Source organism: Bacteroidota bacterium (assembly GCA_016713925.1).
Classification (GTDB): domain Bacteria; phylum Bacteroidota; class Bacteroidia; order AKYH767-A; family OLB10; genus JAJTFW01.
The window spans coordinates 749,728-980,413 of record JADJOH010000002.1 but is presented as its reverse complement, the minus strand read 5'-3'; the positions used below and the strand labels follow the sequence as shown (position 1 = coordinate 980,413).

Here is a 230,686-nt window from a genome sequence, read left to right as displayed (position 1 = left end):
TAAACCTTTATTTTTCTATGAATTCAATGTATTTTATTGTTCTTTGTTTTTCCGTATTGGGAAAAAGAACTAATTTCAAACTTTAAATAAATCATAAAAAAATTATGAAAAAAAATCTATGCTATCTTATGTTGTTGGTATGCCTGGGCTTCGTCTCCTGTACAAAACAGGATGAACCGGCGAATGATCAGGAAGGGCCTGTGCTGAAAGTGAAGCCGAATCCAACTGCCGTACCTTCGGGTTCAGCTTATGATAAGGCAAAACTGGATCAGATGGTTATCTCTACGCTGGAAGGAAGGAATGATTTTCAATGGGAAATGGTCGATTTAAAAACACTCTGGAGTGCACTTCATTATGGGGATCAAAGCCTCGCCATCGGTTATAAGCCGGCTTCAGAAGGGGATATCAGTGGTAAAATTCATACGGTGAATGTGAAGAGCGGAGCCTATAAACAAGTACACGATGCGCTGATTGAACTGATACTTTCTGAATTAAATGCCGGTCGTACTACTAAAGTGACGCTGGCGGATATTCTTGTAGAAGATGATCCTGTTTTACCAATTCTGACGATTAAGCTTACGAATAAGGAAGTGCTTACGAAATTGTATAATTTAGAGAATGTGCGTTACCTGGAGCCGCTGGATTATTGGCCAAATGATCCGAACCGTTCTTCTTCCGGCTGCAGTGCCAGTACCGAAGCACTCAACACCGCCGACTGGACCACGATCACTCCCGGAGCATTGGTGCCATGGAATTTCAATAACCAGAATATTCCAAATGCCTGGAATATCAGCGAAGGTCAGGGTATAACCATTGGCGTTATTGATGCCGGTTTAAGTTCTTCTCAAACATTGTTGAATGCTCAGTTTAACAACGGAGCTTCTAATGTGGGTAGAACAGTGAGTACAGATTATACACTGGGAACATCTGCCTTCAACTCTTGCACGCATGGAACAAGTATGAGTGGTCAGGCTGTTGGTCCCCGGAATAATCAGAATGCAACAACAGGGGTAGCCTATAAGAGTAATTTGCATTTTATTCGTGCTGCGAATGATGTCGTTTTGGATGCTTCTTCTGAAAAAACAGCTACCAAGAACGCCTTTATCAGAATGGGTAACAGAACAGATGTACGTATCATTAGTCTGAGTATGGGTTCACCGTTTGGTAGTGGAGTTTTGAAGGACGGAGTAGACTATGCTTATGGTTTAGGTAAAACAATTTTTGCAGCTGCCGGAACTTCATTTAGCTGGACCAGCTGGTTTGGGGTGATCTATCCTGCTGCGTATAGTTCTTGCATTGCTGTTACCGGGGTTAAAGAAAACGGTGGCCGTTGTGCTTCCTGCCATGACTGTAGCAAGGTGTTATATACGATCACCATGGAACGAAGTGCAAATAGTAATCGCAACTCGCTTTCCCTTCCCGCAAGTGGCGCAACTCCAACATATGTTGGTGGAAGCTCATGCGCAACAGCTACTGCCGCGGGTATCGCTTCATTAGCATTAAGTGCCAAGCCAGCTATGACACGTGCTCAACTAATGACATGCCTTACCAATACGGCACAATTCTATCCCACGAAGAACAGTACGAAAGGGTATGGGAACCTGAATGCAGCAGCAGCAGTGAATTATGCAATTGCCAATTATTGATAACGAAGAGTAGAAATAGAAAGCCTGTTATTCGCATATGAAAATGCGGGTAACAGGCTTTCTGTTTCGGGTAAGATGGAAGAGTTTTTAACGCACTACTTTTTTAAACAAAGCCTCATATTCTCCTGCAACCTTCTTCCAGTTGTATTGTTGCTGAATTTTTTCACGTTGAACAGCTCCAAAGAGTTTTCTCTTTTCCTCAAGCTTTGGAATGTCAGCTAAGAGTGCTGCAATGTCCTCCGGCGTCTTATAATACCAGGCATGCTCTCCAAGTACATTATGACTGAATAAATTATCATGAGAGAAAATATAGGATCCTGATGCCATTGCTTCGAGAAGTGAAGGATTGGTACCTCCTACAGAATGTCCGTGAAAATAGTAGCGCCCAAACCACCTAATGTTATTGAGATGCGGCAGGTTGTAAATACCCCCCATGAAACGAATGTTCTTATACGCTTTGTATTTATTCTTTAAGTATTGACCATAGGCCGTATGGTGTTTCCCTATCACCAAAAACGGAGTTCCGGCTCCGGATAATACAATCCCGTCCAGCGTGATTTCAATATTATTTTCCTTTTCAAGTCGGGCTACCAATAAATCATAGTTGCCTTTTTCCAGACCATATTCTTTTAAAATATGCTCTTCCGGCTGATCAAATACATCTGCTCCATAAGGGATGAAAGTAGAATCTTTATTATACTCTTTCAATAAGTAGTTCTTTATTTCGATGTTATCACTTACCAGATGATCACTGTATTTTGCTCCCAAAGACTCAAACCATTTGGCCAGCTTTTTTACTACTGCATTCCATTTATCACGCTTCCATTCCAAACCATCCATGTTGGTCACAAGGATGCTTTTTCGCTTGTGAAGCACCGGGAAAAAAAAGGAAGCCGTGGTATAGCCCAACACGAGAAGAATATCACACTTTTCTTTTAAGGCATGTTGCATACATAAATAATCGTATATAAAATTAGCCGGAGTTCCTATTGTTTTTTCCGGATTCCATTTGGTAACAATACGTACACCATGAAAATTATCTTGTTTGTATTCGTGGTAGTGGGGGTTGTATACTGTAACTTCATGTCCGGATTTCACCAATAATACGGCTAGGTTTTCGGCACATTGCTCATATCCACCATAATTATTAGGAATACCTCTTGATCCTGTAATTGCAATTCGCATAATTATTCAGTCTGTTTTTATTTTTTAGATCAGGAGCGAAATGCATCCCAGCCCTGCGCTTTCAGTTCATGCACATTTTGTTGCTTGTCAATAAATCGATAGCCAAATGAAGCATCTGTCATATGTCCGATGATACTGATCTCAGCACGATCCTTTATCTTTTCAAATTCACTGAGCGGCAAAGTAAAAAGCAGTTCATAATCCTCTCCACCATTTAAAGCGGCAACTGTGGGATCAAGCCCTAATTCTATGCCCAACTCACGGGTCAGATGATCGATCGGTAATTTCTCTTCGTAAATCTGACACCCTGTGTTCGAGCCTTTACATAAATGCATTAAGTCAGAGGCGAGGCCATCCGAAATATCAATCATCGCCGTCGGCTTCACATACCAGGTCTTGAATCGTTGGATAATATCAAGTCGGGCTTCCGGTTTCAACTGTCTTTCTAATGGATAATCGAAGCCTTGTAAGTCGGGTTGAACAGATGGATTTTCCAGAAATATTTTTTTCTCGCGGTTGAGGAGCTGCAGTCCCATATAGGCCGCCCCTATATCACCCGTCACACAAATAAGGTCATTTACAGCAGACTGATCTCTATACACCAAATCCTCTTCCATGGCATGCCCAATAGCAGTAATGCTGATCGCCAAACCTCCGGGCGTTGAACAGGTATCGCCTCCAACAAGGTCAACTCCATAGCGCTCACAAGCCAGATTGATTCCTTCCATCAATTCTTCAACGGCCTCCAGTGAGAATCTGTTGGACATGGCCAGGCCACATACAATTTGCTTGGGCAGGGCATTCATGGCGCAAATGTCACTGATGTTGACCACTACAGCTTTGTATCCCAGATGTTTTAGTGGAGTAAAAGAAAGGTCAAAGTGCACCCCTTCAATCAACATATCAGTGGTGACCACCGTTCTGCCCGGACCGTTATCGATCACAGCAGCATCATCACCAATTCCTTTTAAAGATCCCGGTTGAGTCAGTTTCACACTTTGTTTTATATGATGTATGAGGCCAAATTCGCCTAAACTGCTCAATTCCGTTCTGTTTTGCTTATTCTCAAACATGGCGTCAAAGATACTCGGATACAGTTTATGACTGACTTCTGCATGGGGATTATCGCTTCCCTTCAACAAGATTTAGTGAATGTGGAAAAATCTTCCTCCTGCGAATTAATATTTACATAACAATTCCTTTACATTCGCAGTCTTAACCCATCGCTATGTCTTCATTCGGCTTCTTAAAGTATTTCGTACCCCAGGATCGTAAATTCTTTCCGTTGTTTGATAAGGCTGTAACCAACCTGCATGAGGGCGGAAAAGCTGTTTATCAACTTGTTACTTGCGAAGTGGAGGAGCGCCCAAGATGGTTCAGGAAGATTGAACAGCTGGAGCATGCCGGTGATGAGATCACTCATGAAATATTCCTGGAACTCGGAAAAAATTTCATCACCCCATTCGACCGGGAAGACATTCATCGTTTAGTGACTTCTTTTGATGATGTCATTGACTATATCCATGGCACCTCGAAAAGGATCGAATTGTATAAAATTCAGCATTTCGATAAGGATCTGATAAAACTTTGTGAACTGATTCAACTCAGCACTCAGGAGTTACGGTCGGCCGTTTTGGAATTAAAAAACATGCGAAAAATGCGTGATATCACGGCATCATTGGTTCGTATTAATAGTATAGAGAATCATGCCGATGATATTTTTGATCATGCAATGGCCGATCTTTTTGCCAATGAGAAAGATGCTGTAAAAATTATCATGTACAAGGAAATTATGCATGGATTGGAAACGGCAACCGATAAATGCGAGGATGCTGCCAATGTTATTGAATCGATCATCATTAAGATGGCATAATCCTGTACTATGTCAGACTTACTCCTTCTCGTTATTGTCCTTGCGCTGATTTTTGATTTTATTAATGGATTTCATGATGCAGCGAATTCTATTGCAACTGTCGTATCTACGCAGGTGCTGAGTCCACTCTCCGCTGTTGTTTGGGCCGCCATGTTTAACTTCATTGCCTACTGGATTTTTGAGTTGAAGGTAGCAGACACAGTAGCTAAAACGGTACGACCCGAGAACATTACACTGACCGTGGTGATGGCCGGAATTCTCGCCGCTATTGTTTGGAATCTGCTGACCTGGTGGTGGGGAATTCCTCCAGTTCCTCACATACCCTGATTGGTGGTTTTGCAGGAGCAGGTGTAGCTCATGCCGGTGGTTTTGATGCGATTCAGTTTGATAAGGTGATGCCCACAGTGTATTTTATTGTACTGGCACCCGTCCTTGGGATGCTTATGTCATATTTCATCTCTGTCATTACTTTACACATCTGTAAAAGAGCGAATCCTTCTAAAGTGGATCGGATTTTCCGACGCTTACAATTGGTTTCTTCTGCTGCGTATTCGCTTGGACATGGAGGTAATGATGCTCAAAAAGTGATGGGGATTATTGCCGCGGCAATGCTTAGTCAGGGTATTATCGGAGATATGAAGGAACTTCCGGCATGGGTTCCACTGGCTTGTTATGTTTCCATAGCACTGGGAACAATGATAGGTGGTTGGAAAATTGTTAAAACCATGGGGCAGAAGGTGACAAAACTGACTCCCTTTGAAGGCTTCAGCGCCGAAACAGCAGGTGCACTCACGCTTTTTGCTACACAGCATTTTAAAATACCGGTGAGTACTACTCATACCATCACAGGTTCTATCGTTGGCGTTGGATTGACAAAACGGATATCTGCAGTGCGATGGGGTGTCACCTTGCAACTCATCTGGGCATGGGTACTAACGATACCCGTATCCGCAGCTCTTGCAGGATTTTTTCTGTATATTTTGGAAGCCGTTTTATAAGAGTTTACCTCCTGTTAGTTTAAATAACTTTATTGGTTTGTTGTGACAGGTCGTTTAAAAAACGGCATCAAACGCAAACTTCCTTTTTATTATTGTGGGGAAGTAAACAGGAATAGAATTTCATCCTTTTATCACAATAAGTACCGATGGTTTGGTGTTTTCCGCTTAAACCTGCCAAATGAACTTATCCAACACTTCCCCATTCGCACATGCTGTTCTGGTAATTGTATTCGGTCATTTTGCATTGCAATCCTTTGGACAAAGTTTTACTTTACACCCGGACTCTCTAAAAAGGACCATACGCATTTCTTATCCTTTAGCCGGCGTTAAACCGGATTCGTTGGAGAGAGACGAAATACGTAAAATGAATAATGAATTATTCAGTGCTCTACACATTGATTTAATTTCATTAAATGGGGAGCATTTATCTGCGAGAGAAGCAACCTGTTTGACAGAGCGGATGAAGGAGGTAGAAGGCATTTTGCTGGAGGAAGGTGTTCCGAAAAAGAGGATCAGCAGGAAATGGATCAATTCTCCTCAGGAACGACAATTGTTGAAGTTGACCTCATCCTCACTGTTGATCCAATATGAACTTCCACCCGATTATTTTACGTTAAATTACCGGAGAAGAAATGTGAATCCTCTTTGTTTGAAGGATACAATTATCCAATCGGCCAACGGCATCCTGCTGAAGTATGACTTGTGTACTTATCTTGCCAAAAAAAATTTGCCGGTTGTCCATGTATTTGATCTCAGTTCATCAACAAATGACACCAATGAACCGAATTTACTGATGGAAAATCGCAAAGGTTATAGGTTGGTAACTCTCTTTGAATACCGGAATAACAATGAGGAGTTGTTGCCTGATAAAATTTTGATTCCGTTAACTGCAAATGAAAAAAATGCAACTTTTCTCATGGAATATTTCAATGATTCCCTTCGGATGTGGTTACAAATAAAGTCCGATGTCAGCCGATTTATTAAGGTGAATGGGAAAGAATATTATCCGGTTTCTTTGCAGCACGACGGATTTTTCAGGTTGTCGGCTCTTTCTCCTTCTCAAATGCATTTGCTCTATGTGAGCGCACCTCCGCAACTTTCATTTTATAGGGCGGTGCTGGTCATGGGCGTATATCAAAGTTGGCCGGCAGAAATCATCAACGGAGGTACCGCTGCACTCTTCATTTTACCGGTAGAATATACCGGACTCCATGGACAATTTAGCATGCTCACTTTAGAGAAACAAATTCGTTATGCTACTGAAGCGCCAATCGGGCAGCAGTTGGGAAAACGCTATCGGATTCCGGAGTCTATGCAAGGAAATGTAATGGTAGATGGCCGGAATTATAAAATACCTGAATATGGATTCCGGCTCAATGATGATTTTGATGCTGTGAAGTCAGTAGCCATTGATCATATAAAATAATACGGCATGAAAAAAAGGATCGTATTGCTCATCACGGGAATCTTGTATTTGAATTTCCTTTCCGCGCAGTTGCCGGAAGACGATATCGCTGACATCAGACAGTTGAAGGTGGAGGATTTAACTTCGGCTTACCCTACCGTTACAAAGGAGGGGAAAGTACTCTGCGCATTGTCGGTAAGCGAGGTGAAGGTGCATTCGAAACGTTGTCTTCCGGTACCCGTGAAGATGTATTTCCATGCTTCATCTGATAAACTCTTTAAAAATATCGGTTGGTACAAATGGAACCCGGCGGATAAATACTGGCAACTGTTGGACAAGCCAAAATATGTGAAAGCGAATACCACTACAGAAGGTCAGTATGTAGAAGAAGTTTCCTGTCCGGGTGTGTATGGTTTCTTTGTAAAACCTGTGTCCCGGCCTAAAGGAGTATTCGTGCGTGTCCCGTTTAATTGCAAGATTCAATCTGTACGGATTGTCCAGAATTTTCCTTCGGCTATCGTATATCACTGGAAAGCGAAAAGTAAAGTTCGCAAAGTCAGACTTCCAATAGGCGACTTGCGTTTTGATGGAGAGATAAGTATGCAAGTGGTAGATCAGAATGGGAAGGAATTGACCCTTGAGCCGGTTCTCCTCGGGAAATTCCTTGATTTTTCGAAGCCACTTGATAAGGGGGATTACCGGAAGATGGTGGTCCGCAGTAAGGATATGATTGTGAAGACAGAAACAGGTTCACTATAAAAATCATTGCAACATGAAAACACTTCTTGCAGGGCTGATGCTGGTATGCATCTCAACTGCCACTGATGCACGGACACTCACCTTTGGAGAAGCCGTTCTTAATCATCTGATAGAATTTCAGGTGAAGGCCGAAACGAATAACGACAGGCGAATGCAAATGACGATGAATAATATCAGTAACGACGATCTTGAAGTAGAAATAGAAACCGGACGTGTTTTCTATGCTTCCGAAGAAGGATATCAGCCCTTTGTGATTACGAGAACGGCGGTCATTGCACTGGAAAAAGGAAGCAGGAAAATTACCTGGCACCATGCCCGCTGTGGCAATAGTGGGGCGAAAGCTCCCTCCGGGAAAGTGAGTTTTACCCGTTCCGCTATGGGACCAAAAGATATGGTGATAACGTTGAACAAAATGAACGGTATGCAGATTGTTTCAAGCTGCTTGTATCAAGCCGTAGTTTGGCATTATACCAACAATCATAGCATGAGTGATATCACGGCTTCTGATGTGAGTGAACCTGTACTTCTTGCGCTTACTTCGGATATATGTAACCGTGAGCATAAATCTCCATCCTGGTATTCTAAAGAATATGCCCCGCCGGTTAGTGGTAACGACCTTGAATTTTCCGGTGTTGCCAGTCGTATCAGCGCTAAACTAAATCTTTTGCTGCCTCGTGAAAGTGATTTGGAAGTGCAGTTGCGTGCAGAAAACGGAAAGGTAATTCGTATCGTAAAAGTATGTCTGCATCAACCACCCGGAACGCTGGTGCTCCCCATTGATCTTAATGTGCACGGCATGACCAATGGGAAGTACAGTATTTGCGTCGTTAATCAGGATAAGCGATTGGTTTTGGAACGCGAATTTTATATTTAATAAATAACTTTTTTAAAGTTTAAGGTATACCATGAAGCATATCGCTTTTCGCGATTCTGCTTCATGGTCCGCCTTCAAAGTTTTCACTCGCCCCCCCGGCCGCCCGGTGCCGTGGGAGGTCGTCCCGCCCCCCCCCTCCCTTGGGGTTTGGTGGGGGGGGGGGGTCAAGTTTTAAGTTTCAAGGTTTAAGTAAAAGTTTGTCCTTGCCTGAAATAGGTTGCTTAAACAGTAGCCACAGCCTGGTGTCATGCTTATTGCAACGCGAATTCCACTTTCCAAAGCTCCGTAGGAGCGACATTATTCTACAAAAGCGAATTCCATTTTCCAAAGCTCCGTAGGAGCGACATTATTATAGCATCGTAGATGCGAAATATGGGTAGCTCCGTAGGAGCGATATTATTATGGCAACAGCGTGGCGACAGGCTTATTCGCATCGAGGATTATTATTATCCAAGGCTTCACAGGCAAAGAGAATCAGTGTGGTTCGATAAAATATTGTCTTGTTGTACTAGCTTCAGTTATGCAAAAACATGATCGGTTCTATTTTAATCGATCATACACGACAGATTATATTTATACCTGGTGTTCCTCGGTTCAACCCCTTCAGGGTTGGAGGGTGGGATGGTGTCGCTAACCCCGGATTGCATCCGGAGTTAGCGATGTTGAACCCCTTCAGGGTTCCGGAGAAAGAACCTACGGATGAATAATCACTTCCCCCATTGATCAAGTCAGATTCATTGCATCTAACAAGAAGTGAGTTTGATGAGACATTCCCCCAATCTCGTCACTTGACGAGAGTTCCTCCCAGCGATCTCGTCAGATTCAAATGTTCGCAGACAAGATGAGTAATAACGAGAGAGCGTTCCCCCAATCTCGTCAGTTGACAAGAGTTCCCCCAAGCGGAGCGTTCCTCTTGGCGAAGCGATCCTCCCCTCCCCCGAAGGAAGCGATCCTCCCCACATTTGCTTAAAGCATTGTAATACAGTACCATACAAAATATATTTTTCCGGCTGCGCTTCAAACTTTTCTTCCTTAGAATTGTTCTAAATAAGCGATTTCACCGTACCTTTGCACCAGAAAATAAAGCCATGATTACAGTCACAGAAAAAGCAAGAGATAAAGCGATAGAGTTGATCAAATCGGAAAACCATCCCGAAGATGCCTTTATCCGTGTCGGGGTAGAAGGTGGAGGATGTTCCGGATTGAGTTATAGCCTCACTTTCGATCATACCCTTACACCTGACGATAAGGTGTTTGAAGATAAGGGAATCAAAATAGTATGCAATAAAAAAAGTTTCCTCTACCTCGTAGGGACGCAGCTTGATTTCAGCGATGGCCTCAACGGAAAAGGATTTCAGTTTAATAATCCCAATGCCAGTCGTACCTGCGGCTGTGGCGAGTCCTTCGCCGTCTGATTTGCGTTAACCCAATCGATTCGTGTTCCCACTAATGAAACATTATGTCTGAAGACTTAAAAATACTAGACGAAGTTACCAACTCTGATTATAAATGGGGTTTCGTCAGCAATATCGAAAGCGATAACGCACCGAAAGGGCTCAATGAGGATATCGTGCGTTTTATCTCTCTGAAAAAAAGCGAGCCGGAATGGTTGCTGCAATGGAGGTTGAAAGCCTTTCGTCATTGGCTGACCATGACAGAACCGAAGTGGCCCAACGTTTCCTACCCTGAAATTGATTTTCAGGATATCATTTATTATTCTGCGCCGAAGAAGAAACCTACGCTGAATAGTCTCGATGAACTGGACCCGGAGATCAAAGCCACATTTGATAAACTCGGAATTTCACTGATCGAACAACAACGCTTGGCAGGTGTGGCTGTAGATGCTGTCATAGATAGTGTTTCTGTAAAAACTACCTTTCGTGAAACACTGGCGGAACTGGGAATTATATTTTGTTCCTTTAGTGAAGCCGTGCATGATCATCCTGAATTGATTAAAAAATATTTAGGCTCTGTGGTTCCGTATACTGATAATTTTTACGCGGCACTCAACAGTGCGGTGTTCAGTGATGGTTCGTTTTGCTATATCCCGAAAGGTGTTCGCTGCCCTATGGAGTTGAGTACGTATTTCCGCATCAACAGCGCCGGTACCGGTCAGTTTGAACGCACTTTGATTGTTGCGGAAGAGGGTGCGCAGGTGAGTTATCTCGAAGGTTGCACAGCGCCGATGCGCGATGAAAATCAATTGCACGCAGCGGTGGTTGAGATCGTCTCACATACAGATGCCAATGTGAAATACAGTACCGTGCAGAACTGGTACCCTGGTGATAAAAATGGGAAAGGCGGTATTTATAATTTTGTTACGAAGCGCGGTATTTGTCTCGGTGATCGTGCCAAGATTTCATGGACACAAGTAGAGACCGGTTCCGCGATTACCTGGAAGTATCCGAGTGTGATTCTGAAGGGAGATTATTCTATCGGTGAATTTTATTCTGTCGCTGTGACGAATAATATGCAGCAGGCCGATACCGGTACAAAGATGATTCATCTCGGAAAAAATACGCGCAGTGTGATTGTTTCAAAAGGAATTTCCTGTGGTCGTAGTCAGAATTCTTACCGTGGTCTTGTGAAGATTGGTAAGAATGCTTCCTATGCACGTAACTTCTCCCAATGTGATTCCTTGCTGATCGGTGATAAATGTGGTGCACATACGTTCCCTTATCTCGAAGTAGCCAATAAAACAGCGAAGGTGGAGCATGAAGCCACAACGAGTAAGGTCGGTGAAGATCAAATCTTCTATTGCAATCAGCGCGGTATCTCTACCGAAGATGCAGTGAACCTGATTGTCAACGGCTATTGTAAAGAAGTATTCAATCAACTGCCGATGGAGTTCGCTGTTGAAGCGCAAAAATTGCTGAGCATCTCTCTCGAAGGTTCTGTTGGTTAAAAATAAAAAGATGACTGTTGTATACACTGCAGTTGTCATTGAAAAATAAAATGATTTATCTATAGTATTCAATAATTATGTTATCAATAAAAAATTTACAGGCGGCCGTAGAGGGTAAGCAAATCCTCAATGGCCTTAATTTCGAAGTGAAGCCGGGCGAAGTGCATGCGATCATGGGGCCGAACGGTTCCGGTAAAAGTACGCTTGCTTCGGTACTGGCCGGCCGTGAGGAGTATGAAGTGTCCGGTGGTTCCGTTTCGTTCCTGGGTACTGATCTTTTGGAGATGTCTCCTGAAGACCGTGCGCGTGCAGGTTTGTTTCTTGCCTTTCAGTATCCGGTGGAAATACCGGGGGTGAGTAATGCGAATTTTCTGAAGACTGCCGTTAACGAAATCCGCAAAGCACGTGGAGAAGAAATCCTCGATTCGAAAGCATTTCTCAAGCTGATGAATGAGAAGATGAAGTTGGTGGAGATGGATAAAGCCATGACCCAACGTTCGGTGAATGAAGGATTCAGTGGCGGTGAGAAAAAGCGTAACGAGATTTTTCAAATGGCGATGCTTGAACCTAAGCTTTCCATCCTCGATGAAACAGATTCCGGTCTCGATATCGATGCCTTGCGAATTGTTTCGAACGGTGTGAATGCCCTGCGCAGTCCTGATCGTTCATTTATTGTGATCACTCATTATCAGCGTCTGTTGGATTATATCGTTCCTGATTTCGTGCATGTCCTTTACAAAGGGCGCATCGTAAAATCCGGAACCAAGGATCTCGCGCTGGAACTGGAGGAAAAGGGATACGATTGGATCAAAGAAGAAATTGCAGTTGGAGCCTGATAACCTATGACGACGATAACTACATCTGCCCCTTCTCCTTCCGCATTCTTGCAGGAAGCAGAGATGTTCGCGGAATTATATGGAAAACAACAACCGGCTTTTTTAAACCTGCGCCGCGAGGCTATTGCTGCTTTCTCAAAGTTGGGAATTCCTACCGGAAAGCATGAGGAATGGAAGTACCTGAACCTATCAGGGATCACAACTGCGGGCTATCGTACCGTTAGTCCGACAGATACACAAACGTTTACCGCTAAAGAAGCAGAGCAATACCGGTTGCCCGGAAAGAAGAGTGTGCTGGTTGTTGTGGAGAATGGACGAATAAATTCCGCCGCTTCTTCCATGAACGATTTGCCCTCCGGGATTAAAATAGGATCGCTCTCTGATTTTTTAGGACAGGACTCCGTACAATCTCACCTGTTTCAGCATGCTGATTTTGTGAACGAAGCATTGGTAGCAATGAATACCATGCTTTGTTACGAACCGGTTGTGATTCTTGTAGAGAAGAACGCAAAGATTGAACTTCCTGTGCAGCTTGCATTTGTTGCAGTTGCGGGCGCAGAGCCCTTGTCCATTCCGGCGCGAGTACTGGTGGTGATGGGCGATCAGTCGGAATGTACGGTCATTGAGAGTTACCATACTCACGGTGATGGAGCCCCGACATTTACCAATGCAGTTAGCGAAGTGGTGGTAGGAAAAGGAGCACGGTACTTTGGTACTAAGGTCCAGGCGGAGGCAGATACTTCAAAAAATATAAGTTACCATAAAGTGAATATGGCGCGCGATAGTTACCAGCACCTGACCACAGTCACTTTAGGCGGACTCCTGGTACGTAATAATCTCCATATTCGTCTCGATGATGTAAATATTAATTCCTATCTGAATGGGCTCTATGTTTTAAATGGAGATCAGGTGGTGGATAACCATACGCTGGTTGATCATGCGATGCCGAATTGTTACAGCAATGAATTGTATAAGGGTATAATTGATGGTCATGCCACGGGAGTGTTTAATGGAAAGATTTGGGTACGACAAGATGCGCAGAAAACGAATGCGTATCAGTCCAATAAAAATCTCCTGCTCAGCAATGAGGCTTCCATGAATACGAAGCCGCAGCTTGAAATTTATGCGGATGATGTGAAATGCAGTCATGGCGCGACTACCGGACAACTCGACGATGAAGCACTCTTCTACCTCCGTGCCCGCGGTATCGGTGAAGAAACGGCCCGTGCATTGCTCAACCATGCATTTGCAGCAGATGTCATTGAACAAGTAGAGAATGAAGAACTGCGCGCAAGTCTATTGCAGTTGCTGGAAAAAAAACTAAAATAACAGGTAAAAGGAAGCAATCCGCGCAAATTAAATTTTCCGCGTCATCCGCGTTCCTGATAATTATAATTGTAGAAAAAAATGGCCACTTTTAATGTTAACGATATCCGCAACGACTTCCCGATTCTTTCGGAGAAAGCGTATGGAAAGCCATTGGTGTATTTCGACAACGCTGCTACTTCTCAGAAACCTCAGGTAGTGATTGATGCATTGGTGAATTATTACTCACATAGCAATGCAAATATTCACCGTGGTGTCCATTTTTTATCTCAAAGAGCCTCTGAAGCTTTTGATAATGTCAGGGAGAAAGTAAGAGCATTTATTAACGCATCATCAGAGAAGGAAATCATTTTTGTTAAGGGCACCACAGAGGCCATCAACCTGGTGGCTGCTACTTATGGAAGAAAGAATATTGGGAAGGGAGATGAAATTCTTATCTCTGCCATGGAGCATCATAGCAATATTGTTCCCTGGCAACTATTGTGTGAGGAGAAAGGAGCTGTGTTGAAAGTGATTCCGATGAATGATAAAGGGGAACTCGTTCTTGATAAACTGAATACCTTGCTTTCAGACAGAACAAAACTCGTTTCGCTGGTGCATGTATCTAATTCACTCGGAACCATTAATCCGGTGAAGGAAATCATAGCACAAGCGCACAAGAAAGGAATACCTGTTCTTATTGATGGAGCACAAAGTACCGCTCATGCACCTATTGATGTTCAGGATCTCGATGCCGACTTCTTTGCATTCAGCGGACATAAAATTTTGGGTCCTACCGGTGTTGGATGCCTGTATGGTAAATTGCAGTTGCTGGAGGAGATGCCACCGTATCAGGGTGGAGGAGAGATGATTTCTTCCGTGACTTTTGAGAAGACGACTTACAATGAAGTGCCCTATAAGTTTGAAGCCGGAACGCCGAATATCGCGGATGTGATTGCGCTCGGGACAGCAATTGATTACTGGAACAATCTTGATCGATTGGGAGCAGCAGCATGGGAAGAAGAGTTGCTCGAATATGCTACTTCAAAAATTTCGGCTATACCTGGTGTTAGAATCATTGGAACCGCGGAGAAAAAGGCGGGCGTCTTGTCTTTTGTTATCGAAGGAGTAAATGCCATGGATGCCGGAATGTATCTGGATACAAAGGGTGTTGCTGTGCGTACAGGGCAGCATTGCACAGAGCCCGTCATGTTGCGGTTTGGAGTTCCGGGAACCATCCGTGCCTCCTTTATGTTCTATAATACGATGGAAGAAATTGATAGTCTGGTGGAGAATTTAGGTAAAGCGATTCAATTATTACAACCACAAACGGCATTATGAGTACGATGCAGGAAATAGAAGATGAAATCGTGGAGGACTTTAACCTCTTTGATGGCTGGGAAGAAAAATATCAGTACATCATTGAGCTCGGTCAAAAACTCCCTGCGTTGGAGGAACAGTATAAAAGTGACGAATATAAAATTAAGGGGTGTCAGAGTTCGGTCTGGCTGCATGGTGAAGAACGGGAAGGTAAATTATTTTTTGAGGCGGATAGTGATTCTACCTTCGTGAAAGGAGAAATTGCATTGTTGATCAATGTTCTTTCAGGTCAACCTGCTGAAGAAATACTTAATGCTAAACTGGAATTTATTGATAAAATCGGATTGCGTCAACATATTGCCGTTACCAGAGCGAATGGACTCTCCTCCATGATCAAACAAATGAAAACTTATGCCTTCGCTGCTTCAAACCATTCAAAACAAATTTAAGGCGAATCCGGATCAGGAAACCACCATGTCAGCAACTGAAAACATACCTGAAGTAAAGCCCTTACGCGAACGTGTCATCGATATGATCAAAACCTGTTACGATCCGGAAATTCCGGTGGACATCTGGGAATTAGGTCTTATTTATGAAATCAATATCAATGAAGGGAATGATGTGCATATCAAAATGACATTGACTTCTCCCGCTTGTCCGGTTGCGGAAACATTGCCCCCCGATGTAGAACAGAAAATAAGAGATATTCCGGATGTGAATTCCGCAAAGGTTGAAATTACATTTGACCCGCCCTGGGAGAAGGAGATGATGAGTGAGGAGGCGAGATTGGAACTCGGTATGTGGTGAAAAGGGGTTACGAAATACGAAAGCTCACGAAAATACGAAATACGAAAGGGCGAAACCTGCCTGCCGGCAGGCAGGTACGAAAGGATACGAAAGTTTTTAAGCTGCCGAAATCAAATCAGTGCAAATCCTAAAAAATCAGCGTCACTTGTCTCGGGACGAAGTAACGAGATCAGCGTTCCCTAAAAATTTTTAAGGTATTGAGAAGTAGTATATGTGTCAAAGATGGTGGAAGATTATTGGTAATGATGATTGATGAATTATTAAAATAGAATGTCGGAAATAGTAAATAGAGTTGCGCAGAGTGGTATTGTGACCATTGATCTTGAGGAGTTATTTCCGGCGGGGGAGAGGGTGCTTTTTGATATCAGTACGCAGTTGGTGGAGGGATTGCTGTTGCGGGAAAAGGATTTCAGGGATTTTATTGCGAACCATGCCTGGAAGGAGTATTCCGGTAAACATGTCGCATTGTTTTGTTCAACGGATGCCATTGTGCCGCGCTGGGCCTGGATGTTATTGTCGTCTGCTTTACAGCCATTTGCTGCTACAGTTGTTGTCGGTAATGCGGAAACGTTAGAAACAGAATTGTTCCGGCGCATGATGGATCAGTTAAATCCGGAGGACTACCGTGATCAGCGCGTAGTGATAAAAGGATGCAGCCATCGTCCGGTTCCCTTGCAGGCTTACGTTGCGCTAACAGCAAAATTGCAACCTGTGGTGAAAAGTATTTTGTATGGTGAACCTTGTAGTACGGTACCGGTGTATAAGAGGGCAAAGTCCTGATATTCCGTGTACTTTTTGTCAGAGGGAAAAAATGTATCTTCGTACTCTAAATTACCTGCTTATGTACCGGTTATGTCTTCTGCTTATCTTGATTCTTCCCTTGCAATCCTTTTCTCAGCGATTGCCCGAAAAGGATCCAAAGAATGAAAAAGTCTTTATCAGCGTTGAAAAAATGCCGGAGTTTCCCGGAGGGAAGGATGCCATGAATGACTTTATCGTGAAAGAGTTGAACTATCCTGTAGGAGCCAAGGAAAGTGGTATTGAAGGTAAGGTATATCTGGCATTTATAGTCAATGCAAAGGGAAAAGTTGGTGAGGTGGAAGTCCTGCGTGGTGTGCACCCTGAACTGGATAAGGAGGCGATACGTATTGTGAAAGCTATGCCCGACTGGATGCCCGGGAGCCAGGACGATGTTCCCGTGGATGTGCGTTTGACGCTTCCGTTTTATTTTAAGTTAAACTAAACGGATGTCTTTAAACCTGGATCAAATCAAACAGCCTATCCGCAAGGAGATGGAGGAGTTTGAATTGAAGTTCAGAAAGGCGATGCAGAGCCATGTACCGCTGCTCGATCGTATCATGCACTATATTGTGAAGCGGAAGGGAAAGCAAATGCGTCCGATGTTTGTTTTTCTGGCTGCAGGATCATCCGGAGGAATCACGGAAAGTACCTATCGTGCCGCTTCCCTGATTGAACTTTTGCATACCGCCACCCTCGTACACGATGATGTAGTGGATGACAGTAATTTACGCAGAGGCTTTTTTTCGATCAATGCCCTCTGGAAAAATAAAATTGCAGTGCTGGTGGGCGATTATCTTCTATCGCGGGGATTACTGCTTGCAGTGGATCATGAAGAATTCGAACTGCTGAAAATAGTTTCAACCGCCGTGCGTAAAATGAGCGAAGGGGAATTGCTGCAGATAGAAAAAGCGCGTAAGCTCGATATCACGGAAGAGGTCTATTATGAAATTATCACCGCTAAAACCGCTTCCTTGATTGCCTCTTGTTGTGCTACCGGAGCTTCGTCTACAGGTGCAACTGCAGAGCAAGTGAAACGTTTTCATGATTTTGGTCAAGCTGTAGGCATCGCCTTTCAAATCAAAGACGATTTATTCGATTATGAGCAAGCCGAACAAACCGGAAAACCCAGAGGGATCGATATCAAGGAGCATAAGATGACCTTGCCGCTGATCTATACCTTGAATCAATCGGGTTCTTCAGATAAAAGATTTATCATCAATACCGTGAAAAGCTATAGCGATGATAAGAAACGGGTAGAGCAGGTGATTAAAATGGTGATGGAGGCGGGTGGCTTAGTCTACGCCAGAGATAAAATGCAGCACTTTCAAAATCAGGCTTTTAGTTTTATCGAAGATTTGCCGGCATCAGCGTATAAAACTTCTCTTATTCAACTAGTGCGCTTTACCACTGAGAGGAATCATTAATCGCGGTTTTATGCGTTGGTTTTTATCCGGTATCGTATCTTTACTTTCTGATGATAAATAATTCTACCAAGGAGTTAATTCTTGAAACAGCCCGGATTGAAGAGGTGGTGGGTGACTTTGTAGCCTTGAAGAAGCGGGGTGCCAATCTTTTAGGTCTTTGTCCTTTTCACAATGAACGTACTCCTTCTTTCACGGTATCTCCTGCTAAAGGATTTTTTAAATGCTTCGGATGCGGAAAGGCAGGTGATTCGCTTACGTTTATCATGGAGCACGAACACCAGACTTTTCCGGAGGCTTTACGTTATCTGGCAAAGAAGTACAATATCACTATTGAGGAGGAAGCGCCCACACCCGAATATCTGGAGCAGCAATCGCATCGCGAGAATTTATTTACGGTGATTGCTTTTGCGCAGCAGTTTTATCAGGATTACTTATGGAATGCAGAAGAAGGTAAAGCGATTGGACTTTCTTATTTTCATGAAAGAGGTTTTACGGATGATATCATTCGCCGGTTCAATCTGGGATTTTCTCCGGATAAATGGGATGGCCTTACTGCAGCAGCTATTCAGGAAGGATATAAAGTGGAGTTTCTGGAGAAAACCGGTCTTACGATTCTGAATGAAAATAAGCAATACGATCGTTTCAGAGGACGCGTGATGTTTCCGATTCATAATCTCACGGGACGTGTCATTGCTTTTGGTGCGCGTATTTTAAAGACAGATCCAAAGAGTCCGAAGTATCTCAATTCTCCGGAGACAGAAATCTATTTTAAGAGCAAGAATCTCTATGGCATCTCGCAGGCGCGAAAGGCTATAGTAGCTCACGATGGTTGCTATTTGGTAGAGGGATATACGGATGTTATTTCCATGCATCAGGCCGGCATTGAAAATGTGGTGGCCTCCAGCGGAACAGCACTAACGGTTGAGCAGATACGCTTGATTGGTCGCTACACCAGAAATGTCACTGTGCTCTATGATGGTGATCCGGCCGGAATAAAAGCATCGCTACGCGGTATTGATCTGATCCTCGAAGAAGGTATGAATGTGCGGGTCGTCCTGTTTCCGGATGGGGAAGATCCGGACTCCTACTCATCAAAAGTTTCAACGGAAGAATTGAAAGTGTTCTTAAAGGAGCAGGCGGTCGATTTTATCACCTTTAAAACAAAATTATTGCTTGCTGATTCAGCCGGAGATCCGATTAAAAAGGCCGCCTTGATTCGTGATATCGTTGATACCATCGCGAAAATACCCGATGCGATTACACGTGCTGCTTATCTGAAGCATACTTCGGTGTTGATGGAGATGGGAGAATCGATTTTATTGAATGAACTGAATAAGATCCTTCGCAAACAAGTGCGTAAAGCAGGGGAGGAGTCTTTCCAACAGGAGGGATCAGGTCCAGCTCAACCTGTACCACAGGATCCATTAACAGCAGCGCTTGCAGACGCTCAGGAGGAAGTTTCGGATGAGTTCGATACGTTTACGCAGGAGGAAGAGATTATCCGGATTATGTTGCTCTATGCCGATCATAATTTCACCATCCCATTTGGAGCGGATCAAACACCTACCCGCGTGAAAGATTTTATCATTTCTCATCTTCGTGATGATGGTATTCATTTTTCGAATGAAGTCTATGCCGGAATTCTTGCGGAGTTCTCTGTACAGTTGGATGAGGGTTTACCCTATAATGAACAGGATTTTTTACAACAGCTAACACCTGAAATTAAAAATACAGCTATCAGTCTGATGACTCCACCCTATGAATTGGCAAAATGGAGTGAACATCATATTGAAGTCCGACGGGAGGCAGATCAATTGCATAAGACCGTGATTGATCCGGTCATGTACATTAAAAAGAAGCAATTGACTAAAATCAGAGAGGAGCTTCGCGCAGAGCTAAAGGCCCGTGAAATGGCGCAAATATCAATTGATGATATCATGCTAGAGATAAAAAAAGTAGAAGAACTGCAGGTGTTTTTAAATAGTTTTACCAATACCGTAATTCAGAAATAAGTTTAAAGAAACCTTATCCCGAAGACAGTATTTTGTTTAACACCTTTCTGACTTCTGCACTGGGAAATTCTAAACTAAACTCCGAAGAGTTCTTTGACAATCTTCAGAGTGAGTTTTTTTGCAGAAGACAGGAAAAGAATTAACGTAAGCACGGAGATAGATATTTCTTCCAAATAGCCCTGTAGGGGCGGCATCTCTGTAACCGAGAAACTCCCCTATCCTTTCAACCGCCGGCATCCGACCGTAGGTCGGATGCCGGCATAGGTGGGAGAAGATGATTTCCTTATTTACAGAGATGCCGCCCCTACAGGGCTCGGACATCTAAGAACTCAGGCTGTCTCAGTTATGTCTTATTTCAGTAGGACAACCTAAGGCGCCCGTTAATTTGCAGCATCAGGCTACATTGCTACTACTTGTAAAATGGACGTTTTTTTTCTGCGGAAGTCAGGAAGTGTTTTTAAATAGTTTTATCACTACCCTAATTTAGAAATTACTTGTCCCAGAGAAAGTATTTTGATTTATAGCTTGTTAAAAAGGATGGCGCAGAAAATGTAGTTTAACTTATTGCTTCAGAAATTTCCTCGTTATACTATTCCCATCTTCATAAATGAATCTGACATGATAAAGGCCGGTACTCAGCGCATGAATATCAATTTGGTTAGACGTTCCACTTTCTGAAAGTAAAAGACGCCCGCTCAGATCTGTGATTTCACAACTAACAGTTGGGAATGGACTGTTGTAAAAAAGTACATCACTGGCCGGATTAGGATAGACGCTAACGTTAGTGAAAGTACCTGTACTGGAAATACCGGTGAGTAGCGAAGGGTCAAGAATAAACAATCCGCCGGTTTGCGTTCCGATCCATACTTTACCGCTATCGTCAATGTTTACGCATTGAATTACGACATCCGTTAAAGGGGAGTTGGCAGTGTCGTATACAATAAAGTTACTGCCGTTTTTGTACAGGAGCCCTTTGTCAGCAGTGCCAATCCAGGGTTGGTCTATATCGTCAAGTTTCAAGCAGGTGAGACTTATCCACATACATGGAAGCTATATTACTGGAATTCATAATACTGTTGAACTGATCGTAAATGGTAAACGTAACCAGTGAATCTATTCTCACTAATCCTCCGGTGGTACCTGCCCAAATAACATTGTTGGTGTCGATGGCCAGACTTCTGATAAAGTCATCCGGTAGAGGAGAATTAAAGGTGTTGATGTTCGTCCAGACGGTATCATTAAAGGAACAAAGTCCATTGGTAAATGTCCCGATCCATTTCACACCAAACTTATCTATGGCCATACTACGGATGCTATTACTGGCTAATCCGGAATTTGACGTGTTATAGTTGGTCCACTGTCCGTTTACCAGCTTTGCCAGACCGAAGTCCGTCCCAATCCAAACGGTGCTATCATTTTCGTAAGTAATGCATCGTATCGAATTATCAGGTAGTGAGGAATTAATAGTGTTGTATTCTGTCCATGCTATAGATTGCCCTTGGGAAGGATTGGCTAATGAAGTCAGAATAATACAGCAGAGCAATAATTGTATAAACGCGTTTTTCATGGATTCAGATTCTTTACAAAAGTACAAAGCCGTTCCTTATAAAAAGAACGGCTTTGATTGAGTTTTATCAGTTTCTATTATTCAACAACCAGGCGCTGAGCAAAGGACTTACCATCCTGAAGAATACTTACTATGTAAACGCCGGAGTTCAGTTTGCGAACATCAACCATATAGTTGTTAATTCCATTAGATGGATGAATGGATTGAGTATACACCTCCTGACCAAGTACATTTGTAACTCTTAATGTAGAGGGCTGATCGGAATTGCTGTTAAACTGAACTTCAACATAAGTGGTGGCCGGATTTGGTAATAAAGATAAACCGGTTAACGCTGAAGTAGTGAAGTCAGATACCTTGATGCAGCTGTTTAATACGATACTCTTCGTTCTATTTGAAGAGGTAGAGCAAGCATTTGAGGCTTTCACTTTTATCTTACTGCTTACAGCATTCATAGCATAATTCACGCTGGCATTCAGTGTTCCTTGTCCTGCAGCGATGGTTGCATTGGTTGGAGCTGTCCAGGTATAAGAAGTAGCGCCATACACTGATGCAGCAGTATAATTTACTCCTTGTTGACCCTGACATACGCTGGCAGGTCCTGTGATAGAAGCAGGAATTGCCGGTGCAGCTTTAACACTCTTCACACGCGCTGTACTTGTACCGCATGCATTTTGGGCATTTACAGAAACATTGCCATTTGTAAATCCTGCTCCAAATTGTACTTGAATGTTATTAGTACCTTGTCCATTCAGGATGGTTGCACCCGATGGAACACTCCAGTTATAAGTCATTCCAACTACAGGCATAACACTATACGTTTGTTGTGAATTACACAAGCCCGTAGTTTGTCCTGATATTACACTTGTTGTTGCAGGAATATTTAATGAAAGCGATTTAACACGTGACAAGCTATTGCCACAACCATTTACAGCCTGAACACTCAATGTTCCACCGGCATAACCGGCATTAAACTGCAAACTGATTGCATGTGTACCCTGTCCGCTAAGTAAGGTAGTACCTGCAGGATTTGTCCATAAGTAAGAATTAGAGTTGGCTACGGTAGCAATACTGTAATTTACAACATCTCCGGCACAAGCTTTTCCGGTACCGGAAACAGAACCCGGTCTAACGGGTGCACTACTGTTTGCAGTTACAGCTACACATCTCGGTGCACTGCTGCCACAAGTATTATTTGAAATTACACATAGATCACCTGAAGAGGCACCGGTAGCATTCACAGTAACATTACTTGTACCTTGTCCGCTAAGACTCATTCCGGCAGGTACTGACCATGTATAGGAGGTTGCATTTCCAATTGGATTGATAGCAAAAGATGCTGACATGGGTAAACAATGATTGGCGGCACCTACAATGGATGTTGGTGCAATAGGAAGGTCAATGACAGTTACTGTTACGGTTGCGGAAGCAGAACAACCATTGTTGTCGGTTCCTATAACCGTGTATGTTCTGTCCACAGAAGGAGAAGCATTCACAGTGGAACCGGTAGTTTGATCCAATCCGGAAGAAGGACTCCAGTTATATGATGATGCGCCTGATGCAGTCAATGCCGTTGATTGTCCTGCACAGATACTGATGTTCGCACTTGCAGTAACCACAGGTAATGCATTCACAGACACAGTAACTGTTGATGAATTGGAACAACCATTGTCAGAACCCGTCACAGTATAAATGGTCGTTTGACCGGGAGAAGCTACAACACTGTTTCCTGAAGTTGTATTTAATCCTGTAGCAGGACTCCAGCTTAGATTGGGAGCTCCTGAGGCCTGTAGCGTAACTGATCCACCTGCACATATACTTGTACTTGCAGAGGCATTGATCACAGGCAATGGATTTACAACCACTGTTACATACGCCGTGTCGGTACAACCACTGGTAGTTCCAACAACAGTGTAGGTAGTAGTTTGTGATGGAGATGCAATAACCGCATTTCCGGTTGTTCCATTCAGACCGGAAGCAGGACTCCAGACATAAGTATCTGCCCCGCTCACTGAAAGATTTGCAGATTGTCCTGCGCAGATAGGTGCAGGTGTATTTGCAGTAACATTAATTCCATTCCCTACAACAACACTCACGGTCTGAGTTCCTTGACAACCGGTTCCGCTTTCAGTAGCAGTAACCGTATAAGTAGTATTTTGAGTAGGATTAACTGTAGGATTTTGATTAGTGGAGGTAAATCCTGCAGGTAATGAAGTCCAGTTATAGCTGAGTGTTGTAGGAACAACATCGTTTAATTTCAAAGTCCAGTAATTCAGCGTTCCTATATCTGTACCGGCCAAATCCATTATTTTGAGTGTCCAGGTACCGTTTGAATTTCCCGTTAATGATGTAAATGGACCATCGGGTCTGTAACTTCCGCCGAAAGGAGCGGAACCTTGAGATATTGAAAGTGCGGCACTACCTATAAAGATGGTGTTAGTAAAATTATTACCACTACCACCTCTGCGGTTACTTAAGTTAATCGCATTTCCGGAAGGAGCAATTAACTGGATTTGAAGATCACCATCATAAGTATGAGTAATGTCAAGTTGTACTGAAACAACTGTATTGGAATTGATAGTAACAGGATCAATATTATTAACGGTAATGAAACTTGAAATACCGGTTGCATTGTTATCAGGAATATTGTAAATAGTATTATTCGTATAGGTCACTACCTGATTGGATGTACCACCTCCGGTAGCTGATGCTCCTAGTTGAACATTTTCACCTGCACAAATATTAGCAGGAGTAGCAGTAGCCGTAACAGGAATCTGAGAAACAGTTACGGTTGTTGGTGTAGAAGTCGATACGCAAGATGTTCCGGTATTCACAGTAACACTATAATTTCCGGCTTGATTCACGGTGATAGATTGTGTAGTTGCACCATTCAACCATAAATAATTCGTTGCAGAACTTGCAGTGAGTGATACACTTCCGCCCTGACAGAAAGTGGTAGAACCGCTGGCTGTAACTACAGGTAAAGTACCACCTTGCTGTGTTAACGTCACTTGCACTGCGAGTACGTTATTTGTTTCATCACTTTCTAAAAAGTAGTTGTATGGATCTAACTGAATGACCATCCAGTAAGTTCCGTTACAAAGTCCGGGAGGAAGATTGATCCACATACCATCCAATGACTGGTAATAAATATCAGTGTATCCGGATGAAATTCCCTGAACAACACTAGAGCAACCGTAGTTACCTCCGCCTAATCCAAAATTAGGGAAGTTACCGTTTAGCATGGTATTGTTTGCACTGTCAACACAATGTCCATTGTAATAAGAACATGTTCCATAATCCATTAAACAAAAGGCAAGTTTTGAACCTGTACCTACTACAGGCCAGTTTAACGGATTTGGATCCGAAGTTGCAGTACGTAAAGTGTAAATACCCCAATCATCAACGTGCATATGTCCGTGTGATGGGTGATAAGTCATACTTCCTGCAAAACGGTCGATGTATGACATGGCATTACCATTTTTTTGATACACGCGTTGGTTCAATATCTGACGCAATGGCTGTCCGTTCGGACAAGTAAAGTTGCTGGGAACATTGTAAAATGTATCGGTACCACAAATAGCTGTAGGAGTAGTACGCACTTCCAGGGGACCAAACCCAATGTTAGGAGTAGAAACAGAAACACGTAAACGTCCGTCATTACCACTACAAGGAGGATTACAGGTTTGTGGATATTCTAAATATCCACTGGATCCATTCACCAGTAGTGGCGGACGTGCTACTTTAATATCCGGAAGCAGTTGACAATTTGTTGTACCGTCCTTACATACACAAGACGTCGCGTTGGTAGTAGTACATTGTGAATAACTGAAGAAGGGTGACAGTAGTAATGCAACCCAAAGTAGTAATTGTTTTTTCATGTGTGTATTATGGAGTATTTGTTTATTTCTTAAGAAGCAAGATGGGTATACAATCGATGGTAATCATTGGGAAAGGCAATAATTTCATTCTTTAGCTTTTTTTTTCCCGGATTTTACAAATATCGGGAGGAAGTAAGTAGTATTTTTGAGTTAATGGGCAAACGGCGAAAACTTAAGGGTAAATAACCCTCTTTTGTTTGTTAAGTTTTTTACCCTTTAAAGCATTTCAACTAAGCACCATTAGTAAAATGAGTGAATCCTACTCACTTAATTAATTAAATAATTGAAATACAGTACTTTAACTAATGTAATAGTCGGTCTAAAGTTCGATTGAACTCCTTCTTGTATTTCAACCAGAACTCGCCAGTAGCTGGGCCTGAAAACCCACTGGAAACTTTAACAACAGTCCCTTTTCGGTCTATAAAAAGAGTAGTAGGATAGGAGAAAAAGTTTGAAATGGCAGGAATTATTTTTTGTACTTCATCTTTTTGAGCAACACCGGCGATCAATACAGGATAAGATAAATTCAGACGTTTTTTAACTTTTCGGACATTGTTGGCAGCAATGCTGAATTCAGCAGTTCTTTCAAAGGACAGACCGATTACTTCAAGTCCTTCTTCCCCTCTATCCCTGTAAACACTATCCAAAAAAACAGATTCATCCATACAATTCGGACACCATGTGCCCATAATTTGTACAATGATAACACGATTACGATAGTTGCTCTGATCTAATGAAACAAGCTGGCTATCCGGATCCGGTAAATTGAAATTTATTTTACCTGTAGCCTGAGTAATGCTTGAAGGATCCCTCAGACGAACACTATCGTTAATGCATGCACGAAAAGGGGCTTTGTGATGATTTCCGGAATAGAACATTCCTTCCATTTTTCCATCTTTGATCTTAGCAAGATATAACCAGGCATGTGATCCATCGAAAACACTAAGCTTTAACGAATCTCCGTCTTTTATCCCATCTAAAAAACGATGATCTCCGGATTCAGTGAGGAAAGTGCCGGTAACAATTCCCTCCTTTTCCTCGAAGACTCCAATCGCGAGAGAAGAGTCCCCAGAATTTACATTGAACCAGGTTTCCCAACGGCCTGTTAACCTCTGTTCATCACTTTTTGTTTGCTGGGGTAAAAAACGATAGGACAGATTTTTTTGCGCAGTGAAAGGAATAACAGCAGGTACTTTTCTTCCTTTGTTTATCCATACGCCATGCATCGTTTCCCGACCTGCTTTTAAACGAAACTCTGAATCGTAAAGAGGCAATCGGATAAAAATGGAATCACCCGCTAAAGTAATTTCGTCACACACAATTCGTTCTTCAGCATTTTTAATGATCATGACAGGGTGTCCGTCGTGTTGAGCAAATTCAAACTGAAAAGGCAGGTTTGCATCAGGTAATTGCAGGATGCCCAGCCATATTCCAAGAAAGAAAGTGAATGACATGGTTTGTTTTTATAGAGGTTTAGAAGAGTACTTTTTCTCTTCGAATATAGCGGAAATCGTATAGATGGCGGGTGCAGACAATGTCATTTTTTGTTCACTATGGATGGTAAAGCCTTCTGCACTTTGAAATGTTAATTGCTGATTGAGGCAAAACCAGGCATTGGATTTTTCAAACAAAATAAAAATGGTGTTTACCTTATCTTTTAAATACGTAACACGCAGAAGTTTTACCGGAGCTTTTTTGTTGTTAGTGGTATAACTGATGACCATTTCTGAATCAATTAGAGTGGTGTCGCATTGGTAAGAATTCTTCCACGCCGGCCGGTCAATGGCGGATTCAAAAAATGGTTTTAATTCATTTTCCCAATCAGGAGTATAAACGGATCGGGTTTCTGTTTTATTTTTTGTTGAATCGTTTTAACTAAAATAGCTTCCTTCTCTTTCAATGTTGCGATCTCCTTATTCAAGAAAGTACTGATCGAAAAATAATTTATTTCCGGTTGTTTTTTGACTTCAGTACATCCGGTGATCAGAAGCACAAAGGAACAGAGTATCAAATTTCTCATAAAGTAGCACCCATACTCCGGGCTTTTTCAAAGTAAATTTTGGCATTAACCGTATCTCCTAAATTTTGCAATGTAACTCCCAGATTAATCACGGCTTTTACATTTCCGGGATCGGATTGAATGGCTCTTTCAAAATAACTCACAGCGCTATCCGGCCTTTGTAACATGATATAACAATTTCCACTGTTGTTTAAGGCATCGGTATAATTGCTTTTTATAGAGAGGGCTTTGGCATAATCTTTCAATGCTTCCCTGTAATTTCCTGCTTTAGCATACGTGTTACCGCGGTTATAGTATGCTTTGTCAAAGTCATTTTTAAGTGCAATGGATTTGTTTAATGCATCAATGGAAGCCTGTAGACTTCCTCCTTCACTCAGGTATAAACCATAGTTATTCCATGCATCTGAATTTTGCGGATCAAGTTTTACAGCGGCTTCCAGATCAGCAATAGCTTTGTCGTATTGCTTGTTCAAACCATAGGCAATTCCTGAACTGGTAAAATGATTTGCACCGTTGAATGCTTTATATGATCGTGCCTGCTCAAAAGCTAATACGGCATTTTTCGCATCCCCCAGTTCTTTGTATGCGATGCCCAGATGATACCAGGCATCGTTGTAATTTGGTAATATAGAAACGCCTTTTCGTAATTCAACGATAGCCCGTTCGAGATAATTTTTTCGGGTGGCTGACCCTTCCGGCTCCTCCAGGGCTTTTTCCACGAGTAAAGTGCTGCCCAGTGCGTAACGAATACGCGCACTTTCCGGTGATGATTTAACATCTTTCTGCAATAAGGTAAGGTTATCTTTCCAGTCGTTACTGCGAACAATAGTTCTTCCTCCAAAAATAATGAGAACAAGTATGCCGGGAATGAATAATTTGTTATTTCGTATATGCGAAACCGTTATAGGGCCTTCAAATGTTTTGTTTCCTATCAGCCACTTATTGGCAAAATAACCGGCCAGCAAACATAATCCCAGGGAAGGCGTGTAAATGAACCTTTCCGCCATAGTGGCTTCAATGAGGAAAAAGATATTTGAAACCAATAAAATAGTTCCGAGGAAGAAGAGAATGGCGAAGGAGATCATGCTTCGCCTGGGAAGATTTTTAAGAGCATAGATCAATCCAAAGACAATGATTCCGAAGGCCAGAAAGGCGAGGGGATGCGCAAAACTGACAGGGGGTATTGTATTGTAAGAGTAATCAAAAACCAATGTTGCCGGAAGGATGAACAACCCAAAATATCTGCCCATAATATAGAAGGCACCCGCCATTTGTGAAAGTTTATCTTTTGCACCAATTAACGAATTGTTGATGAGCATGAGATCATATCCTCCGCCAATCTCCCCTAAAACAGAAATCCGAACCAAAAAGTAAAGGCCAATCACTCCAATAAATACGGAAGAAAGTGTAATTGTCCTTTTAAAATCCACTTTCGTGAAACACCAAATAGCCAACGGAAATACACCCGCCCATGCCACAGAATTTTCTTTGGACAATAATGCCAGGAAAAAGGCAAGACATGAAAGTAAAATATATTTAAGTTTATTAGTATCTACATAACGAATGAGTCCTGAAAGAGCACCAATGCCAAAAAGGAAACTCAATAATTCATCTCTGCTTTTTATATTCGCCACCACTTCAGTATGCACCGGATGGAATACCCAGAGTAGGGTGATGAAGATGGGTATAAGAGGATGCATCTTTTGTAATAAACGCCTTAAAACGGAAAGTAAGATTACAGCACTCAGCGCATAGATCAGTATATTGATCAAATGTCCAAGAAAAGGTTGTTTGGGTGCAATGCCCCATTCTATTGCAAACATGGCTACAGAGATGGGCCGGTATAACCCTTCCTTCCTGTCCCAGAAACCGGCACGGTAGGAAGTGGTGAAAATCTCCTTTAATCCGCCAAAACCTTTAACCGTGAACTTATTATTTTCAATTACGGTCGAGTCATCCACGGTGTATTCATGGCCAAGGGTATTGGCATACAATAGAAAAGTGATGAAAGCAATGATGAAATAAATGCCTTTAAAGTTTATTTGCTTTCCGGTGGCTGATGTGTTTGCCGGCTTTACAATAGGACCAAGAGTGGAGGTTTTCTTTTTCTGCACCCTTCAAAGATATTATTTAGAAAGGAGATGCTTGCTTTAGAAGTGTTGCAATAAGCATTACTATAATTCATCATTATTTTCAAAGCTTAAAAATAGAGGTCGGAAGTGGTGTTTTTTAAGGGATTTCTAGTGAAAACCGGCAAATGGATTTATAATTGATTGAAAAACAATACTATGGAATAATTATAATTTTTATCATTACCCATAAAATTTGGTTTGTGTTGAATAAAAGGTATATTTGTCGCATAGAAAAGACCCATAATATGAAAAAAATTGCACTCCCAGTTTTAGTATGTTGCGCATTGGCATTGACTTCTTGCCAGCAGCGTCTATTAGACTTTACCGTAATCAGTTCTAAAAATGTGACTATGCGTCTCCCAAATGAGGCAAAAGGTCCACGTACTGAAGGTAAAGAAGTTAAAATGTGTACTGCTCCACAATTAAAAGCAGCAGTTGATAAAGCTATCGAGAAGGCTGGTCCAGGTTACGATGCACTTATTGACGGTGTTGTTTATTCAAGATATGAAGTTTTCCGTCAAGGTTGGGTAGTACAAGGTACTCCTATCAAAACTTCCAAATTGAAAGCTAGCGAATAATATTCCGGCAGATATTCAAAATGAAAGGGATCCCATCGGATCCCTTTCATTTTTTTTGACACCTGGCAGAGGTGAAAATTCTGCCTTACTCTTAAACTATATTTTAATTTTCTTGCGTACTCTTCAATATGAAGAAAAGAAATTTTTTAAAGTTCAATTATTCCTTTTGCGCAACCACTGAAAGTTATGCCGGAATCACTTTGGTATTTCCAGCTTCTTTTACCGTTGCGATCCACAATAATTTCTCCTCTGATGGATCGTACTTTATTGGCTAACCCTTTATCCCATTTTACCAGAATCGGAATATGTAATTCCACAGCTATATCATCTCTGAATACTTCACCGTAAAATATATCGGTAGTAGAATTGTCAGAACGTCCGGTGCAGCGTTCAAGAATTTTTGCGCCGGCATTTTGAGCAACAGCTTCGATATAGGCTTCAGTGGCTTTATCATTCACATCAAAGGTTCCTTTGAAAATTGGAGGAAGATCGCCGCCATTACCCGAGGAATTGGCCTGTCCTTGTTCAGTGGCAGCAGGAGCAGTATTAAAGGACTCCTCCGATCCATTTGCATACTTTATTTTAGAAATGGTATTTAAAGGAACAGTATAAGTCGGACCTTCCTGATTGTCAAATTTCTTATACTTTACAGCGTCAGGACTTAATTCAAGAATCTTGGTTTGAACAGTTCTGCCGTCGGTCAAGGTAATGACATCCTGAGCATAAGTAGCTGAAGTTAACAGCATTAAGGCTAAAGCAATTGTTTTTTTCATATTTTTAATGATAGGGATTACAAATTTACTATTTCCTTTGATCAATTAAGTTTAATGTCCCGCAATATCGATATTCCAGATTAAGATTGAATGATCAGCCAGGGCCGCGGCAATGGTTTTCCCGTCAGGTGAGTAAGCAAGATTTAAGATGGCACTTCCTTTCTCCCGGATCATCCTGAAATCCTTTTCATCGTTGAGATTCCATAAAATGATACTTCCATCTACCGACCCGGATACCGCGGAGGAATTGTACGGTGATAAAGTCATATAGGAAATACCATCTTTATGTCCGTTGAAGGTGGCAATCAGCTTGCCCGTGTTAAAATCCCATTTTCTTAATGTTTTATCAAAACTACCGGTAATAAGATATTTCATATCACTGCTTAGTCGGATAGCATATACCCAATCGTCATGTCCGGCAAAAGTTCGGGTGATATTTCCTGTGTTTACATCCCAGACTTTACAAACATTATCGTGATTGCAGGAGAGAAGGAATTTCCCATCCGGTGAGAAGAAGGCTTCATCGGTCCATATACTTTCTGAGAGCTGGATTGATTTTTTCAAATCAGGATAGTTCCAAATGGTAAGCGCATCTTCCTTCCAACTGGAGGTAACGATCAACTTATCATCCGGAGAAAAATTTGCAGATTTCACAAAACTCGCATGCGCATTTTTCTTTTTGGAAATTAATTTACAAGTAGCAAAATCATAGATGTATAGTTTCTCCAGGGTACCTACGGCAAACTGATCGCCTTTGTGACTGAAAGAAATGGCAGTTATCGGATCATCCCCACTTCAATTTCTTTGATGAGTTTATAATTTTCCGATACATTCCAAAGTTTTATGATTCCATCTTTACTCCCGCTTAACAAGGTTTTGCCGTCATTAGAGAATTTGCAAATGTTAACACCTTCTTTATGACCTAATAAAATCAGCGTGGGTTCTGTATTGCCTTTCGATTGATAGCTCAGGAGGAATAAAAAGAAAATAATAATTTTTGTTTTCATGGTTTTATTGTTTCTGTTGCAAGAGCTGAAGACTTACACGACTTAGTTCTGTTCGCACTTGATGATTGTACTCAGTTTTCTTTTTATGATTTTTCACAGGCACCAGCCAACTGGATTGATTGGCACCACCGAAATAAAAGTAAAGGAAGATATATACTCCCGCTGTAGCTGCGGTAATATAGGTGGTGTTAAATATATTCCATCCCACCCATGCACCGCTGCCTGAAACGAGCAGGAGGCTTACAAAACCCTTGCCGAAATTCCCATTGTATGCTTGCCCTAAACCGGGGAAGAGGAGTGAGAGTGTTTTCGCCTTTTTTATACTTCTGAGTTTAGGAATGTTTTCTTTGTCATAAACCATATTGACCTGTTCTGTCAATTCAGTTTTTAATGCAGCGTCTGTTCGCGGATTGCTTTGAATGAAATTGGTAAGAAACAATTTCGCCTCCATCCATTTTCCGGATTCGCCCAATGCCATTGCATAGAGCAGCGCTCCGGTAACTTCTGTTTCCTCCTCTACTTCCTGCAAATTGAATAAGGGCAGGATGCTCTTTTCTGCCAGTTCGAATTTATCGGACATATAGTAGCCAAGTGCTTTTTGAAAATAAATCCGGCTTTTCAAAGAATCACTCCCCGAAAAACCATCGAGTCGGGAAAGCAAGACCGGCACTTCGGCATGTTTACCGGTAGCTTTGAGACAGTCCGTTTTTTTTAAAAGGCATTCTGCCATCAACGCGGGGTTTCCGGGTTGCTGATAGAGGATGTATTCACATTCCAGCGAAGCGTCCTCATATTGATGCAGGGCCATCAGACTATCCACTTTGGAGAAGTCTGCAGACTGAGCATTAACGAAAGAGGTTGTCGACAGGAATGCGAAGACCAACAACAATATTGTGATGGATCTCGTCAATTTTTTCTTGGTATACAATATTTGCACTTAATGTACTTCCCCATATATTTCCCACATAAAAGAGAGCGAATAGACTTCCAAAGATATACAACTGCGGATTGTTAAATCCGTTTACTCTGTAGTTTTCAATGGTAATCGCTGCAAGCGGAACTGTTTTTAGAAATGCAGCCAGTCCTTGACCGGGTTTTCCCGTATACACTTTTCCCAACCCGGGAATCACCGCCGATAATGCTCCTGCCAGAAAGGCTGATTTCTTTTTAGTGGTTTGTAGAAGTACGTTGTATTGCTTGTAGTATTCAAACTCAGCCTGCAGCAAGGAGTCCTGTGGATGATAAACCGCTTGTATAGAATCGAAAGAAGAATGATCATGAAGAAGGAGATAGGTGCCGGATAATTCAAAATGTTTTAAATCGGTAAAAAAATTATTGTCATCGTAAAGTACTTCTTCAAGTTTCTTTCTCGCTGCTTTAAAATTTTTATTCTCTGCTTCGAGCAATGCAGAAGTATAAGCAGAAGGATAATAGAATACAGAATTATCACTTACTTTATCATAGTAACCGATTGCTTTCAACGGTTTTTTAAATTTATTAAAAGCCCCTGCACAAATAAAGCTGATGGTATCCCTGAAATCTTGTGAATAGTTTAAAGAATCCCGGAACAACCTGGCACTAAAATATTCTACATCATCCAATTGTTTTTGCTCGGTGAGATAAAGTAAAAAGTCAATTTCTTTCCGCAGACCAATAGAATCTTGTTGTGCCTGCGCGCTTGATAAACCACCCAACAAAAGCAGGAGGATAAAAAAATATTTTATCATCAATGTTTATGTTTATTGCAATAGTAGGCAGGCGTGTCGATCAGCATACCCTCCTTACTGATGCGCAAGGGGTGGAGATCTTTCGCCGCTAGTTTGGTGCAACGGGTGAGGCGATCAGCGCTGAGGGAAAGCCCTTTTATTAATCCGTACTGTAAAATAGATTGCTTACTGAAATTGGAACAACTGATTTCATAGGGACAATCCGCAGAAATTTGCGATGATATCACGGATTGATATAAAAATAATAATCCACCGAAAGTCAGATTCACCGGATTGTATTGTATCCATTTTTTCTTACCTACCAATAAGAAGGAAGGCTTCTTTTTACCGGGTAAGGATTAGAAGGAATATGACTGCTGAGCAATTGAAAGTCCGGGGAGATTGGCGATGCAGATACATTACGCTCTTGCGAAACTTTCGTTTTATTTTCTGATAAAAGCGTATCTCCTCCTGTCTCCGGTAGCGGGCCGAAGGAGAGCATAGAAAAGAAGAGGATCGTTGAAATCATGAAGTAAACTATCACATTTTTCGCTCACAAAAGTAAGAATTATCGAGGCGAAAGAAATGATATTTACAATATAAATTTTAGAATTGGGATCACGGATAAAAACAGATTTTGCTGATTTACACGGATATAATCTGCGTAAATCAGCAAAATCAGCGTTATCCGTGATCCTTATTTAAAGTAGTATAGAACTAAAATTTATTTACATAAAAAAAGCCCATGCTCAATGCACAGGCTCTTTCAAAAGTTATCTTATATTTTAATGAGCGCAACCGCCGTGTTCTCCTTTGCAGTCTTTTCCGGCTTCTTTACAGGCCGTCATACAAGCGTCATCGCAACCCTTGCTGCAATCATGTTGTGCAGAAGCTTTATGCATCGGGCAAGGTTTTCCATTACCACATTCGATGCCTTTCTCCTTGCACATCTTCATACATTCTTCTCCACATCCGGCACCGTTCATCATCATCTTACAGGAAGAAGCTTTGATGTGACACTTACCATTCTCCATCTTCACGCAATCGCTGCTATCACACTTTCCTGCAGCCATCCATTCTGCACACATAGCGGAGTCGATGATACAATTGCCTTCTGCATCCATCTCACAACCCATACCACTCATCTCTGATTGACATTCCATTTTCGCTTTACCTCCACAGCAATCATCGCCTGCAGCACCCGCTCCATGACCATCATTCAAAGCAATGAGTGGAGCAATGGTTAGTCCCACCAATGAGGTGAGTTTAATAAGAATATTCATAGAAGGACCGGAAGTATCTTTAAACGGATCGCCGACAGTATCTCCAACAACAGCCGCTTTGTGTGGCTCAGATTTGTTATAGTACATCTGGCCATCAATCTCCACGCCTTTTTCAAATGATTTTTTTGCATTGTCCCAGGCTCCTCCGGCATTGTTCTGGAAGATTGCCCATAATACTCCACTTACAGTAACTCCGGCCATATAGGCACCCAATGCTTCAGGGCCCATCACAATTCCGATGATGATTGGCGAAACGATGGTAATTACACCGGGCAACATCATTTCACGAAGAGCGGCTTTTGTAGAAATTTCAACACAACGACCGTATTCAGGCTTACCTGTTCCTTCCATAATACCCGGAATCTCTCTGAACTGGCGACGTACTTCGTTCACCATATCCATGGCAGCTTTACCTACTGAATTCATCGCAAGGGCGGAGAATACTACAGGCACCATTCCTCCAATGAAGAGTGCAGCAAGGACTTTTGCATCAAAAATATTGATACCGTTGATGCCGGTAAAGGTCACGTAAGCTGCGAAGAGTGCAAGTGCCGTTAAAGCGGCAGAAGCAATGGCAAATCCTTTTCCGATAGCCGCCGTGGTGTTTCCTACTGAATCAAGAATATCTGTTTTCTCACGTACATCAGCAGGTAATTCACTCATCTCAGCAATACCCCCTGCGTTATCTGCAATAGGTCCGAAAGCGTCGATCGCCAATTGCATAGCCGTGGTCGCCATCATCGCGGATGCAGCAATACCTACCCCATAAAATCCGGCAAGTGAATAAGCTCCCCAAATGGCTCCGGCGAATAGAATAACAGGCATAGCAGTAGATAACATTCCGGTACCCAGTCCGGCGATGATATTGGTAGCAGCTCCTGTTCCTGATTTTTGTACAATATCTCTGACCGGTTTTTTATCAAGTCCGGTGTAATACTCCGTAATATAAGAAATAGCGGCTCCCACAAACATTCCAATCACAACCGCCCAGAAAACATTCATGGAACTGGTATAAAGTTCATTGAAATTACCATCGTTAAAAGCTCTCATAGTCATCTGTGCAGGAAGCATCAGATCAATCAGGAAGTATGAAGCAGCCAATGCAATGAGGATAGAGACCCAGTTACCACGGTTTAACGCGGACTGAACAGTGTCTGTATTTGCGAGTGCTCCTTCTTTAATAGATACCAGCCATGAACCAACGATAGAAGCGATGATACCTACACCGGCAATACTCAAGGGAAGCAAAATAGGACCAATACCACCGAAGGCATCCTGAATACCGCCCATATCACGGATCACATAATTTCCAAGTACCATAGAGGCTAAAACAGTAGCTACATAGGATCCAAAAAGATCAGCTCCCATCCCGGCTACATCACCTACATTGTCTCCAACGTTATCTGCTATAGTGGCAGGATTTCGTGGATCATCTTCAGGAATTCCTGCTTCCACTTTTCCTACTAAATCAGCGCCTACATCAGCCGCTTTGGTATAAATACCACCTCCTACACGGGCAAAAAGTGCAATCGATTCAGCACCCAATGAGAATCCCGCCAAAACTTCCAGCACCTGTGTCATCTGTTCATTCCCTGTCATTACTCCACCCATGAAAAACTGGTAGAAACAGATAAAGAGAAGACTCAATCCCAGCACAGCCATACCGGCTACCCCAAGACCCATTACCAATCCGCCGGTGAAGGATACATTTAATGCTTTTGCCAGGGAAGTACGTGCAGCCTGAGTGGTTCGAACGTTGGCTTTTGTAGCAATGCGCATCCCGCTGTATCCGGCCACTGCACTGAATATACAGCCAATAATGAAAGCGACAACGATCAGAATATGAGAACTTTCAACCATCTGGCTGAGAATTCCCAATCCGATGCTGGCGAGTACCATATAAATGGCCAGAATTTTATATTCTGATTTCAGGAAGGACATTGCGCCTTCAGCAATTGCGGATGAGATTTCCTCCATTTTGGAGTCACCTGCATCTTGTTTCTTTACCCAGCTGGCTTTCACGAACATGTAAATAAGTCCAATGATTCCAAGTACCGGTACGATATATACGAAATTTTCCATAGTCACTATTTAAGGGGTGCGAAGGTAGGTCTTTTAAAGAAAGCAGGCAAATCTTTTGTAAATAATTAATTATTAGTATGTTATATATTTATTAAATTCAAATAGACTGGAATTCTTTGTCGGGTTGAAGGGAAGCGTCTGCTCTTTACCAATTGATAACGAATTATTTTTCTTTCTCAGGGGCTTTGATACGTGGAATTTCAAAGAGTGTTTTGCGAGTAATAGCTTTTTATATAGAAGTGAAGGAGAAATTGGGCATTTATTGATTGTAGCCCTGTAGGGGCGGCATCTCTGTAAAGGAAATCATCTTCTCCCACCTATGCCGGCAGCTGACCGTAGGTCGGCTGCCGGCGATGAAAGGAAAGGGGAGTTTGTCGGTTAAAGAGATACCGCCCCTACAGGGCTTATACTGAAGAAATATCCATCTCTGTTCTGACATTATCTCTTTTTCTGTCTTCTGCAAAAAAAACTATTCTGAAGATAGTCAAAGAACTCTTCGGATTTTAATTTAAGGTGTCACAGTGCGGAAGTCAGGATGAGAGGGTTAGAATTTTTTAGGAAGGGTCTGTTAAAAATCACCCTCAACGGTTTTTGTCATCTATGATCAAATCCATATCTTTGATGAGATGCGGAAAATAGTTTTCTTGCTTTTAATATTGCTCTCCGGCTTGGTGACTTATCACGAAGCAAAGGGAGCTACCCGCATTTATATTCCTGTGCAATTTGTGGTAGTCAATGGAGATTTTTCTGAATCCATGATTTATTTACGCAGAGAAGGAGAGACTGTCGCCTCTTTTCGCGGACAAAAAAATCTCCGCTTGCGATTGGATTTTAATACCGAGTATACCATTGATTTTACAAAACCGGGTTATATCACCAAAACCATTCGTGTTAACACTAAGGTGGAAGAAGACAGAAAGAAGTATGGTTTTGATCCCTATAAAATTGGTGTGAGATTGTTCAAACAATATGAGGGTGTCAACACGGTGATCTATAATCAACCGGTGGCGTCTATCCGCTATTTGGCAGAGATGGATGATTTTGGATATGACACGGATTACACCAAATCAATTTTATCAGCATTAAGCAGGACGGAAGAAATACTGGAGAAAAGGGCGAAGGACGAAATTGAAGAGATGGAGGCGAGGGCAGCGAGAGATAAAGCGGACATGAAGGCTAAAAAGGCCATTGCTGCAACTCCAATAAAAAATCCGGAGAAGAATCAGGTAGAGGAAGAAGTAATAGAATCGAAAGCGATTGAAAAATCTAATGATACATTGCAGGAGCCGAAGCAGGATCTGGCATCTCCCGGTCAGGCCGGTGATGATAGAGCGGTGATCAAACCATTTCCGGTCGCCAAAGGGGAAGAGCCTTTAGGTGGATTTGATAAAGCGGGTGCGGAAGAAATGCCGGCAACGGGTGGAGGTGATGATGGAAAAGACGTGCAGCAGATTCATTTGACAGAGACCATCGGAACAGAAAAATCTCCTGAACAAATAGCACCGGAGATAGAATCCGGCAGGGAAATCCAAAAGATCATTGAGCCCAACAGGACGATCACCGTTTTTCGAATAAAGAACGGAACTCATATAGAAGAGTTCAGAAATGTGAATTACAATTGGGGTGGCATGTTTTATTTTATGAATGATGCAACTCCTATTTCCGAACACCTCTTTCACTATATGACGCAAAAACCGGTCTCACGGTAAAATGACTTTGCCCTTTCCTTTCTTAAATTTCCTAACGGTATAAGATATAAAAGGTGCGATGATCAATGAGGGCATGAGCCAGGTAATGAATGCCGGACTTATGTTTACATTTTGTACCAAAAATGCAGTTATCGTGGCAATGTATCCCCCCATCATTCCGATGATATGTTTTATCAGCCAGTGATTTTTCTCTTTTGGTGGAACAGTGAACCTTTTATAATCTCCTATGACGCCTGAAGTAAGTACTCCACCAAATGCTAAAGGTACTAATCCGAAAGTGTTGCCCTTTGCAAGAATCAACCAGCTTCCCATGAACAACAAACCTGCTCCGGCTAAAACGGAAAAGGCGAGTATAATCCAATCAAAGGTGGCCGCTTTTTGTCCCTTGTGCAGCATTTTCAGCGATAAGGCTCTGTATCCCGTTAGGACCAAATAACAACTAAAGATGCCTACCATAAACAGGAACCAGTTTTCCCGTAAGACAGAGAGTACGATCGACGTCACGAAGATGACCAGCATCGACCAGAAATATATTTTCCCGCTTTGGCGGTGAAGGCGTCCGCCATCCTGATTGAGCATGGCTACAGGTCCCGAGAGTAATGCCAGACTGCCGGCGATGATGTGCATCCAGCGCAAAGAATCAATAATAATTGTTTCCATGATTATTTTTATTTGCTGCAAATGAACAATGAATTTGATTTGACGTCAACTCCAAAGGGATGATTGCACAGCTTTTGGGAGGATGAGTTGAATTTGGGATGAAAAGCAAGGTGAAAATCAATGTAGGGATGAATGGTAAGCTAAAAAAACAGGGATTTCCTACGATAAATTATTACATCGAAAGTCGCGTACTTATTTCTTCATTTAAATTTCTGGAGACCGGAACGATGGTGTCGGTCCCGTTCAATACCAAACGGTAACCTTGTGAATTTCCGGTGACGGATACCACACGGTCAAGATTGACGATCCATGCCCGGTGACACCGGTAAAATGCAGTATAGGTGCGCAGATCATTTTTCGTGTTTCTCAGGGTTCCTCTCAGCAGCTTTTTCTGTTCAATACCATTTTGCAAATAATGTACTTCGATATAGTTATCCGCTGAAGTAATAAATAATAAATCCCGTGCAGGTATTTTTAATTCTTCTTTTTGATTGTCAGACCTAAGGGTGATGATGGCGCCCGGATCCGAATCCAGTCGCTTCTTAAAATTCATATGGTCAGAAATATTTTCTGCTTCTTTCAGATTACGACGGGTGAGTACCAATTGCATGATCATTACGTTGATGATTACCGGCAGAACGGCGACCATTAACGTGTACAATTGAAAGTACAAGAGATAACGCAGGTTGAAGAAATCATTAAAAATGACCATGGAATAAAGCGCATTGCCAAGGCCGATGGTGAAAATGATCCAGAGCAGAAAGCTGATCTCCCGTCCTATTGTCCATTTACTTTCATTGAAAAATTTTGGCAAAAGTGTAGTGACCCAGAACGTGTTGATCAATACCATGATCAAAGTAACTGCTCCATATCCCAATGTTAATTTTAATGCGACGATGTTATCGAAGCGGTGCAATTGGAAAGGACGAAAGGCAAACAGGAAAACGAAAACAAAGAATCCTGTAAATAAGGCGGCCCTGATTTTTCCTGAGGGACTATCACTAAGGGGATAAGGTTTCGATAGTAAGGATAAAATCATCGTATATCCATTAGCGTTATAAGGAAGGCTTATTGCAGATATTTTTGCTGAAAAAATTCCGTGTAAGCTTTCATGTCTTTCGTACGTGTTAGTTCAGAAAGATTTGTTTGGGAAATGATGAAGTACTGCACCAATTGCGGATCAAATTGATCGAGTAAATTCTGCTCTGAAATGATCGTCTGATAATACGTCATGGCATCGTCTTTTGATTCAAACGACATCACCGCGATGTACTGCAGATTAAGATCAATGTTTCCGTTATTCACAGTGAGTTGCTGATCAGTAAAATCAATATTATTGAATGCATTGATTTTCGCGATGAGTTCTGCAGGAGCTAACGCGTTTTTTGGGAAGATGATTACAAAAAACTGCATGCTGTTGGCATCGAAGAGGTACTTGGCAGACTTCGCAAATGGATCCGTCAGATTATTGGTATCCACCGGAATGGTGTCAATGGCTGTAGCTTTTACATTGTTGCCTTTAATGAAGTCAAGAATTTCCTTGGCTTTCATACTCACGGAATCTTTTGGAAAACTCCGGATGACATCTTCCAACTCAAATTGAAAATCATTGATAGATCTGGTCTTCCCGACAGCCATCGCTTTTAAGAAGGCGAATTTGGGAGATAGCTTATTGTTAGCCGGGAAGGACTGATCCGCATAGGCTTTACGCTCGATGACCTGATCATATTGTCTGTTTAAATAGGCACGGTAGGTGTTTTCATAAAACACTTCCAGTACTTCTGATTTTCTTTTCATCTCCCGGAAGAAATCCGGATTTTGAATAAGCCGTGCATAGTCCGATTCCGGTGCGTTGGTAAGAATATAGTTCTTATAAAAATCCGCTTTCTCTGTATTCCCAAGTAATGTATGTGTACGGTATAGATTATAATAAGCCGGGAGTTTATATTTATTATCAGGGAATCTCTTGTCGAGCGTTTCAAAACTATTGATGCTTTCGTTGAGATTATTCAATTGTTCTTTATAGATAACTCCGCAATTGTAATAAGCTTCTGTTATTTTTTTGTTGGATTCAGCAATTTGTTCCGGAGAACTTGGAATTTGTGCGAGATAGGCTTCCTTCCTTGCTTTTGAATCCAATTTGGCAATGGAGTCATTCAGACTTTGCTGGTTGAATGCAGAACTGTCAACAGTAGTGGTATCTGTTACATCTCCCCAATTGTCATCTCTTTTTCACTGCGCCTCCAGTTGTCTTCCTGCTTTCGACTGCCCCATCTTTTTACAAATTCACTGTATCCAAAACTGATTGCCGACTGATTGTAAAAATACCATGCACCTTGTGCCGCTGTTGCCGGTGCATTGAGGGCACGGGGTTGACTCTTCAGATCTTTTTCTTCCTTTATTTCCAATTCTTCGAGCCGCTGTTGATCTTCCTGTTCTTTCTTCACGCGTTCCTTCTCTGCATCTTCAGCTTCTACCAAACTGCCAATCATCGCTTCGCGCTCCGACGGAGACATCGCCATCAATCGTTGTAAGCTATCTTCCTTCATGATGACCTTCAGATTACTCACCAGTCGCTCTAAACTATTGCGCTTAGCTTGTATATCGAAGTAATCCGGATGATCATTGGTAAGATTGGTCAGGCAACTATCATAATAAGCAGCAGCAGGTAAATACTCGGGGCGCTTGAGGTAAATATTCCCAAGCTCTAAGTAACTCAACGCTTTTTGTGTGGTATTCGAAGTAGAGGCCCTGAGCGATTGATTGAGTAAATCAACAGCAAGGGGTTCATTCTTTTCCTGAGAAGCAACACCGGCGAGCGCATAATAAAGCTGATCTCTGTATTCCTTGTTTTTCTCGTCCTTCAACATTTTCTGCAATTCCCTTTTTACGATGGACGCATTGCCACTACCGGTATCGTAACAACGTGCTCTGTTGATTCTGGCATTAAACGCCATTTCATAGGGAGGATTCAGCTTGAGCACTTTTTCATAGGATGCAAAGGCTTTGTTCAAGGAATCAGAACGCTGGTACAATTGTCCGAGGATGAAATAATAACGCGAACGATCATCTTTCTTCTTGCTCGTGGAGGCGGCCATTTGCAAGGCATCCATGGCGCGGGGAATATCATTACGGATGAGATGGTATTGTGCCAATACGGCATTGTAAAATCCTTTTAACTTAACGGGAAATTTTTTATCGGCTTTGAGGAAGTCAAGAAGATATTCTGCATCCGTTGTTTTCCCCAACTCAAGATAGGACCGTGTCAGCCAGAGCAAGGCTTCCGGGCGTATTTCATCATCCTTATATTCCGAACTGATGTATTGAAAAGTCTCAATGGAAGACCAGAAATCATGTTTATAAAACTGACTCTGCCCCACCACCATATAGCACTCCGGAATCCAGGGGTTGCGCTCTGCAAGTTTTCGATCCTTCTTCCCTTTTACGATCATCGAGTGACGGGTGATCGCAATAGAAACTTTTTTTATCGCCTCATCAAAATCAGGAAAGACGGCCTTCGCCTTGTTCAGATCAGCAATCTTGAAGATAGAGAGTACCCGATCGTATTTATCTTCATGTGCATCTGCAAGTGTAGCCGCACCTTGTTTCATGCGCTCACGACCATTAAAATAAAAATTATAATGGGTGGTAGTACCGTGATAGGTGCGACTTACTATATTATTTTTTCGCACGCTGCATGACCAAAAAATGATCGCGGTAAGTACAAACAACAGACTAAATCGAAGTTTATTCACAGATGGATAGCGTCGGGATATTCAGTATTAACTGAAAATTTCAGGTTTTAGTATAGACAGGCAAATATAGGAAATGACCGTATGCAGAGCTGATTTTCTGCGTGTTTTCATTCTCCTGTGGGTAGCTCATCACCTGTTTTTAACCACCAAACCCTATGGCAGGTTACAGGGAGCAGCTCAAACTTGTAAGTTTTACGATATTTGCCGGTATGTCGAGTCCGAAAGCGAGAAGGAGAAAGATTGTCAGGAATTTACAGAACAAGTTCAGGCTGGTGGTCATGAACGACCAAACGCTGGAAGAAAAGTTCTCTATTCGCTTGACACCCATGAACATTATCGTGTTCGGCGGGACCTTTGCCCTGAGTTTGATTACCCTGACTTTGTACCTGATTGCATTTACGCCCTTGCGGGAATATATCCCCGGCTATACAGATGTTACCATTCGAAGGAACCTCGTCGCGGTTGCTTTGAAGACGGATTCCGTTGAAAATCAGCTTAATGCTCAGGAGGCATATTTGGCAAACCTGCTGAATGTGTTGAATGATAAGGTGGATACCACTCAGCCGGTAAAGAATTTTTCGGAATCTGCCCTGAATGATACCTTACGAAAACTGGATAAATCTGAGGAGGATTCCCTGATGCGCCTCCAAATGGAAGGAGCCGATCGTTTCGAACTCAATGAATCGAATGAGAGATCCTTTTCTACCGGAATTGGAAGTATTGCATTTTTTACACCGCTCAAAGGAAGTATCACCACTAAATTTAATCCGGTACAAAAGCATTTTGGCATCGACATCGTTGCCGGACCCAATGAAGTAATAAAATCAAGTCTCGATGGCACAGTAGTCATATCGAGCTTCACCTCTGAAACCGGTTATGTCATAGGTGTGCAGCATACGAATAATATTTTCACGCTCTATAAACATAATTCCGCCCTGCTGAAATCTGTTGGTGATTATGTGAAGGCAGGAGAAGTCATCGCCATCATTGGAAATACGGGAGAGTTCAGTACCGGTCCTCATTTACATTTTGAACTCTGGTACAATGGCAGTCCTGTGAATCCACTGGAGTATATTAGTTTTTAAATTGTGAATTTCATTGTTGATGAACAATAAAGTACCTTATATTTCTTTATGGTACTTAGCCCTTACTTTTGCACTGTGAATCGCCCGAAGAAAATTCTGCTTATCGTTTTAGCATCCATTGCAGGGTTTTTATTGCTGATTTCTGTTCTTGCCTGGCTGCTCGGTCCGAAAATGAAGGAGCTTGCCGTAAAGCAAATCAATAACTACCTGACTGTCCCCGTAAGTGTAAAGACCATCGACTTCTCACTGCTCCGGAAATTCCCCTATGCTACGGTTGATTTATCAGACGTGAGCACTAAAGGTTCGAAAATCACCGGGTATGCGGATCCGCTATTGGAAGCAAAGCACATTTACTTTCAGTTCAGCTGGTTTGATGTGTTCAAGGAGAATATCCGGTTGAAGCGTATCAGTATTGAAGAAGCGGTTTGTGTATTGATCGTGGATAAAAATGGTAAAAACAATTACAGCATCTTCAAAGAACAGAAAGGCGATAATCGCGCATTCAACCTCGAACTGGAGGAAATTGTATTGAAAAATACAAGCATTCGTTACCTGAATCAACCCGGAGCTAAAGATTACTCCTTCCGGGCGGAGGACATGAATTTGAAAGGATTATTCAGCAATGACAATTACACGCTTTCCGGCGAAGGTGCATTGTTCGTAGAACGTTTTTTGCTGGATGAGGTCAATTACATCAACAATAAGCTCACCACATTGAAAGTGCTGGTGGAGGTAAATGCCGCTTCCGGAATGTATACGATTCGTGAAAGTTCCATTCGTGTAGCCGCACTGGATCTCGGTGTTGATGGATTTATTAGAGATGATAAAGAAGGAGCCACACTCGATCTTAAAGTTAAAAGTAAGGATGCCGGTTTAGAGGAATTGTTGTCCCTCATTCCGGGAGTTTATACGGAGAAACTGAAGAACTATGATTACGAGGGCAAGGTGAATTTCGACCTTCATATTTCAGGAGAGACAGGCGGAAGAAATAAAGCATTGATCGTGGCTGCATTCAGTACCAATCAGGCATCACTATCTCCTGTGGGAACATCCTACACTTTGAAAAATATTCGCTTCAAGGGAAGTTATACCAACCGCATTTCCAAAGGTCGACCGGTAGAACGATTGTCATTAAATAATCTGGATGCGGTGCTGGAGGGTCAACCCTTAAGTCTTTCTTTTTTACTGGAAGATTTTTCCAATCCCTATATGAATCTCATTGCAAAAAGTAAGGTCAACCTCGAAGTATTGAGTCGCTTTTATATGCCGGATACCCTGGCTTCCATGAGTGGCGAGCTGATGGTGAATGCGAAAGTGAAGGGCCGCACGAAGGATTCAGGGAGCTGGATTTCTGAAGGAACTATTCAAGCTACTAATGTGAGCTTTAAACTGAAGCAACGGGAAATTCTTTTCACGGATTTCAACGGCGGGTTGGTGTTACAAGGCAACCGATTACAGCTGACCAACCTCACGGGAAAGGCGGCCGGCAGTGATTTAAAACTCAACGGGTACTTTGATAACGTATATGCCTTCCTGTTATCCTCCGGAGAAATGCTGAGAGGCGAGGCGACGCTGCTTTCAAATAATCTTGACCTCAATGAATTGCTGGAGGACAAGAAGCAACTTGCTGCGGAAGACACCTCCTATCGTCTTGATTTCAGTGACCGCATCAGCGTCAATCTGGGAGTGAGTGTAGGCGTGCTGAGCTTCCGGAAGTTCCAGGCCTGGCAGTTGAAAGGAAGAATTGATATCCGGAATAAAATTCTTTCTACCGATGATCTTTCTTTTAAAGCATTTGAGGGTCATTTGAAATTAAAAGGACGCATAGATGCATCACGGCATGACAGTATATTAATCGCCTGCGACGCGGATGTAAAGAAATTAGATGCCACTGAACTCTTTACCCAGTTGGGAAATTTCGGACAAGAGGTGATAAGGGATGTGAATGTAAAAGGAAAGATCTCTGCCACCGTTCAGTTTGCATCCATCTGGAGCAAGGACCTGCATTGCAATCTCAATAAAATTTACGCAAAAAGTAAATTGGTCATCGAAAAAGGGGAGTTGATCAATTTTCGGCCGATGTTGCTCTTATCAAAATACCTGAAGAGCGCCGACCTGAAGCAAATAAAATTTGAAACTTTGGAGAATCAAATTGAGATCAGCAACAAAACCATTTTTATTCCCTCTATGGAAATCAAGTCTAGCGTGATGGATCTGACCGCCTCCGGAACATATTCTTTCGATAATAATGTTGATTATAAACTCCAGCTCTATCTCTCCCAGCTCTTCGGAAAAAAGGTAAGGAACAATACCACGGAATTTGGAACCATTGAAGACGACGGATTGGGCCGCATGCGCATCTTCCTGACCATGAAGGGGCCGCTGGCCAATCCAACGATTGTGTATGACCGCAAGGGCATTGAGCAGAAAGTTACCCAGGACATCAAACAAGAAAAGCAGGATTTGAAGAAGATCCTCAATAAGGAGTTTGGATGGTTTAAGAAAGATACCGCCATCGTAAAGAAGCCTGACAACCAGCATAAAAAGCAGGATGAACTGGAATTAGAGTTGGAAACCGAGTGAAGAAGCCCTTAAAACAGCTAATTTTGCCTAACAAATTTTATAAGTGAACATATACACCCGTAAACAACGTTGGAAGTTTGTCCTCTTGATGATCGCCCTGCTCATTGGCATTGGGTCGTTGTTTTATACCAACCAACTGGTGAAAAAGCTTTCCGTTGAAGAGAAAAAGAAGGTGGAGCTCTGGGCAGAGGCTACTCGCCAAATCTCCGATATCAATGCCGAACCCGGCGACATTAGTTTTGCCTTATCGGTATTGACCGACAATAATACTGTTCCGGTGATTTTAACAGATGAGAAGAGACAGGTCATCTCCACCAGAAATCTCGATTCACTGAAATTGGATGACAAAGGCTATGTGGCTACGGAGCTGTTGGAGATGATCGAACAACATGAGCCCATTGAAATTTCCTTCGCTGCGGATCAGAAAAACTATATTTTTATAAAGACTCCTACCTGCTCACACAATTGCGGTATTATCCTTATTTCCAGTTGGCCGTCATCGCTTTGTTTCTGGCGGTATCCTATATTGCCTTTTCGAGTTCGAGAAAAGCAGAGCAAAATCAGGTATGGGTAGGGATGGCGAAAGAAACGGCACATCAGTTGGGTACCCCGCTCTCCTCCTTAATGGCCTGGCTGGAATACCTGAAGTCGAAACCACAACCCGAAGAACATCTTCCTGAAATTGAGAAAGATATTGTCCGACTCAACACCATCACTGAACGATTCTCAAAGATAGGTTCCGCACCGGCATTGAAGAAGGAGAACATGACGCTGGTGATGCAGAATGCCATCGACTATATCCGTTCCCGTGCTTCATCACGCGTGAATTTTAAACTGGAAAATGGGCAGGCCTATGATGTGGAAGCCCCGATGAATGTCCCGCTCTTTGAATGGGTGCTCGAGAATTTATTTAAGAATGCGATCGATGCCATGAGTGGAGAAGGCAGTATAACGGTGCGCATTACCGATCAAAATCAATTCGTGTATCTGGATATTTCTGATACGGGTAAAGGAATTGCCAAATCGAAATATAAAACTGTTTTTAAACCCGGCTATACGAGCAAAAGCCGTGGATGGGGTCTTGGTTTGTCCTTATCAAAAAGGATTGTAGAGGAGTACCATGGCGGACAAATTTTTGTGAAAAGTTCAGAGCTGAATAAAGGCACTACTTTTCGGATCGTGCTTAATAAATCGTGAGTTTTGCTACCGGCTGCCAGCTGCCAGCTTCCGGCTACCGGCTACAAGCTTTGGGGCTAAATAGTGATTATTATGATTTATTATGATAAACCCTTGCGTTCCCCGCGCACGCGGCTTCCAGCTGCCTGCCTGTCGGCAGCTACTGGTCGCTGAGGCTAATTTCCATCTTCATAAATATTCTCAAATTTTTCTACGCCTTTAGTAAATAATTGGGCGGTCTTTGATTTGATTCTTTCCAACCACCCAACTTCCTATTATCCATGTCCCAGCTACTTTAGGAGAATATGGGTTTGTTGGGGCTTAAGTTACTTTATTTTGATTTATTATGATACTACTTTCTTTCTCGCGGGTTGGCTTTTCCACTCCATATGCAAGGTAGAGTTGCACCTTTTGCGCCGCCACCAACAGATAGGGTTTTCAATCCCCCCATTCCGTATTTAAATGAGTTACCTGCTTTTTAAAGTTTTTCCGAAATTTTACTTATAAAAAATTCTTTTGCCTTTGGTTGATGACTCGGTTGTTGGTTGAAATGTTGCTCAAATTCAATTATAATAACTGGTGCTTTGGGGACAGCGCAGGGATCAATTTTACACCACCAATGAGCTTTTTTAAATCCGGTTCTTCATTTTTGCGAGCGGGATGTTCCTCAATTAGTGACAGTTGGTAATTTAATATTTTTTGGCGCATCCGGAAATACTACCAATTCTCATATGGTTTAAAGAATGAAACCTTGTTCAACCAATCACAATAAATTATTCAATGGTGATACATTAGTAGGCCGTGAACTGGTATCATGATATGATCATTCTGCCTCAAATCGGTTACTGATAGCTACATTCTATGTAACCCTTATGGCGGGGTAGTAGTCCCGGATACTTGTTATTCTACTGTGTAGCCCTTTTGCCCTGTCTTCTAGACCTTTAGCTCCAAGGCGGCTTGGTCAGGTTGCTCATAAGGAATTTCAGATTGAAAATCATCCTGTACAGGGTATGCTGGCTGCTGTCAGGCATGGAATGGACGTTGCTTGGTTGGTAACACGCCGGTGGACATCTCCTCATATATTCCAAATTATTAGTTTTGGGGATATAAACTGGATTCATCCAGGAATAATACCCTGAGCAGTTCAGTATATAGGAGCATCGCATTTTGATGCGGCCGGTGATATGAGTTTTAATACCAACGGAGATAAGTTAGTTCTAAGTGGCTGGGGAAGTTATTTAGGAATATTCAATTTTAACAGATGTCTTGGAACTCTTTCAAGTCAAATGCTTGTTGAACCTCATGCTCCACCAGGGGGTCCATTTAAATATTATCATGGAGAGATTGTCCCGGTTGTAAATCGACTATATGCAATATCTAACCAACAACAATATAATATTTGGAGCAAACTCTACCAATTTGATCTAACTGCAGCGAATATACCCGCATCCCGGGTTTTAGTAGATTCTCTACCATTGATGCAGGTCCCGCCGGTATGGAATTAGCACCTGATGGTAAAATTTATATCAGTTCCGCTTATATTGGCTTAGGTAGCGGATGGCCCTATCCACCCTGATTCTTTATTCCACTACCATCAACACCCATCTCAGCGTCATTAATTATCCTGACTCTTTAGGGTCTGCTTGCGATTTTCAGCCATATAGTTTTTACCTGGGTGGGGCAAGGACTTATTACGGTTTGCCTAATAACCCCGATTACGAGCTCGGCGCATGGGTGGGTTCCCCTTGTGATACGCTGAGTGTTGGGTTGGATGAAAATGTACCGGAGCAGGAGGTGTTTTTTCAGGCATGGTTCAACAGCGAGTCGAATATGATTCACGTCAACGCCTCCAAACTCAAAGGAAGAACAGGGAGTTTAAGGTTGTTTGATATGGAAGGGAGGCTGGTGTACGAGAAGAAAATTGAGGTGATAAGTGGAGGGTATGTGACGGGAGAGATACCGATGAATGCGGTGGCGAAGGGGGGTTATCTTGTCAATTTAATTACTGATGTAGAAAGTGTTTCGTCTAAGTTATTCAAATTTTAGGTGAGTAAAGATTTTAAGTGCCAATAGTATTTTTTGCTGCTTGCTTCTCGCTTCTGGCTGCTTGCTTTTTACTGCGCCTCTTAAAAACTCTGCGGCTCAGCGACCTCTGCGTGAAACCAATGATGTTGCTTTTTATTTGAAAATATTTATATTACCGAAAATATTAATTGATTTTAGATGAATGAAGATTTTCGTCCTCGAAGGAATTTTCCTTTTTAACCACTAAGGCACTAAGAGCACGTAGAATCACGGAGGATTTTTATTAAAGTACTAACTCTATATTCTGTCAAGATAAGCATAAAGCCTATATCCTACCCATCCTTCTTCAAGATCTTTGAGGAAGAAAGTTTACCGGGAACCGGAAAGATTTAGTTTCTTTTTCCCGTACTTTGCAGCGTCATGGCCGGAATTTATTTGCATATCCCTTTTTGTAAGCAGGCCTGTCATTATTGTGATTTTCATTTTACGACCTCGCAAAGGGGAAGAGAGGATATGTTTACGACGATGGTGGAGGAAGTAAGGATGCGGGCTGCGGAATTATCAGAGGAGGATGTGGGTACCATTTACTTTGGTGGTGGAACACCTTCTCTACTTAGCTATGAGGAGCTGATGTCTTTTTTTGATGTGATTTATAACTTATATAAAGTGAATCCTTCTGCTGAAGTTACCATTGAAGCGAATCCTGATGATCTTACACCGGCATTTCTAAAGCAGTTGAAACAAACACCTGTGAACAGGTTGAGTATCGGAATTCAGTCTTTTCGCGATGAGGATTTGCAACGTATGAACAGGGCGCATGATGCCGGTATGGCGTTGCGATGTGTGCCCGATGCAGCCGATGCCGGATTTGACAATATCAGTATAGATTTAATTTTTGGCTTACCGTATCTGGAGATGGAACATTGGCAGGAGAATGTGAATACCGCGCTTTCCCTTCCCATAACTCATCTCTCCTGTTATGGATTAACCATTGAAGCGAAAACGGCGCTCGCATGGCAAATTACACAGGGAAAAGTTCCGGCTCCGGATGATGATAAGGCAGCCGCTCAATACGAGTGGCTGTTGAAGGAAGCGGAAGAGAAAGGATTTCCCTGGTATGAAATATCTAATTTAAGCAAATCCGGCTTTGAGTCGAAGCATAATACATCGTATTGGAAGGGACTTCCCTATCTCGGGATTGGTCCATCAGCGCATTCCTACGATGGGAAACAACGCAGCTGGAATGTAAGCAGTAACGCACTTTATGTGAAGGAAATGAAGGAAGGGAAGAGAGCTTCAGAAGCGGAGGTGTTGAGTTATACGGTGAAGTTCCATGAATTGATTTTGACTTCTCTACGGATGCGGGAAGGGCTAACGTTAGCGGAGGTACGCAAACAGTATGGGAATGCCATTGCCGGTCAATTGATAGAAGGCGCCGGTAAATTTGTGGACAAAGGCTGGATTGCCCCCATCGACAAACATATTCGTTTGACCGGGAGCGGACTCCTGTTTGCAGATAAAATTACATCGGAATTATTTATAATTTAGCAAGTCATGATTGTACAATTGAATTACAAGGGCACCGACTATACTGCCGACTTAACTAAGGGACTGGATATTTCAATTCCCTTTGAAGCGGGAGAAGGTCATGTCCTCGCCTGGTACCTGGGTCCGATGAAAATAGAACCGGTACGAATGGGAGATTGGGTAGGTGAAGTGAAAAGCGGTGCTGCCGTGAATTTCAAAAATATCATGTTCAATCCGCATGCACACGGTACACATACCGAATCTCCCGGACATATTTCCCCCGAATTAATATCCATCAATAAAGAACTCAACGAATATTTCTGCTTTGCTCATCTGATCAGTATCACTCCTGAAACAGTGGATGGTGATCAGCTCATCACATTAAAGTCATTGCAGTCGGGGTTAAAGGAACTTTCCGATGCCATTGTCATCAGAACATTGCCCAATCTCCCCGGAAAATTATCCACCAATTATTCCAATACCAATCCACCTTACCTTGAAGCAGCTGCGGCTACCTGGTTGCGTGAAAACGGTGTGCGGCATTTGCTCATTGATCTTCCATCTGTCGATAAAGAAGAAGACGGAGGATTGTTATTGGCGCACCATGCTTTCTGGAACTATCCCGATCAACCCCGATTAAATGCCACCATTTCAGAGTTCATCTTTGTTCCGGATACCATACCCGATGGATTCTATTTCATGAATCTGCAGGTAGCGCCCTTCGAAAATGATGCTGCTCCTTCGCGTCCGTTGCTCTTTGAATTAAAAATGGTTTAAAACCGGAATAAATGGATCATCCTTTAAAATCGAGCGGGCCCACCTTGGCGAGAGCTTCGGTCCTTTGGGACGTACTTTACCCCTAAGAGCAGGTATAAAGCAAATTAGAATGAATAATACAACATTCAGAGCAGTAAAGATTACAAACTTAAACGCTGCGTTTAAATAGAAAATTTATAAAGCAGAACGGATTATTTTTCCTATTCATTTTTACCCCGATAAATGTATGAAGATGTCCGGTTTGGTCAAGGCGGCTTAAAAAGAAGAAATAGTTTAATTTCGTGCACCATCTGTTAGGCAACCTTCTCACTGCTTACAGAATGATGGTATCAATTCACTACTTTATCCCATTAACTGATCAATAATTTTAAGAATGAAATACAAAATATTTAGTGCAATGAACTGGAAACATCTTGCCACCTGTTTCTTCATAGTTCTTTTTTTACCGGTGTTGGTTTCCTGTAATGATGACAGCAAGGAAGTCATTGTCACAAAGGAAATAGGACCCGGAAGTGATGAAAAGCCGGATAAACAGTTAAAGATTGTGGATGATTTCTATACCGCCATTACCGACCGTGATTCGGCAGGGTTGATTCAATTGATGGCACCCAACGCACGCATGTATGGCACAGATCCTTCTGAAGACTGGAACCTGGATGAGATAAAGAAATACATCGGTGAAAAATCACGCGATACCACAGCGAAAGCTGTTTTTACGGTCAAAAAGCGTGAGGTCAGAATTTTGAATGAGGTGATGTATGTAGTGGATGTGGTAGATGTTTCGACCATTGGTGTTCCCTTTCGTATAGTGACGATCACGGAAACGAAGGAAGGAAAGAGCCATATACAATTGGCAGAGTTTTCAGCACTTGTCTGGAATGAGGATATGAAATCGTTGGAAGCGATGTTTAAATTGCGAAAAAAATAGGAGGTAGATTTTCCGTTTGCTTTCAGCGGATAGTAGAGACGGTCGTTTGCATGAAGAATGGTGGAGCCGGTTTCCATCCTGCAGTTCCGGCTGAAAACGAACAGATCATTTACCAAGGTGTAAAAAGGAATATCCTGAGGGAAGAGGAGGGAGGGAAAACCAGTCTAAGGTCCTCTCCCGTATTATTAAAAATATTAATAAACATAGTGAACAGATAGCTGTTATCCTAAAAAGATTATATGAAGAAGATCTATCATCTCGCCACCTGTAGTACGAACCAGCGGATTCTTAAAGAAATTAAACCGGGGAAGACGGTGGTGCTTCAGGACATAAAGACGGAACCCATCACAGCGGCTCAATTGGACGAAATGAAGAAGCTGGCGGGCACCTACCTTGCGCTATTCAGCAAAGTGGCGCTGAAATACAGGAAAATGGGACTTCATGAGATGCAACTAACGGAGAAGGATTACCGTAAGTTAATACTGGACGAGTACACCTTTCTTAAACGGCCGGTCATTATTGTTGACGATCAGATCTTTGTCGGAAATAGCAAGAAAGTAGTGGAGGAAGCCCGCAAAGCCATTAAATGAACAAGAAAGTAACTGCACACCTTTCTGTATTGTTCGCCAATATCATTTACGGGGCGAATTACTCTATTGCCAAAGAAGTCATGCCATCGCTGATTAAGCCATTTGGTTTTATCGTGATTCGTGTATGTACGGCTGCGATTTTGTTTCTGCTTACTTATTTGCTTTTATTCAGAGAGAAAATTGAAAGACGCGATTGGCCCCGACTCTTTGCCTGCGCCGTTTTTGGTGTAGCGGTAAATCAGTTGTTGTTCTTTAAGGGATTGTCACTTACCAGTCCCATCAACTCCGGACTCATGATGGTGACAAATCCCATATTTGTTCTGGTGCTTTCCTTTATCCTGCTGAGTGAGCCCATCACCACACGACGGGTGATAGGTATTGCCTGCGGGATCAGCGGCGCTTCTTTGTTGATTATTTTCGGCGGTCATATTACATCAGGCGTGAGCAATCCGCTGGGTGATTTATATATTCTTATCAACTCCTTGTCCTATGCACTTTTTCTGGTGATTGTATTGCCCTTGATGAAGAAGTATCATCCCGTTACCATCATGCAAGCGGTGTTTCTTATGGGATCAGTCATGGTGCTGCCATTTGGCTGGGGGGAATTCACCGAAATACAATGGCATACTTTTCAAACCGGTGACTGGATGGCTACAGTGTTCGTAGTGGTTGGAACTACTTTCTTAGCATATCTGTTTAATACACTCGCCTTGCGGGAACTCAGTGCGGGAGTAGTGAGTGTCTATATTTATTTGCAACCCTTGCTTGCTGCAGGATTTGCTATACTGTTGGGGAAGGATCAGCCCAATGTTCTACATCTGATCGCAGCAGCACTTATCTTTTCCGGTGTTTGGCTGACGACAAAAAGCGCAAGGGTGAAAGCAAGTCAATAGAAATCTGCTAAGGTATTGCAGTTCCAGGGGCTGAGTCTACTGTTTTCACGATTGGAGGGAATGCATTACTTTTGCTCCTTAAAATTTCACAATGGTACGATCAATGACCGGCTACGGTAATGTGAAGGGGATGATTGGCGGGCAGAACGTCACGGTAGAAATCCGCTCTCTCAACAGCAAATTTTTGGAGTTAAATATGCGCATGCCTCTTCAATTCCGGGATAAAGAATTAGAGCTACGTGCTGAGCTGAGTAAACAACTGGAGCGGGGAAAGGCGGATTTAAACATTTCCTTTGACAATAACGATCTGGCGAAAAGGAGTTCGGTGAACAAGGAAATTTTCAATGCCTATTTTGAAGAGTTATCTGCATTGGGGAAGGAATATCATTTGAGTGATGTCAATCTTTTTGATTTGATCCTGCGCATGCCCGCCGTGATGAATACGGAACGTTCAGAGGTCGATGAGACACAATGGAAGGATCTTAAAGCGCTCCTTTCGCAGGCCATTGAACGTTTCAATGGTTTTCGTGACAATGAAGGAGTAGCTTTGAGTCAGGACATTACCGCACGAGTGCATACCATACTGAACAGCATTCCGCGCCTCGAAGCTTTTGAGCAGGTCAGAGTAGATAACATCCGTGCTCGTCTGGATAAGGCCATTAGCGAAATGCGTGATCAGGCCAATATTGATCGTAACCGCTTCGAGCAGGAGTTGATTTTTTATATTGAAAAGTTGGATATTTCAGAGGAGAAAGTTCGGTTGAAGAGTCATTGCGATTATTTTGTGCAGACACTGGACGGGCCGGAAGCCAACGGAAAAAAACTTGGTTTCATCACACAGGAGATTGGACGTGAAATTAATACCATCGGTGCGAAGGCTAATGATGCGGCTATGCAGCGGATTGTAGTGGAGATGAAGGATGAATTGGAGAAATTAAAAGAACAATTGGCCAACGTGTTGTGAAAATTAATCCCTCTTTCAGACATAAACTGGTGCTCTTCTGCGGACCCAGCGGGAGTGGAAAAACTACGATCGTTCACCACCTCATGTCGGTGTTTCCACAAATGCGGTTTAGTATTTCTGCAACTACACGGGAACAGCGGATGAACGAAGTGGATGGAAGGGACTATCATTTTCTAACCCCTGAAACATTTAAAGAAAAGTTGAAGAACGATGAGTTTCTGGAGTGGGAGGAAGTGTATGAAGACCGATTCTATGGAACGTTGAAATCTGAGGTAGAACGGATTCTTCAAGATGGAAATATTGCTTTGTTTGATGTAGATGTAGAAGGAGGCTTGCAGATCAGAAAGTATTTCGGACGACAGTTGCTTGATGTGTTTGTTATGCCCCCATCGATAGACGAATTGCACAAGCGCCTGGTAGGTCGTGCTACCGAATCAGAAGAGTCTTTGTTCAAGCGATTAAGTAAAGCGGAGAAGGAAATGAAATACGCTTATCACTTTAATAATGTCATTGTGAATACCGTGCTGGAAGATGCGAAACGGGAAGCGGAATTAATGGTACGACATTTTCTCGAAGACGAAGTTCCCGATCCCTCTGAGGAATTGTAAGAATAAATCACAACAAGTAATAATTTATCTTTTAACTTTAGTACTTATTAATGAAAATCGGTCTCTTCTTTGGATCTTTTAATCCTGTTCATAACGGACATCTCGTTATTGCAGGATATATGGCGGAGTATAGCGATCTCAACCAAATCTGGATGATCGTTTCTCCTCACAATCCGTTGAAACCAATCGGTACTTTACTTCAGGATTATCATCGCTATCATCTGGTAGAACTGGGAATTGGATCCTACAAAAAACTCAAGGCTTCAAAAATCGAATTTGAATTACCGAAGCCCTCCTATACTGTAATTACGTTAGCTTATTTACAGGAAAAGTATCCTAAAAATCAATTTTCATTAATCATGGGAGCGGATAACCTGGAGAATTTTCACAAGTGGAAGGATTATCAGATGATTCTGGAAAATCATGATATATACGTATATCCACGACCGTTACATGATGGGGGAGAGTTAAAAAATCACCCCCGCGTAAAATGGATCGATGCACCGGTTATGGAAATTTCTTCCAGTTTTATCCGAAAGGCGATCAAGGAAGGAAAAGATGTCCGCTTTATGATGCCGGAAAGTGTATCGGATTATATTGATGAGATGAATTTTTACAGGAAGTAGGTTCCCGGATATTGAAAGGTAGATGTAGCTGCGTTTCATGATATGCCGATGTAGCTGCGTTTCATGAAACGCAGCTACATCGGCATGTAACCATTCCCACCGGTAAACAATACGTGAACTATTTTAAATTAAATCTGTAAACCAGACCTACTGTGCCATCCACTCCATTGAGATTCAGTTTGGCATCAAAACTATCGAGGTCAATTTCATTTCCATTCTGCTCAAACTTTTTTAATTTCAATGCATGGGAGTCGAATCCAAGGTTAAAATTAAGACCAAAGTCGCCAATTATATAAATCAGCACACCGGTATTAAATCTGATGCCGACACCGGAATAGGTCCATTCTTCTTTTACAGAGGAGAAGGGCTGATTCGTCTCCTCTAATTTGAGGTTAGCAAAATTAATACCCCCTCCGAAATACCAACGGAAATCCTCTTCGTTTTTTAGATTGTATTCGGCACCCAATCCTACTACAACATAACCGTTACTTTTTCCATCGGCACTATCCGGGTCATAGAGGTAAGAACCCACTTTCAAATCAAGTCCCATATTGAAGCGACGGGTAATTTCATAGCGGAAATCTACCGGCAAATAGAGGGTAACGGCACCACCTGTTTCCTCAATTTTATTATTATCTGGCCCATATTCTGATTTGGTACCATAAAGTCCAAATCCTACACCTGCCCGTACTTGCAATTCTTTGGACCGTTGTGCCTGAGCCGATTGAAAAGTGATGGTGATGAGTAAAACAAGGATAAATTGTTTCATAATGGGGTGGAATGATGTTGGTTCAGTCAAAAGTAATTCATTTTGATGCATTGGCAAATGATTAAAATTAGAAAATACCTCGTATTTTTGCTGATATAAAGCATAAAAAAATGAAATTCGGTGTAGTAATCTTTCCCGGCTCCAATTGTGACAGAGACCTTCTTCACGTGATCAGAAATGTTATGAAAAAGGAGGCCGTGGAGCTATGGCACAAGGATCATAACCTTCAAGGTTGTGATTTTATTTTATTGCCGGGAGGATTTTCATATGGAGATTATCTCCGATCGGGAGCAATCGCCCGTTTTTCCCCTATCATGCAGGAAGTAATTGAATTTGCAGATAAGGGCGGATTTGTATTCGGTATTTGCAATGGATTTCAAATTTTGACAGAATCGCATCTGCTGCCCGGAGCATTACTCAGCAACGATAACCATCAGTTCATTTGTAAAAATGTAAACTTGCGCTGCGAAACGGATGAATCTATTATATCTTCCAAGTTCACCATTGGAAAAACCATCCGGATTCCAATAGCTCATGGAGAAGGCCGTTTTTACTGTGATGATGCTACCCTTGAACAAATCAACAAAAACAATCAGGTTATTTTTCGCTATTGCGATGAGCAGGGCAATATCAGCAAATCAAGCAATCCAAACGGAGCACTAGAAAACATTGCCGGCATCTGCAACAAGGGCCGTAATGTTTACGGTATGATGCCGCATCCGGAACGTGCCAGTGATCCTTTGCTGGGAAATACGGATGGAAGAATGATTTTTGATTCTATTATGAATACCGTTTTGGCATAAAGCAATATTTCAGCTTCCGGCCACCGGCTTCCAGCTACCGGCTTTGGGCTATCTGCTTAGGACTTCCGGCTACCGGCGGTGATCTTCGTGCTACAAAATAACGGGAAGCTTAGTAGGAAGGGATGCCATTATACCTCTAACTTAGTTTCTTATTCTGACCAATCCTTCTCCTGCTGATAATGAAATCGTCGTGACTATCGGTAAGGAGCTCTCGAAAATTTGTCATCTGAAATAAAAATCGTTAAAGAAAAAAACAGCTCATAGCCGGTAGCCGGTAGCCGGTAGCCGGCATCCGGTAGACCCTAGAATACCTGAGAAGCCACGCGTTTGCAGGTATCGGAATTTCCCATGGTATAAAAGTGAATGCAGGGCACACCGGCAGCTTTCAGTTCTTTACACTGTTGAATGGTCCACTCGATTCCGGCTTCTTTCACCATAGCGTTTGTAGTGGCTGCTTCGACGGCATCTTCCAGATCATCCGGAATATCGATATGAAAAATACTTGGTAGAACCGTCAGTTGTTTTTTTGTAGTGAGCACTTTAATTCCGGGAATAATGGGAATATTGATACCCATTTCCCGACAGGTATCGACAAACTCAAAGTACTTGCTATTGTTAAAAAACATCTGTGTAACGATATATTCAGCTCCTGCGTCCACTTTCGCTTTCAGGTATTTCAGATCGGTACGCATATTCGGAGCTTCGAAATGCTTCTCCGGATAACCGGCAACACCGATACAAAATTTAGTAGGGGCTACACCCTGAAGTTCATCTTCAAGATAATGCCCTTTATTCATTCGAACTACTTGTTCAAGCAGATCGATAGCATACGCATTGCCATTGGGTTCCGGAACGAAGGTCCCTTCTGTTTTTATAGAGTCACCTCTGAGCACAAGCACATTGTCGATACCGAGAAAAGACAAATCGATGAGTGCATTTTCAGTTTCATCCTTTGAAAAGCCTCCACAAATGATATGTGGAACAGCATCAATTCCGTATTTATTCATGATGGCGGCACAAATACCTACTGTACCGGGCCGCTTGCGAACAGATTTTTTTTCCAGATAGCCGTCTGGACGCTTCTTATAAACGTATTCTTCCCGATGATAGGTGACATCAATAAAGCTGGGATTGAACTCGAGTAAGGGATCGATAGCTTCATAGATTTCAGTCATACTTCGACCCTTTAAGGGAGGAAGTATTTCGATAGAAAAAAGTGTTTTACCTTTTGCATCGCGAAGGTGTTCGGTAACTTTCATATGGATAGTATCATTCTATTGACCTTTTAAACAGTAAAAAGGGGTAAATGTTCCGATTATACTTTGCAAAAGTGCATAAGATCATCATACAAAGATAAAATAGATATGATTTTTTGAAAACAACATAGGTGAACATTAGCCAACTCTTAGCGACAGCACCCTAATGATTTGGGCTACTTTAATAAAAAAACCCGCCTGAAATTCAGACGGGTTTTAAAACTGGTTTTTATTTGGTTATCGGTTAATTGTCACCGTTCCGGCTTTAGGTTCAGTAGTACCATCTCCTAAGTCAACGATGTAGAAATATACACCATCAGGAAGGTCTTTACCATCAAATTTCTTGGTAGTGTTATTGTATCCACTGGTACTAAACACTTCCTTACCCCAACGATTGAAGATTTGAACCGTGTTATTCGGATATTGTTCGATGTTCTCCAATTCAAAGAATTCATTGGTGTTGTCTCCATTAGGAGTGAAGATATTTGGAATAGTAACTTCACAAGCAACAGGTTCTGACTGAGCACCAATCTTACATAATCCGCTGCCGATAGCACGAACTAAGAAGTTAGGGATATTTGTGTTCACACCATGGGATTCAGGTCCGGTTGGAACATTAGCTACAATCCAGGTTGCACCACCATCTTCACTGACTTCGTAACTGGCTGCACTACCAACGGCAGCCCAAACATAAACGAACTTGAAAGGACCGGTACCGGGATTACAAGCTACAATTGGAGCAACAGGATAAGTAAATACATTTACAACAGCTGTGTCAGTAGAAGAACAATTATTTACGGTTACAGTTACCACATAATTTCCGGCCACATTTGTATTGATTGTTTGACTGTTGCCACCGTTTGACCAAAGATAAGTTCCGCCGGCTACACCTGCATCCAGGGTAGCTTGTTGATCTGTACAGATATCCTGATCCACTACTGCAAGTACAGGAGGGTCGATACGGTTGATGATCACATCAAAGTTTCCAATACATAGCGCATTTCCGTTATCAACAGAAACCGAGTAAGTATAACTACCTGCGGGTTGAGAAGCAGGAGTGTAAGTTTGAGAAGTAGCACCCGGAATAATAACTCCATTATTATACCATTGGTAAGTTGCTCCGGGATTACCGGCATCCAGCGTAGGCATTGGATCATAGGAACATAAAGTGGGGTCATTACCAAGATTGTCAAGAGCGGCAGGAATGATCGTAATAGCAACTGTATCAGATCCTGAACATCCGGCACCACTGTTAACCACTACATAATAAGAGCCCGCTGCTGTTGGAGTATAGGTTTGGGCAGTAGCACCTGTAATAGCACCAGCCTGGTCATACCATTGATAAGTAAGATTGGCGAGTTGGCAGTCAAGTGTAGGTATTGGATCAAAGCTGCAAATAGTAGAATCAGCTCCAAGATTTACAGGAATAACATTATCCAGATAAAGAATTGCCAGTGTATCGGCATTCGTCAGGAAGCGACCACAATTATTTGCGAGGGTATTTCCGTCAGATCCGTTTGTGTTGGTAATTACAAGATAGAAAGGACCGGTTGCACTAGTTGTAGTTCCCATTTCAACGAGAAGCTGATTTGTCTTTAAGCCACCGGGAGTACAATAGCCATACGCATTGGCAATAGGGTAATTGGTTCCGGCACCATCTACGAGTTGAATATCTGTTCCGTCAAGAGCCACCGAGAAGCAATAGATACTGTCAGAGAGCGTAACCGTAAAGTCATTGAAAACACAACTGATAGAATCAGTAACGGGAGTCCAAATACTGTTATCCGTAACAAGAATTCTCACGGTATCCTGAAACTCAGGAATCTCGGAACCACATTCTGATAAGAGGGTATTACCATCAAAACCACGTTTGATCCAAATGAAAGTTTCACCGGCACTCAATGGATTCAGGAAGGTAACAAGAAGTGAATCGGTTTCACCATTAGAACAATTGATAGGCTGCACAGCAACAGCGGGATTTGGAATACCAAATGGACCGATGATACGAAAATCAGTAGGTACAGCTGATGCGCATTGGAATGTGGTATCAAAAGGAATAATTACCTGATAATCGTTACAGCTGGCAATTATCTGACCACCACCGGCAGTAAGAACGCTGTTAACAAAAGAAGGGAAAATCTGGTTACACTGTGCAAGAATATTGATTTGAATATCACGTTTCACCTGACCGATGAGAACGCCATTTCGGTATTCACGTACCAGTACACGAATTACGGCCACCTGTTGTAAAGCAGGGATAAAATTAACTACACCGGTTGCAGGATCTATAGTAATTGGAATAGATGAAGCAAGAGGATTGGTTGGTGAATAAGGAGCAATATAGGTATTTGGAAAAGGATTGTTAGGACATCCAAAACCACCATCTTCAGCAGTTACCAGAGAGAATACCAATGAATCACCATCGATATCAGAGGCACCCTGATCATAGAAGAACTGGTTGCCCACACAGAAACGGGTATAAGCAAGATTCAGGAATGAAGGGGATGAATTCGTTGGGGCAATAATATTATCCAGCGTGCAACTGATATACATCCCATTTGGTTGTAGGGTAGTGATTGCTCCGTTACGGCAGCAATCAGCCCAGGAAAATGTCCAGTCTGGTGCCTGACCCGGTAATAATATGATTGTTTCGTATACATATTCTTCAATATCACCTACACCGCCCGGACAGGTAGGAGCAGTGGTTACACAAGCTGTGTTAGGCACAGGAGTTGAGGATACGTTAGGTGCGATTACTGATCCGTTTTGACCAGTAGATAAAGAAGAGTAACAGATAGTTACCTGGGTAGGAGCACTAATTCCTACGCAGTCACGGTAAAACTTTAGTCGAACCAGGTATTCATTAGGGTTCCCTGTCCATTCATAAGTGATATCCACGCCTGCCATATGGGAGGCTTTTGCATGATCAGGTGCAAATAAAATGGCGAAGAAGGCCATTGCAAACAGGGTAAACAGTTTTTTCATAACCGTGTTATTTTTAAGAATTTGTTTTATGTTGTTCATCGGAATAGGTGTATAGTTCCTTTTTGTTTGTACGAGCCACCTCCGTCCGGGGTAGCAAATATATCATATAAATATGTACCTGCCTCTGCATTTTGTCCTTCAGGAGTCTTGCCGTCCCAAGCTATCGAACGACCTTTACCGCTGAACATCAATTTACCGGTACGATTAAATATTCTGATTTCAATAGAAATGTCTTCTATGTCATTGATTTTGAACTCATCATTAATACCATCTTCATTCGGACTAAAAGCGGAAGGAATCTGACCAATCACATGAATTTTTTGTTCAAGGATCACCCCATTAATCAAACAATTGATGATATATGTCCCGGGCTCGGTATAAATATGATTAGCACTGGATGTTTTAAGAGGGGTACTTCCATCCCCGAAGTCATAGGTAGCAGTAATTCCGTCCTGGTTGGTTAACGCCGTAACTTTTAAGGGGGCAAAACCACCCTTACTTGACACTAAGAGTACCGGTTTAGTCACAAGTCCTGCCTCATTATCCCCTGAAGGAGTAACAGCAGTACTATTTGTAGGAATCGACGTTTTTGTTGAGTTTCCGGACTGAACAACCTCCTTTTGGGAAGAGGGGGAACCAATAACAGGTGTTGGTTCCCCTTTATCCTCAATTAAATCTCCGGTCGACGCGGTTTCAGGGAGATTTTCAGATTTATTTTTATTCGATTCTTGAGTTGGATTTGGTCCGATCATGGGCTCTTCCGCTTCTTTATCAGCTTCTGATTTCTGACCGGTAACCGGAATGGTACTTTCTAAAGCCTCCCCTTCGTCATTCGAAGGAATATTAATAGTAGATGACTCTGTTTCATTTGCATTTTCAACTATAGGTAAATGAGCCCCGTCATTTTTATCTGTCAGATAAATTATGCTTAAAACCGTAATGGCTGAAGCTGCTAAAATTGCAGCTATGCCTTTGATACCCAACTTAGCGATAATACTTTTACCGGCAGAAGAAGCACCGGGATGAACCTGTGGGGTAGAGGGAAGCTGCTGGCTGATATTTTGCCAGAGCTTCGGATCCACTTCAGGTTCGAAGTGTTCGAAGGTATTTTTAAACTGCTCTTCGAAGCGACTCATTTTATTTGGTAGTATAACTGTTTTCTTTGTTTAACTCTTGTACTAACATCATCAGCTGATTTCGGGCTCTTGAATATTGGGATTTACTGGTTCCTTCACTGATTCCCAACAACACTCCAATTTCTTTATGCGAATATCCCTCTATGGCGTGGAGGTTGAAGACGGTTTTGTAGCCAACAGGCAATTTTTGTAATTCCGCCATCAATTCACCGGCTCCTATCTCATGACCTATTACCGGCTCACTTCCTGCTTCAACAACATCTTCTAAATCAGTCCAATGCATTTTTTGTTGGCGCAGATAATCTAATGCCGTATTCACCATCACTCTTCTTATCCATCCCTCCAGTGAACCTTCCGCTTTGTAAGAACTAATTTTTTGAAAGACCTTTATAAATCCCTCTTGTAACAGATCCTCCGCTTCTTCCCTTTGCTTGGTGTAGCGTAAACAAACACCAAACATTTTCCTCGCAAACTTATCGTAGAGCAACCGCTGAGCGGAAGCATCTTCGCGAAGTAAGGCTTCAAGTATTTGCTCATCGGTCATTTCTAAAGGACGCTGTACTACCATAGATGCAATTTACGAGTTTGGAGTTGCATGGAAGGTTGCCTATTCCTTCAATTAGTTAATAATCAATCTCAAAAGTTGAAACTCTGGTGACTCTGTGTAGGTTCAGTTATCGTTGTCAAGAATAGAAGACATTGAGCAAAGTTCGATTTTTATTCTTCATATTCAGATTTTTGGACCAAAGATGGCCGCATCCTTATAAAGGAAATTTCTGCAAATTGATTTTTTCTTTGTTGTGTGGCCAGTTTTGTTCTCTATAAGACACTTCATTAAAAGTCGATGTTTTTTATCTCGAAGAAGTTATTTTTTCCATCTTCATTGAGTGGGAAAATGTTTTCTAGCCTCACTTCATAACCCCAAGGCTTCGATGGAATGAACCGCACTATCTGAATTTGAGTACCGGGTCCTGATAACTTTTCTGGCGTATGCTGGAACAGAAGCATGGAGGCACTCAAAAATGATCGAAATGGCAAGCTTCTGTTTCGTACCTTCGCTCACCTATGGAGCACCTTCGGAATTTCTGCATCATTGCGCATATTGATCATGGAAAGTCTACCTTGGCCGACCGGCTTTTGGAGTATACTAATACCGTGTCTAAGAGAGACTTACAAGCTCAGGTGTTGGACAATATGGATCTGGAGCGCGAGCGCGGCATTACGATAAAGAGCCACGCCATTCAAATGGATTATACGTTGGATGGGAAGCAATATTCACTGAATTTGATTGATACTCCCGGACACGTGGATTTTAGCTACGAAGTATCTCGCTCGATCGCGGCCTGTGAAGGCGCTCTTTTAATTGTGGATGCTGCTCAGGGCATTCAGGCACAGACCATCTCTAATTTGTATTTGGCCTTAGGCAATAATTTAACCATTATCCCGATTTTGAATAAAATTGATCTGCCTAGTGCGGAACCTGAATTGGTGAAGGATCAAATTGTTGATCTGCTAAGATGTGATCGGGATGAGATTTTATCGGCTTCCGGGAAAACAGGCTTGGGTGTGTTGGAAATCCTGGAAGCAATTGTGAAGCGTATTCCTCCGCCATCGGGCGATCCAACGGCACCATTGAAAGCACTTATTTTTGATTCTGTTTTTAATTCATTCCGGGGAATCATTGCTTATTATAAAGTAATGGACGGAGAAATCAGAACCGGAGATCACGTGAAATTCGTTTCAACAGATTCTGCATATCATGCGGATGAAATCGGAATTCTTAGATTAGAAAAATCTCCACGGGACGTGGTGAAAACCGGCGATGTGGGTTATATCATTTCCGGAATTAAGAACGCGAAGGAAGTGAAGGTAGGAGATACGATTACGCATATTGCCCGACCCACAATCACCGCTGTTGAGGGATTTGAAGATGTGAAGCCGATGGTATTCGCTGGAATATATCCGGTAGATACAGATGAATACGAAGAGCTCCGTGCATCTTTGGAAAAGTTACAGCTTAACGATGCATCTCTCACCTTCGAGCCGGAATCTTCAGCAGCACTAGGCTTCGGTTTCCGTTGCGGATTCCTGGGAATGTTACACATGGAAATCATTCAGGAACGCCTGGAAAGAGAATTTGATATGACGGTAATCACTACCGTTCCCAACGTATCTTATTTTGCCTATCTGTTAAACGGCACACAGTTCATTGTAAATAATCCAAGTGATTTTCCTGACCCGAGTAGGCTCGATAGAATCGAAGAACCCTATATAAAAGCCACTATTATAACTAAGTCGGATTTTGTAGGTCCGGTGATGGGCTTGTGTATAGGAAAAAGAGGAGAAATTGTAAATCAAAGTTACCTGACCACCGATCGAGTAGAATTGATTTTTAATATGCCATTAGCAGAAATAGTATTTGACTTTTATGATAAGCTGAAATCGATTTCTAAAGGGTATGCTTCTTTCGACTATCATCAAATCGGATACAGAACAAGTGATCTTGTTCGACTGGATATTCGATTAAATGGCGAGCCGGTAGATGCCTTGTCTGCATTGATTCATAGAGATCATGCTTTTACATTTGGAAAGAAAATTTGTGAAAAGCTGAAGGAGTTAATTACACGCCAGCAATTCGAGATTGTTATTCAGGCAGCGATCGGAGCAAAAATTATTGCCCGCGAAACCGTGAAAGCTTTGCGGAAAGATGTGACGGCAAAATGCTACGGAGGAGATATTTCCCGGAAGCGTAAATTGTTGGAAAAACAGAAAGAAGGTAAAAAGCGGATGCGGCAGGTAGGCTCTGTTGAAATTCCTCAGCAGGCATTTTTAGCTGTTTTGAAACTCGATTAAATTCTCTTTTAAGGTAAGGGGTTTGAAGCTCGGTTAAAGTATCTTCCTGAAAAAATTGGATATATTGTAAGGTTTTCTCGGTCCGCGAGGTGTTAGATCTCGCGGGTGTTAGATCTCGCGGGTGTTAGACCTCGCGGGTGTTAGACCTCGCGGGTGCATATTAAGGCATTGTTTGTCAGGCAATTATTTTATAAACAACGACTTTTTCTTCATCTTGGCCATTTTTTCTCTCCATTTATCAAATCAATGACCGAAAATAAAAGCTTCCAATTCTGGAAATTATCTGATCTGTAATAAGTATTTTCCCGGTATTATTTTTAACCTCGGAGCTCTTCAATATCTTCCATCTCCTATTATATCTTCATAAAATGAACCTCTTACCATAGAATGAAATTCTTAAAATATCCAAGTGAATTATCAAATTGATAACTAAAAATCATTTTTTTACGACAAGGGTCCTGAACTTTTTTTCGGCTATTTCTAATTCAATAATTATTACTCCGGATGAATAAACGCCAAGATTTACCGGAAGTTTTCCATCTTCAATACCTGCTTCTCTCGCCTCTATTAGTTGTCCCAGGGTGTTTTGAATTCTGATGATGGCTTTTCCTGAATAAGAATAAGGAAGTAAAATCCAGGTCTCATCAATTGCAGGATTCGGATAGGCTTTAACGTTAGTGATAGAAATCGTCTGATCTAAACCACTGAGAGAGCAGTTGCCGGGTAAGTTTATGTCCAACCAATTGGATCTTCCCGTGATCCAGTCTTTGAGTTCTTGCTTGACACCGGTATAGTCAGGTGGAACAGGACTGGGGTTGGGCCAGACATATACACCCAATATGGGCCACATCGTGAAATTCCTGATTTGACTTTCGTCCAGGACTTGTCCAACACTATCAATCCATGCATGAAGCACCGGAGTAGAAAGTAAACTGTCTCTTAAATTTTCCCACCTGCATCGAAGCGCATTCACAAAAAACGGGTCCTGCATCATGCGGTTATACCAAAAGGGTTTCTGTTCCCCTGCACCGGGATCGTTGATTTGATAAACATAACCGGAAGGTACATCACCTCCATAGTAGTCGGCATTCCCCCATGCAATATCATAATCCCAAACCGGACCCATCCTTAATAATCCTCCGTCACTGTCTTTTGCTTTATGAAAAAATGTGCTGATCCGGTAGCCGTCTACATTTTTCGAGAGCTCTGTTAGAATAAAGAAATCTATCCAGGATTGAAGATCCGTGTAGCGCCGGTATCCTGTTAGTGGATGAGTAAAGTTAAGCCCTTGTAATGCGAACTCGAAACTGTCGCAGTACTGTTCGATATATTGACTCTGGACAGGTAGTATTTCGTTAACATCAGGATATTCAAATTGAATAAGTGGAATGGGCCCGCCACTCACCGGCGGAAAATTGGAATTCCAGCCCCCGCCGGCCCCTCCCGTCGTCTTATCTACTTTTAGTAAATATCCTCCGGTCAGATCATCTCCACTCGTATCAGCAGGCGTCATCTTAGCAATATCAACACGACCCGGATCACGTTTAATTTTTTCTGTGAAAACATAAATGCCCTGATATTGCCCGTTTAAAATTAACTCGCAATATTGGGTTCTTGTAGCATAATGTCCCATCCTCCGTGATAAATCATAGGTCATCACATTGCGCATAAATGTCTTGTCGGTATAGTTAGCACCGAGTATCCAATCACTCTCTGATGGCATTCCAAAAAAGGAAGTGTCAATTTCGTTTCCGGCACTGTCAAGCGTCTCGAAACCAAAAGATTTTTTGGGAAACATTTGTGAACTCGATCCCCTGATTTCTATGCCAATATGGCCATTATAAACATTCGGCGTATCGGACACATAATTGCGTATACCCATACCGTTATCGATAATTTGCATTTGGACTGTTACCTTCGGATCATCCGGAATCACTTGGCCTAGCGTATTGATTTTAACAATGGGAAGATTCGAGGATTGTAATACAAGACCCTTTGGCGGATTGTTTCCAAAGGTGATTGTCCAGTTGAGCAGTATTCCGGCATCTGCAAAGGGATAAGTATCTTCAATTAGTAATTGCCATACGGCATTCGGATTTTGTCCGTTATTCACATTGTAAATTGGACTTTCCGGTCTGTATTCTCCGCTATATGGGGCAGCTCCGCTGGTAATAATAACAGGCACGGTATCAATGAAACAGGTGTTCCAATAATTGTCTCCATTGCCTCCGTTTCCGCTGGTTAGCTCAATATACGTGCTGTCGGGTGCAACCAGCCATATAGAAAGGTCTGAAACATAGGGATGTACAATGTTTAAACAGACACTTATCACGCCGAAGGTAGAATCAATGGAGGTAGGTAATACGTTTACTGAAACAGGAAATCGTATACTGTTCCCGTCATCCGGAATGTTTCCTCCTGCACCACTAAAGGATTGCCCGTTGGTTCTTGTGAAAAGAAAGAGAATGAAAATAGTAAATATTGTTTTTTTCATAAGTGGAGACTAAAATTACGAAAAACAATAGTATGCATGTAGAAACGTCGGATTTTTTTATTACCCCTAATAGTTGTTATTTAAAATAAAGGTCAGGATCAGATAACGGCTATGACTTTCAGTTCCTTTATTTTCATAGATGATTTTGTAATTGAAACAATGTTTAATGTTTACGGTAGTTGTTGAAGAGGCTTTACTTATTGTCATGGGTGAATGAGATGTTTTTTCAAGTAAAGGTGTTGTGCCCATCTAGTCTAAGTGCAGTATATTCCTGAAGTTTTATAACTTTTATATTTTTTGAACTCGTTATCTCTATTGAATTGCTCTAAGGATTGGCGTCGGGAGATATTTTTTAAAAAATTTGAGGCAGTTATCAGGTGTTTTAATACTTTTATGTTTTAATTCCATCATATGAAAACAATCGCATCTCTTCTATTCTTTTTGTTTTTTTCATTGAAACTCACCGCGCAGCAGGAGCCCTTGCTGATTTCAGGTCCGATGCTTGGTTTCAGTGAACACAGGTCGGTGTTGGTTTGGTTCGAAGTAGGTCAAAACGTAAAGACCGCGGTATTGCGTTATTGGGAGAAGAACGATGTTGACTTTTTTTATGAGATGGACTATAAAGGAAATCTTGGTAATCCGTACAACCCGATTCACTTCGAATTGGTAAAACTGAAACTAAACACGACCTATTTGTACGAGTTGGTGTTGAATGGGAAAGTAATGCCAACAGTAAAGCAGCATAGTTTTACAACGAAGCCGCACCAGGCGAATCCGGAAGCCGAACCTCTGAATTTTTCCTTTTTGGCAGGCTCTTGTACCTATTTAAACGATCCGGTGCTGGACGTAGCCGGTACCCCTTATGGTCAGGATCCCTATATTTTCCGAACTATGGCCAGCATGCAAACCGATTTTATGCTTTGGCTGGGAGATAATTTATATTTACGGCCCTCGGATTATGGCTCTTCTGCGGGTATCCAGTACCGTTATTCTCTCCAGCGAAAAGCCCCCGAACTTTCAGAACTTTTCGCCTCTCGACCTAATTATGCAATCTGGGATGATCATGATTTTGGTCCCGACAACTCGGACCGCTCTTTTGAACTGAAAAAATCTTCGCAGGATATCTTTCGTGCTTATTGGGGAAATAAAACCTATGGATCAGAATATGATCATGGTATTTATAGCTCTTTTTCATGGAGTGACTGCGACTTTTTCCTGATGGATGATCGCTCTAACCGTGCACCTAATGCCATGATTGACTCAGTAGCAGGGAAACCGAATTGTGAGAAGTCTTTTTTTGGCGAAATTCAATTGTCATGGCTAAAGGATAAATTGCTGAATTCATCCGCTACTTTTAAGTTTGTTGCCGTGGGGAATCAGGTGTTGAATCCTGTTGCCGAAAAGGAACATTTAAGAGATTACCCCTGCGAGTTTTATGACCTGATGGCATTTATCTTATCTTATAAAATTAATGGTGTCGTCTTCCTGAGCGGCGACCGTCATTTCTCCGAAGTAATTGCCTGGCAACCGAAAGGAGGGTATAAAATGTATGATTTTACCTGCTCCCCACTCACCTCCAGGTCGCATCCCGTTGGTACAAAGGAATTGAAGAATCCCTATAGAGTTCCCGAAACACTGGTCTCTACGAATAATTTCTGTCGTTTTGATGTTACAGGGCCAAGGAATGATCGTTCCCTGAAAATGGTTTCGATAGATAAAAGTGGAGTCGTGGTCTCAAGTTTTATGTTGTCCGCCAAAGATTTGCAAATGCCGAAGTGATCTTTTAACCCGATGAACATTTCCCGTAATTGAAGAGTTTTTAATAGCTGTATCGAATTTAATTTTGAATTCGCTTTTCTGCTGTTTCTTGTTTATTTTTGAGTCCTCACCCCTCTCAATTATGTCAAAAAAATCCATTGCAGGACTTCTGCTACTATGTTTAATCTCATTTCATTCATTGATGGCGCAACCCCTTAAGTATCCTCTTACACAAAAAGGAACCGATCAGGATAATTACCACGGTACAACCGTAAAGGATCCGTTCCGCTGGCTGGAAGTGGATACAGCTGAAAATGTAAAGCAATGGGTCGAAAGTCAGAATAAGGTGACTTTTGATTATCTCTCTAAAATACCTTACCGGGAGAATTTTAAAAATCGTCTCTCTGAAATCATGAACTATGAACGGTATTCAGCTCCCAGTCGCGCCGGAGAGTTTTATTTTTTTAGTAAAAATGATGGTTTGCAAAATCAATCCGTTATCTACTATCAAAAAGGTCTTAATGGAACTCCAATGGTTTTCCTGGATCCGAATACATTGACAAAAGATGGCACCGCAGCAGTAAGTATGCTGGGTTTTTCGAAGGATAAAAAGTATGTCGCTTATGCCATTAATCAAAGCGGCTCTGATTGGCAAACCATTAAGGTTAAACAGGTAGATGGCGCGAAGGATATGTCGGATGAATTGAATTGGGTGAAATTCAGTGGAGCTGCCTGGTATAAGGATGGATTTTATTATTCACGCTATCCCAACCCTGAAAAAGGTACTGAGCTGAGCGGGAAGAATGAATATCATCAGGTATGGTATCATAAACTGGGCACTTCTCAGGACACGGATAAATTGATTTATGAAGATAAGTCAAATGCACTTCGGTATTATGGTGCTCAGGTGTCGGAAGATGAGAAGTATCTTTTTGTCTATGTGTCTATGGGTACCTATGGAACTGAAATCATGTATAAAGATTTATCTAAGCCCGATAGTAAGCTGGCAACATTGTTTAAAGGCTTCAACTATGAATACGGTGTCATAGATAATGTCGGCAGCAAGATTTTTGTAAGTACGAACCACGGTGCTGCGAATAATCATGTGGTCGCTTTGGACTTGAACACATTTGATCCCGCCGGTGATTATACAAAGTCATGGAAGGTGCTTGTCCCTGAGACAAAATCATTGCTCGATAATGTTTCCTCTGCAGGTGGAAAACTGTTTCTGAATTACCTGCAGGATGTTTCTTCGCATGTGTATGTGTATTCTTACGAGGGTGTGAGAGAGAATGAAATTCAGTTGCCCTCCATCGGAACGGCAGGTGGTTTTGGCGGAAACCTTGATGATAAGGAAGTGTTTTTTACATTTACTTCTTTTACCTATCCTCCTACGATTTATCGTTATGTGATCGCCGAGAGAAAAGTATCGGAGTTCAGGGCTTCATCAGTAAAGTATAACCCTGCCGACTATACAACAGAACAGGTTTTTTATTCAAGTAAGGATGGTACGAAAGTGCCGATGTTTATTGTGCATAAGAAAGGACTTAAGAAAGATGGAAAGAATCCAACATTGCTTTATGGCTACGGTGGTTTTAATGTCAATCTGACTCCCGGTTTTAGCGCCGCGCGTCTGGCGATGCTGGAGCAAGGGGCCATTTTTGTGATGGCGAATATTCGTGGAGGTGGTGAATATGGGGATGCATGGCATAAAGCAGGTATGTTGTTGAAGAAACAATCGGTGTTTGATGATTTCATTGCTGCTGCTGAGTATCTCATTAAGGAAAATTATACATCTCCCGCATACCTTGCTGTCCAAGGTGGATCCAATGGCGGATTATTGGTAGGAGCTGTAGTGAATCAGCGTCCGGAATTATTTAAGGTGGCTTTCCCTGCAGTAGGTGTGATGGATATGCTGCGTTTCCATAAGTTTACTGTTGGCTGGGGATGGGTGGTGGAGTATGGATCCAGTGATAGCATTCAGGATTTTAGAAATCTCCTGAACTATTCTCCTTTGCATAATATCCGACCTGCTAATTATCCAGCAGTGATGGTCACAACTGCTGATCATGATGATCGAGTAGTTCCTGCTCATTCGTTTAAATATATCGCCGCCTTGCAGGAAAATCAGAAAGGTTCAAATCCTGTCCTCATTCGCATCGATGTAAAGGCCGGACATGGCGCCGGTAAACCGCTCAGCAAGACCATCGAAGAAATTGCGGATACATATTCGTTTATGTTCTATAATATGGGCGTCACACCCAAGTGGTAAAAAGTTTTAGTATAAAAATCCGCGTTTATCCATTCCAACTGTTTTACCTGTCTCGGGACGAAGTAACGAGATCAGCGTTCTTAATAAAGTGTTATGTTAGAAAAATTAAGTATCCTTCTCCTCGGTTCCGGTGGTCGTGAACATGCCTTCGCCCGTAGCCTGGCTATGAGCCCTCGATGCAGCCAACTCTTCATTGCCCCGGGTAATGCAGGAACCGCGCAGCACGGGACTAACGTTGATGTATCACCGAATGATTTTCCCGCGTTGAAAATTTTTGTTCTGGAAAATGAAATCGATATGGTGGTGGTTGGCCCGGAAGATCCGCTGGTGAATGGTGTGGTGGATTTTTTTGCGGAGGATCCTCAACTGATGCATATCCCCGTCATTGGTCCTTCTAAAGCCGGTGCTCAACTGGAAGGAAGCAAGGACTTTTCAAAAGCGTTCATGAAACGTCATCACATTCCAACTGCAGGCTATGATACGTTTACTTTTTCTAAACTGGAAGAAGGATATAAATTTCTCGGGACATTAACTGCACCTTATGTGCTGAAAGCCGATGGACTTGCTGCCGGTAAAGGTGTTTTAATTCTGGATAATTTAGAAGAGGCGAAGCAGGAGTTGAAGGCCATGTTGGGCGACAGTAAATTCGGGAAAGCAGGCGAGAAGGTGGTGATAGAAGAATTTCTGTCCGGCATTGAAGTTTCAGTTTTTGTTTTGACGGATGGTGTGAATTATAAAATTCTTCCGGAAGCAAAGGATTATAAACGCATCGGTGATGGTGACAAAGGTCTGAATACCGGTGGCATGGGCGCTGTGAGTCCTGTGCCCTTTGCAGATGATACTTTCATGCGTAAAGTGGAGGAGAGAATAGTGAAACCAACCATCAACGGATTAGCTGCAGAGAAAATAAATTACATCGGATTTATATTTATTGGATTGATGAATGTCTCCGGTGAACCATTGGTCATCGAATACAATTGTCGTATGGGTGATCCGGAAACGGAAGCAGTATTGCCGCGTATTCAGACAGATTTCGTCGATCTGATGGAAGCAGTTGCACAGCAAAAATTAAATGAAGTACAACTCAAAATTGATCCTCGTATAGCCGCCACCGTTGTCATGGTATCCGGTGGTTATCCGGGAAATTATGATAAAGGTTTTTCCATCACTAACCTGGATAAAGTTGGAGATACACTGGTGTTCCACGCAGGGACAGCACAGCAAGGAAAGAATGTTATAACTAATGGCGGACGTGTATTGGCACTGACCTCTCTCGCCGAAACTCTCGAGGCTGCCCTGGAAAAATCCTACGCCGCTGCAAAAACCATTAATTTCGATTATGCCTATTACCGTAAAGATATCGGACAGGATTTGATATTGCAAAAAAAGTAATCTCATCGTATACCCGCTGCGCCCATTGCGTAATCGTTGCGCCCGTTGCGGTTAAATGAAAGTGTTATGTTACTAAAAACCCGTGCTGTTGTCCTAGATATCACTCCTTATGCCGAGGCGAGTATCATCGTCAAAGCATATACGGAGTCACATGGACTGCAAAGTTTTCTTGTCAATGGCGTCAGGAAACAAAAGGCACGCTATGCGAATAATCTTTTTCAACCCCTCACCATAATTGAGGTGGTGGCTTATTTCAAGAAGCAAGGCGGACTACATCGGGTGTCAGAGGTTTCCGCATCTCCGCCCTTGGTACATATTCCTTATGATACGGTAAAAACTACTGTCGCACTTTTTCTTGCTGAAATCCTCTACAGGAGCATAAAGGAAGAAGAACCAAATTCAGGCTTATTCGGCTTTGTAGATCATGCGGTGCAGATACTGGACTTGCATCCGGAAACGACCACCTGTTTCCACCTCGTTTTTTGTCTGCAGTTAAGCCGCTACCTGGGCTTCTATCCCGGAGGACATTATTCCAGCCAAAGCCAGTATTTTGATCTGAAGGAAGGTGTCTTCAGAGAAAGTCGTCCGATGCATCCTTATTTTATCGAACACAGCCTCACAAAACTCTTCCACGAATTACTCTCGCTTTCGTTGGAAGAGATGCATGACATTAAAATGAATGGTGCCGAACGAAAGCAATTGCTGCAGGCTATCATCACCTATTTCGAGTTGCACCATACCCAGGGATTCAGTATCCGCTCCTATGAAGTACTGGCGGAGTTGATGGGGTAAATATATTACTAAATACTAATGTAAAACGAAAATACGAAATACTAGTATTAAAATTATGTAATTAGGGGGTGGGTTATGCGTCTGTGAGGTGTAAAAGAGAATAATTAAAAATGGATAGTTCAATTCAGAGCGTTATTTTATTTTTAACAATGCTTGCCATCTACACCTTGTGACTTCGGGGGAGTATTTTTTTGTGAAAAAGTTTGTTTAAATTCGTAAAAATTTCAGAGTATGAAGAAAGCTGTTAAAGTGAAACCACTCAATTTTTCTACCTCATGGAGTTACGCCCCGGCGCCGGAAGGTACTGAACATATCCAACTGAAAGATCGCTATGAGTTGTTCATCAATGGAAAGTTTGTTGCTCCTGCCGGTGGAAAATATTTCGATACCATCAATCCTTCAACAGAGAAGAAAATAGCGTCTGTCGCTGAAGCAGGTGCGACTGATGTCGACAAAGCCGTGAAAGCTGCCCGACAAGCCTATGATAAGACATGGTCGAAGATGCCGGCGGCGGAGCGTGGAAAATACCTCTACCGCATTGCCCGCATCCTGCAGGAGAAAGCACGAGAATTAGCCGTGATTGAAAGTATGGATGGCGGTAAACCTATTCGTGAAAGCCGTGATATCGATGTCCCTCTCGCCGCTGCCCACTTTTTCTATTATGCCGGTTGGGCCGATAAGCTCGACTATGCCTTCCCCGGAAAACGTTCACAGCCGCTGGGGGTCGCCGGTCAAATCATCCCCTGGAATTTCCCGTTATTAATGGCCGCCTGGAAGATTGCTCCCGCGCTGGCCTGTGGAAATACGGTTGTGCTGAAGCCCGCCGAGACCACGCCGCTCACTGCTCTTAAGCTCGCGGAGATATTACAGGAAGCGGATTTGCCTCCGGGAGTGGTGAATATCATCACAGGTGCAGGTGCTACCGGTTCCGCGTTGGTGAATCATCCCGGAATCGATAAGGTGGCTTTTACCGGTTCTACCGATGTAGGAAAGTTGATTCAGAAAGCACTCGCGGGCACAGATAAGAAATATACACTCGAACTCGGTGGAAAAGCAGCCAATATTATTTTTGAAGATGCAGCCATCGATCAGGCCGTGGAGGGAATCATAAACGGAATCTTTTTCAATCAGGGGCATGTCTGTTGTGCGGGTTCAAGATTATTTGTGCAGGAAGGGGTGGCGAAGGAAGTGATTCGTAAACTGAAAGATCGTATATCCACACTGATAGTGGGTGATCCGCTGGATAAAAATACCGATGTGGGTGCGATTAATTCAAAAGCGCAATTGTCAAAAATAAAGTCACTGGTGAATGCAGGAATTAAAGAAGGCGGCGAATGCTGGCAGCCGGAGTGCAGTGTGCCATCGAAAGGATATTGGTTCCGTCCCACTTTGTTTACCAATGTGGCGCAGTCCAGTAAAATTGTACAGGAAGAAATCTTCGGACCGGTGCTGGCCATACAAACCTTCCGTACGCTCGAAGAAGTAGTGGAGAAAGCGAACAATACTCCTTACGGGCTTAGCGGTGGCGTCTGGACAGATAAAGGCGCGAAAATATTTAATGTAACCGGAAAAATTAAGGCCGGGGTACTTTGGGCCAATACCTACAATAAATTTGATCCTACCAGTCCCTTCGGAGGATACAAGGAAAGTGGAATGGGCAGGGAAGGAGGTCTTCACGGATTGATGCCTTACGTTAAACTCTCCTGATATTTTCTAAAACCAGAAAACATGGCAACGAAAACAATTCTTAAAGTAAAGAATATTAAAGTAAACGTCTCCTCTAACGGTCATGAAGTACCGACAAGCAGATTGGATGTCCGTAAAACATATAAACTCTACATTGACGGTAAATTTCCACGCACGGAATCGGGACGCGTATATGCCCTGAAAGATGCTTCCGGAAAATTGATCGCCAATGTTTGTCGTGGTTCTCGAAAGGATTTGCGTGATAGCATTGTCTCGAATAGAAAAGCGCAGGAAGGCTGGGCGAAGAAATCGGCCTACAACAAAGCGCAGATCCTCTATCGTATCGCCGAAACACTCGAAGGTCGCAGGGGGCAGTTCATCGACACCCTGGTTCAACAGGGAGATTCTTCCATCAATGCGAAGAAAGAAGTGGACGCGGCCATTGATTTACTCGTTTACTATGCAGGATGGAGTGATAAGTATATCCAGGTTTTCAGTTCGGTGAATCCGGTAGAGAGTTCGCATTTTAATTTCTCCTATCATGAGCCGATGGGAGTGGTGAGTGTTGTAGCTCCTCTGCAGCAGGGATTGATGGGCATGGTGAGTTTGTTAGCACCGATGATCATTGGTGGGAATGTATGTGCCCTTCTGGCTTCCGAGAAGTACCCGCTTACCGCTGTTGATTTTGGAGAAGTGCTGAATGCTTCCGATGTGCCGGGCGGTGTAGTAAACATTCTGACAGGTTACAGGAAAGAATTTCTCAGTCATGCCTCCTCTCACATGGACATTAACGCCATCCTCTTTGCTGACCTCGATACGGAACAGAAAAAACTCGTGCAAATCAACGCGGCCTTAAATGTAAAACGTGTCCTCGATTTCTCAAAAGAAGATCTTCAATCTCCTTATCGTATCCTGGCAGCACAAGAAACTAAAACGACCTGGCATCCTATAGGTTCTTGAAATGAACGAATGGTCAATTGGAAACTGCAGATTACGTACACAGAAATCATCCATCAATTCCTGAAGTGTTCCTGTTGAGAAAAATTTTTCTGTTTTTAACGCAGCGGTTAGCAGCGTCCAGCAACGATCGCGGCGAATTATCATAACCAATCATAATAATCATGATAATCTGCGGCCCATAAAAGTATTATGGATTAATATTCATAAATTCGAAGGAAGTCTTTCGTGGGTAGAAAATTCTATTCACCGCAAGGAACGCTAGGTCGCGAAGCCTCGCGAGCGCGGGGATCGCAAGGTGCAGATCAATACCTTCAGAAAAATTCGCTCTTTCAAAATTAAACCTTTAAAACATTCATCATCCCGAGGCTTCGGGACAACAACTCATCAATTCATCAATTCAAAAATTGTTTTGGTAAAGGAAAATTTTAGTACGCCCGTTCATTCAACCCGGAGACATAATTTATAAACGCCCTGCATGAAACGCGGTTGCCGCCGGGTGTAGGGTAGTCGCCGCTGAAGTACCAGTCGCCGGTATGGTTCGGACAAGCGGTGTGAAGGTCGCTGATCTTTTGGAAAATAACCGTTACTTCTGCTTTACAATCAGGGGGGAGTAACCAGCTTCGCCACTCTTGCTGATATTTCTTCGTCGGTAAAAGGTTCAAAATTTTCTTCACCACATTCTGCGCCGCCAGTCCTTTTTCAATTCTTCCTTACACTCTTCAAAAACCTGGTCGATGAGGTGTTCCATATTACGCTCTTCCAGCAGACTGATCGCCGCTCTGAAAGCAATAAGATCACCCACTTTGGCCATATCAATACCATAACAATCGGGATAACGGATCTGGGGTGCCGAAGATACGATGACAATCTTTTTCGGATTCAAACGATCGAGCATGCGAATGATGCTGTTTCGCAAAGTCGTTCCGCGCACTATGGAATCATCTATAACTACAAGATTATCGACTCCCGGTTCCACAGTTCCATAGGTGATATCATAAATATGGGCAACCATATCACTGCGGTCGGTGTCGTTGGTGATGAACGTACGCAGTTTGGCATCCTTAATGGCAATCTTCTCAGCACGTGTGCGAATGGCGAGTATATCTGAAAGTTTAGACTCCTCAATAGTATTACCCATTGCAAGGATCTTCTGCTTCTTCACATCGCTCAGGTAATCATCCATACCTTTGATCAGTCCGAAGAAAGCGACTTCAGCAGTGTTGGGAATGTAAGAGAAGACGGTATGTCGAAGGTCTTTATCAACTGCATCGAGTATAGCAGGACATAAAAGTCTTCCGAGTTGTTGTCGTTCACGATAGATGTCTCTGTCGCTACCTCGTGAAAAATAAATACGTTCAAAGGAACAGGATTTACGCTCGAGAGGTTCTTTCACTAACTCCTCGCTGATTTTTCCGTTTTTCTTGATGATGAGTGCATGACCCGGTTTCACTTCCCGAATGGCTTCGAAAGGAACATTGAACGCGGTTTGTATCTGTGGTCGCTCGGATGTTACCACTACCACTTCATCATCGGCATAATACCAGGCCGGACGTATTCCCGACGGATCGCGCAATACAAATGCATCACCATGTCCGATCAAACCGGCCATCACATAACCACCGTCCCAATACTTGGATGAACGGCGAAGGATATTGGCTACATCGAGCTTTTCAGCAATGATAGGACTAATTTCCTTTTTCGTATAGCCCTCTTGTTTATACTGATAGTAAAGCAAATCATTCTCTTCATCCAACCAGTGACCGATGTTTTCCATAACGGTAACCGTATCCGCTTTTTCACGGGGATGTTGTCCGATATCCACCAGATTCGTAAATAACTCTTCTACATTGGTCAGATTGAAATTTCCCGCGACCACCAGATTTCGGGTCATCCAGTTGTTCTGTCGCAAAAAGGGATGACAACTTTCGAAATTATTTCCACCGAAAGTGCCGTAGCGAAGATGGCCAAGTAAAAGCTCGCCCATGAATTCCGCATTTTTCTTCAACCAGGGAATATCCTGCAGTTTTTCCGGATTTTGTTTTTGAATTTCACGGAAAGGGCCATTGATCACACTGAAAATATCAGCAATGGCATTTTTTTCAACGGAACGGTAACGGCTGATGTACTTTTCACCGGGAGAGACATCCAGTTTTATACAGGCCACACCGGCCCCATCTTGTCCGCGGTTATGCTGCTTTTCCATCAAAAGTGACAGCTTATTCACCCCATAGAGGGCTGTGCCGTACTTTTCCAGGTAATATTCAAGGGGTTTTAATAACCGAACCAGGGCAATCCCGCATTCGTGATAAAGAGCGTCGCTCATTTTTCTCTTCTAAGATGCAAAATTAGGGAAAGGAATGCGATTCTGCTAATTTTTTTCGAATCGAATGATTTCCGGGTTGAGTGGAAAGCTGATTATTCCCGGTGCTTCGAAGCCTTGGCGATGGATTGATTATGATTTCTGAATGAAAGTGACTTTTGTCGCATAAGTGGATATCATATATTTTTAAATTTGCCATAAATCACGAAAATGATAAAATATTGGATTATTGCAGGACTTGTTTTACTGCTGGCAGGTACTTCCGGCTGTTCCACAGAGCCCAACCTCGATACCGTCCCGGAAATTAAGTTCAGTGCAGAGGTGCAGGGTATTTTATCGGCACATTGTAATTTTGAAGGTTGTCATGGCGGAAGTGGTGGCGGTGAAGCCGGTTCACTCGTCACTTATGCCGATGTAATGGGATACATTAAAGCCGGAAATGCTCATGGAAGTAAACTATATCAAACTATAACTAAGCGCGGATTTGTGGAACGCATGCCGCCCAGCGGGTATTCGGATGTAAGTGCCGAAAATGTGAAGCTGATTTACTGGTGGATTGAGCAGGGCGCAAAAAATAACTAAGAGCAGACACAATATATGAAAATTAACCCTTTATTTGGCTGGCTGATCCTGCTAACAGGACTTTCTGCTTTTAGTTCCTGCTATTATGATAGTATGGAAGAGCTTGATCCGAGTTTCGGACTCGTGGGCAATTGTGATACTTCGGGTATTATCTCTTTCAATCAAAAAGTGCAGCCCATTCTTACCACTTTTTGCGGAACTACAGGTGGAGCCGCTTCCGGTTGTCATGGTACAACATCTACAAGTAATATTCCACTGGTAACGCATACAGATGTTTCGGCCTCTGCTTCCGATAATTTGATGGATGCTATTCGTCATGAGAACGGCGCCTCTCCCATGCCGGAAGGTGGCGGGAAACTTGACAATTGCCGCATTGCTACTATTCAAAAATGGATCGACGAAGGAAAACTTAATAACTAACGTTTATGAATTACCTAAAGTACACCCTTACCCTTTTATTGAGTAGTTATATTGTTGCTGTAAATGCTCAGGATGATTTTTCAAAGTTGATGGAAGATTCAGCTTCGTCAGGTAAAAATTATACGTTGGCGACATTTAAGACGACAAGAGTTATCAATTTTCATACAGTCGAAACCGTCGGTGAACGCACCCTCGACTTTCGTATCTCGCATCGCTTTGGTGAAGTCAATGGTGGAGTGGATAATTTCTGGGGGATAGATGGTGGTGCCAGTATTCGTCTAGGTTTGGAGTATAGTTATGACGGAAGATTGATGGCTGGCTTTGGCAGAATCAGCTATCAGAAAATGCTGGATGGTTTTCTGAAATATAAACTATTGAGACAAACTGTGGAAAGAGGAATGCCCGTCACAGCCACATTATTTGCTTCCATGTATTGTACCACAGGTAAGGATCCGCTGAAGCAACTCACAGGATTTGACAGATATGAAAACTTCTATAGCCGCCTCTCTTATAATTATCAGTTGATCGTTGGTCGTAAATTTAACCAGAATTTTTCTGCACAAATTGCACCCTGGTTTGTACACTATAACCAGGTAGATGGTATTCTGGATGGGAATGATATCTACGGAGTTTCCGCCGCACTTCGCTATAAATTTACGAAGAGAATGGCATTAACTGCAGAGTATGCGTATCGTATCAACGACTATACCAATAAAGATTATTACGATAGCTTCGGTGTGGGTTTCGAAATTGAAACCGGAGGACACGTTTTTCAAATGCATGTGACTAATTCCTTCGGCCTTGCAGAAAATCAGTTCCTGCCCTATACCAATACGAAATGGGGCGATGGTGGTATTCGCATTGGATTTAATATCTCGAGAGTGTTTACGCTTTAAATAAGGTCATTTTAAATGAAATCGAACTTTTTATCCTGAACGCTGATTTTACGGATTTGACAGATTTACGCGGATTGGAAGTATTATTCGAAACCTTTTTTCTCGAGGCTGAGCCATTCCAATGCTGAACCGCTAAGCAGGCGTTCTTTGGTAGCATCATCGTAGGGCATGGATGCAATTAATTTTCCCGGTTCGAGTTCTCCGAGAGGAAATGGATAGTCCGTTCCCAATGCGAGTTGTGTTGGTCCCATTAGTTTCATCAGGAAATCAAGCATCATAGGATCATGTACAAGTGTGTCCAGATAAAATTTATCGAGGTAATTTCTTGGGTTAACTTTATTATCCACCGCAACCAAATCGGGACGAACGTTGAAACCATGTTCTATACGTCCGATTGAGGAAGGAAAAGCTCCGCCGCCATGTGCAAAGGCAACTTTAAGCCGTGGCAATCGCTCGAAGATACCTCCAAAGATCATCGAACAAATCGCGAGTGATGTCTCTGCCGGCATTCCTACCAGCCAGGGGAGCCAGTACTTGGGCATCTTCTCCTTTGCCATCATATCCCAGGGGTGAACAAAGATGGAAGCTCCGAGGGCTTGTGCGGCTTCAAAAACAGGAAACAGCTCCGGTGCATCCAGATTCCAGTCGTTGACATGAGAACCGATCTGTACGCCGCGCAATCCGATTTGCATACAGCGCTCCAGCTCCTTGATGGCCAGTTCCGGTGATTGCAATGGAATAGTGCCGAGACCAATAAATCTTTTCGGATAGGCATGAACGATAGTGGCGATATGGTCGTTTAAAAACCTACTGACCTCAAGTGCGTCCTGAGGTTTTGCCCAATAGCTGAACATCACCGGAATGGTGCTCAACACCTGCACGTCGATCCGGTGATGGTCACACTCCTTCATCCGCGTCTCCGCCGACCAGCAATTGTCTTGTATCTCCCGGAAGAAGCGGTCATCAATCATCATCTTCGCGCAACAGGGCTTGTGATGATCCAACGAAATAAAACCGCCGTAACCAAACTTCTCCTTAAACTTCGGTAAATGCTCCGGAATAATATGTGTATGAATATCTATTTTTAACATAAAGATTTATATAGGAACGCGGATTACACAGATTTTTAGGATTTTCTCGGATTTCCGGCATCCATATTTTTGTATACTTTATAAAAGCAATTATACTCTTTCTGTCAGTTTTTCATACGGTAATTCTATCCGCGCAAATCATATAAATCCGTTTTATCTGCGTTCAGAATTCTGCGGCACGCAAAGATGGATTTGAAGGATAATTTATACGTCAGTTAAACGAATACAATTGCTTAGATATCGAATTTGATGCCTTGCGCGAGAGGAAGATCTTTAGAGTAATTGATGGTATTTGTCTGACGACGCATATATATCTTCCACGCATCACTACCGGATTCACGACCACCACCGGTGTCTTTCTCGCCACCAAATGCGCCACCAATCTCAGCACCCGAAGTTCCGATATTAACATTTGCGATACCACAATCAGAACCTTCATGTGATAAAAATGCTTCCGCTTCCATCATATCACGTGTGAAAATAGAGGAGGAGAGCCCTTGCGGCACATCGTTTTGCTGTGCAATAGCATCTTCCATCGTGGCATATTTCATGAGATAAAGAATCGGTGCAAAGGTCTCTTCCTGTACGATATGATAGCTATTCTTAGCTTCAATAATGCAGGGTGTAACAAAGTTGCCGCTTTCGTATCCTTCTCCGCTCAGGACTTCCCCGCCGTATAGTACTTTTCCTCCTTCGCTGCGGGCAGCTTCAATAGCTTTGGTAAAATCCGTTACTGCCCCATTATCGATGAGCGGACCAACCAATGTTTTGCTATCTAACGGGTGGCCTATACGAATATGTTCATAAGCCGCTTTAAGTTTTTGTGTGAACTGATCGTAGATGCTTTCGTGAATGATCAATCGACGTGTGCTGGTACAACGCTGCCCTGCGGTACCTACGGCTCCGAAAACGACAGCGCGCAATGCAATATCCAGATCAGCTTTTTCACTGATGATGATGGCATTGTTACCACCCAATTCGAGCAGAGACCTGCCGAGACGTTCTCCAACAATTTTTCCGGCACGGCGCCCTACACGGGTAGAACCGGTCACTGAAATTAAAGGAACGCGTTTGTCGGCAAGGAAATTATCACCTACATGTTTCGAAGAAGCGATAACAAGATTTAACACGCCTTCGGGAACATTATTTGCAGCAAGTACCTTTTGAATAATTTTATGTGTAGCTACAGCACAAAGCGGAACTTTGCTGGAAGGTTTCCATACCACAACATCGCCACACACCATGGCTAGCATTGCATTCCAGCTCCAGACAGCTACAGGAAAATTGAATGCCGAAATTACACCCACCACACCCAGCGGATGATATTGTTCGTACATGCGGTGCCGTGAGCGCTCACTGTGCATAGTTAAACCGTAAAGCTGTCGTGATAAACCCACAGCAAAGTCGCAGATGTCAATCATCTCCTGCACTTCTCCCAGACCTTCCTGATAAATCTTCCCCATCTCCAGCGAAACCAATCGCCCAAGAGGTTCCTTGTATTCACGCAAGGCATCTCCCATCTGACGAACAATCTCTCCGCGTTTCGGGGCAGGGATCATGCGCCAAACATTAAAGCCGTTTGTGCCGTTTCAATTATTCGCTCGTAATCATCGGCTGTGGCCTGTTGAACGGATGCAATTAATTGCCCGTCGGCAGGAGAAAAGGAGTCCAAAACATCTCCCTTGGTTTTCATCCAGTGTGTACCGGTTGATGCACCGGGGTTCAGGGTGTCGATTCCTAATGCTTTCAGCATTTCGCTGATCTGATAATCGGTGGTAGCTATTGTTTCGTTTTTCATGTATTTGCTCAAATGGAGGGTGCAAAGTTAAGAAGAAATGCGGGTGTTTTACAGAAGAACTTCAACACGAGAAGAAATAATTAAAGTACAGATATGCAATAGATTGAATTCTATTTGATTTGGAGTACTTCCAGATGGAGTGAAGCGATAGTTCGTAACCGTTTCCCCGGTTATTATTTTAAATGGTTTTGTAACGATTTTACATTTCGGCTCAGCCGGCGAAATTCCTCTTTTAAAAATATTTTAGTTCTAATTTGGTTTTTTTAATTTTTGTACATACCTTAAAGTGATTTTTAATAACTGAAATTATGAAAGGAGCAAGAAAAGAGGTTCTGGGAATTATTTTACAGTTGGTATTGGCAGATGTTTCCAAGGCGCAGTTAAGCTCATGTGTCAATGCAGATTTTGAGCAGAATAGTTTTGTTAATTGGGTGGGAACTACTGGCACATGTTGTCCGGTTAATTCCATTACGCCGGGAATTGTTACCGGCCGGCATGAAATCATGTCTGGCCCGGGCACAGATCCCAATACAAATGGTGCGATAACGGTGGTTGCTCCGGGTGGATTGTATTCGGCACGTTTGGGGAATGATAATGCAGGTGCACAGGCAGAGCAACTCCGCTATCAGGTAAGTGTAGATTCTACCAATGCACTTTTTATTTACCGGTATGCCGTTGTATTGGAAGACCCCAGTCATTCTCCTCTTGCTCAACCACGTTTTGAGATTCGGGTGTATGATCAAAATGGTACATCTATTGGTTGTGGTACCTATAATGTTGTTGCCTCTGCAGGTATACCGGGCTTTGTCACAATTACAAATTCATTTGGAAGAACCATTCAATATAAGGACTGGACGACGGTTGGCATTGATCTTTTACCCTATTTCGGACAAAATATTACCATTGAGTTTTCTACAGGTGATTGTGCATATGGCGCCCATTTCGGCTATGCTTATGTGGATTGCTATTGCAGTCCACTACAAATTCTTTCTGACTTCTGCTCAGGTTCCGGTGTGACTACATTAGCTGCGCCGATTGGTTTTGAATCCTACCTTTGGAGTACCGGAGATACAACACCCTCTATTACTATCAACAATCCAATCGTTGGCACGCAGTATCAATGTACGATGACTTCGGTGACCGGTTGTACCATTACATTAACAGCTATACTTTCTTCTACAGTGATTGCATCCGGTGTCGGGCTATCCGGATTTTGTCAGAGTGACATCCAGTTTTATGATTCTTCTATTGTCGTTACCGGTTCTCCCATTGTACAATGGAATTGGAACTTTGGCGATGGGAATTCCTCTTCTTCGCAAAATCCCATTCACTATTATGCAGCTCCCGGAACGTATTCGGTGATGTTAACAGTTACAAATGGCGTAGGATGCACGGATTCTATTTTACAGAATATTACTATTCATGCTCTACCGGTTTCTTCTTTTTCTTCAGCTACTGTTTGTGCAGGATTCTCCGGTCAGTTTACAGATGGAAGTCTTAGTTCAAATGGTTCGGTTGTTTCCTGGTGGTGGAATTTCGGAGATGGAACACCCGTAGACACATTATCAGATCCGCAACATGCCTTTGCATTACCGGGTACTTATCCTGTAACACTAATTATCGAAGATAGTGTAGGCTGCAGAGATACCATCGTGCAGCAAATAGCTACTCTTCCCGGACCGATAGCCGGATTTAGTTATATTTCCACATGCGTGAGCAATCAGGTTACATTTAATGATACTTCTGTTTTTCCAGGCACTTCTGTTGCTTCTCGGGAATGGGATTTCGGCGACGGAAGTCCTGTACTATCAGGAATCGGAAATCCTACGCATAATTATCCCGGGTATGGTGCATATGCAGCAACGTTGATAGTTACTACTGTGAACGGATGCACCGATACAATTACCAGACAGGTGGATGTCGCTTCTATCCCGGTTGCAGCATTTACCAATAATCAGGCTTGTGTAGAGGAGTTGGTCCAGTTTAAAGATGTCTCCGTCACCGCCCTTGGTAACATTATTTCCTGGTCATGGACCTTCGGAGATGGCTCACCGGAAGTAAATTCGCAAAATCCATCACATATTTTTCCATCAGGAGGATATTTTAATACTAAGTTAATAGTGGCCAATGACAGAGGGTGTAGGGATTCTGTGATAAACCCGGTTCAGATATGGTACCTGCCAGTTCCCGGAATTACGGCGGATATCAGAGCAGGGTGCGAACCATTAGCAGTTCATTTCAACGATTCATCATTTTCTGCGGATGGTGTTATCAATTCCTATTTCTGGGAATTCGGAAACGGCGATACAGCTTTAGGGTCATCACCGGGGATGGTGTATGATTCTGCAGGTTTATATGCTGTATCACTCAGTTTGGTTTCTTCAGTGGGCTGCAAGGCGAATTCGGTTTTTTCAGATTACATTGAAGTCTTCCCAAAACCAATCGCAGCGTTTCGTTTTGATCCTGAACATCCCGGAGTGTTCTTGCCGGAAGTGTATTTTTATGATCAATCCGCAGGATCAGCACTTTGGAATTGGCACTTCGGAGATAGCACTTTTTCTTCCGATCAGTATCCCATGCATCGTTATGATATTCCCGGTGAATACCGCGTTACCTTAATTATAACAAGTAATGATGGGTGTAAAGATACCACGTGGAAGGCGCTTGAAGTTCAGGATGATTATGCAATATGGATACCCAATTCTTTCACGCCCAATAGCGATGGCATAAATGATAATTTTCAAGTGAATGGATTTGGCTTTACTAATTATGAGATGAATATATTTAATCGTTTTGGGAAAGTTATCTATACTACCGGTGATAAAGTTAAAGGGTGGGATGGAAATTACAATGGTAACGAAGCAAAAATGGATGTTTATGTTTACAAAATTGATATGATAGATGTTTTCGGTAAGGCCCATAGTTATACGGGAAGGGTCACGTTAGTGAGGTAGTGACAGGTCGCGACCTGTCTCTACGACGGATCGCGACCCGTCATTACATAACCCGCACGCTCCAGACATAACTGAAATTCTCTCCGGCCTTCAGTGGAATAATCCCTTCTTTTTCCTCAATTTTTCCTGTGGAATGTACACTATCTGCTATTCCTTGCCAGGGTTCAATACACAGAAAATTGGCCCCTTTTGCTGCCCATAAACCCAGAAAGGGACATCGATTGACTTTAACACTCAGACCATGATCGTGTTGGTTACTGCGTAAATGTATACATTCCGAACGAATGTTTTTAAAGACGAGCGCATCGCTTTCAAAAAGAGCTTTTGACAAAGGGATTCTCTTTGAAGTAAAAAATGAAGCAGGTACATCGCTGATCAATCCCTCTTTCAACGGCCATAATGAAGAGTTTTCCTCATCGCTGAATTCAATATAATAATCATCGTAGTGGTCGCGCAAGTCCAGGGGTACACGAAAAGCCGGATGGGCACCAACAGAAAAGTACATCGTATCCTTTCCGGTATTGAACACATGATATTCTACATTCAATTCGTTCCCTTTTAGCGTATAGCTGATGTCAAAATGGAATTGAAATGGATAATTTTTTCGTGTATCCTCGTCATCTTTTAATCGGAAAACCAGTTTGCCGGTACCCTCTTCAATGAGATTGAAAAGTTTCTCCCTTGCAAATCCATGTCGCGGGAGCGTATATTCATTACCGTTATAAGTATAGATATTATCCTTTAATTGCCCGACAACAGGAAAGAGTACAGGCGAGCTCTTTGACCATTCTTTGCCTGCCTGCCAGAGGTATTCAAGTCGAAATAGTTTATTATATAAACGGATTAGTTCAGCGCCAAGAGGGTTAATATCTACCCGTAAATTATCATTTTCAAGTCGTAGCATATACTGTTTAACGATAGATTAATTTAATTTCCATTGTTGCGGATCAACTTATCCAGATAGGTTGTCTGGACAAATGTTCACTTATATTATGACGCACTACTTCTTCAAGATCACCGCTGCGTTCATACACCTTCCTTTGTCGGCTTGTGCTATTGCCTTTTTGGAGTAGGTTCACAATGATTTCTTCACAATCATTGTATTCAAAATTCTTGAAATAAGGAGAAAGTTTTTCCAGCCAATTGTAGGCCACTGTTCGGGCCGGCAAGTTGGAAATGGTACTCTCATCTATAAATTGAGCTTCTAGTCCATGCCGAATGGCTCGCCATTTATTTTCTCGCAGAATCCATCGTTCCGGTATTGTTCCATAAGTAGAATTGAATTCTGCTTTATTATCGCTATACCAATTTGCCATCGCATGAATCATAGCTACTAAAGCTTTCATTTCTTTTAAAGTGGCCGGTCCATCACAAATCCTTATTTCGAGTGTGCCATGTCCGGGGCTGGGTCTCAAATCCCACCAAAGATCTTTCATGCTTTTTATGGATTGAACTCTGATCAGATCCTGATATCTTTTGTTAAAGGCTTCCCAGTTTTTAAAGAAATAAGGTAAACCACAGGTAGGGATTGCTTCATAGACGGTGGGCCGTGTTGATGCGAGTCCGGAATCTTTCCTATCCAAAAAGGAGAGCTGGCAGAAAGTGCAAGAAGTATGGGAAGTTGACGAACGAAAAAATTACTGAAATCAATACATTCATCCCCATTTCTCATCCCAACATGAACATGTAATCCATACACAGAAGTTCTTCTGCTCAGCCACTGATTTCGATCAATAAGCTCATGATAACGCTTCGATTCGGTGATCATCCTGTCATTATAATTTGCCGTTGGATGACTGCCGGTAGAACATAAGCTAAGAGCGTGATCCGAAGCATATTCGTCCACCTGCTTTAAACTATTGTCAAGATCAATGTATGCTTCATGTGCATTTGTACATATCCCTGTAATTATCTCCAACATACTTTGAAAAAGTTCCTTCGTAAGTTTTGGGTTATCAATGTTTGCAATGAAATCATGCGCCTTTGGAGTGAGTTGATTGGTGCTTTTTTCCATCACCTGTAATTCAATTTCAACTCCCAATGTTAGAAAGTTATTACTTTCGGTGAAATTCAATCTGAGGTTTTCTTCCATAACAGGTCCGTTTTATGACTTTTTGAAGTATATTTCGCTATTTTGGTTTCACGAATAACAAAGTAGTTAACTGAACCAATGCCAATAGCGAAGCTGTATTTAAAGCGGCATCAATGAATAAATAAAAATACTAAATAACTTCTATCAATTAATTTAGTATAGTGGTAGTGTCAATTGCGAAGATAATAAAAAAAACTTTTGTTTACAATTTATCGGAAATTATTCTTAATAAAATACTGAGAGTAAATTAATTGATGCAGGCCCCCATGATTTTCACAGGGAAAAATCTATAATGTTGATTTAGAGAAATTGTGTTTTAGTCGAGAGTATTAATGTATAATAAAACTGCCTGTGAAAGCGTGTTCATGCGTATGGAATAGATGAAAATCAACTACTGGAAGTGCTATTACCTGGCCGAGAGTATTGATTAATCTTATTTATTTACGATCAAACCTGTTCCATTCTTCTTCCGGTTTTCACCATCATTTACAATTTGATACAAATATTTTTTTCTTCGGTAAAGAAGTTTAAAGCTTCAAATCCGCCTTCTCTTCCTACCCCGGAAGCTTTCATTCCGCCAAAGGGTGTTCTTAAATCACGTAAGAGCCAACAATTCACCCATACGATACCGTTATGTAGTTTTGCCGCCATGCGATGGGCTCTTGTCAGATGTTGCGTCCAGAGTGTAGCGGCAAGACCATAGGTAGTACTGTTGGCATAGGTTAAAACTTCTTCTTCCGTATCGAAAGGTTGTAAGGTCACCACCGGTCCAAATATCTCTTCCTGATTGGTCCGGCAATCGTGTGGGAGTCCTTCGATGATGGTGGGTTCAATATAATAACCCTCACTATGAATGCCACCCAAATGAATACGTTTTCCACCGGTTAAAATAGTTCCCCCTTCATGTTTTGACAAGTCAATGTAATGCAGGATTTTTTCCATATGCGGTTTAGATACGATCGCGCCGAGCCAGTTAGTATCGTCCAGCGGATCGCCGGTTTTCAACTTTTTCACTTCTTGCACAAAAGCAGATTTGAATTTATCATAAATACTTCTTTCAATAAATATCCTCGAACCGCAAAGACAGATTTCGCCCTGATTGGAAAAGGAGGAACGAACAGTTGTTTTAACTGCCTTGTCAAAATCGCAATCTGCGAAAATAATATTTGGGTTTTTTCCTCCTAATTCCAAGGATAATTTCTTGAACATAGGAGCCGCAATACGGGAAATTTCTTCTCCGGTTTTCGTGCCTCCGGTGAAGGATACGGCCTGTATTTTTGGATGAGCAACAATAGCTTTTCCAACTTTGGTTCCATGTCCATGAATGATATTCAGCACACCGGGAGGTATGCCGGCTTCAATGGCTAATTCGGAAAGCATAAAGGCTGTCATGGGGGTGATTTCTGAAGGTTTGGCGACGACACAGTTTCCGGATGCCAATGCAGGAGCGATCTTCCAGGAGAAAAGATAGAGGGGCAGATTCCAGGGTGAAATACATCCTGCAATGCCAATGGGTGTACGTACGGTATAGTTGATGGCTATATCTCCCATGGCATGCGCTTCTGTGGACATATGCAATGCCGCGGTCGCATAGAAGTGAAAATTAGACACTGCGCGGGGGATATCCACGGTGCGAGCTAACCATACCGGCTTACCGTTATCTATCGATTCTGCAACTGCAAAACGTTCCAGATGTTTTTCAATCAACTCACTTAACCGGATCAATAGTGCAGATCTCTCTTCGGTACGCATTGCACTCCATAAGGGAAAGGCCGCTTCAGCAGCGCTTACGGCTAACGCTACATCCTGTTCGTCACTATCAGGGATGAGACTATATACCTGTCCGGTCGCAGGATTATAATTATCGATGTATTTTCCGGAAAGCGGCGCTGTTAATTTACCGTTGATGTAATTCTGAATTTTTTGCATGGATGGATTATATTCTTCTGTAAAACTACTAATGCTACAGCAAGTTTGATTTCAATAGTGGAAATTTTTCTTGTGTGTAGTGTAAACTACTTTTCACCACCGTTTAAAAATTTGCTATTCAGGCCTTTGTGTAAACATTTGTGCGATTCGAAAATATACCTTACATTAGCTATCCCTGAAATCCTCCTCCTATTATCAATGGCCTTATTTTTTTTCAAGGTTCCCGGACTATGAAACTCCTTCATTGCACTTCCTGTAAATTATTGCTATGGATGTATTTTCTATTCTTAGCCCCTATTTTGTGCGCTCAAACGCAGGATCAGGTAAAGATCATGGCCTATAATCTTCTTAATTATCCTGCTATTTCAAATCCCAATGCTGATACTACTTTACGTAATCCCTACTTCCGGACTGTGATCGAAGCCGCTAATCCTGATATTCTTGTTATTGAAGAATTAAATAGTTTAAGTGGAGATCTGGGATTTTTGACCAATGTAATGAATGCAAGTGCTACGCTGTATGCCAAGGGAACATACATCAATAGCGATGATACTGATCGTGGAATATTTTTTAAATTTTCTAAATTTCAGTTTATCAGTAACACACCTATACAAACTGCCCTGCGCGATATTAATGCTTTTAAATTAGTTCATAATGCAAGTGGCGATACGTTAACAATTTTTGTAGTCCATCTCAAGGCGAGTACTGGTGTAACCAATGAGCAACAGCGAGCAGCAGAAGTGGATAGTTTGAGAAAGGTGACCAATGCATTTGCTCCGGGATCCAATTTCATGGTCTGTGGTGATTTCAATATCTACGGCAGCACCGAAGTAGCCTATCAAAAATTAGTAGAAGTGCAACAAGGATCAGAGGGTCAGTTTTATGATGTATTGAATCTCCCCGGTTTATGGAATAATCCTGCTTATGCTCCCTACCATAGTCAATCTCCCCGTTTAAGAAGTTTTGGTGGTGGCGCAACCGGTGGTCTTGATGATCGATTTGACATGATACTTTTTTCGAATGGTATTCTACAAACAGGAGGCGTTACGTATGTTCCAGGTTCGTTACAGGTATTCGGTAATGATGGACAGCATTATAATGATTCAATTAATCATCAGCCCAATTCCGCGGTGAGTGTAAATGTTGCGAATGCGTTGCACCATGCCTCCGATCATCTTCCTGTGATAGCTTCGTTGAATTTCACCGTTCCTTCCTCTTCACCGCTTAATGATATTGGTGTTTTTGCCTTCGTTCCACCCTTGTCTACATGTCCTGATGAAAATGTAACGTTGAAGGTGAGCGTGAAAAATTACGGAAGTTCAAGTATAAATTTTGCGAATGATCCCGCGGTTGTGAGTTTGGTTGCCGCATCACCTTCATTTGTTATTACAAATTTTTCCAAATTATTAAATGCAGGAGTACTTGCCGCCGGTGCAGATACCATAATTCAATTTCAGCCGGGATATGCAATGTTAGATAGTGGAATGTATACTTTTTCTTCACATACATTTCTGACCACAGGTGATATTAATAATGGGAATGATACTATGCCTTTTTCTACATTTATAATTCAGACAGGTACTTCAGCAACAGTATCTCCTGTTGGACCGCTTCAGTTATGTACGGGCGATACAATTCTGCTTAGCTGCAGTTCTGCCAACTCCTATTTATGGTCAACCGGGGCCACAAGTCAAGCTATCTACATATCAACCCCCGGACTCTATACAGTTACAGTGACCAATAATTTTGGTTGTGTTTCAGCATTGGCTCCAATAGTAGTAACCGCCTTAAGTGGACAATTATCTGATACAATTTTTTATGAAAATATAGGATCGGTTGCTACTACTACTGCTATCGCTGTCCATGAGTTTAACAATGGATTTTTAAGCGATGATTTAGCGATGAGTGGTAATGGTGATGTTAGGAACACGCAGCAGTCCTCTAATTATGGGCAGTCGAGTGCTGCTGCTAATGTTTTTTTAACCAATGTTGCAGGAAGAAATTTCATCATTTCAGGCATTAATACACTTGGAAAAGCGAATGTGGAATTAAGTTTTGGCATTTATAAAAATTCGACAACTGCAACCGGTGTTGATTTAAAAGTGCAGTGGAGTGAAGATGGTGTTACTTTTAATGATTTGAGTTTTGCTTCATTAAGCAATGGGGCAGGTTGGTATTTCCGTACAGCTTCCGGAATAATTCCTGCAACTTCTAATTTACATTTGCGATTCATGAATACCGGTACGGCAACACAATATCGAATTGATGATATTCTTTTAACAGGGTCGAATAACCCGGTTATTTCCGGTAACGGTAATCAATTTTTATGTCCGGGTGATACTATCCCATTATTTGCTTCTCCCGGCACTACTTATCTATGGAACACGGGTGCAACTACTCAAAGTATATTAGCGACTTCAGCCGGTTCCTACTCTGTTATTATTGACTGTATTTCAACTGCACCGTATTTGCTCCAGGCTTGTCCTTTGCCTGTTCTGAATCTTCAGGTGTTATTGGAAGGTCAATATATGGGTGCCGGACAAATGCGGGCTACCCTATATGAGTCAGGTGCCAATAATCAGCCTTTTGCTGCTGATTCGGTACATATTGAATTAAGATATCCTCAAGCGCCATTTGACATCGCATATGGTGCAAATGCACTCATTACAACATCAGGTTCGGTTTCATTGACCTTGCCCTCCCTTCTTTTAAATCAAAGTTTTTTTGTGGTACTTAAACATCGAAATTCATTAGAGACATGGAGTAAAATGCCGCTGTGGATAGGTGGAGCAATAACTAATTTCAACTTTCCTTCACCCTAAGAAATTAGTTTTAGTAAGAGTGAGGCGTATTGTTATTTGCAATCACATTCGAATTCATTCTCTAAATCTATCACCGTAATAATACCGGCTTTTGCATCACAGTCGCCCACAACAATTCGAACGCGTTGTTTATCCCGGGTAATTCCTTCCACTGCGTAAGTAGGACAGGGCCTGTCTTTTAAATCACTCTTATTGTAATTTATACTCCCGTCGCTTAAAATTTCTTCCACTTCTGATTCGTCGATCTGCCTGCATTCCATTCTGCATTTAGCATGTTTGGTATAATAAATTGGCTTATGACGAAATGCCGCTTCGCGACGATCGATGCGGGAGGATGTACTATGTTCGGGATTTTGCCGGAAGAAAAGGAGATATGTCGCGATCAATGCGAGCAGTATCAACAATGAATAAATATCCTTTCTTTTTTTATTCATTATGAAATTTCATTCATTGATGAGATGTGTTGAATCAGAAAATAGACCTTCTTAAATTCGAAGCCAATCTTTCATTTCAACAGCGTAGAGGGTAATGGTATCCATGTTTTATAGGCAAGCTGTTCTTCCACCGTCAACGGGTACATTGATCCCGGTGATGTAGGATGCAGCAGGGCTCGCAAGGAAGGCGATGGCATTTGCAATTTCTGACGGATCCGCAAAACGTCCCATCGGAATTTCACTTTCCATTTCATTGACAATTTCATTTTCCGACTCGCCCGAATTTTTGGATTTATTTTCAATGATACTCTGCAGGCGTTGTGTATTGGTCGCTCCCGGGAGAACATTGTTCACCGTAATGCCAAAGCCGGCCACTTCACCTGCTAATGTTTTCGACCAATTTGCCACTGCGGCACGCACGGTGTTGGAAACGCCCAGACCTTTTAAAGGTTGCTTGACAGATGTGCTGATTACATTGATGATCCGGCCATATTTTTCTTTCTTCATTCCATCCAAAAGGGCTTGTACAAGTATATGATTGCATATAAGATGATTTGAAAAAGCAGCTAAAAATTCTTCTGTTTTTGCATTGGAGATGAGTCCTCCGGGAGGTCCTCCGGTATTATTTACTAAAATGTGAATAGGCTCATTGCTTTTTACCAATGACTCCATCTTCGTTTTAAGTGGATTGGGTTCACTATAATCTGCCACTAAAAATTTATGACTTTGCCCCATAGTTGTATCCAGAGAGGATAATGTATCACGTAATTTTTCTTCATTTCGTGCGAGTAAAATGACATGGGCGCCTAGCCTGGCAATTTCCTGGGCCGCCGCCCGTCCAATTCCCTGTGTGCTTCCACAAACCAATGCTGTTTTATGTTGTAGGTTGAGATCCATAGTGTGCGAAGATAAGAGGTTATTCCCGGAATAAATAATCCCTTGTATTGGCGGCCTCGCCCCCCTGAAAGTTCAGTTTTTCATGCATATTTTTAGTATCTTAGTCCTCTTCAAAACTCAACGCATTATGGCCGTAGCAACACCCTTCAATCTGAAAAAGTGGATCGATGAAAACCGTCATTTATTAAAACCTCCTGTGGGGAATCAGCAGGTTTTTAAGGCCAATGATGATTTTATTGTAATGATAGTAGGTGGGCCGAATTCACGGAAGGATTACCACTGGGAAGAGGCAGAAGAACTTTTTTACCAATTGGAGGGAGATATTACAGTTAAAATTATCGACGAAGGAAAGCAACGTGACATCCATATCAAGGAAGGTGAAATGTGGTTGCTGCCAAAATGTGTTCCTCATTCCCCACAGAGAGGTCCAAACACGATCGGACTGGTGATAGAAAGATACCGTGATCCACAGGAAAAAGATGCCTGCATGTGGTTTTGTGAAAAATGTCACAATAAACTATATGAAGAATTTTTCAGTTTAGAAGATATCGTCAACCAATTGCCACAAGTGATGAATAAATTTTACGCATCATTGGATCTGCGTACCTGCAAAAGTTGCGGATCGGTGATGGAACCACCAACGGCGGTGTCGTGATCGTCGTTGTAGTGACAGGTCGCGACCTGTCACTACGACAAACGGATATTACAATTTCAATTTTTCCATTTTAATATGTCTCCTGATCCATCTCGGTAAAATAATGGCGCCGATGAACAGATAGGGATAATAGCTGAGCATTCTCCAGAGGATACTCAACGTCGGAGCAAGTCCTTTGGAAATAAATTCCCCCAGAAAATCAGTAAACATGTATTCCGCGAGACCACTGCCACCCGGTGTTGGACTCAAAAGAATGATGATGCCCATGATGACCTGCTTGCCGTAAACTACAAAATCATGAACCGGCATATTGCCATGAAATGCATGAATGATGCAATTGACAATAGAGTAACGTGCAGTCCATGATACAAAGGTGGATCCCAGTGACCACATCCAATAATTGAGATTTTTATCTTTTAGTCCATTGGAAGCGATTACCAGTTGATCTCCGGTTTCTATTGCTCCTTCTTTCCATCGTCGTAACAAGGGCGCAGAAAACATGCTGATGAGTAATCGTTTTACAAAATGTGGATTTACAAACAAGGCGTAAGCCACAAAGAGTTTATAGGCGAGGATTAAAAAATATACAGTCCAGAAAGTATAAAATATACTGTTCCCGAAACTCGTATTCATGTGAATGCCGGAGAATAAGGCTTGCTTACTGGCAATAAAGTAAACCAAGGGTGCCATAACGGCGAGGAATATACCATCAAGGAAAGAAGAGTAAAGTATGGCAGTTATACTTCGCCCCATATGAATGCCTTCGCGGTTCAAAATAAAAATGGCAAAGATGAATCCTCCACCCAACATACCCGGTGCTAAAGCAGAGCTGAATTCCCATAACATGATAACAATAAATGCTCTGCTCCAATTGAGTTTATTATCGGTCAATACCCGAATACGAACCATATACGCCCAATCGCGAATAACAACAGAGACGATAGCCAGGAAGAACCAAAAAGTGGAATTCCTTGTCCAATTTACTGCACGAAAGGCAGCGATATCAAAATCTTTCAGGAAGAGCCAAACCGTCACGCCTAAACCTATCAATACCGGCCATATAATTCGCTTCGGCGAAAAGTGCTTAAGTAGTTCCCTTGGATCAGTTTGCATCCTCTTCGGGTGGGGCTTGAGTTTCAGGGGCTGCTTCCGGTGTACAGATCACGAAATTATTGAATCCTTCCCCCATAAAAATGAGTAATACGCGATTTTGCAACAATTCCAGCAAGGCAAGAAAAGTAAATACCGCATGAAGTTTAGTACCGCATTCTTCAAAGATATCGGTGAAATTGGATTGCGGTTTTTTTACCAGCATACCGCGTATATAATCTTTTTGTGAATCTATTGAAAACGGCAGTTGAACAATAGTATGCATTACTTTATTCTGATTCACTTCAAAGCGCGACATCACCTTTTCAAAAGTGGCAATGAGACGATAAAGTGTCAGTTGATTCAGTTCTCCTGCATAGCCGGCATCGCTGGTATTTATCATTTTGGAGAGTTCCTGTTGCAGATTTCCTCTCTGGAAACGCATCAGTCGTTCATCTTCCATAGCCCGGAGATCTTCCGCAGCAGCTCTGAATTGTTTGTAATCGAGTAACTGGCGTACCAAATCCTGACGGGGATCAATCTCATTGCCTTCTTCGTCTTTCTCATAACGTGGCAGCAATAATCTCGCTTTGATACGCATTAGCGTTGCGGCAACCAGAATAAATTCACTGGCCAGTTCAATATTCATGGACTGCATCTGATGCATGTAGTCGAAAAACTCATTGGTGATAATTGCAATCGGAATATCATGAATATCCAACTCGTCCCTTTCAATAAAGAAGAGCAAGAGGTCAAAAGGACCTTCAAATTGGGGCAAACGTATCTCGAAACTTTCGCTCACAGTGTGGGGATGACTTACGGAATCAAATTTCCATCTTTTTCATCAGCAAAACAAAAGAAGATGATCAAATTACTGAAGATGTATTAAAATAGAGTAGAAGGTGGTTGAAAAAAAGAAAATATAGCCGGGCCGGACCAGAATAAAAAAGGCTGTCCCGGATAGAGACAGCCTTTTTTTAATTAATTAAATTCTTAGAAGTAGAAGTTCAGGATAATAGAACCGCCTGCATTGTCAGTGTCGATGCTGAAGCTGCTTGATTTACCTGTTTTAGCAGAATCACTTCCACCTGTTCCGTCAGCGATTGTTTGTTCGCCTTCGCCTTGTGAACCAAGACCAATTCCCCAGCCAAATTCACCGGCAACTGACATCTTTGGAGCGAAGAAATATTCAGCACCGATGAAACCACGGATACCAAATTCAAAAGTACCGCCTTGTTTGTCTTCGAGTGTAGATCCTGCAGGAGCATCACCTTCGTAAGTCATAGTAGTTTTACCACTTCCGATGCCGAATCCAACTTCACCACCATAAAAACCACGTAAGCGGCCTTTACCACGATACTTCTGGATACCACCCATCAGGTTGATGTCCATTGCAGAAGTTTTAGTTTCAGAAAGTTCGCCTTCCTGAGGATCTGCTTCTGTAGTTTTTCCAGAGTTAAATCCGATACGAAGACCAATACGGTAAGCCGTATTTTCGTCTTTCATCATTTTACCATGGATTACATTCTGTGAACCGGGCCAGTCAAATGAAGGAGCACTGTTGCTGCCGTTCATCAGGTTTCCGAAATACTCTAAAGTAGAGTTTGCGCCAATACCGATGCTCCAGTCTCCAGATTCCGGAAGGATTGGAGTTCCTCTTTTTGAATTCATGTCTTGTGCCGAAGCTGCAGCACCGATAAACATTGCTAAGATGAGTAAGCTCTTTTTCATTGCTTTTTTTATTAAGGTTGGGTGCAAATTTATTGTCAATTCCGGCACTATTCCAAAAAATCTGAATTTTAATAAACAATTACTTGTTTATAAGCAGGTTGCAATTAAATTTTTATTGGATTTTACCCTGGTTTTACCCTGATTTTGGTCATTTTTCGCCCATTAAAAGAGCAATAAACGCGTTTTCGGAGTTGCATGCCGTTATTTATGAAGAATTTTAAATGCACCAGAAGGAATCCCAATAAGGCGTGAATAATATTTTGAAAGTGTTTTTATGGCTTTTTTATTATATTTAAAGATAAAATGTGCGCATTTCCGAAAAGATATTTCAAATGGGCAAATTATAAATCAACGATTTAAGTATTCATAAAATAGATGAAATAGCATTTTACCTGTTACTACTCCGTAGTTGCTAAATGATTCAATTTTTCTATTTCTTGACGGAGCACTCGTGCAATCTCAGGAAATAATCGTTCTCCAATTTCACGATCACTGCTTGAGTTTGATGGGAAGCTTATTGCTATATAATTTCCTTTGAGTTGTTTTCCGCTTGTGTTGAATATCGAATAATGTATAATGAGATCCCGTTGATATATTTTATTGGAGATGTCAATGCAGGTTTTATAATTAGTACGAATTTCAAATTGATTGATACTTACGATGAGATGGCTTTGTGAATTAGAGCAAATAGAGTTGAGAAGAGCAGTATCCTTAATTTCAGCCTGCATAAACTTTTGTTCACCATCAGCAGTGAATACTTTTTCTGAAGTATGCTGGTCGGGAGTTTCTTCTAAAGACTTACTGATTTTTGAAAATATGTTTTCATTCTTAGTCTTAGTTCCCACCGGTTCACTATAAGAATATCCTGCTTTTTCATAGAATTTTTCAAGAAGCAACTTGCCATTTTTAGTGGTATCCTGTAACATGCTATGGCAAACACCCAATTCTTCCAGTTCTGCCTGTATTTTTAAGTCAAGTGTTTTTCGAAAGTAGTATCGATATTCATCGGGCGAACGATGGGTTTGTGCCATGATATCTCTTTCAGCATCGCTGAGATAAAATTCAGGAAGGAAGGGAATAAGTACAATGGAGCTGTTCTTTTCCGTTCCCTGAGCAGGAAGGATATTCGATACCAATATAAGCAGAAAGCTAAATAGGGAGATGCGCATCATCCTTCAAAAGTAGAAGGTTATACCCCAAATGAAATGTTTGAAAGAAGGAAATATAAACAATTCGGTTTTAAAAACCTTTGCTTGTAATTCGTCTATACATCTTTCAATTTAAAATATGCTTCCACACATCATTACCTACAGCGAAAATGAGTAACGACAGTAAGATAACCATACCTACAACCTGGGCTCTTTCCATTACTTTATCGCTGAGCTTTACGCGGAATACGCTTTCTATGAGGAGAAATACCACATGTCCTCCATCCAGCGCAGGTATCGGGAGCATATTCATAAATGCAAGTACCATTGACAATAGTCCGGTGATGGCCCAGAATCTTGCCCAATCCCAAACACCGCCATAAATAGTGGCAATGCCGATCGGTCCCTGAACAGAGTCGGTGGCCTTTTCTTCTCCGGTAAATATTTTTCCTAATCCTTTCGCATTCGATACTAAGGCTTCTATTGCATCACTTGTACCAAAAGCCAATGCACTTCCAAAAGTATAAGGCTGCATCGTATAGCCTGAATTTTTTACAGGAGATGCATCGTAGGCAATTCCAATAGTACCTTTATCGGTAACAGTACTGGTGACCGTGATATTTTGATTGTTTCTAAAAAGTGTCAGCATTACTTCTTTGTTCTTTAATTTACTGACTTTGCTGACCAGATCATCACTGCCCGCTATTTTTTCTCCATTTATAGCAACAATTTTATCTCCCGCAAGAATTCCGGCTTTTTCCGCAGGCTCTCCGGGCATTACTTTACCGATCTCAAACTGTAAAGGTCCATAACCAATAAAATTCCATCGGCCTGCAGCACTTACTTTTCGATAAAAATTATCGGGCACTTCCACTTCAAGAGTTTGATTGTTTCTGGAGACAGAAAGAGAAGCACCAAAGAGCACGCGTGAGGAGAGCACATCTTCAAAGCGCTCAATGGGTTTACCATCAATCGCCAGAATTTTATCTCCATCCTGTAGTCCGATTTCTTTACCCAATGTGTATGCATAAATACCATTTCCCTGAATGAGCTGATCATTGGGAAGATATTCTTTTTTGTAATGAAGTAATGTAAAACTGAAAATGATAATTCCTAAAATAGCATTCATCGTCACGCCGGCTACCATAACAATTAATCGTTGCCATGCCGGCTTTGATCTGAATTCCCAGGGCTGTGGTGGTGATGCTAACTGTTCGGTATCCATACTTTCATCCACCATTCCGGCAATCTTCACATAACCTCCAAATGGAAGCCATCCGATACCATATTCGGTGTCGCCCTTCTTATAGCTAAAGAGTTTAAATCCCCATGCATCGAAGAAGAGATAAAACTTTTCAACTTTAATACCAAAAGCGCGGGCAGCCAGAAAGTGTCCGAGTTCGTGGAGCGTAACGAGTATTGAGAGTCCCAGGATGAGCTGGGCAGCCATAATTAAACCTTGCATTTAGAGATCTTTGGGAGATAGAATTTTTAGAATGGGTTACGAAATACGAATATCCCGTGAAGCGTGAAGAGAAGGATGAACCCTTTCATCCTTCTCTTCTCTGCTTCACGGGTACGAATATACGAAATACGAATCCACGAATCCACGAATGTCCGAATCCACGAATGTACGAATGTCCGAACATGACGAATGGAGTGCAGTGTCGTGAGTTTGCGAAGGTAGAGTTGAAGGAATGATGAATGGATGAGTATGAGGATAAGATTTTAAACGATATATTTTTTTTTCTTGTTGCATTAGATTTTTATGGCGGCTTTGCGGATGAGTTCGGCGGATATGTTGCGGGCTTCAGCATCTCCGGATCGATAATCATCGAGAGAAGGCGATTTAATAAAGGAGACGCGTTGCATGGTATCTTCTATTATTTCTGCCATTTGCAAAAATCCGACTTCATCCCTGAGAAAGGCAGCAACCGCTACTTCATTGGCAGCGTTCATGATGCAGGGGAGATTACCTCCTTTCTCCATGGCAATTCTCGCTAATCCCAAACACCGGAAAGTCTCTTCGTCGGCAGCTTCGAAGCTGAGTTGCGGAAAGTTCATAAAATCGAATCGGGGAAAATCGGAGGGAAGTCGATGTGGGTATCCCAATGCGTATTGAATGGGTAACTTCATGTCGGGTAAACCCATCTGCGCCTTCATGCTCCCATCGCGAAATTGTACTATGCTATGTATGATGGATTGAGGATGAACGATCACTTCTATGGCTGAAGGCTGCAAATCAAAAAGCCATTTCGCTTCTATCATTTCCAGACCCTTGTTCATGAGCGTGGAGGAGTCAATGGTTATTTTAGCGCCCATGGTCCAGTTGGGATGCTTCAGCGCTTCTGCCTTGGTGATTTTCTCCAGTTCAGCTCTTTTTTTCCCGCGAAATGGTCCTCCGGACGCAGTCAAAACAATCTTTTCTATAGGATTATGCATTTCCCCTGCCAGACATTGAAAAATTGCAGAGTGTTCAGAATCAACAGGATATATGCTGACTTTATGTTCCATCGCCAGCTTGGTCACCAGGTCACCGGCTACAACGAGGGTTTCTTTATTAGCAAGTGCGATGTTCTTTTTGTTGCGGATGGCTTCAAAGGTGGGTTCAAGTCCGGCGAAACCGACCATGGCGGTTAAGACCAGATCTATACTATCCATGCTCATGAGTTGAACAATCGACTCTTGTCCGCCATATACTTTCACATCTTCCCCCGCTAAAGCATCTTTCAGCATTTCCAGCTTAGCCGTATCGCATATCGCAATAGCATTTGGCTTAAAAAGGCGGGCTTGTTGTATGAGTAAATCCGCATTGCTAAACGCCGTCAATACTTCCACCCGAAAATGATCAGGATTCGCCTGAATAACTTCAAGTGCTTGTGTTCCGATGGATCCTGTAGAACCGAGAATAGCGATGCGTTTCATTGAGATAAATTACCGCACGAAGGTAAGAAAGGTTTTGTTGATCAACATGTTGTTCTAATGTGCCGGCATTTATGGTGTTAAGATGTAATACTGCTTAATTTTGTTACGTTATTCAACCATGGCTGCCCGAAACTATTATACCGTGCTTGGAATTTCCTCTCAAGCGAATGCAGCGGAAATTAAGAAAGCCTATCATCGTTTGGCTTTAAAATTCCATCCCGATAAAAATCCCGGTGACGCCGAAGCTCCTGAGCGTTTTAAAGAGGTACTCGAAGCCTATCAGGTTTTGATTGATCCCGGAAAGAGGGCGGCGTATGATTTACGTAGTTCCGGATTTTCCTTTTCCGAATCACTCATTCATTATGAATATTTAAAGGCCGAGGTTGATACAAGTAAGGTGAAGTTGAATGAAGAAGTAGAGTTAACGTTTTCCTTTCCCGGAGAAGGGCGCTTTTTCAGGAAGCCGGTATTGCAAGGTTGGATAATAACGGCCGGTCCTACCGTCGATCACCGTATTGTACACAGAGATGGAAATGCAGTGAAAGAAACGGTATTGCATTATACCGTTTGTCCGCTGCAAAAGGGTTGGCTCACGATTCAGCCGGCGAGTATTAATTTCTATCATCATCCGGTTGCTTCCAATGCGTTGCAAATTGAAGTGGAATCGAATCAATGTTTTTTTAAAGAAAGCGAAGAAGCAGGCCCGGATCCTTGTCAGATTATGATGCATCGAACACAGGTGACCAGTACCAGTGTTTACCGCAAGACCATCATACACCAGCGCGTTGTTCTCTTACCGCGCAGTGAGCTCGCGGCATGGTATCATAAAGTAGGAAGGACAATGAAAATTGCATTTGCTGTAATTGGCGCTTTTTGGGCTATTTTCAATGATTATAATTTCTTTGCCGGTCTTGTTGCGGGTTCATTGGTAGCCGGAGTGAATGTCCAGTTAATGTACCGAATGATGGGAATTAAATCCGTTTTCTATTACGCGCATCATCATCCTGTTGTTTTAGAGTATGAAAGCATAGGATATAAACTGGGAGCAGAACCTTATAATGGAATTTTCAGTGCAAAGAACTGGTCATTTATTAAATCGATATTTAAATAGTTTTTTAGTAGACGCAGAATAGTTTTAGGAGAATTTTGGGAGTCAGATGGCTATAGCAAAACTCAACTGCACGTCTGGAATTCAGTGTAGACAATACACTTTATCTTCAGTTTGTATTGGAGATGTTTCCTGTTTTCGATGCATCTCCGGCGGCAAGGGTGGAGTTCCTGTTCCCAAAATTCTTATAAGCTTCAGCGACTTCAAATACGGTAAAAGAGAAATAGAAAAAGAAAAAGCTCAATGCAAACGGAATCACCATCGGTTTATTAATAAATGCAAAAACGATAATGATGGTGAGATAAATAAATAATTTCAATCCCGTGGATCCCATATAATAGCGAATGAATTTTTTACTATCACCTGATCTCTTTACCAATCCCCAATGCAATATAGCCGTTACGATGGCAATGAAACAAGGCAACCATAAAAACTCTGCATAATACCATTTGGCAGGAATATAATTTCCCATGAAATAGTATATGCCAGACGTTAGTGAGGTGAGGAGAATTAATTTAAGTAAGAAGTTCTTCATGATGAATACGAAATACGAAGAGTGTACGAAAATACGAAAGTAGGGACAGGTCGCGACCTGTCCCGGGAAAACAATCCACGTATGTAGGGACAGGTCGCGACCTGTCCTGGGAAAACAATCCACGTATGTAGGGACAGGTCGCGACCTGTCCTATGGAAACAATCCCACATATAATGACAGGTAGCGACCTGTCATTACTATTTTTTCGTTATTTGTTTTATGAAGTAGTACATCACCCCCGCCACAGAAAAGAGGGCGAAGAAAAGGGTGAAAGCCGGAAATTTTAATTGTAGGTATTCGTCGAGTTTTACGCCCGCCCAGGTCATCAGAAAGATGGTCGCACCCATTTGGAGGCCCATCGATGAGTAGCGGATGTAATTATCAAGCCGTTTTTTCGGCGAGTTTTGGGGCTGATCGCTCGCCATGTTTGATGTCTTTTATTAACGGACCCATGCTGCAGTTGCCTGTAAAGCTCGCACCTACTTCTACTACTAATTTGCCGGTAAGAATATCGCCATTGATACGCGCCTGTGATTTTAAAAATAACATCTCCGCCACGGTGGTATTACCTTTTACTGCACCTGAAATATCCGCATTTTGGCAGATGACATCTCCTTCCACTTGTCCTGTACTTCCTATCACCACCTTCGACTTAGAACTTACTGATCCTCTTATGGTTCCGTCAATTCTGACATCGCCATTGGACTTAATTTCGCCTTCGATGACGGTACCTGCACCAATGATGTTAATAGCGCCATTTCCGTTCGTATCTGCCGGACGGGTGATTACCCCTTTGTTTTTCAGTTGTTGGAACATGGTAATGAGTGGGTTATACAGTTACAATTGAAGAACGGCAAATATAGGAAATAATTGAAAATTATTAACAATCGGATGTTGATTTGTAGGGAACCCTCATTTCAGGGGATCGTTCGCTTCGCTCACTGGGGAGATCGTTCGCTGCGTCTTATCAAGTTCGCTCAAGAACCTTTTGATCAAAAAAGTTCTGAATCGTAGGGTGACTTTTCCAATTATAGTTCGTATATTTGCGAATAGATAAACGAATAAGGTATGCCGGGAACAAAGGAAAAATTCACACCAAATCAAGAACTGATTGCCAGGTTTGCTAACGCATTGGGAAACCCTGTTCGGGTAACTATTTTACAATTGTTATCAAAACAAAGTTGTTGTTATCACGGGGACATGGCAGAAGAACTTCCCATCGCGAAAAGCACTTTATCTCAACATTTAAAAGTTTTGTTAGATGCAGGATTAATTCAAGGGGAAATTATTCCGCCTAAAACAAAATATTGCATTAATCGGGAGAATTGGAACTTAGCCAAGGGTTTAATGATGGGATTTTTTGACTAAATAAAAGGACAATTACTGTTCGTATTATGACGAATAATTCGTATATTTGCGAACTGAATTAGAGCAGAACATCAAATGAAACAAATCAAAGTATTAGGTCCGGGCTGTCCAAAGTGTAAAACCACTTACAATAATGTTTTGGAAGCCCTCAAGCAATCCGGCATTGATGCGCAGGTCACAAAAGTGGAAGACATAGAAGAAATGATGAAATACAATGTGTTATCCACACCGGTATTGATGATTGATGAAGTCATTAAGGTAAAAGGCAGAGTGGCGGACATCAATGAAATCAAACAATTATTAATTGCCTGAAAATGGAAAATCAGACTTTGGTAAAAGAGATTTGTCCAACCACAACCTTGGGTAGACTAAAGGAAGGAGCATTATTAGTGGATGTTCGTGAAAGGGACGAAGTGGCGGCCTTGGCTTACGATGTGCCAAACATTATTAATATCCCCTTAAGTGAATTTGAAGAACGTTATAATGAAGTTCCAAAAGACAAAGATGTAATAATGGTCTGCAAAGGAGGGGGTAGAAGTTTGAGAGCCGCAGGTTTTTTAATTAATCATGGTTACACGAACGTAATTAATATGCAGCACGGAATTACACGTTGGGTTGAAAAGGGATTTCCGACGAAAGGAGACGCCTCTTCTATTAAAGGTGGTAGTTCATGTTGTGATACTTCGGGTTGTTAATAATGATCTATGTTTAACTGGTTACAACACTTCACAGACTGGCTGATTTATTCAGTGCTTGGACTAAAAGTTGGTTCAAAAGTGGGAGATGCCGTTAACTTTTTTGTTTTTGATACTATAAAAATTTTCATTTTATTGGGAGTAGTTACTATCATCATGGGAATTATTAACTCCTATTTTCCAATTGAGAAAGTCCGGAGTTTTTTAACTAAACGCAAGTGGCATGGCCTTGATTATTTTCTGGCCTCGTTCTTTGGAACCATAACACCTTTCTGTTCCTGTTCTTCAGTTCCTTTATTTATTGGATTTGTAAAAGGGGGTATTCCTTTGGGCGTAACGTTGGCTTTTTTGATTTCTTCTCCTCTGGTTGATGCGGTTTCGGTGGCCATGTTTCTCGGGATGTTTGGGTGGAAGACCACCATCATTTATGTAGTGAGTGGTATTATATTGTCCATGATTGCGGGATTTATCCTCGGCAAAATGAAGTTAGAGCATTTGTTGACGGATTGGGTTCAGCAATTGTTGAAGAATAAACAACTTTCGGACGATACACAGGAAGACGAGCAGTTGAGTTTATTGCAACGTATACCAATAATTTTTAAACAAGCACTTGGAATTGTTAAGGGGGTATCCCTCTATATATTAATTGGTATTGCTATCGGCGGATTAATGCATGGCTTTATTCCGACCGGATTTTTCGAAGCATACATAAGCAAAGAAAATCCTTTTGCGGTACCTATAGCGGTATTAGTGGGGATTCCGATGTACAGCAATGCAGCAGGTGTTTTACCCATTATGCAGGTGTTGGTTCAAAAGGGGATTCCCATCGGAACTGCCATAGCCTTTATGATGGCAGTCGTAGGGTTGTCAGTTCCTGAAGGTTTATTGCTTAAAAAAGTAATGTCGGTGAAAATGCTGATTATTTTTTTTGCCGTTGTGGCCATTTGTATAATTATTTCCGGCTACTTGTTTAACCTCATATTATAAAATAAATCATAGATAAAATGAAATTACTCATCTTCACACTCACCGCTATTGCAGGCATCTTTATCGTGTCTTGTAATTCAACTTCTTCACAAGCTCATTTTAAAAGCGAGAAGGAAAGTGTTACCGTTTCCGAAGCGTCCGCTATGCTGACAGAAAACACCTTGCTAATAGATGTTCGCGAACCGGAGGAAATAGCGGAACAGTCTTTTGATGTAAAAAATTGTATCCATATACCACTAGGTACACTTGAAAGTAAAATCAAGAGTATTCCACAGGACAAACAGGTAATTGTAGCTTGTAGGAGTGGAAAAAGAAGTCAGGAGGCCTTTGACCTGTTGAAAGCAAATGGTTTTACAAATATTGCAAATCTGGAAGGAGGAATGAATGCCTGGAGTGAAGCCGGATTACCCACCGCAACAGGTGATAGAGTTTCAAAAGCCTGTTGCGCTGATCCTAATTCAAAAGATTGCAATCCGGATGGTACCTGCAAAACTAAATCAGAAGAAAAACCCTGTTGCAGCGAAGAAGATAAATCTGATTGCGCTCCTGTTAATAGCACTAAAGCTGCAATAGACAAGAGTAATAATCACCTGGAAATATATGCCTTTCATGGAACAAGACAATGTGAAACCTGTAAACACATGAAGGCATTCACAAGGCAAACATTAAACACTTACTTTTCTGCACAATTGAAAAGTGGGAGCATTGTGTTTTCCATAATTGATGTGGATGATGAAGCTAATGAAAAGCTGGCAGAGAAATTTCAGGCTACCGGAACAGCGTTGATGATTAATAATGTGGTCAACGGAAAAGATAATATCATGGACTGGAGTGATTTTGCCTTAGAAAAAGCAAATGATGAAAGTAAATACATTCCTGAATTGAAAGCAATGATAAATGAAGCGTTGAAAAAGCAAAATGGAAACCTTACATCAGTTAATTGATAGTACAAACATTCCAATTCTTTCCGCGTTATTATTAGGCATTTTAACGGCGATCAGTCCCTGCCCGTTAGCGACGAACATCACAGCCACTGCTTATATAGCCAAAACACTTTCCGGGAGAAAGAAAGTGCTTTTAAGCGGATTGCTTTATACGACAGGGTTGGCGTTGTCTTATACCACCATCGCATTAATTATAATTTTAGGAGCAAGTAAATTTCATGTAGCTAAGTTCTTTCAGTCCAATGGTGAAAAATTTGTGGGACCAGTTATGGTGATAATAGGTTTGATAATGCTCAATATTATCAAATTGAATTTCATGGGCAAAGGAAATTATACGGAGAGGCTGCAGGATAAATTTAAAGATAAAGGTCTGCTTGGCTCATTCTTGCTGGGTGCTCTTTTTGCCATGGCTTTTTGTCCCTACAGTGGAGCCATGTATTTCGGGATATTAATTCCCATGAGTATTAAAAGTAGTATCGGTTTTTCTTTACCCTTTTTTTATGCTTTGGGAGCAGGTTCATTGGTTTTATTTTTCACAGTCCTGATTGCATTCAGTATGCAAAAAGTAGGTAAATACTTTAATGCAGTTCAAAGGATCGAGAAAGTGATGCGGGTTGTAGCAGGACTGCTATTTGTTCTGACCGGTTTGTACTACATTTTAATTTATTTAAAACTTATAGAATAATGACAACAACAGAAGCCTACTTGCAAACCTGGACAGAAGCCAGAACAAGATTTACAAATCTTCTTACAGAGTTAAAAGAAGAGGATTTGATTAAGAAATTAGCAGACACAAAGAATAGTGCAGGATTTCTCATTCGACACATTGGAGATGTGGAGTTACTCTTTGCAAAAAATGTTTTTGGTGCCGCAGACCTTAAAGTGCAGGCAAAAACAGTAATAGCTCAACACGATACCGGCGAATGGACACATCTGCAAGAGTTATTGGATTATCAGCAATTTGCTTATGATCATCTCAAAGCAATAATTGAAAAGCAAACGGATGATGATTGGCAACAAACAATAACTACTAAAGAGTTTGGCTCTAAAACAAAGGCAGAAGCTATCGGAAGAATTATCTCCCATACGGCTTATCACGCCGGGCAATTGTCGCTGACCATTAAATACGGTAAATAAATAATTCCAAATAATTTTTCTTGAGGAAATAAAATACAACGCCGAATATTACACTTCCGCGGAGGCGTACCGTTCCCGTATAAATTCTAATGTTTGAAGAATTTCATCGTAACTATTGCTCGTCACCAGCTTCATACGATGCTCTTTGAAATGATCGAGGCCTTTGAAATAGTTGGTGTAGTGACGGCGCATTTCTACAATGCCCACGTAATCTCCTTTCCAGCGAATCGAAAAATCCAGATGCGAGCGACAGGTATCTACTCTTTGAGAAATAGTAGGAGGGGAGAGATAAGTTCCCGTATCCATAAAATGTTTGATCTCATTAAAGATCCAGGGATAGCCGATACTTGCTCTGCCGATCATGACACCATCCACACCATATCGGTTTTTCATCTCCAATGCTTTCTCCGGCGTATCTACATCACCGTTACCAAATATGGGAATAGTAATGCGTGGGTTCTCCTTGATTTTTCCGATGAGTGTCCAATCGGCAGGTCCTTTATAGAGTTGCGCCCGTGTACGGCCATGAATGGTCAGTGCCGCAATGCCTATGTCCTGTAATCGTTCCGCAACTTCTTCAATGTTCTTCGTACTCTCATCCCAACCCAATCGCGTTTTTACCGTCACAGGGCGGGTCGCTATTTTGACGATTTCGGATGTCATCTCCACCATCTTCGGAATATCCTGAAACAATGCGGCTCCTGCTCCTCTGCAAGCCACTGCCTTTACCGGACAACCGTAATTGATATCAATTAAATCGGGTTCTGCCTCATCGGCTATTCTCCCCGCCTCACGCATGGAGTCCACATCTGAACCAAACAGTTGTATGCCGATCGGACGTTCGTACTCAAAAATGTCGAGTTTCATCTTACTCTTCCTCGCCATCCGAATCAAACCCTCACTCGAAATAAACTCCGTATACATCAAATCAGCACCATGCTGTTTACACACATACCGAAACGGCGGATCACTTACATCTTCCATAGGAGCCAGAAGTAAGGGAAATTCAGGGAGCGATATGTTACCGATTTTGAGGTTCAAGGTTTAATGTTTACCCTGAAGCGTATCGCTTTTCGCGATTCTGCTTCATGGGTTCAAGGTTTAATGTTCAAGGTTTAAGGTTCAAAGTTTAAGGTTTAAGGTTCAAAGTTTAAGGTTTCATGATTCACAATTTCAAGGCTTCAATATTTGAAGAAATGAGCTAAAAGTGATAATTGTTCAATTAGCAGTCATTTTTGAGCAAGTAGCCAGCCGGTAGCCGGTAGCCCTCAGCCGGTAGCCGGTAGCCGGTAGCCGATAGCCGGTAGCAAGCACAAAGTTAAGTCTTATCCAACAAGGTTCTATCATTCGAAAAGCGATCACTTATATTTGCACGAAATAAAAACCGATGCAAATCCGTGCTTGCCTGGCAGATCGCCCTCCTTACAATAAATTTTTAATCATTGTTGGATTAACATTGGTGGGTGCTGTTCTTTTTACAGCCATTGGTGCTACCTTGAGTCAATTGGTATTTGGGGTAGATATGACCGGTGACCCTTCTTTAATTGATCAATATGCTGATCCTCAGGTAGCTAATGCTTTTAGGATGTTTCAAGGCTTAGCGGCAATAGGAACATTTATTCTGCCGGCCTGGGTTGCTGCCTATCTTTTTAGCGGAGATGAAAAGTCGTATTTGGGATTAAATTCAATGCCGGATAATTCCTCTTTTGTGATGGTTTTTCTCCTTTTGATTGCTGCCGTACCCTTTATTAACTGGATGATGCAGGTGAATAGTGAATTGCATCTCCCTGCCTCCTTGAAGAGTTTGGAAGACTGGATGATTGCTTCAGAGGAACAAGCCGGCAAGATTACAAAACTCCTATTGGGCAGTACTGCTGTCAGTGATCTGTTAATCAATCTATTGGTAATTGCTATTATCCCTGCCATAGGGGAGGAGCTCCTGTTTCGTGGAGTAATTCAAAAGCAATTTATAGCGCTGACCGAAAGTAAAGGTGCCGCCGTTGTTCTCACTTCTCTGTTGTTCTCCGCGCTGCATATGCAATTTTTTGGATTCCTTCCCCGATTTGCATTAGGCGTCTTGTTGGGTTTCCTCTACGTGTGGAGTGGATCGCTTTGGTTACCGGTAATGGCTCATTTTTTTAATAATGCTACTGCTGTCATTCTGGTATGGCTTGCTGCCCGACAGGGGATTCCTTTTAACCCGGACACATTAGGAACTGAGCCCGGACAGGATTTGCTACTTGGGGGCAGTGTACTCCTCACCTGGATAGGGGTGTGGATGCTGCAACGAAAGTTGGCGAAAACAAAGACAGAAGGATTTAACTATTGAAATATTGCGTCTGAATGAATAAACCAGTCAGCGAATTAATGTTCATTCCTACGAATATAACTGACCAACATATTCTGACTTTACTACTGCTATTATTCGTTGTTAAATAGTATAATTTAAATAGCTATACGAAAATCTTTTTTAATATCAAATAGCAATAATCAGAAAAAATGTATATTAAAAAATCCTTCTATATTCCGTATCTTTGCGTAAAATTATCTATATCGTGAAGAAAGCTATGAGAAAAGCCCGTATTTTATTTATATCAAGTGAAATTCATCCTTATCTTGAATTAACAGAACAAAGTAAAATTGCCAGATACCTCCCACAGGGGATACAGGAAAGAGGAAAAGAGATTAGAACGTTCATGCCTCGTTTTGGTAATATCAATGAGCGGCGCAATCAGTTACATGAGGTCATCAGACTTTCCGGAATGAACCTGATCATTGATGATAGTGATCATCCATTGATAATAAAAGTTGCTTCTATCCAGGCGGCGCGCATGCAGGTGTATTTTATCGATAACGAAGAGTATTTCCAACGTAAAACTACCATTCGTGATACAGATGGTAGTTTCTATCCGGATAATGACGATCGATCCATTTTCTTCGGTCGTGGAGTATTGGAAACTGTAAAAAAGTTGGGATGGTCTCCTGACATCATTCATTGCCATGGCTGGATGACGGCTTTAGTTCCATTGCTGATTAAAACCAGCTATAAAGAGGATCCGATGTTCCATAATAGTAGAGTTGTTTATTCTTTGTACAATGATTCTTTCGAAGAGCCGTTTAATGCCAACTTCGGGAAGAAAATCCTGATGGATGGATTGACCGCAGCAGATGTAAAGGAACTAAATGATCCCAATTATGTCAGCTTAACCAGGTTGGCTATGAATTGGTCGGATGCCGTCGTAAAAAGCGCTCCTACCATTCATGAAAAAGTAGAGGTCGACTTCAGGAACTTAAGCAAACCCACTCTTGATTATAAATCACCGGAAGAATACGTTGAAGCTTACGATAACTTCTATGATGAAGCCGTATTGGAAGCGTCAATTCTTGCAGAATAAAGGCGTTAAAAGTTCTTTTTCATGCTATATGCAGGGTGATATTTTTCCTTTACCTTCGTCCCCATGTTGAAACACTTCCGACAAGAAGTACTGTTTGTACTGCTGTCGTTTCTATTCCTGATGCCTTCCTGCACCGAGCCCGATCTGATTGGGCTTGACCTTCAGCCATTGTCACAACAACCGGGCTTGAAAGTGGATACCCTTACTCTCGAAACATTTACAGTGCCCGAAGATTCACTGATCGTCTGGAGTCCGCTGAAAAATCTGATCGAGTTGCCCACCTTGTTCATCGGAAGTTATGATGATCCTTATCTCGGAAAAACTCAAGCCGGCTTCGTCTCTCAAATTCGTCTGGGCAATACCATTACCAGCTCCACTTTTGCCGGAGTCACCACGCCCGACTCTGTTGTTTTAAGTTTTCTTTACAGAGGAATTGAGGGCGATTCAACAGTTACGCATCATATCAGCGTGTATGAGTTGGATGAAGTGTTGTACACCGATAGTACATATTACAGCAGCAGAACCTATAGCCGAACCGGATTTCTGGGTCATGTTGATCTGATACCGGAGATCAGGGATAGTGTGTTAGTGGGAAGCACTTTTGCGGCTCCTCAGTTGCGAATTCCACTGGATACCGCCTTGGGTGGAAGATTTATGCGGGAGTATATTTCAAACCCCGGATTATTTGCGAGCAATACCGCGTTTATTGATTTCTTTAATGGAGTCTTGCTCGTCGATAGTGCAGATGGAGTAGGGAGTATTGTTTCATTACCCTCTACATCAGGAGTGCATCGTCTTACACTTTATTTTTCCGGCAATAAGAGTTATGAATTTCTGATCGATGTGAATGCGGTGCGGTTGAGTTATTTTATGCACCAATATTTGCCTTCTGTTTATGATAATGTTCCCGATAATCAATTAGTGGTCGCTTCGATGGCCGGCTTGAAAGATAGTCTGGTCATAAAAAATCTGACATCACTTTACGACGATGGACCCGTATCCGTCAGCTCTGCACGATTAATAATCAAATTGCAGGACGGTACTACCACTTCAAATTTTCTTCCACATAATAACTTACTGATTTTTGGTAGTGATTCAACCGGAAAAAATATTACAACCGCTGATGCCACAGAAACTTCAGCGTATTACGGAGGGGCATTTGATGATACAAAAGACGAGTATATTTTTAATGTCGCCCGTTATGTGCAACAAACAGTGAAGAAAGTCGTAGAAAACGGCGGCAAAGATTATGGCCTTTTTCTCGTAGCGGGAGGAAGTACTTCTAATGCTAAAAGAACCGTCCTGCAAGGTCAGGATGCAATAAAATTAATAGTTACAACTACTAAAATCAACCCCTGATCCATGTGTGGAATCGTTGCATATATCGGAAAGCAGGAGGCTTATCCGATCATCATTAAAGGTCTTCAGCGCCTCGAATACAGAGGTTATGATAGTGCCGGAGTTGCGCTGTTGAACGGAACGCTGAATGTATATAAAAAGGCAGGCAAGGTAAGCGAATTGGCAGAATTTGTTAAAGGAAAAAATACTGCAGGTCATGTAGGAATGGGGCATACCCGTTGGGCAACTCATGGAGAGCCGAATGATCGGAACGCACATCCTCATTTTTCTCAATCGAAGGACTTTGCTATTATCCATAATGGTATCATTGAGAATTACGCATCAATCAAAGCCGAGTTGATGAAAGAGGGTCACGTTTTTCAAAGTGATACGGATACCGAAGTGTTGATTCATCTGATAGAAGAGATTTATTCAAAAGCCAATGTGCCGCTGGAAGAAGCCGTGCGACTCGCATTGGGTGAAGTGGTGGGTGCCTATGCTATCGTTGTTTTATCGAAGAATGATCCGCAGAAATTAATTGCAGCAAGAAAAGGATCTCCCATTGTTGTTGGAATAGGAAAAGATGAATTTTTTGTCGCCTCCGATGCCACACCGATCGTGGAATATACAAAGAATGTGGCTTACCTGAACGATGGAGAAGTTGCAGTAATTAATAACGGGGAACTAACGGTAAAGACTATAGGCAATGAAGTGAAAGTGCCCTATGTTCAGGAACTCGAGTTAAAGTTAGAGGCCTTAGAGAAGGGCGGCTATGAACACTTCATGCTGAAGGAGATTTATGAGCAACCCCGTTCGATCGCTGATAGTATGCGCGGTCGTTTTGACAGCAGGGCAGGACGAATTAAATTAGGTGGTTTAAGAGAGTTTGAAACGAGAATTATCAATGCGAAGCGCATCATGATTGTCGCTTGTGGTACTTCATGGCATGCCGGTTTGGTGGCGGAATACCTCATTGAAGACCTCGCCCGGATTCCGGTGGAAGTGGAGTATGCCTCTGAATTCAGATACCGCAACCCGGTTATTTACGAAGATGATGTGGTGATTGCTATTTCACAAAGTGGAGAGACGGCCGATACATTGGCTGCAGTGGAACTGGCAAAATCAAAAGGCGCTACCATTTTTGGAGTCTGTAATGTGGTGGGATCAAGTATTCCACGAGCAACCCATGCCGGATCCTATACGCATGCCGGTCCGGAAATTGGAGTAGCCTCTACAAAAGCTTTTACGGCTCAGGTGACTGTACTCACATTGCTCGCATTGCAAATTGCACATAAAAAAGGTACCATTTCTGAATCACGATTTCGTGAAATATTGAATGAGCTGGAAAGTATTCCTCAAAAAGTGGAAAGAGCACTCAAGTCAAATGATGAAGTGAAACTGATTGCTGAACGCTATAAGAACGCAAGGAATTTTCTCTATCTGGGAAGAGGTTACGGCTTCCCGGTAGCGTTAGAAGGTGCTTTAAAGTTGAAGGAGATCTCTTATATTCATGCGGAAGGTTATCCGGCGGCTGAAATGAAACATGGACCCATCGCCTTGATTGATGATGAGATGCCGGTAGTGGTTATTGCTACCAAGCATGGCAGCTACGAGAAAGTGGTGAGCAATATTCAGGAAGTTAAAGCACGGAAAGGTAAAATCATTGCTATTGTGACAGAGGGAGATACTGCAGTGAAGGAAATGGCGGATTATGTGATTGAGATTCCTGAAACGGATGAGATTTTGGTGCCTTTGGTCAGTGTTATTCCCCTACAGTTGCTGGCCTATCATATTGCGGTGATGCGTGGTTGTAATGTAGATCAGCCTAGGAATTTAGCCAAAAGCGTAACAGTAGAATAGTAAGATACCTCATCGGTATTTTATTTCAATAAGTATGAAAAAAAGAATAATTGCCTATTCCTCTGATCACGATTCTCTGGGAAATGCTTTTCGAATGAAGCGGTTTAAGTTTTTGGCGGACAAGCTCGCGAAATTTCCTAAACCGGTAAATATTCTGGATGTAGGAGGAACCTTAAAGTATTGGGAAGCCAGAGGTTTTCAGAATAATAATGATTTCAATATTACTATTATTAATCTTGAATCATCCGATTCGCCTTATACTAATATTAAAATTTTTAAAGGCGATGCCACTAACCTCTCCAATTATAAAGATAAGTCTTTCGACCTGGCTTTCAGTAATTCAGTGATAGAGCATTTAACTGTTTTTGATAAGCAAGTATTGATGGCTAAAGAAATGATGCGTACAGGTAAATACTATTTTGTTCAAACACCTAATCGCTACTTCCCGATAGAACCGCATTTTCTTTTTCCGTTTTTTCAGTTTCTTCCGTACTCTTTAAAATATTTTATTCTTACGAAGACCAAGTTAAGTCGGGGCCGTAAACGCACTCCTCAACGGGCAGAGACATACATTAAAGAAATTCGTCTGCTGACTACTAAAGAAATGTTGAAATTGTTTCCGGGATGTAAAGTGTACAATGAAAAAGTGGCAGGATTGATAAAATCAATAACTGTGCATAATTTGCCGGACTAATAACCTGTGGAGGATTTTAAGTTATCTTAGGATTTCAGAAAAACGTTCTCCAATAATATCAGGGTTAAATCTCTTTTCTACACTCTTCAATGCAGAGTGGCTAATGGTTTCGCAAAGTACAGGATCGTTTAGGAGTACATTGATTTTTTCGGAAAGTTGCTTTATATTTCCTGACTGAAACAGCATTCCGTTTTCATTGGTTACAACGACTTCAGAATTTGGTGAGAGGTCTGAAGCAATAACCGCCTTTGGAAAACTCATCGCCATCAATAATACGCCGCTTTGATAAATGCGAGTGTAAGGTAGAACGATGATAGTGGCTATGGAAAAAAGAAAGTCCCGCTCTTCATCAGTGATAAACCGTATCACCGGAATCATTTTGTGAACGATATTTAATTCGTTGATGGTTTTTTCATATTGGGCCCAACTCCCTTCTCTCACTCTTCCGGCTACAATGAGCTTGTAGTTTCCCTCAGTAATAGCAATCGCCCGCAGGAGTGTATCTAAACCTTTCGCATTTTTTATCTGACCAAAAAACAATATTATTTTAACTCCTTTTTTGAGATCATCATAAAGTTGTTCATGTATAGAATTTGCAATTACCTTATTGTTTTTAATGGTATCTAAAGTGGAAGGGTTCTCCTGATAATGTTTAAACAAATGAATAAAATTCACATGGGGAATAACAAAGGTATTCGTGGTGGAGGAGGGACGGATACTCTTTGATAGTTGCTGCAGACTAAATTCGTTGTGAACTACACGTATGTTTGGTAAATTGTCAATGACCATTTTCCTCACAAACGGTAAGGAAATAGTATCCAGACTTTCGATATCATGAACAATAGCACATATTTTGAATCCAAGTATTTTTGCTAATGAAAATGTAAATAAATCGAATACCCCTGCCCGGAATACATGAAGAATCAGCCACTCTGTTTTTTCCTTTCTGCAAGAAATTAAACTGCGAATAAAACCCGAAATAGTTCCCGCTACAGATTGCAACTTCGAAGTATTGTGATTGTGAAAAGCCTGAATGACTTTGATGGCGGCACCATTATCTTTGAAATTGGAATACAAACGGACATTTAATCCGTTTTTGGCCATTCCTTCCAGCAATAATAAATCATAATGATCCATGCCTGCTTTCTTACCAACAGGATCTATCAGGGCAACACGGTTCACTCTTTGTTCCAAAATTTCGTTTAAACCATCATTTTCCATCCTTCAGTTTCCTTTCCAACGTATTCAATTTCCCAATTTTTTGATTCGCCTTTTCTATCCTTTACATCAAAGTAAGGATCCCAAAAATCAGTATCACATTGGTAGCCATACATCGCCCAGGGCCATTTGTTTTCTTCTAAAAGGTCGATAACATCTTTAAGCCAGATATTGGCTCCATCTGCCCAACGCACGCTTTGGAATTCTCCTACGAAAATAAGATTTCCTGTTGTAGCTTCGAATTTCTTAAGGTCTTCAAATTTCTTTCTCATCAATTCCTTATTCCAAAACACCTTGTCCACAAAGCCGGGATACTTAAAACCTCTTGGACGCTTTTTAATACCCTGATGAGAGAAGGGGTCAGGGAGATACATATGCGCTCCATAAATCAGTTTATCATCCTTAATGGCATAACCTTCAAAATTCTTGTAATTCGTAGGCTTACCCCAGGGGCCGGGCGTCAGAAGAAAATAGCGACGGTTATCGTATTTTCTGATCGCAGTTAATGCTCTTTTAAAAAAATCTTCAATCTTCTCAGGGCTCTTCATTTTACCACCCGATTCGATGGCCGGCTCCCCAATTACTTCATACGCTGCAAGCTCATCTCCTCTGTTTTGATACCTTCTGGCAATGATATCCACCATATTGATTGCACTGTCTAAATTCCCTTTGTTATTCCAGAAATCAGGATGTTTATCATCGACGGATGATTTAGGATCAAGAATCAGGTTGTTAAAGGCAATCATGCAAGTAATTCCATTGGCTTTAGCAGCATCCAGCATACTATCTGCCCAGATCAATTCCCTGAAAACTGCCTGAGTGGGATCCATCTTCTCACGCATAGCTCTTTTATTGCCTTTTATGAAAATCCTTACGAGATTTACATTTATCGATTTCAGATAAACCAAATCTGCGGGAACTGATTTCTTTGATTCGACCGAAACACCTCTCCAGGGCCAGTTTACAGGTAAATCTTTATTTTCAGGGGTCGACTCTTTGTCTTTCCCGGGTTGATTTTGAGCTAGGACAACCTCACCGCTTCCGGTCGTTTTAGTATTTTCCCGGTTCGGTTTTTTTGCTTCCTGACTACAGGAATTTTGGAGATTCAGTAAAGAAAGGCTCAGGATAAGAAATAATTTAATCATGGCTAATGGTTTTTAACTATAATGCCGTACATACAATAACAGGCTCCGTAAAGTTAGTAATTTATTTCTTTGAAAACGATGGACCTTAAGTAAACATGAAGCATTGACCGTAATTTGAATTTTTAGATGTGGGAGAAAATGCTTTATTCGAAGGTTTGTGCCATCGTCTCATTACGAAAAGGATAAACGTAGAAACGGTAATAATATACCACACCCATAAAGAAGGCAGGTGTCCCGATAAACTTAATATTATTCGCAGCACTTTGCATATCAAGGAAGATGAACAGTAGAGTATAGATGCAGGTGAGTACAAATACACTATTTATATTTTTCATTTGAGAGATCCATATAAAACAGGCGATGTATGGAATATAGTAGAATAGGGTTCCAATAATTCCAAAAACATATAAATTACCCAGTAATCCAATGTCGGCCGGATAGAAATACCTGTGAAATTGCAAATAACCACCATTCCACTGGGAACTTAAGAATCCATTGCCGAGCCATGGATTTTCACGGATTCCTTTGAGTGCCACTTCCGCTTCATAGTACCGGATATTGGTGGAGTATTCGGTAGTTTGTTCTCCTGTAAAAATAGTAAAAGCATTGCCAAACAATTCTGCATAATGATCGACAAAGTCAGGAGTAAACAGTTGGAGCAAAACAATGACCAAACCTAGAAGAAAGGCTCCAACAATAGAGTAGAATAGAATTTTTGTCGCTTTGAGATGGATAAAATAGAAAAGCATAAGGACGATGAGGGCAATAGCAATTTGTGAACGGTCTTGCCCATAAACCAGAAAGAAACCCAGCGAAAGCAATAAGGTGATGAGATGGCGTGTCTTGTTATCTTTCAGAAAGGATATGGCACCATAGATCAGAAGACCCGCCGTTGCTCCGTTGGGGAACTCATAAATCCATCCTTTGTAGCCGGTGAGTTTAACGAATTCAGTACCGGAAAAGAGTGCAGGGTTTACGAAAATATAAAAAAAGTACATGATAAACAGTGTGATAAACATGGAGTAAAGGAAATAGTTTTCCATTTTTTCCATACTTAACCATTGCCTCTTAAGAGAAACAACAACAAGTACAGCACCTAAAATATAATAATGATAGCGTTGTGAAAGTAAACCATAAAGATAAGGCTGGTTAAATACGGAATGTGCCTGCGCTGCATTTATCAGCGGATAAACCAGCAATGGTAATAGAATAAGGAATAAACGGCTTAGCCTCCCATTTATAAGTTGTTTGGTGGTTTCATGCAGGAAGACCATTATTAGAAGAAGCAAAAAGAAAAGGGAGAGGATTTCATTTACTTCTCCTACAGGAATTCTGGAAATAATTCTGAAGCAAACCATGAAATACAGGAATGAAAAAAGTACCAGAAGTATTTTTTTCGAAAGATGTATTAATTTCCCCGTAATCATTTCTTCGAAATTATTTACACCAATGTTGAAGAGATTTTCCGGTAATCCTTTCCAGTTCCGGTATTTCAGGTTTGTACAATGCGGACAGAACTTCCTTAGCTTGTAGGGATAATACCGGCAGGTGCTTTTTGGAAAACAACTTTGATTTTATATTTCCTCTCGTTTTTTCATCCAGGAAATAAGCCAGGAATTTTCTGAATTGCTCCTGCTTATACAGCCATCTCACGAATGGTGATTTCGCAGCTGTGGTCACATTTCTTTGCTCAAGCCCATGACCTGAAACCTCATGTTCTATTTCAAGAAATGCTGAAAGTCTTTTCAACTCTTCCTCCGGACGCGCAACAAGATCGTCATGGATGAATATTAAAACCTGATCTTTCGGAAAGACATTTAGGTATCTTTTTATTTGCTCCGTATATTGACTAAGCAGAATATATTGCTGGTAGTACAGTTTTAAGGAATCGTTTTTTTCTCCTTCTAAAACAATTTTATCAAAAGATTCTTTAACGAGATGCAGACTATAATCCATCAGGTAATGTGAGAATGCCCGATGGACCGGGTCGCGAAGTGAAATTATAATTTTTGCTTTCGGATTAAATTGATATATTTTTTCAGCTACTCCCGGATAGAATAAATAGGAAACGCTACACTCACCGGCAATCCTATTGCCTTCTGTGGGTTGAAAAAGCTGTAGATATTCTTCGAGCGTTTTCGGATTTTTCTTTTTATAATATAAACCTTGAGCTGCAATTTGATCACCTGAAAAATAATTGGGCTCTTTATCAGTACTCATACATACCTGAGGATGTGCGGCTAAATAGGCATACAGCGCAGTTGTGCCCGCTTTAGGGGAACCGATAATAAAGAAATCAGGTTTCATTCGCATCATCAGGCAATAAATCTACGCTTTTAACCAATGGGAGAGGTCGCGATTCAATTCCTTACCCAAGGCTTCGAATTCTGTTTTGAAAAGATCATTTAGCCATTTTCGATCTTCTGTACTCATTTTTTCAGGTCCTTCGCTCTTGAAGAAGAGGGACTTTACGGAGTTCTGCATGGATTTAGGGAGGGCTCTGAAAACTTTTCTTTTTAATCCTGTTTGTGTCAACAGGTGTAAAAATTTAACATTTTTCGGAACCTTTGCTTCATTGTGTTTTTCTCCAAAGTTGATGTTTATCTCAGGATCCAGATCCAGAAAATCGAAAACATCTTTAACAACCTTTGGCGTATTTGCTTTGAGGTCATCAAAAACCAGAATTTTTAATTGATCCGGAGTAAAGAGTGCTTTGTATCTTTTAATCTGATCGGAGTACATGCCTAATTCTATGTACAGATGAGATTTACCCCAGCCCTTTTGCGGTTTTGCCATATCCGCTTCCAGTTCTTTCCGGAAAGGAAGGATCGCTCTTCCGTCACGTATATTGGCTAAATAATGAGAGTAGGCTCTGTCGGCAGGATTCCGGAGGATAGCGATGAGTTTTACACCCGGTAATGTTGATTTAATATTTTTCGCCGCGACTTCACTGTAAAGATAAGAGTTGCTGATTTCGCCAATACGTTTTTTTCCTGCTGCAAATTTAAACAACAGCTTGTAATCTTCCTCTGACTGAACGTATGCTCCCCATTGATCCTCTTTCATGTCACCACGGACATATTTATAAACATCAAGATTTTTTGCTTTTTCGTGAATTTTATATTCAGGACTAAATTCTTCCGGATGAATATCTTTCGAAAAATGATTCGGTTCCTTGATAGGACTCATGTAAACATCTCTGTGTTGTTTCAGATAATGATAGATAGAAGTGGTGCCACATTTAGCAGCGCCAATCACCAAAAAGTTAGGTAGTATATTTGTTTTTATTTCAGCCATTCGTCAAGATTTCTGTTTATTAATTTGGACAATCGTATTACATCATCCTTCAATAGATTTTTTATTTCTTTCTTTGTTTCCTCATCTGAATTTTTGCTTTCCGGTTTTTTATAGAGGAGGTGAAGTATTATTTTTTTTAGTGGTGAATGTTCAAGAAAATTTCTTGCCTTCACCCGTATGAAATCCGATTTTAACAGATAAGAAATCATTTTATTTTTCGGAACTGTAGATTCATTTTTAAAATCAGATTCGTGGGGAACGAAGTCATTTCTGACGCCGAGAAAATCGAATAGTTTTTTTAATGTCGCGGATTTATCCTGATACAAATCCTTTTGAAGGAGTACAAGTATATGGTTTGGAGGAAATGTATCGAAGTATCTTTTGACCTGATTGTAATATTGACCAAGTTCCAGATAGAGAGAGCTGGCTCCCCATCCTTTTGGTGTTGTAGTACGATCCTTTTCCAGTGCGACTTTAAAACTATCCTGTGTGAAACCTAATTTAAGATCCATCAGGTAATGAGAATAAGCTCTTCCGGACGGTTCGCGAAGTATGATGATTATTTTCGAATTTTCGTTAAATTTAAATATTTCCTGAGCAGCAGTTTCAGAATAAAGATAGGAAGGACTGGCTTCACCTGCGACCTGACCGGAACCTGCCTGCGAAAATAGCTGCAGGTATTGTTCTTTATTCCTGATATAGGCACGATGAATCACCCTCTTCATTCCATCTTTAAAAAACTGATCGATGTTTTCAGCTTTGATCCTGTTCTTCACACTTTGACGAAGATTTTCTAAAATGATATCAGTGGAAAAGAAATTTGGTTCCTTGATCGGAGACATATAAATATCCGGATGCTGACGCAGGTAATGGTATAGCGCCGTCGTTCCTGACTTCGCTGCGCCTACTATAAAGAAATCCGGTTTCTTAGAGGATGCCATGTGTTATTTTAACCAGAGCGATAAATCCCGCTGAATAAGTTGTTGCGTTTTGATAATATCTTCTCTGTAAAAATCCTTAAGTTTTTCTTTCAGTTCCGGATCTATGATGAGTTTGTTTTCTCCCTGTATAGAGGGCTTCCTGAACTTGTGCATTATTTTTCTTCTGGTTTTCTCCTCTGTAAAAATGTTAGCGATTGGCTTCAGTAAAGCTTTCACATTTTTATTTTGGAAAATGTATTTGAACCATAAGTTGTTTTTCTGAGGATCGGAAATATTGTATTTTACAGAAGTATCAGGTGTAAAGGTGTCATTCACTCCAATAAAGCGAAACAATTCCTGCATCGTAGCAACGGGCTGATCAGTCAGATCTTCCTGAAGAATGACTTTGACCCTGGTAAAATTATTTTGAAATGCAGCAATTCCATCTGCATATAAGCCGAGACCTTTGTATTGCCACATAAAATCCCAGTTCAATTCAGCACGATGCGGTTCTTCTTCCAGAGCTGCTTCAAGTGATAAATCTTCTTTTTCCAGCCTTATAAAATGTTTATATCCGCTAATAAGTCGCGCTACCGGTTGGCGGATCACAATGATGATAGGGACATCTCCCAGCGTTTCTTTTATCTGCGGAATAGCTGTTTTATAATAATGAAGATAGCAGGTAGAAACTTCTCCTATCGCTCCTCCATCACATTTATGGTAAAGTTGATCATATTGGTCTTTCGTAAAAATAATACGTGACGGCTCACGTCTTCCGCGGTTATCGTCAGAAGGCTTCTTGTAAAAATCTGCGATAAAGAAGAATGTTTCCTTCTTAGGGATGCATACTTCCGGATGTTGTTCCAGATAATAGAACAAGGAGGTTGTTCCGCATTTTGCTACACCTGCTACCAGGAAATTAGGTTTCATTATTGGTTAATTGTGGGTATATCCTTAGGCCGGGGAATTCCGGGCAGATAGATGGAGAGGAATCCGAACTTTTTGTATACGTAATAAGCACCTCCAAAGTTCTGAATTATTTTGGCTGTTGCAGAGGAGATGGCCGCTCCCGTAATTCCAAATTCAGGTACCAGCAAGATGTTCATAGTAATACTGGTGATGGCAGTGATCAGAATGATGATGTTGTATTGCCGCTGATGTCCGGTCATTTGGAGTAAAATGCCTACGGAACCGGTGATTGTACTAAAGAAATTACCAATGGTGAGGATGATTAATGCTGTACCGGCAGAGATGAATTCATCCCCAAAGAGCGATAAAATCAGTTCGGGAAAGACGATAATAATTAAAGTAAAAGGCAATGTGGCATAAAAGAGCAATCGGGTAGAAGTGTAGATGGAGCGCCGAAGTTTGGAGAGATCATTTTGACTATGGAATTCTGCAAAGGTGGGGCCCTGAATGGCATTCATGGCCATCAAAACGACCGCTGAAATGGCTGCAATTTTAAACGCCGTATCATAAATTCCAACTTCAGCCTCGGTTCGGTAGATTCCTATAACCAAATTGTCTATCCAATTCAGAATAAAAAAAATAGAACCGGTAATCATCATCGGCAATGATTCGTTTACCATTTCTTTCCATGAACCGCTACTTTCCGGTAAGAGGGTGTCTGTGGGGTCGGCGCTGAATCGTCTCCATGCTATCACATAAAAAATCAGGACAATTAAAGAGGAAAATAAGTAACCCATCGCAGGACTTATCGACAAGGAAGCATACCAACTAATAAGGATAAAGAGAACATTTAGAAGAGGGATAATTGCCCGAAACAAGGTAAATCCTATCATGTTTTTCATTCCCCGGAATGCAGAAGCATGAATATTGATGATCACAAAAGGGGCCAGGGCAAAGCACATCATCCTTAAATGTTGAGCCAGCTGTGGTTTTCCAAAGAGTTGAACCGCGATAAGGTCCGATGTAAAGTACAGGAGTGCAGATAAGAGGAGGGAACTGAAAGTTGTAATTTTTAAAGCGGTCTGGAATGCTTTTTTTATCTCGTCGGGTCGATTTCCGGCTTTAGCGGCTGCTACCTTCCGTGTGAGAAGATTGTCAAGACCAAGTAATCCAAGTATGGAAAGTAATTGTAAAACAGTGAAAGACAAGGTAAAACTTCCCAATACTCCCGGGCCGAGTAAGCGTGCAACAGTAAAAACAAATAGGTATTGCGTGATGATCCCTCCCACTTTTACCGTGAGAGCGATACCGCTTTTTTTAAGGAGAAAATTCGTGTCTTTTCGCGTATTCGGTATTTTCATTTTTCAGAGATGCAAATATCATTTTTTTCAGCCTTGCTTTCTCTGTTACTTACTCATTTCAGCAGGAGATATCAACCAGCACAAATGAAAAAAGGAGCCGGATAATCAGGCCCCTTTTGGAACAAACGAAAAAATACAACTATTTGATATTTATTATGATATAAACTTCTTAATTGGTTTAATCTGTTTTAACCGGTAGTGGTATTCCGGATTTTTATTCTCTTTTGTTTTTATTGAGCATTCCTCGTAATGATGATGGTCCCTTGGCAGCAGCGATTTTATACCCTTGCACTAAGAAACTATTGCGCGGCTTAATAGAGTGGTTTAGTAGTTTATTTGAAGTGTATATAATTTGAAGACGCTGCAAAAATCAAATAGTACGATGTCCTAATAATTACCTTGATATTAAATTGTGGTAAATAGTGTAAATGTTTTTACTTCAAAATTTTTCGAAAGTAGGTGTTGAATCGAACTCCATGAATAGATAGAAACAATGATAAGGTAGCACATTGAACTGTTTACAATAGACTATTATTTTTTTAACCATCACTTAATATTCAAGACACAATCCGGTTTTAGTCACATTAAGTTAATAGAATGATAATGTTTTATAGTATATTTTATTCTTGTTGCCCCGTAGTTTTGCCGTTGGATTTTCTATGATGGTTCCGCTTCAATTATCATCATAAGCAATCTAAAATCTAAACCAATACTTAAAAATAATACACATGAAAAAACTATTACTGTTCCTGGCCTTTGTTATCATGGCAAAGTCAGGTTTTACGCAAAATGGACTGGAAGGTATAATTGTAGAGAAATACTACATTTCCAATGCGGCTGACGCTGCAGGAAGTGTTGGTGTTTTGCCGAGTGGTTCCACCACTTATCGTATTTATGTTGATATGTTGCCGGGATATACTTTTCAGGCAGCTTACGGAGTAGCTGGTCATGAGTTGCGTTTTCAAACCACTACTTCATTTTTTAACAATGAAGATTTCGGATCAACCGTTCCAACATACAGTAAAAACAATGCTCGTTTTAACACTGTAATGCTCGATTCCTGGTTAACAGGTGGAGCAGCTTGCGCATTAAATCATGGTATTTTAAAATCAGAAGACAATGTTGCGGCAGGCGGTGCTACTGTTATCAATGCGAATGGAATTCTTGCCAATGCGGATCCCAACGCAGGTATTCCACTTACCACACAGGATGGTCTTTATACCGGAACTCCTGCAAGTGTTACCGTACTCGGTTTCACACCGGCACAGTTAAGCGTGTTTGATAATGTAAGTAATGCCGGTAACTTAATTTCTACCACTAATGCCTCTTGGGCAGTTTTAGGTGGTGCTTCAGGTCCTACTGCTGCGAATAAAGTACTGATCGCTCAATTCACAACCAGTGGTACTTTCTCCTTTAAGCTGAATGTGCAATTGGGTACTCCAACCCCGGGCGTTTCTCAGAATTTCGTTGCTGAAAATCCGGTGGGAAGTGAGATTCTTTTCCCGGGACTTATCTATCCTGCTCCTTCCAATCCAACTGCACTTGTTTCAATAGTAAGTAACACAGCTTTCCCTACATGTGCCGGAACAAGTGTAACGTTTACCGCTACACCAACTAATGGCGGAGCAACACCAACCTTTCAATGGAAAAAGAATAATGCTAATGTTGGAACAAATAGTCCCACATATACTTTAACGGGATTGAATAATAATGATCAGGTGAAATGTATCATGACTTCCAGTATTGCCGGTGCTTTAAATAATCCTGCCACATCAAATACTATTACTGCCCTGGTAAATCCCGCTCCTACTGCCACTATTTCTGCTACCGGTCCTACCACTTTTTGTAATCAATCTAACCTTTGTACACTAAGCACACAGAATATTGGCGGATTAAATTATCAATGGACCAAGAACAATAATAATATCGCAGGTGCTACCAGTTTAACATATGTACCAACTACAAAGGGTACTTATAAAGTGAAAGCAACTACGATCAATGGTTGTACTGACTTATCTTCCGGTATAGCCATTGTTGTAAATGCATTACCAACTGCTACAAAAACAGTAACCGGTCCGACTACTTTCTGTTCAGGAACCAATGCTTGTACGATCACGGCTAATGCCGGTGCAGGATTAACGTATCAGTGGACAAAAGGTGCTGCTTTAACACCGATTTCCGGGGCTACAAATATCAGTTTCCAACCTACCACTTCAAATAACTACTATAAGGTTATTGTAACCAATGCCAATGGATGTACTAAAGCATCTCCTGCAACAGCCATTACCGTTAATACAACACCTCCTGCAACAATTACTGCTCAGGGCCCACTCACTTTCTGTGCCGGTGACAGTGTGACATTAGTCGCTAACAGTGGTGCAGGTTTGACGTATCAATGGTTACGTGGTGTAAACAATATTGCCGGTGCTACAACCGGTTCTTACAAAGCAAAAATTGCCGGGACATATAAAGTGCAGGTAACAAGTTCTGCTGGTTGTTCGAAATTGTCTACAGGTAAAAAAGTAGTCATCAATTGTCGCGAAGGTGTTGAATCAGAGGAAAATTATACCCTGAGTGTTTATCCAAATCCTTCAACCGGTGCATTTACTTTGAATTATCTATCAGAGGACATCATTGATGCCAATGCCACTATTGCCATTGTAGATATGATGGGACGAGTGGTGTATTCAGAGGCAGTGGAAGTAATAGAGGGTCAACTCTTCAAGCAAGTGAATATGGAAAACCAATTTGCCGGTGGTGTATATCTCGTCCGACTTCAGATGGGCGAGAAAAGCGTCGTGTCGAAGTTACTTGTTGAATAATTGTAAGTGTAAAATTGCATCGGTGAAGCTAATAGCATGACCTGAAAATTATAAAATGATGTTAAAGCAATCTATATTAATAGCCGGTCTGATCATGACCGGCTATTTTTCTCTCAATGCACAAAGTGGACTGGAGAAAATTATTGTAGAAAAGTATTATATCTCTACAGCTAAAGATACAGTTGGAGCAGATGCAACAGGGTATTTACCCATAGGTTCTGTTACGTATAGAATTTTTGCTGATTTACAGCCTGTATACAGACTCCAGGCGGTATATGGAGTTCCGGAACATGAATTAAGGATTGAAACAACCACGCGATTTTTTAACTCAGCTGTTAGTGATGGAAGATCTGCCAATGATATACAACCGTTACAGTTAGTGAATGGTGCTCTTCTATTGGATAGTTGGGTTTCTGTTGGTGCAGCAACCGTTGATTATCTTGGAGTGTTGAAAGCAGATGATGATTCGGTGATAAGTTATGCTGCTAAGAATATTCATGGTATTTTGAAAAACAACGATCCTGAAGCAGGCATACCTTTATCAGAAAAGGATGGAATGAAATATTTACGTTACCAACCGGCCACGCAATATTATAATCTGGAGCATGATCTCAAAATTTTTGAGTACCAATACAAAGATTCGATGAAGGGGTTGTTTTCAACACGCGATGGAGCATGGGCAAGTTATGGTGGTTCTGTAGGTCCACAACCTGAGAATCGTATACTCATTGCTCAACTTACAACAGATGGGGTATTGAGTTTTGAATTGAATATGCAATTGGCAGTTCCGAATGGTGGAGTTGAAAAGTTCGTTGCCAGGAATCCCGGAGAGGGAGAAGTTGAATTTCCCGGATTGAAGTACACGAGTTCGCCCGGCAATAAAGCTCCAATGGTAAGTCTGGCCGGACCGGATGTGAAGAAGTTGACAGGCTCACAAACTTTAGTCTTTACTGCCAGTGCAAATGATCCTGATGGTAAAATTGCAGGTGTGGATTTCTACATCAATGATAAATGGGTTGCAATGGATACAGAAGCGCCTTTTGAATTTAATTATAAGTATGAAGGAAGAGGTGTTAAAGTTTCAGCCACTGCCATAGATGCTTTAGGTGCAAAAACAAGATCAGAGGACTTCTTTCTGCCGGCGATGAAGAAACAAGGAGATTAAAAATTTGCTTTTCTGCAATGTTAGGTAAATGTTAATTCTTACTTCAGGTCTTTTCAATAACGAATTGTTAATCCAAACATAACGTATATACAACCTCATTTCCATCTCAATTATTCAATTTTGCCCTTCATGATTTTATATCATCAGTAGGAGTCTATGATGAATATTATCTATAGTATCATCTTAACTAAAAAATTGAAAGTAATGAGAAATTTAGTTTTAGTATTCGCCCTGCTTATCTGCAGTTGGAATCTGAATGCCCAAAATGGTCTTGAAAATATTATTGTTGAAAAATATTATATTTCAGACGGCAATGATACAATTGCAAATCTGGACGGTGGAGTTTTACCGGTGGGTTCCGTTACCTATCGCGTGTATGTAGATATGTTGCCCGGCTATAAATTTCAGGTATGTTATGGTGTACCTACACACGAATTAAGAATTGAAACCACCACGTTGTTTTTTAATAATGAAGATCGTGGATCAACCTCGCCAAATTTCTCTTTTACAAATGCAGCGAAGAATACGGTGATGCTGGATTCATGGTTGTCCGTAGGAGCAGCTTGTAACGGGTATATGGGAATCCTTAAATCAGATGATAACGGTGTTGGCAATATTGTAAATAATTATACACCTCAGGTATTGCAAAATGCAGATCCTGCCGCGGGTATTCCATTAACGCAGCAGGATGGCTTAATCGCCGGTACGCCGGAGGCATTTACTGAGTTAGGAATTACAAATGAATTAGCCGTTTTTGATAATCAGAATGATGGGACGAATGGGCCTGTGTTTTCAACTTTCAATGGCTCCTGGGTGGCATTAAATGGAACGTATGGTCCTGATACGATCGAAAATAAAGTATTGATTGCTCAAATAACTACCGACGGCACCTTTTGTTTTCAATTGAATGTTCAATTACGCACTCCAACTCCGGGCATTGTGGAGAATTATGTAGCGCTCAATCCAACAGGAGCTGAAATTCTTTTTCCGGGATTGAATTATTGTTCTACTACCGGAAGTCCGGAATTTACAGTGGAAGGTCCCGCATTCAGCGTTTATCCTAATCCCTCGTTTGATTTATTCAGCATGTGGATTTTCGCATCGAGACAATCCGGTCATTATAGTTACAGGATTTATTCTTTGGATGGAAAGCAGATGTTTAGTAAAGATTTGGGAGTGCAGCAACAAGACATGATGGAGAAAATTGATTTGACATCTTTTGCTCCCGGAATTTATATGGTGGAACTTTCATTGAATGGTCAAACTACTACTCGTCGGGTTGTAAAAAATTAATTGCTGGAAATAAAATAAATTATACCGATTGTTTAGATGCAGCGGACTACAGCATATCCATATAGTCCCTGAATTGAACGCTCCGCTCTATTCACGTAGATTATGCAGAAATTTATAGTGCTCATCGTATTGCTACTATCCCTTGGTAAATCCTTTGGACAGGGTATTGTTCGCGGAAAAGTAACAGATAAGAACGGTGAATCACTTATTGGAGTTACACTCGTTGTGAAGGGCAACACATCAATAGGTGCGGCGACTGATCTGGATGGGAACTACAGCATTTCAATTAAGGAAAATGCTCCCTTTGTTTTAGTAGTCACCTATATTGGTTTTAATACGATAGAGGAAGCCATTACACTTACCAATAATGAAGTAGTCGTAAAGAATTTTACGATGCAATCCTCTTCTGTAGAAGTAAAGGAAGTAGAGATTTCTGCGAAGGCAGTAAAGGCGGCTGATTATTATATGGAGAATATGAAGAAGCAATCCTCGACAACCATCGACTATGTTTCTTCTGAAACGATTCGGAAAACCGGTGATAATAGTGTGACTTCTGCCATTTCGCGGGTGACCGGTGTTTCAAATACGTCAGCAGGATTTATAACGGTGAGGGGTATAGGCGATCGATATCTGAAGACATCAGTGAATGGTTCGGTGATACCTACATTGGATCCATTTACTAATAACATTAAACTTGATTTCATTCCGGCTAATCTGGTAGATAATATCATCATTACCAAAACCGCTTCTCCGGATTTACCCGGAAGCTGGGCGGGGGCCTATGTTTCGGTCGAGACGAAGGATTATCCGGAACAACTAACTGTAGCTGCGGAAACACAAATTGGATATAATACTCAAAGTACGTTTCAAAATGTATTGGGTGGAGAAAGAAGTACTACGGATTGGCTGGGATTCGATGATGGCTCTCGTGATCGTTCTCATGGTGGCTTTATTGACTATGTCGCAAGACCTACTCAGTTTCAGGAAATGGTTGCGCTTGGACTTGGTAATTTTTATCTGGGCTTAGGAATTACTCAAAGTTGGGATCCTACATCGCAAGCCGGTATTGATCTGTTTAAATTGGGTCTCGTAGAATTAGGCCTTTTGGCACCCGCCTTGATTAATGATCCTGCTGCTTTTAACCAGGCTTTGAGTACCTACCAAACGGGATTAGCACTCGATGCGTTCAGCACCATTAATACACCTGCTACAGAACAGAATAAAAAATTCTCAAACTCATGGCTTATCGGTAGACGGAAAGCACCGTTAAATTTTAGTCAGTCATTTGGTATTGCTAACCAAATTAAAACCGGAAAGCAAAGTGCGCTCGGATTCCTTTTTGGCTTGAGGTATGGCAACAGTGTTCAATATGACAATGATGCAAAATTGAACCGCTTCAGGTTAGAAGGAAATACTTTTTTTTCAACACAGCAGTTTACAAGGGAATCAAACAATTGGAGTGCATTAATGAAACTTTCGTATAAGATTAATCCGAATCATAGTGTTGGATTTTTGTTTATGCCCAATGTAGGAGGATCAAATAATTTAAGAACGATTGTCGGTACAGGTATTTTTGAAGATCAGCCGGATGCTATTTATTATTCAAATGATCAGTTCTATGAAGAACGTCAGCAATTGATTTATCAGGTAACGTCTGATCATTATCTTCCCTTTGCGAAGGCAAGAATTCATATGGATGCCTCTTATACCGAAGGTAACAGTGATATTCCTGATTTTCGAAGTTTAAGTACATTCTTGTTGAATGGTCAATTGCTGAGTGGCCTTGGAAATTTGCCGAACACCCGGGATTATCGTTATCTGGGGGAGAACTTGTTTGACTCCCGTTTATCTATCGAAATTCCATTGGCAGAAAAGCCCGGTAAAAGTCGTAAAATAAAATTAGGCGGTGCCTACACGTATCTCGATCGTGAATTTAATCAATTCCAATATATTTTAGGTGGAACGGATAGTAGCGGTAATATACTTACAGGTTCATATTTAATACCGGATAATAACATGGATGCGTTTTTGAATCCTTCAAACTTCGGCATTCAGTCTTATGATTTTCAAGGATTGCCGAAGAGAAGATCGAATATTATTTATATTGAAAATGATGTTCCCGGTAACAGAACCATTGGTTACAGTGAAGTGATCGCTTATTACGCTATGATTGATTACAGTCTTTCATACAAATGGCGGGCTTCGGGAGGTCTTCGGGTTGAACATGTCGACATCTTTGCCGACATTTATGAATACGACAGATTGGGATATGCTCCCGGCGACATTCGAAGAAAAGCCCCCGGTGATAATTTCCTGGCGAACCCCGGAATCATTAACGTTACTAAATTATTGCCCAGTCTGAACGTGGTATATAAGTACCGTGATGACGAGTCAAAATCAATTAATGTAAGGGCAAATTATAGCCGTACAGCCGCCTACCCCAGCATACGCGAGATCACAGAGAATAATATCCTGGATTTTGAATTAAGGTCGTTCGTATTTGGTAATTCAACATTGAAACCTGCTGATGTAGATAATTTCGACTTGCGTTGGGAAGGATACTTTAAAAATGCCAGTAGCATATCCGTAAGTGCTTTTTATAAGAAGTTTAAAAATCATATTGAATTGTTGAATTTCAATGATGCAAATACCTGGACGAATGTAGATGACTCTTATGTTGTTGGTTTGGAAGTGGAGGGTGTAAAGAGGTAGACAAAAAATCTGGAGATCCGGGCAAACGTTGCTGTGATAGAATCTGAAACAAATGTGATTTTGAAAAGCAGGAAGGATGTAGATGGTGTCATCGTGCTTACACCTTATGATACACTTGTCCGCGCAATGTATGGACAAGCACCTTATATTGTTAATGCAATTGTCAGTTATAATTTTGAGAAAAGCAGATTAAATGTCACGGTTTCCTATAACATACAAGGGAAGCGGTTAGTGATTGCTGCAACAGAAAATGTACCCGATGTTTATGAAATGCCTAGAAATGTTATTGATTTTAAAATTTCAAAGCAGTTGGGAAAACACTTCACCACTTCACTTACTGTGAGGGATATCTTAAATCAGCCTATACAACGCCGGTTTGAAACAGACACAGATGAGAAATTGGATTTCGATAGCTTTCGTTGGGGTACAAGTATCAATTTGGGTTTAACTTATAAACTGTAAAATGAAAAAGGAAATACTTAATTGCCGGATAGGTGTTGATGCACTAGTGATGACATTAACAATTCTGATCGTCACCGCATGTTCAGCAATGGCGCAGATAAAGGGATTGTCGGTGGAAACGTATTATATCTCAGATGTCAACGACATAACTGATAATACAGGTGGACGCAGCTTACCGCTCGGAGCGAGAACCTATAGAATTTATGTGGAGTTAGAACCGGGAAGCAAAGTGCGTAAGGTTTATGGAGATTCATTGCATCCGCTTTCGATCATGAGTGACTCCGTTTTCTACAATAACAATGATCGTCCATCCAATGAATTTGGTTATGAAATACAGGCCTCCTGGTACGAAGATAATCCTACCCTTGCATTGGATAGCTGGTTGACGTTGGGACTTGCTTCTAAAACGCATAAAGGAATTTTGAAGTCAAAAGATAATGATGGTGATATTGTTGCCGGCAGCAATAATTTGGGTGGAACAGCATCCATCCCCGGTGGACTATTGGTGAATACTGACCCTTTGATGGGTTTGCCGCTTACCACTGCCGATGGTCTAGTGCCGAACACCATTTTGAAAGGAACCTGGATAGATGTCGGCTTTAAGGATGGATTTGGTAATGATACTACCATCTTCGGTGCGGACAGTATTGGAAATGTATTCAAATGTTACGGTTGTGCATTGCAGCAAACGTTGGGTGTGGAAGGGCCAGGTCAGGATAGCTCCAGAGTCTTAGTAGCTCAACTGACCACTACCGGTGAACTTAAATTTGAATTGAATTTAACACTTGAACAAACCGATATCAACGGAAATACGGTGCTGGTAGATTATGTTGCCACTGACGATACCCTTCGGCCCGGTGAAGTTGTGAGTCCTTTTCTTTCGTACCCTCTGGCATGTGGATGTAATGATCCCATGTATTTGGAGTATAGTGGTTCATATACTTGTCTGGAAGAAGATTCTTGTAAAACGCTGATCGTTTTTGGATGTATGGATACAATGGCCTGTAACTATAATCCGAACGCTAATTTTAATATTAGTACACTTTGTTGTTACCCCGGTTACTGCAATGATCTTGATATTTCGTTGGTATGTCCAACATTAAATCTGGGCCGATTTGCATCATCTAACGTTTTGGTCTATCCGAATCCAAGCATTGGACCACTTACCGTTGAATTGTATGCGGATAAAAAGCAGCAAGCAACCCTTGAAGTGTATAATGCCATGGGCGAATTAGTTTATGCAGATCGTATTGCTTTAAGTGATAAAGTTACCCTCTCCGATCATGACATAACCTTTTTGCAGGATGGCGTATATCTGGTAAGAGTAACCGGAGATCAATTGAACCGGAGTATCCGTATTGTAAAGAGAAATAATAATTAATAGCAGCTATCATGAATAATTCAATTCAATTCTTCCGAAACAATTCATCATTGCGATTTCTGTTGTTTTTCCTCCTCTACTTTGTATTAGGATTTAGTGCTTGTAAGGACGATGACGAAACCACGCCCGTGCTGGAAACAGGAACCATGATCGATGTAGATGGGAATATTTACAAAACAGTGTTGATTGGTGGTAAGTGGTGGATGGCCGAGAATTTGAGAGTAAAACATTATCGTGACGGTCAGGCTGTGAATGAATTAGTAGAAGATACCACCTGGAGTCAGGGTGCTGCCGGTTATTCTGTTCATCCGGATGCTACCACAGCGATGGGATACCTTTACAATTGGGAAGCCGTTTCCAATACAGCCGGTCTTGCTCCTGATGGATGGCATATTGCTACAGATGAGGACTGGAAGCAACTGGAAAGTGCTATTGGTATGGAATCATCAGAAATTGTAAAGACAGGATGGAGAGGTTCCATTGAAGGCGATGCTTTAAAAGCAGAAGGAACGGATAACTGGAACAGATTTGATCCCGTATGGGCAACGAACAGCAGTGGTTTTACTGCCTTATCAGGGTCCTGTCGTCTCTACAACGGGAAGTACGGATATCCCGGTCGCTTCTATACCGGTTTTTGGTGGACCGCTTCAGAAAATAGTGCTGATAATAATAAAGCATGGTATCGCTATCTCGACTATAAAACATCAGAAGTATTCAGACAGTATGTGGAGAAAAAGTATGGAATGAGTGTGCGTTGCGTTAAAGATTAAGTCAAGTGTTGTTGCAAACAATATATATTGAAATGTTGATAGGTGTTATTGAAGTGGATGAAAAGTGGAAGAGAGGTTATTGGTGTTTTGTTTTAGAGCTTCCAATTTCAATGACAAATGCAATAAATAAATTTTCACTGATAATATTTCAATCATTACCCTAAAGGAAACATGATTAATATGAGTTTTTCGAAGATCTGCTTTTGAAATTACCCGATAATTCACTTTATTTTATCAATGATTTCCGGACTTTTTTAGTTAAGCCAATATGTCTTTAATGTTACCTGATTTCCGGTTAACATACAGGTGAAATACAAATAATGATTTAGTAAGTTACCGGATATTTCCAGGTACAATTGCCACTCTACATTTGACCCGGGTTAAAGAGTGCATGCATAATTTAAAATCAAATAATAAACCAAATTAAAAAAATGAAAAAACTAATTGCAAAATTTGCTGTTGCTGCCGGGATGGTAGTTGCAGCCGGTACTACGGGTTCTGCTCAAAACAACTTAGGCGCTGATTGCGGATGTCCTCCTGTTTCCGGCCGTCCTACCAAGAACTTCAGTTCTTATGTTGATGTTGATGGAAATCTGAATGCTAATCTTTATTTGTATTGCGACACTACTTACATCCTGAATGACAAGGTTTGGGTAGGTGCCGGAAAAACGATCACTATCGCTCCGGGAACTGTTATCAAAGGAACACCAACAGGTGTCGGTGTCCAACAAAATTCTCTCGTTATTATGCGTGGCGGTAAAATCAATGCTGCAGGTACAACTACTTGTCCGATTGTATTTACTTCCACAAATGATCCTGTAAACGGCACTTATCCTATCGGCAATCGTGCGGAGTGGGGTGGAATTCAGGTATTGGGTAGCGCGCAATTGGCTCGCTTAGGTGGTGTAGCTATTGCCGGTGGTGGAACAACTGCTAATGGTGAGTGGTTAATGGAAGGACTGAATGCGGATGCCCGTTCAATATTTGGCGGAGGATCAACTCCAAACAACAATGACGACTCTGGTGTACTTCGTTATGTATCTATTCGTCATGCAGGTGGTGCAACCGCAGCAAACGTAGAGTTAAACGGTTTATCTCTTGGTGCTGTGGGTAGAGGAACAATTATTGAAAACATCGAAGTGCTTTCAAACGATGATGATGCGATCGAGTGGTGGGGTGGTACTGTAAACTGTAAGTACATCAACTTCATGTTCCTGAATGATGACGGTTATGATATCGACATGGATTATGATGGAAAATTGCAGTTCTTATTTGGTGTAAAAGCTCCTGCTGCTGTTGCTCCGGGTGGTGAAAGTGGTTTCGAATGGGATGGTGATGAAGGTTCTTCTACCTGGTTCGGTGGTTATTCTTCTGCTGTTTCTACAGTGAAGTCTCATCCAGTTGTTTACAATGCAACTATCCTTGGTAATGGTTCTAATACCGGTGCGGGTGGTACTGGTACTACTCCTGGAAATCCATTCGGCATTAGCTTCAAATCAGATGCTGAAGGTGAAATCTACAATTCTATCTTCACCGGTTTCCGTGGAGGTATGAATTTACAAGGTGGTTCAGATTCTTCTTATGTGAACTGGGTGAATAATTTAGTGAAAGTTCAGTGTAACCATTGGGTAGGTTGTACTTTCCCTGCGTCTAACACCAATGTTCCTTTTACCGGTACTGATTCTACTAAATTTTTCAGTGAGAACAACGTAAATACAAACTCTATTGCAGGTTTTGATTATCTGTTCAACATCAACGGATCAACTAACGTAGTTTCTGACAATATCGATGTAGTTCCAAACAGCAATCTCTCTACAACTTGTTCAGCTCCAAATGATGGCTTCTTCACACCTGCAAACTATCGCGGTGCATTTGAAGCAGGTAAAAAGCCCTGGTTAAACAAATGGGCTTACACCTCTGTAATCAATGTGATCCCCGGCTTGTCTCCATGTCCTACAGATTTGAATGCTGATGGTCAGACAAACACTTCTGACTTCTTGTTATTCGTTGCTCAATTCAACCTTTCTTGTAATTAAAAAAAATTAAAATAGCTCAAAGCTAAAATCTTATGAAACTAAATAAACTATTGGCAGGAGTAATCCTTCTGCTGACAGGAACCTCTTTGCATGCCCAGAACGGTCTGGAGAACATTATCATAGAGAAGTACTACGTATCAAATGCTGCAGATGCTGCTAACGCCAACACTGCGTTATCAGGTGCAGGTTATACAACAGGTACACTACCTTCGGGTTCTGTGACCTGGCGTGTGTACGCTGATCTGCTCCCGGGTTGGGGAGTTCAGTCAGTGTATGGTGTACCAAGTCATCCATTGGTGCTGACTTCTTCCACATCATTCTTTAATCATCCGAATGCGAATACTACCGGTGGAAACTTCTCCAGCAATAGTAACAGTATCCTGGGCGACGGAACTACTCTTCTAGACTCTTATCTTTCTTGCGGTGCTGTAGCTCCTGCGCGTTTCGGTGTATTGAAAGCCGAAGATAATTCTGCTGCAGTTCCTGCAGGTGGTGGTGCTAACCAGGTGATTACTCCCGGTACAGTATTGGCCAACAACGACCCAAGTGCTGCTCCTGCTCTTACTACAGCAGACGGTCACTATAACGTTGGTGGATCTCCGGCATTACTTGCCTTAACTTTATTAGGTGATGCTGCTGCTGCTCCGGTAAATATTTTTACCGATGGTTCAACAGTGGGTAATAGCTACAACAGTACAAATACTTCCTGGGGAGTATTGGGTGAGCAAGTAGGTGCTTTCCCTACAGGTACTAACCGTGTATTGATCGGACAGTTTACTTCAGATGGTGTATTTCATTATGAATTAAATATCCAGATTCGTAACAATACCACTTTCGCTGTACAGAACTATGTGAATGCAAACCCGGTTGGCGCTGAGATTTTAATGACTGCTCTTGCCGGTACATTGAATCAGCCGAATGCTGCTCCAAGTGTTAACATTACAGCTCCTGCAAACGGTGCCAGCTTCTTCGTTGGCGATGTGGTGAATATCACTGCAAACGCTTCTGATGTTGCTCCCGGTACTGTTTCTCAGGTAGAGTTCTTCGTAAACGGAGTTTCTGTTGGTGTAGACAATACGGATCCTTATGCAGCGACCTATGTGGCTACTTCAGGAACGAAGAACATCACTGCTGTAGCTACTGATAATGGTGGTGCTACTACTACTTCTTCTATCGTTACTATTACTGTTGGTACAAACACCGCACCTTTAGTAAATATCACTGCTCCTGCTAATGGAACATTGGTAATTGGTGGAGCTGCTGTTCAGATTGATGCGAATGCATCTGATCCGGGTGGTGCTGTGGCTCAGGTGGAATTCTTTGTAAACGGAGTTTCTGTAGGTGTAGATAATACATCGCCTTACTCTGTTTCCTGGACAAGTGGCGCTCCTTTCGGAACACGTTTGTTGACTGCCGTAGCTACGGATAACTTCGGTGCATCCACTACTTCTGCTACAGTTTCTATCACTGTTCAGAACCCTGCTGCGCTTCCTTATACAATCGGGAATTTGACAGAAAAATGCGTGAACAGCACTTTCTGTCTTCCAATCACTGCTGTGGATACCGTTGCAGATATCATCGGTTATGATATCGTTCTCGATTATGATGTAACTAAAGTTGCTCCTACAGGTGCAATTGTACGTAGCAATGATTTACTGCTTCCTTCTTTCAACTACAACATGGTGAGCACTGCTTACTCTAATGATGCTACAAATGGTAAATTGCGTATCGCAGTTTATTTCAACGGTAGCGCTCCTTCATCAGCTCGTTTCGCCGGATCAGGAGATATCATTTGTGTTGAATTTGCTAAGACAGGTCTTGGTAACACGGATACAGCTTTATTCGTAGCAGATACTTTAATGGAAAGCCGCATTACCGGAGTTCAATTAAAAGCTACTGATGCTGGAAGCTATGCAACGTATAAAGACAGTCTCTTCACCAGCAATTTAAAATTCTGGGAAGATTTCAGTCCTATCCGTTACAACGCTGCTGTACCTGCTGATTATCTGATCACTAATATTTATGGAAACAATACCAGCTGTAACAACCGTTCGGTTGCTGCTGTTCAGCCTGATGTAAATGGTGTGTTTACTTACAATGTGAACAATGGTGCTAAGATTGAAATCATCAAGGACATCGCTCCTGCAACGGATATGCAACCTGTAGTGAATGGATTTGACGCCTTCCTTACACGTCGTGTATTGATCAATGATGCAAGTTTCGTTCCTTCTGTTTATCAGATGATCGCTATGGATGTGAATACAGATGGTGTTGTTTCTGCAGGTGACTTGTCACAGATTAACCAACGCGCTGTATTATTCATTCCTGAATTCCAACAGGATTGGAACTACAATGCTCAGGGTGTATCAAATGGTCAACCTTCAAGAGACTGGTTGTTTGTAGATGTAAATACTGTAAGTGCCAGTCCTTCTTATTACATCTCAACCAACTATCCTTCTAATGATGGAATTGGTTATAGCAAGAATAAAGTTCCACAAGTTGATTTCTGTAGCCCAATCCCTGTTAGTTTTATTAATGGTGATTGTCCTGTAATCGGAACTGAATCTTATATCGGTGTATTGTTAGGTGATGCTAACGGAAATTACTCTTCTAACAATGGTGCTCCAAGTCCATTTAAAGTGGGAAGCTCTGAGAAAGTAATCTTCGATGCTACTAAAGCAGTAGTTGCAGATGGTTTCGTTACAATTCCTGTTGCTGTTAAATCATTCAATACTGTTAATGCGATCGATTTCTCTTTCCAATTCAATTCCGGAAATTTAACTTTCGATAACGTGACAGACCTTACCGGTAAGATGATGGTTCTTTCTCATTTCAATACTGCTGACCAAACTGTTCGTTTCACTTCGAATAGCTTGGAAAGCATTGAAAAGAATGTAACTGTTTTAAATGTACGTTTTGCTATCAATAGCACTGATTTCAACCCTGCTGACTTGAATTCACTTTCAGGTTATATCAACGGTGAAAGCGCTGAAGTTGAAGTAAGAACGGAGCGTATCGCTGCAACTGATGTGAACGTAAGTGTTTATCCTAATCCGGTAAACAATATGTTGAATGTGTTTGTATCTGAGAATGCTCAAATCGAACTTTCTGATTTAAGTGGCCGTGTGATCATGACTGTTAACAATGTACTTGCTGATCAAAAGCAGGAACTCAATGTGGCAGGTGTGTCTGACGGTGTTTATATGCTGAACGTTTGGAATGGTGAGTTTGTTTCAACAAGCAAAGTGGTAGTAAAGCATTAATAGTTGATTAGTATTATTTTGAAAGGGCTCCGGGATTATTCGGAGCCCTTTTTTATTTGCTATTACTTTATTGTTTTTATTTTTTTCCAGTTTTCCGTATTGTTAATATTAGTTTAACATGACTATTTGTGCAGTGCCTTACATTTGTTTCACACAATTGCCGCAGTTGAATATTTTACAATGATGATGAAGTGCCTGTTTTCTCTTTCTGTCATTTGCTTACTGTCTGCATTGGATGGATGGGCTATTCATGAAAAGTCTTTTGCCGGAAACGATGAAATGGTTAGTGCACACCATTACTTTCAGGAAGCTGCTCCACCCGGTTTTCGTATGAGCGGGGATTCATTGGGAAATCCCTCAAACAATGGTTTTGCAAATACTGCATATATTATTACGGAAGGTTCACTTTTTATTTGCCCCGGAGATACCATTACCCTCAGCGCGGGCGGAGGAACTACCGGATCCACTTATTTATGGACAACAGGAGCCACAACTTCTTCTATTCAGGTTTCAGCTACCGGAGTCTATGGCTTGAAAATCACAAACTATAAAGGAAAAGGTAAAGGTGGAAAATGTACATCGATCGCTGTGCCGGTTACAATAACCGTCAGTAGCCTCATTACCGATTTGAATAATGACGGTAATGTGGATGTTTTGGATTACATCATCTTCCTCGGAGTATTTAATAGCCCTTGCCCTGCATGTGCAGAAGACTTTATTGCAGATGGATTAATAGATACCAGGGATTATTTGCGATGGGTATCTGACATTTTTAAGACTTGTAATAATTGATTTTTGCAGAAAATTTAATTTTCACCGGTTAGTGACTTTTCCTTAACAATTTTCTCATTTAGAAGTAATTTCAGCATAATATTATTGCCAGACTGAAGCTATATATTTGCTAACTAATCCCCTCCCCAGTCATGTCTAAAATTATACTATCAAATCTATTCTTGTTTTTTGCTGCAATGATTCATTGTCAAGCGAAACAAAGCAACATATTCCCCACTCCTGATGTAGTCACCATCGATGCCGGTGATTCAGTCATTTTTGATATGTTTAACGCCACATATTCCGGATCACAGGTTACTATTCCGGTATATATCAATTCAGATGACCCTATCTATGCGGTTGACTTTTCCTTTAAGTTTAATAACCTGGATATGGTGTATGATACGATTACTTTATCCCCGGCTGGATCTACATTGCTCGCCGTTTCCTATTTGAATCCTAATGATTCCGTGGTACGTTTTACCTCCAGTTCTCTGGTGAGTATTGCTAATCAAACGGTATTGGCATTTATTCATTTTAATTTAGCCTCCGGCCAATCTTTGGATGCAGCAAATATGTTTTCATTGAAAGGGTATTTGAATGGGGATCCTTGTAGTGAAGCCATTATTCCACCATCCACAGTTGGATTAAGTGATTTAGCATCCAACTGGAATTTGTCCATCTTCCCGAATCCTGCAACCGATTTCCTTTTTGTAGAAATGAATAAGGATGCGGTTCTTGAAGTGCTGGATGTACAGGGTAAGGAGGTGTTGCTAAAACAATCTTTAAATGCAGGAATCAAAAATCAGGTAAACATTGAGTTTCTTCCTATCGGTTTCTATCTGTTACGCATTTATAACGAAGAAGGTGTCAGCGTAAAGAAGGTGTTTGTTGCGAAGTAGAGCTAGTAATTTATTATAGATTTCTATAAACAGAAAGCTTATAATTAATGCTTTCATAACGATGGACGATGACCGGCGATAGTTGCCGCAGGAGTTTTTATTTTCTTGAAGAATTAGGAGGTTTACGTCCCTTGTGTTCGAATGACTCAAAAGCCTAAAGTACCATTATTGAAAGCTTGATGTCAAAAAATGTAATGATTTTTATCATTGATTAGCTAAACGGGATCCATAACTTTGCATAACTCTTGTCTAATTGTCAAGGAAAGTCATGTTGAAAATTTTGTTTGTCTTTTTACTGGTTGTTCATGGTTTGATTCATGGAATGGGCTTTGTAAAAGCCTTCGATTGGTTTCCTATTACCACCCTTCACCGTAATATTGGAAAATTTGAGGGAGTTGTTTGGATGTTAACTGCGCTTTTGTTTATAGCAGCCGCTGTAATGTATTTCATCGACAACAAATCCTGGCTGATTATCGGAGTGATTGCTCTTATTTTATCACAACTATTGATTGTTATAAATTGGAATGAGGCTAAATTCGGAACGATCCTGAATGTATTGGTGTTGGTCATGTTGGTGCTTCAGTATAGTGCCGCGAGTTTCAAGTCCGGGTTTAATGAAGATGTAAAGAGAGAACTTGCTGCCGGCGCGAATGAAGTTGTAAAGAAAAATTCTATCCATGATCTTCAGCATTTACCATATCCCGTTCAACAATATATGATCCAATCCGGTTTTTTAGAACAGGAGGAGATTCGTAATTTTAGAGTGGAGTTTAAAGGGAGAATCAGGGCTTCAGCAACGTCGGAGTGGATGGAATTTACAACCGTTCAGTATAGTTTTACAGAGCATCCTGCCCGTTACTTTTTTATGGAGGCAAAGATGTACGGACTCCCGGTAGCCGGATACCATGCCTATAGTAAGGGGAAAGCCATGATGGATATTCGTTTGCTGTCATTGTTGCAGGTGCAATATCAGGATGGTGAATTAATGGATATTTCAGAAACAGTGACTTTTTTTAATGATGTATGTCTGATGGCTCCTGCTGCTTTAGTCGATAAACGAATTCAATGGAAAAGTGTTTCGAACAATGAAGTCGAAGCAGCATTTACCCATGAGAAGAAAAGCATTTCAGCCAGGCTTATATTTTCAGAGGATTTTAAATTGATCAATTTTATTTCCAACGACAGGTATTATTTTTCAGGAAAAGAGATGAAAAAAGTACAGTGGGAAACACCTGTCAGAGCTTACGATAAGGCGAAACGTTTTTTGCAAATGGAAAGGGGTGACGCGGTATGGAAATTACAAGATGGAGATTTTTGTTACGGTGAATTTACAGTAATGGATATCAAATATAATGTGAGTAGTATGGAATAAATAATCAGTACTTTTCTTCAAAAGCTTTTGCCGATAGATTCATTTGCTGTATCATTTGACTGAACCATTTTCCCGATTTCTTTACAATACGTTGCTGCTTTTCATAGTCGATATAAACAATGCCAAATCTGGGAAAATATCCTTCCGCCCACTCAAAATTATCGGTAAAGGACCATAGGAAATACCCTTTCACTTTCACCCCTTCATTTTTGGCTTTAAGTACTTGTTCAATGTAAGATTTCAAGTACGTGATCCGGGGCACATCATCTACTTCTCCATTGATCACCTTGTCGGGAAAGGCTGCACCGTTCTCTGTGACAATAATAGCATTTACCTCCTTATATTGATTAAACTGTTTCAGAATATGGTATATGCCTTCCGGATAAATTTCCCAGTTCATCATAGTATGGTTCACCCGTCTCGATCGCGGATCAATGGGTTTCGCTTTCAGATAAGGTGTCATCCATGAATGTTTGATAACCTCTCTGGTGTAGTTTTGAATTCCAATGAAGTCGGGAGAAGCAACGAGTAATGCATCATCATCTTTTTTAAAATACTTTTCAATCCTGTTTAGAAAGGGAAGTTCCTTTACAGGATATCCATATCCCAACAAAGGTTCAATGAACAGACGGTTGAGCAAGGCATCTGCTCTTTCAGCAGCCCCTTTATCTTTTAAACCATCTGAATACGGACTTGTCATCGAACAGGAGAATGTAGTACCGGCTTGAAGTGCTGAATGAAATTGTTTAATTATCTTAATTCCTGTTGCTTGTGCTAAAGCCGCATGGTGTGTTGCCGCTAAAAAATTATCCATTCCTCTCCGACCCGGTGCATGTACTCCTAGAAAGTATCCCGCTCCCGTAAATACGAGGGGTTCATTCAATACCATCCAATGTTGAATCCGATCTCCCAGCTTCGAAAGCATTACATGAATATAATCACTGAACCATTTCACAATATCTCTGTTTGTCCAACCTCCTTTATCTTCCAGCACTTGTGGCAGATCCCAGTGGTATAATGTAGCCCATGGGGTGATGTTATTTGCTAAACAATGATCGGTAAGACGATCATAGAAATCCAGCCCTTTATGATTTACAGCCCCCGTTCCTTCCGGAAGAACTCTGGGCCAGGCAATGGAGAATCGGAAATTCGGAATGTGTAAACTTTTCATCAATCCGATGTCTTCTGCATAGCGATGATAAAAATCGTTGCTGACTTGTGGTGTATGCCTTCCAGCGATTTTATTTCTTCCGGCACTGAACGTATCCCATATAGAAGCTCCTTTACCCTCTAAAAATGCGGCTCCTTCACTTTGAGGAGCTGAAGTGGCAACACCCCAGTAGAAGTCTTCTTTCAAAACGATGGATCGATGAATTTTATGCTGCGATTTCGTTGGTGCGAATCAACTTTCTCAAAAATTTTAATTGGGATTCGAAATCTTCATTGGAAGGTTGTTGTCCGGCATGACGATGAATGATTTTATCAAGAAGTTCTCCTGTCTCATCCGGATAATCAACAGGTACAATTGTTCTTTTATTGAACCAATCTTCCAGTTTATCCATATGTTTTTCCTTTAAACTTTTCATGACAGTTACACCCATCGATTCCAGTGTTGACGCATTGCAATGTTGCTCAAACTGTGTTTTCATAGGGATCACCAAAAGACGTTTGCCAAGATATAAGGCTTCGGAAGTTGTCCCAAATCCGGCATTGGTGATGACTCCCTCTGATTCAGCCATACTTTTTATGAAGCTGTCATTGTGAAGGGGTAGTACCCATGTGTTTTTTACGCGATACGCACTTTTGGCTTTCTTACTAAAAAGTTGAAAGGATAGCTCTTTGTAATTCATTAGGTTTTTTAACACCCGTTGGTCTTCATAAGAGGGTAAATAGACTGTAAAGTGTTCTTTGTTTTTAATATCCGCCCGGCGCACCGCATTTCGTATGATGGGAGTATAAATATCCTGATCATATCGCTTAAAGTGGAATCCATAACTGGCAGTACTGGGTGCATAATGTTCCAGGACCATTTTGCCCAGCCTGTCCTTTGTTTCCGGCATCGGAGCCAGCGGATGCAATGTAGCCGCTTGATTGCTCAACCCGATACACGTTTTTCTTTTTAACTGACAAGCCCAGGAAGAAACAGGCTCAAAGTCACTAATCACCAGATCATAGTCTTCAACAGGTAATCTTTTTATTTCGTTGAAGAGTTTTAATGTATCCAGTTTAAGATAAGTCCTTAATATATCTACTCCTCCTTTTTTACCGAATACAAATCCCAATCCATGGTAACGGTATTTTACTTCGAAGGGCAGATTCAACTCCCATTGTGAGGCACTGACCAGCACATCCACTTCAGCGCGCTTCTTTAGTAAGGGAAGTATCTCCAGCGCCCTGCTGATATGGCCATTGCCTGTTCCCTGAATGGCGTAAAGTACTTTCATCGTTTTGTGGTAATGGTTATGGCTTTCTCTGAGTAAATTTCTTCTAAGAGGATATTGAAAAGTTGTTTGTTATTAAGGAGTACAAAATCGGTGGTGGATGATTCTTCTGGTGTCGTTTCGTGATTTTTATTTAGCGGATGATGGTATAAATTCCATTCCCCTTCATTGTACTCTAAGGAAGTCAAATTTTCTATCCAATCTCCGGAATTCAGGTACTGTACGGTTCCTTCTGCATTGCTGATTTCCTTTATTTCCGGTTGATGGATATGTCCACAGATGACATAATCGTATTTGTTCCGGATGGCAATTTCAGCACATACTTTTTCAAAGTTGTTGATGTATTTCACCGCACTCTTAACACCGTTCTTAATTTTTTTGGAAAGCGAAATTTTTCCTTTACCCATTTTTTCCATGAAGTAATTTACTGTGGCATTAATTAGAATAAGCATATCATATCCGATTGCTCCGAGCCTGGTCAGCCATTTTGCATTCTGCATGGTGATATCAAAAACATCTCCATGAAATATCCAGGCTTGTTTACCATCCAGTTCCAGAAGCATCTTATTGCTTATGCTAAGGTTGCCCAAATGGAATCCTGAAAATTTACGAAGTAATTCATCATGGTTTCCCGTGATATAATGTACAGGAACTCCTTTGGAAGCAAGACCGATGATTTCCTTCACGACCTGCATATGTGATTTCGGAAAATAGTTTTTACTGAACTGCCACATGTCTACAATGTCTCCATTCAAAATGAGCATACCGGGATTTATGGATCGCAGATAGGAGGAAAGTTCTGCTGCATGGCAACCATAAGTGCCCAAATGAATATCCGAAATTACTACAACTTCTACGGGTCTGCGCGATTCAGCTATCTTGCCGTTGATCTTCAAAAATAGGAGGGGTTTTGAAGGTCTGTGTTAGCCATATACAGGTGATTCATTCTTAACCAAAGCAATCGAAACCGAAAGACGGCGAGTTTCTCCACTATCAGTTGAATGAAGGATTTTACCTGTACAGAGTAGACCTTTTTTTTCACGTTACAATTTTACATCCGTAACGTTAGCTTAATATTGCGGGAATATTACCATTTCTTTAATTAGTTACCCCCACAACGTTTGGGAAGTGATTAAAGCCAATGTATAACGGCAATGGGATACCTAATTAACGGTAATGGCATACCTAATTAACGGTAATGAATATCCGTGGAAGCCTGTTCAAATACAAATTGAAAGAGGATCCGGATCTGCACAAGATGATAGTGATGGCCATTAAAATTCGTTTAAAAAATAAAACTATACCCGTTTATTGAAAACAACCTGGTGAAAATATGAGTACCCTTCACCCATTCGTACCCTTCGTACCCTTCACCCATTCGTACCCTTCGTAAATTCGTACCCTTCGTAAATTCGTACCCTTCGTAAATTCGTACCCTTCGTAAATTCGTACCCTTCGTAAATTCGTACCCTTCGTAAATTCGTACCCTTCGTAAATTCGTACCCTTCGTAAATTCGTACCCTTCGTAAATTCGTACATTCGTACATTCGCCTATTTCGCGAATTCGTCCATTCGTAATTCGTATATTCGTATTCTCGCCCTCCGGGCGAGATCTATTCGTAAATTCGTAACCTCCGCATTTTACTGAACAATAAACCACGGATTCAACAATTCACTTTTATTATATACCACGGCAGATTGATCGTTAGCATTAACAACTGAATAACCTGCACTGAGTGCGATCGCTTGTCCTGCCGCCGTATCCCATTCCATAGTAGGTGCAAAGCGGGGATAGACATCGGCAGCTCCTTCCGCCACGAGGCAGAGTTTAAGGGAACTTCCTTTCGAGATCATTTCAAGATTGGTATGCTTCTTTCTCAGCTCATCGATGAAGGCCGCCGTTTCATCACTCATATGCGATCGGCTGGCCACTACGGTAAAAGGTCGCTCTGTATTTTTTATCGGCAAACGTAATCCTGCTGAAATCAGACGATCAGCAATATGCTCCGACTGTATAATATGACTCAGGTATTCATAATCGGCTTCCGCTTTATAGCTGCCACTTCCCTCACAACCAAAATAGATGGTATCAATCACAGGGGCATAAATTACCCCCAAAAGTGGTACTCCATTCACAATAAGCGCAATGTTTACGGTGAACTCGCCATTTCTTTTGATAAATTCCTTAGTACCATCTAATGGATCGATCAGCCAGAAAATTTTCCATTTATGTCGTTCCTCAAAGGGAATACTTTTTCCCTCCTCACTCAACAAGGGCAATCCGGACTCCGTCAGTAGTTCTACAATCTTATTATGCGATCGTTTATCTGCTTCAGTTAACGGACTTTTATCATCCTTTAATTCTACTTCAAATTCACGTTTATAAACGTCCTTGATTTCCTTTCCGGCAAGTACAGCTGCTTTTAATGCAAGCGATAAAAGTTGATTATAATTTTCCATAGCAATAGTTGTTTTGAAGCAAAAGCCTCGAATAGTCAGGTATTATACGATCATACCCGCACCAACAGTTTCATTTGTTGCCTCATCAATGAAAATAATACTGCCTGTATGTCTGTTTTTCCGATAGGAATCAAAGAATATCGGAGCCGTCGTTTTTATCTGAATTCTTGCAATGTCGTTCATCACAATTTCATTGTCTTCTTCATTGCGATGCAAGGTGTTGATATCAATTTTATACCGAATGTCTTTGATGATACATCGGGTGTCTTTAGAAGTGTGTAGAATGCCGTATTTACCTCCCACCTGTATTTTATCAGGATGAAGCCAGCAAACCATCACATCAAACTCTTGCGCAATATTTGGAACGTTGTTTTCACGAACAATCATATCACCCCTGCTGATATCTACTTCTCTGTCCAACGTCATGGTTACGGACATGGGAGCATAAGCTTATTCATATTTATCACCAAAAAGTTCAATGGTTTTTATAACAGCCGACTCCCCTTTAGGTAGAATTTTTACTTTATCACCGGGCTTAAAGATGCCGCTCATGATCCTTCCGGCATAACCTCTGAAGTCATGGTGTTCTGTTTGCTGTGGTCTTACAACATATTGAACCGGAAAACGACAATCAATATGGTTCTCATCACTGCTGATGTGTAAATTTTCGAGCAGATACATCAATGTTGGACCCTGATACCAGGACATATTGGATGATTTATCCACCACGTTATCGCCTTTCAATGCACTAATAGGAAGGAAGTGTACATCTTTAATATCAAGTTTAGAGGAGAGATGACGAAACTGATCGACCACTTTATCAAAACTCTTTTCGTTAAACTCTACCAGATCCATTTTATTTACACAGATGATCAGGTGAGGAATCTGGAGTAAGGAGGCGATAAAGGAATGGCGGATGGTTTGCTCTAAAACACCTTTGCGGGCATCTACAAGAATGAGTGCGGCATTGGCTGTAGAGGCACCGGTGACCATGTTCCGGGTATATTGAATATGCCCGGGTGTATCTGCAATAATAAATTTTCGCTTGGGAGTGGCAAAGTAGCGGTAGGCTACATCGATAGTGATGCCCTGCTCACGCTCTGCCTTCAAACCATCCACCAACAAGCTAAGATCGACGTGCTCAAACCCGCGCTGTTGACTGCGTTGTTCAATGGCTTCCAGCTGATCTTCAAAAATTTGCTTGGAGTCAAAAAGCAACCGGCCAATTAATGTACTTTTTCCATCATCTACACTTCCTGCTGTCGTAAACCGAAGCAGTTCCATGTTCATATATCCTTCTGTGCTAAAATCACTCATGTTCTGTTTTTCTATCTTAATTCGTGTATATTATTTTTATTTTTCAAGGGGCTCTTCGTTAAAAATAGCCGGCTTTTTTACGATCTTCCATAGCGGTTTCGCTCCGTTTATCGTCAGCTCTTGTTCCTCTTTCAGTGGTTTTGCTGGCGGCGACTTCATCGATGATTTCGGAGAGACTTGATGCAGGTGATAATACGGCTCCTGTGCAGGTCATGTCACCAATGGTCCTGAACCGAACTGTCATTTCTTCAATAGTTTCGTTTTCGCGTACCGTTATAAAGTCAGACATAGCGAGCAGCATACCTCCCCTGTCAACAACATTGCGTCTATGAGAAAAATAAAGATTAGGAATAGCGATATCTTCGAGAGCGATGTACATCCAGACATCCATTTCAGTCCAGTTACTCAGAGGGAAGATACGAAAGTGTTCTCCCATTTGTTTTTTACCATTGAGCAGCATCCAAAGTTCAGGACGTTGATTTTTCGGATCCCATTGACCGAATTCATCGCGATGTGAAAAGAAGCGTTCCTTCGCTCTTGCTTTTTCCTCATCTCTTCGTGCTCCGCCCATCGCTGCATCCACTTTTAGTTCTTCCAGTGCATCCAGTAAGGTGACAGTCTGTAGCATATTCCGGCTGGCGTTGGGTCCCTTTTCCTCTTTCGCACGCCCCTCGTTGATGGAGTCCTGTACATTTCTAACGATAAGAGTAGCGCCAATTTTCGCAACAAGTTCGTCCCGGAAACTAATGGTTTCAGGAAAATTATGTCCGGTATCAATGTGAAGCAATGGAAACGGAATGCGAGCCGGGTAAAAGGCTTTGCGGGCCAGATGAGTCATGACAATAGAATCCTTGCCTCCGGAAAATAACATCGCCGGGCGCTCAAATTGTGAAGCGGCTTCCCGTATGATATAGATGGCTTCTGCTTCCAGTTCACGCAGATGGTTTAAATGATAGAGAATCATTTTTTATATTGATTTAATTCTGTTTAACGTAAAGTTGAGTATTTGGTTCGTGCAGGTTTCCAGGTCATCCTGATCGGTATGTACTGTTATTTCTGCATGCTCCGGGGCTTCGAATGGAGAAGAGATGCCGGTGAAGTCCGGAATTTCTCCACGGCGAGCTTTCGCATAGAGACCTTTTACATCTCTTTGTTCACATACTTCCAGGGGACAATCCACAAAAATTTCCGTAAACTCTCCTTCAGGAAGCAGTTGACGTACCCTGTCGCGATCCTCCTTAAAAGGGGAAATAAAGGCTGTCAAAACTATGATACCGGCATCAATGAATAAACGGGCTACTTCGCCGATACGACGAATGTTCTCCTTTCGTCCTTCTTCACTGAAATCGATATTGCTGTTCAAGCCATGACGGATATTATCGCCGTCAAGTAAATACGTTTTGTAACCTTTTAAGTGCAATTCCTGTTCAACACGGTCGGCCAGGGTAGATTTTCCGGAACCACTAAGTCCGGTGAACCACAATAACAAGGGCTTTTGCTGTAGCAATATTTCCCTGTCACTGCGTGTGATTTTATACTGCTGACGAACGATATGACTGTTTTTCATGATATTTTATTCATATAAGGTTATACCATGAAGCAATCCCGAAGATGGTACAGGCCATGTAAATGAAGGTAGGTATTATTCCATATCTGACATAGTCGATAAATTTATAACCGCCGGGTCCAAATACCATCAGATTGGTTTGATAACCGAATGGTGTGATAAAATCAGCAGAACTGGCAAACGCAATCGTCAGCAGAAATGGGTTGAAATCCTGAATCCCTAATTGTTGACCGGTGGCAAGGGCAATCGGAAAGGTGATTGCAACTGCCGCTGCATTGGTAACAAACATGGTCAGAATATTGGTGATCAGATAGAGTCCAAGTAAGATACCCATCGTTGGGTGCAATGTTGCCGTTAAGTTGATTACTTTATTGGCAAAAAGCTGATCAGCGCCCGAGTTAGAAATGGCTTTGCCAACCCCAATGGCCAGGGCAAGCATCACCATCAATTCAAGGTCAAGTGATTTTTTTACATCCTCAACAGTAAGCGAGCCGATGATAGCCAAGCCGCCGGTGATGAGGAAGAGCGACATAAACAAACTGACCATGTTGGTTGCTTCAAGAATAAAAGCACCTAGAATAGCCAGTAACAACCATTTGATGATACTCTTGTCAGCATGATTGATTTCCCTTCTTTTTGAGACCAGGATAAGATCACGGTTTTGCTCTGATCGTCTTCTGAATTGCTTACCCGCTACTACCAATAAGAGGTCGCCGTTTTTTAATTCAATTTCTCCGACTTTTCCACTGATCTTTTCACCGTCGCGGTTTACAGCAATAATGCCGGCGTCAAAAGTTTCACGAAAATTGGTTTTGTTGATGGGCTTATTGATCAAGGATGAATTGGGTGCAACGATGACTTCAATAATCTCCACTTTGCCATCCATCGGATATTCTGAATAATCAGCATGGACTAATTCTTTTTGATTATTCAACAAATCAATGACAGTATCCGTTTCACCAGCAAAAATTAAAACATCATCGGTTTGAATGATCTCCTTGGGTGAGACCGGTGCTATGGTTTTCTGGCCTCTGATTATTTCTACCACATAGAGTCCGCGCAGCTGTCGAAGTTTATTGTCATCGAGCGATTTTCCCACATAAGTAGAGGTCGAAGGAACTTTGGTTTCAATCAAATATTCTCTAACGTGTTCTTTGAATTCTGTGAGGGCATCCGTTCGGTTGGTTAGAAATTTATTACTGAAAAATGTAATGTACAATACCAGAATGATCATTATAGGCAATCCTATTGGAGTAAATGAAAACATATTAAGGGGAGGCAGGCCGGCATCCGTAGCGAGTCCGCTGACAACTAAATTAGTGGAGGTGCCAATCAACGTAACCGTTCCTCCAATGATCGCTGCCATGGAAAGGGGCATGAGTACTTTAGAAGGACTGATTTTTTTTCGCTTTGCCCATTCGTACACATAAGGTATCATCAAAGCGACAAGCGGTGTGTTGTTAACAAAGGCGGATAGACTGGCTACTGAAGTGCTCATTCTGAAAAGAAAGGCCCGATAGGATAAACCGGGTTTGAATAACCGGTAGATGGAATAATCCAGTGCTGCCGAACGTTTAATGACATCGCTGATAATCAATAAAAGAAAAATAACGGCAATTTGCTCGTTTGCGAAACCACTTAATGCCTCCTTTGGTTTTATGATATGGGTGGCCATTAAAACCGTAATAGCAAGAACGAACACCATCACCGGTTTCACCACTTCCTTGTAAAGCGCCACTACCATGCCTAGTATAACCAGGCTGACAATTAGTATTTGCGCATTTTCAAACATGAGCTGATTAGTTGGAAAAATAAGTGTTCGGAAATAACAAAAAGCGAAGACGCTGGCTTATATGAATTACCTTTTCTACTGAAGCAACAAAATCATTCTTTAATCCTGTCATTCCCGGGAAGTCTCCGCTAAGTTGCTTTTTCGGCGAATGCAACGGTAAGGAGAGAAAAGCGGCTTTTGGCTGACCGGCTTTTACATCACCCTCCATTGAATAATAAAAGGATGTTCTAAACCAGGAAAAGTTCCATTCTCGATTGAAAGTGGAATTAAAATCATGTGAAAGAGAACCGGCTGAATTTAATCCACCGACAATCTGGTATAGTAAACAAGAATTCATATTGAATAAATATGCCTTTAATACGCACCCTGCTTTGTTTTGGTTTGGAAAAGAAGAGCGCGTATGACGATGCGAAGTTAATGATGTATTACATGTTTAAGGTAAAATAACATTGTCTTTCCTTTCGTTTAACTTGTAATTTGACCTGTTCGGAGGTAAAATTGAACACTATTAAGGTTGTTTTTACCGAAAGGAATAAATATTTGAATAATTTAGACAAGATAATTGAAGAGGAGCATATTTCAAATTCAGAAATGAATAAATCAAAAATTCTTTATTCGGCGGATGGCTGTAAACGCCTCATTTTGTTTTACAATATATTTATAATCAGCTTTTTAATGACATTTCAAGGGTTTTCCCAACCTGCTACTCAGTATTTTATTCAGAATTCAACCATTCGCTTTGTGTCGAATGCCAGTTTGGAACGCATTGAAGCTGTATCCACTGAACTGAGAGGAATTATTGATATTTCTTCTAATTCATTCGCATTCAGTGTGAATAATACTTCATTCAGAGGCTTTAACAGTCAGTTGCAGGAGGAGCATTTTAATGAAAATTATCTGGAGTCCGGAAAACACCCAAAATGTACCTTTAGCGGGAAAATCATTGATGATATAGATTTTAACAAGGATGGGACCTATATTATCCGTGCAAAAGGAATTTTGAATGTTAAAGGGATAGGGCAGGAACGGATAATTAAAAGTACCGTTGCAGTGAAAGGAAAAGAAGTCTTTATTTCCGGTGAATTTGTAATTCTATTGGCTGATCACGAAATACGTATTCCCCGTATTGTACAGCAAAAAATTGCTCCTGAAATTGAAGTCCGCATTCAGGCGAAACTGGTTGGAGGGGAGAAGCAATGAAATGTCTACTATTGATTTGCTTTTTCCTTGTGACCGGTTTGCCCTCCTATAGCCAGCATCCTTTTTTCAGAGAAATTGTTATTGAACAGGGTAATGATGATTTGAAGGCGACAACACTTTTTCAGAACACAGAAGGGTTGATTTATATTGGAACAAATCAGGGGTTGTACAGGTATGATGGATTTGATTTTGAGAAAATCGACTTACGGGATTCATTGGAAAATAGTAAGGTCACTTTTATTACAAATTCACTGAAAAAGGAACTCCTTGTTGGTCTGGAGAACGGAGTGATTTTTAAATTGAAGAACGATGTTGCGGAGAAATTAAAATCTCCAATAAATAGTCCGGTTAAGTCCATTTTGGAATTGGAAAACGGTACACTTTGGATTGCTTCTTACGGAGAAGGTATCTTTTATAGAACCGGATCCGATTGGCATAGGTTGGCCGGACTTTCTGACCCTTTTGTCTATCAACTTCTGCATCATAGCTCAGGGAAAATATTGGCGGCAACCGATGGTGGTCTTGTGATTATTGATCCTCATACCAAACCGGTGAGTTTCCGGGTTTTTGACAGTAAAAACGGTTTACCCGACAATATTGTAAAGGTCATCGGGGTGCTGCCTGATAATATTATTTTACTGGGTTTTCATCAAATGGGCATTGCCGTTTTTGATATGAATTCCTATCAGTTCAAATCCATTGACAAAGCGAAGGATTGGTCGTATGGTGCTGTAAATTGTATTACCAAATTGCAAAATGAATTTTGGCTCGGTACCGATGGAAATGGAATTGTTGATTATGAATTTGGCGGTGATAAACGCGTCCGGAATTTCTTTGATAAAGCCGGCTTCCCTTTTAAAAAAGTGAATGCTTTGTTAAAGGACATGGAAGGGAATGTTTGGGTAGCTGCGGATCATAAATTGATCATTTCAAGTGGTGAGCAAGTGGAACTCGTTGATGAAACGGGAGATCTCAATTTTGATAGCCTGCAAGCCATTATTGCAGGGAGAGATGGATATTTATGGTTTAGTACTCCGAAAGGATTGTTTCGCTACAACTATATGGCTTCCGGAAATGAGAAAATGAAGAGATTTAATTTCTCAAAGAATGCAGACTTACATATCGTATCTCTTTATGAAGATGAGGCCGGGTATATTTGGATAGGAACTTTTGATAATGGATTGTTTCGTTTTAATCCTGAGAATGGAAAAGTCATCCGTTTTGGTGAGAAGGAAGGGTTGACAAATGCAAATGTTATTTCAATGGATGGAAAGGATAGTGTTATTTGGATAGCTACACTGGGTGGGATAGTGCAATGTAGAATGAAGGATCCGCTTCAGTTTGGGAGCGATGCCGGTTATATATTTAAGAAATTGACTTTTGATGATAAACGCTTTGATGGTTTCGTCTATTGCGTTTTTATAGATAGAAATGGGAAAGCCTGGTTTGGCACGGATGGGAAGGGTATTATGATGTATGATGGAGTCAAACTTCATTCCTTCCCTGAATTAAATTCATTCAAAGTAGTGTACTCTATTACTGAAGATGCTTATAACAATATTTGGTTTAGTACTCAGTTTCAAGGCTTGTATAGATACGATGGCAAGCATTTTAGGAATTTTAATCTTTCCAATGGCTTATCCTCTCTGGAAATTACCGGAATTAGCATTGATAATATCGGAAATGTCATTGTTGTCAATAAACGTGGAATAGATGTCATTAATCCTAAAAACTTCGATGTTAAAAAAATCGGGGAGGAATCAGGTATTGGAAAATTAGATGCTGATTTGAATGCAGTAACGCGCGATAGTAAAGGGGGTATCTGGATTGGTTCACGAAATGGTTTGTTGCGTTTCTATAACTATAATAAAGCGGTTACAGATCGCCCTAAACTTATACTGAAGAAAGTCTATACGTTTATGAAGCAAATGGTAGACCTTCGCGATACGGTTTTCGACTACAATCAAAATAATATCTCGATTGAATATACCGGTATATGGTTTACCCAACCCGATATTATTTCTTACCGCTATCGTCTCAAGGGTTACAGCAATGACTGGATTCCTACGCGTGACAGAATCGTTACTTTTCCTAACCTGCCTCCCGGTCGCTATACTTTTGAAGTAGTAGCCAGTCTGGGAGTTCAATCCGTCAGTAGTAATGTGGTTGCATATAGCTTTAGAATCAAGAAACCCCTCTGGAAAGAGAACTGGATCATTTTGTCAGGAATTTTATTGTTAAGTTCAGGTGTGTTTTTGTTTATCCGTGACAGGGATATTAAAGTCCGGCGTTTGGAAAGTTTAAAGAAAGAGAAAGTGGAGTATCAATTCGCCACATTGAAAAGCCAGGTAAATCCACATTTTTTATTCAATAGTTTTAATACCTTGATTGCGATTATTGAAGAAGATAAAGATAAAGCCATTAGTTATGTAGAGAAGCTGTCGGATTATTTCCGAAACATGGTGCAACATCGGGATAAAGATCTGATATCGCTCGAAGAGGAACTCGTTATGGTTGAAACCTATTATTTCTTGCAGCAAAAGCGTTTCGGCGAATATTTATTGCTGGAAGTGGATATACCCGTGTCATGGAAAAAGTCGTTTGGACTTCCTCCATTGTCGCTGCAATTATTGATTGAAAATGCGGTGAAGCACAATGCAGTTTCTCATGAAACCCCCTTGCGAATTTTGGTTAGAGCTTCCGGCTCTTCAACACTCCTGATTGAAAATAATCTCAATCCTAAAATGTCGGCTGAGGCTTCTACCGGTATCGGATTGGAGAATATTATAAACAGGTTTAATATATTAGCTGGTCATAAGGTGAAAGTAACTCAAACAGCCGAAAAATTCACCGTTGAAGTGCCGCTGATAAAACTCGTTTCCTCTCAGAGTACTTAACACTTACAATTGGAATTGTTATATCATAGATTCTAAAAATAAAAACAAAATATCACGATGAAAATACTGATCATTGAAGATGAAAAGCCGGCTGCAGATCGTTTAATCAAAATGATTCACGAACTGGTTCCAACGGCTGAAATCCTGGCAACACTCGTCAGTATCAAGTCTTCCGTCGAGTGGTTGATGAAGAATGAGGCGCCTGATGTGGTGATGATGGATATTCATTTGGCCGACGGACAAAGTTTTGAGATATTTACCTTAGTGAAGGTCTCTGCACCGGTTATTTTTACTACTGCCTACGATGAGCATGCCCTGGATGCATTTAAGGTCAATAGTATCGACTATCTCCTTAAACCCATTAAGCTGGAAGAATTAAAGCGTGCCATCGATAAGCTGAAAAACCTTAAAAATTATAACGCCCAGCAGGTGGAAAAGATGATCAGTCAGTTTGGCGCTCGTCAGAAGGAATTTCAGAAAAGAATGGTCATTCGTTTTGGAGATACCATTAAGATGGTGGACATCCCGGATGTGGCCTATTTTTATACTGAAGATAAAATCAACTATCTCTGCACCTCAGGCAACCTCCGTTATCCGATAGACCATAATCTGGATGAATTGGAACATCTGCTTGATCCGGCTATATTTTTTAGGATTAATCGTCAGTTTATTATTAATATTCATGCTATTGATAAGATGCTGGCCTGGTCTAAATCACGTGTAAAAGTCCTCCTGAAACCCTCTACAACCGAAGATACTATTGTAAGTACGGAGCGATCTCCTTATTTTAAGGATTGGCTTATCGGTTTGAAATAAGTAGAATTATCATCATTTTTTTCACCGGTATTCGTATCTAATCTCGTTCAGCACCCCCTTTTCCCCGTTCAGCGAAATCAGTGAAGCATTTCCGGAACCTGTCCGTACATTTGTTGTATGAATAGAGGTATGAAAGCAACGAACCTGATAATGGGCAGTATTATGCTTGGATTAATCTGGATCTCATCCTGTAAACACGATATCCCTGAACCTATCGTAATCAACGGTGGTAATGGCGGTGGGGGTGGTGGTGGAACCGGTGGGACAGTCACTAATCCTTGCGATTCGGATAGCGTTTATTTTAACCTTCAGGTACTCCCTATGCTGATTTCCAATTGCTCTATGAGTGGTTGTCATGATGCCGCCTCACATCAGGAAGGTATAGTCCTTACTTCCTATCAAACTGTTATGAATTCAGGAATTATTGTACCGGGTGATCCTAACGACGGTGATTTTATGGAGGCGATCACTGAAACAGATCCGGATAAAATAATGCCCCCGCCACCTGCTTCTCCTCTAACAAACCAGCAAATTCAATTGTTGCAAACCTGGATCTCTCAGGGTGCTTTAGATTTAAACTGTGATAACGGGTGCGATACATTGAATTTTACATGGTCGGCAACGATTAAACCGCTCATACAGGCAAAATGTAAAGGATGTCACCGGGATCCAGTCCGGGTGGAGGTGTTGATTTAAGTAATTATGCAGGTGTATCCGGTGCCGCATTCGATGGATCCCTGCTGGGTTCTGTAGAACATGCGGCGGGTTGGGATGCTATGCCGAAAAATTCTGCCCGGCTTCCGGATTGTGAAATTATTCAGATTCGTAAATGGGTGAATGCTGGAGCACCTAATAACTAGATTTTTCGAAATATTTATTCATCATACTAACAAAGCCCGAAGTGAATCAACTGAATCGAATGCTTAATTCTATTGTTCTTGCAACAGTACTGGCATTACTATTTACCGGTTGTTATTACGATGTGGAAGAAGAATTATATCCATCTTCCGGTACATGTGATACATCCAATATAACATATGCAAATACCATAGCACCTATTATGACAGATGCTTGTGTCTCTTGTCATAGCGGTGGTGCACCATCAGGAAATATTGACCTGTCTTCCTATGCAAATGTAAAAATACAAGCAGATAACGGTGCATTGTATGGCTCTATGAATCATGATCCCAATTGGTCGGCTATGCCGCAGGGAGGTAATAAAACGGATGCTTGTACCTTGCTCAAAATTCAAACCTGGATTAACAAAGGAACACCCAATCAATAAAAATGAAAAAAATAATCTTTATAATACTTGCATTGATTCTGATCGGTGGTTTAGCAGGTATGTATTTTTACTATAAACCTACCGCGAGTCTGGAAGATCAACAGCCTGTGGCTACGTTGACCGCAGACTCCATCTTTAGCGCATTCGAAACCAATGAAGCCATGGCCAATCAGTCCTACCTCGATAAAGTGATTGTGGTGAGTGGTAAAGTCCAGTCCGTCACCACCGATACCAGTGGAACAGCAATCAGCCTCGAAACAAGTTCAGGTATGTTTGGTGTAACCTGTAAATTGGAGCCGAATAGCAAGGTAGCCGGTGATTATAAAACGGGTCAACAGGTAAACTTAAAGGGAATTTGTACGGGTTACCTGATGGATGTGGTTCTTATAAGATGTGTACCTGCAAATTGAAAAAAACTATAAAATTATAACAACATGAAAATGAAAAATCAAACAATATTCATGATCGGAGGTCTGGCAATTATTATAACCTCAGCATTCGATATCTTAAGTGATAATGGAAAGGCAGGTTATACCGGTTCTACCAATGAATTATTGTGTGATGATTGTCATAGTACGTATGGTAATTCTAATAGCGGACCTGGCACAATTTATGTTACCTCCACCATGAATAACTGGCAATATGTTCCGGGACAAACCTATACTGTGAATGTTATTGTTAAACAACCCGGAAAGCCTTTATTTGGTTTAGGCTTTGAAGCCCTCAATTCTTCCAATGGAAATGCAGGAACCATACAGGTTACAAATGCGAATAAAACTCAAATTAAAAATACATCAGTAAACGGTGTGGTGAGAAATAATCTGGTTCATCAATTGAATGGTAGTCTCACAAACGATTCTGCGGTGTTCAGTTTTAATTGGGTAGCACCTGCAACGAATGTGGGTAATGTCACTTTTTACTTCTCAGGTGTTGCAGCCAATAATAATGGAAATGAGAATAATGATTATGTTTACAATAGCTCTAAGCTGGTAACTCCGGCATCATCTACCGGATTGAATGAAACTAAAGCATATGCAAAAACACTGAAAGCCTTTGTAAATGGCGACGGCAAAATCGTTCTTGAATATGCTTCGAATGAAGTGGCACACCCGCGCGCTGATATCTATGACATGGAAGGTCGATTGGTTTTGTCCAGATCATTGGAAAGTCAGAGAGCCGGTGATGTCAGCATACTATTAGATCGTCCCCTCGGATTGAATGCAGGCATCTATATGATTGCATTGCTTTCCGGTGAAGATGTATATACAACCAAAATTAAATTTAACTAAACTATTCACTTAAAACACCAATTATGAAACAATTTATTTTAATTACCGCCCTCCTCTTCATGAGTGTTGTAAATGCGGTATCTCAAGAACGTTATTTTACACGTAATGGTAAAATTTATTTCCTGTCCGATACTCCGATGGAAAAAATTGATGCAAAAAATTCACAAGGGACAAGTGTGTTTGATGCAAAAACCGGTCAGTTTGAGTTCGCGGTTTTGATGAAGGCTTTTGAGTTTGAAAAAGCCCTGATGATGGAACACTTCCATGAGAATTATGTTGAGTCGGATAAATATCCAAAATCAGTATTTAAAGGTACGATCACGGATATCGCAACGGTGAACCTGGCTAAAGATGGTGTTTATCCTGTAAATTACGCAGGTGCATTAACCTTACATGGTGTCACAAAAGATATTACCGGTAAAGGTACTTTTACAGTGAAAGACGGAAAAGTATTGGGTCATAGTGATTTTACTATTCTCCTCGCGGATTACAAGATCGAGATCCCGTCGTTAGTAAAGGATAAAATTTCTAAAGAAGTAAAAATCGTGGTAGATGCGGCATATGATAAGATGCAAAAGTAGTTTGCGGATATCCCTTGCCGTTATTGTATTGCTGTTTGCAGGAAATACTGTAAAAGCCCAGGATGATCTGCTCGGTTTATTGGGTGAGGAAGCCCCTAAAAAGGAGTTTGTAAAGAATGCATTTAAATCCACACGTGTCATTACCGGTCAGTCGATGGAACACGTCGCTGCCGGAGTGCTGGATTTTCGTATTCTGCACCGGTTCGGTCGTCTGAATGAGGGTTCCTACGGCGCGTATGGTTTGGATCAGGCTACTATTCGTCTGGGATTGGATTATGGGATTACAGAGCGTCTTATGATAGGCCTTGGCAGAAGCAGTAATCGCAAGGAAATAGATGGATTTGTTAAATACAGATTGCTCTGGCAAGCGAAAGGCAAGGGTGCTATACCCTTCTCATTTATTCTTATCTCAGGCGTCACCAAAGACGGACTGAAATATGCGGATCCGGAACGAAAAAACTATTATACTTCCCGCCTGGCCTTTTATCACCAGGTATTGATTGGTCGTAAATTCTCAGATAGCTTCAGTTTGCAATTGTTGCCTACCGTGGTTCACCGTAATTTGGTTCCGGAAAAGGAAACAGCCCATGATATTTATTCCCTCGGTGTAAGTACCCGGCTTAAATTGTCAAAACGGATTGCACTTACTGCCGAATATATCTACAACCTGCCGGATCAATTGGGGCCTGATAACACAGATCCTTTGTCCATAGGATTTGATATCGAAACAGGTGGGCACGTGTTTCAGCTGCATTTTACCAATGCACTGGGCATGAATGAGCGTTCATTGATAACGGATACCAATGGCAGCTGGGATAAAGGCGATATCCATTTTGGATTTAATATATCCAGAGTGTTTACGCTCTCTAAACCGAAATCATTTAAGAAATAGCAGCGGAGTTAATAGAAAAAAGCGTTATAAGCCCTTTTGAAGTATTGTGAAATCTTGCGGAGTGGCTTCATCATCAATGTCGCAAAGCCCGGCTTGATGCCATTAAGTTTCCAGGCCATCTTGTCTTCAATATTGGCCTTGAGTTTAACAAAGAAGCTCACATTGCTGACACCGCCCATCCTCATTTTAACGATTGTTTCATTCAGATAAGCCAGCTTGATATTGTTTTTGTGAATCAAACGAAGCATTAATTCGTAATCTGCGGAGAGTTTCAAATCGGTATTAAACCCGCCGAATTTTTCATAGCATTCCCGCTTTACAAAAAAAGTAGGGTGTGGAGGCATCCAGCCTTTAAGGAAATCACCTTCCTGATAGCTTCCCGACTCCCAGGTGCGCATAATTTTGTTGGTGTCGTTGCGGTTCACAAAAACTAAATCCGCATACACGCCTTCTGCTTCCGGATTTTTCTCGAAGGTTTCAGCAACATGTCTGATGACTTGCGGATGAGCATAAAGATCGTCAGAATGCAGCATGCCGATGATATCGCCCTTGGCATGTTTGATACCTTTGTTCAAAGCATCGTAGAGCCCTTTGTCTTTTTCAGAGATAATATTGGAAATTTTATCCTTATATTTTTCGGCAATCTTGAGTGTGCTGTCCTTTGATTTTCCGTCAATAATCAGATATTCAATATCCGGATAATCCTGCATAACGACCGATTTGATCGTGTCTTCAACGGTGGCGGCACTGTTATAGGTAATGGTGATAATGGAAACTTTCATGTGAATGCTGGTCGGTGTAAGTATTAACTCATGTTTCGCTCGCGGATGCGTATCGCAGGATTCCCTTTATACAGTCCAAAGGCCTCCAGGGTTTCCGTTGCCACAGATTGTACCGTAAGTATGGCATGCGATTTCAATGTTACTCCCGGACAGACTATTGCGAAAGCCCCGACCCAGGCCCCTTCTTCTAATGTAATGGGCTTGACGATAAGATCAAAGGTAGGTTTTTTGTAGTTGTGATTACCACATAATAACATTGCTCCCTGACTGATACAGCAATTATCCCCAATTCTCACCTTGGCCAGATTATCAATCCAAACCCTTTCTCCTATCCATGCATGATGCCCGATGCTGAGCAACCAGGGATATTTAATATTTACAGCAGGTTTTATAACAACTCCCTTTCCTATCTCAGCACCAAATACCCGCAATAGAAATACTTTTAAACTACTGATCGGATTTAGGGGATTAATAAAAAATAAAACATTGATAATGTACCAAAGTAATCGCTTTGCCGGTCCGGCACCGGGATCATACCAGGAATTGTCATATATAGATAAATCTGTTTTTACTTCTTGCATTTCTTCCGGGTTTCAGGAGAAGAGTTTACGGTTTTGTTCGATATCTTCCGGGTTATGGATCACTTTTTTCGCGTATTCCAGGGCTCCATGACTCCATTGATCAAATTCCATTTGGTCCATTTGAATCATTTTTTGCAGGACAGACAGGATTTCATCTTTGTTTGCCAATGGAATATCCCATCCCGCTTTTTGATTGGCCAGCGATCTCCATGGGGTCTGATCCGATAGCAATACCGGACATCCGGCCGCCATACTTTCGATGATGGAATGGCCGAAATTCTCATTGAAAGTAAGTAAAATACTTAAATGATAATGCTGTAGTGTTTCCGTTACCTTTTCATTGGATAGATATCCTTTGTAGGTCGCCTTAATGTTAGCCGGAAGTTGTTTCATTAACTCCTCACATCGTTGCCAGTGTTCTTTTTCTTCAATAGGCCCGTAGATATCAAATTCCACGTTTCCGTTTCCCTGCAGCGAGGCTAAGAGTTCTAAAGTGCCATCCAGATTTTTCTTGTCGGATATTCTCGAAAGAAAGGTTGCGCGTAATAGCCCGGGAGTTTTTACTCTCGATTTGCTTTTTATTTCTCTCGGTTCACTTAAGTCGAGTGCAACATGTATCACCTGTTTGTTGCCGAAAACATTTTTAATTTCTGAGGCTTCAGCATTCGTGGAAGCATGCCATCTGATGTTCCGGTAGAGTCCGGTGAGCCTCGACCATAGGAGAAAGGTCTTTTTCTTAAAGGCTTTAATCCGTAGGGCACCTTCGCCGAGCATACCTCTTGGTGCAAGTACAACTTTTCGCACAGGAAAATGTCGCTTGCGTACCATGAGCGGGTATAAGGTGAAAATTTTTGAGAAGAGGGAATTCAAATAAATGATATCCGCTCTTTCCGCTAGAATAATTTCTTTAATACGTGTGTAATTTTGTTTTTCAGTAGGGAGATAGAGCACGTTGGTTCCATCCGGGCCCTTGGTCCACACATTCTTTTTATACCGGTATAGGGCTGCGTTTCGTGAAGATCGGTATCGGAAGTGACAATATAAAAATCATATTCATCACGAAGGTACCCCGCCATGTTCGCGACAGATCGTATTTGTCCTCCGGCTTTATATCCCGGCAAATACCAGTCAACAAAAACGAGAATTTTCTTCTTGGAACTCATGGGTTAAAGATCATCAATTACTAAAGTATTTACCGGCATTTAAATGTGAATTGCAATCAGTTTTTAACCACCTTATTGTTGATCAGGTTCCATACAGTTTGCGCCCAGGTGTGTGGAGTGATGCGGTCAGACAATGTCTTGCTGCGTTGTCCCATGGTGCGGAGTTCGTCATCACTATGATGGATTATTTTTAATAAGGCATTTTTTATAGAGGCTACATCCCTGGGTTGGGTGTAATATCCATTCCATTCTTCCTTCAGGAAAGCTGTGGCTGCACTTGTTTTTGTACTGCAGATCAATGGAAATCCTGCGGCTGCAAATTCATGTACCACCACCCCCCAGTGTTCATAATGTGTAGGCAATATAAATACGCCGCAATTTTCAAGGTAGGGTGCTAACTGATCCGGCTGTACGAAACCAATGTTCTTTATCGCAGGATGAACAGGAAATTCTGATTCCAGTTCTCCCTTGCCGATGCACCATAGTTCCCAGTCTTTTCTTTCGTTGTCCTGTAGCGCTGTAAAAGCCTGCCATAATTCACGAATTCCTTTCAGCACTGTTAACCGGCCAACAAATAGAAACCGATGTGGAAATTTACCGGCTTTCTTTTCCCTGGTCGCTGCTTCATAAGAGTGAAACAGATGAGTATCCGCCGAATACATTCCGGTCAGAAGTCTCTCGTTTTTAAATCCCAGTTTTCGGGCATACACAGCGTTAGGTTCACCCGGTACCCAGCAATGCGTAAATAATTTTTGAAGGTAAGCAGGACCAATAAGTGTTGCAGCATATTGCTTTAGCGTACCCTGCCAAGGATTGTCCAGACTCATTACCACCGGTATTTTCTTTTGTAACGATTTGGCGACTGCCAGATAGCCCTTGTCGGCCCATCCGCATACAAATACAAAGTCAGGTTGAATGGCTGAAACGAGTTGAATCAATCCATTTGCATCATAATCATTCCTTTCATAAACAGTAGTGTTTTTATTAAATGAAAACTGAAAGGGGGCCACACTGGAAACAGGATAACGCACCAGATGGATGTCTACCTCAAACTCAGCAGCAAGCTGATCGAGGCAAGCCATAAAATAGCCGGCCAGCTCAAAGTACAGGAACAGTGCTTTCTTCCTTGTCTGCGGGCTTTTCATATTGTAATAAAGTAAGGACGAGTAATGCGATTATAGTGAATGGATTCAATGACGCTTGTAACCAGGATTCAAACATGTTCGAGAAAATAATGGCAAACATGCAAGGGAATGCTAGCGGGTTTACCTTCGCGGCCCTGATGAAATTGCTTAATATGCCGTAAATAAATCCGATTAATCCAATGATGCCGGTATTCAACCATACGGCAAGAAAGGAATTATGTACGCTGCCAATATGCCCGCGGACTACAAACCAATCTTGCTTTAATGCAAATAAGTGCTCCTCAAAGGCGAACCCTCTTCCCAGAATAAAGTAGTGTTTTTGAATTTCGCCCCAGGCATAAGTCCAGGCTATCAAACGTCCGGATCCATTGTCAAGGTGATCTACGCGTAAATAGCTTCCCAGTCCAATGGCGGTGAAGATGGCCGCGAGATTTTCATTGATCACCTGAAAGATTACCGCAGCAAATATGACAATAGCAAATCCAATCCAAGGTGAAATTTTGTAAACGTAGGAGAAAAATAAAAAGATGGCAATGGAGAAAATACTGTTCCTTGATCCTGACATAATAAGAGAGATAAAGAGAACGGCATAGATGATGTATTTCTCCGTTCGCGAAAACATTTTCGGAAAGTGATACTGCGATACGTGTATCAGTAAAAATGTAACGGTACTCATCACCCCAATTCCATTTGGATTACCCATGAATCCCTGATATCGATCAGCCCAGTAGGCCCAGTCATAGGGTAGGGTGTAGATCGTGATCAATCCTATAATGTATAAAAGAGTGATCAGCCAGATTAACTTTCGAAGAAAGACCTCCTTTTCCACTGCAAGTTGACGCAGAAAATAATTTGGTATTGCAGCAATCAACAGAAAATAGGAGAGCGTTTTCTGAAAGGATAAAGCCGGATCAGGATTTCTGGGGAAGAGAAGGAAGGCGACAATAAAAAAGGGAATAAAGGGTCGAATTATTTTGGAACGTTCAGGGAAATTCCGAAGATTAATATAATATAGTAAGCCGGCTAGCATGATAATATACCCTTTCGTCTTTGCTGCAAAAAGCAGTTCATCATGCCGGTTGTCAGAAAGGTAGTTGATCAGGAAAATCGTAAGTACTACTTCTGAATATTGTCCTTTATACTTGTACAATATCAGTGCGGCCGGAACCAGTAATAACGCAGTTTCCTTCAACAGAATTCCCGTTATCGTCCAGAAAAAACTGATCGCCAGGAATTGGTAATTTTCTTTGAAGTACTGTTTCATATTGACTATCCAAAAGTATGGAATAAGTCCACGTGCATCTTTGCAACTTTTTGCCACGTGAATTTTTCGGTTACTTTTTTATAAGATCTCTCGGAAAGCGCCATTCTTTCATCTGGATTGAGTTGATAAAAGCACTGTATCGCCCATTTTAAAGCCCGGACATTGTTGGTTTCTATAAGATATCCATTGTCAGAACTTACCAATTCGGCAGTAGCGCCGGTATCGCTCACGATGATGGGCATGCCCGCAGCCATGGCTTCAAGAACAACCGTTGGCATACCCTCAAATCGTGTAGGGAAGACAAAGAGGTCATTTTGTTTATAGAGTTCGGTGAGATGTGCATCGTCTGCAAATCCAATAAAGTTTACATTGTCAAAGCGGTATTCCTTAATGTACTGCTCATACAGCGGTCCTTTACCAACAAGATTAAAGATAAGACGGTTTTTATAGCCTTCGTTGTTGAGTTGCTGTACAGCCTCCATCAACAGATTGATCCCTTTATTGAAAGCAAATCTGCCAACAAATAATAACTGAAGTTTATCTTTTGCAAAATTACGAGCCGGTTTTTCACCCGGATTCACCGCATTGGGTAATACAACGATTTTATTTTTAGGTCTTGAAACTTCCTTCTCTAAAATACGAGTCAGCTTACCTCCTAAAGAAACTACTTTTGCCGCATGCTTGAACTGATAGCGCTCCATAAATCGCATGGGCATGGTTTTCAATTTCTCCTTGAAGGTTAAACTTTGGTAAGGCTCTAATCCATGCTGGTTAATAATAACCCGCTTCCCTGTTTCCGGTAATCCATGCAATACACTAAATCCTTGTGCATAGACCAAAGCATCCGGATGCTGTTGAATAATTTGATGCGTTAATTTGGAATAGTCATAACACCGTCGAATATAAAAACCATTGAAGTCAAAGGGAATTTTTATTTCCTTTATACCAAGTGATGGATCGAAAACCTGTTTGTCGTGAGGATGAACTACTGTAATATCAAACTCCTTGTAGTGAGAAAGGGCTTCAATCAAACAGGCGGAATGTCGCTGCATACCACCTATGGCATGCGGAAATATTCCATCTGTAATAAACAAAAGCTGCTTACGCGGTTGATTCATTTTTCTATTAAGGTTCTTATCCCTTCGTCAATTCCTATAAAAGGATTCCAACCAATGGATTTGAGTTTGCTGACATCCGCCAGAAGATGCATTCTTTCTACCTTTCGGACGCGTGAAGGATCCACTTCGATTTCGATCAGTTCACCTGATTCCCGTGAAAATGCATCAACGATCTCAACGACGGAGTATTCAATACCGCGCCCCAGATTGAAAGTGTCAATGCCTTTGTCAATTCTGTTTAAAAGGGCATGTACAGCATTGGCCATATCGGAAGTATGAATGAAATCCCGTTTAGGCGCCAGATTCCCTAGTTTGATTTTACGTAACCCACTATTCACCTGCTTTTGGATTTCAGGAATTAAATGTGGATTCGTTTCGTTGGGTCCAAAGGCATTAAAAAATCGACAGATAATAGTAGGAACTCCCGTCATCAAATGAAATTCATTGCAGAGATGTTCTCCGGTTAATTTACTGAGTCCATAAATATCCATTGGCCCCGTTTGATGACCTTCAGATACGGCTTCATCATAAATCGGATAGACGGCAGCCGTTGATGCAAAGAAGACTTTGGATGCTTTATATTTTCGGGCGGCATTCAACACATGCATTGTTCCTCTGATATTAATATCGGAGGACTCAAAGGGATGTTGATTGCAATAAGGAATAAAGTGAACCGCAGCCAGATGGATCACAATATCCGGACGGATCGTATTAAAAATAGTATCTACTTTTTCTTTGTCGAGAATGTCTACCTGAAAGAAATGACTATCCGGAATGGAAATAAAATCTCTTTTGCCGAAGGAAAGATTGTCAATGACAAATATTTCATGTCCTTCGCGCTGCAATTTGTCGATAACCGCGCTGCCTATAAATCCGGCTCCCCCCGTAACAAGTGTTTTCATGGTTTTATTGATTTCAATAGAGAATTAGTTAATACGCCAAAATCTTAACTTAGGTTATGAATTAGTTCTTTATAATGTTCCATCTGTGCTTTCTTCGTAAAATTCTTCATGACTAATTCAATCATCCTGGAACGCACTTCATAAGCTGATTTTGTAATTTGCGGTAATTCATGTCCGTTGGCGATGATACCGCAATTGTTTAATCGTACAAAGGCACTGTAATCGCCTATGTTTTCAGAAATGATGACAGGTAGTCCCGCGGAAAGGTATTCTGCGAACTTAGTGGGTGCGGCTACACGGTTAGTAACACTCTGCTCCCGGATCAATATACCCATATCGCAGGCAGCAAGTACTTCGGGAACTTCTTTATGATTCACCCATTTGCGGATGATCTGTCCCGGAAATTCCTGGGTGAGTTTTTCGATATTCTCTTCCGCTTTTGAAAGAAATACGATTTTGTTTTTTGGAGATTTTTTAAGGAAGGGCGAGAGGTACTTATATACCGTTGGAAAAGACTGCCAGCCGGAAATAGAGCCGGAATAGACCAGGATGACATCATCGTTATCGGCTCCTAAGGTTTTTCTTGCATTGTTTTTCTCTTCTTCTTCTATTACCCTTGGCGCGAAATCACTGTTTAAAGTGCAGGGAATTACGACATGTTTTCCCTCCGTATAACCATATTTTTCATGCCAGTAATCTACCAGTTTTTCGGTTACCGCTATCCTGAAATCAGTTTCATTGACAGCCCTTCCTTCCAGATCATCTATTGCTTTTTTCCAACTATCAACAACGGTAACATCATATTCATTCCATTCCGCCGCAATGGCTCCACGTCCATCAAAACAAACGCGTTTCACAGGGCTGATGTTGCGGACTCTTAAAGCCATATTTGCTGCGATCACATTTCTGGCAATAATAGTAGTGGGTCTGTAAATCATGCATAGCGTCCACAATACAATGACATTGAGTTTCCAAAAAGTCGCCTTGGGCAGCATGGGAAGCACGAGTGCATCCGGAACTTCTTTTAAAATATGGGCTTTTTTATTTTTGTATTCGTGCAATGAGATAAATGCAACCAGCTTGATATGCGTGTTAAGTTCACGATTGACAAAGCGAATAACATCCGATACCTGACTGGAGTAAACTCCGGAAGGTGGTTCAGCGTAAGTGAGGTAAAAGGTCATCTGTAAATATTTTTTAAAGGCGAATTAATGCACTGCCGCCGTATTTGGATTGATAATTTTGCTCGCGAATTCAGCAATTTTAAATCCAAAGAGATTGTAAATGGATAAGTATCGTTTAGAAGTGATCAGACTTGGCTTTGGTTGTCCATAGGCAAGTATGTATTGCTTGTGTAGCTTTAGAGCGGCATCCGAATCATATTTGTATAATATTCTGATGGCATCAAATAAAATGTTAATAAAGCATTGATGTCTGTCTTTTGTTACCATGTTATTTTCCGTGAGATAATTGAAGATGCGGATTCTTACATGAATATACCTTTGCCATCTTTCCCCGGGATTAGATTTGGAAATAGACCCTGCGGGGCGCTCCCTGATAATGCTGAGACAATTACCGTCAAATTTTACGGAAGATCCCTTGGTCAACATCCTGAACATTAAATCATATTCCTGACTGCTTTTTAAATCTTCTGTCCATCCGTTAACAGCTAATACTGCTGCTCTTTTATATAAATTTCCGGAGGTTACGCCAAGCGCTGTTTCCATAACGGCACACCACACGTCTTGTTCTACATAGTTGTATACTTCTTCTTTACCATCAATCGTTCTTCTGAAAAAGTCATTCACAAGTATGTCAGGACGTACAATTGTCTTTTCAATTATTTTAATCTGTGTTTCAAACTTTGCAGGTAACAAAAGATCATCAGCATCAAAAAATTGTATATATTCTCCCGTTGCAATCGCTAATCCTTTGTTTCGGGTATAGGTGGCTCCCCGGTTCGTTTCATTGATAAAAAGTGAAATTTTATCCGGGTATTTCAATTGCAGATTTTTAATTATTTTAACAGTATCGTCTGTAGATCCGTCATCTACACAGATGATCTCATGTGCCGGACAGGTTTGACCCAAAACACTAAGAAGACCTTCTTCTATGTATTCAGCTACGTTGTAGGTGGGTATTATAACAGAGATACTTGTCATTTTGAATAGTATTAATTTAAGCTAACATAACTTGAAGCGATATTCATATAGTCGGTTTCAGGATGATCGTTACGGTAGGCAGACTCCAGCATTTTTCTAAGAATATATATTTGATGGCGGTTGATCATTTTTGGATGCGAAATTAAATGCAAATAATTATGATGCTTCAGGTGATGAAGGTATGCGGGCAGTTTGAAAAGACCAAGTTTTTCCAGTGAAGCAAATTCGCGCCCTTTCTCATTGATGTCATATCCTGATGATGAAACTGGTTTCATCGATGAAACTATAGCCGGTGTCTGTCCCTGACCGGAGCCATATTCACGGCCTTGTCCGGTACGGTTAATGACTTTGCGATGTATCCGGTGAAGCAAGTCGGTATTTTGAGGCATATCTATAACAGATCCGCATAGCTGAATAAAACTTCCGTTGGTGTCTTCCTTACTCACTTCCTGCATGAATCGATAAACAGGTTTTCTTGGGGCTTCTGTAAAGTCGAATTGCTGTGCTGTAGAAAACTGATACAAGCCACTAATGACGCTCATATCGTATTCAATACGGTGCTTCTCAAAGAAAGGCCTGAAATCACTGAAGGGTTGAATACACCAACCACCTGCCCTAAAAGCATTGATTTTGTAGTGTGGATGATTACGGAGAAGAATTTCTTGCAGCACCTCCATTGATCCGTTAAATACTTTTTGTTTTTCCTCTTGACTCAAATAATGGAAACGGTATTTTTGAACGTTACTTAAATCAAATTCCCGTTGTTGCGGCAGGTAAATGGCATCCAGCCAATGTGGATGTATATGAGGAAAAACATAATGGCCATTATCAAGTAAAGTCACGAGTTGTTTTGAAATTAATTTTAAATCTTCAGCGCAGGATGGATGTTTTGCTGATAGTTCCCGTAACTTTAATAGATAAGTAGTATCAACAAAAAAAACGCCTTTTGTTTTGAAGGAAGTGAGGACTTTATCCAAAAGTTGGGTGGGCTGTATTACACAGTTTTCCGGTCTGCCGCTCCGGGAGCCCAGAAATAATTCGTAATCAAATGTAATAAGCAGGTTTCTTTTTTTCATAGTCGGAACAAAATTACACTTTCGGACTTACTTTTTTACGTGCAATCAGGATATATCCGTTTTTGAATATTCGCTCCCCGGGATTATAAGGGTGCTTATCATATAAGTCTACCTGTCGTTCGTCAAAGGCATGTTTATGACTGATTATTTCAAATAAGTTTTTCACTGCGGATTCAATTCTTCTTGGCGAATATTCAATATAATAGAGATCGGGATACATCACGTCCTTCAAACGTAGTGCATGAGGATATAAAAAGAAGATGACACCATTATCTTCTAATATAGTATGTGCTTTTCTGAAGAATCTACGTAGTTGCCCCGGTGGAATAAATTCCAATACAGAGATGCTGTAAATGAAATTGTACTTTTTAGTAAATTTATGAGTAAGAAAATCCTGATGAATCAATTCCACCCCTTTTAAGTTTTCACGGGCTTTATTAATCATCTGTATGTTCAAATCGATGCCGGTAATTTTATAGTCTTTTTCAAAATCCTTCAGATAGGTGCCCGGTCCACAGCCAATATCAAGTACGGCATCTCCTTTTTTCAAATGATTTTGAACCGTATTACCAAGTTTAGAATGAATAGTATCTAAAGCGTTTTGTATCTCAGGATTTGCAGTAAAACCCGCCATTTCGCGTGGCGTCAATGTCTCATCTAAAACGACTCTTTTATAAATACCAAATTTTGAAGTGAACATACCATCTAATCCTAAACGAATCAGAAGATTGTTCATTACAATATTATTGGTTAAGCCAAAGAAAATTTTAGATTTCATGGTTGAATTTGATAAATAGTTTCCTTGTCGATGATGTCTCCATGCAGGTTAATATTTCTGATGCGTTGGATCCAGTCATATAAGATGAGTGGGCTGGGTTGAAGATCAGTTTTCCACAGGTATCCTTCTTTTAATGTTCCTCCAAAGCCTTTTTTGAATTTAAAAATTCCCTCCAGAGCAGGATCATTACACCCTATCCGCACTCCCACAAGATCATATTGGTGCACTCCTTTTGATTGCAAGTGCTTCATCATTTCGAAGTGGAGATATTTCATGGCTCCATATAAAGGGGATGGCCCGTCTGAACCGGCGTGCGTACAAAGCGCGGCATATTCGCTGTGAATTATGAATATACCTCCAATGGGTTTTTGGTGATCATAAACTACCGCTGTTTCTGTTCCCTGAGGACCCAGTAATTTTCTCATTTTGTCAAAGTATTTTTCCGGATCAATATGCAACTGATTTCGGTTGCAGGTATGTAAATAGACCCGGTAAAAGTCATTATAGCAAAGGGGACCGAATACAACACGGGCACCATTTTTAATACTGTGTTGTATGGCTTTTTTATATTTCGGATCAAAAGTATCCAGAATATTTTGCTCTGTAAGATGCGGAGATAAATCAGTAATGTAAGTTCCAAATTGAACGGATTTGCAATTTTCCGGAACAGCCAGGGAAATGCCCGAAGGATGCGGCTGCAGTAGTCGATGGATGATACGCTTTGCTTTCAGAAATTTTAACATGCGTTCGAAAAAATCTTCTGTTGTCTGCTGTCCAGCTCGCAGGATAACCTGACAGGAGCGTGAAGTACTTGTCCGAATTTGATAAATTTAGCAGTATGTGTTGCTAAGGGAATCCATGCTTTGCAATTCGTATCGTATAAAAAAATAATGGACTGATGGTAATAGTGCTTGTAAAAATAGGAGAATCCTTCGCTATACTGCACAGGCCAACTCTTCCCGAAACTGCCTTCCGGTGGTTTTGGATAGTGATCGTCAGTGAAACTATAAACAATCATAATTGATGAACGGCGTTTTTAATATGAAGTATATTTTTGCAGTGTTCAAGGATTCTTTCTGTCGCATATCCATCCCACATCGGCGGTATTGCACCTTTCTTGTAGGAACCACTGATTATCTCATTTATTTTTACCTGTACAGCTTTTATATCAAAAGGTACCAGCTCATTGGTGCCAATACTCACTGTAGAAGGTCGCTCGGTATTGGGTCGTAAAGTGAGACAGGGTACTCTTCTGAAAGTCGTCTCTTCCTGTATGCCGCCGCTGTCTGTTATTACAAACCTGCAATCTGCAGTGAGTCGCTGAAAGGCAAAATAGTCTAATGGATCTGTCAAGATCAGCCGGTTATTTGATCTTACCCTTTCTGTGAGTCCAAAATGTTCAATTTTAGAAAGTGTTCTGGGATGAATGGGGAAAACCAGTTTATAGGTTGCTGTAATGTATTCAATGATTTCAATAAGTTTTAATAATCCTTCTTCATGATCAACTGTTGCGGGCCGGTGCATGGTCATGAGGACATATTCTTGCGCCTTTAGTTGGTATTCATCTAAAACCTTGCATTCCCGGATTTTGCTTTCAAATCCCACCAGCGTATCAATCATGGTATTTCCGACAAAGAATAACTGATCTTGCTTTTTTCCTTCTTTAATAAGATTGTCGATACCGCTTTGTTCAGTGACAAAAAAGTAGTCGGTAATTTCATCAGTAAGAATGCGATTAATTTCTTCAGGCATACTGCGGTCCTCGCTTCTTAAACCACTTTCTATGTGGGCTACCTTACAACCCGATTTATAAGCAGTGAATGCTGCGGCAAAAGTTGAATTGACATCGCCTACAACCATTACCAGTTGCGGATTAAAATCCAATACCACCTTTTCAAGTCTTATCATCGTCTCAGCCATTTGAGTATTGGCTGAAACAGCCGGAATGTTCAGAAAAAAATCAGGCTCCAGTTCGAACTGCTGAAAAAATACCGCCGCCATTTTATCATCATAATGTTGTCCGGTATGCACGAAGCGGATATCGAAAGGATGCCCCATCATTTCATTTACTTTCTTAAAGCGGGTGATTTTTATAAAATTGGGTCGGGTGCCGACCACGATAAGTATACGATTATTCATAGATATTTATCTGGATTATAATTTTGTATCTGTTTGTCGCTGCCGTGACGGAGTGAACTTTTGTTCGGAGTAATTTTTGTTTTTATAGTATTACCCTGTTTTAATTTCTAATAATTTAGTTAACCGGTAAAAGATCTGAAAGAGTTAACTGATTTCCATTTTTCCTAAAATAGTATCAGGTTAATTTTAGGCTGGAACATCACAATTATTATTCCACTATTTCTGTTTTTCCGAATTGTTTGAATGTATGCCACATTTGTTTCTTCTCTCAATCCACTTATACGCAAATGTGCCGGAATGGTTATGTGTTAGGGTACAAAAATTTATATTGTAAAGAAAGAATACACTTACAATACTTTTTCAAGCAATTCCTGATATTTATAAACACCGGTGATTTCACCGTCTGTAAGTTCATAAATGCGATCACAGTTTTTAAGAGTGGTGATGCGATGGGCAATAATGAAAATGGTTTTGTCAACTTCTGAAAGGGAATCAATAGCTTCACTTACTTCCTGTTCTGTTTGGTTGTCAAGTGCGGAGGTGGCTTCGTCAAAAATTAAAATGCTTGCATTCCGATAGAGGGATCTCGCTATGCTTATTCGCTGACGTTGACCACCTGAAATGCGTGATCCACGTTCACCGATGATGGTGTTTGCCCCGTCAGGAAGTGATTTCACCAATTGTTCGAGCGAAGCAAAACGTATAGCCTGATTTAATCGATTTTCATCAACCGGATCATCTCCAAAAGTTATATTGTCTCTAATACTGGCATCCAGTAAAAAAATATCCTGCTTCACATAGCCCATCATGCCACGCCAGCTCGAAGTATTCTCTTTGTTGATGATAGTGTCATCAATGGAAATATGACCCTGTTGCTCTTCATGAAAACGGAGGAGAATGTTCATTAAGGTGGTCTTGCCGGAGCCGGAAGCACCAACAATTCCAATTTTCTCTCCCTTTTTAATGGTCATATTTATATTTTTCAATACAGCATGCTCAGCGTTAGGAAACTTAAAACTCAAATCTTTTATTTCAATGGTATTGCTGAACGGAAGTGGCTCGGCAGTTTGATTGACCGGCATCTCAAAATCAAGTTCAGGGTAAATCGATAAGTTGGTTAAAGCCGTCATGTTTTTGCGAATAGACATTAAGGAGCTTACAATTCGGTTTAATGACGGCATTAATCGGTACGCCGCTGCAGCAAATAAACTCACCATCAGGATAGCTCCTTCACTGTTGTCCGTTAAAAATATGGCATAGATAAATATCAATACCACACCCAGCAATGCCACCAGTTCATTTGCACGAAGGGGAATTAAATTGGGCAGATAAGATGACATGTTTAAATCATGGTAGCGTTTCTGCGACTTTAAAAAAATGTCACGATAATACGATTCCTTATTTGCCAGTTTAATATCGACATATCCGGTAATGGTTTGTGTCAACGAGCCGAGTGATAGTGGATGAAGTCGGTTCATTTCTGAACCAATATAAGTGACCCGGTTTTGAAGTAAGTGATATACCATCCAGGTGGAAGGCCCGATCACTGCAGCTATAAACAGGAAAAGAGCGATGTCATACCAGGCTATACCCACTACAATGAGTAAAAGGATGAAGCTTTCTGATATAAGCATTATTAAAGGCATCACTACCCAGGTAACATATGACAGAGGATTGTTAAGTATATGGTGTACGATTTGACTGCTCTTTAAACCTGAAAAATTGTGGTAGTCGAGATTAAAATGTTTATTGAATTGTCTTCGTGTTATATTGTAAGCGAGTTGAGCACCGAATTTTGTCTGAAGGTAATTGACAAAAATTCCGAAAATACTTTTCCCGATGAAGAAAGCAAGTACAAATAAAATAGTGAAGAGCAGAAACGATTTATCACTGGAAAAGTGAAGCTGCTCATAAATATAACTGAGATAGGGATTGGTATGAATAGCACTTGGAGTGGTGGTCAGCTTTATTAATGGTAATATGGAGGCAAGACCAAAAACATCCATCACCGCAGATAAAAAGGTGAGTATAATAATGAGAAACGTTCTACGATGCTGAGAAGCATCGAGATGCATTCTAAGGCTGTTAATGACTATCCTTAATGCATCTTTTGCTCCAGTATCTGAAGTGGTCTTCTCCTTTTTATTAAATGCCTTAAATCCTTCCATTGCCGTGCTCTGCTATAGATAATCTATGCATAATATCCGCCACCGTAGCCGGCCGGAATGTTTTTAGCATTTACATTGTTCAATATAAAACTGATATGCTTAATGTCGTTCTTTTCAGTGATCTGATGTGCAATATCAACGAAATCTCGTTTTGAGTATCCCGCTTTCAACACATATAAATTCAAATCAGCATGCTTCATGAAGACTAATGCATCGGACAACAATCCAACAGGAGGCGTGTCAATGATAATATATTCATATATATTCTTCAGCTCTTCCAGTAATTTATCCATCATCGGATCAACAATCAGCTCAGATGCATTAGGTGTACGCGGTCCCGTTAGTATGATTTGTAAATTCTCTATGGCCGTATCCTTAATAATCTGATTGAGATTTGCTTTTCCTACTACATAGGAAGTAATCCCCACATCGTTATGTAAATTGAAGGCATTAGCTTGTTTGGGCTTGTGCAAATCAAGATCCACCAGAATGACTTTCTTTTTAGCCTTGGCCAGAGTGGTGGCAATGTTTACAGCACAAAAAGTCTTTCCTTCTCCCGCCACAGAAGAAGTGACCAGGAGAATTTTACTTTTTACCTTGGGTGCAAAATAACTGAGATTGGTTCGAATGACTCTGAAGGCTTCGGCGATCTGTGACTGTGGAAATTTATCTACCACAAGATATTCGTCCCCGGCTTCCTTGCTCTTTCCGATAACTCCGATGATGGTTAAATCCGTTATATCTTTTAACTCATCTTTTGTGTTAATATAATTGTAAAACATTCCCTTGATAAAGACTAACAAGAAGGATAATGCGATGCCCAGTCCAAATCCACCGGCAATGGTCTGCATGCTCAATGGTCGAACATTACCATTGAAGTAGGCCGGTTCCAAAATGATTTTGTCAGCTACGATGGCTGCTTTCGAAATAACAGTTTGCGCTTTTGTCTCTAACAGGAACTCATAAATTTTAGAATAAATTTCTACGTTACGGCTGATATTTACTATCCCTCGCTGTGTAGTAGGCATCTGTCGCATCGTTACCTCATACTCGTTTAGCTGGCTGCTTAAACTATTGATGTCATTGGTAAGTTTTTTACGAATGTTTAAAATCAAACTCATGATGTTTTGTTTCACGGATGAAATCTGATCATCGGTTTGCTTCACCAGTGGACTGCTTGGCGTATTGCTGAAAAGCAAGTTGGTTCTTTTCTGTTGTAACGCGAAAAGTTCAGTGAAGGCTGATGATAAAGACGGATCATTTTGTTGCGCCAATACTGCAGGAGAAATGGCTAAGTCTGATTCGCTCGAATTCAAATACTCATACATATTATCAATTGACTTTAACTGAATTCCCATTCTGGCTCTTTCCGTTTCAAAATCAACAGAGCGCTGGAACAATACACTTTGTTCTCCTCCAAGATTAAAAGTTGTTTTGTCTTTTTGATATTGTTCGAGATTACTTTCAATTCCGTTCAATTGATTTTCTACCTGTGAAAGCTGTGCATCAATGAATGCCAATGTGTTTTCATTGACCTGTTTATTTACAGAGATACTGTTTTCAATGTAAATATTAACTAGTGGTGTTAAGGAAATCAACGGCTTTTTCCATCACCTCATCTTCCAATGAAATGCTTATGGCAGAGGCATCCGGAATGGGCTCAATTACCAGCCGCTTTTTGTATTTACTGACTAACTCCTTATGATCATGAAACCTGAATTGATAATTGATTTCATTGATTCTCGGATTGTTTTTTAAATACATTGGAGTCTGGAGTCACAAGAAAGGAGAATTTTGAAGTAACAACAGGGTCTCCAAAATTTGCCTCTCCTTTTAGTGTATTCTTCAGTGTTAATCTCCCATGAAAAACGTTTTTGATTTATAATTTTCAGACTGATGGGAGTTTCATAGAAACTATAATCGAGTAATTTTCCCTGTACTTCGAAGGGTGTTCCCTTATAAACTTCTCCTGTTTTTATCCTTCCTTCTATATAATAGGAAATGTCTAATCCCAGTTTCTTAACAGTCTCATCTACCATTTTTGTCGATGAAAGAATCAGAATTTCATTGGTAAGGTCTTGATCGGAAGGTTTGGTAGGCATGGATTCCAGCAAAGCAGCTTTCAAAGGATCTTTTTGCGCTTTAATTAAAATCTAAGTGGTAACCCCGTAAAATTTAGTGGCCTTGTATAAATAAAAAACAGATCCTGCTAAACTTAAACCCAAAAACAGAATAAACCAGTACCAATTTTTACCAATAGTGGACAGTGTCCGCTTCAGGTCTTTTTGATCGATCAGGTTGTTATTTCCGACCATTTTCTTTTCCATGCTTATTCGGGTATATAGTGTCTGTTAATAATTCTACTTTCTACGTGGAAGATTGTTTTTTGTTAGCGCCAAACCGCTGTTAAACGTAAAACTTAGAAATTAATTTTTTTAGCTCACAAAAGTACTACTATTCAATGGGATCGCTTTGTTAAAATAGTGTAATACTGTGAAAGATGTAATAAATTCATTAGACGGCTGTATAAATTCATCAAAATACCAGGGAAATATACCCTAAAGCAATTATTTTACATATAATTTTACTAGTTGAAACAAGATTTCTCCTTCCTGCGTATGAAATTGGAAGGATTTGTTTGTTTTAGAGCAATGATGTTATTGAACGACAAATCCTTTTAAATGCTTGTATTACAGTAAATTGTGTGTGAATTTCATTTGCTGTCTACAGGGTAAAAGAAGTATAAATAATTTAAAACCGGAATTCCGGATCGAATAGAATGAAAAAAGCACTTATTACCGGGATTACCGGACAAGATGGCGCCTATCTGGCCGAACTTTTATTGGAAAAAGGCTACGAAGTTCACGGCATAAAGCGCCGGAGTTCCCTCTTTAATACCCAGCGTGTGGATCATTTATATGAAGATCCGCATGAAAAAGGGATCAGATTTAAACTCCATTACGGGGATTTAACCGACTCCGTTAATATCATCCGGATTATCAGCGAAGTGCAACCGGACGAAATTTATAACCTCGGCGCCATGTCGCATGTCCATGTGAGTTTTAGCTCTCCGGAGTATACTGCAAATGCCGATGGTCTCGGTGCTTTGAGGATTTTAGAGGCGGTTCGCATGTTAAATATGACCGATCGTTGCCGGATTTATCAGGCATCTACATCAGAACTATATGGTTTGGTACAGGAAATTCCTCAACGGGAAACGACTCCGTTTTATCCCCGATCACCTTATGCCGTAGCAAAACTATACGCTTATTGGATTTTTATCAATTACCGCGAGTCCTATAATATGTATGCAGTGAACGGCATTTTATTTAACCATGAATCTCCACTCAGCGGGGAGACTTTCGTTACCAGAAAAATTACACGTGCCGTAGCCCGAATCGCACTCGGCTTGCAGGATAAAGTGTTTATGGGAAATCTCGATGCAAAACGGGATTGGGGTCATGCCAAAGATTATGTGGAAGCCATGTACTTGATGCTCCAACAAGATAAACCTGAAGATTATGTGATAGCGACAGGGATTACCACTTCCGTAAGAGATTTTATAAGTATGGCCTTTCGTGAATTGGGTATAGAACTCGAATGGACAGGAAAGGAAGAAAATGAAATCGCAACAGTGAAAACAATTACACAAACCGAATATGCCGTGAAACCCGGACAAGAGGTCGTGAATATAGATAAGCGCTATTATCGCCCTGCTGAAGTGGAATTGCTGATCGGGGATCCGACAAAAGCCAAAACTCAACTCAACTGGAGACCAAAATACGATTTGCCGATGATCGTTAAAGAAATGGTCGCTGCTGATCTCGAGCTCTTCAAACGAGACCGATACCTCAAAGAAGGGGGGCATTCCGTAATGAATTACCATGAATAATTTGAAAATTTGAAGATGTGTTAATTTGAAGATGGGAAGATTTGTCGCGAGTGAAGCCTTGTGAAAGATTTGAAGATGGGAAGATCTCCATATCGGGAGAAAGGTTTGAAAAGGGGTTGATTCTTAGAACCAAGGATCATGATCACGAGTATCGGTACCTAATGAATCTGTTTCCTAATATAGAGATCATACACTATCAGATTATACATCATCCATCATCAGAACATCCAGCATAGCATCCAATTGTCCATCATCCATCAAGCAATCATCCATCATCCAATAACACATCATCCAATAACACATCTTCAAATTAACACATCTTCAAATTAACACATCTTCAAATTAACACATCTTCAAATTAACACATCTTCAAATTAACACATCTTCAAATTAACACATCTTCAAATTAACACATCTTCAAATCAACCATCTTCAAATTTTCAAATTGAAAAGTTTGTTTGAACGACAAAGTTAAATAGTAGATAAAATGCAAAGGGAATCAAAAATATTTATCGCAGGCCACCGTGGAATGGTAGGGTCGGCTATAATGCGAAAGTTAAAATCCAGGGGTTTTGAAAATCTATTGGTGAAAACATCTTCGGAGTTGGATTTGCGCAATCAGGCAGCGGTAGACGCTTTCTTTCAGGAGCATCAGCCGGATTATGTTTTTTGTCGGCAGCCAAGGTGGGAGGTATCGTAGCCAACAATACGTACCGCGGGGAGTTCATCTATGAGAACATGATGATCCAAAATAATGTGGTGCATGCGGCCTGGCGGAACGGGGTGAAGAAGCTCCTGTTTTTTAGGATCCTCATGTATTTATCCAAAATTATGTCCGCAGCCTATTAAAGAGGATTACTTGTTAAGCGGTTATCTGGAACAAACCAATGAGCCCTATGCAATAGCAAAAATTGCCGGACTCAAGTTATGCGAAGCGTACCGCAGGCAATATGGTGTAGATATGATTGCTGCGATGCCTACTAATTTATATGGGCCCAATGATAATTATGATTTAAATAACTCTCATGTTCTGCCGGCATTAATCCGGAAATTTCATGAAGCCAAAGAAAAGAAGAGTGAAGCGGTGGAAATCTGGGGAACGGGTGCTCCCATGCGTGAGTTTTTACATGTGGATGATCTGGCGGATGCTTGTCTCTTTTTAATGAACAACTACAGCGGTGATCAGCATGTCAACGTGGGGACGGGTGAAGATGTCACCATCAAACAACTCGCAGAGCTGGTTATGGAATTGGTCGGCTACCGCGGCCAACTCGTTTTTAATACCGATAAACCGGATGGAACGCCACGCAAACTTTTGGATGTTTCCAAACTCCATCAACTGGGCTGGAAACATGAAATTAATCTTCGGGACGGCATCCAATCCATCATCGATGAGCTAACGGCCCGAAACTGGAATTTTGAACGTTGATTTCATCGATATCTGTACGGACAGGTCGCGACCTGTCATTACAGATATCGCGACCTGTCCTTCGTATACACATCAACGTTATATTTATTATCTCGTAAATCAAGCCTTTTTATAAAACACAAAATACACCGCCATCACCAAACATATGAACGCGGCTACATGATTCCATTTTAAGGTTTCGCTTTTAAAAAAGACCAGTGCAAACACGGTAAAAACTACTAACGTGATGATTTCCTGCAGGATTTTTAGTTCCATCAAACTGAATGGTCCCCCATTTAGCTGATAACCAATACGATTAGCCGGTACTTGGAGGCAATATTCAAAGAAGGCCAGGCCCCAGCTGACCAAAATGATCACCCAAAGTCCGGAATGTTTGAAATGGCCGAAATCTTTAAATTTCAGGTGTCCGTACCATGCCAGATTCATAAAAATGTTCGAACCTGACAGTAATAAGAGGGTATAAACAGTCTTCATCGCTTTTTGTTTATTCTTTTATTGATTGATTTTCAGCTACAAATTTGCCAACTATTCCTTTTTGTGGGTGAAATTTTACAAAAAACTTGCATGGTGTATTGGATAGTCATAAATTGCGGTAACAATCCTGAAAAGGAAATTCTCTGAAATAGTATTAATGCTCTACATCATTTTCGCGAAATGATGCCGGGATTTCGGGTTAAACCGAAAATATACACGCTCAGAACCGGTCAATAACTATCATGATTAAAAACTTCTACTCTCAATTCTTTCTTCCTTTATTACTGCGCACTTTGATCGTGATGCGCAGGAACTTCGTTTTTATACCATTTTCTTCTCTGGAAAATAATCTAATCAAAATAAACAAAATGACAAACAACTACAATCTTCGAGGAAGATCATCAACGGGATTACGCCGTTGGTGGTTTATGTTAGCAGGGATATTCCTGTTAACGTTATTCGGAGCAAAGCATAGTTTGAATGCGCAAAGCATTACGAACTATACTTTCGCTGCATCAAGTGGTACGTTTACGCCGGTCAGTGGCGGAACTTCGGTTCCCGCTATTCTGGTAGATGACGCTGCCTCCGGTGCTCTACCGATTGGCTTCAACTTCATTTATATGGGGCAAGCCTATACCAGCTTGTTCGCAAGTTCAAATGGTATACTATCATTTGGTGCTGCAAATGCCAGTTTGACGAATGATTTAACGTACCGGGGCAGGCAGGCCAATTATCGCCCCTCTTGGGATGATATTAGCAGGAACAGTGGGTGCAGCTAACTTATATCACTACCGGTGCTCCGGGTAACAGAGTATTTACCTTTGAATGTTGAATTGGAGAGTTTCCATTGGACCTGCAGTGCTATTATTTCATTGCAGGTAAATTTATATGAAGCAGATGGTAAAATTGAGTTTATTTATCGTCAGGAACCAAACCTTCAGCTCGTCTGCATCAGTAGGACTGGCTGACTCTTGGACCGGTGCCGGTAATTTCCTTTCATTGATTCATGTGACGACTACTCCTACAGTTTCTTCAAGTGGAGACAAATACTATTAATGCACGTCCTGCTACAGGGCAGATTTACTCTTTTACTCCCCCTGTTGCTCCGGCATCCCCAACCGGTTTGAGTTTTTCTGCTGTTACTGTTAATAGCATGACCTTGAACTGGACAGATGCTACAGGTGAAATTGGTTATAGAGTAGAAAGATCTCTCGATGGAATAACATATACTACCGTTGCTACATTACCTGCTAACACCATATCTTATGTGGCAACAGGTTTATCAGCAGGTCAGACGTATTACTGGAATATTCGTAGCTTTAGCGAAGGTCAGGTGAGTAATCCGGCATTAAATGGTAGTCAGGCTACGGCCGCAGGTACTTTATGCGGTGCATATACTGTAGGTCCTACTGGTACATATGCTACTCTTACTGCGGCATTGAATGATATTCGTACAAATGGATTAAGTTGTTCTGCTATTCTGGAACTTCAGGCTGCTTATACCAGCGGTGGAGAAACTTTCCCGATCTGGACCGGCGCTTTAGGTACATTAGCAGGTAAGACAGTTACTATTCGTCCGGAAGCGGGTGCAGTTGCTTTAAGTATAACCAGTGCTAATACATGGACTACAGTTGTAGATTCTTTAACAGAGTATTTAACAATTGATGGTCGTCCGGGTGGAGTGGGTGCTGTATCTGAACTAACTATTCAGATTACGGTTCTTACCGGAAGTGAGATCAGAATTCTTCAAGAATCTTCTAATAACAATTTTAGTTATATTAACTTCAGGGGTGTATCAAGCGCAACAAATAATGCAGTTGTATTTATGGGTGGTTCTACCATTGTAGGTGGAGCAGGAAATGATAACAATACATTTGACAATTGTGATTTTCATGAAGCACCAGGGTTATTCCCTGTGAATGGATTTATGGCCTCGGGAAATACAACAGGTGCAGTAAATGACAACAACACGATTAGTAATTGCCGTGTATATAATTTTTTCAGCGCAACTTCAGCAACTGTAGGTATAAATCTGATTAACTTAAACAATAACTGGACTATTACCGGCAACCGTATTTATCAGGATGCGGCCAGAAACTATACTACCGGTAATATTCACAAAGGAATTGTTGCCAGCAATACACTTGGTTCATTTACGATCACCAATAATATTATCGGTTATGCTACCTCAGCCGGAACCGGAACTTATTCTATGGCATGGGCTGCAACTGCAATTGCCAACCGTTTCTTTGGTATGGATCTGAATGTGGCCATTAGCCCTGTCAGTACAATCAGTGGAAATCAAGTAGCGAATTTTAATATTGCGACCAGCAGCGCAGGTACGGGATCAGGTGCTCCGTTCTGTGGAATCTGGTTAAATGCAGGTGGTGCCAATATTACCGGAAATACTGTAGGTTCTATGACAGGAACAGATAATATTCTGGTTCGTGGAACAGCAACCGGTGGATCAGCCACCACTGCCAATGTGATTGGTATAGCTCAGGGAGCCGCTTCGGCATCTACCATTACTATATCCAACAACAATATCGGTGGTCTCGGGTTTAATGGTATTACGGCAGCTTTCGCCAATGCAGCTGCAATAGGCGGTACTGTATGCGGTATCTTCAATCAGGGAACAACTACTTTAACAGTTCCAACCAGTAGCCGTACGATCAGTGGAAATACGATCGGCGGAACAAGCGTTGCTAACAGTATGAGAAGTGGTAGTGCATTAAATGCAGGGTTTACAACTACAGTTAACTTCTCGGTAATTGGTATTTTAAATACCGGTTCTACACGTATGACTATTAGTAATAATACGGTACAGAACCTGAGTGTACCAACACGGAGTTCTGCAGGTGTTGTTTATGGTATTCATACTACAACAGGTATCAATACCATCAGTGGAAATACTGTTCATACACTGACAACGAATTCGAAAAATGTTGGCGGAACAACCGTAGCGCATCTGGCAGGTATCTCTCATACCTCAACCACAGCACCGGTTGCCGGAACTGAAGTGAATATCGATCAGAATACGGTTCGTAATTTGAAGATCAACTCTGATTCTTCATTGGTGATTGTAAACGGTATCAGTTTTACCGGTTCAACAACCACAGGATTTAATTATCTGATCCAACGTAACAATATATATGACATCGGTGACCTTACCCTTACTGCGACGGATACGGCCAAAGTAACTTACAATGGTATTGGTTTATTTGGTGGACTTGCTACTGTTCAGAATAACATGATCAGTTTGGGAGATGGTAATACTAAATCTCAGATTTATCAGGGTATTTTGAAGGCCAACGCGAATATCAATAGAGTGTATCATAACTCTGTTTATATCGGTGGTAATGCATCAACTGCATCCGGAGTCGCATCAGGTAGTACCTGGGCATTCCGTCGTACCTCACGTCCAAGTTCCGGAAATGATGAAATCATTAACAACATATTCTACAACGCACGTACTACCGCTATCGGTGGCGCATTTGAATATGCTACCGGATTAGATTCGAATATCAATGTAACGGCGTCTAAAAACATCCTCTTTGCTGATTTCGCAAATGGTGGTCGTACCGGTATCCGCAATACAACGATCGCAACCAGTATGACAGACTGGAGAACGTTGACAGGTCAGGATTTGAATTCTATTTCTGAGAATCCGAATTACATTGCACCTGCTGCAGGTACTCCTGATCTTCACCTTCAGGTTCCACCGGCTCTTGTTCCTGCTGAGCAAGCAGGTCAGTTGATCGCCAGTGTTGTCAATGACTTTGACGGAGATGTTCGTGCCGCCTTCACACCAAATGATATTGGTGCCGATGCCGGTAACTTCCTCCCTTCCGGTGATTATATCAATCCAGTTATTTCAAGTGTAACAGCTACACCGTCTACCGGTGGGTGTGCTGCAGTAGCGCATGATGTGCTTGCTGTTGCTACTGATGCCAGCGGATTCACCTCTGTTACATTAAACTGGTCATTAAACGGAGTAGCTCAAGTAGGTATTCCAATGACCAATACTTCCGGTAACAACTGGGAAGCTCAACTACCTGCAAGTGGTAGCGCATTAGTTACCTATAGTGTTACAGCTATAGATGCCAGTGTGAACCTCAATGCTGAAACAAGTGCTTCGCAATCCTATCGTGATGCCTATCTTCAGGCAGGTTTATCTGCCGGTGTAGATCAAACGATTTGTCCCGGAACAAGTACTAACCTGAGTGTGGCCTCTCCTTATCTTAATTCCATTGTTTTCTCTGAAATTTCAGGATTTGAATCAGGTAGTGTTGGTGCAGGTGCTCCTGCTCCCGGCATCACCGGATTTGACTATATTGAATTAACCAATATCGGCAATCAACCTGTAGATATTAGCGGTTGGAGACTTGAAGTAACCGGTACTACTGCGGGTGTATATATTATTCCTGCCGGCAATACAGTTCCTGCGGGTGGAACATTTACACTTGCACGAACTGGTGGTGCTGCCGATAAATGGATATTATGGGTTCAACTTTATTATCTGTAGGTTCTGCTACTTCTCAGGGCTTCATTATTAGTGATCTGGGTGGAAATATTTCTGACGTAGTTGCTATTAATGGTGGAACTCCTTTTAATCCCGTTGGTACAGGTACTCCTGCTGTTACAGCAACCATGTGGTCAGGAAACATTGCTTCTTCATCCAGTACAGCCGGTATTCGCCGTACAGCATTTAGCGACAGTAATACAGCTACTGACTGGATGTTGCCAGTGCAGTTAACCTTACCAACTGGGAACCTTTAACGTAGGTCTTGGTACGATCAATGTGGCAAATATCTCCTGGTCTTCCGGGAGGTACCGGAAGTGTTGAGAACGTTACTCCGGTAGCTTCTCCAACACAATATATAGTAACCTTAAATGATGGTATTTGTACAGCAACTGACACAGTGAATGTTAACTGGTTCACCACCCTTCCTGCTCCAATTGGATATGATTCTACACACTGTGGAAATCAGCAGGCATTATGTGATGTATCTACAGTTCCGGTGCTATTGCTTACCGTTGGTACACTACTCCTACCGGTGGAACACCAATTCAAAATCTTCCTGATACCAATTTACTTCAAAACGTTGCCGTAACTACTACTTTCTATGTAGCTGCTTTCGATGGCGTTTGTGATGGTCCGAGAGTAGCTGTTACTGAAACAGTAATTACTCCTGATCCGGTAGATATTGTTGTTACAGCGAATGATACCATTTGTTTAGGTGATGTGGCTACTTTAGACGCAACAAATGCTAATCCCAACTATGTATTTATCTGGTCAGGTAATGGTGTAGGAACGTTGAATGTGAACAATGTTCAAACAGTTGTTTCTACGCCGCTTGCTGTCGGTAACTATACATTTATTGTCACGGCTACTGATGCAGGTGCCGGTTGTGTAACTACCGATACGATTGTCCTTGTAGTGAATCCTAATCCAAATGCCTCAGCTAATATTGACCAAACTACCATCTGTGATGGTGAAAGTGTTCAGTTAGAAGTGAGCGGAACACTGGAAGCTACAATTGGTAATAATGATGCTCAGAACACTAACACCTCATATCCAGCCGCATATGGAAGTTTCTATTGGGGGCACCGTCAACAAATATTAATCCGTGCTTCCGAACTTTCTGCTGCCGGATTTACGGCCGGGCCGATAAATAGTCTTGGATTTAATATCACTACCGCTGATCCTGCTTCATTGACGAATTACACGATCAGCATGGCGCACACAGCAGCTACTGATTTGAGTTTAGAACAAACAGTTGGTAGTGTAGTGTATGGTCCGGTGAATTATACAGCGGTTGTCGGTGTAAATACACATTCATTTACGACTCCATTCAACTGGGATGGAACATCAAATGTTGTAATTCAGACATGTTTTAACAATTCAGGATATACGAATAATTCCGTTGGAAGTTTAAGCAATACCAGCTACATTTCCTGTCGTTGGTTGAATCAGGATGCAGCTACTGTTTGTACTTCACCTATTGCTTCTACTGCAAGTAGTCGTCCACAAATGATTCTGAATGGTACTTCATTACCTTCAGGCGTTACCTTCAGTTGGTCACCTGCTACCGGATTAAGTGCAACGAATATCTCTAACCCCGTTGCCACACCATCTACTTCTACTACTTATGTAGTAACAGTTACTGATCCGGTAACTGGATGCTTTACTAATGATACGGTGATCATCAACGTATTACCTGTTCTTCCTGCTCCTACTACTAATCCAAGTGCACATTGTGGTAATCAGATTCCTACCGCTTCTGTAAATGCAGTTCCGGGTGCTACAGCTTATTATTGGTATGATGCTGCCATTGGCGGTACTATCTTACAGGCAGACCCATCACTTACTTATCTTTCTTCTATTGGTACTACCACTACACTGTATGTGGCAGCATTCGATGGTTCTTGTTTGAGCCCTCGTACTCCGGTTACCATTACGGTTGCAACACCACCGGCTATTACAGCTCAGGCGAGTGATTCTTCATTATGTGCTGGAACCAATACATTTAATCGGGATGAAATTCTTTTAAATTATATTACGTATACATGGTCATCCGATGCAGGTGGAAACCTGAATTCAACATCCGGACCAAGTGTTACTGCTTCTCCATCAGCACCGGGCATCTATAATTATATCGTTGAAGGAACGGATGGTGTTTGTACAAACAGTGATACCGTTACAGTTGAAGTGTTTGATTTACCAACAGTAAATGCAAATATTGAATCAGCGGCCTTCTGCGAAGGAGGTTCAGTGCAGTTAGATGTACCGACAACAGTAACCATCGGTGAAAACGATGTACAAAGTACTACAACCGGTTATCCTTCTGCTTATGGCGCCTTCTATTGGGGTTATCGTATGCAGAATATGATCCTTGCCAGTGAGTTATTGGCTAATGGATTTTCTGCAGGTGCAATCAACGCTTTGTCATACAATATTGCCACACCAGCCGGTCAGACATTGACAGGCTATACCATCAAAATGGCAAATGTTGTCGCTGCTGATTTAAGTGCGGAGCAAACAGTTTCAACTGTTGTATACGGACCTGTGAACTATAATTCAATTGCAGGTTTGAATACACATACTTTCACCACTCCGTTTGTTTGGGATGGTGTTTCTAATGTGGTCATTGAAACCTGTTTTAATAATGGAAACTATACAACCAGCTCTGTCGGAAATATGGATAATACTTCCTTTGTTTCCAGTCGCTGGTTGAATCAGGATGCTGCCGGAGTTTGTCTTGCTGCTACAGGTAGCACTGCAAGTCAACGTCCACAAATGGTGCTCACACGTGCTCTTGCGGGTGTTAGTTATTCATGGTCTCCGGCTGCAGGTTTAAGTGCAACCAATATTCCTAATCCTATTGCTTCACCAACCGCTAGTACCAACTATGTGGTGACGGTAACTGATAACGTTACCGGTTGTACGAATACAGATACTGTATTTATTACTGTTACACCTCTTCCGGCTGCTCCTACTACCAATAATCCTATTTCACGTTGTGGCCCCGGTGATGTAACAGCTACTGCTACCGGTAGTGGTGGAACATTGTTCTGGACAGGTCCTAATGGTGGAAATGTACTTTCTTACACAGGTTCATTAACACAGTCTGTAACTGCTTCCGGTGCATTCGATGTACGTGAATTCCCTGCAAACATTGATACGACCGCCGTCGGTTTTAACCCGGTTGCTAACCCCGGTTCAATTCCGGTAGGTTACTTCCCAACAACCTCTCAGGGTATGTGGTTCCGTGTGAATAATACGGGTGGTACCATCATTAAGAGTGTGGATATCTATCCAAATGGTCCGATCGGAACTCCTTATGGTATTGCGATCATCGATTCATTGGGTAATACTATCGGTTCTGTTAGTGGTGTAACTACGGTTACATTACCTAACTATGAGACGATCGAATTGAATATCTATGTACCATATAGTACGATTCCTTATGCAATGCGTCCAACATCCAGTCCGAACCTTTCTGTTCATCAGGATGCGATTGTTCAGGGAACAGCTCCATGGCTAATTGCCGGTGATATGAATATTATCGGTTATGGTAATATGCCTCCTCTGGCTTCCTTCTTTGGTACAAATACCTTTGGTATGTTCTATAACTGGCAGGTAATGCATGGTTGCTTCGGAAATGAGGCTGTTGTAAACTATACAGTCAATCCTGCCCCAACATTGGCGATTACTCCTTCCGGTCCTACTACATTCTGTGGAAGTGGAGTTGTAACACTTGATGCCGGTGCAGCACCAACCGATCCGGGCTATGTAAACTTCTCCTGGGCTCCGGCTACAGGTTTAAGTGCGACAAACGTTGCGTCCGTTACTGCAACTGTCAATTCAACTACAACTTATACGGTTACTGCTGATGATGGAATTCCCGGTGGCTGTATCAATACAGCTTCAGTTACATTAACCGTGAATACTGCTCCATTCGCTTCAGTAGGTATAGTGCCTGACACAATTTGTACTACGTCACCTTATCAATTCAATGGTTCTGGAGGATCAGCCAGCTATAAGTATGTAGGTACTACTGAAAACCTCGGGCAAACTGCAGGATGGCCGTTCAACGGTGCAAATGCAGCGCAACGTATGCAATTGTTTGTAAGCGCTGCTGAACTGAATGCTGCGGGTGTCTTCGGACCTTCCTTCTTAAACAGCGTTGGTTTCAATGTGGTTTCTAAACTGAGTAATCAGCCTTATACTAACTTCACAGTATCTATTGATGAAGTGGTGGGCGGCTGTTTCGCAAGTACAACATATATCACTATCCCCGGTGGAAACACTGTTTATACCGGTAACTATTCTACTACATTGGGTTGGAACGATATCGTATTCCAAACGCCTTATGCATGGGATGGTGTAAGTGATATTGTGATTCAAACTTGTTTCACCAATGCTACGAACTCTTTATTTGATATCGTTTACACTTCTCAAACATTAGGATGTACCAGTACCAATGCCCTGAATGCAGCAGCTTGTGGCGCAGCTACCGGTGCATTGACTGATTTCCGTCCGAATATGCGTTTCCAGGGTGGATCAGTGAACTATAGCCGGTCACCTATTACTGAATTAAGCGCTTCGAATATTGCGAATCCGCTCTTTACACAATCACTGGGAGCAGGAAGCCGTCAATATGTATTGACTGTGACTGATCCTGTGTCAGGGTGTGTTGCAACGGATACTGCTAACTTCTATGTTAGCCCGACTCCGGTTACTCCTTCTATTGAGTTTGTTGGATTGGATACTACCATCTGTATTTCAGGAACGGTATCCTTCTCCTCCATCTTTGTGGACGGTTCATTGCAATGGCAATCTTCTGCTGATAATGTGAATTTCTTTGATGTTATCGGTCAAACCGCGAGTACCTATACTACAGGATTAATTACCGCTGATACCTATATCCGTTTGAAAGCTTTCTGCGCAGATTCAGCGTTTTCAAATGTGAAGTATGTGAAGGTGAATAACCCAACGATTCTTACAACTACCAATGACACCGTTTGTGGACAAGGTAATGTTTCACTGGCAGCTACTGCCAATCCGGGTTATTTCATCCGTTGGTATGCGGACAGCACTGCAGGAAACTATCTTGCTAATGGAAGTCCTTACAATACTTTCGTAACTCAAACAGATACCTTCTGGGTAGCTGCACTTGTAGATACGTTAGTAGGATCAGGTGGAGATACACTTACCACAACGTTTGCAGGTGGTAATGGTGCCAATGGTAACTTCTTTGATGTGAACGTGACCAGTCCTGTTACTTTAACCGGAATGCGTATCAATAATAATTCTGCAGGCGCAGTTTGTGAGGTGTGGTACAGAAGTGGTACGCACGTAGGTTTTGAGGGCTCAAGTGCCGGATGGACACAGATCTATAACGGACCTGTAGCTGCCGCACAAGGATATGTAACAGGACTTAACCTTCCGTTAAGCAATGGTGTTACTTCATTCTTTGTCTTCCTTCCTGCCGGTGGTATAACTTATACCAATGGTGTTAGCTTAGGTGCTGTATATACTTCTGATGCAAATCTTGCAATCCTGGAAGGTTACGGTACCGGTGGAACATTTGGATCAGGTCTGTTCGGAGGTATTCCAACAAGTACCCGTATCTGGAACGGTTCACTTATCTATTCTGTTCCGAATTGCGTTAGCGCTCGTGTTCCTGTTATTGCTGTTGTGAATCCTGCTCCTCCTGTGACTGTTACTCCATCTGCCGCTACCATCTGCGAAGGCAGTTCAGTAAACATCAACGTAACCGGTGGTTTGGGTGATTATACCAATTTCGATTGGGCTCCTGCTACAGGATTAGATGTTACTTCAGGTCCTGCCGTTGTTGCTACTCCATCTGTAACTACTTCGTATATCGTTACTGCAACAGGAAATATTAACGGATGTGAAACTTCTGATACAGCGGTGATCACAGTGAATCCTGCTCCTGTCATCTCTGTTTCTACTACAACACCAAATCTGTGTTCGGGAGATACTGCTCAGCTATCTGTAGTGGTGAGTTCTCCGGTAAGTGGAAACTATGCAGTGACCAGCATTCCTCATGCACCTAGTTTAGCACCTCTTACTCAAAGCGCTCCTGCTCTGGGTGATGAAGGAACACAGACTGTAGCCTTACCATTTACCTTCAACTTTGGCGGAACAAATTATACAGATGTTACTATTCACGCCAATGGTCAGATCCTCATGGGTGCAGGTAATCTTACTGCTCAATTCCAGTATACACCTCCTTCTATATTCTCAAATCTTGCTCCGAACAACTGGGTTGGATTCTGGGGTGACCTGAATAACTCAGTGGCCGGTTCGATTACCTATGATATCGTTGGTGCTGCACCAAACAGGAAACTGGTGGTGAAGTTCAATGCGGTTGATTTCTGGTCTGTAGATCCTGCTGTGACTTATCAGATTGAGCTTAATGAAACAAGTAACGTAGTCGATGTATTCCTTACCAGTATAAATACTATCAGTTTGAACACCCGTGCAGTTGGACTTGAAACCAATTCTCAGGGGTATGCTGCTCCGGGATATAATACCGGAACATGGACGGCTACAAATCAGGCCTTCCGTTTTGCTCCTCTTCAGGCTGCTACAATTAGTTGGTCAGGTCAGGGTATCATTGGTTCTACTACTACGGAAACTATTTCTGCAGTTCCAACATCAAGCGGTTACTATACTGTTGTAGTTACCAACCCGCTTACCGGTTGTACTAAAGCAGATTCAGTTCAAATCAACTTCGCTGCTCAACCTAGCCCGGTTATCGCGGATAATGATACTACCTTGTGTAACCCTGAATTCATTTACGTGAATGTGGTGGATACCGGTCTTTATGTAGGTGGATATCCTGCAGGTACTAACTTTACCTGGAGTGCTATCGGAGTTCCAATTCCTGATCTGGATTCTATCAGCTCAAGCTATGGTTCTTCTTATTCAGTTATCGTAACACTTCCTAACGGATGTTCTGCAAGTTCTGATACCGCTACTATCCTGACCAAGTCAGTGGCAGTAGTGGATGTCATTACTCCTGCAAGCTGTACCGGTGGTGGTTCTATCGCAGTACAAGTAACCAGCGGTTTACCAAATTATAACTACATCTGGTCAACTGACCTTGCTCAAACCAATATCATCAGCAACGTAACGAAGGCGAACAATCAGGATACACTCAGTAACCTGGGAGCCGGTACTTACTACTTGCAGGTATATGATGAAGCGGGAAGTCCTGCCTCATGTAACTCAGGCGTATTGACCTATGTTGTTACTGGATCCTCTCCAATCGTGATCGATTCAGTGATTGGAACAGATATCTCCTGTAACGGATTTGCTGATGGATCAGCCACCGTATTCTGGACCGGAGGAACTGCGCCATACAACATCCTGTGGAGCGATGGAAATACCAACGCTACCCGTGGTGTTACTGCCGCTGCTACATTAACGGTGATTGTATCGGATAACTCCGGTTGTGCAGATACATCAACTGTTACCATCAATGAGCCTGCATCAATTACCCTGACCCTTTCATCTACCAACGAAAGCGCCCCCGGTGCTAACGACGGTACAGCTTCTGTGGTAATAGCAGGTGGAACTCCCGGCTATGTCATTGAGTGGTACGATGCATTATTTACATTGATTGGTAGCGGTACTCCAATTACAGGTCTGACAGGTGGAACATATACCTGTGTGGTAACAGACACCAACGGTTGTCAAGGTTTTGATAACGTAGTAATCACGACCAACACCAACGCTATTCTTAACCTGACCATGTTGATTGAAGGCATGTATGATGGCGCAGGCGGATTGGTGCCGGCCTTACTGAATACAGGAGTAGGCGTTAGTCTGACAGAATGTGATACGATCCTGGTAGAAATCAGAGATCAGTTAACCCCCACCAATGTATTGGCTTCCGGAACAGCAGTACTTGGCACCAATGGCCAGGCGAGCTTTACTTTCCCGGCTGCCATTAATGGTGCTAACGGTTACATCGCGGTGTTCCATCGTAACGCCGTACAAACCTGGAGTGATTTGCTCACCTTCTCTGCTACAACGAACTACAACTTCACCACTGCGGCTACTCAGGCCTTCAGCTCCAATATGATTGAAGTGGATCCGGGTGTATTCGCGTTCTACAGTGGCGATATCGCTCCACAGGATGAAGTGGTGGATATTACCGATCAGGGCTATGTAGGAAATGATTTCTTGAACTTTGCTTCCGGCTATGTACCAACAGATGTATCGGGAGATGGAGTAGTGGATATCACTGACCAGGCGATTGTAGATAATAATATCTTAAACTTCGTTGGATCGATTCATCCGTAATTATAACAATTTGGGTATGAGGGAGTAATCCCTCATACCCTATTATTAGGGCACAAAAAAAATCTCTATGAAAAAAACTATTCTTATTTTGCTGATGCTATTTGCAGGAAAAATGGTCAGCGCACAAAACAATGCTTACGGTGACAACCAGAAAGAGGTGGAGCCGGGAGTGTTTGCCATCTACTCAGGTGATGTCAACCAGGACGGGACCATCGATATCAGTGACCAGGCAGATCTGGGCAATGACCTATCAAATTTCGCCTTTGGCTATGTATTAACTGACCTTAACGGAGATTCTGTGGTAGATATCTCGGATCAGGCTATCTTGGATAACAATTTGGTAAACTTTATTTCAGTAATTAGCCCTGCCAATGGAAACAGGATAATGAATACCAATACCAATACGCAAAAGGAAAACAACAGCCAAACTAACTAAAAGGAACTAATATAAAAACTAATATAACCACAATGAAAACAAAAATTACACTGCTCAAAATGCTGTTCTTTGTGCTATGCTGCACAATGTTCGGCAAAGCGGGCTTTGCACAAAACTCCGTGCAATTCCTGTTGACAAACGATGCGCAGGTTGCTCCAAATCAGTATGAGGTGGATTTGTACATTATCAGTACAGGTGCAGGCTCATTCGAATTGGCCAACCAACAGTTCAGCTTTACTTACAATAATGCTGCAAAAAATGGGGGAACGATGACAGCCGTATGGGTGCCAGCTTCGACTCAATTATCAAATCCGACTAATTTGCAGAATGCAATTAATACGGCAACAGCCGGTATTGTTCGTATTTCGGGTGCTGTACCGGCTCCGGCTTGCGGAACAGGGTCAATTATTCCAACTGCTCCCGGTGTTAGAGTGGGTAGAATGCGTCTGACTAACTCCATTCCATGGGCAGTTAGTCAGTTGAATTTTAATTTTAACTTGGCCACTACCTCAAATCCTAAAGTACAGGCCAACTATTATGATCCTGGAAATTGCCTTACCTTTATAATTTGTCCTATAGTGGGTGCTCCACCAAGTTGTGTAGGTGGAACTACTGTTCAGGTTACTACTGCTAACCCGGTCCTCAACGCTCCTTCTTGTACAGCTCCAACCTTGTCAGCTACTACTGTTTCTGCAACATGCGCAGGTGGTAATGACGGTTCTGTTGACCTGACTATTACAGGCGGTAACCCAACTCCTTTATCTATTTTCTGGAGTAATGGTGCATCTACTGAAGATATCAGCGGTTTAACTGCAGGTGTTTATGAAGTAACTGTAACAACAGATGGTGGTGGCTGTACTGCCAATGCATCTTTTACGGTTCTTGATGGCGCTGCAAACGTTACTTATTATGCTGATGGTGATGGTGACACTTATGGTAATCCTCTGATCAGCCAGGTTTCTTGTACCGGTGCTCCTGTAGGATATGTATTGAGTAATACGGATTGTGATGATGCTAATCCTGCTATCAACCCCGGCGCTGCTGAAATCTGTAACAGTTTAGATGACGATTGCGACGGACAAACTGACGAAGGTTTGACTTTCTCTACATGGTATGCAGATGCTGACGGTGACAGTTACGGTGATCCTTTGGTTACTTTGGTTGCTTGTGCTCAGCCTTTAGGTTATGTTTCTTTTGACAGTGATTGTGATGATAATAATATCGCCATCAACCCCGGTGCTGCCGAGGTATGTGATTTAGTAGATAACGATTGCGATGGTCTGACAGACGAAGGTGTTCAGAATTCTTACTATACAGATTTTGATGGTGATAATTTCGGTACAGGTGTGGCTATCCTTGCTTGTACTCAGCCTATCGGTACTGCTACCAATGACTTAGATTGCGATGATAATAATGCAGCCATCAACCCAAATGCGGTTGAACTTTGTAACAATCTGGATGATGATTGCGATGGAAACATTGACGAAGGTTTAACTTTCATCACTTACTATGCTGATGTAGACGGTGATTCCTTTGGAGATCCTGCTTCCTCAGTTTCTGCATGTACGCCTCCTTCCGGTTATGTAACCAACAACCAGGATTGTAATGATAATGACCTTGCTATCAATCCGCTTGCAATTGAAGTTTGTGACGGTATAGATAATAACTGTAACGGTACTGCTGATGAAGGTTTACTTTCAACCTACTATGCTGACGGTGACGGTGACGGTTACGGTGCCGGTGCTGCTATCTTAGCCTGTACACAGCCTGCCAACACTTCAACAACTGATAACGATTGTGACGATACTAACAACGCCATCAATCCGGGTGCTCTTGAAGTTTGTAACGGTATCGATGACGATTGCGATGGTACTGCTGATGATGGTCTGACTTTCTTAACTTACTATGTAGATGCTGACGTTGACGGTTTCGGAGATGCAAGTGCTACTGGTGTTTCTTCTTGTAACCCAATTGCCGGTTCTGTAACTAACAACGGTGACTGTAACGATGCTGACAATGCGATCTTCCCTGGTGCTACAGAAATCTGTAACAGCATTGATGATGATTGCGACGGTTCAACTGACGAAGGTTTAACTTTCACAAACTACTACTCTGACCTTGACTTGGATACTTATGGTAGTGCCTTGTTAGGTAGCTTCTGCTCACAGCCTTTGGGTTCTGTAGCAGTGGGTGGTGATTGTGATGATAACAACAGTGCTGTTAATCCCGGTGCTCTTGAAGTTTGTAACAACGTAGATGATGACTGTAACGGTTTAACCGATGATGGTCTGACTTTCGTTACTTACTTTGCAGATGGTGACAATGATACTTATGGTAATCCATTGGTTTCTCAATCAACTTGTAACGGTGCTCCTGTTGGTTATGTAGTGGACAACACAGATTGTAATGATACAAACCCTGCTGTTAATCCTGCTGCAACTGAAGTTTGTAACGGTATTGATGATGATTGCGATGGATCTACAGACGAAGGTTTAACTTTCGCGAACTACTATGCTGACGGTGATGGTGACCTTTATGGAGGTACATTCCTTGGTAACCTTTGTGCTCAGCCGCTTGGTTCAGTAACTGTAAGTGGTGACTGTGATGACAACAATATTGCTGTTAATCCAGGTGCTCTTGAAGTTTGTAACGGTGTGGATGACGATTGTAACGGTTTAACCGACGATGGTCTGACTTTCCTTACTTACTATGCTGATGCTGACGGTGACGGTTTCGGAGATGCAACAGCTACAGGAGTTTCTTCTTGTAACCCCATCTTCGGTTCTGTAACTAACAATACTGACTGTAACGATGGTTCAAACGCTATTTTCCCTGGTGCTCCTGAGCAGTGTAATGGTATAGATGATGATTGCGATGGTCAAACTGACGAAGGCGTAGTTGTATCTACATGGTACCAGGATGCTGACGGTGATACTTATGGTAACCCTGCAGTATCTCAAAGCAATTGCGCTCAGCCAGTAGGTTATGTATTGAATAACACAGATTGTGACGATACCAATGGCGCGGTTAATCCCGGTGCTCTTGAAGTTTGTAACTCCATCGATGATGATTGCGACGGTTCAACTGACGAAGGTGTAACTTCTACATTCTATGCTGATGCTGACGGTGATTCTTATGGTAATGCATTGGTTTCAGTTCAGGCTTGTGTTGCTCCTGTAGGTTATGTTGCTGATGCAACTGATTGTGATGACACCAATGGTGCTATCAATCCGGGTGCTACTGAGGTTTGTAACAGTATTGATGATGATTGCGACGGACAAACTGACGAAGGTTTGACTTTCTCTAACTACTATGTTGATGCTGACAATGACTCTTATGGAGATGCCGGTTCACTTCCAACTGTAGCTTGTGCTCAGCCTGTTGGTTATGTTTTAGATAATACAGATTGTAACGACGGAAACGGTGCTATCAATCCTGGTGCTACTGAAGTTTGTGACCTTGTTGATAACGATTGCGATGGTTTAACCGACGAAGGTGTTCAGTCTACTTTCTATGCTGATGCTGATGGTGATAACTATGGTGATTTAAATGCTCCGATTGCTGCATGTTCTGCTCCTTTAGGATATGTTTCTGATAACACAGATTGTAACGACGGAAACGCTGCTGTCAATCCCGGTGCTACTGAAGTATGTGATCTTGTTGATAATGATTGCGATGGTTTAACTGACGAAGGTGTTGTGAACACTTACTATGCTGATGCTGACGGTGACACTTATGGTGACCCTGCAGTAACTGCTAACGGTTGCTCTGCTCCTGTTGGTTATGTAAGTAACAACGGTGATTGTGATGATACCAATGGTGCTATCAACCCCGGTGCTGCTGAATTATGTAACAACATCGATGATGATTGTAACGGTTTAACTGATGATGGTTTACCAACTTTCACATATTATGCTGATGCAGACGGTGACACTTATGGTAATGCTTCTTCAAGCATCACTACTTGTGTAGCGATTACTCCCGGTGGTTATGTATTGAATGCTCTTGATTGCGACGATAACAATGGTGCCGTTAATCCCGGTGCTACTGAGATCTGTGCTAACCTGATCGATGATAACTGCGACGGAAACATTGACGAAGGTTGTGGTTGTGTGAATCCTCCAACTGCTAACGCCGGTTCAGATGTAACTATCTGTGCAGGTCAATCAACTACCTTAAACGGTTCTATCGGTGGTGGAGCTACTAATGGTACATGGTCAACTGCAGGTGATGGTTCATTCTCACCAAGTGCTACTGTATTGAATGCTACCTATACTCCGGGTCCTGCTGATATCTTAGCCGGTTCTGTTGTATTAACATTAACTACTGATGCTCCAACCAACTGTACTCCGGCTTCCAGCTTCATTACAGTAACTATTCAGGATCTTCCACCATCACCGGGTGCTATCTCTGGCCCTGCTGCATTGTGTAATCCTTTCAACCAAACTGTAACGTATAGTGTTGCTGCAGTTCCCGGTGCTACTTCTTATACCTGGTCAGTTCCTGCAGGTACTACTCTTCTCTTCGGACAAGGTACTACCAGCATCACTGTTACCTGGCCGTTCAGCAATATCCACAATGGAGTTGTTGGTCAGGTTTGTGTAACTGCTAACAATAGCAATAGCTGTGGTAGCGGAACTCCAAGTTGTTTGGGTATCTCTGTTCAGTTAACTACTCCTGTAACACCTCCTTCTATCTCCGGTTCTGCTAAGGCTTGTCCCGGCGAAACTATTACTTACTCTGTAGCTCTTGTAGCTCGTGCTGATAACTATGTATGGTCAGTTCCTGCCGGTGCATCAGTTGTAAGTGGTCAAAACACCAACGTAATTCAGGTACAATACAGTGCCGGATTTACAGGTGGTCCTATCAGCGTAATTGCAACCAATGCTTGCGGATCTTCTCCTGCACGTACTCGTAACATCAGCCTCAACATCCTTCCTGCTTCAACTGCAATCAGTGGTCAGTCTACAGGAGTTTGCGGTGCAACAGGTGTAGCATATTCTGCTAATCCGGTTGTAGGTGCTCTCAGTTACTTGTGGAATGTTCCATCAGGTGCTACTATCATGAGTGGTCAGGGTACTGCTTCAATTACTGTTGACTTCAGCGGTTCTTATGGCGGTGGCTCAATGACTGTTATTGCTCAGAATGGTTGTGGTAACGGTGCAGCTCGTGCACTTACAGTATTGGGTGCTCCTGGTCAGGCTTCGCCGATCACTGGTCCTACAGCGTTATGTGCTAATCAGAATTATAACTACGGTGTTGCTACTGTAGCCGGTGCTGCAACTTACACCTGGACTGTTCCTTCCGGATTTATTATCCTTTCCGGTCAGGGTACTAAAGATATCGTTGTGAAAGCCGGTGCTAATCCTGCCGGTAGCTTATCGATCTCTGTTCGTGCATCTAATGCATGTGGAACAGGTCCGATTCGCAGCCTCAATGGAATCAGCATTACACTGTGCCCACGTATTGGTGATGCAGCTGCAATGAATATCTCAGCTTATCCAAATCCTGTAAGTGATCTTCTGAATGTAAGCTTCAATAGCGATAAGAATCAAGATGTTCTTGTTACTATGATGGATGCTGCCGGTCGCGTAGTTCTTAATGAGAACCGCAACGCTGACGAAGGTGCTAACAAATTGGAATTCTCTGTAAAAGGAATGGCTGCCGGAATCTACACTATGCAGTTCCGCACCAATGATACAGTACAGAAAATCCGTATCGTAGTTGAATAATCTCCTCTGAGGTTATTAACCCGATAATAATTAAAACGGCGCCCCGATCCACTCTGGATCGGGGCGCCGTCTTTTGACTAACTCCCGAACGCGGCAACTGTGTCCTGTCGCGACTGCTATAGGATGTCACCCCGAGCACCCTTGTGCGCCTCCGGGATCAAGCTCTCGAAAGCGGTGACAGTATCCGGTAGCGACTGCATTAAGAAGTCTCAACCCCTTTTTCGTAAAATTCGCGTTTCGTATATCTGTAAAATTTCGTATTTCGTATTTCGTATATCTGTAAAATTTCGTATTATCGTATTTCGTATTTTCGTAATATTTCGTATTTCGTATTTCGTATTTCGTAATATTTCGTATTTCATACTCCGTATTTCGTATTCCACTATTTTTACGCCATGCCCGAAAAACTCAATCTACCTTTGCTTGAGGTGGATAACTTATCTGTCTCCTTCGGCACAGGTGAACATTTTTTTAAAGCCGTTGATAATGTTTCCTTCCGTATACTTCCGGGTGAAACCTTGGGAATCGTCGGGGAGTCGGGATCCGGTAAGTCGGTGACCTCTTTATCTTTAATGCAGCTTATTGCTCAACCTGCCGGTAGAATTGAAAGCGGGACGGCTCGTATTCAAACCAAAAATCATGGTACTGTTGATCTCCTGAGCTTGTCTCAAAAGGAAATCAGGAAATTCCGTGGCAATGATATCGCTATGATTTTTCAGGAACCGATGACTTCGTTAAATCCGGTCTTTACCTGCGGGCATCAGGTGGCGGAAGCTTTAAAACTTCATAAAAATTTATCCGGTCGTGCGGCAAGAGAAGAAACTATTCATCTCTTCGAAAAAGTGAAGCTCCCAAGGCCGGCAGAAATGTTCGATGCCTATCCGCATCAGATCTCCGGTGGCCAAAAGCAGCGCGTCATGATTGCCATGGCGATTTCCTGTCAGCCGCGTATCCTCATCGCTGATGAACCTACTACTGCTCTCGATGTAACCGTTCAGGCTACGATTCTTGATCTCCTGAAAGAACTGCAGGAAGAAACCGGAATGGGAATGATCTTTATTACCCATGACCTTGGGGTGATTTCCCGAATTGCCAATGAGGTGGTGGTAATGTATAAAGGAAAGTCGGTAGAGAAAACGGATGTGAAGAGTATCTTCCATCACCCGAAACATCCCTATACCAAAGGATTGCTGGCCTGTAGACCTGCAAACAATACCGGATTAAAACGGTTGCCCGTTATCAGTGATTTTATGGTGGCAGATGATAGCGGAAACTATTCGGAGACCGGAAGGAGTATTGAAGAGATCATTGCGCAACTGAAGGTGAATGAAGCTTCGGCCCCCAAAAAAGTACAGGAGCAGAAAAGTACTACACCCTTATTGAGTGTTCAGCAATTGCAAACCTATTTCCCTTTGAAGAAAAGCTTCTTTGGAAAGCCGAGGGGCGAGGTGAAAGCCGTAGATACCGTAAGTTTTGAGGTGTTTCCCGGCGAAACCCTCGGACTGGTAGGCGAATCAGGTTGTGGTAAAACCACATTGGGTAGAAGTATTCTGCGTCTCATTGAACCCACCGGTGGAAGTATTCTTTACCGTGGTGATGATATCCGTTCTTTTGAAAAAACGAAACTGAGAGCATTTCGCAAACAAATGCAACTCATTTTTCAGGATCCCTATTCTTCGCTCAATCCCCGCCTCACCGCCGGCGCTGCTATTCGTGAGCCCATGTATGTGCACGGACTCTACAAAGACGACAAGGAACGAAAGGAGATGGTGATGCAGTTGTTGAAAAAAGTGGGACTAAAAGAGGAACATTATTTTCGATACCCGCATCAATTTTCCGGTGGACAACGTCAACGGATCTGTATCGCGCGCGCCTTGTCGCTGAATCCGGAGTTCGTGATATGCGATGAGTCTGTTTCAGCCCTGGATGTCTCCGTACAGGCGCAGGTGTTAAACTTGTTGAATGAACTGAAGGAAGAGCAGGGCTTAACGTATATTTTTATTTCACATGACCTGTCTGTTGTACGTTTTATGAGTGATCGTATCATGGTGATGAACAAAGGACGTATCGAAGAATTGGGTGATGCAGATGAAGTCTATCTTCATCCCAAATCCGACTATACCCGCAAACTCATCGAAGCCATTCCGCATTGACATGGATGAAGTACAAGCCCATAAGAAAATCTATACTGCGGAAATGGCCTGGCAGAAGATCTGTAAATGGTGTGCATTTCAGGAGCGAAGTCAACAGGATGTACGGGATAAACTTTATGATTATGGATTGCATAGTAAAGATGTTGAGCTGCTCATATCGCGTCTCATTTTAGAGAATTTTCTCAATGAAGAACGTTTCGCGATCACTTTCGCCGGTGGAAAATTTCGTCAGCTGGGATGGGGAAAAGTAAAGATAAAATTAGCGCTAAAGCAAAAAAAAGTTTCTGAATACTGTATTCGTAAAGCCCTGTCCGTTATTAACGCTACCGACTATACGAAACAACTTGAAAAAGTCATTGCTAAGCGGAGCAGGGAAGAGAAGGAAAAGCATCCGCTGAAACGCAAGCATAAAATTGCGCAGTATGCCATCTCCCGCGGCTTCGAATCCGACATCGTCTGGGATTACCTTAGGGAATAGCATATATTGGGGCGTCAAAATTTATAGGGGAACGCTGATCCCGTAAACGGGATACGCGGATTTTTTAGGATGGGCGCGGATTTTTTTGATGGGTGGAGAATGAATTGATCCCGATGTCATCATTGGAGTTTGTTGGGATGTGGGAGGTGCTTACCCGATCTCTTTCCCTTTTTAGTATCTTTGTGCCATTATGATTATAGAGCAATTAAAAGAACTTTCCGAACGTGTCGATGCTCTGAGGAGGCATCTTTGACGTCGATAACCGACTACAGCAAATAGCTCAGGAAGAACAGCTTACACATGCTCCCGATTTTTGGGATGACCCGAAAAGAGCAGAACAGATTCTTAAAAAAATCAACCTTAAGAAGGACTGGACCAACGCTTTTCTCAAAGTCAAAAGCACACTGGACGACCTTTCCGTTCTTTTTGAATTCCAGAAAGCCGGTGAAGCGACCGAGCAGGAAGTGGATAGCCAGTATGCCGAAACCGTCAAGGTGATCGAAGATCTCGAATTTAAAAATATGCTGAGTGGCGAGGAAGATCGTCTCAGTGCAGTGTTGACGATTAATTCAGGTGCCGGTGGAACCGAAAGTCAGGATTGGGCCTCCATGCTGTTGAGAATGTATTTACGCTGGGCAGAACGTCATGGTTATAAAGTAACCGAGATTGATTATCAGGATGGCGATGGTGCGGGAATAAAATCTGCAACGTATGAAATCGAAGGGGATTATGCTTTTGGATATCTTAAAAGTGAAAATGGCGTTCATCGTCTCGTTCGCATTTCTCCCTTTGATTCTAACGCTCGCCGCCATACATCTTTTGCATCGGTGTATGCGTATCCTATGATTGATGATGACATCAATATTGAAATCAAGGATGCGGATATCAGTATCCAAACCTCCCGCTCTGGAGGGGCCGGTGGTCAGAATGTAAATAAAGTAGAAACCAAAGTGCAGCTTACGCATCATCCGACCGGAATCGTGGTGGTTTGTCAGGTAGAGCGGACGCAGGGTGGCAACAAAGACAGAGCAATGAAAATGCTGAAGTCGCAACTTTACGAGTTAGAGATCAGGAAACGTAACGAAGCGAAAGCAGTAACAGAAAGCAATAAAAAGAAAATAGAGTGGGGTAGCCAGATCAGTAGTTATGTCCTGCATCCCTATAAATTGGTAAAGGATAACCGCACCGACTACGAAACCTCCGATACCCAGGCCGTCCTCGACGGTGAAATCGACGAATTCATAAAAGCGTATCTCATGGAATACGCCGGTGAACCGAAGGAAATCGCGTAAAATAACCACTAAGACACTTAGGACACTAAGAGCACTAAGAGCACTAAGATGATTACTCAAAAGTATATTAATGATCTTTCATATAAGATTGTGGCTTGTGCAATTGAAGTACATTCGGAATTAGGTCCCGGTTTATTGGAGTCAATTTATCATCAGTGCCTCTTTGATGAGCTTGAATCAAGAGGGTTGGAAGTTTGGTCCAAAGTGCGCGTGCCGGTAAGTTATAAAGGAAAGGACCTGGGGCAAGTACTTGAGTTGGATTTATTAGTAGAGCATTTGATTGTCGTTGAAATTAAAGCAACAGAAACAATACATCCTGTATTTAAAGCACAGTTGCTTTCCTATCTTAAATTAACACAGAAACCCAAAGGACTTCTTATCAATTTTCATACTGATAATATAACAAAGGTTCTTGTCCAATTAGTAACTGAAGAATTTGCAAAACTCCCAAAATAAATAAGTTGGCCTTAGTGTCCTAAGTGACCTTTGTGCCTTAGTGGTAACCCCCGAAGAATATTATGTCAGACTACAGAATTGAAAAGGATACGATGGGTACGGTGCAGGTGCCGGCCAACGTATATTGGGGCGCGCAAACACAGCGCTCTATTGAGAATTTTAAAATCGCTCAGGACATCAACAAGATGCCCAAAGAAATTATCCGGGCCTTCGCTTATCTGAAGAAGGCTGCTGCTATCACCAATAGGGAAGCCGGTGTATTGCCGCAGGAGAAATGTGAGCTCATCGGACGCATCTGCGATGAAATCCTCGAGGGAAAACTCGACGATCAGTTTCCCTTGGTAGTCTGGCAAACCGGTTCGGGCACGCAGAGCAATATGAATGTAAATGAAGTCATCGCCTATCGTGCGCATGTGGTAAATGGTGGAAGTCTGCTCGATGAAAAGAAAGCAGTTCATCCGAATGATGATGTCAATAAGTCCCAATCTTCCAATGATACTTTTCCTACCGCTATGCACATTGCCGCATACAAAGCATTGGTGGAGGTAACGATACCGGGTATCCGAAAATTACGGGACACCTTAGCGGCAAAGGCGAAGGAGTTTATGCACGTGGTGAAAATTGGCCGTACTCATCTGATGGATGCCACACCGCTCACTCTCGGACAGGAAATCAGCGGATACGTATCTCAACTTGATCATGGTTTACGTGCTATCAATCATACCTTGCCTCATCTGGCCGAATTGGCATTGGGTGGAACAGCAGTCGGTACCGGAATCAATACACCGAAAGGATATTCAGAGAATGTGGCAATGAATATTGCCAAGCTGACGGGTTTACCTTTCATCACGGCGGAAAATAAGTTCGAAGCATTGGCAGCACACGATGCCATAGTGGAAGCGCATGGTGCTTTAAAAACAGTAGCCGTTAGTATGATGAAAATCGGGAATGATATTCGTCTCCTGGCTTCCGGTCCGCGTTGTGGCATTGGTGAACTCTTTATTCCCGACAATGAGCCGGGATCATCCATCATGCCCGGTAAAGTAAATCCCACACAATGCGAGGCAATGACTATGGTGGCTGCACAGGTATTGGGCAATGATGTTGCGATCAATATCGGTGGTGCAACAGGACACTTTGAATTGAATGTCTTCAAGCCGGTGATGATTTATAATTTCCTGCATTCCGCACGATTGATTGGAGATGTTTGTGTTTCCTTCAATGATAAATGTGCTGTGGGTATTGCACCGATAAAGGAAAACATTGATCGTAACCTTCACAATTCATTGATGCTGGTAACGGCACTCAATACACATATCGGTTATTATAAAGCAGCGGAAATCGCACAAACCGCCCACCGTGACGGAGGAACATTAAAAGAAACCGCCATAAAACTCGGTTACCTCACCGCCGAACAATTCGACGAATGGGTCAACCCGCTGGATATGGTTGGAGACCTGCCGGAATAATCACTGCGCCCGCTGCGAAACCGTTGCGCCCGCTGCGTTTAAAAAAAGTTTGAATGATAAATTACTATTAATATGGCTGCTACTATCATCCGAAATGCCCGCATCGTCAACGAAGGAGTTACTCTCGATGGCGATATCCTGATTAAAGATAACCGCATCGAAAAAGTAGGAGGGGAGATCTCTGTTCCAGGACGTCTGCAGGAGATAGATGCGAAAGGCAATTATTTAATTCCGGGTGCTATTGATGATCAGGTACATTTTCGGGAACCGGGTTTGACACATAAAGGTGAGATTTATACAGAAGCGCGAGCCGCTGTTGCAGGAGGGATCACTTCGTACATGGAAATGCCCAACACTGTTCCACAAGCAACTACGCAGGCATTACTGGAAGAAAAATACCAAAGAGCTGCTCAATGTTCTTTAGCGAATTACTCCTTTTTCATGGGAACAACGAATCATAATCTCGAAGAGGTTTTAAAAACAGATGCACAAAATGTCTGCGGTATAAAGATCTTTATGGGTTCAAGTACCGGTGATATGCTGGTGGATAATGCTTCCATACTGGAGTCTGTTTTCTCCAGGGCACCAACGTTAATAGCTACGCATTGCGAAGATGAAGCAACCATCAGGGCCAATACTCAAGCTGCGCAACAAACGTATGGGGAGATGGTTCCCCCCTCACAGCATCCTATCATACGTAGTGAAGAAGCCTGTTGGAAATCTTCTTCCTTCGCAGTAGAATTGGCAAAAAAGCATGGTACCCGTCTGCATATCCTGCACATTTCCACCGCGAAGGAAACGGAACTGTTCAGAAATGATATTCCGCTAGAGCAAAAATTGATTACGGCAGAAGCCTGTATTCATCATCTCTGGTTTACGGATCAGGATTATTTAACAAAAGGGAATCTGATTAAGTGGAATCCTGCAGTGAAAAAAGCCTCCGACAGAGAGGAAATCCGAAGGGCCGTATTGGATAACCGTATCGACGTGATTGCTACCGATCATGCTCCACATACAAAGGAAGAGAAATCACAATCTTATTTTAAATGCCCTTCCGGAGGTCCGTTGGTACAACATGCGGTGGTGGCTATGTTAGATGGGGTGCACGAAGGATGGATCAGTCTGGAGAAAGTAGTAGAGAAAATGTCACATGCACCCGCGACACTTTTTCGCATTAAAGACCGGGGTTATATACGCGAAGGATATTTTGCAGACCTTGTGTTGGTAGATATGAATAATCCCTGGACCGTTGAACCGGCAAACATTCTCTATAAATGCGGATGGTCACCCTTTGAAGGTCATCGTTTTAAATCAAAAATTTTACAGACCTTCGTGAATGGCCATTTGGTTTATGACAATGGTCGCATAGATGAAAGTAAAATTGGTTCCCGTTTATTTTTTCAACGTTAGAAGGACATGAAGTTCAGAACATATTTGCTGCTGTCATTTTTGATCCTAATAACCGCTTGCAGTAAGCCGGAAGTGACCGTTCCTGCAGACGTAATTCCGCGCGATTCCATGATTGTGGTCCTGGCAGATATTCATTTGATCGAGGCCACTATTCAACTAAAAGGCCTGGGAAGAAATGATACTTTGAAAGCGGAAGCCTACGGTCGCTATCGGTATGTTTTTAACAAGCATAAAATATCTTCCACTCAATTTCGCAAAAGCCTCGAATACTACCGTTCAGAACCCGAATATTTTCACAAGATGTACGAAGAAGTCATCACGCGCCTAAGCGTAGAGCAAGCTAAAAGCAATAAGCCGTAAAACCTTCAATCTTTGCTGCGATAGTCCCCCTCCCAAAATAATTTATTTACACTCGAATTTGAACAACTTTTTCATCCCTTGGTCATTTTCATGATTCCGCTCTTTTCTTTATAAACTTCCGATGATGCATATATAATTTTCAATACATTAATATTTTAGAGAGAACGCTGATGACGCTGATTTTTAAGATTTTCGCTGATTCAACATCACAAGTCTAGCCTTAATTGATATCCTTTCGTATTTTGTACTTTCGTATTTCTCTCTATCGTCTTTTCGTATTTCACTCTTTAGTATTTCGTATTTCGTACTTTCGTATTATTCGCGGTTTCGTATTATTCGCGGTTTCGTAAAATTCGTAATTCGTATATTCGTATCCCGGTAGTGTGAAAAGAAAGAGGAGGGTTCTCCTCTTTCTTTTCACACTACCGGGTAGATTCGTATTTCGTAACCCCGCCTTAAGTTTTTATTTAAGATAAGTTTGAAGGAAATCAAAGAAGACTCTATTCCACAAAATACTATTCTGCGGCTTCAACACATGATGTCCTTCATCCGGAAAGTAAAGAAACCGGCTGGGTACTTTTTGTAATTGCGCGGCTGTAAAAGCTTCCATGCCCTGATTCAACGGTACACGAAAATCTTTCTCGTTATGAATGACTAATATGGGTGTATCCCAGTTTTGAACAAATTTATGAGGGGAGAAGGTATCGAAACTTTTTGGTTTTGGATTGTCCCAGTAGTTGCCATCCATGTCATGGTGTGCAAAGAAGATTTCTTCTGTTGCTGCATACTCCGACTCCAGGTTAAAAACTCCGCAGTGTGAAATGAAGGCTTTAAAACGCTTATTGTGATGTCCGGCTAACCAATAAACAGAGTAACCGCCGAAGCTGGCACCGACAGCACCAAGTCTGTTTTTATCTACATAATTTTCTTTGCTTACATCATCGATCGCAGAAAGCAAATCGTTCATCGCTTGTCCGCCCCAGTCACCGGCAATCTGATCATTCCACTCTTCTCCAAACGACGGTAACCCGCGACGGTTAGGTGCCACAACAATATAGCCTTGCGCGGCAATGAGACTGAAATTCCAACGGTAACTGAAAGTCTGGCTCACGACACTCTGTGGTCCGCCCTGACAATAGAGCAGAGTCGGATATTTTTTCGCCGGATCAAAATCGGGTGGATATATCACCCATACGAGCATCTCTTTTCCGTCGGTAGTTTTCACCATGCGTTTGGCGACTGTACTTTTCTTTATCGGACCCCATGAGTTTGCATTTGAATTGGTGATCATGGTAGCATCTCCGGTCTGTGGGTTGATATTGTATAATTCAGACGGCATAGTCATGTCGGTACGGCTGGCAATAATTTTTAATGATTTGCCGGTTCCTGCTACAGTGATTTCATTGTAGTCCGCTTGTGCAGTTGTTACTTGCCGCAAAGGCATCGCACTCTTCAGGAAGGAGTCGTAGATAAAAATTTGTTTCGTAGCATTCTTCGCCGCGGTGAGTACGATGATTCTGCTATCGTCACTCCAGGCAAGATTGTCAACGGAATAATCAAACGTAGGAAGGAGTTCTGTTTTCTGTTTGGTATCAAATGTATATTGAAAAAGACGATTGCGATCACTTTCGTAGCCCGCTTGTTCCATGCTCAGCCATAGTAATTTCTTGCTGTCGGGTGACCAGCAAGGATCATTGTCATAACCGTTCATGCCCTCGGTAAGATTCGAGGTGGTTCCGCTCAGAAGGTCATAGAGATAAATATCAGTATTAGTGCTTACTGCCGCATCGGTTCCGTTGAGTTTCTTGCAGGTATAGGCCAACTTCTTCCCATCCGGTGAAAACATCACCTGCTCATCACCGCCGAAAGGACCGGTAGGGGCATCCCAGCGTTCTCCGGGCATAATGTCCACACCTTGTCCAACGGTACCATTGGAGTAAGTAGCAATGAAAAGATGACTGTACGCGTAATCGTGCCAGGCATTCCAATGTTTAAACATCAGTCCGTCAATGATACGTGCACCATCTGCTTTAGGAAGGTCAGGATAAATTTCGCTGGGCTTTTTATCCAGTTTGACATCGGCACTGTACCATATATGAGATAACGTTTTCGAATATCCGAAATTACTGATTCCTCCTGCAATAGAAGTGACTTGTAATGGAATGCTTCCATCCGGGTTCACCTCCCATAACTGGGTGTCTCCGTTCTTATCGGCCATCAGAAAACCAATTTTTTTTCCGTCCGGGCGCCAGCGGGCGCTACCTTCATCAGCTGCAGATTTTGCTAACGGTACCGGAGTACCGCCATTTACAGGAATCAGGAAAATGTCGCTTTGCCCTTTATTCGCAGCGATGTCAAAGGTTCGTACATTATAGATGACCGTTTTTCCATCAGGGGAAATTCGTGGATCAGCGACACGGGCTAATTTAACCAGTGCTTCCGGAGTAAGGGTCTGGGCCGAAAGGCTAACCACACTACTGAATAGTAATACAATTGCAGCAAGATTTTTCATGAATGAAGTAATTATTTGATTCAAAAATAGCAGAATATTCGATATCTCCATCATTCGCAGAAATTCAACCGGATGTCTCTAATATACACCTGCCCCGCAAAAGCGACGCAATCAAGCCCTATGGGTTCGTCATTATTATACCCTCACGAATACAAATCGCCAACAACTCCGTAGGAGCGAAATAATTATAGCCTAATGTAAACGAATCGCCAACAGCTCCGTAGGAGCGAAATAATTATAGCCTAATTTAAACGAATCGCCAACAGCTCCGTAGGAGCGAAATAATTATAGCCTAATGTAAACGAATCGCCGACAGCTCCGTAGGAGCGAAATAATTATAGCCTAATGTAAACGAATCGCCAACAGCTCCGTAGGAGCGAAATAAATATAGCCTGATGTAAACGCATCGCAAACAGCTCCGTAGGAGCGAAATAATTATAGCCTAATTTAAACGAATCGTCGACAGCTCCGTAGGAGCGACATTATTCTAGGACATAATTATTGGCAACCTAAACTTACATTAAAACGAAAGGACAATAATTTGAATTCCATCCGCCATCGAAAAATTAAAATAAAAATATTCCTTATAACTTCAATTTCTTAAAAACCGTATCTCGGTCCAATTCCACTACCATTCCGGGTTCAGGATTTTCCATCGTTAAATCTTCAATTTTCCAGCGGACTAATCTTAATGTCGGAAAACCAACTGCGGCTGTCATCTTCCGCACTTGTCTGTTTTTTCCCTCTGTAATGGTAAGTTCTAACCAGGAGTCAGGTACCGTCTTTCGAAAACGTATGGGCGGGTTTCTTTCGGGTAATTCCGGTGGAGGAATAATTTTGGCTTTTGCCGGTGCCGTAAAATGTTCCCTGCCATCTATGCTGATACTAACGCCATCGCATAGCTTATCAATGGCTTCCTGCGTAATCGTCCCTTCCACTTGTATGAGGTAGGTGCGGTGATGTTTAAAACGCGGATGGAGCAATCGCTTGTTGATTGCAGTATCGTTCGTCAACAATAAAAGCCCTTCGCTATCTGCATCCAAACGACCTACAGGATACACATCCTTTGGAAAATCATGAAGCGTACCTAATCCGGGCTTCTCTCCATCCGGTTTGAATTGAGAGTGCACGCCGAAGGGTTTGTAGATGAGAAAGTAGTCCATGAATCAGTATAAAGTTTTATCGCTACAGTCGAGAAGGAATATTTACGATGCAAACGATTGTATAATGGTAAACGCGAATTAATATTCAATTTTTATTTCAGCCCTGCGGTTCATCGTTCTTCCTGATGAAGTAGCATTATCTCCGGCAGGATTTCCATCTCCCATTCCTTTTGTGCTGATGCGGCTTTCAGCAATTCCTTTCTTGATGAGATACGCCTTTAATGCGTCGGCACGTTGTTGTGAAAGTGTTTCGTTCCTTAATTTATCGCCGGTATTATCTGCATGTCCGATGATCTCCGCCTTATAGTTCGGATAAGTGTTCATTGTCTTCGCTACATTGTCCAGCATTTTGAAATAGCCGGAGCGAATGTTTGCACTGCCGGTTTCAAATAATACCGGTTTAAGTTCATTTGCGGCTAACGTTGTTCCGGCGCCCGCAATTTCCGGACATCCTCCATTTGCAGCCACGCCTGCGCTGTCAGGACATTTATCATCGATGTCAGCAACCATATCTCCATCTTTGTCAGGACATCCCTTTAATTCAACGGTTCCTTTCTCCTGCGGACAACGATCATCGGGATCAATGACGCTATCTTCATCTGTATCCACACAACCTTTCAGCGCCAATGTTCCTTTCACCTCCGGACAACGGTCATCCGCATCCGTTACACCATCTCCATCCTGATCCGGACAGCCGTTGGTTGCGGGATCCATGGTAACAAGCCCTGCCACATCGATGCATTTATCAATCGAGTCGGCAACACTGTCACCATCTTTATCAGGGCATCCTTTCGCTGAGGCTACTCCTTTCACATCCGGACATGCATCCAGTTGATCAGAAATACCATCTCCATCACGATCCAACGGACAACCGTCTGCATCTACCGATGTTCCGGCAGGGGTCTGCGGACATTTATCTTTTTTATCACTTACACCGTCCTGGTCTTCATCTTTAGCGGTAGCAAAATTCCAGGTAAGACCAAGGCTATGCATCAAAAAAGCATCGTTATTGTCCCGCTCTTCTTTATCGCGATTGTCGTGGTCTGTGTAAGCGAATGTTTCCTGTACTAACAATCCGAGTCTTTCTGTAATGCTGATTTTCAAGCCCGCACCAAAGGGAATGAAAATATCTGTTCCCGGATTTTTTATGTTGTTCAGATAACCCACACCAATACCCACAAATCCATAAGGATTGACTTTAAATCGCTCTTCTTTGAACAGGCTGGCACGCACATGGGCATTCCATTGCAGTTGGTCCGCTTCGAAATTTTTAAGGGCATTTTCACGATAACCATAGGTCCCCAATGTGGCATTCATCGAAAAGTCGAAATGACTATTGATAAACCAGGCGGTGGTCAGACCGATATGCATTTGGGCATCCTGATCCTTACTGTTATAAAATCCCTGTCCCAGATCACCGTTATACTGCGTAAGTCCGCCCCAAAGGCCGATAGCAAACGGGCGTTCAGCGGTTTGTGAGTAAAGGCTAAGAGGTAAAAGGGTTGCAAAGAGCAGTTGAATGAGGAAGCGTTTCATCGGAATTATAATTACTTTTAAGAGGCGCAAAGGTAGTCTTCTCCTGCATATCAACCGGAATAGGTATATTAAATAATTCTTCTCATTGGGTACGCCCATAAAGTACACGACTGTATTGACTTTGCGAAGGTGAAATGAGAACCTGCCTGCCGGCCGGCAGGCGCTGATGAAACGGATTCCGCGGATTTTCGCGGATTTTCTATACTTTAAGACCACCGGGAGGAGAGAGGATTTTAGTTGGTCAAACCAGGTAAAATGGGATGGTCGCTTCCTAGATTGTATTCCGTCAATTATTTATACCTTTGCACCTCGTTCTTTATTTAGCTTATCAAGAAAGGTGGAGGGACTGTGCCCTATGAAGCCTTGGCAACCCTGATCTCTTCAGCCGAAGGCTGAAGAGAAAGTTCAAGGTTTAACGTTTAATGTTTAAGGTTGAATGTCCGGAATTGTAAAATTCTGAACATCAATAGATTAATAATTAGTATTATCTATTTAAACTATAATACTTCATCTCGCAACCTTAAACCTTAAACTTTGAACCTTAAACCTTAAACGTTGAACGTTTCACGTTCAACTCAGATAGTGCCACATCCAGTCTCGTCAAATATGATGGGAGAAGATAAGTCCGGAAGATCTGAACCTAAACAGTAAAAACACGTAAAATCTCTTCTGGCTGCCGGAGGGGATTTTTTTATTTCCGGCATGCCCTTAAAAAATTATGGCTGTACACCCGATTCGTCAACAATTAGAGCGCCGCATCCTTGTGATCGATGGTGCCATGGGAACTATGATTCAGCGTTACCTGCTGGAAGAAAAGGATTATCGCGGCAAGCGCTTTGCCGATTTTCCGCATGATCTGAAGGGTAACAATGATCTCCTGAGTTTGACCCAACCGAAAATTATTTGTGATATACACAAAGCCTATCTCGAAGCAGGTGCTGATATCATTGAGACCAATACCTTCAATGCACAGAAGATCTCATTGGCCGATTATAAGATGGAATCACTGAGCTATGAATTGAATCTCGAGTCGGCGAAACTGGCGAAACAGGCGGTGCAGGAGTGGATGGTGACTAACCCCAACGGAGGTCCGAAGTTTGTGGCCGGTGCACTGGGACCTACCAACCGTACTGCATCACTCAGTCCGGATGTCAATGATCCCGGTTTTAGAGCGGTTTCTTTTGATGATTTGGTAGAGGCTTATTCAGAACAAATCAACGGACTTCTTGACGGAGGTTCGGATCTGTTATTAATCGAAACTGTTTTTGATACCTTGAATGCGAAGGCAGCACTCTATGCGATTCAGACGATTCTCGAAGAAAGAGATCTCCGGATTCCTGTGATGGTTTCCGGTACGATTACCGATGCCAGCGGTCGTACCCTCAGCGGACAAACGGTAGAAGCTTTTCTGAATTCCATCTCCCATGTTGACCTGCTCAGCGTTGGATTGAACTGTGCCCTCGGAGCAAAGGAAATGCGTCCTTATCTCGAAGAACTCAGTGAGAAAGCTCCTTTCTACATCAGCGCCTACCCCAACGCAGGACTCCCCAACCAGTTTGGTGAATACGACGAGACCCCGCATCATATGGGTCATCAGATAAAAGATTTTCTCACCAGTGGCTTCCTCAACATTGTGGGTGGTTGCTGCGGTACTACTCCAGATCATATTCGTGAGATTGCAGTGCTGGCTAAACAATGCCCGCCTCGAAAAGTCCCTGCACGGGATCATCTCATGCACCTCAGCGGACTCGAAGCCGTCACCCTGCGTCCGGAAAGTAATTTCATGAATGTAGGCGAACGTACTAACGTGACGGGTAGCCGTAAATTTGCAAAACTCATCATTGATGAAAAATACGAAGACGCCCTCGCCATCGCCCGCGATCAGGTAGAAGGTGGCGCGCAAGCCATCGACATCAATATGGACGAAGGTATGCTCGACTCGCAAGCGGCCATGGTGAAATTTCTTCATCTGATCGCCTCCGAGCCTGATATCTCCAAATTACCCATCATGATTGATTCTTCGAAGTTCTTCGTGATTGAGGCCGGACTAAAATGCACGCAGGGAAAAAGTATCGTGAACTCCATCTCCATGAAAGAGGGAGAAGCAGAATTTTTGCGACAGGCGAATATCATCCGCAAATACGGAGCCGCTGTGATTGTCATGGCTTTTGATGAAGACGGACAAGCGGATACTTATCAGCGACGCATCGACATTTGTGCCAGAGCTTATAAGTTGCTCACTGAAAAAATTAATTTTCCTCCTCAGGATATCATCTTCGATCCAAACATTTTCCCTGTCGCTACCGGCATGGATGAACACCGCCGCAACGCACTGGATTTCATTGAAGCTACAGCATGGATTAAGAAGAACCTTCCTTATGCCAAGGTGAGCGGAGGTGTAAGTAATGTTTCCTTCTCCTTCAGGGGCAATGACCACGTCCGTGAGGCCATACACGCCGCATTCCTTTATCATGCGATCAAAGCGGGGATGGATATGGGTATCGTGAATCCGGGACAATTGCAGGTGTACGATGAGATTCCCAAGGACTTGCTGGAGATGGTAGAAGATGTGCTTCTCGACCGGCGTGATGATGCGACAGAACGCTTGATCACCTATGCCGAGCAAATAAAAGGAGCAGGAAAAAAACAAGAGCGCGATGAAGCATGGCGGGAAGGAACAGTGGAAGCACGACTCACACATGCTCTCGTGAAGGGTGTAGTGGAGTATATTGAGGTAGATGTTGAAGAAGCAAGAAAGAATTATCCAAAAGCCTTGCACCTGATTGAAGGTCCCCTGATGGATGGAATGAAGGTAGTGGGTGATTTGTTCGGAGCCGGAAAAATGTTTTTACCGCAGGTAGTGAAGAGTGCAAGAGTGATGAAGAAAGCGGTGGCTTATCTCCTCCCTTACCTTGAAGCGGAGAATACAGAAGGAGCAAGCAAGAAGGGAAAGATCCTCATGGCCACAGTGAAAGGCGATGTACATGATATCGGTAAAAATATTGTGGGTGTTGTACTCGCTTGTAATAATTATGATGTGGTGGATTTAGGTGTGATGGTGCCCGCGGATAAAATTCTGGATGCAGCCATCGAACATCAGGCGGATATCATCGGACTCAGCGGACTCATCACGCCTTCACTGGATGAAATGGTACACGTGGCGAAAGAAATGGAACGCCGGAAATTTGATATTCCTCTACTCATTGGTGGCGCAACAACTTCAAAGGTACATACTGCTGTGAAGATTGCTCCCTTTTATTCGCATCCCGTGGTGCATGTAAACGATGCCTCCCGCTCTGTTCCGGTGGCAAGTGCATTGCTCTCGAAAGAACTCAAACAGGAAATCACCGACCGTACCAACGAAGAATACGATCGTTTGCGTAAACAACATGCCGGTGCGCAAGCCGCGAATAAATTTATCTCCGTCAATGAAGCCCGCGCGAATGCATGGCAATGTGACTGGACAGCGGTTACTACAAAAGCGCCTGCTCAACCCGGTGTAACGGTATTGGACAATTATCCCCTCGCGGAGTTAGTTCCCTACATCGACTGGACACCCTTCTTCCATTCATGGGAAATGAAAGGATCGTATCCGAAAATTTTAAAGGATCCGGAAAGAGGTACAGAAGCGAAGAAATTGTTTGATGATGCGCAGGAGATGTTGAAAAAGATCATTGATGAAAAATGGTTGCAGGCCAATGGCGTCATCGGAATTTTTCCGGCCAATGCTATCGGTGATGATATTCTTGTATATGAAGATGACACGCGTAAAAAAGTGCGTGCGACCTTCCATACGCTTCGTCAGCAAACGAAGAAACCGGAAGGACAAGCGAACATTGCTCTCTCAGATTTCATCGCACCAAAAGCAGCAGGAGTTAAAGATTATATCGGCACATTTGCGGTTACTACAGGTATCGGCATTGATGAACACGTAGCACGCTTTGAAGCCAATCACGACGACTACAACGCTATCCTGCTCAAAGCACTCGCTGATCGTCTGGCAGAAGCATTTGCAGAGCGATTGCATCAGCGGGTACGCAAAGAATTTTGGGGCTACGCTTCAGATGAAACGCTGAGTAATGATGATTTGATCAAGGAAGAATACGATGGTATCCGTCCCGCTCCGGGCTACCCTGCACAACCGGATCATACCGAAAAATTAACCATCTGGAATTTACTCGACACGGATACTACCGCCGGCATCACACTCACTGAAAGTCTGGCCATGGTACCAACAGCGGCTGTAAGTGGATTGTATTTTTCGCATCCTGCCTCACACTATTTCGGTCTCGGAAAAATCCAACGCGATCAGGTAGAAGATTACGCACGACGAAAAGGCATGTCGGTAGATGATACCGAGCGCTGGCTGGGCCCTGTATTGGGCTACGAGCCGGTGGTGGTGTGATTTGACAATTCGATCGCGAAGCCTCGCGATTTGAAGATATCCCTTTCGGGAGACAAGTTTGAAAATGGATTGGAAGCAAAGTATGTGATGATTATGCTCACGTTGATGGATATGAAATTCAATTTACATATTCAAATTTATATTCAGGGTTTTAAATTTTAATAGGTGAATCTAAGGAATGTTCGTTTAAAACAAGGGTTTTAATTATTAAATGAAATGCAAATGTTTTCTCTTAAATAGGACAGCTATATGCTATTAAAAAATAATTGTGTCATGAAAGAAATTTTAAATAATAAAATCAAATTACATTTTAATATCCTCATGCTTATTTGCATAGGTAATTTTAATTTTTCAATTGTATATGCTCAAAGGGACAATAACTGGTGTTTTGGAGACTCTACAACTATAAATTTTAATTTCGGAATCCCAATTTCATCAAAATCGAGTGTATCAATTTCAATTGAAGCAAATGCAAGTATAAGTGATGATTTGGGAAATTTACTTTTTTACATTGGAGCAAAACCTCAAATGCAATTTAATCAATTTGGTACTTTGTGGAATACCAATAATACTATTATTCCTAATGGAGATAGTTTGAAAATGGGAACTACTGCAACTAATGGTGCAACCATATTACCATTTCCGAATGATTCTGATTTATACTATGTTTTTACTGATCAATCTCAGTTTTTGTCATATACAAATAAGTTATTTTACCATATTGTAGATTGTGGATCATCTTTATCGGTACTTAATAAGAATATAATGCTAATAAATCAATCTGTTTCTGAAAAGATAGCTGCTGTTAAGCATGGTAATGGAAGAGATTGGTGGTTAATCACACATTCATTAGAATTAGATACATTTTATATTTTTCTGATTGACAGCATTGGAATAAATTCACCATTGATTCAGACTATAGGTTTTAGTTACGTTTATAATTACCCTATCTATTATGGCATGTATGGCGAAATGAGCTTTTCATACCAGGGAGACAAATTATGCTGTGTTGGCTTTGGTATTTTGGATTTGTTTGATTTTAATCGGTGTACCGGTCAGCTTTCAAACTATCAGGATTTGATAACCGGACCTCGCTTTACCGCCTTGAATGACCTTTACGGGGTTTCTTTTTCTCCTAGTGGCAATTATTTATATTGCAGTAATTGGACTAATACTTTGCTATTTTGTCAAGGATCCCCACCATGTAAAAGTCAATTAAGTCAATATGATTTGAGCAGCAGTAATATTTCGGCCTCTAGAATATTGCTGGCGGATATAGATTCTACAGAGTTTTCCTTTGGTCAGCATCAGTTGGCCCCTGATGGAAAGATATATATAGCAAGATGTAGAGGGCAGTTTCCAAATTATACCCGGGATTCAGTCAATACAACGTTGAGTGTCATTCAAAATCCTGATCACCTGGGGACCGCCTGCAATTTTCAATTGAATGGCTTTTCATTGGGAAATTCAAAGGTAAATTTAGGCCTCCCCAACAGCCCTAATTGGAACCTGGGGGCATGGGTGGGTAGTCCCTGTGATACCCTTAGTGTGGGAATTGTAAAACATACTGCTACTGATTTCCATCTTTCCCCCAACCCCGCCCATGATAAAATTATCATCAGCGCTTCCGGTGATATTCACAAAGTAAAATTGCAATTCCGCAACCTGCAGGGCCAGCTACTGCATCAGCAAGCTGAAAGTACCGGCCGTTCATTTGAGTTCATACTGCCCCCCACACTTTCCCGTGGCTTATACCTGCTGGAAATACTTAGTGAAAAAGGAATGGTGATGAAAAAAGTAGTGGTGGAATAATACATACTAAAGAGAAATTGGCATGAATAAAATCCGGCATGAATCGATTCAATTCTTATTAAATGCACTATTTGTGATAATTGCGTTGAGCATGAAACCATACTTTGTATTAGCTCAACGAGATAACAATTGGTGTTTCGGGGATTCAATAACTATTAACTTTTCTTCAGGTGTTCCTGTTGTTACACAAACTAGTGTTTCAGCTTCAATTGAAGCAAATGCAAGTATAAGTGATAATTTGGGCAATTTACTTTTTTACATTGGCACTATGTCAGCGAGTAGTGGTTTTGGAAAAATTTGGAATGCAAATAATAATGTAATATTAAATGGGGATAGTATTAATTTATATTCTTCTTCTACTAACGGTGCCTTGATTTGCCCATCTAGTTTTGATTCTTTGAAATTTTATTTATTTACTAATACTAGCGCAATGTCTTCTCAACCCCTATCATTATTTGTTTCTACTTTGACGGTTGGAAATCCACCTTTAATTGTAGGTAAAAATAGTTTAATTTCTCCTTCACTTATTACTGAAAAAATCGCCGGAGTTAAACATGGCAATGGTAAGGATTGGTGGATTATAACTCATTCATTGAATGCAGATACTTTCTTCGTTTATTTAGTTGATAGTGTCGGGATGCAACTTATATCAAGTCAAAATATTGGGTTTAGTTATCAAAATGGAAGCTTTCCTTGGGCAGGAATGACTGGTGAAATATCTTTTTCAGTTCAAGGTGATAAATTGTGTTGTGTTGGTTATGGCATATTAGACTTGTTTGATTTTAATCGTTGTACCGGACAGCTATCCAACTATCAGGATTTGATAACCGGACCTCGCTTTACCGCCTTGAATGACCTTTACGGGGTTTCTTTTTCACCCAATGGGAATTATTTATATTGCAGTAATTGGACAAATTCTATAAATTGTATTGCTGCCCCACCATGCAAAAGTCAGTTAAGTCAATATGATTTGAGCAGCAGTAATATTCCGGCCTCTAAATTATTGCTGGCAGATATTGATTCTACTCAATTCTCTTTGGGCCAGCATCAATTGGGGCCAGATGGAAAAATATATGTTGCAAGATGCAAACGTGCATTCCCTAATTACATAAAAGATTCAGTCAATACAACGTTAAGTGTCATTCAAAATCCTGATCACCTGGGTACCGCCTGCAATTTTCAATTGAATGGTTTTTCATTGGGAAATTCAAAGGTAAATGTTGGCCTCCCCAACAGCCCTAATTACAACCTGGGGGCATGGGTGGGTAGTCCCTGTGATACGCTCAGTGTGGGAATTGTAAAACATACTGCAACTGATTTCCATCTTTCCCCCAACCCCGCCCATGATAAAATTACCATCAGCACTTTTGGTGATATTCACAAAGTAAAATTGCAACTCCGCAACCTGCAGGGCCAGCTACTGCATCAGCAAACTGAAAGTACCGGGCGTACATTTGAGTTCATACTGCCCCCACACTTTCCCGTGGTCTATACTTGTTGGAAATCTTTAGTGAGGAAGGAATGGTAGTGAAGAAGGTGATGTTGGAGTAGTAGTGACAGGTCGAGACCTGTCACTACCATCACACCCATCGCCTTATCTCCCATTATCTACGTTTCGTCAGCAGGGAACTGCACTTTGTCGAAGGGTACACCTTATTTCCAAACTTCCTGCTAACTTTGTTATAATGATCAAACTGAAACAGGTCAATAAATCTTATCCCATGGGTGCCGGGAGCTTACATGTCCTGAAAGGCATCGATCTCGATATTCACCCGGGGGAGATGGTTTCCATTATGGGTTCCTCCGGTTCGGGGAAATCCACCCTGCTCAATATCCTGGGAATTCTGGATAATTACGATACCGGCAGTTATACCCTCAATGATACCCTTATCAAAGACTTGAATCCGGCCAAAGCGGCTCAATTCCGGAACCGACTCATTGGCTTCGTGTTTCAGTCCTTCAATCTCCTGAGCTTCAAAAATGCCATGGAGAATGTGGCCCTGCCCCTCTATTATCAAAACGTCAAACGTAAAGAGCGCAATAAAATAGCGATGGAATACCTCGATCGCGTAGGCTTAAAAGATTGGGCCAACCACGGACCCAACGAGCTCTCCGGCGGACAAAAACAACGCGTCGCCATCGCCCGTGCCCTCATCACCAAACCAAAGTCATCCTTGCTGATGAACCTACCGGCGCTCTCGATTCTCAAACTACGGAAGAAGTGATGCAATTACTCACCGAAGTGCATCAGTCAGGCGTTACCGTTATCATCGTGACGCACGAAGCAGATGTAGCGGCAAAAACGCAACGCACGATTCGAATTAAAGATGGTCTCATCTTGCAATGATTTGAAAATTTGAAGATGTAATAATTTAAATGTGTTAATGTGGGAGGAGCAGTTGAGCCCGATCTTGAGGAATGAATTGATGATTATTTGAAAAGTGTTAATTGTATATCAACTAGTATATCTATTGTATCTCTTATATCTCTATATCATAAATGTTTAACAAAGAAGTCTGGTCTGAAATTTTATCTACGATTCGCGCGAACCGGTTGAGGACTTTTCTCACGGCGTTTAGTGTGGCCTGGGGTATTTTTATGCTGATTATTTTGCTGGGCTCCGGACAAGGGTTGCGAAACGGAGCGCAAAAGGGCTTTCAGTCGGATGCGGTGAATTCTATCTGGATCAATGGCGGGACTACAAGTAAAGCGTTTAATGGTTTTCAACCCGGACGGGAAATTCAATTGCGAAATGAGGATTATTCGTTAATAAACAGACAAAAGGGATCCAGGGATGAAATAACGGCATCTTATGACGGGCGGAACATACGTACGCTTAGCTATAAGGAGAAAAATGGTGCTTTCACAGTGCGTTCCTGTATGCCGGATCATGATTATCTGGAGAATTGCACGATGGTGAAGGGAAGATTCATCAATAACAATGATATCACCGGTTACAGAAAAGTATGTGCCATGGGATTGCCCGTGCAGGATGCCCTTTTCGGTAAAGCCGATCCGGTTGGCAGTTATGTGAATGTAGATGGTATTCCTTTCAAAGTGATCGGCACATTTACGGATCCGGGTCGGGGAGATAATGAGCGGATATACATTCCCGTGAGTACCGCTCAGCGTGCCTTCAACGGGCAAGATAAGTTGAGTGTGATCTGGCTGAGTACAGGCACTGCGGGTATTGAAGAAAGTGATAAGATGGCTGCCGATATAAAGAAAATGCTCGCACATAAATACAATTTTGACCCGCAGGATGAAGAAGCAGTAAATGTCTGGAACAATACCGTGGAATACATACGTGTGATGGCGATGCTCGGAAATATCCGCTTATTCATCTGGGTAATTGGTATCGGAACGCTCATTGCGGGTATAGTAGGCGTTAGTAATATTATGATGATCGCTGTCAAGGAAAGAACCAAGGAAATAGGAGTGAGGAAAGCCATCGGTGCGGCACCCTCTTCCATTATTTCAATGATCATACAGGAAAGTGTGTTGATCACTGCAGTGGCGGGATACATCGGACTCATGGCGGGTGTGGGTTTGTTGGAACTGGCGCGTAAATTCATGCCTCCCAGCGAATTCTTCGTAAATCCCGAAGTGGACCTGGGTGTTGCCGTCTCGGCTGTCGTATTACTTATCGTAGCCGGGGCCTTCGCCGGACTCATCCCCGCACTCCGCGCCGCAAGAATTGAACCGATAGAAGCCTTACGCGATGAATAATTTGAAAATGTGACAATTTGAAGATTTGAAGATGACCAATACTGCCGACAATGATCTCGACAATTAAACCCAAAGCGAGGCTTCGTGATCAAGTCATTCACAAGGCTTCGCTCGCGACCTCGAGCCAAGGCTCTCGACATACCTGTCTCCCGCATAGGGAGATCAACTCATCTTTCGCGAGGCTCCATCTCCTTACGGAGATTTTCGCTCGCGATCTCGAGCCAAGGCTCTCGACAAACCTGTCTCCCGCCAGGGAGATTAACCCATCTTCAAATCATCCCATAACACATCTTCAAATCATCCCATAACCCATCTTCAAATCATCCCATAACCCATCTTCAAATTAACCCATCTTCAAATTTTCAAATCAAATGTTTGACTCCGACTCCTGGCAAGAAATCTTCGCCACTATCCGCAAAAACAAATTGCGCACCTTCCTCACCTGTTTCGGGGTGTTTTGGGGTATATTTATGTTGGTGGTGATGATTGGTTCAGGGAATGGATTGAGCAATGGAATCTTGTCGGATTTTGCAGGAACGGCAACGAATAGTTTTTTCTGCTGGGCTCAAAAGACCTCAAAGCCCTATAAAGGAATGAAGCCGGGAAGGAATTTTAATTTTAACAATGAAGACACAAAGGCCTTAAAGAAGATTCCGGAATTGGCTGTGGTAGCACCGATGAATCAATTGGGAAATTATCAGGGAACCAACAATGTAGTTTATAACATGAAGAGTGGGGGCTTTGGCGTATCTGGGGTGTATCCTGAACTGACCCGCATTGAAGAGACAAAATTAAAGGACGGTCGTTTTCTAAATCAGAACGATATAACAGATAAACGGAAAGTAGCAGTGATCGGCAAGCGGGTGCAGGATGTTTTATTCGAAGGGGTTGAAAATCCGATAGGGGAGTATATCCGGATCAATGGTGTATATTTTAAAGTATACCTTTCAGCAGGCTTTCAATTATGGAGATGTGGTAGGCTGGTATGCGATCATGTCGGCAAAAGATGTACCTGCTTCTGAAGCAGAAGATAAAGTGCTGGCTGTACTGCGGGAGAGACATAAAATCGCACCGAATGATCCCATCGCCATCGGTCACTGGAACATGGAAAAAGAGTTCAATAAACTCAACGGACTGTTTAATGGTATCAGCGGATTGGTTTGGATCGTTGGCATTGGTACTTTATTGGCCGGTATTATTGGAGTTAGTAATATCATGTTAATTGTTGTGAAAGAACGAACAAAGGAAATTGGAATCCGCAGAGCGATTGGGGCTCCTCCATCGCATATTGTGAGACAACTGATCATTGAGTCCGTCTTCCTCACCACCATTGCCGGATACATCGGACTCGTCTTGTCAGTCGCTTTAATGGAGGGAGTTGCAGCTGCTATTCCGGAAGGAGAAGGTGGTATGTTCAGTAATCCTACCATCGACCTAAACGCGGCACTAACGGCATTGACTATACTAATAGTTGCCGGTGCACTTGCCGGACTCATTCCCGCGCGGAAAGCAGTTAAGATTCCACCGGTTGAAGCATTACGATACGATAATTAATTTATTAAGGTTGAAAAGTAAGATAGCATATGAAACGAATTATTAAAATACTTGGAGTTGTTCTGTTGATCGGAACTTTCGTCTGGACCTTGTACTTTCTCTATGCCAAATCAGAGAAACCTCCTGTAGAATATAAAACAGAGAAGGCAGCCACCATGACCATCATCCGCAAAACCGTAGCGACAGGTTCGGTTATCCCTCGCCGTGAGGTGTTCATTAAACCACAAGTCTCGGGAATTGTGGACGAGATTTATATTGTTGCCGGTAAGATGATCCGTAAAGGCGATGTGATTGCCAAAGTGCGAATCATTCCCAATATGGTGAACCTGAATGAAGCGGAAAGCCGTGTGAATCGTTCCAAAATTTCAATGGATCAGGCACAGATTGATTTCGATCGGTATTCGAGTTTGTTTAAGGATAAAATTATAAGTCCGGCCGAATTTCAGCAATATGAAATCCGTTTGCGTCAGGCAAGAGAAGAATTGACCACTGCTCAGGACAACCTCGACCTCATCAAGGAAGGAGTGGCCAAGAGTAGCGGAAAGGTGACCAATACGCTGATCCGTTCTACCATCAGCGGAATGGTGTTGGATGTACCGGTAAAGGAAGGTTTTTCGGTCATCGAATCGAATACGTTCAACGAAGGAACTACAGTCGCCACAGTGGCAGATATGGGCGAGATGATATTTGAAGGAAAAGTAGATGAATCAGAAGTAGGTAAAATCCGCCAGGGGATGGATCTGATTCTGACCATTGGCGCCATTGAAAATTACAAGTTCAACGCGGCGTTGGAATATATAGCACCGAAGGGAGTGGCTGAAAATGGTGCCATTCAGTTTCAGATCAGAGCCGCTGTAAAATTAGATACCGCCTACTTTTTACGTTCCGGGTATAGCGCCAATGCGGACATTATTCTTGACCGCAGAGATAAAGTATTGGGAGTACCTGAAAATGTACTTCAGTTTTCCGGTGACACTACCTTTGTAGAAGTGAAAGTTTCGCCGAATCAGTACAAGAAGCAAGTACTTAAAACCGGAATTTCCGATGGGATAAATATTGAAGTCCTGGATGGCTTAAAGGAAAATGACGAATTGAAAGTGCCGGCAGGAACAGCAGGAGAATCTTCTACCTCTTCATAAATGGAAACAGTTCTTTTGAAAACGTCGGATATTAGTTAAATAAAAAAACCACCCTTTTGGGGTGGTTTTTTTATTTCTTGTGCTTAATATTAGTGAGCAGCAGAAACTGAATCAATAACTGCATTAGCAGAATCAACTACAGCAGCAGCAGAGTCAATAACAGCAGATGCGTCAACTGCAACTTCAGCAGCAGCTTCAGCAGCGTTTTCACCAGCAGTTTCAGCGTTTTCAGCAGTTTTAGAACCGCAAGAAGCAAGAGCTACAACGAAGGTAGCAGCAGCAAGGAATGAAGCGAATTTTTTCATTTTTTGTTTGATGTGTTTTTAGTTTATAAACTTACCCTTTAATGCCCGGTCGTTAAAAAGGTAACCCGGATCACTTTTGAAATCCAGAGATTATAAATTAAGTAATTGATTATCAGTTTAAAAATGTTTAATAAAATATGAAATTGCGGTGAAAGAAAGGTGAAATTTGCCAATTGCCGGGTTACCTTTCCGCAGGTTCACGCATTAAGACTACATAAGACATGAAACAGGTATTACCTGTCACCGAAGAGGATATTCTTCTATTACTTCAGAATGGCGATGAGAAAGTACTTCGCCAGGTATACCGCCAGCATTATCAAATGGTGGTAAATCTTGTGATGAATAATGGGGGAAGTCTTCAGGAAGCAAAGGATGTATATCAGGAAGTCGTTATCATCTTCTATGAGAAA

General features: G+C 41.8%; 186 protein-coding genes, 8 pseudogenes and 1 riboswitch (1 of these 195 cut by a window edge). Of the genes and pseudogenes, 107 read left to right on the top strand and 87 right to left on the bottom strand.

The annotated features are described in order from the left end of the window. The first annotated feature begins 104 nt into the window (after positions 1–104). A complete protein-coding gene (locus IPJ86_04055) occupies positions 105–1,646 on the top strand; it encodes a S8/S53 family peptidase (GenBank protein MBK7886490.1) in 1,542 nt (513 codons plus the stop codon). An 87-nt stretch (positions 1,647–1,733) separates the two neighbouring features. On the opposite strand, the gene IPJ86_04050 is transcribed toward IPJ86_04055, so the two are convergent. Both IPJ86_04050 and thiL read right to left on the bottom strand, forming a co-directional pair. Beyond that, on the bottom strand, positions 1,734–2,831 hold the full coding sequence (locus IPJ86_04050; protein ID MBK7886489.1) for a DUF1972 domain-containing protein: 1,098 nt from the start codon (positions 2,829–2,831) through the stop codon (positions 1,734–1,736). Between the two features lie 29 nt (positions 2,832–2,860). Beyond that, a complete protein-coding gene (gene thiL / locus IPJ86_04045) occupies positions 2,861–3,904 on the bottom strand; it encodes a thiamine-phosphate kinase (protein MBK7886488.1) in 1,044 nt (347 codons plus the stop codon). A gap of 155 nt (positions 3,905–4,059) precedes the next feature. Here thiL and IPJ86_04040 point away from each other — a divergent pair, with 155 nt between their 5' ends. The 17 genes and pseudogenes from IPJ86_04040 to dnaG all read left to right on the top strand — a co-directional run bounded on the left by IPJ86_04040 (position 4,060) and on the right by dnaG (position 20,150). Beyond that, the gene (locus IPJ86_04040) at positions 4,060–4,704 is read left to right on the top strand and encodes a DUF47 domain-containing protein (protein ID MBK7886487.1); all 645 of its coding nucleotides are present in this window, start codon (positions 4,060–4,062) and stop codon (positions 4,702–4,704) included. 9 nt (positions 4,705–4,713) lie between these two features. Further along, positions 4,714–5,702: pseudogene (locus tag IPJ86_04035) on the top strand (inorganic phosphate transporter). Positions 5,703–5,880: 178 nt separating this feature from the next. Next, positions 5,881–7,128 carry a hypothetical protein gene (locus IPJ86_04030; protein ID MBK7886486.1) on the top strand — a complete coding sequence of 416 codons (1,248 nt, stop codon included), beginning with the start codon at positions 5,881–5,883 and terminating at the stop codon, positions 7,126–7,128. A 6-nt stretch (positions 7,129–7,134) separates the two neighbouring features. Further along, positions 7,135–7,866 carry a hypothetical protein gene (locus tag IPJ86_04025; GenBank protein ID MBK7886485.1) on the top strand — a complete coding sequence of 244 codons (732 nt, stop codon included), beginning with the start codon at positions 7,135–7,137 and terminating at the stop codon, positions 7,864–7,866. 13 nt (positions 7,867–7,879) lie between these two features. Next, positions 7,880–8,740 carry a hypothetical protein gene (locus IPJ86_04020; protein MBK7886484.1) on the top strand — a complete coding sequence of 287 codons (861 nt, stop codon included), beginning with the start codon at positions 7,880–7,882 and terminating at the stop codon, positions 8,738–8,740. A gap of 530 nt (positions 8,741–9,270) precedes the next feature. Then, positions 9,271–9,447, top strand: coding sequence for a hypothetical protein (locus tag IPJ86_04015; protein MBK7886483.1), 177 nt, complete (start codon positions 9,271–9,273; stop codon positions 9,445–9,447). A 381-nt stretch (positions 9,448–9,828) separates the two neighbouring features. Next, entirely contained in the window at positions 9,829–10,155 is a 327-nt protein-coding gene (locus IPJ86_04010; GenBank protein MBK7886482.1) for an iron-sulfur cluster assembly accessory protein, read from the top strand. 44 nt (positions 10,156–10,199) lie between these two features. Beyond that, a complete protein-coding gene (sufB, locus tag IPJ86_04005; protein MBK7886481.1) occupies positions 10,200–11,645 on the top strand; it encodes a Fe-S cluster assembly protein SufB in 1,446 nt (481 codons plus the stop codon). Positions 11,646–11,722: 77 nt separating this feature from the next. Then, positions 11,723–12,481: a Fe-S cluster assembly ATPase SufC gene (gene sufC / locus IPJ86_04000; protein MBK7886480.1), complete on the top strand. Its 759-nt coding sequence runs from the start codon at positions 11,723–11,725 to the stop codon at positions 12,479–12,481. A 6-nt stretch (positions 12,482–12,487) separates the two neighbouring features. Further along, complete coding sequence (gene sufD / locus IPJ86_03995; GenBank protein ID MBK7886479.1) at positions 12,488–13,810, top strand: Fe-S cluster assembly protein SufD; 1,323 nt, start codon at positions 12,488–12,490, stop codon at positions 13,808–13,810. Positions 13,811–13,888: 78 nt separating this feature from the next. After that, positions 13,889–15,127 (top strand): cysteine desulfurase, encoded by a 1,239-nt coding sequence (locus IPJ86_03990; GenBank protein ID MBK7886478.1) that lies wholly within the window; start codon positions 13,889–13,891, stop codon positions 15,125–15,127. Further along, positions 15,124–15,555, top strand: a complete 432-nt coding sequence (locus IPJ86_03985) for a SufE family protein (GenBank protein MBK7886477.1) — start codon at positions 15,124–15,126, stop codon at positions 15,553–15,555. Before IPJ86_03990 ends, IPJ86_03985 begins: the two co-directional genes overlap by 4 nt. Before the next feature lie 25 nt (positions 15,556–15,580). After that, entirely contained in the window at positions 15,581–15,913 is a 333-nt protein-coding gene (locus IPJ86_03980) for an SUF system Fe-S cluster assembly protein (GenBank protein MBK7886476.1), read from the top strand. 270 nt (positions 15,914–16,183) lie between these two features. Next, a complete protein-coding gene (locus IPJ86_03975; protein MBK7886475.1) occupies positions 16,184–16,693 on the top strand; it encodes a DUF2480 family protein in 510 nt (169 codons plus the stop codon). Between the two features lie 31 nt (positions 16,694–16,724). After that, a complete protein-coding gene (locus IPJ86_03970) occupies positions 16,725–17,156 on the top strand; it encodes an energy transducer TonB (protein ID MBK7886474.1) in 432 nt (143 codons plus the stop codon). A 4-nt stretch (positions 17,157–17,160) separates the two neighbouring features. Then, the gene (locus IPJ86_03965; GenBank protein ID MBK7886473.1) at positions 17,161–18,138 is read left to right on the top strand and encodes a polyprenyl synthetase family protein; all 978 of its coding nucleotides are present in this window, start codon (positions 17,161–17,163) and stop codon (positions 18,136–18,138) included. A 50-nt stretch (positions 18,139–18,188) separates the two neighbouring features. Continuing rightward, positions 18,189–20,150 carry a DNA primase gene (dnaG, locus tag IPJ86_03960; protein MBK7886472.1) on the top strand — a complete coding sequence of 654 codons (1,962 nt, stop codon included), beginning with the start codon at positions 18,189–18,191 and terminating at the stop codon, positions 20,148–20,150. 561 nt (positions 20,151–20,711) lie between these two features. Here dnaG and IPJ86_03955 read toward each other — a convergent pair. The 6 genes from IPJ86_03955 to IPJ86_03930 all read right to left on the bottom strand — a co-directional run bounded on the left by IPJ86_03955 (position 20,712) and on the right by IPJ86_03930 (position 29,729). Further along, a complete protein-coding gene (locus tag IPJ86_03955) occupies positions 20,712–21,170 on the bottom strand; it encodes a T9SS type A sorting domain-containing protein (protein MBK7886471.1) in 459 nt (152 codons plus the stop codon). Then, complete coding sequence (locus IPJ86_03950) at positions 21,160–21,717, bottom strand: hypothetical protein (protein ID MBK7886470.1); 558 nt, start codon at positions 21,715–21,717, stop codon at positions 21,160–21,162. The genes IPJ86_03955 and IPJ86_03950 overlap by 11 nt, the downstream gene beginning before the upstream one ends. A 77-nt stretch (positions 21,718–21,794) precedes the next feature. Next, complete coding sequence (locus IPJ86_03945) at positions 21,795–25,595, bottom strand: proprotein convertase P-domain-containing protein (protein MBK7886469.1); 3,801 nt, start codon at positions 25,593–25,595, stop codon at positions 21,795–21,797. 302 nt (positions 25,596–25,897) lie between these two features. Next, a complete protein-coding gene (locus IPJ86_03940; protein ID MBK7886468.1) occupies positions 25,898–27,049 on the bottom strand; it encodes a TlpA family protein disulfide reductase in 1,152 nt (383 codons plus the stop codon). A gap of 9 nt (positions 27,050–27,058) precedes the next feature. Further along, positions 27,059–27,319 (bottom strand): hypothetical protein, encoded by a 261-nt coding sequence (locus tag IPJ86_03935; GenBank protein ID MBK7886467.1) that lies wholly within the window; start codon positions 27,317–27,319, stop codon positions 27,059–27,061. 292 nt (positions 27,320–27,611) lie between these two features. Continuing rightward, positions 27,612–29,729, bottom strand: coding sequence for a tetratricopeptide repeat protein (locus IPJ86_03930; protein MBK7886466.1), 2,118 nt, complete (start codon positions 29,727–29,729; stop codon positions 27,612–27,614). A gap of 263 nt (positions 29,730–29,992) precedes the next feature. On the opposite strand from IPJ86_03930, the gene IPJ86_03925 reads away from it, so the two are divergent. Then, on the top strand, positions 29,993–30,325 hold the full coding sequence (locus IPJ86_03925) for a hypothetical protein (protein MBK7886465.1): 333 nt from the start codon (positions 29,993–29,995) through the stop codon (positions 30,323–30,325). 146 nt (positions 30,326–30,471) lie between these two features. On the opposite strand, the gene IPJ86_03920 is transcribed toward IPJ86_03925, so the two are convergent. The 8 genes from IPJ86_03920 to IPJ86_03885 form a co-directional block, all read right to left on the bottom strand. Beyond that, the gene (locus IPJ86_03920; GenBank protein ID MBK7886464.1) at positions 30,472–31,098 is read right to left on the bottom strand and encodes a hypothetical protein; all 627 of its coding nucleotides are present in this window, start codon (positions 31,096–31,098) and stop codon (positions 30,472–30,474) included. A gap of 51 nt (positions 31,099–31,149) precedes the next feature. Then, the gene (locus IPJ86_03915; protein ID MBK7886463.1) at positions 31,150–31,752 is read right to left on the bottom strand and encodes a WD40 repeat domain-containing protein; all 603 of its coding nucleotides are present in this window, start codon (positions 31,750–31,752) and stop codon (positions 31,150–31,152) included. A 122-nt stretch (positions 31,753–31,874) separates the two neighbouring features. Further along, the gene (locus tag IPJ86_03910) at positions 31,875–32,105 is read right to left on the bottom strand and encodes a hypothetical protein (protein ID MBK7886462.1); all 231 of its coding nucleotides are present in this window, start codon (positions 32,103–32,105) and stop codon (positions 31,875–31,877) included. A gap of 4 nt (positions 32,106–32,109) precedes the next feature. Continuing rightward, complete coding sequence (locus tag IPJ86_03905) at positions 32,110–33,015, bottom strand: hypothetical protein (GenBank protein MBK7886461.1); 906 nt, start codon at positions 33,013–33,015, stop codon at positions 32,110–32,112. Continuing rightward, on the bottom strand, positions 32,951–33,832 hold the full coding sequence (locus tag IPJ86_03900; GenBank protein ID MBK7886460.1) for a hypothetical protein: 882 nt from the start codon (positions 33,830–33,832) through the stop codon (positions 32,951–32,953). The genes IPJ86_03905 and IPJ86_03900 overlap by 65 nt, the downstream gene beginning before the upstream one ends. Further along, positions 33,832–34,137, bottom strand: coding sequence for a membrane protein insertion efficiency factor YidD (yidD, locus tag IPJ86_03895; GenBank protein MBK7886459.1), 306 nt, complete (start codon positions 34,135–34,137; stop codon positions 33,832–33,834). Before yidD ends, IPJ86_03900 begins: the two co-directional genes overlap by 1 nt. After that, positions 34,131–34,340 carry a hypothetical protein gene (locus IPJ86_03890; protein ID MBK7886458.1) on the bottom strand — a complete coding sequence of 70 codons (210 nt, stop codon included), beginning with the start codon at positions 34,338–34,340 and terminating at the stop codon, positions 34,131–34,133. Before IPJ86_03890 ends, yidD begins: the two co-directional genes overlap by 7 nt. A gap of 256 nt (positions 34,341–34,596) precedes the next feature. Then, positions 34,597–37,176, bottom strand: a complete 2,580-nt coding sequence (locus IPJ86_03885) for a sodium-translocating pyrophosphatase (GenBank protein MBK7886457.1) — start codon at positions 37,174–37,176, stop codon at positions 34,597–34,599. A 644-nt stretch (positions 37,177–37,820) separates the two neighbouring features. Between IPJ86_03885 and IPJ86_03880 the strand changes: the two genes are divergently transcribed. Then, positions 37,821–38,885, top strand: coding sequence for a hypothetical protein (locus IPJ86_03880; protein ID MBK7886456.1), 1,065 nt, complete (start codon positions 37,821–37,823; stop codon positions 38,883–38,885). Here the strand turns inward: IPJ86_03880 and IPJ86_03875 are convergent. From IPJ86_03875 to IPJ86_03860, 4 genes are all read right to left on the bottom strand, one after another. After that, a complete protein-coding gene (locus IPJ86_03875) occupies positions 38,877–39,545 on the bottom strand; it encodes a DUF2306 domain-containing protein (protein MBK7886455.1) in 669 nt (222 codons plus the stop codon). The two genes, IPJ86_03880 and IPJ86_03875, sit on opposite strands and share 9 nt — an antisense overlap. A 172-nt stretch (positions 39,546–39,717) precedes the next feature. Further along, positions 39,718–40,584 (bottom strand): LytTR family transcriptional regulator, encoded by an 867-nt coding sequence (locus IPJ86_03870; protein MBK7886454.1) that lies wholly within the window; start codon positions 40,582–40,584, stop codon positions 39,718–39,720. A gap of 29 nt (positions 40,585–40,613) precedes the next feature. Then, a complete protein-coding gene (locus IPJ86_03865) occupies positions 40,614–41,684 on the bottom strand; it encodes a hypothetical protein (GenBank protein MBK7886453.1) in 1,071 nt (356 codons plus the stop codon). A gap of 65 nt (positions 41,685–41,749) precedes the next feature. Beyond that, on the bottom strand, positions 41,750–43,300 hold the full coding sequence (locus IPJ86_03860; protein ID MBK7886452.1) for a tetratricopeptide repeat protein: 1,551 nt from the start codon (positions 43,298–43,300) through the stop codon (positions 41,750–41,752). A gap of 209 nt (positions 43,301–43,509) precedes the next feature. Here IPJ86_03860 and IPJ86_03855 point away from each other — a divergent pair, with 209 nt between their 5' ends. From IPJ86_03855 to IPJ86_03800, 12 genes and pseudogenes are all read left to right on the top strand, one after another. Further along, entirely contained in the window at positions 43,510–44,385 is an 876-nt protein-coding gene (locus tag IPJ86_03855; protein MBK7886451.1) for a M23 family metallopeptidase, read from the top strand. Between the two features lie 75 nt (positions 44,386–44,460). After that, positions 44,461–46,968, top strand: a complete 2,508-nt coding sequence (locus IPJ86_03850; protein MBK7886450.1) for a hypothetical protein — start codon at positions 44,461–44,463, stop codon at positions 46,966–46,968. Positions 46,969–47,056: 88 nt separating this feature from the next. After that, a pseudogene (locus tag IPJ86_03845) lies at positions 47,057–48,165 on the top strand (HAMP domain-containing histidine kinase). A 1,536-nt stretch (positions 48,166–49,701) separates the two neighbouring features. Further along, entirely contained in the window at positions 49,702–50,190 is a 489-nt protein-coding gene (locus tag IPJ86_03840; protein ID MBK7886449.1) for a hypothetical protein, read from the top strand. Positions 50,191–50,589: 399 nt separating this feature from the next. Beyond that, positions 50,590–51,717 (top strand): radical SAM family heme chaperone HemW, encoded by a 1,128-nt coding sequence (gene hemW, locus IPJ86_03835; GenBank protein ID MBK7886448.1) that lies wholly within the window; start codon positions 50,590–50,592, stop codon positions 51,715–51,717. 6 nt (positions 51,718–51,723) lie between these two features. Continuing rightward, on the top strand, positions 51,724–52,473 hold the full coding sequence (locus IPJ86_03830) for a cyclase family protein (GenBank protein MBK7886447.1): 750 nt from the start codon (positions 51,724–51,726) through the stop codon (positions 52,471–52,473). A 373-nt stretch (positions 52,474–52,846) separates the two neighbouring features. Further along, positions 52,847–53,401 (top strand): nuclear transport factor 2 family protein, encoded by a 555-nt coding sequence (locus tag IPJ86_03825; protein MBK7886446.1) that lies wholly within the window; start codon positions 52,847–52,849, stop codon positions 53,399–53,401. Between the two features lie 239 nt (positions 53,402–53,640). Next, positions 53,641–53,991 (top strand): hypothetical protein, encoded by a 351-nt coding sequence (locus IPJ86_03820; protein MBK7886445.1) that lies wholly within the window; start codon positions 53,641–53,643, stop codon positions 53,989–53,991. Further along, positions 53,988–54,884 (top strand): DMT family transporter, encoded by an 897-nt coding sequence (locus IPJ86_03815; protein ID MBK7886444.1) that lies wholly within the window; start codon positions 53,988–53,990, stop codon positions 54,882–54,884. The genes IPJ86_03820 and IPJ86_03815 overlap by 4 nt, the downstream gene beginning before the upstream one ends. Positions 54,885–54,975: 91 nt before the next feature. Next, the gene (locus IPJ86_03810; protein MBK7886443.1) at positions 54,976–55,848 is read left to right on the top strand and encodes a YicC family protein; all 873 of its coding nucleotides are present in this window, start codon (positions 54,976–54,978) and stop codon (positions 55,846–55,848) included. A 2-nt stretch (positions 55,849–55,850) separates the two neighbouring features. Then, positions 55,851–56,456: a guanylate kinase gene (gene gmk, locus IPJ86_03805; GenBank protein ID MBK7886442.1), complete on the top strand. Its 606-nt coding sequence runs from the start codon at positions 55,851–55,853 to the stop codon at positions 56,454–56,456. Positions 56,457–56,506: 50 nt separating this feature from the next. Continuing rightward, positions 56,507–57,082, top strand: a complete 576-nt coding sequence (locus IPJ86_03800) for a nicotinate-nucleotide adenylyltransferase (GenBank protein ID MBK7886441.1) — start codon at positions 56,507–56,509, stop codon at positions 57,080–57,082. A 118-nt stretch (positions 57,083–57,200) separates the two neighbouring features. Here IPJ86_03800 and IPJ86_03795 read toward each other — a convergent pair whose 3' ends face one another. Then, positions 57,201–57,851 carry an outer membrane beta-barrel protein gene (locus tag IPJ86_03795; protein ID MBK7886440.1) on the bottom strand — a complete coding sequence of 217 codons (651 nt, stop codon included), beginning with the start codon at positions 57,849–57,851 and terminating at the stop codon, positions 57,201–57,203. 110 nt (positions 57,852–57,961) lie between these two features. Here IPJ86_03795 and purQ point away from each other — a divergent pair, with 110 nt between their 5' ends. Next, positions 57,962–58,654: a phosphoribosylformylglycinamidine synthase subunit PurQ gene (gene purQ, locus IPJ86_03790; GenBank protein ID MBK7886439.1), complete on the top strand. Its 693-nt coding sequence runs from the start codon at positions 57,962–57,964 to the stop codon at positions 58,652–58,654. A gap of 302 nt (positions 58,655–58,956) precedes the next feature. Here the strand turns inward: purQ and metF are convergent, their stop codons facing one another. The 4 genes from metF to IPJ86_03770 all read right to left on the bottom strand — a co-directional run bounded on the left by metF (position 58,957) and on the right by IPJ86_03770 (position 64,575). Then, positions 58,957–59,913, bottom strand: coding sequence for a methylenetetrahydrofolate reductase [NAD(P)H] (gene metF / locus IPJ86_03785; protein MBK7886438.1), 957 nt, complete (start codon positions 59,911–59,913; stop codon positions 58,957–58,959). Positions 59,914–60,147: 234 nt separating this feature from the next. Beyond that, positions 60,148–62,895: a gliding motility-associated C-terminal domain-containing protein gene (locus IPJ86_03780; protein ID MBK7886437.1), complete on the bottom strand. Its 2,748-nt coding sequence runs from the start codon at positions 62,893–62,895 to the stop codon at positions 60,148–60,150. Positions 62,896–62,930: 35 nt separating this feature from the next. Further along, the gene (locus tag IPJ86_03775; GenBank protein MBK7886436.1) at positions 62,931–64,031 is read right to left on the bottom strand and encodes a gliding motility-associated C-terminal domain-containing protein; all 1,101 of its coding nucleotides are present in this window, start codon (positions 64,029–64,031) and stop codon (positions 62,931–62,933) included. Between the two features lies 1 nt (position 64,032). Next, positions 64,033–64,575, bottom strand: a complete 543-nt coding sequence (locus IPJ86_03770; protein MBK7886435.1) for an RNA polymerase sigma factor — start codon at positions 64,573–64,575, stop codon at positions 64,033–64,035. 521 nt (positions 64,576–65,096) lie between these two features. On the opposite strand from IPJ86_03770, the gene lepA reads away from it, so the two are divergent. Further along, the gene (lepA, locus tag IPJ86_03765) at positions 65,097–66,884 is read left to right on the top strand and encodes an elongation factor 4 (GenBank protein ID MBK7886434.1); all 1,788 of its coding nucleotides are present in this window, start codon (positions 65,097–65,099) and stop codon (positions 66,882–66,884) included. 436 nt (positions 66,885–67,320) lie between these two features. On the opposite strand, the gene IPJ86_03760 is transcribed toward lepA, so the two are convergent. Further along, positions 67,321–69,378 carry a CotH kinase family protein gene (locus tag IPJ86_03760; protein ID MBK7886433.1) on the bottom strand — a complete coding sequence of 686 codons (2,058 nt, stop codon included), beginning with the start codon at positions 69,376–69,378 and terminating at the stop codon, positions 67,321–67,323. 66 nt (positions 69,379–69,444) lie between these two features. Next, a complete protein-coding gene (locus IPJ86_03755; GenBank protein MBK7886432.1) occupies positions 69,445–69,585 on the bottom strand; it encodes a hypothetical protein in 141 nt (46 codons plus the stop codon). A gap of 204 nt (positions 69,586–69,789) precedes the next feature. On the opposite strand from IPJ86_03755, the gene IPJ86_03750 reads away from it, so the two are divergent. The 6 genes from IPJ86_03750 (at position 69,790) to IPJ86_03725 (ending at position 78,238) form a co-directional block, all read left to right on the top strand. Beyond that, positions 69,790–71,157, top strand: a complete 1,368-nt coding sequence (locus tag IPJ86_03750) for an alkaline phosphatase family protein (GenBank protein MBK7886431.1) — start codon at positions 69,790–69,792, stop codon at positions 71,155–71,157. A gap of 121 nt (positions 71,158–71,278) precedes the next feature. Then, positions 71,279–73,408, top strand: coding sequence for a S9 family peptidase (locus IPJ86_03745; GenBank protein ID MBK7886430.1), 2,130 nt, complete (start codon positions 71,279–71,281; stop codon positions 73,406–73,408). Positions 73,409–73,501: 93 nt separating this feature from the next. Further along, a complete protein-coding gene (gene purD, locus IPJ86_03740) occupies positions 73,502–74,800 on the top strand; it encodes a phosphoribosylamine--glycine ligase (protein ID MBK7886429.1) in 1,299 nt (432 codons plus the stop codon). A 66-nt stretch (positions 74,801–74,866) separates the two neighbouring features. Further along, on the top strand, positions 74,867–75,592 hold the full coding sequence (recO, locus tag IPJ86_03735; protein ID MBK7886428.1) for a DNA repair protein RecO: 726 nt from the start codon (positions 74,867–74,869) through the stop codon (positions 75,590–75,592). A 231-nt stretch (positions 75,593–75,823) separates the two neighbouring features. Beyond that, positions 75,824–77,299, top strand: a complete 1,476-nt coding sequence (locus IPJ86_03730; protein MBK7886427.1) for an aldehyde dehydrogenase family protein — start codon at positions 75,824–75,826, stop codon at positions 77,297–77,299. A 21-nt stretch (positions 77,300–77,320) separates the two neighbouring features. Then, on the top strand, positions 77,321–78,238 hold the full coding sequence (locus IPJ86_03725; protein ID MBK7886426.1) for an aldehyde dehydrogenase family protein: 918 nt from the start codon (positions 77,321–77,323) through the stop codon (positions 78,236–78,238). 425 nt (positions 78,239–78,663) lie between these two features. Here the strand turns inward: IPJ86_03725 and IPJ86_03720 are convergent. After that, positions 78,664–80,561 (bottom strand): annotated as a pseudogene (locus IPJ86_03720) (amidophosphoribosyltransferase). A gap of 207 nt (positions 80,562–80,768) precedes the next feature. Here IPJ86_03720 and IPJ86_03715 point away from each other — a divergent pair. The 3 genes from IPJ86_03715 to IPJ86_03705 are packed head-to-tail and all read left to right on the top strand — an operon-like array spanning position 80,769 to position 82,456. Continuing rightward, positions 80,769–81,140, top strand: coding sequence for a hypothetical protein (locus IPJ86_03715; protein ID MBK7886425.1), 372 nt, complete (start codon positions 80,769–80,771; stop codon positions 81,138–81,140). Positions 81,141–81,155: 15 nt separating this feature from the next. Continuing rightward, positions 81,156–81,560 (top strand): hypothetical protein, encoded by a 405-nt coding sequence (locus tag IPJ86_03710; protein MBK7886424.1) that lies wholly within the window; start codon positions 81,156–81,158, stop codon positions 81,558–81,560. Positions 81,561–81,565: 5 nt separating this feature from the next. Continuing rightward, positions 81,566–82,456, top strand: coding sequence for a hypothetical protein (locus IPJ86_03705; protein MBK7886423.1), 891 nt, complete (start codon positions 81,566–81,568; stop codon positions 82,454–82,456). Positions 82,457–82,539: 83 nt separating this feature from the next. Here IPJ86_03705 and IPJ86_03700 read toward each other — a convergent pair whose 3' ends face one another. Together IPJ86_03700 and IPJ86_03695 are read right to left on the bottom strand one after the other, a co-directional pair. Continuing rightward, complete coding sequence (locus tag IPJ86_03700) at positions 82,540–83,547, bottom strand: amidohydrolase (protein ID MBK7886422.1); 1,008 nt, start codon at positions 83,545–83,547, stop codon at positions 82,540–82,542. Positions 83,548–83,780: 233 nt separating this feature from the next. Further along, positions 83,781–85,345: pseudogene (locus IPJ86_03695) on the bottom strand (aldehyde dehydrogenase family protein). A 308-nt stretch (positions 85,346–85,653) separates the two neighbouring features. Between IPJ86_03695 and IPJ86_03690 the strand changes: the two are divergent. Then, positions 85,654–88,299 carry a PKD domain-containing protein gene (locus tag IPJ86_03690; GenBank protein ID MBK7886421.1) on the top strand — a complete coding sequence of 882 codons (2,646 nt, stop codon included), beginning with the start codon at positions 85,654–85,656 and terminating at the stop codon, positions 88,297–88,299. 43 nt (positions 88,300–88,342) lie between these two features. On the opposite strand, the gene IPJ86_03685 is transcribed toward IPJ86_03690, so the two are convergent. From IPJ86_03685 to IPJ86_03670, 4 genes are all read right to left on the bottom strand, one after another. Then, positions 88,343–89,203: an aldose 1-epimerase family protein gene (locus IPJ86_03685; GenBank protein ID MBK7886420.1), complete on the bottom strand. Its 861-nt coding sequence runs from the start codon at positions 89,201–89,203 to the stop codon at positions 88,343–88,345. A gap of 43 nt (positions 89,204–89,246) precedes the next feature. Further along, the gene (locus IPJ86_03680; protein MBK7886419.1) at positions 89,247–89,735 is read right to left on the bottom strand and encodes a hypothetical protein; all 489 of its coding nucleotides are present in this window, start codon (positions 89,733–89,735) and stop codon (positions 89,247–89,249) included. Between the two features lie 23 nt (positions 89,736–89,758). Beyond that, a complete protein-coding gene (locus IPJ86_03675; protein ID MBK7886418.1) occupies positions 89,759–90,391 on the bottom strand; it encodes a hypothetical protein in 633 nt (210 codons plus the stop codon). A gap of 486 nt (positions 90,392–90,877) precedes the next feature. Then, positions 90,878–92,320 (bottom strand): aldehyde dehydrogenase, encoded by a 1,443-nt coding sequence (locus IPJ86_03670; protein MBK7886417.1) that lies wholly within the window; start codon positions 92,318–92,320, stop codon positions 90,878–90,880. A 230-nt stretch (positions 92,321–92,550) separates the two neighbouring features. Here IPJ86_03670 and IPJ86_03665 point away from each other — a divergent pair, with 230 nt between their 5' ends. Beyond that, positions 92,551–95,142 (top strand): hypothetical protein, encoded by a 2,592-nt coding sequence (locus IPJ86_03665; protein MBK7886416.1) that lies wholly within the window; start codon positions 92,551–92,553, stop codon positions 95,140–95,142. Between the two features lie 32 nt (positions 95,143–95,174). Here the strand turns inward: IPJ86_03665 and IPJ86_03660 are convergent, their stop codons facing one another. Beyond that, the gene (locus tag IPJ86_03660; protein ID MBK7886415.1) at positions 95,175–95,576 is read right to left on the bottom strand and encodes a DUF4258 domain-containing protein; all 402 of its coding nucleotides are present in this window, start codon (positions 95,574–95,576) and stop codon (positions 95,175–95,177) included. Positions 95,577–95,684: 108 nt separating this feature from the next. Next, positions 95,685–96,473, bottom strand: a complete 789-nt coding sequence (locus IPJ86_03655; protein ID MBK7886414.1) for an SDR family oxidoreductase — start codon at positions 96,471–96,473, stop codon at positions 95,685–95,687. A gap of 127 nt (positions 96,474–96,600) precedes the next feature. Between IPJ86_03655 and IPJ86_03650 the strand changes: the two genes are divergently transcribed. Next, positions 96,601–97,128 (top strand): 3-hydroxyanthranilate 3,4-dioxygenase, encoded by a 528-nt coding sequence (locus tag IPJ86_03650; GenBank protein ID MBK7886413.1) that lies wholly within the window; start codon positions 96,601–96,603, stop codon positions 97,126–97,128. A 48-nt stretch (positions 97,129–97,176) separates the two neighbouring features. Here the strand turns inward: IPJ86_03650 and IPJ86_03645 are convergent, their stop codons facing one another. The 5 genes from IPJ86_03645 to rseP all read right to left on the bottom strand — a co-directional run bounded on the left by IPJ86_03645 (position 97,177) and on the right by rseP (position 102,561). Next, positions 97,177–98,241, bottom strand: a complete 1,065-nt coding sequence (locus tag IPJ86_03645; protein MBK7886412.1) for a flippase-like domain-containing protein — start codon at positions 98,239–98,241, stop codon at positions 97,177–97,179. After that, positions 98,231–99,019: a segregation/condensation protein A gene (locus tag IPJ86_03640; GenBank protein MBK7886411.1), complete on the bottom strand. Its 789-nt coding sequence runs from the start codon at positions 99,017–99,019 to the stop codon at positions 98,231–98,233. The genes IPJ86_03645 and IPJ86_03640 overlap by 11 nt, the downstream gene beginning before the upstream one ends. Before the next feature lie 191 nt (positions 99,020–99,210). Next, positions 99,211–99,948: a hypothetical protein gene (locus IPJ86_03635; GenBank protein ID MBK7886410.1), complete on the bottom strand. Its 738-nt coding sequence runs from the start codon at positions 99,946–99,948 to the stop codon at positions 99,211–99,213. Between the two features lie 398 nt (positions 99,949–100,346). After that, positions 100,347–101,120 (bottom strand): hypothetical protein, encoded by a 774-nt coding sequence (locus tag IPJ86_03630; GenBank protein MBK7886409.1) that lies wholly within the window; start codon positions 101,118–101,120, stop codon positions 100,347–100,349. 103 nt (positions 101,121–101,223) lie between these two features. Next, positions 101,224–102,561 (bottom strand): RIP metalloprotease RseP, encoded by a 1,338-nt coding sequence (gene rseP, locus IPJ86_03625; GenBank protein ID MBK7886408.1) that lies wholly within the window; start codon positions 102,559–102,561, stop codon positions 101,224–101,226. A gap of 56 nt (positions 102,562–102,617) precedes the next feature. Between rseP and IPJ86_03620 the strand changes: the two genes are divergently transcribed. Next, positions 102,618–102,797: a hypothetical protein gene (locus IPJ86_03620; protein ID MBK7886407.1), complete on the top strand. Its 180-nt coding sequence runs from the start codon at positions 102,618–102,620 to the stop codon at positions 102,795–102,797. A gap of 57 nt (positions 102,798–102,854) precedes the next feature. On the opposite strand, the gene IPJ86_03615 is transcribed toward IPJ86_03620, so the two are convergent. After that, positions 102,855–104,021, bottom strand: coding sequence for a 1-deoxy-D-xylulose-5-phosphate reductoisomerase (locus tag IPJ86_03615; GenBank protein MBK7886406.1), 1,167 nt, complete (start codon positions 104,019–104,021; stop codon positions 102,855–102,857). 100 nt (positions 104,022–104,121) lie between these two features. On the opposite strand from IPJ86_03615, the gene IPJ86_03610 reads away from it, so the two are divergent. After that, the gene (locus tag IPJ86_03610) at positions 104,122–105,132 is read left to right on the top strand and encodes a DnaJ domain-containing protein (protein ID MBK7886405.1); all 1,011 of its coding nucleotides are present in this window, start codon (positions 104,122–104,124) and stop codon (positions 105,130–105,132) included. 106 nt (positions 105,133–105,238) lie between these two features. Here IPJ86_03610 and IPJ86_03605 read toward each other — a convergent pair whose 3' ends face one another. The 3 genes from IPJ86_03605 to IPJ86_03595 form a co-directional block, all read right to left on the bottom strand. Then, positions 105,239–105,664, bottom strand: coding sequence for a hypothetical protein (locus IPJ86_03605; protein MBK7886404.1), 426 nt, complete (start codon positions 105,662–105,664; stop codon positions 105,239–105,241). Positions 105,665–105,861: 197 nt separating this feature from the next. Further along, positions 105,862–106,038, bottom strand: coding sequence for an AtpZ/AtpI family protein (locus IPJ86_03600; protein MBK7886403.1), 177 nt, complete (start codon positions 106,036–106,038; stop codon positions 105,862–105,864). Between the two features lie 7 nt (positions 106,039–106,045). Continuing rightward, on the bottom strand, positions 106,046–106,480 hold the full coding sequence (locus IPJ86_03595; protein MBK7886402.1) for a polymer-forming cytoskeletal protein: 435 nt from the start codon (positions 106,478–106,480) through the stop codon (positions 106,046–106,048). A 252-nt stretch (positions 106,481–106,732) separates the two neighbouring features. Between IPJ86_03595 and IPJ86_03590 the strand changes: the two genes are divergently transcribed. From IPJ86_03590 to IPJ86_03560, 7 genes are all read left to right on the top strand, one after another. Further along, complete coding sequence (locus IPJ86_03590; protein ID MBK7886401.1) at positions 106,733–107,032, top strand: winged helix-turn-helix transcriptional regulator; 300 nt, start codon at positions 106,733–106,735, stop codon at positions 107,030–107,032. 75 nt (positions 107,033–107,107) lie between these two features. Next, on the top strand, positions 107,108–107,344 hold the full coding sequence (locus tag IPJ86_03585; protein ID MBK7886400.1) for a TM0996/MTH895 family glutaredoxin-like protein: 237 nt from the start codon (positions 107,108–107,110) through the stop codon (positions 107,342–107,344). 2 nt (positions 107,345–107,346) lie between these two features. Continuing rightward, positions 107,347–107,727 carry a rhodanese-like domain-containing protein gene (locus tag IPJ86_03580; protein MBK7886399.1) on the top strand — a complete coding sequence of 127 codons (381 nt, stop codon included), beginning with the start codon at positions 107,347–107,349 and terminating at the stop codon, positions 107,725–107,727. Between the two features lie 9 nt (positions 107,728–107,736). Then, positions 107,737–108,714, top strand: a complete 978-nt coding sequence (locus tag IPJ86_03575; GenBank protein MBK7886398.1) for a permease — start codon at positions 107,737–107,739, stop codon at positions 108,712–108,714. Positions 108,715–108,731: 17 nt separating this feature from the next. Next, complete coding sequence (locus IPJ86_03570; protein ID MBK7886397.1) at positions 108,732–109,658, top strand: rhodanese-like domain-containing protein; 927 nt, start codon at positions 108,732–108,734, stop codon at positions 109,656–109,658. Beyond that, positions 109,633–110,343 (top strand): sulfite exporter TauE/SafE family protein, encoded by a 711-nt coding sequence (locus IPJ86_03565; protein MBK7886396.1) that lies wholly within the window; start codon positions 109,633–109,635, stop codon positions 110,341–110,343. Before IPJ86_03570 ends, IPJ86_03565 begins: the two co-directional genes overlap by 26 nt. Next, entirely contained in the window at positions 110,343–110,795 is a 453-nt protein-coding gene (locus IPJ86_03560; protein ID MBK7886395.1) for a DinB family protein, read from the top strand. The genes IPJ86_03565 and IPJ86_03560 overlap by 1 nt, the downstream gene beginning before the upstream one ends. A 48-nt stretch (positions 110,796–110,843) precedes the next feature. Here the strand turns inward: IPJ86_03560 and dusB are convergent, their stop codons facing one another. Further along, positions 110,844–111,779, bottom strand: coding sequence for a tRNA dihydrouridine synthase DusB (dusB, locus tag IPJ86_03555; protein ID MBK7886394.1), 936 nt, complete (start codon positions 111,777–111,779; stop codon positions 110,844–110,846). A 403-nt stretch (positions 111,780–112,182) separates the two neighbouring features. On the opposite strand from dusB, the gene IPJ86_03550 reads away from it, so the two are divergent. The 5 genes from IPJ86_03550 to IPJ86_03530 all read left to right on the top strand — a co-directional run bounded on the left by IPJ86_03550 (position 112,183) and on the right by IPJ86_03530 (position 118,082). Then, positions 112,183–113,124: a CPBP family intramembrane metalloprotease gene (locus IPJ86_03550; GenBank protein MBK7886393.1), complete on the top strand. Its 942-nt coding sequence runs from the start codon at positions 112,183–112,185 to the stop codon at positions 113,122–113,124. 238 nt (positions 113,125–113,362) lie between these two features. Continuing rightward, entirely contained in the window at positions 113,363–114,190 is an 828-nt protein-coding gene (locus IPJ86_03545; protein MBK7886392.1) for a glycogen/starch synthase, read from the top strand. Positions 114,191–114,253: 63 nt separating this feature from the next. Beyond that, positions 114,254–115,549, top strand: coding sequence for a DUF4270 family protein (locus tag IPJ86_03540; protein MBK7886391.1), 1,296 nt, complete (start codon positions 114,254–114,256; stop codon positions 115,547–115,549). A 3-nt stretch (positions 115,550–115,552) separates the two neighbouring features. Then, entirely contained in the window at positions 115,553–117,388 is a 1,836-nt protein-coding gene (gene glmS, locus IPJ86_03535; GenBank protein ID MBK7886390.1) for a glutamine--fructose-6-phosphate transaminase (isomerizing), read from the top strand. A 34-nt stretch (positions 117,389–117,422) separates the two neighbouring features. Continuing rightward, positions 117,423–118,082, top strand: coding sequence for a class I SAM-dependent methyltransferase (locus tag IPJ86_03530; protein MBK7886389.1), 660 nt, complete (start codon positions 117,423–117,425; stop codon positions 118,080–118,082). A gap of 21 nt (positions 118,083–118,103) precedes the next feature. On the opposite strand, the gene IPJ86_03525 is transcribed toward IPJ86_03530, so the two are convergent. From IPJ86_03525 to IPJ86_03490, 8 genes are all read right to left on the bottom strand, one after another. Continuing rightward, complete coding sequence (locus tag IPJ86_03525) at positions 118,104–119,276, bottom strand: glycosyltransferase family 4 protein (protein ID MBK7886388.1); 1,173 nt, start codon at positions 119,274–119,276, stop codon at positions 118,104–118,106. Positions 119,277–119,284: 8 nt separating this feature from the next. Further along, positions 119,285–120,445: a cellulase family glycosylhydrolase gene (locus IPJ86_03520; GenBank protein MBK7886387.1), complete on the bottom strand. Its 1,161-nt coding sequence runs from the start codon at positions 120,443–120,445 to the stop codon at positions 119,285–119,287. Positions 120,446–120,588: 143 nt separating this feature from the next. After that, positions 120,589–121,872, bottom strand: coding sequence for an O-antigen ligase family protein (locus IPJ86_03515; GenBank protein ID MBK7886386.1), 1,284 nt, complete (start codon positions 121,870–121,872; stop codon positions 120,589–120,591). 10 nt (positions 121,873–121,882) lie between these two features. After that, positions 121,883–122,752 carry a sulfotransferase gene (locus IPJ86_03510; protein ID MBK7886385.1) on the bottom strand — a complete coding sequence of 290 codons (870 nt, stop codon included), beginning with the start codon at positions 122,750–122,752 and terminating at the stop codon, positions 121,883–121,885. Between the two features lie 21 nt (positions 122,753–122,773). Beyond that, positions 122,774–123,742 (bottom strand): sulfotransferase, encoded by a 969-nt coding sequence (locus IPJ86_03505; protein ID MBK7886384.1) that lies wholly within the window; start codon positions 123,740–123,742, stop codon positions 122,774–122,776. Continuing rightward, positions 123,730–124,683 carry a sulfotransferase gene (locus IPJ86_03500; protein ID MBK7886383.1) on the bottom strand — a complete coding sequence of 318 codons (954 nt, stop codon included), beginning with the start codon at positions 124,681–124,683 and terminating at the stop codon, positions 123,730–123,732. Before IPJ86_03500 ends, IPJ86_03505 begins: the two co-directional genes overlap by 13 nt. Positions 124,684–124,686: 3 nt before the next feature. Beyond that, positions 124,687–125,592 carry a sulfotransferase gene (locus IPJ86_03495; GenBank protein ID MBK7886382.1) on the bottom strand — a complete coding sequence of 302 codons (906 nt, stop codon included), beginning with the start codon at positions 125,590–125,592 and terminating at the stop codon, positions 124,687–124,689. Then, positions 125,592–126,932, bottom strand: coding sequence for a flippase (locus IPJ86_03490; GenBank protein MBK7886381.1), 1,341 nt, complete (start codon positions 126,930–126,932; stop codon positions 125,592–125,594). Before IPJ86_03490 ends, IPJ86_03495 begins: the two co-directional genes overlap by 1 nt. A 728-nt stretch (positions 126,933–127,660) precedes the next feature. Between IPJ86_03490 and IPJ86_03485 the strand changes: the two genes are divergently transcribed. The 12 genes from IPJ86_03485 (at position 127,661) to IPJ86_03430 (ending at position 145,881) form a co-directional block, all read left to right on the top strand. Continuing rightward, the gene (locus tag IPJ86_03485) at positions 127,661–129,754 is read left to right on the top strand and encodes a T9SS type A sorting domain-containing protein (protein MBK7886380.1); all 2,094 of its coding nucleotides are present in this window, start codon (positions 127,661–127,663) and stop codon (positions 129,752–129,754) included. Positions 129,755–129,812: 58 nt separating this feature from the next. Beyond that, the gene (locus IPJ86_03480; protein ID MBK7886379.1) at positions 129,813–130,919 is read left to right on the top strand and encodes a hypothetical protein; all 1,107 of its coding nucleotides are present in this window, start codon (positions 129,813–129,815) and stop codon (positions 130,917–130,919) included. 204 nt (positions 130,920–131,123) lie between these two features. After that, positions 131,124–132,212, top strand: a complete 1,089-nt coding sequence (locus IPJ86_03475) for a T9SS type A sorting domain-containing protein (GenBank protein MBK7886378.1) — start codon at positions 131,124–131,126, stop codon at positions 132,210–132,212. 102 nt (positions 132,213–132,314) lie between these two features. Then, the gene (locus IPJ86_03470) at positions 132,315–134,924 is read left to right on the top strand and encodes a carboxypeptidase-like regulatory domain-containing protein (GenBank protein ID MBK7886377.1); all 2,610 of its coding nucleotides are present in this window, start codon (positions 132,315–132,317) and stop codon (positions 134,922–134,924) included. A gap of 60 nt (positions 134,925–134,984) precedes the next feature. After that, the gene (locus tag IPJ86_03465; protein MBK7886376.1) at positions 134,985–135,386 is read left to right on the top strand and encodes a hypothetical protein; all 402 of its coding nucleotides are present in this window, start codon (positions 134,985–134,987) and stop codon (positions 135,384–135,386) included. Between the two features lies 1 nt (position 135,387). Further along, a complete protein-coding gene (locus IPJ86_03460) occupies positions 135,388–136,767 on the top strand; it encodes a T9SS type A sorting domain-containing protein (GenBank protein ID MBK7886375.1) in 1,380 nt (459 codons plus the stop codon). A gap of 11 nt (positions 136,768–136,778) precedes the next feature. After that, on the top strand, positions 136,779–137,537 hold the full coding sequence (locus IPJ86_03455; GenBank protein ID MBK7886374.1) for a fibrobacter succinogenes major paralogous domain-containing protein: 759 nt from the start codon (positions 136,779–136,781) through the stop codon (positions 137,535–137,537). Between the two features lie 431 nt (positions 137,538–137,968). Next, positions 137,969–139,573: a hypothetical protein gene (locus IPJ86_03450; protein ID MBK7886373.1), complete on the top strand. Its 1,605-nt coding sequence runs from the start codon at positions 137,969–137,971 to the stop codon at positions 139,571–139,573. 32 nt (positions 139,574–139,605) lie between these two features. Next, positions 139,606–142,836, top strand: coding sequence for a T9SS type A sorting domain-containing protein (locus tag IPJ86_03445; GenBank protein MBK7886372.1), 3,231 nt, complete (start codon positions 139,606–139,608; stop codon positions 142,834–142,836). A 183-nt stretch (positions 142,837–143,019) separates the two neighbouring features. Further along, positions 143,020–143,628 (top strand): hypothetical protein, encoded by a 609-nt coding sequence (locus IPJ86_03440; GenBank protein MBK7886371.1) that lies wholly within the window; start codon positions 143,020–143,022, stop codon positions 143,626–143,628. Between the two features lie 131 nt (positions 143,629–143,759). Further along, positions 143,760–144,509, top strand: coding sequence for a T9SS type A sorting domain-containing protein (locus tag IPJ86_03435; GenBank protein ID MBK7886370.1), 750 nt, complete (start codon positions 143,760–143,762; stop codon positions 144,507–144,509). Positions 144,510–144,777: 268 nt separating this feature from the next. Continuing rightward, positions 144,778–145,881, top strand: coding sequence for a hypothetical protein (locus IPJ86_03430; GenBank protein MBK7886369.1), 1,104 nt, complete (start codon positions 144,778–144,780; stop codon positions 145,879–145,881). A 4-nt stretch (positions 145,882–145,885) separates the two neighbouring features. On the opposite strand, the gene IPJ86_03425 is transcribed toward IPJ86_03430, so the two are convergent. From IPJ86_03425 to IPJ86_03385, 9 genes and pseudogenes are all read right to left on the bottom strand, one after another. Continuing rightward, positions 145,886–147,256 (bottom strand): beta-glucosidase, encoded by a 1,371-nt coding sequence (locus IPJ86_03425; protein ID MBK7886368.1) that lies wholly within the window; start codon positions 147,254–147,256, stop codon positions 145,886–145,888. A 1-nt stretch (position 147,257) separates the two neighbouring features. Continuing rightward, entirely contained in the window at positions 147,258–148,325 is a 1,068-nt protein-coding gene (locus IPJ86_03420; GenBank protein MBK7886367.1) for a glycosyl transferase, read from the bottom strand. Beyond that, complete coding sequence (locus IPJ86_03415) at positions 148,322–149,200, bottom strand: UDP-2,3-diacylglucosamine diphosphatase (GenBank protein ID MBK7886366.1); 879 nt, start codon at positions 149,198–149,200, stop codon at positions 148,322–148,324. The genes IPJ86_03420 and IPJ86_03415 overlap by 4 nt, the downstream gene beginning before the upstream one ends. Before the next feature lie 763 nt (positions 149,201–149,963). Further along, entirely contained in the window at positions 149,964–150,782 is an 819-nt protein-coding gene (gene cysQ / locus IPJ86_03410; protein MBK7886365.1) for a 3'(2'),5'-bisphosphate nucleotidase CysQ, read from the bottom strand. A 42-nt stretch (positions 150,783–150,824) separates the two neighbouring features. Next, a pseudogene (cysN, locus tag IPJ86_03405) lies at positions 150,825–152,072 on the bottom strand (sulfate adenylyltransferase subunit CysN). Between the two features lie 85 nt (positions 152,073–152,157). Continuing rightward, the gene (cysD, locus tag IPJ86_03400) at positions 152,158–153,063 is read right to left on the bottom strand and encodes a sulfate adenylyltransferase subunit CysD (GenBank protein MBK7886364.1); all 906 of its coding nucleotides are present in this window, start codon (positions 153,061–153,063) and stop codon (positions 152,158–152,160) included. 3 nt (positions 153,064–153,066) lie between these two features. Further along, on the bottom strand, positions 153,067–153,666 hold the full coding sequence (gene cysC / locus IPJ86_03395; protein MBK7886363.1) for an adenylyl-sulfate kinase: 600 nt from the start codon (positions 153,664–153,666) through the stop codon (positions 153,067–153,069). Between the two features lie 10 nt (positions 153,667–153,676). Continuing rightward, a complete protein-coding gene (locus IPJ86_03390) occupies positions 153,677–155,458 on the bottom strand; it encodes an SLC13 family permease (protein ID MBK7886362.1) in 1,782 nt (593 codons plus the stop codon). Positions 155,459–155,465: 7 nt separating this feature from the next. Next, the gene (locus tag IPJ86_03385; protein MBK7886361.1) at positions 155,466–155,795 is read right to left on the bottom strand and encodes a hypothetical protein; all 330 of its coding nucleotides are present in this window, start codon (positions 155,793–155,795) and stop codon (positions 155,466–155,468) included. A gap of 254 nt (positions 155,796–156,049) precedes the next feature. Between IPJ86_03385 and IPJ86_03380 the strand changes: the two genes are divergently transcribed. From IPJ86_03380 to IPJ86_03335, 10 genes are all read left to right on the top strand, one after another. Continuing rightward, positions 156,050–156,658: a YceI family protein gene (locus tag IPJ86_03380; GenBank protein ID MBK7886360.1), complete on the top strand. Its 609-nt coding sequence runs from the start codon at positions 156,050–156,052 to the stop codon at positions 156,656–156,658. After that, positions 156,655–159,555: a histidine kinase gene (locus tag IPJ86_03375; protein ID MBK7886359.1), complete on the top strand. Its 2,901-nt coding sequence runs from the start codon at positions 156,655–156,657 to the stop codon at positions 159,553–159,555. The genes IPJ86_03380 and IPJ86_03375 overlap by 4 nt, the downstream gene beginning before the upstream one ends. A gap of 57 nt (positions 159,556–159,612) precedes the next feature. Beyond that, positions 159,613–160,371, top strand: coding sequence for a response regulator transcription factor (locus IPJ86_03370; protein MBK7886358.1), 759 nt, complete (start codon positions 159,613–159,615; stop codon positions 160,369–160,371). 117 nt (positions 160,372–160,488) lie between these two features. Further along, on the top strand, positions 160,489–161,067 hold the full coding sequence (locus tag IPJ86_03365; protein ID MBK7886357.1) for a hypothetical protein: 579 nt from the start codon (positions 160,489–160,491) through the stop codon (positions 161,065–161,067). Next, positions 161,028–161,231, top strand: coding sequence for a hypothetical protein (locus IPJ86_03360; GenBank protein ID MBK7886356.1), 204 nt, complete (start codon positions 161,028–161,030; stop codon positions 161,229–161,231). The genes IPJ86_03365 and IPJ86_03360 overlap by 40 nt, the downstream gene beginning before the upstream one ends. 59 nt (positions 161,232–161,290) lie before the next feature. Further along, positions 161,291–161,656 carry a hypothetical protein gene (locus IPJ86_03355; GenBank protein ID MBK7886355.1) on the top strand — a complete coding sequence of 122 codons (366 nt, stop codon included), beginning with the start codon at positions 161,291–161,293 and terminating at the stop codon, positions 161,654–161,656. 2 nt (positions 161,657–161,658) lie between these two features. Continuing rightward, a complete protein-coding gene (locus tag IPJ86_03350) occupies positions 161,659–162,066 on the top strand; it encodes a hypothetical protein (protein ID MBK7886354.1) in 408 nt (135 codons plus the stop codon). A gap of 30 nt (positions 162,067–162,096) precedes the next feature. Beyond that, on the top strand, positions 162,097–162,945 hold the full coding sequence (locus IPJ86_03345) for a T9SS type A sorting domain-containing protein (GenBank protein ID MBK7886353.1): 849 nt from the start codon (positions 162,097–162,099) through the stop codon (positions 162,943–162,945). Between the two features lie 23 nt (positions 162,946–162,968). Further along, positions 162,969–163,526, top strand: coding sequence for a YceI family protein (locus IPJ86_03340; GenBank protein MBK7886352.1), 558 nt, complete (start codon positions 162,969–162,971; stop codon positions 163,524–163,526). A gap of 7 nt (positions 163,527–163,533) precedes the next feature. Continuing rightward, positions 163,534–164,418 (top strand): hypothetical protein, encoded by an 885-nt coding sequence (locus IPJ86_03335; GenBank protein MBK7886351.1) that lies wholly within the window; start codon positions 163,534–163,536, stop codon positions 164,416–164,418. Between the two features lie 8 nt (positions 164,419–164,426). Here IPJ86_03335 and IPJ86_03330 read toward each other — a convergent pair whose 3' ends face one another. From IPJ86_03330 to IPJ86_03240, 19 genes are all read right to left on the bottom strand, one after another. Then, complete coding sequence (locus IPJ86_03330) at positions 164,427–165,200, bottom strand: glycosyltransferase (protein ID MBK7886350.1); 774 nt, start codon at positions 165,198–165,200, stop codon at positions 164,427–164,429. Positions 165,201–165,223: 23 nt separating this feature from the next. Beyond that, entirely contained in the window at positions 165,224–165,781 is a 558-nt protein-coding gene (gene wcaF / locus IPJ86_03325; GenBank protein ID MBK7886349.1) for a colanic acid biosynthesis acetyltransferase WcaF, read from the bottom strand. Positions 165,782–165,793: 12 nt separating this feature from the next. Beyond that, positions 165,794–166,762 carry a glycosyltransferase gene (locus IPJ86_03320; GenBank protein ID MBK7886348.1) on the bottom strand — a complete coding sequence of 323 codons (969 nt, stop codon included), beginning with the start codon at positions 166,760–166,762 and terminating at the stop codon, positions 165,794–165,796. Between the two features lie 238 nt (positions 166,763–167,000). Next, positions 167,001–168,089: a glycosyltransferase family 4 protein gene (locus IPJ86_03315; GenBank protein MBK7886347.1), complete on the bottom strand. Its 1,089-nt coding sequence runs from the start codon at positions 168,087–168,089 to the stop codon at positions 167,001–167,003. Beyond that, complete coding sequence (locus IPJ86_03310; protein MBK7886346.1) at positions 168,043–169,353, bottom strand: O-antigen ligase family protein; 1,311 nt, start codon at positions 169,351–169,353, stop codon at positions 168,043–168,045. Before IPJ86_03310 ends, IPJ86_03315 begins: the two co-directional genes overlap by 47 nt. A 5-nt stretch (positions 169,354–169,358) precedes the next feature. Then, complete coding sequence (locus IPJ86_03305) at positions 169,359–170,471, bottom strand: glycosyltransferase family 4 protein (GenBank protein MBK7886345.1); 1,113 nt, start codon at positions 170,469–170,471, stop codon at positions 169,359–169,361. Continuing rightward, positions 170,468–171,373: an NAD-dependent epimerase/dehydratase family protein gene (locus IPJ86_03300; protein MBK7886344.1), complete on the bottom strand. Its 906-nt coding sequence runs from the start codon at positions 171,371–171,373 to the stop codon at positions 170,468–170,470. The genes IPJ86_03305 and IPJ86_03300 overlap by 4 nt, the downstream gene beginning before the upstream one ends. A 44-nt stretch (positions 171,374–171,417) precedes the next feature. Further along, complete coding sequence (locus IPJ86_03295; protein MBK7886343.1) at positions 171,418–172,557, bottom strand: hypothetical protein; 1,140 nt, start codon at positions 172,555–172,557, stop codon at positions 171,418–171,420. A gap of 24 nt (positions 172,558–172,581) precedes the next feature. Continuing rightward, positions 172,582–173,535 (bottom strand): glycosyltransferase family 2 protein, encoded by a 954-nt coding sequence (locus IPJ86_03290; GenBank protein ID MBK7886342.1) that lies wholly within the window; start codon positions 173,533–173,535, stop codon positions 172,582–172,584. A gap of 11 nt (positions 173,536–173,546) precedes the next feature. Next, positions 173,547–174,611, bottom strand: a complete 1,065-nt coding sequence (locus IPJ86_03285) for a hypothetical protein (protein MBK7886341.1) — start codon at positions 174,609–174,611, stop codon at positions 173,547–173,549. Positions 174,612–174,624: 13 nt separating this feature from the next. Continuing rightward, positions 174,625–175,389 carry a class I SAM-dependent methyltransferase gene (locus IPJ86_03280; protein MBK7886340.1) on the bottom strand — a complete coding sequence of 255 codons (765 nt, stop codon included), beginning with the start codon at positions 175,387–175,389 and terminating at the stop codon, positions 174,625–174,627. Beyond that, the gene (locus tag IPJ86_03275) at positions 175,386–176,132 is read right to left on the bottom strand and encodes a peptidoglycan bridge formation glycyltransferase FemA/FemB family protein (GenBank protein MBK7886339.1); all 747 of its coding nucleotides are present in this window, start codon (positions 176,130–176,132) and stop codon (positions 175,386–175,388) included. Before IPJ86_03275 ends, IPJ86_03280 begins: the two co-directional genes overlap by 4 nt. Next, entirely contained in the window at positions 176,126–176,407 is a 282-nt protein-coding gene (locus IPJ86_03270) for a hypothetical protein (GenBank protein ID MBK7886338.1), read from the bottom strand. The genes IPJ86_03275 and IPJ86_03270 overlap by 7 nt, the downstream gene beginning before the upstream one ends. Further along, on the bottom strand, positions 176,404–177,528 hold the full coding sequence (gene wecB, locus IPJ86_03265) for a UDP-N-acetylglucosamine 2-epimerase (non-hydrolyzing) (GenBank protein MBK7886337.1): 1,125 nt from the start codon (positions 177,526–177,528) through the stop codon (positions 176,404–176,406). Before wecB ends, IPJ86_03270 begins: the two co-directional genes overlap by 4 nt. Before the next feature lie 347 nt (positions 177,529–177,875). Then, positions 177,876–179,696, bottom strand: coding sequence for an ABC transporter ATP-binding protein (locus tag IPJ86_03260; GenBank protein ID MBK7886336.1), 1,821 nt, complete (start codon positions 179,694–179,696; stop codon positions 177,876–177,878). Positions 179,697–179,719: 23 nt separating this feature from the next. Beyond that, a complete protein-coding gene (locus IPJ86_03255; GenBank protein MBK7886335.1) occupies positions 179,720–181,294 on the bottom strand; it encodes a polysaccharide biosynthesis tyrosine autokinase in 1,575 nt (524 codons plus the stop codon). Next, positions 181,269–181,460: a hypothetical protein gene (locus IPJ86_03250; protein MBK7886334.1), complete on the bottom strand. Its 192-nt coding sequence runs from the start codon at positions 181,458–181,460 to the stop codon at positions 181,269–181,271. The genes IPJ86_03255 and IPJ86_03250 overlap by 26 nt, the downstream gene beginning before the upstream one ends. Further along, positions 181,451–181,822, bottom strand: coding sequence for a hypothetical protein (locus IPJ86_03245; GenBank protein MBK7886333.1), 372 nt, complete (start codon positions 181,820–181,822; stop codon positions 181,451–181,453). Before IPJ86_03245 ends, IPJ86_03250 begins: the two co-directional genes overlap by 10 nt. A gap of 27 nt (positions 181,823–181,849) precedes the next feature. Next, entirely contained in the window at positions 181,850–182,023 is a 174-nt protein-coding gene (locus IPJ86_03240; GenBank protein ID MBK7886332.1) for a hypothetical protein, read from the bottom strand. A 452-nt stretch (positions 182,024–182,475) separates the two neighbouring features. On the opposite strand from IPJ86_03240, the gene gmd reads away from it, so the two are divergent. Both gmd and IPJ86_03230 read left to right on the top strand, forming a co-directional pair. Next, positions 182,476–183,588 (top strand): GDP-mannose 4,6-dehydratase, encoded by a 1,113-nt coding sequence (gene gmd / locus IPJ86_03235; GenBank protein MBK7886331.1) that lies wholly within the window; start codon positions 182,476–182,478, stop codon positions 183,586–183,588. Positions 183,589–184,075: 487 nt separating this feature from the next. Continuing rightward, positions 184,076–185,017: pseudogene (locus IPJ86_03230) on the top strand (GDP-L-fucose synthase). 99 nt (positions 185,018–185,116) lie between these two features. On the opposite strand, the gene IPJ86_03225 reads toward IPJ86_03230, so the two are convergent. Beyond that, on the bottom strand, positions 185,117–185,491 hold the full coding sequence (locus IPJ86_03225; protein MBK7886330.1) for a DMT family protein: 375 nt from the start codon (positions 185,489–185,491) through the stop codon (positions 185,117–185,119). Between the two features lie 368 nt (positions 185,492–185,859). On the opposite strand from IPJ86_03225, the gene IPJ86_03220 reads away from it, so the two are divergent. The 15 genes from IPJ86_03220 to IPJ86_03150 all read left to right on the top strand — a co-directional run bounded on the left by IPJ86_03220 (position 185,860) and on the right by IPJ86_03150 (position 212,121). Continuing rightward, positions 185,860–186,270: a hypothetical protein gene (locus IPJ86_03220; GenBank protein MBK7886329.1), complete on the top strand. Its 411-nt coding sequence runs from the start codon at positions 185,860–185,862 to the stop codon at positions 186,268–186,270. A gap of 109 nt (positions 186,271–186,379) precedes the next feature. Next, on the top strand, positions 186,380–186,547 hold the full coding sequence (locus IPJ86_03215; protein MBK7886328.1) for a hypothetical protein: 168 nt from the start codon (positions 186,380–186,382) through the stop codon (positions 186,545–186,547). Beyond that, positions 186,528–190,016 (top strand): lamin tail domain-containing protein, encoded by a 3,489-nt coding sequence (locus IPJ86_03210; protein MBK7886327.1) that lies wholly within the window; start codon positions 186,528–186,530, stop codon positions 190,014–190,016. Before IPJ86_03215 ends, IPJ86_03210 begins: the two co-directional genes overlap by 20 nt. Next, on the top strand, positions 189,992–190,270 hold the full coding sequence (locus tag IPJ86_03205; GenBank protein MBK7886326.1) for a hypothetical protein: 279 nt from the start codon (positions 189,992–189,994) through the stop codon (positions 190,268–190,270). The genes IPJ86_03210 and IPJ86_03205 overlap by 25 nt, the downstream gene beginning before the upstream one ends. Positions 190,271–190,290: 20 nt before the next feature. Beyond that, the gene (locus IPJ86_03200; GenBank protein MBK7886325.1) at positions 190,291–190,605 is read left to right on the top strand and encodes a hypothetical protein; all 315 of its coding nucleotides are present in this window, start codon (positions 190,291–190,293) and stop codon (positions 190,603–190,605) included. 131 nt (positions 190,606–190,736) lie between these two features. Then, on the top strand, positions 190,737–198,335 hold the full coding sequence (locus IPJ86_03195; GenBank protein ID MBK7886324.1) for a SprB repeat-containing protein: 7,599 nt from the start codon (positions 190,737–190,739) through the stop codon (positions 198,333–198,335). Between the two features lie 67 nt (positions 198,336–198,402). Next, a complete protein-coding gene (locus IPJ86_03190; protein ID MBK7886323.1) occupies positions 198,403–198,771 on the top strand; it encodes a hypothetical protein in 369 nt (122 codons plus the stop codon). A gap of 32 nt (positions 198,772–198,803) precedes the next feature. Continuing rightward, positions 198,804–204,503 (top strand): T9SS type A sorting domain-containing protein, encoded by a 5,700-nt coding sequence (locus tag IPJ86_03185; GenBank protein MBK7886322.1) that lies wholly within the window; start codon positions 198,804–198,806, stop codon positions 204,501–204,503. A gap of 395 nt (positions 204,504–204,898) precedes the next feature. Further along, a complete protein-coding gene (locus tag IPJ86_03180; protein ID MBK7886321.1) occupies positions 204,899–206,656 on the top strand; it encodes an ABC transporter ATP-binding protein in 1,758 nt (585 codons plus the stop codon). A gap of 1 nt (position 206,657) precedes the next feature. Next, the gene (locus IPJ86_03175) at positions 206,658–207,134 is read left to right on the top strand and encodes a RecX family transcriptional regulator (GenBank protein MBK7886320.1); all 477 of its coding nucleotides are present in this window, start codon (positions 206,658–206,660) and stop codon (positions 207,132–207,134) included. 190 nt (positions 207,135–207,324) lie between these two features. Further along, positions 207,325–208,426, top strand: a protein-coding gene (prfB, locus tag IPJ86_03170) for a peptide chain release factor 2 (GenBank protein ID MBK7886319.1) whose coding sequence is annotated in 2 segments (ribosomal slippage) — positions 207,325–207,384 and positions 207,386–208,426 — 1,101 coding nt in all. Because the reading frame shifts where the segments join, the coding sequence is not laid out codon by codon here. A gap of 48 nt (positions 208,427–208,474) precedes the next feature. Further along, a complete protein-coding gene (locus tag IPJ86_03165; GenBank protein ID MBK7886318.1) occupies positions 208,475–208,882 on the top strand; it encodes a GxxExxY protein in 408 nt (135 codons plus the stop codon). Between the two features lie 62 nt (positions 208,883–208,944). Continuing rightward, positions 208,945–210,351, top strand: a complete 1,407-nt coding sequence (gene fumC / locus IPJ86_03160) for a class II fumarate hydratase (GenBank protein MBK7886317.1) — start codon at positions 208,945–208,947, stop codon at positions 210,349–210,351. A gap of 72 nt (positions 210,352–210,423) precedes the next feature. Further along, on the top strand, positions 210,424–211,761 hold the full coding sequence (locus IPJ86_03155) for a dihydroorotase (protein MBK7886316.1): 1,338 nt from the start codon (positions 210,424–210,426) through the stop codon (positions 211,759–211,761). Between the two features lie 39 nt (positions 211,762–211,800). Further along, a complete protein-coding gene (locus tag IPJ86_03150) occupies positions 211,801–212,121 on the top strand; it encodes a DUF4296 domain-containing protein (protein ID MBK7886315.1) in 321 nt (106 codons plus the stop codon). A 463-nt stretch (positions 212,122–212,584) separates the two neighbouring features. Here IPJ86_03150 and IPJ86_03145 read toward each other — a convergent pair whose 3' ends face one another. The 3 genes from IPJ86_03145 to IPJ86_03135 all read right to left on the bottom strand — a co-directional run bounded on the left by IPJ86_03145 (position 212,585) and on the right by IPJ86_03135 (position 217,332). Beyond that, the gene (locus IPJ86_03145; protein MBK7886314.1) at positions 212,585–214,633 is read right to left on the bottom strand and encodes a S9 family peptidase; all 2,049 of its coding nucleotides are present in this window, start codon (positions 214,631–214,633) and stop codon (positions 212,585–212,587) included. Positions 214,634–215,217: 584 nt separating this feature from the next. Then, the gene (locus tag IPJ86_03140; GenBank protein ID MBK7886313.1) at positions 215,218–215,796 is read right to left on the bottom strand and encodes a pseudouridine synthase; all 579 of its coding nucleotides are present in this window, start codon (positions 215,794–215,796) and stop codon (positions 215,218–215,220) included. A 78-nt stretch (positions 215,797–215,874) separates the two neighbouring features. Beyond that, positions 215,875–217,332 (bottom strand): OmpA family protein, encoded by a 1,458-nt coding sequence (locus tag IPJ86_03135; GenBank protein ID MBK7886312.1) that lies wholly within the window; start codon positions 217,330–217,332, stop codon positions 215,875–215,877. Positions 217,333–217,654: 322 nt separating this feature from the next. After that, positions 217,655–217,958, top strand: a riboswitch (SAM riboswitch). A 92-nt stretch (positions 217,959–218,050) separates the two neighbouring features. Between IPJ86_03135 and metH the strand changes: the two genes are divergently transcribed. The 7 genes and pseudogenes from metH to IPJ86_03100 all read left to right on the top strand — a co-directional run bounded on the left by metH (position 218,051) and on the right by IPJ86_03100 (position 229,971). Beyond that, on the top strand, positions 218,051–221,737 hold the full coding sequence (metH, locus tag IPJ86_03130) for a methionine synthase (protein MBK7886311.1): 3,687 nt from the start codon (positions 218,051–218,053) through the stop codon (positions 221,735–221,737). A 273-nt stretch (positions 221,738–222,010) separates the two neighbouring features. Further along, positions 222,011–223,549 carry a T9SS type A sorting domain-containing protein gene (locus tag IPJ86_03125; GenBank protein MBK7886310.1) on the top strand — a complete coding sequence of 513 codons (1,539 nt, stop codon included), beginning with the start codon at positions 222,011–222,013 and terminating at the stop codon, positions 223,547–223,549. Between the two features lie 91 nt (positions 223,550–223,640). Beyond that, on the top strand, positions 223,641–225,077 hold the full coding sequence (locus IPJ86_03120) for a hypothetical protein (GenBank protein ID MBK7886309.1): 1,437 nt from the start codon (positions 223,641–223,643) through the stop codon (positions 225,075–225,077). Between the two features lie 157 nt (positions 225,078–225,234). Continuing rightward, a pseudogene (locus IPJ86_03115) lies at positions 225,235–225,896 on the top strand (ABC transporter ATP-binding protein). 152 nt (positions 225,897–226,048) lie between these two features. Further along, positions 226,049–227,278 (top strand): ABC transporter permease, encoded by a 1,230-nt coding sequence (locus IPJ86_03110; GenBank protein ID MBK7886308.1) that lies wholly within the window; start codon positions 226,049–226,051, stop codon positions 227,276–227,278. Between the two features lie 371 nt (positions 227,279–227,649). Further along, a pseudogene (locus tag IPJ86_03105) lies at positions 227,650–228,832 on the top strand (ABC transporter permease). Between the two features lie 29 nt (positions 228,833–228,861). After that, the gene (locus tag IPJ86_03100) at positions 228,862–229,971 is read left to right on the top strand and encodes an efflux RND transporter periplasmic adaptor subunit (protein MBK7886307.1); all 1,110 of its coding nucleotides are present in this window, start codon (positions 228,862–228,864) and stop codon (positions 229,969–229,971) included. 89 nt (positions 229,972–230,060) lie between these two features. Here IPJ86_03100 and IPJ86_03095 read toward each other — a convergent pair whose 3' ends face one another. Beyond that, positions 230,061–230,276 (bottom strand): hypothetical protein, encoded by a 216-nt coding sequence (locus tag IPJ86_03095; GenBank protein MBK7886306.1) that lies wholly within the window; start codon positions 230,274–230,276, stop codon positions 230,061–230,063. Positions 230,277–230,497: 221 nt separating this feature from the next. On the opposite strand from IPJ86_03095, the gene IPJ86_03090 reads away from it, so the two are divergent. Beyond that, a protein-coding gene (locus IPJ86_03090) for a sigma-70 family RNA polymerase sigma factor (GenBank protein MBK7886305.1) crosses the window boundary here: on the top strand, positions 230,498–230,686 show its 5' portion. Its footprint extends 411 nt past the window's final position; 189 of the gene's 600 nt are visible here — the first part of the coding sequence; the start codon lies at positions 230,498–230,500; the stop codon falls past the right edge of the window.

Coding starts and splice junctions, on each gene's coding strand:
- IPJ86_04055 (MBK7886490.1), top strand. CDS start 105: ATGAAAAAAAATCTATGCTATCTTATGTTGTTGGTATGCCTGGGCTTC.
- IPJ86_04050 (MBK7886489.1), bottom strand. CDS start 2,831: ATGCGAATTGCAATTACAGGATCAAGAGGTATTCCTAATAATTATGGT.
- thiL (MBK7886488.1), bottom strand. CDS start 3,904: ATGTTTGAGAATAAGCAAAACAGAACGGAATTGAGCAGTTTAGGCGAA.
- IPJ86_04040 (MBK7886487.1), top strand. CDS start 4,060: ATGTCTTCATTCGGCTTCTTAAAGTATTTCGTACCCCAGGATCGTAAA.
- IPJ86_04030 (MBK7886486.1), top strand. CDS start 5,881: ATGAACTTATCCAACACTTCCCCATTCGCACATGCTGTTCTGGTAATT.
- IPJ86_04025 (MBK7886485.1), top strand. CDS start 7,135: ATGAAAAAAAGGATCGTATTGCTCATCACGGGAATCTTGTATTTGAAT.
- IPJ86_04020 (MBK7886484.1), top strand. CDS start 7,880: ATGAAAACACTTCTTGCAGGGCTGATGCTGGTATGCATCTCAACTGCC.
- IPJ86_04015 (MBK7886483.1), top strand. CDS start 9,271: ATGATCGGTTCTATTTTAATCGATCATACACGACAGATTATATTTATA.
- IPJ86_04010 (MBK7886482.1), top strand. CDS start 9,829: ATGATTACAGTCACAGAAAAAGCAAGAGATAAAGCGATAGAGTTGATC.
- sufB (MBK7886481.1), top strand. CDS start 10,200: ATGTCTGAAGACTTAAAAATACTAGACGAAGTTACCAACTCTGATTAT.
- sufC (MBK7886480.1), top strand. CDS start 11,723: ATGTTATCAATAAAAAATTTACAGGCGGCCGTAGAGGGTAAGCAAATC.
- sufD (MBK7886479.1), top strand. CDS start 12,488: ATGACGACGATAACTACATCTGCCCCTTCTCCTTCCGCATTCTTGCAG.
- IPJ86_03990 (MBK7886478.1), top strand. CDS start 13,889: ATGGCCACTTTTAATGTTAACGATATCCGCAACGACTTCCCGATTCTT.
- IPJ86_03985 (MBK7886477.1), top strand. CDS start 15,124: ATGAGTACGATGCAGGAAATAGAAGATGAAATCGTGGAGGACTTTAAC.
- IPJ86_03980 (MBK7886476.1), top strand. CDS start 15,581: ATGTCAGCAACTGAAAACATACCTGAAGTAAAGCCCTTACGCGAACGT.
- IPJ86_03975 (MBK7886475.1), top strand. CDS start 16,184: ATGTCGGAAATAGTAAATAGAGTTGCGCAGAGTGGTATTGTGACCATT.
- IPJ86_03970 (MBK7886474.1), top strand. CDS start 16,725: ATGTATCTTCGTACTCTAAATTACCTGCTTATGTACCGGTTATGTCTT.
- IPJ86_03965 (MBK7886473.1), top strand. CDS start 17,161: ATGTCTTTAAACCTGGATCAAATCAAACAGCCTATCCGCAAGGAGATG.
- dnaG (MBK7886472.1), top strand. CDS start 18,189: ATGATAAATAATTCTACCAAGGAGTTAATTCTTGAAACAGCCCGGATT.
- IPJ86_03950 (MBK7886470.1), bottom strand. CDS start 21,717: ATGAAAAACGCGTTTATACAATTATTGCTCTGCTGTATTATTCTGACT.
- IPJ86_03945 (MBK7886469.1), bottom strand. CDS start 25,595: ATGAAAAAACAATTACTACTTTGGGTTGCATTACTACTGTCACCCTTC.
- IPJ86_03940 (MBK7886468.1), bottom strand. CDS start 27,049: ATGTCATTCACTTTCTTTCTTGGAATATGGCTGGGCATCCTGCAATTA.
- IPJ86_03935 (MBK7886467.1), bottom strand. CDS start 27,319: ATGGTCATCAGTTATACCACTAACAACAAAAAAGCTCCGGTAAAACTT.
- IPJ86_03925 (MBK7886465.1), top strand. CDS start 29,993: ATGAAAAAAATTGCACTCCCAGTTTTAGTATGTTGCGCATTGGCATTG.
- IPJ86_03920 (MBK7886464.1), bottom strand. CDS start 31,098: ATGAAAAAAACAATTGCTTTAGCCTTAATGCTGTTAACTTCAGCTACT.
- IPJ86_03910 (MBK7886462.1), bottom strand. CDS start 32,105: ATGAAAACAAAAATTATTATTTTCTTTTTATTCCTCCTGAGCTATCAA.
- IPJ86_03900 (MBK7886460.1), bottom strand. CDS start 33,832: ATGATAAAATATTTTTTTATCCTCCTGCTTTTGTTGGGTGGTTTATCA.
- IPJ86_03890 (MBK7886458.1), bottom strand. CDS start 34,340: ATGATTTCAACGATCCTCTTCTTTTCTATGCTCTCCTTCGGCCCGCTA.
- IPJ86_03885 (MBK7886457.1), bottom strand. CDS start 37,176: ATGGAAAATTTCGTATATATCGTACCGGTACTTGGAATCATTGGACTT.
- IPJ86_03875 (MBK7886455.1), bottom strand. CDS start 39,545: ATGGAAACAATTATTATTGATTCTTTGCGCTGGATGCACATCATCGCC.
- IPJ86_03870 (MBK7886454.1), bottom strand. CDS start 40,584: ATGATTTTATCCTTACTATCGAAACCTTATCCCCTTAGTGATAGTCCC.
- IPJ86_03855 (MBK7886451.1), top strand. CDS start 43,510: ATGTCGAGTCCGAAAGCGAGAAGGAGAAAGATTGTCAGGAATTTACAG.
- IPJ86_03840 (MBK7886449.1), top strand. CDS start 49,702: ATGGCCCTATCCACCCTGATTCTTTATTCCACTACCATCAACACCCAT.
- hemW (MBK7886448.1), top strand. CDS start 50,590: ATGGCCGGAATTTATTTGCATATCCCTTTTTGTAAGCAGGCCTGTCAT.
- IPJ86_03830 (MBK7886447.1), top strand. CDS start 51,724: ATGATTGTACAATTGAATTACAAGGGCACCGACTATACTGCCGACTTA.
- IPJ86_03825 (MBK7886446.1), top strand. CDS start 52,847: ATGAAATACAAAATATTTAGTGCAATGAACTGGAAACATCTTGCCACC.
- IPJ86_03820 (MBK7886445.1), top strand. CDS start 53,641: ATGAAGAAGATCTATCATCTCGCCACCTGTAGTACGAACCAGCGGATT.
- IPJ86_03815 (MBK7886444.1), top strand. CDS start 53,988: ATGAACAAGAAAGTAACTGCACACCTTTCTGTATTGTTCGCCAATATC.
- IPJ86_03810 (MBK7886443.1), top strand. CDS start 54,976: ATGGTACGATCAATGACCGGCTACGGTAATGTGAAGGGGATGATTGGC.
- IPJ86_03800 (MBK7886441.1), top strand. CDS start 56,507: ATGAAAATCGGTCTCTTCTTTGGATCTTTTAATCCTGTTCATAACGGA.
- IPJ86_03795 (MBK7886440.1), bottom strand. CDS start 57,851: ATGAAACAATTTATCCTTGTTTTACTCATCACCATCACTTTTCAATCG.
- purQ (MBK7886439.1), top strand. CDS start 57,962: ATGAAATTCGGTGTAGTAATCTTTCCCGGCTCCAATTGTGACAGAGAC.
- metF (MBK7886438.1), bottom strand. CDS start 59,913: ATGAAAGTTACCGAACACCTTCGCGATGCAAAAGGTAAAACACTTTTT.
- IPJ86_03780 (MBK7886437.1), bottom strand. CDS start 62,895: ATGAAAAAACTGTTTACCCTGTTTGCAATGGCCTTCTTCGCCATTTTA.
- IPJ86_03775 (MBK7886436.1), bottom strand. CDS start 64,031: ATGAGTCGCTTCGAAGAGCAGTTTAAAAATACCTTCGAACACTTCGAA.
- IPJ86_03770 (MBK7886435.1), bottom strand. CDS start 64,575: ATGACCGATGAGCAAATACTTGAAGCCTTACTTCGCGAAGATGCTTCC.
- lepA (MBK7886434.1), top strand. CDS start 65,097: ATGGAGCACCTTCGGAATTTCTGCATCATTGCGCATATTGATCATGGA.
- IPJ86_03760 (MBK7886433.1), bottom strand. CDS start 69,378: ATGAAAAAAACAATATTTACTATTTTCATTCTCTTTCTTTTCACAAGA.
- IPJ86_03755 (MBK7886432.1), bottom strand. CDS start 69,585: ATGACAATAAGTAAAGCCTCTTCAACAACTACCGTAAACATTAAACAT.
- IPJ86_03750 (MBK7886431.1), top strand. CDS start 69,790: ATGAAAACAATCGCATCTCTTCTATTCTTTTTGTTTTTTTCATTGAAA.
- IPJ86_03745 (MBK7886430.1), top strand. CDS start 71,279: ATGTCAAAAAAATCCATTGCAGGACTTCTGCTACTATGTTTAATCTCA.
- purD (MBK7886429.1), top strand. CDS start 73,502: ATGTTAGAAAAATTAAGTATCCTTCTCCTCGGTTCCGGTGGTCGTGAA.
- recO (MBK7886428.1), top strand. CDS start 74,867: ATGTTACTAAAAACCCGTGCTGTTGTCCTAGATATCACTCCTTATGCC.
- IPJ86_03730 (MBK7886427.1), top strand. CDS start 75,824: ATGAAGAAAGCTGTTAAAGTGAAACCACTCAATTTTTCTACCTCATGG.
- IPJ86_03725 (MBK7886426.1), top strand. CDS start 77,321: ATGGCAACGAAAACAATTCTTAAAGTAAAGAATATTAAAGTAAACGTC.
- IPJ86_03715 (MBK7886425.1), top strand. CDS start 80,769: ATGATAAAATATTGGATTATTGCAGGACTTGTTTTACTGCTGGCAGGT.
- IPJ86_03710 (MBK7886424.1), top strand. CDS start 81,156: ATGAAAATTAACCCTTTATTTGGCTGGCTGATCCTGCTAACAGGACTT.
- IPJ86_03705 (MBK7886423.1), top strand. CDS start 81,566: ATGAATTACCTAAAGTACACCCTTACCCTTTTATTGAGTAGTTATATT.
- IPJ86_03700 (MBK7886422.1), bottom strand. CDS start 83,547: ATGTTAAAAATAGATATTCATACACATATTATTCCGGAGCATTTACCG.
- IPJ86_03690 (MBK7886421.1), top strand. CDS start 85,654: ATGAAAGGAGCAAGAAAAGAGGTTCTGGGAATTATTTTACAGTTGGTA.
- IPJ86_03685 (MBK7886420.1), bottom strand. CDS start 89,203: ATGCTACGACTTGAAAATGATAATTTACGGGTAGATATTAACCCTCTT.
- IPJ86_03680 (MBK7886419.1), bottom strand. CDS start 89,735: ATGAAAGATCTTTGGTGGGATTTGAGACCCAGCCCCGGACATGGCACA.
- IPJ86_03675 (MBK7886418.1), bottom strand. CDS start 90,391: ATGGAAGAAAACCTCAGATTGAATTTCACCGAAAGTAATAACTTTCTA.
- IPJ86_03670 (MBK7886417.1), bottom strand. CDS start 92,320: ATGCAAAAAATTCAGAATTACATCAACGGTAAATTAACAGCGCCGCTT.
- IPJ86_03665 (MBK7886416.1), top strand. CDS start 92,551: ATGAAACTCCTTCATTGCACTTCCTGTAAATTATTGCTATGGATGTAT.
- IPJ86_03660 (MBK7886415.1), bottom strand. CDS start 95,576: ATGAATAAAAAAAGAAAGGATATTTATTCATTGTTGATACTGCTCGCA.
- IPJ86_03655 (MBK7886414.1), bottom strand. CDS start 96,473: ATGGATCTCAACCTACAACATAAAACAGCATTGGTTTGTGGAAGCACA.
- IPJ86_03650 (MBK7886413.1), top strand. CDS start 96,601: ATGGCCGTAGCAACACCCTTCAATCTGAAAAAGTGGATCGATGAAAAC.
- IPJ86_03645 (MBK7886412.1), bottom strand. CDS start 98,241: ATGCAAACTGATCCAAGGGAACTACTTAAGCACTTTTCGCCGAAGCGA.
- IPJ86_03635 (MBK7886410.1), bottom strand. CDS start 99,948: ATGAAAAAGAGCTTACTCATCTTAGCAATGTTTATCGGTGCTGCAGCT.
- IPJ86_03630 (MBK7886409.1), bottom strand. CDS start 101,120: ATGATGCGCATCTCCCTATTTAGCTTTCTGCTTATATTGGTATCGAAT.
- rseP (MBK7886408.1), bottom strand. CDS start 102,561: ATGCAAGGTTTAATTATGGCTGCCCAGCTCATCCTGGGACTCTCAATA.
- IPJ86_03615 (MBK7886406.1), bottom strand. CDS start 104,021: ATGAAACGCATCGCTATTCTCGGTTCTACAGGATCCATCGGAACACAA.
- IPJ86_03605 (MBK7886404.1), bottom strand. CDS start 105,664: ATGAAGAACTTCTTACTTAAATTAATTCTCCTCACCTCACTAACGTCT.
- IPJ86_03595 (MBK7886402.1), bottom strand. CDS start 106,480: ATGTTCCAACAACTGAAAAACAAAGGGGTAATCACCCGTCCGGCAGAT.
- IPJ86_03590 (MBK7886401.1), top strand. CDS start 106,733: ATGCCGGGAACAAAGGAAAAATTCACACCAAATCAAGAACTGATTGCC.
- IPJ86_03585 (MBK7886400.1), top strand. CDS start 107,108: ATGAAACAAATCAAAGTATTAGGTCCGGGCTGTCCAAAGTGTAAAACC.
- IPJ86_03580 (MBK7886399.1), top strand. CDS start 107,347: ATGGAAAATCAGACTTTGGTAAAAGAGATTTGTCCAACCACAACCTTG.
- IPJ86_03575 (MBK7886398.1), top strand. CDS start 107,737: ATGTTTAACTGGTTACAACACTTCACAGACTGGCTGATTTATTCAGTG.
- IPJ86_03570 (MBK7886397.1), top strand. CDS start 108,732: ATGAAATTACTCATCTTCACACTCACCGCTATTGCAGGCATCTTTATC.
- IPJ86_03565 (MBK7886396.1), top strand. CDS start 109,633: ATGGAAACCTTACATCAGTTAATTGATAGTACAAACATTCCAATTCTT.
- IPJ86_03560 (MBK7886395.1), top strand. CDS start 110,343: ATGACAACAACAGAAGCCTACTTGCAAACCTGGACAGAAGCCAGAACA.
- dusB (MBK7886394.1), bottom strand. CDS start 111,779: ATGGAAGATGTAAGTGATCCGCCGTTTCGGTATGTGTGTAAACAGCAT.
- IPJ86_03550 (MBK7886393.1), top strand. CDS start 112,183: ATGCAAATCCGTGCTTGCCTGGCAGATCGCCCTCCTTACAATAAATTT.
- IPJ86_03545 (MBK7886392.1), top strand. CDS start 113,363: ATGAGAAAAGCCCGTATTTTATTTATATCAAGTGAAATTCATCCTTAT.
- IPJ86_03540 (MBK7886391.1), top strand. CDS start 114,254: ATGTTGAAACACTTCCGACAAGAAGTACTGTTTGTACTGCTGTCGTTT.
- glmS (MBK7886390.1), top strand. CDS start 115,553: ATGTGTGGAATCGTTGCATATATCGGAAAGCAGGAGGCTTATCCGATC.
- IPJ86_03530 (MBK7886389.1), top strand. CDS start 117,423: ATGAAAAAAAGAATAATTGCCTATTCCTCTGATCACGATTCTCTGGGA.
- IPJ86_03520 (MBK7886387.1), bottom strand. CDS start 120,445: ATGATTAAATTATTTCTTATCCTGAGCCTTTCTTTACTGAATCTCCAA.
- IPJ86_03515 (MBK7886386.1), bottom strand. CDS start 121,872: ATGATTACGGGGAAATTAATACATCTTTCGAAAAAAATACTTCTGGTA.
- IPJ86_03510 (MBK7886385.1), bottom strand. CDS start 122,752: ATGAAACCTGATTTCTTTATTATCGGTTCCCCTAAAGCGGGCACAACT.
- IPJ86_03505 (MBK7886384.1), bottom strand. CDS start 123,742: ATGGCTGAAATAAAAACAAATATACTACCTAACTTTTTGGTGATTGGC.
- IPJ86_03500 (MBK7886383.1), bottom strand. CDS start 124,683: ATGGCATCCTCTAAGAAACCGGATTTCTTTATAGTAGGCGCAGCGAAG.
- IPJ86_03495 (MBK7886382.1), bottom strand. CDS start 125,592: ATGAAACCTAATTTCCTGGTAGCAGGTGTAGCAAAATGCGGAACAACC.
- IPJ86_03490 (MBK7886381.1), bottom strand. CDS start 126,932: ATGAAAATACCGAATACGCGAAAAGACACGAATTTTCTCCTTAAAAAA.
- IPJ86_03485 (MBK7886380.1), top strand. CDS start 127,661: ATGAAAAAACTATTACTGTTCCTGGCCTTTGTTATCATGGCAAAGTCA.
- IPJ86_03480 (MBK7886379.1), top strand. CDS start 129,813: ATGTTAAAGCAATCTATATTAATAGCCGGTCTGATCATGACCGGCTAT.
- IPJ86_03475 (MBK7886378.1), top strand. CDS start 131,124: ATGAGAAATTTAGTTTTAGTATTCGCCCTGCTTATCTGCAGTTGGAAT.
- IPJ86_03470 (MBK7886377.1), top strand. CDS start 132,315: ATGCAGAAATTTATAGTGCTCATCGTATTGCTACTATCCCTTGGTAAA.
- IPJ86_03460 (MBK7886375.1), top strand. CDS start 135,388: ATGAAAAAGGAAATACTTAATTGCCGGATAGGTGTTGATGCACTAGTG.
- IPJ86_03455 (MBK7886374.1), top strand. CDS start 136,779: ATGAATAATTCAATTCAATTCTTCCGAAACAATTCATCATTGCGATTT.
- IPJ86_03450 (MBK7886373.1), top strand. CDS start 137,969: ATGAAAAAACTAATTGCAAAATTTGCTGTTGCTGCCGGGATGGTAGTT.
- IPJ86_03445 (MBK7886372.1), top strand. CDS start 139,606: ATGAAACTAAATAAACTATTGGCAGGAGTAATCCTTCTGCTGACAGGA.
- IPJ86_03440 (MBK7886371.1), top strand. CDS start 143,020: ATGATGAAGTGCCTGTTTTCTCTTTCTGTCATTTGCTTACTGTCTGCA.
- IPJ86_03435 (MBK7886370.1), top strand. CDS start 143,760: ATGTCTAAAATTATACTATCAAATCTATTCTTGTTTTTTGCTGCAATG.
- IPJ86_03430 (MBK7886369.1), top strand. CDS start 144,778: ATGTTGAAAATTTTGTTTGTCTTTTTACTGGTTGTTCATGGTTTGATT.
- IPJ86_03420 (MBK7886367.1), bottom strand. CDS start 148,325: ATGAAAGTACTTTACGCCATTCAGGGAACAGGCAATGGCCATATCAGC.
- cysQ (MBK7886365.1), bottom strand. CDS start 150,782: ATGGAAAATTATAATCAACTTTTATCGCTTGCATTAAAAGCAGCTGTA.
- cysD (MBK7886364.1), bottom strand. CDS start 153,063: ATGATTCTCTATCATTTAAACCATCTGCGTGAACTGGAAGCAGAAGCC.
- cysC (MBK7886363.1), bottom strand. CDS start 153,666: ATGAAAAACAGTCATATCGTTCGTCAGCAGTATAAAATCACACGCAGT.
- IPJ86_03390 (MBK7886362.1), bottom strand. CDS start 155,458: ATGTTTGAAAATGCGCAAATACTAATTGTCAGCCTGGTTATACTAGGC.
- IPJ86_03385 (MBK7886361.1), bottom strand. CDS start 155,795: ATGAATTCTTGTTTACTATACCAGATTGTCGGTGGATTAAATTCAGCC.
- IPJ86_03380 (MBK7886360.1), top strand. CDS start 156,050: ATGAATAAATCAAAAATTCTTTATTCGGCGGATGGCTGTAAACGCCTC.
- IPJ86_03375 (MBK7886359.1), top strand. CDS start 156,655: ATGAAATGTCTACTATTGATTTGCTTTTTCCTTGTGACCGGTTTGCCC.
- IPJ86_03370 (MBK7886358.1), top strand. CDS start 159,613: ATGAAAATACTGATCATTGAAGATGAAAAGCCGGCTGCAGATCGTTTA.
- IPJ86_03365 (MBK7886357.1), top strand. CDS start 160,489: ATGAATAGAGGTATGAAAGCAACGAACCTGATAATGGGCAGTATTATG.
- IPJ86_03360 (MBK7886356.1), top strand. CDS start 161,028: ATGTCACCGGGATCCAGTCCGGGTGGAGGTGTTGATTTAAGTAATTAT.
- IPJ86_03355 (MBK7886355.1), top strand. CDS start 161,291: ATGCTTAATTCTATTGTTCTTGCAACAGTACTGGCATTACTATTTACC.
- IPJ86_03350 (MBK7886354.1), top strand. CDS start 161,659: ATGAAAAAAATAATCTTTATAATACTTGCATTGATTCTGATCGGTGGT.
- IPJ86_03345 (MBK7886353.1), top strand. CDS start 162,097: ATGAAAAATCAAACAATATTCATGATCGGAGGTCTGGCAATTATTATA.
- IPJ86_03340 (MBK7886352.1), top strand. CDS start 162,969: ATGAAACAATTTATTTTAATTACCGCCCTCCTCTTCATGAGTGTTGTA.
- IPJ86_03330 (MBK7886350.1), bottom strand. CDS start 165,200: ATGAAAGTTTCCATTATCACCATTACCTATAACAGTGCCGCCACCGTT.
- wcaF (MBK7886349.1), bottom strand. CDS start 165,781: ATGCAAGAAGTAAAAACAGATTTATCTATATATGACAATTCCTGGTAT.
- IPJ86_03315 (MBK7886347.1), bottom strand. CDS start 168,089: ATGAAAAGCCCGCAGACAAGGAAGAAAGCACTGTTCCTGTACTTTGAG.
- IPJ86_03310 (MBK7886346.1), bottom strand. CDS start 169,353: ATGAAACAGTACTTCAAAGAAAATTACCAATTCCTGGCGATCAGTTTT.
- IPJ86_03305 (MBK7886345.1), bottom strand. CDS start 170,471: ATGAATCAACCGCGTAAGCAGCTTTTGTTTATTACAGATGGAATATTT.
- IPJ86_03300 (MBK7886344.1), bottom strand. CDS start 171,373: ATGAAAACACTTGTTACGGGGGGAGCCGGATTTATAGGCAGCGCGGTT.
- IPJ86_03295 (MBK7886343.1), bottom strand. CDS start 172,557: ATGACCTTTTACCTCACTTACGCTGAACCACCTTCCGGAGTTTACTCC.
- IPJ86_03290 (MBK7886342.1), bottom strand. CDS start 173,535: ATGACAAGTATCTCTGTTATAATACCCACCTACAACGTAGCTGAATAC.
- IPJ86_03285 (MBK7886341.1), bottom strand. CDS start 174,611: ATGAAAAAAAGAAACCTGCTTATTACATTTGATTACGAATTATTTCTG.
- IPJ86_03280 (MBK7886340.1), bottom strand. CDS start 175,389: ATGAAATCTAAAATTTTCTTTGGCTTAACCAATAATATTGTAATGAAC.
- IPJ86_03275 (MBK7886339.1), bottom strand. CDS start 176,132: ATGTTAAAATTTCTGAAAGCAAAGCGTATCATCCATCGACTACTGCAG.
- IPJ86_03270 (MBK7886338.1), bottom strand. CDS start 176,407: ATGATTGTTTATAGTTTCACTGACGATCACTATCCAAAACCACCGGAA.
- wecB (MBK7886337.1), bottom strand. CDS start 177,528: ATGAATAATCGTATACTTATCGTGGTCGGCACCCGACCCAATTTTATA.
- IPJ86_03260 (MBK7886336.1), bottom strand. CDS start 179,696: ATGGAAGGATTTAAGGCATTTAATAAAAAGGAGAAGACCACTTCAGAT.
- IPJ86_03250 (MBK7886334.1), bottom strand. CDS start 181,460: ATGTATTTAAAAAACAATCCGAGAATCAATGAAATCAATTATCAATTC.
- IPJ86_03240 (MBK7886332.1), bottom strand. CDS start 182,023: ATGGAAAAGAAAATGGTCGGAAATAACAACCTGATCGATCAAAAAGAC.
- gmd (MBK7886331.1), top strand. CDS start 182,476: ATGAAAAAAGCACTTATTACCGGGATTACCGGACAAGATGGCGCCTAT.
- IPJ86_03225 (MBK7886330.1), bottom strand. CDS start 185,491: ATGAAGACTGTTTATACCCTCTTATTACTGTCAGGTTCGAACATTTTT.
- IPJ86_03220 (MBK7886329.1), top strand. CDS start 185,860: ATGACAAACAACTACAATCTTCGAGGAAGATCATCAACGGGATTACGC.
- IPJ86_03215 (MBK7886328.1), top strand. CDS start 186,380: ATGAAGCAGATGGTAAAATTGAGTTTATTTATCGTCAGGAACCAAACC.
- IPJ86_03205 (MBK7886326.1), top strand. CDS start 189,992: ATGGGTTCAACTTTATTATCTGTAGGTTCTGCTACTTCTCAGGGCTTC.
- IPJ86_03200 (MBK7886325.1), top strand. CDS start 190,291: ATGTGGCAAATATCTCCTGGTCTTCCGGGAGGTACCGGAAGTGTTGAG.
- IPJ86_03190 (MBK7886323.1), top strand. CDS start 198,403: ATGAAAAAAACTATTCTTATTTTGCTGATGCTATTTGCAGGAAAAATG.
- IPJ86_03185 (MBK7886322.1), top strand. CDS start 198,804: ATGAAAACAAAAATTACACTGCTCAAAATGCTGTTCTTTGTGCTATGC.
- IPJ86_03180 (MBK7886321.1), top strand. CDS start 204,899: ATGCCCGAAAAACTCAATCTACCTTTGCTTGAGGTGGATAACTTATCT.
- IPJ86_03175 (MBK7886320.1), top strand. CDS start 206,658: ATGGATGAAGTACAAGCCCATAAGAAAATCTATACTGCGGAAATGGCC.
- IPJ86_03165 (MBK7886318.1), top strand. CDS start 208,475: ATGATTACTCAAAAGTATATTAATGATCTTTCATATAAGATTGTGGCT.
- fumC (MBK7886317.1), top strand. CDS start 208,945: ATGTCAGACTACAGAATTGAAAAGGATACGATGGGTACGGTGCAGGTG.
- IPJ86_03155 (MBK7886316.1), top strand. CDS start 210,424: ATGGCTGCTACTATCATCCGAAATGCCCGCATCGTCAACGAAGGAGTT.
- IPJ86_03145 (MBK7886314.1), bottom strand. CDS start 214,633: ATGAAAAATCTTGCTGCAATTGTATTACTATTCAGTAGTGTGGTTAGC.
- IPJ86_03140 (MBK7886313.1), bottom strand. CDS start 215,796: ATGGACTACTTTCTCATCTACAAACCCTTCGGCGTGCACTCTCAATTC.
- IPJ86_03135 (MBK7886312.1), bottom strand. CDS start 217,332: ATGAAACGCTTCCTCATTCAACTGCTCTTTGCAACCCTTTTACCTCTT.
- metH (MBK7886311.1), top strand. CDS start 218,051: ATGGCTGTACACCCGATTCGTCAACAATTAGAGCGCCGCATCCTTGTG.
- IPJ86_03125 (MBK7886310.1), top strand. CDS start 222,011: ATGAAAGAAATTTTAAATAATAAAATCAAATTACATTTTAATATCCTC.
- IPJ86_03120 (MBK7886309.1), top strand. CDS start 223,641: ATGAAACCATACTTTGTATTAGCTCAACGAGATAACAATTGGTGTTTC.
- IPJ86_03110 (MBK7886308.1), top strand. CDS start 226,049: ATGTTTAACAAAGAAGTCTGGTCTGAAATTTTATCTACGATTCGCGCG.
- IPJ86_03100 (MBK7886307.1), top strand. CDS start 228,862: ATGAAACGAATTATTAAAATACTTGGAGTTGTTCTGTTGATCGGAACT.
- IPJ86_03095 (MBK7886306.1), bottom strand. CDS start 230,276: ATGAAAAAATTCGCTTCATTCCTTGCTGCTGCTACCTTCGTTGTAGCT.